Source organism: Rhizobium etli 8C-3, assembly GCF_001908375.1.
GTDB classification, from domain to species: Bacteria; Pseudomonadota; Alphaproteobacteria; order Rhizobiales; family Rhizobiaceae; genus Rhizobium; species Rhizobium etli_B.
The window spans coordinates 3,849,913-4,080,598 of record NZ_CP017241.1; the positions used below are offsets into that span (position 1 = coordinate 3,849,913).

Sequence of the window (230,686 nt, forward strand, 5' to 3'; positions counted from 1 at the left end):
TGTAGCTCGCGGTCAAAAGCTGGCCGCTCTCGTCGTAATGAACACCTTCAAGCAGCGCCTGGCCGATGCCTTGCGCCAGGCCTCCATGGACTTGGCCTTCGACAATCATCGGGTTGATGATATTGCCGAAGTCGTCGGCAGCGACGAACTGCACAATTTTCGTCGTCCCCGTTTCGGGATCGACTTCGACCTCGCAGATGTAGCAGCCTGCCGGGAACGTGAAGTTCGATGGATCATAGAAGGCCGTCTCCTTCAGCCCCGGCTCCATCCCGGAAGGCAGATTGTGGGCGGTGTAGGCGGCAAGCGCGACCTGGAACCATGGCAGCGTCTTGTCCGTGCCCGCCACCTTCAACTCGCCATTTTCGATCACGATATCGCTCTCATCCGCCTCCATGAGATGCGCGGCAATCTTTTTCGCCTTGGCCTCGACCTTGTCGAGCGCCTTGGCGACCGCCGACATGCCAACGGCACCGGAGCGCGAACCATAGGTGCCCATGCCCATCTGCACCTTGTCGGTATCACCGTGAACGATGGATATGCTATCGATCGGCACGCCGAGCCGGCCCGCGACGAGCTGTGCGAACGTCGTTTCATGTCCCTGCCCGTGGCTGTGCGATCCGGTCAAGACCTCCACGGTACCGACGGCATTGACCCGCACCTCGGCGGATTCCCAAAGGCCAACACCGGCGCCGAGCGAGCCGACCGCCTGCGATGGAGCAAGCCCGCATGCCTCTATATAGCAACTCATGCCGATGCCGCGCTTCATGCCACGGAGGCTAGCCTCCTCCTTGCGCTGAGCAAAGCCGTCCCAATCGGCCGCCTGCATCGCCGCGTTGAGCGAAGCTTCGTAATCGCCTGCGTCATAGGTCAAAATGACCGGCGTCTGGTGGGGGAACGAGCGGATGAAATTCTTCCGCCTGAGTTCAGCAGGCGAAACGCCGAGCTCGCGCGCCGCCATATCCATTGTCCTCTCGAGGAGATAGGTCGCCTCTGGCCGCCCCGCGCCGCGATAGGCGTCGACGGGCGCGGTGTTGGTATAGACGGTACGCACATTGGCGTGGATTGCCGGGATGTCATACTGGCCGGAAAGCAGCGTCGCGTAGAGGTAGGTCGGCACGCAGGACGAGAACAGCGACATGTAGGCGCCGAGATTGGCGATCGTATCGACCTTCAGTGCCGTGATGCGATTGTCTGCATCGAAAGCCATCGTGACCTTGGAGACATGATCGCGGCCGTGCGCATCCGTGAGAAAGGCCTCGGTGCGGTCTGCAGTCCATTTTACCGGCACGCCGGTCTTCTTGGATGCCCAGAGACAGACGATCTCCTCCGGATAGATGTAGATCTTGGAGCCGAAGCCGCCGCCGACATCCGGTGCAATGACCCGCAGCTTGTTTTCCGGCGCCACGTTGTAAAAAGCGCTCATGACCAGCCGCGCCAGATGCGGATTCTGGCTGGTGGTGTAGCAGGTGTAATGGTCGTCGCCTGCATCGTAGATGCCGAGCGTGGCGCGCGGCTCCATCGCATTGGGAGAGAGGCGATTATTGACGATATCGACCTCAATCACGTGTGCTGCTTGCGCAATCGCCTGGTCGGCAGCGGCGGCGTCGCCGATCTCCCAGTCGAAGATCAGGTTATTGACAGCTTCCGGATGAATTTGCGGCGCGCCAGGTTTCAGTGCATCGACCGCCTCGATCACAGCCGGCAGTTCCTCGTAGTCGACAACGACCGATTCTGCCGCGTCGCGCGCTTCGTCAAGCGAGTCCGCTATGACGATCGCAACAGCATCGCCCACATAGCGAACCGTCTCCACCGCCAACGGGCGCCAGGCGCCCATTTTCATCGCAGAACCGTCCTTCGAATGGATCATCCATCCGCAGATGAGGTTGCCGATGCCGTCTTCGCGCAATTGCTTGCCGTTTAGCACGTCGACGACGCCAGGCATGGCTTTCGCAGCGGAAATATCGACGTTCCTGATCTTGGCATGCGCATGCGGGCTGCGAACGAAATAGCCATATTTCATTCCTGGCACGACCATATCGTCGGTATAGCGGCCCTTGCCGGTCAGGAACCGCTTGTCTTCCTTGCGCGCGACCCGTGCGCCAATTCCTTCGACACCCATGATGTCCTCCCGATGGGGTTCTGGCCCGGCACTCCGCCAAAGAATATCGTGTTCGGCAGTCGGCCAGGCAATTGCGGAAATTACTCGGCAGCCTGCTTAGCGCCGCCGTGCATCTCCGCATTGGCGGAAAGAACGGCCTTGACGATGTTGTGATAACCGGTGCAGCGACAGATGTTGCCTTCGAGCTCCTGGCGAACCGTCTGTTCGTCCAGTTGCCCGCCATGACGATCGATCATGTCGACCGCGGTCATCACCATGCCGGGCGTGCAGAATCCGCACTGGAGCCCGTGATGTTCCTTGAAGGCGGCCTGAACCGGATGGAGCCCACCATCTGCGGCCAGGCCTTCGATCGTCGTGACCGACGAGCCCGATGCCTGAACGGCGAGGATCGAGCAGCTCTTGACCGACTTGCCGTCCATGTGCACGACGCAGGTGCCGCACTGCGTCGTATCGCAGCCGACATGCGTTCCCGTCAGGCCGAGTTTTTCACGAATGAATTGGACAAGAAGCGTGCGCTCTTCACAGTCGCCGCTCACCGCCCGGCCGTTCACCGTCAGTTTCACCTTCACCATGATTTTCTCCTCGTGCCTCCTCCAGGCACAGGAACATCATTTGACTTTTTCGGTTAGGGATCAACCGCTACTTTGGGGAGTTCTGCCAAATTTGCTCTACGGACGACTGCATGACTCCGCATGACGTCTGAATCGGATTGAAAACAGCCGTGGACACAAAAATTTCAGGTTCAAACTGGACGCCATCCTGTTGCGACATAGTTCTAATTGTCAAAAGACACCGTGAAGGGACAGCGGCTGCCAAGCGGGCAGTCAACCTTGGAGAGAAAAATGAAGAAAGCAATCGCATTTGCTCTGATCGGCCTCTCGATCGCGAGCTGCACGCCTACTGAGCAGGGTGCCGGGATCGGTGCGGCATCAGGCGCGGTCATCGGCGGGGTCGCCACAGGCAATGTTCGCGGAGCCGCAGTCGGCGCTGCGATCGGCGGCGTCACGGGTGCCGTCATCGGCAGAGTCTCCGAACAGCCCGGCCAATGCTACTATCGCGACCGCTATGGTCGCCGCTACATCGACGATTGCCCCGGCGATTATCGCTGAGACACAGTTGTGCAAGGTCCGAAAATCCCGGCTGCAACCGGGATTTTTCATCTTTCGTACTAAATTAGCTCGAAAAGAGCTTAAATCGGTACACCTCGTGCATTTTTGCCGCTAAGCTGTTAATGGCTGGGCAACGCATGTAATTAAAAGCGGCTGATGCAGATCAGAGGGACGACACCGAAATCAGGTTTTGCGTATCGGCGGGCAGGCACCATGATGGTGATCGCGGCAGCGGCTGCGTTCTCACCGGTTCTGACTGGCGAGGCCTATGCATTCAAGCTATTCGGCATCACCATTTTCGGCGAAGACGAGAGTGACAGCGAGCAGGTGCCCGATCCTGTGCGCTATGACGCCAATCTTACGACGGATACCGCCGATCCCGATCTCAAAGAGGCTTTGGAAAACAGTTCTCGTCTGGTCGGTGACGAGGATCGCCCGGTTTCGGGCGACCTCGGCATTGTCGTCAAGGCACGCGACGACCGTGATCGCCTGATCGCGGTCCTCTACGAAAAAGCGCGCTACGGCGGCGTCGTGACGATCACGATCGACGGAAAGAACATCGACGACCTTCCTCCCAACCCGACCTTCGACCGGGCAAAGCCCGTTGCCGTTCAAGTCGCTGTCGAGCCGGGACCGGCCTTTCGGGTCAAGGAAGTGCAGTTCGGCGGCGATGCTGCAACCCGCAATCCCGCAGATTACGATCTGGCGCCCGGCCAAGAGGCCGGGTCGCTGACGATCATCAAGGCCGGGGACAAGATCGTCGAACAGCTGAAGAGCGAGGGGCGACCGCTTGCAAGGCTGACCACACGGCAAGTGGTGGCCGATCACCGCACCAAGACGGTCGATATCGTCATCGCGACGGAAGGTGGTCCGGTAGCCCCGATCGGCAATGTCGACGTAACCGGGCAGAAAGCCGTTAGACCTGCTTTCATCGAGCGTTATTCGCGCCTTGAAAGAGGAGGAGCCTATTCTCCAGAGGCGCTCAAGAAGGCTGGTGAGCGGTTGCGCGCGCTCGGCGTTTTTTCGAGCGTCACCATTCACGAAGCCGATAGCCTCGCCGCCGATGGGACGTTGCCGATGACCATCGAAGTGTCGGAAGGCAAGCAGCGTTATTTCGGTGTCGGCGCCAATTATTCAACGATCGACGGCATGGGGGTCCAAGGTTATTGGGGACACCGCAATCTCTTCGGCGAAGCGGAATCCCTTCGAATCGAGGGCGCGGTTGGCCGCCTGGGCGAAAACGACATAGGAAATCTCGACTACTCGACTGGTATACTCTTCACTAAACCCGGCGCGTTTTTCCCTGCCGCAACGCTGAAGGCCGGCATTCTCGCAAAGACCGAGAATCCGGATGCCTACAACGCCTCGCTCATCACCGCCTCGCTCGGCCTGTCTTACGAGCTGACGGATCAGGACACCGCCTCGGCGAGCGCTGAAATCAGCTATGAAAAGGACGATGACGCGTTTGGCGACAACGAATATCTGACTTTCGCCCTGCCGCTTACTTACGAGCGCGATGCACGCGACAACAAACTCAACCCTACGGAAGGGTACCGGGCAACGCTTGCAGCGACGCCGAGCTATGAGATGTTCGGCAGCACGATCTTCTCGTCCTTCGAGGGTTCGATTACCGGCTACCAGTCGATCGGCATTGAGGACAATGTTATCTTCGCTGGCAAGGTGGCGGCCGGCATGCTGGTCGGCGGAGAATTACCGGACATTCCCGCAACGAGACGTTTTTTTGCCGGAGGTGGCGGTTCGGTTCGAGGGTATGGCTATCAGGAGATCTCCCCCTACAACTCCGAGGATGAAGCGACGGGCGGAAAATCTTATGTCACCGCCTCGCTGGAAGCGCGCGTCAGGATCACCGAGACCATCGGCATCGTTCCTTTCATCGACGTCGGAACAGTTGGAAGCGAGGAATTTCCCGATTTTTCCGATATCCGTGCCGGGGCCGGTATCGGAATTCGTTACGCCACGCCTTTTGGCCCCCTGCGGCTTGATTTTGCCGTACCATTGAACAAGTACGAGGATGGCACAAATTACGGCATCTATGCCGGGATCGGCCAGTCTTTCTAGAATGCGACATTCGCGGATTTCAACCCGCGAACAATGACGAACAGGGTAGTTCCGCCTTCATGCAAGCGCTGACGAAATTCGTGAGTTGGACCATCCATGTAATCGGCGTTGCGACCGGTGCAGCACTGATTCTTGCCGCGATAGCCTTTGCGATCTTCGGTTTCACCTCGTTCGGCTCGCGTATTGTCACGGAAGAAGTCGCGGAAGAGCTTTCCAACCGCGACATGAAGATTGCGGTCCGCGAGCCAAGCGGTCTGCTTACCGGCGGATTGCGCGCAGCGGAGATAACGGTTTCAGACACGCGCGGAGTATTCGCACAGATCTCCGGTCTCTCGATAGACTGGAACCCGTTGGCGCTGCTGCGAGGCGAGTTCCACGCAAGCGAACTCTCCCTCGGCTCTGTCAATATAATCCGAAAGCCGGTGCGTACTATTCCCTCACAACCAGCAAGCGGTGAAGACGAGGGTTTCAGCCTGCCGATCAAGATCGATGTCGACAGGATCGTTATATCTGACATCAATCTGAGCGAGCAGTTCGCGGGACGCGCCTTTACTTTAACGGCCGGCGGCAATCTGCAGGCCGACCAGAATGGCGGGAATGTCGTAATCAATATCAGCCGTCATGATGTGCCCGACGCCAAGCTCTCGGCCGATTTGGCGTTCATGCCCGATCAGAACCAGTTGAGGCTGAAGGCGCAGCTATCTGAACCGAAGGGCGGTTTGCTTGCCGCTTTCCTGTCGCTGCCTGGCGATCCTTCAGTCGATATCGTCGTCGATGGCGAAGGGCCGGTTTCTGATTGGAACGGCAGGCTTCAAGCCGCCCTGGACGGCCAGCAACGGGCTTCGATCAAAGGACACCATGCGCTTACGCAAGACGGTCTGCACCATCTTGATCTCAAGGGCGGCGGTGACCTGAACACCCTGCTGCCGCCGGCCTTCCGGCCATTGTTCTCCGGCCAGACGAACATCGATGTCTCCGCCACCTACAACAATAGGGGCAAACTCGACATCCAGACCGGCAACATAGCAACCGGCAGCGTCGTCATTGCGGCGTCCGGCACCCTGGATCGAGCGGGCAACAACAGCCTGAACGTCAACGTGCTCGGAACGTCCGGCCCGGTCGATTTCCGCTGGCCGCTTGCCGATGGCGAAGCCCGTTTCATGGTGACCGGTCTAAACCTGGCCCTCACAGGCGATGCGCAGTCGGCGCGGCTGAACGCCAGCGCTTCGCTCGATGCCGCAACATTGCCACAAGCGACGATCGGCAACGTGAAACTGACTGCAAAGAGCGACGCTTTCAACCTGGCCAAGCGTTCCGGTGCCGTTCAATTGCGTATGGTTGCCGGTGACACGACGTTCATGAACCCGGATATCAATCGAGCAGTACAAGGTCCTGTGACGCTTGCCGCGCCGCTGCAAATCGCCGCCGATGGAGTAGGCTTCAACGGGACGACATTGGAAAGCGCCCAAGCAAGCGGCACCGTCAACGGCACCTACAAACTCACCGACAACACGCTGACGGGTAACGCCAAGCTTACCATTCAGCCCGCGGCACTGCCGCCTGCTATCGCACCGCGCTTCGATGCTCCGATTTCGATCGATACACAGATCGCCGGAACCATTCCGTCCAAGATCAACCTCTCGGATCTCGTCGTCAAATCCGGAACGATCGAAACTGCCGGCTCCGTGATGCTTGACGGCGAAAGCCTCACCGCCAACCTTTCGGGGCGGCTGCCAAATGTAGCGAAGCTTCTGGAAACCGCCGAAGGCGAGGCGAGCTATACGGTCAATGCCAGCGGCCCGCTGACAGCACTGGCGATCACGGCAAATCTCAAGGCCGCAACCCTTCGCACCGCTGGTCGAACGCTTGGTGATCTGGAGGTCAGGATTTCCGGCGCCGCTGATCCTGACGCACCCCAAGGTACCATCAATGCCAAGGGCACGATCGACGGCCAGCCGATTTCCATCGTTGCCGACGCACAGTCCAAAGGCGGCATCATCAGCGTCCCGTCTCTCAGTGCGGACGTCGGCAGTAACCGGCTGCAAGGCAATATCCAGCTGTCCTCGCGCTTCGAGCCCACCGGAGCGCTCACCTTCGATTTTCCCGATATCGGCCTGCTAGCTGCACTTTTCGGGCAGCGAGCCCAAGGCGATCTTAATGGTGCGCTCGACATCGCCAACGACAATGGCAAGATTGCGTTAAAGATGACGGCCACAGGAAATGGTTTGCAGCGCGATACATTTTCGATCGTGAAACCGGCTATCGCTATCACCGTCACCGACCTCAAAGGCCTCGCCGCCAACGGCATCGTCAAGGCAGGCGAGATGTCGGCAGGCGCCAACAGGCTCGCTGAACCGGTGCTGAACTTCGTGCAGCAACAGAACCGCACGAAGTTCGACCTTAACGCTGCCTACGACGATAGTCCGGTGTTTGTGAAGGGTGACCTTGAAACAAAAGCGGGCCGGACGACGATCCGGCTCGATCGATTTTCAGGCGAACCGCGCAACATTCCGGTTGAACTCTCCCAACCCGCCCAGATTGCGATTAACAACGGCCAGGCTGCGCTGAGCGGCCTCACGGTCAGGACCGGAAGCGGCTCCGTGGCGGTAACCGGCTCGGCGGGCGAGACGCTCGACATCAATGCGGTCATCAGCGAGCTGCCCGCAAGTCTCGCCAACGGTTTCGTTCCCAATCTGAATGCCGAAGGTGCTATCTCCGGAACGGTGTCGGTCAAGGGAACGCCGACGGCGCCGATTGCGGATTTCAAGCTTGACTGGAAGAATGCCGCGACAAGCCACACCAAAAACGCGCATCTTGCGCCATTCGGCGTCGCCGCGACCGGAAAGTTTGCCGACGACAAGCTCGGCTTCGACGCAAGCATCGATGGCTCCGAGGGACTGTCCTTGAATTCCCGCGGAAATGTTGTTTTTGCCGGAACGGACGTACGGAGCCTGAACATCGATGCCGATGTCATCAACCTTCCGGCAAGCATCGCCAATGGATTTGTTCCGGCTCTTGCCGCCGAAGGGACGATTTCGGGAACGGTCAAAGCATCAGGAACACTTTCCGCGCCGGCTGTCGATTTCGATCTCGATTGGAAGGACGCAGCCACAAGCCAGACCAAGGGTGCCGGATTGACAGCGCTCGGGGTGAGCGCCACTGGCAAATTCGCCGACAACAAGCTCGACTTCGATGCAGACCTATCGGGCGCAGCCGAAATGGGTCTCAAGGCAAACGGCAATGTTGTGATGGCCGGCACGGCGGTCCAAAGCCTCGACGTAAATGCCAATCTCGACAATGTCCCGGCAAGGCTTGCAAACAGCTTCGTGCCCGGACTTGCCGCCGAAGGAACGGTCTCGGGAACGGCCAAAGCGTCAGGAACACTTTCCGCACCGGCTGTGGATTTCGATCTTGCCTGGAAGGACGCAGCCACGAGTAAGACGAAACAGGCAGGGCTTGCTCCGTTCGGCCTGAGTGCCACCGGCAAACTTGCAAATAACAAGCTCGACTTCGATGCAGACCTGACCGGTGCGGCCGACACGCGGCTGAGCGCGGACGGGAATATTGTGATCGCCGGCACGGCGCTCCAAAGTCTTAACGTAAATGCCAATCTCAACAATGTTCCGGCAAAGCTCGCAAACAGCTTCGTGCCCGGACTTGCCGCCGAAGGGACGATTTCGGGAACGGCCAAAGCATCAGGAACACTTTCTGCGCCGGCTGTCGATTTCGATCTCGATTGGAAGGACGCAGCCACAAGCCAGACCAAGGGTGCCGGATTGACAGCGCTCGGGGTGAGCGCCACTGGCAAATTCGCCGACAACAAGCTCGACTTCGATGCAGACCTATCGGGCGCAGCCGAAATGGGTCTCAAGGCAAACGGCAATGTTGTGATGGCCGGCACGGCGGTCCAAAGCCTCGACGTAAATGCCAATCTCGACAATGTCCCGGCAAGGCTTGCAAACAGCTTCGTGCCCGGACTTGCCGCCGAAGGAACGGTCTCGGGAACGGCCAAAGCGTCAGGAACACTTTCCGCACCGGCTGTGGATTTCGATCTTGCCTGGAAGGACGCAGCCACGAGTAAGACGAAACAGGCAGGGCTTGCTCCGTTCGGCCTGAGTGCCACCGGCAAACTTGCAAATAACAAGCTCGACTTCGATGCAGACCTGACCGGTGCGGCCGACACGCGGCTGAGCGCGGACGGGAATATTGTGATCGCCGGCACGGCGCTCCAAAGTCTTAACGTAAATGCCAATCTCAACAATGTTCCGGCAAAGCTCGCAAACAGCTTCGTGCCCGGACTTGCCGCCGAAGGGACGATTTCGGGAACGGCCAAAGCATCAGGAACACTTTCTGCGCCGGCTGTCGATTTCGATCTCGATTGGAAGGACGCAGCCACAAGCCAGACCAAGGGTGCCGGATTGACAGCGCTTGGGGTGAGCACCACTGGCAAATTTGCCGATAACAAGCTCGACTTCGATGCAAGTGCGAATGCCGCGGATGGCGTAGCTTTGAAAGCGGCGGGTAAGGTCGTTGTTTCTGGAACGACTGTTCAGAACTTGGAGATTGAAGCGAACGTCACCAATGTTCCCGCAAGTGTGGCGAACGGCTTTGTTCCGGGCCTGGCTGCCGCAGGCACTGTTTCGGGAACGGTGAAAGCCTCTGGGACGCTTTCCTCACCTGCCGTTGATTTCAAGTTCGATTGGAAGGATTTGGCGACAAGTCAGACGAAGGGCGCCAAGCTGTCGTCGCTGAACCTCAGCGCGATCGGCAAATTTGCCGACAACAAGCTTGATTTCGACGCGAATGCGAGCGGAGCTGACGGAGCTTCGCTGAAAGCGATCGGCAATCTTGCAATTGCCGGCCAGAGAGTCGAGAGCCTGAAGGTGGAGGCCGACATTGCCAATCTACCGGCAGGCATCGCCAACAATTTCGTGCCAGGCCTTGCAGCAGAAGGTGTCCTTTCTGGCACGGTCGTGGCCGCGGGAAACCTCGCTTCCCCGACAGCCGATTTCAAACTCGACTGGAAGAACGCGGCGACCAGCCACACCAGGAAGGCAGGACTGTCCCAGCTCGCGATGAACGCGACAGGCAAGCTTGCCAACAACAGACTCGACTTCGATGCCATCATGAACGGCGCTGACAACATGACGCTGAAAGCTGGCGGCAACGTCATGATAGAGGGCACGGTCGTCAAGAGCCTCAAAGTTGATGCCAATGTCTCCAATCTACCGGCGAGCGTGGCAAACGGTTTCGTCCCGGGCCTCGCCGTGGAGGGAACGGTCTCCGGAACCGCAACGGTTTCGGGGTCGCTTTCCGCTCCGAAGGTTGATTTCAAGCTCAACTGGAAGGATGCATCGACCAGCCAGACCAAAGGCGTCGGGCTCTCGCCCTTTGCAATAGCCGCCAACGGCAACCTCGCCGACAACACACTCACCATCGATACCGACCTTACCGGCGACAGCGGCCTTTCGATGAAGGGCGGCGGCACCGTTGCGATCACCGGCGGTCGGGCCCTTAACTTGCAGTTCCGCGGCAACCTCCCCTTTGCCATCATGGGCGCACAGCTGGCGCAACAGGGCTTTGTCGCAGAAGGTAACGCCGATATTGACCTCCGGATCACTGGCACGGCCGCCGGCCCCGTCATCAACGGGTCTATTTCGACCAGCGGTGCCAGGCTGGTCGATGTCCGCAGGAATCTTGCGCTCAATAATGTTGTCGCCAACATTACGATGAATGGCGAGCAGGCCACCATCTCCCGCCTGAGCGGCAACTTCGCGAGCGGCGGCAGGGTTACGGCGAGCGGCACGGTCGGAATCCGGCCAGGCAGTGGCTATCCGGTGAACATCGAGGTTAGGCTGGACAGGGCAGTCTACGTTGACGGAACGCTTGTCGTCGCGACGGTCGATGGCAATCTCGCTCTGCGGGGTCCGCTTCTTACCAACCCGGCGCTGAGCGGCCGATTGAACGTCGAAAAAGCATCGATCACCGTGCCGGACAGGCTGCCTACTTCACTGCGCGAGATCGACATCAAGCACGTGAATGCACCACCTGCTGTGCGTGCCCAGCTGCGCGACGAAGCCCAAAAGCCCGGCGAGAAATCGACGACGCTCGCGCTCGACCTGCAGATCAACGCGCCGTCGAAGATCTACGTCCGCGGGCGCGGCATCGATTCGGAACTTGGCGGCAGTGTCACGATCAGGGGAACAGCGGCAATGCCCGTCGTTTCCGGCGGCTTTACCATGCGTCGCGGACGCCTGACCATGCTTAATCGCCGCCTGAACTTCACCGACAAGAGCCGCATTACATTTGCTGGCGATTTGACGCCGGCGCTCGACATGGAAGCGAGCTCCACTTCGGGATCAACGAGGCTCACCGTCGATGTCACGGGACTTGCAACAGATCCCTCGATCACCTTCTCGTCCTCGCCGACCTTGCCGCAGGATGAAGTTCTGGCGCAGCTCATATTCGGCCAGTCCATGTCGAAGCTCTCGCCGGTCCAGATCGCGCAGCTCGCCGATGCTGTGAGCCAGTTGGCGGGCGGACGTTCGACCTCGCTTTTCGAGGGGCTCCGCAACCAGCTTGGTGTCGACGACCTCAACATCAGCACCGACGAGAAGGGGCAGACGAGTGTCAGCGTCGGCCGCTATCTGAACGAACGCACCTATTTCGAGTTGCAGCAAGGCGGCGAAGCGGGCGCCAAGGCGATCATCAATCTCGATGTCGGGCGGGGCGTGAAATTACGTGGTGCGGCGGGTGGAAATGGTGCCGGCGAAGCCGGCATCGTCTACGAACATGAATACTAGAATGCGGTCTTGCGGGTTTTCAGCAGGATATTTGTTTCAGTCGAATTGATGCCGTTGATGAGCCGAATACGGCGGAGCGTCTCATCGAAGGAGACGAGATCGCGATCCTCAAGCTCCGCAACGAAATCCCATTTGCCGTTGGTGCTGTGCAGCGCGCGTACCTGCGGGAGACCGCGCAGCTGATCGGCTACTCGGTCGGCGAGCTTGCCGAGTACCTCGATCATGACGATCGCACGAACGCCGGCGGCGCGCGTTTCATGGCCGGTCCGGATGGTAAAGGCGGCAATGGTACCGCTTGCAACAAGCCGGTCGATACGGCCGGCAACGGTCGCACGCGAGGCGCCGGTCATCGCGGCGAGAGAGGATACCGGTATTCTAGCATTATGGCGAAGCGCGCTTAGAATTTCTTGATCAAGGTCGTCCATGGCATTCACTTTGTCGAAACACACTTAGCAAAGTGCAAAATCGGAGTTCATTTCTGACATTTTTCCATCTTTTTGCCGTCACGTCGATGTCCGAATATGCATTCATCCAAATTCGAATCCGGAGCGCCCAGAATGGAAGTTCAATCTCGATCAATCACACTCATTGGCGTTCCGGTAGAGGAGGGCTCGGGCCGGCGCGGAGCGGCGATGGGACCGGCAGCGCTACGCATTGCCGGTGTGGACCAAACCCTGATCGACCTTGGCCATGACGTGCGTGATGAAGGCGATATCCAGGTCGTTCCGGCGCGCGACCTTCCCAACCATCCGAAGGCTCACAATCTGCGTCTCATTGGCGCCTATACGCGTGCACTCGAAGCCAGCACCTACGACGCCGCTGCGGCCGGACGGTTTCCGCTGATTCTCGGCGGCGATCACAGCCTGTCGATGGGCAGTGTCTCCGGCATGGCGCGTTACGCAGCTGAAAAAGGCCGCCCGCTCTTCGTGCTCTGGCTGGACGCCCATTCAGATTTCAATTCGCCGGCCACGTCGCCTTCGGGCAACATGCATGGCATGCCGGTCGCCTTCTTCAGCGGTCAGGCCGAGGTCGCGGAAATCCTGCCCAAGGACCGGCCCCTCGTTGATCCGCGCAATGTGTTTCAGGTTGGCATTCGCTCCGTCGATCCATCCGAGCGCGTGGAAATCCAAAAGCACGGCGTCAACGTCTTCGACATGCGCTCGATCGACGAGCAGGGCATCGCAGCCACCATGCGCCATATCGTCAGCACGATCGAAAGGGCCAACGGTCTTCTGCATGTAAGTCTGGATGTCGATTTCCTCGACCCGGATATCGCGCCTGGGGTTGGCACCACCGTCCCTGGCGGCGCGACATTTCGCGAAGCGCACCTCGTCATGGAAATGCTTTCCGACAGCGGGCTCGTATCGTCGCTTGATCTCGTCGAGCTCAATCCGTTTCTGGACGATCGCGGCAAGAGTGCCCGCGTTCTCGTGGAACTGACGGCAAGCCTCTTCGGCCGCCGCATCTTCGATCGTCCGACACGCGCCGCATAAGGGGAAGCACCATGAGCACATCCGCAGATCTGATCGCCACCGAACACCAGCTTGGTGCGCATAACTACAAGCCGCTCGACGTCGTCCTGACCCGCGGCGAAGGGGTGTACGTCTGGGATACGGACGGCAAGCGGTATCTCGATTGCCTTTCCGCCTATTCGGCGGTCAACCAGGGGCACTGCCACCCGAAGATTCTGGCGGCGATGGTCGAACAGGCCGGCAAGCTCACTCTCACCTCGCGCGCATTCCGCAACGACCAGCTCGCCCATCTCTATGAGGAGCTGGCCGCGCTCACCGGCTCTCACAAGATCCTGCCGATGAACTCCGGCGCCGAAGCCGTCGAGACAGCCATCAAGGCGGTTCGCAAATGGGGCTATGAAGTGAAGGGCGTTCCCGAAGGCAAGGCGGAGATTATCGTCTGCGCCGATAACTTCCATGGCCGGACGCTGACCATCATCAGCTTTTCCACCGATCCGGACGCACGTGCCGGCTTCGGCCCCTATACGCCAGGCTTTCGTACGGTTCCCTTCGGCGATGCTGAAGCCTTCGCGGCAGCCATCAACGAGAACACCGTTGCCGCCCTCATCGAGCCGATCCAGGGCGAAGCCGGTGTCATCATCCCGCCCGAGGGATACTTCAAGCGTGTCCGTGAGCTGTGCACGGTCAATAATGTCACGCTGATCCTCGACGAGATCCAGACAGGCCTGGGCCGGACGGGCAAACTTCTGGCGGAAGAGCATGAGGGCATTGAAGCCGACGTGACGCTGATCGGCAAGGCGCTTTCCGGTGGTTTCTATCCGGTGTCGGCCGTCCTCTCCAACTCGGAAGTTCTCGGCGTCCTCAAACCCGGCCAGCACGGCTCGACGTTTGGAGGCAACCCCCTTGCTTGCGCCGTCGCCCGCGCGGCATTGAAGGTGCTCACCGAAGAAGGCATGATCGAAAATGCCGAGAAGATGGGTGCATACTTCCTCGACGGGCTGAGGTCGATTCGCTCCAACATCGTCAAGGACGTGCGCGGCCGTGGCCTGATGATGGCGATCGAGCTGGAGCCGGAAGCAGGTGGTGCGCGGCAGTATTGCCATAACCTCAAGGAACGGGGCCTTCTGGCAAAGGATACGCACGAAAATACGATCCGCCTGGCGCCGCCGCTCCTGATCACCAAGGAGCAGGTGGAATGGGCTGTCTCTGAGATCGAAAAGACGATCGCATAAGGCAAGCCCATTTTCGCTTTTATTGTTGATGCAACACCGCAGGTGAACCCAAAAAACCTTGTGGTCCGCTGTGGCGATTTAGATTTGTGCAACACTCTTCGGATAAGGTCCAAGTCAACCGTAACGAAGCCTCGAAGATCATTGAGAGGACGTCGCTTGGTGTGAAGGCACGGGGTTCGCGCCAATGGTGGCGCAGCCGCTTCTGCCGGGCTTGGAAAGACTTTCTAATGACGACGATCAACTCGAATAACTTCAGCGGCGATACTCTCGAGATCATCGCATTCCGCCTGCACGATCAGGAGTTCTGCGTAAAGACGACCACCATCCGCGAAATCCGCGGCTGGGCGCCCTCGACGCCGATCCCACATGCGCCCGCCGACGTCATCGGCGTCATGAACCTTCGCGGATCCGTTATCCCTATCATCGATCTCGCCTATAAGCTCGGCATGAAGAGCACCGTCGCCAATGAGCGCAGCGCCATCGTTGTCGCCGAAGTGCACAGCATGGTTATCGGCATGCTTGTCGACCGCGTCTCCGACATTCTGACGATTGCCTCCAGCCAGGTTCAGCCCGTACCGGAAGTGACGGCATCCTTCGATCGCGCGTACTGCGAGGGGGTCATCGCCTCGGAGAACGGCATGATCTGCTTCCTGAACCTTGCCAAGATGTTCAAGGAAAACGAAACGGACGAGCTGGCAGCGTAAGCGACCGACGCATGATTTCCGGAGAAGCTGCCGCAAGGCGGCACAAGGAAAGGCACGCGCCAAAGCACGTGCCTCAGGCTTCGCGAATGATCAAGATCAACCGAACAGCGCAAAGGTTGCCTTGAGCGTCACCCACACGCTCCAAAGCAACGGGATGTCGACGAGGCCAGGCAGCAGGCGAATATCTGTGCCCCCTCCAGGGTGAAATCGAACCTTATTTCCGGATTGGTTCGGCCGGCTCGGGCCTGCGGATCAGAGGTGCAGCTTGAATGACGAGCGCGTCCAAGCAATTGTCGTCCTTCTCGAGAATTTCAAACAATTGCCGCCGCATGCGCGGCTCCCAGAACTTGTTGATATGCGTCGCAACACCTTGAGCTGCCTCGCTTTCAGGCTGGCTCTTGAAAAAGGTCGCTATTTGGTTGGCCATATAGACGAGCTTTGAATGTGGATCATGCGACATCGGCAATGCTTTCAGGCAAAATACGGTGCGGGTGGGTGAAAATTTCGAAGTCGTCGCCGCGCACAAGCGCAACGAGCGTCATGCCGGCCTGCTCGGCAGTTCGAATGGCAAGAGCCGTCGGCGCAGATATCGCGATGAGGACAGAGCTTCCCAGGATGGCGGCTTTCTGCACCATCTCGACCGACAGCCGACTCGTGACGGCGACAGCCCCCTTTGAGCCGGCAGTTCCGGTGCCAATGACAGCCCCACAGAGCTTGTCGAGTGCATTGTGCCTGCCGACATCCTCGCGAACGGCGAGCAAGCCTTGACCGGGAATGTAAAAGCCCGCTCCGTGGACTGCGCGTGTTTCCCTGTGAAGCGGCTGTGCGTCATTGAGGAGCGAGACGGCACGGACGATGTCGCCATGCGAAAGCCTGAGATCCGCAGAGGAAACATCGGGCACCGGACGGACGGCCTGATCGATCGATTCGATGCCACAAAGTCCGCAGCCAACCGGTCCAGCCATGCTGCGTCGGCGTGCACGCAAAGCGTCCGCGACATCGTCTGTCAGCGTTACCTGGACATCGATACCCTGCTGTTCATCGACGATTTCGATCGCGCAGATCTGACCCGCGTCCTGGATTATGCCTTCCGTCAGGCTGAATCCGACCGCAAAGTCTTCTATGTCCTGGGGCGTCGCCATCATTACCGCATGCGACGTGCCGCCGTAGGAAAAGGCAACCGGTATCTCCTCCGGCACGACGCGTTCACCCGGCACTACGACCCCGCCCTTTCGGGCGATCCGTTTGACGGAAATGCGCGCCGGACGCCTTTCCATTATTCGGCCGCCTCCAGCTTGCCGGCAATGCGGCGGCTTAGACGTGCCTGCTCGTCATATTCGGTCTGCCATTGTGAAGGGCCGTTGGAAGGTGAGACCTGTACCGCCGTCACCTTGTATTCCGGGCAGTTCGTCGCCCAGTCGGAAAAGTCGGTGGTGATGACGTTTGCCTGCGTGTTCGGATGGTGGAAGGTCGTGTAGACGACACCGGGTGCAACGCGATCGGTAATCAGCGCCCGCAGTGACGTATCGCCGGAGCGGCTGGCGAGCTTCACCCAATCACCGTCGCGAATACCGCGCATTTCAGCATCGTGCGGATGGATTTCCAGGCGGTCCTCGGCATGCCACACGACGTTGTCGGTGCGCCGCGTCTGGGCCCCGACATTATACTGGCTGAGGACACGGCCAGTCGTCAGCAGAAGCGGGAAGCGCGGTCCGGTCCGCTCATCCGTCGCCACATATTCCGTCCGGATGAACTTGCCCTTGCCGCGAACAAAGCCGTTCACGTGCATGATCGGCGAACCTTGCGGGGACTTTTCGTTGCAGGGCCACTGCACCGATCCCGTCTTTTCCAGGTAGTCGTATGAAACCAGTGCGAAGCTCGGTGTCGTTGCCGCGATCTCATCCATGATCTCGGAGGGATGCTGGTAGTTCCAGCTGAGCCCCATGGCTTGCGCCAGCTTCTGCGTCACCTCCCAGTCGCCATAACCGTTGCGGGGCGTCATGACCTTGCGCACGCGGTTGATGCGACGCTCGGCATTGGTAAAAGTGCCGTCCTTTTCCAGGAAGGTCGAGCCCGGCAGGAAGACGTGCGCGTAGTTTGCCGTCTCGTTGAGGAAGAGATCCTGGACCACGACGCATTCCATTGCAGCAAGGCCGGCCGCGACGTGCTTCGTATCCGGATCGGATTGAAGAATGTCTTCGCCTTGGACATACAAGCCCTTGAACGTGCCATCCACGGCGGCGTCCAGCATGTTCGGGATGCGAAGTCCGGGTTCGTTATTGAGCTTGACGCCCCACAGCTTCTCGAAGATATCGCGCGTCGCATCGTCCGAGATATGGCGGTAACCCGGCAGCTCGTGCGGGAAGGAGCCCATGTCGCAGGAGCCTTGCACATTGTTCTGGCCGCGAAGCGGGTTAACGCCGACGCCCGCACGGCCGATATTGCCGGTCGCCATCGCCAGGTTTGCGATCGCCATAACCGTCGTGGAACCCTGGCTGTGCTCGGTGACACCGAGGCCGTAGTAGATCGACCCGTTTCCGCCGCGCGCATAAAGGCGCGCTGCGCCACGAACCGATTCCGCCGGAACGCCGGTGAACTTCTCGGTCTCCTCCGGGCTGTGACAAGGCTCCGAGACGAAAGCCGCCCAATCCTCGAATTCAGACCAATCGCAGCGCTCGCGAATGAAGGCCTCGTCGAAAAGCCCTTCGGTGACGATCACATGCGCAAGCGACGTCATGACGGCGACATTGGTGCCGGGCTTCAGCGGCAGGTGATAGGCAGCCTCGACATGCGGTGTTTTGACAAGGTCGATGCGCCGCGGGTCGATGACGATCAGCTTGGCGCCCTGACGCAGCCGTTTCTTCAGCCGCGAGGCAAAGACCGGATGGCCGTCCGTCGGATTGGCGCCGATGACGATGACGACGTCGGAATCCTCGACACTGTCGAAGTTCTGTGTACCGGCAGAGGTGCCGAAGGCCTGGCCGAGGCCATAGCCCGTCGGCGAATGGCAGACGCGAGCGCAGGTATCGACATTGTTGTTGCCGAAGCCCGCGCGCACGAGCTTCTGAACGAGGTATGTCTCCTCGTTCGTGCAACGCGACGACGTTATGCCGCCGATCGAATCGCGGCCGTACTGATACTGGATGCGGCGGAATTCCGACGCCACGTGCGCGAAAGCCTCGTCCCAGGTCACTTCACGCCATGGATCGGTGACGTTTTCGCGGATCATCGGATTGAGGATCCGGTCCTTATGCGCCGAGTAGCCATAGGCGAAACGGCCCTTGACGCAGGAATGCCCGCGATTGGCCTGGCCGTCCTTCCACGGCACCATGCGCACCAGCTCCTCACCACGCATTTCCGCCTTGAACGAGCAGCCGACGCCGCAATAAGCACAGGTAGTTACGACGGAATGTTCCGGTTGCCCGATCTCGATGACAGACTTCTCACTCAGCGTTGCCGTCGGGCAGGCCTGTACGCAGGCACCGCATGAAACGCATTCGGAATCGATGAAGTGCTCGTGCATGCCCGGCGAAACACGTGATCCGAAACCGCGCCCCTCGATCGTCAGCGCAAAGGTTCCCTGCACTTCCTCGCAGGCACGCACGCAGCGCGAGCACACGATGCACTTTGACGGATCATAGGTGAAATACGGGTTCGATTCGTCCTTCGGCATCCATTTGAGATTGTTGTCGCCGTTATTGCGTGCCTTGACGTGATTGTCGCCCTCATAACCGTAGCGAACGTCGCGCAAGCCGACGGCGCCTGCCATATCCTGCAACTCGCAATCGCCGTTGGCAGCACAGGTCAGACAGTCGAGCGGATGATCGGAAATGTAGAGTTCCATCACCCCGCGGCGAATATCCTTGAGGCGGCCGGTCTGCGTATGGACCACCATGCCCGCTGCAACCGGCGTCGTGCAGGATGCAGGCGTCCCATTGCGGCCTTCGATCTCCACGAGACACAGGCGGCAGGAACCAAAGGCGTCGACCATATCGGTCGAGCAAAGCTTCGGCACCTGAATTCCTGCCTCCATCGAGGCGCGCATGACGGACGTACCCTCCGGCACGGTGATCTGACGGCCATCGACGGTCAGCGTCACGCTTGTTTCGGATTTCGAAGCCGGTGTGCCGTAGTCGATTTCGTGAACGAGAGACATGGGTTTCTTACTCCGCCGCTTCGATGAGGGGTGTTGGCGCGAAATCGTCCGGGAAGTGCGTCATCGCGCTCGTCACCGGATAGGGCGTGAAGCCACCGAGTGCGCAAAGCGAGCCGAATTTCATGGTGTTGCAGAGATCGGCGAGCAATGCCCGGTTCTTCTCCGGCTCAATTCCCTGCGCGATCTTGTCTGCAGTTTCGACGCCGCGCGTGGAGCCGATGCGACAGGGCGTGCACTTACCGCAGCTTTCGATCGCACAGAATTCCATGGCGAACCGCGCCTGCTTCAGCATGTCCACCGTGTCGTCGAATATAACGATGCCTGCATGGCCGATGAGGCCGTCCTTGGCAGCAAAGGCTTCGTAGTCAAAAGGCGTATCGAAGAGCGTCCTTGGGAAATAGGCACCGAGAGGACCGCCGACCTGCACCGCTTTCACTGGCCGGCCCGTCGCTGTCCCGCCGCCGATCCTGTCGACGATATCACCGAGCGACAGCCCGAAGGCCGTCTCATAAAGACCGCCATGCTTGACATTCCCGGCGATCTGCAGCGGGATCGTGCCGCGCGACCGACCCATCCCGAAATCGCGGTAAAAGACGGCCCCTTTGTCCAGGATGACCGGCACGGAGGCCAGCGAGATCACGTTATTGATGACCGTGGGACAGGCAAAGAGTCCCTTGTGCGCCGGCAGCGGCGGCTTGGCGCGCACGACGCCGCGCTTGCCTTCCAGGCTATTGAGCAGCGACGTTTCCTCACCGCAGACATAAGCGCCCGCACCGGTCCTAACTTCGATATCGAAGGCGCGGCCGGAACTGAGCACCGAATCGCCGATCATGCCGGCCTCGCATGCGATCTCGACCGCCTCCGTCATCGTCGCGACCGCATGGGGATATTCGGAGCGGATATAGATGAAGCCCTTCGTCGCACCCGTCGCGAGCCCGGCAATCGCCATGCCTTCGATCAGCACGAAGGGATCACCCTCCATGATCATGCGGTCGGCAAAGGTGCCGCTGTCGCCTTCGTCTGCATTGCAGACGATGTATTTCCGGTCGCCGGCGGCATCAAGTACGGTCTTCCATTTGATGCCCGTTGGAAAACCAGCACCCCCGCGGCCGCGAAGCCCGGAGTCGGTCACTTCCTTGACCACGTCTGCAGGAGCCATGGCCGCAGCGCGGCGAAGCCCGGCGAGGCCGCCATGTGCCTCATAATCTTTCAGAGAAAGCGGATCGACGATGCCGCAGCGGGCGAAGGTCAGGCGGGTCTGTTCCTTGAGGAATGGGAGGCCTTCGACCTCCCCCAGACAGAGCGCGTGCTCGCCGCCGCTCGCCAAGCCAGCGTCGAAAAGTGCAGCGACATCCTTGGCTTTCACCGGTCCATAGCCGATGCGTTTGCCCGATACCTCGACTTCCACCAGCGGTTCCAGCCAGAACATTCCGCGCGAGCCGTTGCGCACGATCTTCGCATCGATGCCGCGGGCTGCGATCTCCTGGGTAACCGCTTCAGCCACCTTCTCGGCACCGAGCGCGAGCGCTGCGGCATCGCGCGGAACATAAATCGTCACGCTCATCGCCGCACCTGCGCAACGAGATCGGAGATTGTTTCATCATCGACCCGCCCATAGAGCTCGCCGTCGAGCATGGCTGCGGGCGCACAAGCGCAGAGCCCGAGACAGTAAACTGGCTCCAGGGTCACGCTGCCGTCGAGCGTGGTCTGATGGAAATCGACGCCGAGCAGTGTTCTCAACCGATCGGCGACAGCATCGCTGCCCATCGACTGACAGGCCTCGGCACGACAGAGCTTCAGGACATGGCGGCCGGCAGGGTGATCGCGATAGTCGTGATAGAACGTCATCACACCATGCACTTCGGCCCGCGACAGATTGAGCTCGCTGGCAATGACCGGCAGCGCTTCGTGCGGCACATAGCCGAATTCATCCTGGACTTCGTGAAGGATCGGCAGGAGCGGACCCTCAAGAGACCGCAAGGCGCCTACAATCGCGCGCGTGCGCTCGGCAATATCGCCATTGGCGACATGAGCATTCATTTTCGGCAGGCCTCCCGAGGCTTTGCTGTGTCGCTCACCGCAACGGCCTCCCCATGCCGATCCGGTATCTTATTTTCCAGGTGAGTCTTTCAGGGAAACATCGAGCGATCAATAAAGCTGTTCCGTCACCTGATAGGTATTTCCTATCAAAGACTTTCTCGCTCTGCGAGTATCCTGGCCTCGTGGAGCAACGCAGACACGAGAGGCGTGAAAGGCTCGCGATGCGTGGCGACCAGTCCGACCGAATGATGGGCCGCCGGCTCGACAATCGGAATCATTCGTATTTCGGCTGGAAAGCCAAAGGATTCAGCCACGTTACGTGGCATGATGCTCGCCCAGCGCCCGGTTCTGACATGAGAAAAGAGCACGATCATCGAACCCGATTCCAAAGTGGGATGCGCGCTCGCACCGGCTTCCGCGAGGTGCCGGTTGATAATGCGCCGGTTCTGCATGTCAGCCGTCAATAGGCAAAGCCGAAGGTCGCCCACTTCACGCCAGGTCACGGTCTCGCGATCGGAAAGCGGGCTGCCGGCAGCGGTGATCAGGTGATAGCGCTCGGAATAAAGCGGCACGGCCGTTACACGCCCAAGCGGCTCGTTTTCCAGATAAGTCACCCCGGCGTCGATCTCCAGATTTTCGAGCATGCTCAACACCTGCAGCGAATTGCGCGAGACGATGGAGAAGGTGACGTCCGGGTGCCGCTCCTGAAAAGGCGTCGTAATACGCGGCAGCATCGCCAGAGCCGTCGGAATGGAAGCAAGGCGCAGATGGCCGGAAAGACCCTTGCGCGCCGCGCGCATCTCTTCGCGCATGGTGCGCGTGTCACCGACGATGCGCCTTGCCCATTCGAGGACACGTTGGCCCTCCGGCGTCAGACCCTGAAACCGTGAGCCCCGCTGCACGAGCATGACGCCCAGTTGATCTTCAAGTTGCCGAATTGCAGCCGACAGCGTGGGCTGCGAGATGCCGCACTCCTCGGCAGCACGGCCGAAGTGCTTTTCGTTGGCAAGGGCAATGAAGAATTCAAGTTTGTCGATCATCCAGCCTCCCGCCCGCTTCGGGACAAGCCATCTTTGGCGCTAGCCGGCAATAATCGCAAGGGCGGGAATCAGTCGGGGTCGGTTGCTTTGAGCATGCCGAAGAGAGAATCCAGGAAAATCGTCAGATTGGCATTGCCGATGCTGTAATAGACCAGCCGGCCTGCCCTTCGCGTATTTACGAGGCCTTCCATGCGCAGCCGTGCAAGCTGCTGTGAAACCATCGCTTGCTGTACACCCAGCAATTCCTCGATCTGGCTGACCGTCTTTTCCTCGTTGGCGAGGATGCACAGAATGAGAAGCCGGTTTTGATGCGCCATCGCTTTCAGCAGTCCGCCTGCTTCGTGGGCCTTTACAGCAAGCTTCTGCAGTTCCTGGCCGGTTATTCCCGGCTCGGTCTTTGGCAAGGGCATTCTGATCTCTGCTGGAGCACTTCAGGTAGGCCGGAACGATAACATATTCACACGCCGGCATTATTCCCAATTGGCGAAATACCAAAAAAAGTCCAACTAAATCAGCAGATAAGCTGGCCACCGTTGATTTCGAGCACCTGGCCCGTGATGTAGCCGGAAAGTGACGGCGCAGCCAGAAAGAGATAGGCGGGCGCGCAATCTTCGGCAGTCCCAAGACGTTGCAGCGGTATGCCCTTGCGGGTTTGCTCGAGCTTCTCCGGCGAGGAATAACGCCCGTGGAAGTCGGTTTCGATCGTGCCCGGAGACACGCAATTGACCCGGATCGCATCCGGCGCCAGCTCACGTGCGAGCGCTTTGGAATAGGTGGCAACGAAAGCCTTGGAGGCGGAATAGATTGCCGAGCCGGGACTGCCGCCGGTCAAAGCCGAGATGGAAACCGTATTGACGATCGCCGCCCCGTGGGCTGCGCGCAAAGCAGGAAGCAGCGCACGCGTGAGCTCGACGACAGATGTCTGGTTGAGTCTGACGATCGTGTCGTATTCCCTATCGGTCAGGTCGTCGGCCAAAAAGCGGCCCACCATGGTGCCGGCATTGTTGACGAGTGCGTGTATGATGCCGAAAGTATCAAGGGCTTTCGCTGCGAAACCGGCAGTTCCGTTCGGCGCGAGAAAATCGGCAGCGATAAGAACCGCCCGCCGCTCCTGCTCTGCCGTCAGCAGGAAATCCGGCAGATCCCTTTCGCTGTTCCGGCCAGTGTGAACCAGGACGTGGGCGCCGCAATCTAGGAACTGCCGCGCGACTTCGAGGCCGATTCCACGCCCTGCTCCGGTCACCACAACATTGCGATTCTCGAAAAGCTTGGGATGAAACACGCCTGAACCCTCCCCGCTCCGGCAGCCAGTCGCCGATTGCGCAATTTTCGCTTTAACATATGATCCGGCCCAACGAAAGAAAGGGAGCGAAACCATGTTTCTGTCCGGACGGCAGACGGAGATCCTCGATATCGCCAAAGCGGAGGGCCGCGTGCTGGTCGAAGATCTGGCAGCACGCTTCTCCGTTACGCCGCAGACCATCCGCAAGGATCTGAACGATCTATGCGATGGGCATGTACTGACGCGCATTCACGGCGGAGCGATCTTTCCGGGCGGGACGGAGAACGTGAAATACGAGGCGCGCCGCTCGATCGCGGCCAGCGAAAAACTCGCGATCGGTCGCGCCACGGCTGATCTTATTCCCGACAAGGCCTCGCTCTTTATCAATATCGGAACGACGACCGAGGCCGTCGGGGAAGCGCTCGTCGATCACCAGGAATTGATGGTAATCACCAATAACATCAACGTTGCCAGCCGCTTGCGCCTTTTTCCTTCAATCGAGGTCGTCATCGCGGGCGGCGTGGTTCGCCATTCAGATGGCGGCATCGTCGGCGAAGCAGCCGTCGATTTCATCCGCCAGTTCAAAGTCGACTACGCCGTGATCGGCGCTTCGGCGATCGATCCGGACGGTGCGCTTCTCGACTTCGATTTCCGCGAGGTGAGGGTCGCCCAGGCAATCATGGCGAATGCACGCCACGTCGTCCTCGTTGCCGACTCCACCAAGTTCGAGCGCACGGCTCCGGTGCGCATCGGCCACCTGTCACAGGTCCACACCTTCGTCACCGACGACTGCAATGTCGAATCCCTCAGGAAGGTCTGCGCGGAAAGCGGCATCAACCTGATCGAAACCTCACAAAAGCTATTGTCGTAGCCGGTTCGTTTGATATTCAATTTTCTTCGTCTAGCGCTGTATTGCTTCGTTTGGTGGCTAGAGACTTGGAGAGCAATCGTGTGCAGCCAGAGAACGGGCTGTATCAGGAAATGGACGAAGCGGCTGCCGTGGACAGCTAGATGGGAGCAATTGCAGCGGCCGCTAAGCCTCCTCTAGCAGGCGCGCACCGGTTCCCTCTTTCCCAAGCTTGTCGCAGGGATTTCGCAACGGGCAGCTTTCGATCGACAGGCAACCGCAGCCGATGCAACCGGTCAAACGATCGCGAAGCAAGATCAGCCGCATGATCCGCGTATCCAGATCGTCCTTCCACATTTGCGAGAGCTTTTGCCAGTCACCCGCAGTTGGGGTGCGCCCCTGCGGCAGAGTATCGAAGGCCGCCTGAATTTCGGCCAGCGGTATTCCGACCCTCTGCGCCACCTTGATGATGCCGAGACGGCGCAGGACATCACGCCCGTAACGTCGCTGATTGCCGCGTGACCGCATGCTCGAAATCAGGCCTTTGGCCTCGTAGAAATGCAACGCCGAGACGGCCAGCCCGCTGCGCTCTGCAACTTCGCCTACAGTCAGGAGCCTGCCGAAATTGATCGATGAACTTGTTTCCATATTGACCTCAATATTGGTTGAGGTTTTATAAGCCAAACTCCTTGCAGCGTAAAGAAGGAGCAATATATGCAAGCTGCCATCAAAATCGGCGTCATCTACGGAAGCATACGTGAGGGCCGGATATGCGACCGGGTGGTGAAATGGCTGATCCGGCAGCTCACGCTTTACCCGCAGATTGACCTTGAAATCATCGATCCGCTCGATTTCGGTCTGCCTGCCCGGCACGATAGCGATCATCCCGAAATGGTGCGTCTCGCCTCGCGCCTGAATGCGGCCGATGCCTTCATCGTCGTCACACCCGAATACAATCACAGCTTCACTGCGGCACTCAAATTCGTGCTCGACGCGTTCAACGAACCCTGGCACGGCAAACCTGTAGCCTTCGTATCCTATGGAGGAATCTCTGGCGGTCTGCGTGCTGTCGAACAGCTGCGGCTCGTCTTCGCCGAACTCCATGCCGTCACCATACGCGACACCGTGAGTATTGTGGCACCTTGGAACCGCTTCGATGAAGACGGCAGCCTCGAGGGGCCGGAAGACGCGCTCAAGCTTCTCGCCCGCATGATGGCAAGGCTTCAATGGTGGGCGCATGCATTGTCCGCCGCACGTGCCGAGCGACCTTATCGAAACATCGCCGCCTAATTCACGCTGTTTCCGTCCCCGGCAGGCACGGAAACGCCGGCGAGCACCCGGTCTGCTTATGTCCGGGTGTTCGCCGGTGCCCATGTTTGCGTCACACCCGACGGCCGGCGAAGATGAATGGCGCCTTTCGTCCCGTGCCCGACCGTTCCATGGCAGAGCCCTTGTCCTGCGCGCCATCATGTCCTAGGCCTGAGGAGAAGCAGTCAGGCGAGGCACGAATGGAGAAAGATCGGAGGCTGGCAGGTGCCGATGCCATGCGTGCGGCCGCGTGCCTGCTCGTTCTCATTCATCATCTTGTCCTGCGGATCGACATCAATCAGGTGGACGCCGCCGCGCAATCGGCCTTGGTCATTGCCCGCTTTGGCAATTTCGGCGTAGCGGTCTTCTTTGTTCTCAGCGGCTATCTGCTTGCGCGGCCCTTCTGGCAGGCCCTGGATGAGCGCCGCCCATTGCCGGATTTGAAAACTTACGCCATACATCGCGCGGCACGCATCTTGCCCGGCTACTGGGTGGCGCTGACCGCAGGCTTCGTTTTGAGCATCACGCTGCTCGCAGATCCACCAACGGCCGAGCTCAGGATGCGCTATGCGGCAGGTTTCCTCCTGATGAGCCAGTGGCATTGGCGGACTTTGTTTCCGGTCGAAGGGAACGGACCGCTTTGGTCGATTCCATTCGAAGCAACCTGTTATGTGCTGCTGCCGGCGTTCATGCTTGCTCTTCATCATTTCAGCCGCCGGCTACCGCGCTTGCCTAAGCGTCTCCTTTGGCTTTGCGCCCTGGCGACTGCCCTTGCCTTGCACTGGTTGATCGTCAACGCCTTGCAGCCGGAGCACGTGCAGCGCGGCTGGGAGTTCGGCATGGCGGGCGGTGCGAAGGAATGGATGCCGCGTTACAATCCGATCGGCTTTTTTGCGATTTTCGCGCTCGGTATCCTTGCTTCGGGCGTTGAGACAATCCTTCCGACGCGGAGGGTCGCGCTTTTCGATGTCCTCGCCTGTCTCGCCCTGGCCGGCAGCGCCGCTGCCCTCGTCTCATCGGTGGGCGGACCTTGGGAGGCCTATGGCTGGCTTGGAATTCCTTACGGCTTTCCGCTCTTTCCGATCGCCATTGCAGTGGCGCTGGTCTCTCTGGCGCGCTCACTGTGGCTTGGGAGCTGCCTCGATCGTCGAGCGGTACGCTTCACCGCGAAAATCTCGTTCGGCATCTATATCTGGCAGGATCCGGTCATTTCCGTTGTGGAGGCGCTTTTTCCTTCCGCCTTCGGCCCGATCGCCGACAATCTTGTCTGCGGCTGGCTGCTCTGGTCACTCCTGGCAGCAGCCCTTGTGTTCGTCGCTGGAAGCCTCAGCTATATTTTCGTCGAACGGCCGGTCTTACTGAGAGCCCATGCCGTTCCACGTTGAGACGTATCCTGCCGCAAACAAAAAGCGGCCCGTTGGGGCCGCTTCAGGTGAGTTCGGTGCAAACTCGCTCAATCCGGCTCGACGATTCCGCGCAGATGCGTCAGTTCCAGGATGAAATGCTCCAGCCTCGACTTGTGTTCGTGATGGAGCGCATCCTCGAGCTCCTTCTTCGCAGCCTCGATACGACGGGTCAACTCGTCCTTGTTGAGGTCCTCGACCGCGACAGCGGATTCTGCAAGCAGCGTGCAACCGGTCGGCAGGATGTCGGCGAAGCCGCCGAAAACAACGTAGTCCTGCTTTGAGCCGCCGCTGGAGCGGACGCTGACGATGCCCGGCTTGATGGTGGTCATCGCCGGGGCGTGGTGCGCCATGACGGTCATCTCGCCCTCGGTTGCCGGAATGACAACTTCCGTCACCATCTCCGACAGGAGCAGGCGCTCCGGAGATACGAGTTCAAAATAGAAATTGTCAGCCATCAGTGACTTACCTTCTCGGCTATGGCCTTTGCATCTTGCAGTTTGGTCCCGCAGAACGGGCAGTGCATTATCGCCTGATCGAGATATCCGAGGCCTTCCTCGGTTTGGACTAGACCCACTACCATCATCAGCACGCCGTTTTCTGCTCTGTAAACGGTCGGCGCCGCCGGGGCGGGAAGTCCTGCCACGACTTCCCTCAGGGAGTCGCAGCAGAAAATCTCGTCACGAGCTTCGTTCATCAAGCAGCTGCGGAGAGCTTCTTGGCCTTCTCGACGGCTTCGTCCATCGAGCCGACCATGTAGAAGGCGGCTTCCGGCAGGTGGTCGTATTCGCCGTTGACGAGCCCCTTGAAGCCCTTGATCGTGTCTTCGAGCGGAACCAGCTTGCCTGGCGAACCGGTGAAGACTTCGGCAACGAAGAACGGCTGCGACAGAAAACGCTCGATCTTGCGGGCACGGGCGACGGCGATCTTGTCCTCTTCGGACAGTTCGTCCATGCCAAGGATCGCGATGATGTCCTGCAGGGCCTTGTAGCGCTGCAGCGTCGACTGAACCTTACGGGCAACTTCATAGTGCTCTTCGCCGACGACCATAGGGTCGAGCATGCGCGAGGTGGAGTCGAGCGGGTCGACGGCCGGATAGATACCCTTTTCGGCAATCGAGCGCGATAGAACGGTCGTCGCGTCAAGATGCGCGAACGAAGTTGCCGGAGCAGGGTCGGTCAAGTCGTCGGCCGGAACGTAGATAGCCTGAACCGAGGTGATCGAGCCGGTCGTCGTCGTCGTGATGCGCTCCTGCATCTGGCCCATGTCGGTTGCGAGCGTCGGTTGATAACCGACGGCCGAAGGAATACGGCCAAGCAGAGCCGACACTTCCGAACCTGCCTGCGTGAAGCGGAAGATATTGTCGACGAAGAACAGAACGTCCTGGCCCTGGTCGCGGAAGTTTTCGGCAACCGTCAGACCCGTCAGAGCGACGCGAGCGCGAGCGCCCGGCGGTTCGTTCATCTGGCCGTAAACGAGGGCTGCTTTCGAGCCTTCACCGCCGCCATGCTTGTTGACCCCCGATTCGATCATTTCGTGATAGAGGTCGTTGCCTTCGCGGGTGCGCTCACCGACGCCTGCAAACACCGAGTAACCACCGTGCGCCTTAGCAACGTTGTTGATCAGTTCCATGATGAGAACCGTCTTGCCGACGCCTGCACCGCCAAAGAGGCCGATCTTGCCGCCCTTGGCGTAAGGAGCCAGAAGGTCGACGACCTTGATGCCCGTGACCAGGATCTGTGCTTCCGTCGACTGGTCGACATAAGACGGTGCGTCCTGGTGGATCGCACGCTTGGAAGCGGTAACGAGCGGACCGGCTTCATCAACCGGCTCGCCGATGACGTTCATGATGCGGCCCAGCGTTTCCGGTCCGACCGGAACAGAAATCGGAGCGCCGGTGTCGACCACTTCCTGGCCGCGGACCAGGCCTTCGGAGGAGTCCATGGCGATCGTGCGGACTTCGTTCTCGCCGAGATGCTGCGCGACTTCCAGAACCAGGCGGTTGCCCATGTTGGTGGTTTCGAGCGCGTTCAAAATCGCCGGCAGTTCGCCTTCGAAAGCAACGTCGACGACGGCACCGATAACCTGTGTGACCCTGCCGACAGAGCCTGTGGCGGTCTTTTTAGCAGCGGTCTTCGCTGCCGCCCTCGGGGTAGCTGCCCTAGCCATTTTCATACCCTCTTTCTCTAACCTCAGAGCGCTTCCGCGCCCGAAATGATTTCAATGAGTTCCTTGGTGATCTGAGCCTGACGCTGCCGGTTGTAGCTGAGCGTCAGCTTGTTGATCATCTCACCAGCGTTGCGCGTGGCACTGTCCATCGCGCTCATCTTCGCGCCCATTTCACCGGCGACGTTTTCGAGGAGCGCGCGGAAAATCTGGACCGAAATGTTGCGCGGGATCAGATCGTTCAGGATCGCTGCCGGATCCGGCTCGTATTCATAGACGGCACTTGCATGCACATCGTCTTCAACAACAGCTTCCGGAGCCGAAGCCGGGATGAGTTGCTGAGCCGTCGGCACCTGGGAGATAACCGACTTGAACTCCGAGTAGAACAGCGTGCAGACGTCGAATTCGCCGGCTTCGAACATCTCGATGACGCGCCTGCCGATCTGGTCGGCATTCTCGAAGCCGATGCGCTTTACATCGCGAAGCTCCCTGCGTTCGACAATGATCGAAGCAAATTCGCGACGAAGAACGTCATAGCCCTTCTTGCCTACGGTAAAGAACTTGACAGTCTTGCCTTCGGCAATGAGCCTGCGGGCATGCTCGCGCGCAAATCGCGCGATCTGTGAATTGAAGCCGCCGCAGAGGCCGCGCTCGGCGGTGCAGACGATGAGCAGGTGAACCTGTGACTGGCCCGTACCCGTCATGAGCACTGGTGCGCTATCAGCATCCGTCATCGCTTTGGAGATGTTCGAAAGAACAGCCGCCATGCGCTCTGAATAAGGCCGGGCGGCCTCGGCCGCCTCCTGCGCACGCCGAAGCTTCGCCGCGGCGACCATCTTCATCGCCTTGGTGATCTTCTGCGTCGCCTTGACGGAGGCGATCCGGTTTTTCAGATCCTTTAGTGAAGGCATCCGTTTTCCGTCCTAATTAAGTGCGATCAGGCGAAAGACTTCGCGAAGGTATCGAGGACAGCCACAAGCTTGCCCCTGGTATCGTCGCTGATTGCCTTTTCCGTGCGGATCGTGTCGAGGATGGCCGAGCCTTCCGAGCGCATGTACGAGAGCAATGCCTGCTCGAACTTGCCGATCTGTGCGACAGTGATCTTGTCCAGGTAGCCATTGACACCTGCGAAGATGACCGCGACTTGCTCTTCCACCTTCAGCGGCGAGAACTGCGGCTGCTTCAGGAGCTCGGTGAGGCGGGCACCGCGGTTCAGCAGGCGCTGCGTCGCAGCATCAAGGTCAGAACCGAACTGGGCGAAGGCGGCCATTTCGCGATACTGGGCAAGCTCACCCTTGATCGAGCCTGCAACCTGCTTCATCGCCTTGATCTGCGCGGCCGATCCGACGCGCGAAACCGACAGGCCGACGTTAACAGCCGGGCGGATGCCCTGATAGAACAGGTCGGTTTCGAGGAAGATCTGGCCGTCGGTGATCGAGATCACGTTGGTCGGAATGAAGGCCGAAACGTCGTTGCCCTGCGTTTCAATGACCGGCAGAGCGGTCAGCGAACCGGCGCCCATTGCGTCGCTCATCTTTGCAGCACGCTCGAGGAGACGCGAATGCAGGTAGAAGACGTCGCCCGGATATGCTTCGCGGCCCGGCGGGCGGCGCAGCAGCAGCGACATCTGACGATAGGCAACAGCCTGCTTGGACAGGTCGTCGTAACCGATCAGCGCATGCTGGCCGTTGTCGCGGAAATATTCGCCCATGGCGCAGCCGGCAAATGGAGCCAGGAACTGCATCGGAGCGGGATCGGAAGCCGTCGCGGCGACGATGATCGAATACTTCAGGGCGCCACGTTCTTCGAGAACCTTGACGAACTGCGCAACCGTAGAACGCTTCTGGCCGACAGCGACGTAGACGCAGAAAAGCTTTTCAGCTTCCGGGCCGGCGTCGTGAATGGCCTTCTGGTTCAGGATCGTGTCGAGAAGGATCGCGGTCTTGCCGGTCTGGCGGTCGCCGATGACAAGCTCGCGCTGGCCGCGGCCGACTGGGATGAGAGCATCGATAGCCTTGAGACCAGTCGACATCGGCTCATGGACCGACTTGCGCGGGATGATGCCGGGAGCCTTGATGTCGACACGCGCACGGCGCGTCGCGTTGATCGGGCCCTTGCCGTCGATCGGATTGCCGAGAGCATCAACGACGCGGCCGAGCAGCTCCGGACCAACCGGAACGTCAACGATGGCGCCGGTCCGCTTGACGGTGTCGCCTTCCTTGATGTCGCGGTCGGAGCCGAAGATAACGACACCGACGTTATCGGACTCAAGGTTCAGCGCCATGCCGCGGATGCCGCCGGGGAACTCGACCATTTCACCGGCCTGGACGTTGTCCAGACCGTAAACGCGAGCAATACCGTCACCGACAGAAAGCACCTGGCCGACTTCCGAGACTTCCGCCTCTTTGCCGAAATTTTTAATTTGATCTTTGAGAATTGCGGAAATTTCCGCGGCGCGGATATCCATCAGCCAACCTCTTTCAATGCAAGCTTGAGGGTAGAAAGTTTGGTACGAAGCGACGTATCAATCTGACGGGACCCGACCTTCACGACCAGACCACCAAGAATTGACGGATCAACCGTGACGGCAATCGCCACGTCTTTGCCGGTGACGCCCTTCAGCGCCGCCTTCAATTCGGATTCCTGCGCTGCGGTCAGCGCATGGGCCGAGGTGACCTCGGCAGAAATTTCGCCACGCTGGCGAGCAGCGATGATGCGGAAGGCCTTGATCATGCCCGGAAGGGCAAAGAGGCGGCGGTTACGCGCCACAACCTTCAGAAAATTGGCAAAGAAGCTGCTGATGCCGGCCTTCTCGCTGATTGCAGCGACCGCCTTGAGCTGATCGTCTGCGGAGAATACCGGGCTTGCAACGAAGCGCTTCAGGTCGTCGCTCTCGTCCAGCATCGCCTGGAAACGATTGAGATCTGCAGTGACGCTCTCGACGGCGCCTTCTTCAAGAGCCAGTTCGAACAGCGAGGACGCATATCGTTCTGCAACACCAGAAGCAAGCTGGGACGTGTCTGCCACGGGCACAAATTTCCCTGATTTCAACTCAAGATTCCGGCTTTGGCGGGCGCCTGACCTATGCTCTTGAATTCGTTTTGATTTCCCCCAGAAATCGCAAGAGAAGCCTCTTGCTTCTTCCGAAATTCGGGGTCCGTCTAACATAGGATGTCGGGACTCGCAACACGCGTAATGCCCGAATATGCCTTTCGAATGCTTTTCTATCAGCAAAATCGTGAAATGCCGCAAAGCCCGGCGGGCGAGCGGCTCGCGGCATTTGAACCTAAGTTGCGAAGAAGCCCAAGGAATAGGCGAGCGGGAGCGCCGCGAGAACGATCTGCACAACCAGAAGTAAATAGTTGAGAACTGTGCTCCCCTTATCGGAAAGGAGCGAGACGATCCGGGCGAAAGCCGCCATCGCAAATGCCGCCCCGAGCGCCATGTAGATGAAATCCTGTGCCAGCATGATCGCAGCCAATCCGAATCCGAGATAGAAACCGCCGACGGCGCGCTGCTCGGCAAAACCGTCACGGCGCTCTCCACGCGGCTGAAGGCCGAAGAGCTGCATTGCATATCCAGGCGCGAACATGATGACGAGACCTGCAAGAGCCGTGAACGCCGCCGAGCAGAATGCGAGCTGTTCGGCAAAGGTCTCGGGAAAATAAAACTCCATGGATCACCCCAAATCACGCTGCGAATGCCTGCCCCTTATGGCATGATTGCGCCGGGTGGAAAACGGCTGTCAGTCGCCGATCTACAGGAAGCTTTGCGGGTCGATATCGAGCTGGACGTGCACCGAGCCACGCTCTTTCGGCGCCTGCGCGAGCATTGTGCGCAGAAATGCCTGCATGTCGGAACTCCGCCGTCCGTGTACCAGGAGCCGGAAGCGGTAGCGGCCGCGCACCAGCGCCAGCGGCGCTTCGGCGGGGCCGAGAATGGAAATGCCGGACACCTGCGGCGCCGAGCTGCGCATGCTGCGGGCATGGTTTTCTGCGTCATGGCGCGTTTCGGCCGACACGATAATCGAGGCAAGGCGTCCGAAAGGCGGCAAGCTTGCCCGCTCTCGCTCGGCGATTTCCCGCTCGTAGAACGCGCTCGCGTCGCCTGAAACGATCGCCTGCATGACGGGATGCTGCGGCTGGTAAGTCTGCAGCAGGCCATGGCTCTTCAGACCCGTTCGCCCTGCGCGGCCCGTCACCTGCGAAAGAAGCTGGAATGTTCTTTCCGCCGCGCGCGGATCGCCGTTGGCCAGTCCCAGATCCGCATCGACGATGCCGACCAGGGTCATCAACGGAAAGTTATGCCCCTTGGCGACAAGCTGCGTGCCGATGACGATATCCGCTTGGCCCTTGGCGATCGCCTCGAGTTCCAGCCGCAGGCGTTTGACGCCGCCCGTAATGTCCGAGGACAGCACGATCGTCCGCGCATCGGGGAAATGACGCTCAACTTCTTCCGCGATGCGCTCGACCCCCGGCCCGCAGGCAACGAGGTGATCGAGCGTTCCGCATTCCGGACAGGCCTCCGGCGTGCGCTGCGAATGGCCGCATTGATGGCACTGCAGCTGGCTGCGGAAACGGTGCTCGACGAGCCAGCTCGAACATTGCGGGCACTGGAAGCGGTGGCCGCACACACGGCAGAGCGTCAGGGGTGCGTAGCCGCGGCGATTGAGGAAGAGCAGCGCCTGCTCGCCCTTTTCGACCGTCTTGCCGATCGCCCGGATCAGGACCGGCGAGAGAAACCCGTCCCTTTTCGGCGCGTGCCGGCGCATATCGACGAGATGCAGATCGGGCAGCGCCGCGTCACCGAAGCGTGTCGGCAGATGGATGGTGCTGTAGCGTCCGTTTTGACCGTTCACCTGGCTTTCGACGGAGGGCGTTGCCGACACGAGAACAACCGGGAAATTGCCGATGCGCCCACGGACGACTGCCATGTCGCGGGCATTGTAGTAGACGCGGTCTTCCTGCTTGTAGGCAGGGTCGTGCTCCTCATCGATAATGATGAGTCCCAGGTCTTCGAACGGCAGAAACAATGCCGAGCGGGCGCCGGCGACAACGCGAACCTCGCCCGTCACCGCCTGCCGCCAGACTTTCTCGCGCATGCGCGGCGCAAGATCGGAATGCCATTCGGCCGGCTTTGCGCCGAACCGGTCCTGAAAGCGTTCCAGGAAGCTTGCGGTGAGTGCGATCTCAGGCAGGAGGATCAGCACCTGCTTGCCGCGGCGTATGGTCTCGGCGATCGCCTCGAAATAGACCTCGGTCTTGCCTGATCCCGTCACGCCATCGATGAGAGAAACGGAAAACTCACCTTTTCTGACTTCGCTCAAGATCCCTTCGGCGGCATCCTTCTGCGGCCCCTGCAGGCGCGAAGACGCAAAATCCGGATCGGGTTTTGCCACGACCGGGGGCGGAGGCAGGAAAATGGTCTCGAAAAGCCCCTGGCTGATGAGGCCATCGACAACGCTCGTGGAAACGCCGGCGGCATGTGCAAGTCCGGTCCGTGTCCACGAGACACCGTCCGATGCCGTGTCGAGCACGCGCGCGCGGGCGGGCGTCATCCGCACCGGCTCGCCGCCGATGAAGCGCAATCCTTCCGCCATCGGCTCCGGTTCGAAGGCATTCGGTGCACGAAGCGCCATGCGGGCAACAAGACCGGGCGGCGATAGCGTGTAGGCAGCCACCCAGTCGATGAACTCCCGCATTTCCTTGGAAAGCGGTGGACAATCGAAGACATGGGTGATCGGTCGTAGCTTCTTCGGATCGACCCCATCTTCACCGCCGTCCCAAACAACGCCGATCACCTGTCTGGGGCCGAGCGGCACCTGGACGATCGAACCGGGCTCGACGGCCGTGCCATCCGGCACGCAATAGGAATAGGGTTTCGGTGCAGGCATGGGCACAAGAACCGGAACCGTGCGGGTTCCGGCCGGTGCCTCGAATAACGCGCCAAAGAGATCGGACGAATCTGTGCTCATCGGGCGTGACCATGCCCGCTATGAAGCAAAAAGAAAACCTGCGAGAACATCGACTACTCGTCCTCATCGATGACGCCGGCCAACCCCTTCGCCTCGATCCGTGTTCGTCGTCCTGTCGCACCCCGGATCGCTCCTTGGCAGCGGCGGCAGGAAGCTCTTCGGCACCATCGGCTTTGCGACGCCGTTTTCGCCGGCGAAAAGACTGATGCCCGAAAGATGCATTCTGATCGATCGCAGCGATCTTTCGTTCTAGGCGAACATCGAGCGAAAAACATGTCTCGCTTTAACCTGCCCGCTCAACGAAATGAATGGGCCGCCACCATCTCGGGCGCGGGCGGCTGCATCAGCGGCAGGAACCGTGCATCGCTGTCGGCACGCAGATCATGTACCGTGTGTCTTTCGAGCGCCTTTGTCACTTCGTTTATGTCTCCGTCCAGATGCCCGACTGGAACGAGATTGCCGATGATGAAATCAAAACGATCGCCGCGCTTGTTGAGAAGTTCGTGAAACACCGTCATGTCGCGCAGTTCGGTCGACCACTTTGCAAACCAGTAGAAGAGACCGGAATTGCGCGCGGTCATGTGCACTGGCAGGATCGGCAGATTGTATTTGCGGGCAAGGCCGACGGCAGAGTTTTTCCACGGCCTTTCATTCAGCCGGCCGTTCGCCCAGTAGGCGATGCGGCCCGAGGGAAACAATACAGTTGCCTTTCCTTCCTTCACGGCGTGGTTCGTGAGCTGCAGCGTCTCACGGGTCTTGAGTTTGGTCTTATACTCGTCCCGCCATTCCACGGGGATCACCATTTCGGCAAAACGCGGATTGACACGTACCGCGTCGCGGTTGGCAAAGAACATCATGTCCGGGCGGCGGTTCTTCAGGAGGTCGAAGACTGCCACACCGTCGGCAATGCCGGTTGGATGATTGCTGACGAGAATGAAGCCCCCCGAAGCAGGTATACGCTCGGCATTTCGAACCGCGATATCCAGCATCAGCAGGTTGCTCATATATTCGAAGCACTGGAAGCCAGGCATGTTCGCTACGTCGTTGGCGAACTGAAGTGCCCTGTTATAGCGCAAAAGGGCATAGAGAAAGGGCCGCATCACCGGCCAAAGCGGGTGGCGGACGATGCGCTGGCCGCGCTCGGCGATCAGAGTATCAACGATGTGTCCGGGGTTGCCGTGGGAGACCAGAGCGATCGCTTCCGCGAGCTGTCCGAGAGCCGTCGTGGATTGGCGCCGTGCCATGCAAAGTCCTGTTTCGTTCGGCACAGCTATCGCAACCTAATATGATGGAAGCATGACAAGAGCTTGGCCGATATTAGCAATTCCCTAACGGTCTCTCCTTCAAACTTGGCAAAGGCAAGAACAAAATCAAGGCCCGCGCCAGTGACCGAACTGCTGATTATCGCCGACCCGCGCCTGATGGCGGAACGCAGCGCCTGGCTGGAAAGTCTCGAGCGCGAGCGGCGCTTATCGGAACACACGCTCGACGCCTACGAGCGCGACAGCCGCCAGTTCCTCACCTTCCTGACGGGCCACATAGGCGGCCCGGCGACGTTGAAGGACATTGAATCTCTTCGTCCGGCCGATTTCCGCGGCTTCCTGGCCGCCCGCCGGAAAGAAGGTTCGGGGGCGCGATCGCTTGGCCGCAATCTGGCCGGTCTTCGGTCGCTGCTGCGATATCTGGAAAAAAAAGGGCTGGTGAACGCCGCAGCAGCAGGAGCCGTTCGCTCGCCGAAACAGCCGAAATCGCTGCCGAAACCGCTCTCCGACAAGCAGGCGATCACTGTCGCAAGCAACGAGGCACAGCTTCACGAGGAGCCATGGATCGCTGCGCGCGATGCCGCCGTTTTCACGCTCCTCTATGGCTGCGGGCTTCGCATTGCCGAGGCACTTGACCTGACTGCGGACAGCTTGCATGCAGGCGCCACGGCACTGCGCATCACCGGCAAGGGCAACAAGACGCGCCTGGTTCCGCTGCTGCCCATCGTTCTTGAAGCCATTGAGAAATACCGCTCCCTGTGCCCGTACCATCTGGAGAAAGGAGAACCGCTCTTCCGCGGCGCTCGCGGCGGCAAGCTCCAGACCGGGATCATCCAGCGCACGATGCAGCGGATGCGCGGCGCCTTCGGATTGCCGGAAACGGCAACACCGCATGCACTGCGGCATTCTTTTGCAACGCATCTTTTGGCTGGCGGCGGCGATCTGAGGACGATCCAGGAACTGCTCGGTCACGCAAGCCTGTCCACGACCCAGGTCTATACCGGCGTTGATTCATCGCGTCTGCTGGAAGTCTACGATCGAGCCCATCCGAGAGCGTAATCCTTTGTTAACGTATTCTCTTAAGGCAATATGCGCATGCAGGGCGTAGAGCATGGGCTCTCATCCATCGTGAGCGGAACACCATCATGACGATCACCATCGGCCACCGCAGTCTTGGCATTGCGACAGCGGGCAACATGTTGCTCTGGCTGATTGCGGCCTTCCATATGTTGCTTGCCGCCGCGCTTCTCGCGATGCTCCTTGCGGTGTCTTCGGCCCAGGCTGCCGACGATACCTGCACCGGCAAAAACCTGATGAGCGAGCTACAGCAGAACGATCCTGCGCGCTATGCAGAGGTCGTCAAGGAAGCGGATGCGACGCCGAACGGCAAAGGCATCTTCTGGAAGATCGAAAAGCCCGGCCTGAAGCCTTCATGGCTGCTTGGCAGCATGCATGTTACTGATCCGCGCGTGCTGAACCTGCCGCTCTACGCCCGGGCCGCTCGTGATGGCGCCGATACGATCGTCATCGAATCCGATGAAATCCTGAGCCAGAAGAAGGCGGCCGCCGCGCTCCTCGCCCGCCCGGATCTCACCATGTTCACCGATGGGACGACGATCGAGAAACTTCTGTCACGCGATGATTACGCCCGTCTCGGTGCCGGCCTGAAGCGACGCGGCATTCCGCTGTCGGCCGTTTCGCGCATGCGCCCCTGGATGATTGCAAGCGCAGTGGCGCTCCCCGCCTGCGAAATTTCCCGCAAGGCGAAGGGTATCCCCTTCCTCGATCAGAAGATCGCAGCCGACGCAGCCGCCGAAGGCAAGCAGGTGCGCGGGCTCGAGACGCTTGCCGAACAACTGCAGGCAATGGCCGAACTTCCGGTGGAATTCCATCTGAAATCCCTGATCGAGACGCTGGAGCTCGGCTCCAAGATGAACGACGTCGTGGAAACGATGACCGATCTCTACCTCTCAGGCGACATCGGCATGACCATACCGATGCTGAAAACAGTGTCGCCGGACGGCAAGGACGAGAAGAGCGACTACGCCAGCTTCGAGCAGCGTATCATCCTCGACCGCAACAAGACGATGGCCGAGCGTGCAGCTCCGATTCTGGCCGGCGGCGATGTCTTCATGGCCGTCGGCGCCCTGCATCTGCCGGGCGAAGTCGGCATCATCGAACTTCTGCGCAAACAAGGCTTCACCGTCACGAAAGTGAATTGATGCTGCTCGCAAGGCGCGGCTACATCCTGGATTTCCAGTTTTGTTCGGCCCCCCGTGGCCGCAGGACCGAAGCAACGACGTGACCGCCTTCAGTCCAGAAAGGCGAAGACGCTTGCTCGAGACCCGTTCAAAATAGCCGCGATCCTTGCGAACCGCGGCTGCGAGCTTCGTTTACATATGGATCGGCTTGGCGAAGGCAGCGAGCGCCGCTTCCTTCACGGCTTCCGACATTGTCGGATGCGCGTGGCAGGTACGGCCGAGATCCTCGGCAGAACCGCCGAATTCCATGAGAACGGCAATCTCGTGGATCATCTCGCCGGCACCGAAGCCGACGATATGTCCGCCGAGAACCCGGTCCGTCGCCTTGTCCGAAAGGATCTTTACGAAGCCGTCGGTCGCGAGCATCGCGCGGGCGCGGCCGTTTGCCGTGAACGGGAACTTGCCAGCCTTATAGGCAATGCCTGCAGCCTTCAGCTCTTCCTCGGTTTTGCCGACGGAAGCGACTTCGGGCTGTGTATAGACGACGCTCGGGATGACGTCGTAGTTCACATGACCGGCCTGGCCGGCAAGGATTTCGGCGAGCGCTACGCCTTCGTCTTCCGCCTTGTGCGCCAGCATAGGACCCTTCACGACGTCGCCGATTGCATAAATGCCGGCGATATTGGTCTTGAAATGTCCGTCGATCTCGACGCGGCCGCGATTGTCGAGCTTGACACCGGCCTCTTCAAGGCCGAGGCCTGCCGTATAGGGCAAGCGGCCAGTGGCGATGAGAACGACTTCCGCTTCGAGCGTCACCTTGTCGCCGCCCTTGACCGGTTCGAAGGTCACCCTGGCACCCGTGCCGGCCTTCTCGACGCCGACGACCTTGGCGCCGAGATTGAATTCGATGTCCTGCTTGACGAGCATGCGCTGGAACTGCTTGGCTACATCGCCATCCATACCGCCGAGGATCGTATCGAGATATTCGACGACGGTCACCTTCGCACCGAGGCGCGACCAGACAGAGCCGAGTTCGAGACCGATGACGCCGCCACCGACGACGATCATCGTTTCCGGCACCTTCTCCAGTGCGATACCGCCGGTCGAGGAGATGATCACTTTTTCATCGAAGTCGACCTCAACACCCGGGATGCCGGCAACATCGGAGCCCGTGGCTATCACGATGTTCTTGCCTTCGATCTCCTGCACCTTGCCATCTCCGGCGGTCACTGAAACTTTCCCGGCGGAAACGATCTTGCCGGAGCCTTGGAAGGCATCGATCTTGTTCTTCTTGAAGAGGAAGGCCACGCCGTCGACATTCGACTTCACCGTCGCATCCTTGTGCGCCAGCATCTTTTCGAGATTAAGTTTCGGAGCCGGTATTTCGATCCCGAGCGCATCCATGCCGTGACCGGCATGATGGAACATTTCGGAAGCATGCAGCAACGCCTTGGAGGGAATGCAGCCGACATTAAGGCAGGTGCCGCCGAAGGTCGCGCGCTTTTCGACGACCGCAACCTTGAGGCCGAGCTGGGCCGCCTTAATTGCAGCGACATAGCCGCCGGGGCCGGTTCCGATAATGATCACATCATAGGACATTGTTTTTTCCTTTGCTTTAATCGTTTAGTCGGCCGCGCGGGTGATCGCGAGGCGGAAGCCGAAGCCGACCAATGCGGCGCCGGTGATACGGTTGAACCATTTGCCACTGGCAATGAAGCGGTCGCGGACGGGCTTGACGGTCAAGAAGATCGAGACGACTGCAAACCAGGCAACGAGTGCAGATGCCATGCCGATGCCGTAGCTGAATTGGATCAGCGCTGGTGTGTCGTGATGCACCAGCGTCGAGAACAGCGACAGGAAGAAGAGCACTGGCTTCGGATTAAGGGCATTGGTGATGAAACATATGGCGAGGCACTTGACCGCCGAAACGGCCTTGCGATCGGCTCTGCTGACTTCGATTTCCCTGACATTGAATCCGGGTTCGCGGAAGGATTTGATACCGAGATAGACCAGATAGGCGACACCCGCCCATTTGATCGTCGCAAACAGCAACAGCGACTTTGACACGACCAGGCCGAGGCCGAAGATCGTGTAGCTTATGTGGAAGAGCAGCGAGAAGCCCATGCCGAGGCCGGTCATCATCGCAGCGCGGCGGCCATTCACGATGCTCTGGCGAAGGATCACGGCAAAGTCGGCACCCGGAACGACGATGAAGACCGAAAAGACGACCATCAGGCCAAGGAATTCGAGAAGATATTGCATCGCTTACCCTTTGCCTACCGCCCACCGCTAACGTTGAGGATTGCACCCGTGACATAGGAGGCCGCGGAAGAAAGAAGATAGACGACGGCATCGGCGACCTCTTCTGCCGTTCCCGGCCGCTGCATCGGAATACTCGGCGCCATGTCGCGCGCACGGTCTGGCAGTCCACCGGAAGCGTGAATATCGGTGTCGATAATTCCCGGGCGGATCGCATTCACCCTGATGCCATCGGCGGCGACCTCGCGGGCGAGCCCGATCGTGAAGGTATCGATCGCCGCCTTCGAAGCGGCGTAATCCACATATTGCGACGGTGATCCGATGATCGCCGCCATCGACGAGATGTTGACGATCGCTCCGCCCTTGCCGCCATGCCTGCTGGACATGCGGCGAACGGCCTGCGCCGCGCAGAGAATGGAGCCGGTGACATTGACACGCATCATCCGCTCGATGCGCTCGACGCTCATTTCGTCGATGCGCTGAGCAATATCGACGATGCCGGCATTGTTCACCAGCCCGTCAAGCCGCCCGAAATGACGATCAACGGTTTCGAACATCAAGCTGATATCAGTGGCGTTGCCGACATCGCCTTTGACGGCAATCGCCTCGCCGCCATGCGCCGTGATCGCTGCAATGACGGCATCCGCCGCTGCCCTGTTCGAGGCAAAATTCACGGCTACCCGCCAACCTTGCTTGGCGGCAAGCCTTGAGACGGCAGCACCGATGCCGCGGCTTGCCCCGGTCACGAGCAGAACAGGCGCATCACTCATTTCGCGCATTCCTTGAAAGTCAGGACGTCCCAGGGTGCCACCGTCGCCTTGCCCTCGCCCCAAATCGAGGATTCGCGGATTGCCGGACCGAGACCAGGCAGCACGATCCTGTCCGCCGCGCCCGCCGCCTCCGCCTGAAGATTCTCCAGTTCGCCCGCGGCACCGACGCTGTAGACCGGCCCTTGCCAGATCGTACAGGCATCGAGATCGGCACCGGTCACATCACCATCCGGGCAGTTGAACATGACGATGCCGATCGCACGGTCAGGATCCTCCGACGGCATCACATAGCCGTCCAAGACGATCGAGGTCTTCAGAACATTGAGCTTGAACTGATTGCTCGCCGCCGCAGCTTCGGAACCGAGCGGCAAAAAGCGCAGTTCATAGGCTCCGTCGCGATCGGCATAGACGGCATTCGACTGCGCGCATTCGCCCGCCAGCGCGGCTTTCGCCATCGCGCACAGGAAAAGTGGCACTGCCAGGGCAGCTGCCATTTTCAGCGTAACGATGCGAGGCGAACTGCCGTCCGCTGCCGGTACTCCACGCGCCATCAGGCACTCCTTGCCGCGAAAAACAGGGCCGCTCGCGCGGCCCAAATTCTCTTAGAGATCGAGAACCAGACGCTCCGGATCTTCCAGGCTTTCCTTGACGCGGACGAGGAAGGTCACGGCTTCCTTGCCGTCGACAATGCGGTGATCGTAGGAGAGTGCCAGATACATCATCGGACGGATGACGATCTGACCGCCGACAACGACCGGACGCTCCTGGATCTTGTGCATGCCCAGAATGCCCGACTGCGGCGCATTGAGGATCGGCGAGGACATCAGCGAACCGTAGACGCCGCCATTGGTGATCGTGAAGGTGCCGCCCTGCATGTCGGCCATCGAGAGCGTGCCGTCGCGCGCCGCCTTGGCAAGGCGGCCAAGATCCTTCTCGATCTCGGCAATCGACATCTGGTCGGCATCGCGGATGATCGGAACGACCAGGCCCTTGTCTGTGCCGACAGCCATACCGATGTGGCAGTAGTTCTTGTAGATGATGTCGGTGCCATCGATCTCGGCGTTGACGGCCGGCAGTTCCTTCAGAGCGTGCGTCACAGCCTTGGTGAAGAAGCCCATGAAGCCGAGCTTCACGCCATGCTTCTTTTCGAAGACGTCCTTGTACTTGGCGCGCAGGTCCATGACTGCCTTCATGTCCACCTCGTTGTAGGTGGTGAGCATGGCTGCGGTGTTCTGCGCATCCTTGAGGCGCTTGGCAATCGTCTGGCGCAGGCGCGTCATCTTCACGCGCTCCTCGCGGCCGGCGTCCTCAACCGTCGATGGCCCACGGACCGCAGCGGGAGCAGCCGGCGCAGCAGCCGGGGCGGAAAGGCCCTTGGCGACGGCAGCGATCACATCGCCCTTCAGCACCTGGCCGCGCTTGCCACTGCCTTCGACCTGATCGGCCGAGAGATTGTTTTCAGCAAGCATCTTGGCGGCAGCGGGCGCCGCCGGCATGGCGGAAGCCGGGGCCGGGGCAGAAGCAACCGGTGCCGCAGCGGCAGCAGCCGGAGCGGCGGCCGTTGGCTGGGCCGAAGCAGCCATGGCCGGCTCGGCAGCCTTTGCAGGAGCGGCAGCCGGGGCTGCAGCGCCTGCGGCGATCTGGCCGAGCAGCGCGCCGAGGCCCACGGTTTCGCCGGCCTGGGCAACGATTTCGGAAAGCGTACCGGAGGTCGGTGCCGGTACTTCGATGGTCACCTTGTCGGTTTCAAGCTCGAGAATCGGCTCATCGGCCTTGATGGCGTCGCCAACCTTCTTGAACCAGGTGCCGACGGTTGCCTCGCTGACGGATTCACCGAGAGTTGGAACGCGGATTTCTGTGGCCATTGTTCAGATCCTGATTTGCTTGTTTTCGTTTATTCGTTTCCGGCAGCAGACGGCCGGAGAATGATCGAGGGCATGGGTAAAACTTCGAAGTGGAAACCGAAACTGGAGCGGACGATCGGATCTGCATCGGCAAGCGCCTTCGCGGCCTCTCGATCCTCGACTGAGACGACCGCCATGCCCCAGGCGCCTTCGCCCTCGAAGACGGGGCCGACAGCAATTGCCGATCCCGCTTCTGCGTTGTGGCGCCAATATTCGGCATGCCGTTCCATCGCAGCCATCTCCTCCGCGGTCGCGTCGTTCGGAAAGCGGGAACGAGGCGGCACAAGTCTCAAGAAGAAATATGCCATCGCCCCAACTCCTCAGCCGCCCAGCGCATCCTCAAGGAATGCCGCGAGCTGCGACAGATGCTTGGACATCAACCCCGTTGCCGGCGAAGCGGCAGCCGGACGTCCGGTGTAGCGGACGCGCTGATACTTCGCGTCGATGTGGGCAAGAACCCATTCGAGATACGGATCGATGAACGACCATGCGCCCATGTTCTTCGGCTCTTCCTGGCACCAGACCATTTCGGCATTGCGGAAGCGGGAGAGCTCGTTGATGAGCGCCTTGGCCGGGAACGGGTAGAGCTGTTCGACGCGCAGCAGATAGACATCGTCGATGCCGCGCTTTTCGCGTTCCTCCAGAAGATCATAATAGACCTTGCCGGAGCACATGACGACGCGGCGGATCTTGTTGTCTTTCTGCAGCTTGATCGGTCCGTCCTTGATGACCTCTGCATCATCCCACAAAAGGCGGTGGAAGGAGGATTCGCCGGCCATCTCCGCGAGGCTCGAAACGGCCCGCTTGTGGCGCAGCAACGACTTCGGCGTCATCAGGATCAGCGGCTTGCGGAAGTCGCGTTTCAACTGACGGCGCAGGATGTGGAAGTAGTTCGCCGGGGTCGTGACGTTGGCAACCTGCATGTTGTCTTCGGCACAAAGCTGCAGGAAGCGTTCCAGGCGGGCCGAAGAATGTTCCGGACCCTGGCCTTCGTAACCATGCGGCAGCAGGCAGACGAGACCCGACATGCGCAGCCACTTGCGTTCGCCCGAGGAAATGAACTGGTCGAAGACGACCTGCGCACCATTTGCGAAGTCGCCGAACTGCGCTTCCCAGAGCGTGAGGGCGTTCGGCCGCGCCAGCGAATAACCGTATTCGAAGCCGAGCACGGCCTCTTCGGAGAGCATCGAGTTGATGACCTCGTAGCGGGCCTGCGTCGGCGACAGGTTGGCGAGCGGAATGTAACGCGCTTCCGTCTCCTGATCGTAAAGGACCGAATGGCGCTGCGAGAAGGTGCCGCGTTCGCAATCTTGACCCGAAAGGCGGATCTTGTGTCCTTCGAGGCAGAGTGCGCCAAAAGCGAGCGCTTCGCCCATTGCCCAGTCGATGCCTTCGCCCGTCTGGATCATGTTGGCCCGGTTTTCCATGAAGCGCTGGATCGTGCGGTGCGCGTTGAAGCCCGCGGGGACTTCCGAGAGCTTGCGGCCGATCTCCTTCAACTGTTTCATCGGCACTGCCGTCTTGCCACGGCGCTGCTCATCGGCGTTGTCGGCTGTGCGCAGACCAGACCATTCGCCGTCCAGCCAGTCGGCCTTGTTCGGCTTGTAGGACTGCCCGGCCTCGAACTCCTGTTCGAGATGAGCGCGCCAGTCGGCCTTCATCTTCTCGACTTCGCCTTCGGTCAGCAGGCCTTGCGCAACAAGACGCTCGGCGTAAAGCTGGAACACCGTCTTGTGGCCACGGATGACCTTGTACATCTTCGGCTGGGTGAAGGACGGTTCGTCGCCTTCGTTGTGGCCGTAGCGGCGGTAGCAGAACATGTCGATGACGACCGGCTTGTGGAATTTCATGCGGAACTCGGTCGCGATTTTCGCGGCGTAGACCACAGCTTCCGGATCGTCGCCGTTGACGTGGAAGATCGGCGCCTCGATCATCTTCGCCACGTCCGACGGATAGGGCGACGAACGGGAGAAGGCCGGGTTCGTCGTAAAGCCGATCTGGTTGTTGATGATGACATGCATCGTGCCGGCGACACGGTGGCCGCGAAGTCCTGAAAGGCCGAGAATTTCAGCGATGACGCCCTGGCCGGCAAAAGCTGCATCGCCGTGGATCAGCAACGGCAAAATCTTGGCGCGCTCAGAGAGCGGAATGACGTCGCCTTCCCAGACGGTAGCACTCATGTCCTGCTTGGCGCGCGCCTTTCCCATGACGACGGGGTCGACGATTTCAAGATGCGAGGGGTTTGCCGTCAGCGAAACGTGTACCTTGTTGCCGTCGAATTCGCGGTCGGAAGATGCACCGAGATGGTACTTCACGTCGCCGGAACCTTCGACCTCGTCGGGCGCATAGGAACCACCCTTGAACTCATGGAAGATGGCGCGATGCGGCTTTCCCATGACCTGGCTGAGCACGTTCAAGCGGCCGCGATGGGCCATGCCGAACACGGCTTCCTTCAGGCCGAGGTGACCGCCACGCTTTAGGATCTGCTCAAGTGCCGGGATCAGTGATTCACCGCCATCGAGGCCGAAGCGCTTGGTGCCCTTGAACTTGACGTCGAGGAACTGTTCGTAGCCTTCCGCTTCGACGAGCTTGGCAAGGATCGCCTTCTTGCCTTCCGGTGTGAACGCCACGCCCTTGTCGGGCCCTTCGATTCGTTCCTGAATCCAGGCCTTCTCTTCCGGATTGGACATGTGCATGAACTCGACGCCAAGGGTCGAGCAATAGGTTCGCTCGAGGATCTCGATCATCTGCGGGATGGTCGCGTATTCGAGGCCAAGCACGTTGTCGATGAAGATCTTGCGATCGTAGTCGGCCGGGCTGAAGCCGTAAGCTTCCGGCGACAGTTCCTTATAGTCTTCGACCGGTACAGCGATGCCAAGCGGATCGAGCTTGGCATGCAGATGGCCGCGCATGCGATAGGCGCGGATCATCATGATGGCACGCACGGAATCGCGCGTCGCCTGGAGAATGTCGGCGCCGTCGGTCGGCTTGCCGGCAGCTTCGGCCTTTGCCTTTACCTTGGTTTCGATGACCTTCTCGACCGTGCCCCAATCCCCGTCGAGCGCAGATACGAGATCGCCGCCGGCCTGAATCGGCCAGTTCTTCTTGCGCCAAGAAGCGCCCTTGGCCGCCTTCTTCACATCGTTCGGATCGTCCTCCAGCGCCTTGAAGAAGGTCCGCCACTGATCGTCGACCGATGACGGATCTTCTTCGTAACGCGCATAGAGCTGCTCGATATAGGCAGCATTGGCGCCATCCAGAAACGAGGTGATCTGAAACTGCTCGTTGGCTTCTTGCCGTGCCATGGTTTTACGCGGACGCTTTCCGCCCGCCTCCTGACTTTTGATGAATTCGCCGGCTCTAACCGGCTGCCGCATTCTCATTTGCCGCCTGTCCGCGGCATGCCTGCTGTCGAATACCTTGGGGCCGGGCGGAAGCGCAGATGCTTTCTTCCGCCCGGATATCGAAATTGGCTCAGCCCTTGAGGACTTCAACCAGCGTCTTGCCGAGACGAGCCGGAGACGGCGACACCGTGATGCCGGCCGCTTCCATGGCCGCGATCTTGTCTTCCGCGCCGCCCTTGCCGCCGGAAATCACGGCGCCGGCATGGCCCATGGTGCGGCCGGGAGGTGCCGTACGCCCGGCGATGAAGCCGACCATCGGCTTCTTGCGTCCGCGCTTGGCTTCGTCCTTGAGGAACTGCGCCGCGTCTTCTTCGGCCGATCCGCCGATTTCGCCGATCATGATGATCGACTTGGTTTCGTCGTCGGCCAGGAACATCTCGAGTACGTCGATGAATTCGGTGCCCTTGACCGGGTCGCCGCCGATGCCGACTGCCGTCGTTTGGCCGAGACCCTCATTCGAGGTCTGGAAGACGGCTTCATAGGTCAGCGTGCCGGAGCGCGAGAGAACGCCGACCGAACCTTTTTTGAAGATGGAACCCGGCATGATGCCGATCTTGCATTCCTCAGGTGTCAGGACACCCGGGCAGTTCGGACCGATCAGTCGCGACTTCGATTTGTCGAGCTTCGACTTGACCTTGATCATGTCCTCGACCGGAATGCCTTCGGTGATGCAGATGATGAGCGGGATTTCCGCCTCGATCGCCTCGATGATCGCCTCGGCGGCGCCGGCCGGCGGCACGTAGATCACCGATGCGTCGGCACCAGTCTTTTCCTTGCCCTCGGCGACGGAGGCGAAGATCGGCAGATGTGCCTCGCCTTCGAGCGACCCCCAGGTCTCGCCACCCTTCTTCGGATGAATGCCGCCGACCATCTTGGTGCCGTAATAGGCAAGCGCCTGCTCGGTGTGGAAAGTGCCGGTCTTGCCGGTCAGGCCCTGGACCAGGACCTTGGTGTTCTTGTTGACGAGAATGGACATGCCTTAGTTCCCTTTCACAGCAGCGACGATCTTCTTCGCCGCGTCGTCAAGATCGTCGGCAGGGATCACGTTCAGCCCGCTGTCTCGTATGATTTTCTTGCCGAGTTCCACGTTGGTGCCTTCGAGACGGACGACGAGCGGCACCTGGAGGCCGACTTCCTTGACCGCCGCGATCACGCCTTCGGCGATGACGTCGCAGCGCATGATGCCGCCGAAGATATTGACCAGGATGCCCTTCACGGCCGGATCGGCGGTGATGATCTTGAAGGCCGCGGTGACCTTCTCCTTCGAGGCACCGCCACCGACATCGAGGAAGTTCGCAGGCTCGGCGCCGTAGAGCTTGATGATGTCCATGGTTGCCATGGCAAGGCCCGCACCATTGACCATGCAGCCGATATTGCCGTCGAGGGCAACATATGCAAGGTCGTATTTGGAGGCTTCGATTTCCTTCTCGTCTTCTTCCGTTTTGTCGCGCAGCGCGACGATGTCTTCGTGACGGAAGAGCGCATTGCCGTCGAAGGATACCTTGGCGTCGAGCACGCGCAGGCGACCGTTCTTCATGACGATCAGCGGATTGACTTCGAGCAGGCTCATGTCCTTTTCGACGAAAGCCTTGTAGAGGATCGGGAACAGCGTGTCGCCATCCTTGCGAGCTTCGCCTTGAAGATTGAGCGCATCCGCAAGCTTCTTGCTGTCCTCAGCCGTCACGCCGTTTGCGGGGTCGATGGCAACGGTGATAATCTTCTCGGGTGTGTCGTGTGCAACGGTCTCGATATCCATGCCGCCTTCCGTCGAAACGACGAAGGCAACCTGACCGACGGAACGGTCGACGAGTATCGAGAGATAGAGTTCGCGGTCGATATCGGCGCCGTCTTCGATGTAGAGGCGGTTGACCTGCTTGCCGGCCGGGCCGGTCTGCTTGGTGACCAGCGTATTGCCGAGCATTTCCTTGGAATTGGCGACGACTTCGTCGATCGACTTCGCAAGGCGAACGCCACCTTTGGCTTCCGGCGGAAGCTCCTTGAATTTACCCTTGCCGCGGCCGCCGGCGTGGATCTGGCTTTTCACGACGTAGAGCGGACCAGGCAATTGCTTTGCCGCAGCCTCGGCTTCGTCGGCCTTGAAGATGGCCACACCTTCAGCGACCGGTGCGCCATAGCTCTTCAGCAGAGCCTTGGCCTGATATTCATGAATGTTCATGGGTTTGATCCTGTTTCGATTACTTCAGCGCGGGCGCGATGTTGATGCAGGCTTCACACAGGCCGGCGACAGCGCCGACGGACTTGTCGAAGGCTTCCTTCTCGGCCTTGTTGAGGTCGATCTCGATGACGCGTTCGACGCCGCCGGCACCGATGACTGTCGGAACGCCGACATACATGTCCTTGACACCGTATTGGCCGGAGAGATGCGCCGCGCAGGGCAGAACGCGCTTTTTGTCCTTGAGGTAGGCCTCGGCCATCTCGATTGCCGAGGCTGCCGGAGCGTAGTAGGCCGAACCGGTCTTCAGGAGGCCCACGATTTCGGCGCCGCCGTCACGGGTGCGCTGGATGATTTCCTCAAGCCGTTCCTTGGTGACCCAACCCATGGTGATGAGGTCGGTGAGCGGAATGCCGGCAACGGTGGAGTAGCGAGCAAGCGGGACCATCGTGTCGCCGTGGCCGCCGAGAACGAAAGCAGTGACGTCCTGAACGGAAACGTTGAATTCCTTGGCGAGGAAGAGGCGAAAGCGCGAGCTGTCGAGAACGCCGGCCATGCCGACGACCTTGTTGGCCGGAAGGCCGGAAAACTTCTGCAGCGCCCAGACCATGGCGTCGAGCGGATTTGTAATGCAGATGACGAAGGCGTTCGGGGCATATTTCTTGATGCCGGCGCCGACCTGCTCCATGACCTTGAGGTTGATGCCGAGAAGGTCGTCGCGGCTCATGCCCGGCTTGCGCGGAACGCCGGCTGTGACGATGCAGACATCTGCGCCTTCGATCGCGGAATAGTCGCTGGCGCCTGTCAGATTGGCGTCGAAGCCTTCGACCGGGGACGACTGGGCGATATCGAGGCCCTTGCCCTGTGGAATGCCGTCGGCAATGTCGAAGAGGACGATGTCGCCGAGCTCTTTCAGGCCGGCGAGATGCGCCAGCGTGCCACCAATCATGCCAGAACCGATAAGTGCGATCTTGTTACGCGCCATTTCGCTGTTTCCTTTGCGATCAAAATCAGTCGGGCGGCGCGTCGAGGCGTCGTCCAATGACGCAATCGCATAGCCTTAAAGCCAAAAAATGGCAACGTGTTATTTTTGGATAAGCAATTTCAATCGTTTAGATACAAAATTTCTTACGTAAACGTAAGATATTTCGATGCCAGCCCGTCACTCGGCGGCATGCTTTTTATGGTGCATTGCGAGATATTCTGCGCTGCGCATCTCGAAAAGACGCGATGCCGTACGATTGAATTCAAAGCCTTCCGTTCCCCGCCGTTCGATCAGCAGGTCTTCCGGCATTGCCGCAGCCGATGCATGAAGGCGAACGCCGTGGTCGTAGAGCGTGTCGACTAGGATGATGAAACGCTTGGCCTGGTTCCGCTTGTCCGGACCGAGCCTCGGGATGCGATCGACATAGATCGTATCGAAACGCTTGGCGATTGCGAGAAAATCGGCAGCACCGAGCGGTTTCTCGCAGAGATCGGCAAAGGAAAAGCGTGCCATGCGATCGGCCGCGAGCGGCACATGGATCGAGCGACCTTTCATCGGAATTTCGAGAGATTGCGCCTTGCGTCCATCCAGCGCCTGTGCCCAGGACGCGTCCATCGCCATATCCGTCCGCTCGTCTATCGGCGTCAGATAGACCGGCTGGCTGTTCAGCTTCTCCATCCGGTAATCCGTCGGGGAGTCGAGCGTCACGACCTCGACATTCTTCTTGAGGAGCCCGATGAAGGGCAGGAAGAGACCGCGATTGAGGCCGTCCTTGTAGAGATTGTCGGGCTCGACATTCGAGGTCGCGACGAGCACGCAGCCGCGCGCAAAAAGCTCCAAGAACAGCCGCGAGAGGATCATCGCATCAGCGATGTCGGTCACCGTAAACTCATCGAAGCAGAGGAGTTCGGCCTCCTGGTAAAGTGCAGCCGCCACGGGCGGCACGGGATCGGCCTGCTTTGTCTCGCCGTTCTTCAGCTTGAGCCGGTGCGCGGCGATGCGGTTGTGGACATCGGCCATGAATTCGTGGAAGTGCGCGCGGCGTTTCTTCGAGCAGGGCGCCATGCGGTAGAAGATATCCATCAGCATCGTCTTGCCACGCCCGACGCTGCCGTGAATATAAAGTCCCTTGATGCCTTCGCTCGGTTTTTTCTTCGAAGCGAAGAGCCAGCCGAGCGAGCTGGATTTGGCAGCCGGGCGGCGGCGCTTCAGTTCGAAAAGCACCCGATCGAGGCTTTTTGCCACATCCATCTGTGCTGAATCGATCTGGAGAGCGCCAGAGGCCGTCAGCGATTTCAAGTGCTCGCTGACGCTTGAAGTGTAGTCGGGGATAGGCTGCATGGGGAGGAGTCCGCCTACGCGTCGTCGGCGGGTTGGCCGCCGGTTGCCTTACCGGCTGAGAGTGATCGGTTGGCCGGTGCTCGTCTGGCCACTGAAGCTGTTGTCGGCGGTCTTGTAGACGCTGCCGATCTGGTTGCCGCTGCGATCCTTGAGAAGGACCTGCTTGCCGGAGACTTCCCAGGAGCCCATCGCCGTCAGCTCGCCGACGCAGCCGCGCGTGCCGCCACGTGAGCCGCTGCCGAGATTTGTCAGCGTCAGGAACATGTCGCACCTGCCGTTGACGCGCCAGCTGCCGACCATCGATTCCTTGGAGACATCAAGCGCGCTGGCTGCCATGGCACCCGACTGGCCCGGAAGGGCAGGCGCTGCCGTCGGAGCGGCGGGAAACTGCGAGGCGCCTGCCGGTGGCGGAAGCTGCCCGCCCTGGACGGACGGAACAGGCTGGGCGGTCAGCGGTGCCGGCGAGCTGTAACTCGCATTGTCATATGCCGTGCGCTGGCAGCCCGCCAATGACAGAACAACCGCCACACCCGTCATCGCATATCGCAACTGCATCATCATGCTCCCGATTGTCCGCTATTGCAGCACAGAATTGGTCATCAGACTGATTTTCGAATTAGCGTATTTCACTTTGGTTAATCAAGTCGGCACAGCCATAAATTGCTCGCGACAAATGCTTATGCCGGAAATGGCGCGATTCAACTTGCCTGCCGGATAACTTCCTGCAGACAGAATTTGTCAGCAAGGTGATGATCAGCACCATCCTGCGCCGGATTCGGACGATGCCTGCATAGATTCGGAAGAACCCGGCACGGCCGCGCTCAGCGCCGGGCGCGTATCGGCGATCAGACCCGGCGCTCAACCATCATCTTCTTGATCTCGGCTATGGCCTTTGCCGGATTGAGACCCTTGGGGCAGGTCTGCGCACAGTTCATGATCGTGTGGCAGCGATAAAGCCGGAACGGATCTTCGAGGCCGTCAAGCCGCTCTCCGGTCGCCTCGTCTCTGGAATCGATCAGCCAGCGATAGGCCTGCAGCAGGACGGCCGGGCCCAGATAGCGATCGCCGTTCCACCAGTAACTCGGACAGGAGGTCGAGCAGCAGGCGCACAGGATGCACTCGTAGAGGCCGTCGAGCTTCTGGCGATCCTCGTGGCTCTGCTTCCATTCCTTGGCAGGGGCCGGAGATACGGTCTTAAGCCAGGGTTCGATCGAGCGGTGCTGCGCATAGAAATTCGTCAGGTCCGGCACGAGATCCTTCACCACCGGCAAATGCGGCAGTGGATAGATTTTAACCGTTCCTTTGATGTCATCCATGCCCTTGGTGCAGGCAAGCGTGTTCGTGCCGTCGATATTCATCGCGCAGGAACCGCAGATGCCCTCGCGACAGGAACGGCGCAGCGTCAACGTCGGATCGATCTTGTTCTTGATGTAGAGCAGCCCGTCGAGAACCATCGGACCACAGTCGTCGACATCGATATAGAAGGTGTCGATCGAAGGGTTCTGGCCATCATCCGGGCTCCAGCGGTAGACGCGAAACTCACGGGTGTTCTTCGCACCCGCCGGCTTCGGCCAGACCTTGCCTTCGCGCATCTGAGAGTTCTTGGGGAGAGCAAGTTCAACCATGATAAAATCCTAGTTTGCCGACAGGAATTCCGTTTTCACGCAATCCTACAACCACCGAAACCGCCGTTGCCGGCTGCCGCCCGGAGCAGGCAATTTGTAGCGCTCCGCCATGAGGGGCGAGACGGCCAGCACCGCGGCCAGTCCAAGAAGGTTTCCCATCATCAATACACACGAGCTTTCGGGGCGATCTTCTTGGGATCGATGCCTTCCGAGATGAGCTCGGTGTGAACAGGACGGTAGTCGAGCTTGACCTCGCCGGCATTGCCGACCCAGGCAAGCGTGTGCTTGCGCCAGTTGACGTCGTCGCGACCGGCGTATGCGCCTTCGGTGTAATCCTCGCGGGCGTGCGAGCCACGGCTTTCCTTGCGCGCCTCGGCGCCATAGATCGTCGTGATCGCATTCGCCATCAGGTTTTGCAGCTCGAGCGTCTCGACGAGATCGGAGTTCCAGATCATCGACCGGTCCGTGACCTTGATGTCTGCCATTTCCTGCCAGATCGAGGAGATGCGCTTGCAGCCCGATTCCAGCGACTCCTGGGTGCGGAACACGGCGGCATCTTCCTGCATGGCGCGCTGCATCTTCTCGCGCAGATGCGCCGTGGGCGTTGCGCCATTGGCGTGGCGAAGACCATCGAAGCGATCCATGATCTTGTCACAGGCGGCGATGTTGAGATGCGGGACCGGTGCTGCGCGGTCAATGACCTCGCCGGCACGGATTGCCGCAGCGCGGCCAAAAACCACCAGATCGATCAGCGAGTTCGAGCCGAGGCGGTTTGCACCATGCACCGAAGCGCAGCCCGCTTCGCCGACCGCCATCAATCCGGGGATCACGCGTTCGGGGTTGGCGCTGTCGGCATTGAGCACCTCGCCCCAGTAGTTCGTCGGAATGCCGCCCATGTTGTAGTGAACGGTCGGCAGCACCGGGATCGGCTCGCGCGTCACATCGACGCCTGCAAAGATCTTTGCGCTCTCGGAAATGCCCGGCAGGCGTTCATGCAAAACGGCCGGGTCGAGATGGTCCAGGTGCAGGAAGATATGGTCCTTGTTCTTGCCGACGCCGCGGCCTTCGCGGATTTCCAAGGTCATGCAGCGCGAAACGACGTCGCGCGAGGCAAGGTCCTTGGCCGACGGTGCGTAGCGTTCCATGAAGCGCTCGCCCTCCGAATTGACGAGATAGCCGCCCTCCCCGCGCGCCCCTTCGGTAATCAGACAGCCCGAGCCGTAGATACCGGTGGGATGGAACTGCACAAACTCCATGTCCTGCAGCGGAAGCCCTGCGCGCGCCACCATGCCGCCGCCGTCGCCGGTGCAGGTATGGGCGGAAGTCGCGGAGAAATAGGCACGGCCGTAGCCACCGGTCGCCAGCACCACCATTTTCGCCGCGAAGCGATGGATCGAGCCGTCATCGAGGCACCAGGCAACGACGCCGGTACAACGGCTTCCGTCTTCCGACATGATGAGGTCGAGCGCGAAATATTCGACGAAGAACTCGGCGTTGTAGCGCAGCGACTGGCCGTAAAGCGTGTGCAGGATGGCGTGGCCGGTGCGGTCGGCAACCGCGCAGGTGCGCTGCACCGGCGGACCCTCGCCGTAGTTCTGCATATGACCGCCGAATGGACGCTGATAGATCTTGCCTTCCTCATTGCGCGAGAAGGGCACGCCGTAGTGCTCGAGCTCATAGACCGCCTTCGGCGCTTCCATGGCGAGATATTGCATGGCATCGACGTCACCGAGCCAGTCGGACCCCTTGACCGTATCGTAGAGATGCCATTGCCAGCTGTCTGGCGTCATGTTCTGCAGCGAGGCGGCGATGCCGCCCTGGGCTGCGACCGTGTGCGAGCGGGTCGGAAATACCTTGGTGATGCAAGCCGTCCGGAAACCCTGTTCGGCCATGCCGAGGGTTGCGCGAAGACCGGCGCCGCCGGCGCCGACGACGATCACGTCATAGGAGTGATCGACATATTTGTAGGCTTTCCCATTCTGAGCAAGTGAAGTCGGTGCCATGATACGGTTATCCTACGAAAGCAATTTTCAGAATGGCAAAGAGACAGAGCCCTGCGACCGCGATCGCGAAAAACGTGTTCAGCATCAGCAAGGCGAGCTTGCCGATTTCGCTGTGCACGTAGTCCTCGATGATGGCCTGCATGCCAAGGCGCATGTGAATGATACCCGAAATCACCATCAGCCCCATGATGACTGCCACAAAGGGGTTCGACAGCGCATGCACGACGTCTGCATAAGGCGCGCCGGCATAAGCGATCATGAAGATGACGAAGAAGATGATGAGTGGGACGTTGGCGACAGCCGTCAGGCGCTGGCGCCAGAAGTGTTCTGTGCCTTCCTTGGCCGAGCCAAGGCCGCGAACTTTACCCAGAGGGGTACGCATATCCATGTGAGCGACCTCAGAAGCGAATGATAATGCCGATCACCCAAACCAGCACCGTCAGACAGAGCGAGCCGATGATGTTGGCGATGGCGAGCTTGGTGGAGAATTCCTTCTCGAAACCATGGCCGAGGTCCCACAGCAGGTGGCGCAGGCCGCCAAGCATGTGGTGAAGCAGCGCCCAGGTATAACCAAGCAGGACGACCTTGCCGACGATGCTGCCGAGCACCCAATTCACCCAGTCGTAATAGGCTTGACCGGTCGCAGCCGCGATCAGCCACCAGGCGATCAGCAGCGTGCCGAAATAAAGGGCAGCCCCTGTGATGCGGTGGACGATCGACATGACCATGGTAGGAATAAGCTTGTATACTTGCAAATGCGGCGACAGAGGCCGGTTATTTGTCACATTCGCCATCAGAACCTCGCGGCGTCCTTGCGCTCCCGGATTTCGGAGCATTTCGAGGCAATCACAGGAATGACAAATTTGTCTGTGTGCATTGCATCAACGGCGACGTTTAATCACCGAAGCTCCCGACGACAAGCACAATTGCTGTCTGTTTTCAATTTAATCGATTCGCGTTACCGGGAAGTTGCCGGAAAAGGAAACCAGCCTTTCCCGATCGAAGTTTATGCTGATTTTTCATGGCTCAGTGGACACGCAGGTCGTTTTGACGCAAGCTGGCATTAACGATTTGTTAACGATCGGATATCCGGAGGTTGCGTCCCATGTTCCAGCGTGTTTCGAAGACCATTGCGCTGGTGTTGTGTGCCCTGATTGCGCTTCCTGCCACGGCGGGCGAGCGAGCTGGGCATCATCGCGGCGTGACCCATTGGGCAAGCAACGCCAAGTGGGCAAACAGCCTCAGGTGGGCAAACAGCGTGAAACCCTGGTTCGGCGGTCATCGTCGCCATCATGGCCGCGGCCATAACCGTTATGTTCGCCTCAAGCATTTCTCGCCGTCATCAAGCAGCTACCGCATCGGCCGCGCTTCAAGGTCGCCACAGCCTCTGCGCTATGAATACAATGGCACTTACGCCGGTTCCTATGCCTACGAAACCCAAGGCGGCACCTATTTCGGTGCGGACGGTTATGCACAGTACGGTGCGCCGCAGGTCGAGTTGCTCGCACCCGGTCCCAAGGTGATCGACGTTGCCGTAGAGGCCGATCCTTGCAGCTACGAGGCAAAGGTCTGCGTCATCAGGCCCTGAACCGCCAGACCGTCGTCTTCTTGCTCTCACTGTCTTCGAGCGCCCGCGTCACCGGCACTTCGTAGACGGCGCAAAACTCCAGCCGCTCCTTTGGCAAATAGGCCCGGCCCGGATCGCCGACAAGAACCTTTCTGCCTTCGCCGGCCAGCCGGTCGAACCATGGAACGATGGCGTCCGCAAAGACGCGGTCATAGAACACGTCGCCCGCCAGGACGATATCGGCATCGACCGGCCTGCCGACGAAATCGGCGCCGCTAAAATCGACCGAGACCCGATTGGCAGCAGCATTCAGCCGCACCGCCGCTTCAGACCATGGATCGATATCGGCCGCCTTGACCGTCACCGCACCGGCCATCTTCGCCGCGATCGCGACGAGCCCCGAACCTGTTGCGAAGTCGAAAACGCGCTTGGTTTGCACCGTCTCCGGATGATCGAGAATATAACGCGCGAGTCCTTGCCCACCCGCCCAGGCAAAGGCCCAGAACGGGGGTGGCAGGCCGATCCTTGCCAGTTCCTCCTCCGTCTTAAGCCAAAGCTCATGCGCTTCGCTCGCCAGATGCAACCGGATCTCCGGCACATGCGGCGGCGTGATCAGTTGTGTATTGGCGCGGATGAAGCTTTCCGGATCGGTCTTCAATGCAGTCAGAGCCGCGGATTGTCGAGGCCACCCATGCGGCAGACTTCGAGCCACTCGTCATCTGTCACGGGCTGGACCGAAAGGCGCATTGACGTCACCAATGCCATCTTCGAAAGTTTCTCATTCGCCTTGACATCCTTCAGCGTCACGGGTTTGGGCATATCGCGCACAGCGCGAATATCGACGCAATCCCAGCGATCGTCGCCCTTGGCCGTGGAATCGGGATGCGACAAAAGGCAGACCTCGACGATGCCGACGATCTCCAGGCCCTCATTGGAGTGGTAGAAGAAGCCTCTTTCGCCGATCTTCATGGCGCGCATGTTGTTGCGGGCGAGATAATTGCGGACGCCCGTCCACTCGGTACCTTTCTCGCCTGCTGCCTTCTGCTGCTCCCAGGACCAGGAGGAAGGTTCGGATTTAAAGAGCCAATAGGCCATCCCTTATGCCTCCGGATTGTTGAAGACCCAGTTGAACGGCTTGATCTCGACACTCTCGAAAAGACCAGCCCTGGCATAAGGATCGGCATCGGCTAGTGCCCTGGCCGCTTGCGCAGTATCGGCCTTGACCATGACCAAGCTGCCGCAGGGCTTGCCTTCAGTGTCGAGGAACGGTCCGGCCATGCTGAGCGTTCCTTCGGCGTTCAGCTTGTTCAGATATTCCAGATGCGCCGCGCGCGTTTCCATGCGCGTGTTGAGGTGCCCCGGCTTGTCCTTGCAGAGAACGGCAAAAAGCATGTCTGCCTCCTATTCGGTGGTAATCGGACGTGTCATCAATTGTTCGATGGCTTCGGTGATGCCGAGTTTACCTTCGATGATCGCCGAGACGGCATCGGTGATCGGCATCGCGATATTGAGCTCTTCCGCCAGGCGCGAGGCGACGGCCGCGGCAAAGGCACCTTCCACCAATTCGCCGTGCAAGGGATCGGCCTTTTCGCCGCGGCCAAGCGCAATGCCGAAGCGCAGGTTGCGCGACTGATGGCTCGTTGCCGTCAGGACAAGATCGCCCAGCCCGGAAAGCCCGCGTACCGTGTCGGCCTGCCCGCCCTTGGCAACGACGAGACGCGACATTTCCGCCAGCCCGCGCGCGATCAGCGCTGCGCGCGCAGAATCGCCGAGCCCGCAGCCTTCGACGATACCACAGGCGATCGCCAATACATTCTTCAGCGCACCGCCCAGCTGCACGCCGATACGGTCCGAAGACGGATAGAGCCGGAAGGTCCTGCCCGAAATCGCCTGCGCCAGCCGCTCGGCAACAGCCACGTGCGATGCAGCAACGACCATGGCGGTCGGCAGTCCTTTGGCGATGTCGGATGCAAAACCGGGCCCCGAAAGCACCGCAACGGGATGCTGCGGCAATTCTCGCTCCAGCATGACTGTCAACAAGTTGCCGGTCGCCCGCTCGATGCCCTTGGCACAGGTGACGGCGATTGCGTCCTTTCCGAGGTAAGGGCCATACTGCCTGGCCGCATCCGCCTGCGCCTGGGAGGGCATGGCGAAAAGCACGATATCGGCATCTTCGATCGAATCAGGTTCTGCCGAGAATTCCAGTGACTGGGGCAGCTCGATGCCGGGAAGAACCGCATCGTTGAGCCGTTCGGCTTTCAGGTCGGCCATCAGGGCAGGGTCGCGGCCGACGAGCGTGACCTGGCTGCGGCCGGTGAGCGCAATGACTGCGGCAAGCGCCGTTCCGAAAGCGCCCGCGCCAACGACGGCAATCCGTTCGCTCATGCCTTTGCTCCCCGCTTTCCGTAGCTGATCAGCGCTTCCGCATTTGAATCCAACGGCCAGCGCGAGCGCGGCTGCACATCGAGATCATCCGGCGCAACGCCTGTCGCCATGCGCTCGAGCCCCGCCCAGGCAATCATCACCGCATTGTCGGTGCACAATTTCAGCGGTGGCGCGATGAAGCGGAAGGCGTGCTTATCACAAAGCGCCTGTAGCGTGTCGCGCAGTTCGAGGTTGGCAGCGACGCCGCCCGCGACCACCAGGGCCGGCTCTCCGTCGAGATGCGGAAACTCCGCCCTGAACCGCTGTAACCCACGGCCGATTCGATCCTTCAGAGTCCTCGATATCGCCCTTTGAAATGAAGCGCAGATATCGGCGACATCCTGCTCCGTCAGCGGCGCGATATCCAACGCGGCTTGCCGGACCGCCGTCTTCAAACCCGAAAAGGAGAAATCGAGCCGCGTTTCACCGACGAGCGGCCGCGGGAAATCGAAGCGGCCGGGGTTGCCCGTCTTTGCTGCCGCCTCCACCTGGGGGCCGCCGGGATAAGGCAGCCCGAGCAGCTTCGCCGTCTTGTCGAAGGCCTCGCCGAGCGCATCATCGATGGTCGTTCCCCAGCGTTCGTACTGGCCAATGCCGCGTACGAGGATGAGCTGCGTATGACCACCCGACACAAGCAGCATCAGGTAGGGAAAGGAAAGCCCGTCCGTCAGCCGCGCCGTCAGCGCATGGCCTTCGAGATGATTCACCGCATAAAGCGGCTTGCCGGCGGCCTTGGCGATCGCCTTGCCTGTCATCAGGCCGACGAGCAGCCCGCCGATCAATCCCGGTCCGGAGGTCGCGGCAATCGCATCGACATCACACAGCGACACCTTGGCACGATGCAACGCCTCGTCGATCAGCGTATCGAGTGCCTCGACATGGGCACGCGCGGCTATCTCTGGTACCACGCCACCATAGGCGCTATGCTCGTCCAATTGGCTCAAGACGACATCGGAAAGCACTTTCGAACGCCCGTCCGCATCGCGCTCGACCACAGCCGCGGCAGTCTCGTCGCAGCTTGTTTCGATGCCGAGGATGCGTAGAAAGGAAGCCATGAAGCCTGTCGTTGATTGCGATGGGTGCAAAACCCGGTTACGAGAACTTCCGGTAACAACGGATCGAAGCGGATGCAAACAAAACCTTTCCGGATCGGAACGCGGGGCAGCCCGCTGGCCCTTGCTCAGGCTCACGAAGCGCGCGATCGGCTGATGGCGGCGCACGCGATGCCGGAGGAAATGTTCGAGATCGTTGTACTGACGACGAAAGGCGACCGCATTACCGACCGTCCGCTTGCCGAGATCGGCGGCAAGGGGCTTTTCACGCAGGAATTGGAAGAAAAGCTTGCAAGCGGCGACCTCGACTTCGCCGTCCATTCAGCCAAGGACATGCCGACGGTGTTGCCGCAAGGGCTTCATCTGTCGGCCTATCTGCCGCGCGAAGACATCCGCGATGCGGTCATCGGTCGCACGGCGCCAAAGCTGATCGAGCTGCCGCATGGCGCAACGGTCGGATCGGCATCGCTGCGCCGCCAGGCTCTGATCCGCCGCATACGGCCGGATATCAAAGTGACAATCTTCCGGGGCGCGGTGGAAACCCGCCTGCGCAAGCTAGATGAAGGCCAAGTCGATGCGACGCTGTTGGCGCTCGCAGGCCTGAAGCGACTTGGCAAGGTCGACGTGATTACCGATATCCTCGATCCCGACACCTTCCCGCCGGCCCCCGCGCAAGGGGCGATCTGCATCGAAAGCCGAATTGGCGATCGGCGCGCCGATGATCTGCTGGCCGCCGTCAACGATCCGACGACCCACGACGCCGTCTCCTGTGAGCGCGCTTTCCTTGCAGCACTCGACGGTTCCTGCCGCACGCCGATCGGGGGATATGCGGTTTGCGAAGGCGATCGGATCAGGTTCTCGGGCCTGATCATCACGCCGGATGGTCGCAACCAGCACTCGGTCACCATCGACGGCAATCGACGCGATGCCGCAGCGCTCGGCACCCGCGCCGGTCAAGACATCCGCGTCCGCGCCGGAAGCGGCTTCTTCGACGACTGGAACTGACGCACGATGCGCGTGCTCGTCACCCGGCCGCTGCGTTCGGGTCAGCGTACTGCCAAAAGGTTGCGCGACATGGGGCATGAGCCCGTATTGCTGCCGCTCTCGCAGCCCGTGCATGATGGCAAGGCCGCCATGGATGCGCTGGCAAGGAGCCACGGGCCAATCGCCATTACCAGCGCGGAAGCTGTCCGGGCGCTTGCGTCGTCCGGTGCAGACATCAGGCCTTATAGCCGCCGGCTGGTGTTCGCCGTTGGCGAAGCAAGCGCGAACGAAGCCAAAGCAGCGGGATTTGCTTCGGTTCTAGCCTCGGCGGGCGATGGCGCGCGACTGGCGGAGTTGATTGCGGCGCAGACGCGGCAATCTGTCACCTATCTCGCCGGTTCGCCGCGCGCAGAAACGTTCGAGCGCAGCGCACACGCACTGGGACTGAAGGTCGATGTCGCCGAATGTTATCGGATGCAGCCGGCAGAACCCGATCCGGGGGCCCTGCGTGAAGCGTTGACCCCGCCGCCGGAGGCCATCGTCCTTTACTCCCGGACGACCGCAGAGCGTTTTTTCCGTCTCCCCGAGGTCCGATCGGAACCCGGCTGGCTCAATCAGGCCCTCATCCTTTGCCTCAGCACATCTGTTGCCGCGGCAGTCCCCGCTTCAATTGGAAGAAATCTTCGCATCGCAGCATTGCCGGATGAGAGAAGCCTTCTGTCGCTTCTTTGAAGGCCTTACGCGTCCAAATTTGATCTAACCTCTTTCCATAATAGGCATCACTGACTAGTTTCGTTGCGATGCAGGAAAAATGAGGTACGCATGGTATCGGGAAATCCGCCACGTCATTCGAAGAACGCCGACGAGCCGGTCACGATCGATCTGGAAGCGCAGGAAACTGCGGCAGCAGCCGATACCGAGAAGAAATCCGAAGCGAACGCGCCCGACGCCGACGCGCCCGCCGCAGACGATGCGACAGCCGGGGAAGAGGCGTCCGTCGATCCGGAAAAACAACCATGGGCCGAGGAGACGGCCGAGCACGCCGCCACCTCCGAGGAGCCCCCTCAGCAAAACATGGCAACGGACCCCGAGCCGGCTTCGCAAAAGCTGCGCGGCGGAACGACCTCCGGTTTGATCGCCGCCGGTGTTTTCGGCGGCCTGGTTGCCCTGCTGGGTGCTGGCGTGATCCAATATGCCGGCTACCTTCCGACGTCTTTTGCACCTCAGACCGGACTTGATGAAACGGCAAGCCTTTCGGCTGAAATCGACGGACTCAAGCGATCCATCTCCGAGGTGGCCGCAGCGCCGAACACCAGGGTCGATGCGCTCGACAAGCGTGTCTCCGCTCTCGAAACGGCGGCAAAGACGCCTGCCGCCACGGAGCCGGTGGGCACCCCGGAAGTCGACGCGCTGAACCAGAAGGTCGCGGACTTGGCCACTCAGCTGGAACAGATGCGCACGCTTCTCTCGCAATCCTCCGAAGAGCGGGCGTCGAGCGGCGCCGACATTATCAAGCGCCTGGAGGAAGCCGAGAAGAAGCTCGACGAACCACGCCAGGATGTTGCCGTTGCCCAGGCGATCGCCGCTGCGGCCCTCAAGGCAGCGATCGACCGCGGCGGACCTTTTATGGCCGAGCTCGACACTTTCGCCGGCGTTTCGCCGGACGATCCGGCCGTCGCCGACCTCCGCAATTTCGCCGAAACCGGCGTCCCCTCGCGCGCCGAACTGATCCGACAGGTTCCCGACGTGGCGACCGCCATCGTCCGATCGGTCAACCAGGCAGATCCGAACCAGAGCTGGTCGGACCGGCTGATGGCGAGTGCCAGGTCGCTCGTCACCGTGCGCCCTGTCGGCAACATCGAGGGCGAAAGTGTCGAGGCCATCGCGGCGCGTTTGGAAGACAAGGTAAAGAACGGCGACCTGCCGGGCGCTGCCAGCGAATGGAACGACCTGCCCTCGAATGCAAAGCAGGCTTCGGCCGCCTTCAAACAATCATTGGAAGCGCGCATCCGCGTCGAGGAACTGGTCGGCAGTGCGCTTTCCAAGGCCATTTCCGGCGCCGGAAAGGAGGGTTGATCGATGATCCGTCTCGTCGTCTTCGTCGTCCTCATCGTCGTTCTCGGCTACGGCTTCTCCTGGCTTGCCGATCGCCCCGGCGATCTCTCGCTGGTGTGGGAAGGAAGGCTTTATCAGGCAAAGCTGATCGTCGCCGCAAGTGGCCTTATCGCACTGATTGCTGTTGTCATGACCGCCTGGTGGCTGGTCCGCACGGTGTGGACGTCGCCCCATTCCGTGACGCGCTATTTTCGCGCCCGCAAGCGTGATCGCGGCTATCAGGCGCTCTCGACCGGCCTTATCGCCGCCGGCGCTGGCAATGCCCTGCTTGCCCGCAAGATGGCAGCCCGCTCCCGCGGCCTCATCCGCGCTGATCAGGAGCCGCTGATCAACCTGCTCGAAGCACAGGCGGCCCTGATCGAGGGCCGGCATGACGAGGCCCGCTCCAAGTTCGAAGCGATGGCCAACGATCCCGAAACGCGCGAACTTGGCTTTCGGGGGCTCTATCTCGAGGCCAAACGCCTCGGCGCCAACGAAGCCGCACGCCAATATGCCGAAAAGGCAGCCGACAACGCGCCCTATCTGCCCTGGGCAGCCCAGGCAACGCTCGAATACCGCAGCCAGGCCGGCCGCTGGGACGACGCCATTTTGCTTCTTGAACGACAGAAGGCCGCGCGTGTCGTCGAAAAGCAGGACGCGGAACGCTTGCGCGGTGTTCTGCTGACCGCTCGCGCCGGTGACAAGCTGGAGGGCGATCCGGCCGGCGCGCGCGACGACGCGATGCATGCGCTGAAGCTCATTGCCGATTTCGAACCGGCAGCGATTATTGCCGCCAAGGCGCTTTTCCGCGAGAACAAACTGCGCAAGGCAGCCTCGATCCTCGAACAGGCCTGGAAGGCAGCGCCTCATCCCGAGATCGGCCGCACCTATGTGCTTGCCCGAAGCGGCGATTCCACGATTGATCGCCTGAAGCGAGCCGAACGGCTGGAAGCCCTGCGCCCCAACAATGTCGAATCCCTGCTCGTGGTCGCACAGGCGGCTCTCGATGCACAGGATTTCGCCAAGGCCCGGGCCAAGGCCGAAGCGGCTGCGCGCATGCAGCCGCGTGAAGCGGCCTTCCTGCTGCTTGCTGATATCGAGGAGGCCGAGACCGGCGACCAAGGCCGCGTGCGCCACTGGCTGGCGCAGGCGCTGAAGGCGCCGCGCGATCCGGCGTGGGTCGCCGACGGCTTCGTTTCCGACAAATGGCTTGCCATCTCACCCGTCACCGGCCGTCTCGATGCCTTCGAATGGAAGGCGCCCTTCGATCAACTCGAAGGACCGATCGAAGATGGGTCCGCCGTCTCGATCGATGTCGCGCTGAAGACCCTGCCTCCCGTTCGCGAGACGCGGCCAGAAAGCCCGGCCAACGACCACCGCATGATTGAACTGGAGCGCGCCGCAACGATTGCAGAGGCCGCTCGGCCGGCTCCTGGACCTGCGCCGAAGCCTGTCTCGCCCGCGACGGATCCCAAACAGCCGGAGCCGGTTGCCGGCCAGCCAGAGCCGAAGCCCTTTTATGGAATGCCCGACGATCCTGGCGTTCGCAACATGAAGGGGGAACCGGAACCCAAGACACGTCTGCGCCTTTTCTGAAATGGAACGAAATCCGCATGTTCGAACGTTTTCAGGCATTCTTTCAAAACCTCACTGCAAACAACCCCAAGAAGGGTTTTAGCCCTGACGATCCCCGCATTGCCGTTGCCGCTCTGTGCATGCAAGTGATGGAAGCGGATGGCAAGATCAAGATCAGCGAAAAGAAGCGACTCCGCAAACTGCTCAAGGAGCAATACGGCCTTGACGGAAAGCAGCTGGAGGCCGTCATTGCGGCTGGCCAGGAAGCCGAAAGCAGCGCCGTCGACTATTACCGCTTCACCTCCGACCTGAAACGCCATCTGGATACCGAGCAGCGGCTGGAACTCATCGGCATTCTCTGGGACATCGTCTACGCCGACGGCGAACGCAGCGAGATGGAAGACCATGTCATTTGGCGAATAGCCGATCTGCTGGGCGTTTCCTCCCGCGAGCGCATCCAGAAGCGTCAGGAGGCAGCCGCACGCGTGACCGACACGGTGGTGGTGCAAGACGATGCCGATTGACCGTCCCATCAAACGTGACAAGCGCCCCATACTGATCATCCTGCACCAGGAGCGCTCCAGCCCCGGTCGCGTCGGCCAGCTTCTGGCCGACAAGGGCTATAGCCTGGACATCCGCCGCCCGGTTCTGGGCGACAAGCTGCCCGCTACGCTCGAGGACCATGCCGGATCGGTCGTATTCGGCGGGCCGATGAGTGCAAACGATCCAGACGAGTTCATAAGGAGCGAGATCAACTGGCTGGACGTTCCACTGAGGGAAAACCGCCCGTTCCTCGGCATCTGCCTTGGAGCGCAGATGCTGGTGCGCCACCTTGGCGGCAAGGTGCAGTCGAACGCCGACGGCTCGACCGAAATCGGCTGGTATCCGCTGCGGCCGACCGAAAAGGGCCGGCTGCTGATGCACTGGCCGAAGATGGTCTACCATTTCCATCGCGAGGGCTTCGATCTGCCGCACGGCGCCCATCTGCTTGCGGAAGGCGATACCTATCCAAACCAGGCCTTTCGCTACAACGCCAATGCCTGGGCTCTGCAATTCCACGCAGAGCTCACCCGCGTGATGATGCATCGCTGGGTCGTCCATGGCGCCCACCGCTTCATACTGCCGAACGCGCAGCAGGGTCGGGAACATCTGGAGGGCCGCATGCTCTTCGATGCGCCGCTCAAGGCGTGGCTGAACGAATTTCTCGACATCGTCTTCGAAGGCAAGACGGCAAAAGCCGTACCGGGCTCTATCGCTGCGCTGTCCGCATAGCGCGCAGCAATCCACCAGAGAAAAAGCGCTGCTGCTTGCCCATTGCGCTGGGCGTTATCTGCTGCGAAAAAGCCTGACGCATGAAAGGGCAGGTTCGCCGTAGCATGATTCGCCGCGCCTTTTCACGTGGCACTTGCCCGTTTAGCCGCCAATAGATACATGTCTGTCAGCAACGAACTGGAGACCAAGATGATTGCCCTCTTTCAAACCATTGATTTGGCTTTGAATCTTTATACCTGGGTGCTGATTGCGAGTGCCATTTTCTCCTGGCTTTACGCCTTCAACGTCATCAATTCCTCGAACCAGTTCGTCAATTCGGTCGGCCTGTTCCTCTATAATGTCACCGAGCCGCTGCTACGGCCGATTCGCCGGCTGCTGCCCAATCTCGGCGGCATCGACATCTCGCCGATCATTCTGCTGCTGATTATCTTCTTCCTGCGCTCCTTGATGTGGAACACCATCTTCCCGCTGGTGGCGTGAACTCCGCCTGGAAGATATTCGATGACCATGTGCGCCTCGCCGTTCGGTTGACCCCGCATGGCGGGCGCGACGCGATCGATGGCATCGAGACCGATGCCGCAGGCAAGTGCCACCTCAAGATCCGTGTCAGCGCAATCCCTGAGAAGGGAAAAGCCAACCAGGCGCTGATCGCGCTTCTGTCCCAAGCGCTCGGCATACCGAAATCCTCCATCCAGTTGATGTCGGGCGATACATCGCGCAAAAAAGTCCTCCGGATCGATGGCGGTCTGGAGGACTTGATGGAAAGGCTCGAAAAGCTTCTGAAGCTGTAGCCGCTTACTTCGCTTTCTTGGCGCGCTCAACGGCTTCGAGGATCAGCTGGCCGGCTTCCTTAGAATCACCCCAACCGAAAATCTTCACCCACTTGCCGGGCTCCAGGTCCTTGTAGTGCTCGAAGAAGTGCTCGATCTGCTTCAGGGTAATCTCCGGAAGGTCGGTGTAGTCCCTCACCTTCTCGTAGCGCAGCGTAAGCGACGGCGACGGAACGGCGATGATCTTCTCGTCCTTGCCCGAATTGTCTTCCATCTTCAGAACGCCGATCGGACGGACATTGATCACGCAGCCCGGAACCAGCGGACGGGTGCTGGCGATCAGGACGTCGATCGGATCGCCGTCTTCCGAGAGCGTATGCGGCACGAAGCCGTAGTTGCCCGGATAGGTCATCGGCGTATAGAGGAAGCGGTCGACGACCAACGTGCCGGCTTCCTTGTCCATTTCATACTTGATGGGATGACCGCCGACCGGAACTTCAACGATGACGTTGACATCTTCCGGAGGATTCTTGCCGATGGAAATGGCGTCGATGCGCATACGAAAACTCCCACGAGGTGAATTGTTCGCAGCCAAATAATCCGTTTCATTCCGCAACGCAACATCGCGTCTTCGCGATGTTGGAGATTCGTCTACGATTCGAGGAGCAGGGCGCCGATTTTCAGCAGCCGCTTCAAGGCGGATGCACCGACTATTTCGAAAGACCGTGAGGCCCTTCTTTTTCAGTTCCAGATGAAGCCGATTTTCTTCAGCTGCCTATGGTCGAAGCTTTCCATGCCTTCGCAGAAGTCGATGCCGCCATGGCCACGATAGAACTGGCTGGCATTTTCGTTTTCCTCCAGGCACCAGACCACCATCCCCTTGCATCCGAGAGATTTCAGGAGCCGCCGAGCCTCGCCGAACAGCATGCGCCCAAGACCAATTCCCTGATACTCGGGACGAAGATAGAGCTCGTAGATCTCGCCTTCCTGCGGCAGCGCTCGGGCCCGATTGAGGCCAAGCGTGGCATAGCCTGCGACTGTGCCGGCGACATCCAGAACGAGGAGCGTTGCCGGGCCGCGCGTCGCCTTGCGCCACCAGTTCTCGCCCCGGCGTTCGATCATCTGCGTCAAAGCGCGATGCGGAATGATCCCGGCATAAGTGTGCTGCCAGGCGAGGCGATGCACCTCGGAGATGGCTTGGGCATCATGCGGTTCTGCCCGCCGGACATCGATCGACAACGTCTTCATAACGCTTACTCTGGTCTTCCAGCAGGCAATTAACCATACGCGATGATGCGTTTCGGCCGTTTGCCCACAGACTTAACATGTGGACGATGAGCAAAATTTAACGCTTTTTTAACGATTGTCACAAGACGGAATCAGCGCGCCGCACAACAAAAAACCCCGGCGCCGGGCCGGGGTTCGAAATGTCAACAATTAGAATCGCTTAGGCGTAGCGTGCCTTTTCGAAACGCTTACGCTCGTTCGGGTCGAGATACATCTTGCGCAGACGGATCGACTTCGGCGTCACTTCGACCAGCTCGTCATCCTGAATCCAGGACAGTGCGCGGTCGAGCGTCATGCGGATCGGCGGCGTGAGCTTGACGGCTTCGTCCTTGCCGGCGGCGCGGATGTTCGTCAGTTTCTTGCCCTTCAGCACGTTCACTTCGAGGTCGTTGTCTCTGCTGTGAATGCCGATGATCATGCCGGCATAGACCTTTTCACCGGCGTCGATGATCATCGGCCCGCGGTCTTCAAGATTGAAAAGGGCATAGGCCACAGCTTCACCGGAGTCATTGGCAAGCAACACGCCGTTGACGCGGCCGCCGATCTCGCCCTTGTACGGCTGATAGTCGTGGAAGAGGCGGTTCATCACGGCTGTGCCGCGCGTATCGGTGAGCAGTTCCGACTGGTAGCCGATCAGGCCGCGGGTCGGTGCGAAGAAGACAAGGCGCACGCGATTGCCGCCCGACGGACGCAGCTCGACCATTTCGGCCTTGCGCTCAGACATCTTCTGCACCACGACGCCCGAATGCTCCTCATCGACGTCGATGACGACTTCTTCGATCGGCTCGAGCATCTCGCCCGTTGCTTCGTCCTTGTGCATGACGACGCGCGGACGCGAAACGGCCAGCTCGAAGCCTTCGCGGCGCATCGTCTCGATCAGAACCGCAAGCTGCAGTTCGCCGCGGCCCGATACGAAGAACGAATCCTTTTCGGAGGATTCTTCGATCTTCAGCGCAACGTTGCCTTCCGCTTCCTTGAACAGACGGTCACGGATGACGCGCGAGGTGACCTTGTCGCCTTCTGTGCCGGCATAGGGGCTATCGTTGACGATGAAGGACATGGTGACCGTCGGCGGATCGATAGGCTGGGCCTGCAGCGGCTCGGTGATCGACGGGTCGCAGAAAGTATCGGCAACCGTGCCCTTGGAGAGACCGGCGATCGCGATGATATCGCCTGCATGCGCCTCTTCGATCGGCTGACGCTCGATACCGCGGAAAGCGAGGATCTTGGAGATACGGCCGGTCTCGATTGTCTTGCCGTCGCCATGCAGAACCTTGACCGGCTGGTTCGGCTTGATCGAACCGGAATTGATGCGGCCGGTGATGATACGGCCGAGAAAGGGATTGGCTTCGAGGATCGTGCCGATCATCGTGAAGGGACCGTCGTGAACGGTCGGCTCCGGAACATGCTCGAGCACGAGGTCGAGAAGCGGTGCAAGACCCTGATCCTTCGGACCTTCCGGATTGACGTTCATCCAGCCGTCACGGCCGGAACCGTAAAGGATCGGGAAGTCGAGCTGTTCGTCGGTCGCGTCGAGGTTTGCAAACAGGTCGAAGACTTCGTTGATCACTTCCTCGTGGCGGCCGTCGGGACGGTCGATCTTGTTGATCGCGACGATGGGGCGAAGACCGACCTTCAGCGCCTTGCCGACAACGAATTTCGTCTGCGGCATCGGACCTTCCGAAGCATCGACGAGCACGATCGCGCCGTCCACCATCGAGAGAATGCGCTCGACTTCGCCGCCGAAATCGGCGTGGCCTGGGGTGTCGACGATGTTGATGCGAACACCTTTCCACTCGACCGAGGTCGCCTTGGCGAGGATGGTGATGCCGCGCTCCTTTTCAAGGTCGTTCGAGTCCATCACGCGTTCTGCAACGCGCTGGTTCTCGCGAAACGAGCCGGACTGTTTCAGAAGCTCGTCCACCAGGGTCGTTTTGCCATGGTCAACGTGAGCGATAATCGCGATGTTGCGAAGTGCCATATGTTTCAAATCTCTGAGGCTGAGGCGCTGCGTTCAAGGGAATGCGCCAATTACGTTTGGCGCGCTCATACAGTGTTTTTCGCGTTTGCGAAAGGGGGGAGGGGCGATAGCGGCCATGGAGGCCTAGCTCGGTTGCTGGGGGTCGATGACCGTCCGCCAGAGTTCGGTATCGTTTCTGTCCATCAGCCGCACGGTCATCTGCTCGGTCTGCCCGTCGATTTCGACCAGCCCGAAGAACTGCAGGCCGGCAGACGGTGGCAGATTGGAGTCGGCACCGCCAGACGCAGCCTTGATGTATCGCACGTCTGGGCCGAAGGTCATGTCGAGCTCCTGCGCTCCGTAGGTCCCTGAATGCAACGGGCCGGAGACGAACTCCCAAAACGGCAGGAACTCGCGGAACTTTGCCTTGGCCGGATCGTAATAATGCGCCGCAGTGTAGTGGACGTCAGCCGTCAGCCAGACGATGTTCGAAACCGCCGCGTCGCGGATGAAGCGCAAAAGATCTGCCAGTTCCAACTCTCGCCCGAGCGGCGCTCCATCGTCGCCGTTGGAGAAGGACTCGCTGCCTCGGCGCGTCCCATAATCGTCCCAGATCACCAGTCCGACCGGCATATCGCAGGCAATCACTTTCCATGTTGCCGTCGAGCGCACCAGTTCGCGCTTCAGCCATGCTGCCTGGCCTTCGCCAAGGATGCGGGACTTTGCCGTCAGGAGCTGATCCAGGCCATGGTCGTTCGGCCCCCGATAGGATCGCAGGTCCACGAAGAAGATATCGAGCAGCGGACCATACGAGACTTTCCGGTAGATGCGCCCTGGTTCGGCGGCAACGTAGCGGATTGGCGTCATCTCATAAAAGGCGCGGCTTGCCCGGGTTGCCAGCGTCAATACGGACTTTTCCTTGTATCGATCATCGCTGCGAAGGTCGGTCGACGGGGACCAGTTGTTCAAGACCTCGTGGTCGTCCCATTGATAGAAGACCGGACAGACTGCATTCAGCTCCTTTACGTGTTCGTCGAGCAGATTGTATTTCCACTGTCCGCGAAATTGATCGAGCGTCTGCGCGATGTCGCGCTTGTCCTCGGTCACGATCCTGTTCCTCCAGATTCCGCCGTCACGCAGCCGGATCTCGTCCGGAATAGGATTGTCGGCATAGACCGTATCGCCCGAATGGATCATGAAATCGGGGCGGTGAAAGGCGATAGTCTGATAGGTGCGCATACCCTCGTCGTCGATCCCCCATCCCTGCCCCGCCGTATCGCCCGACCATGCGAAGCGGATCGTCCGCCTGTTGGAAGGCGCGGTGCGGAACTGGCCATGAATTCGGTCGGAGACGCTGTTGACGTCCTGCAGGTCGGCGGCCATAAACCGGTAGAAGATCTCATGGTCGGGCGGCAGATCCCGCAGCAGCAGCTTACCTGCAAGATCGGTCTGCGGTGTGACGTCGATCGGGGCCAACCTGACGGCATTGGCGAACCTGTCGCTGGTGGAATATTCGACGAAGAGCCGCGATGGCCGGTCCACACGCGTCCATATCATGCCTGACGTTGCGTCTACATCACCGGATTGAAGGCCTGACGTGAAGACGGGGCGGCTCGAAGATCCTCGCGCATAATATGGCGTCACGAAGCTGGCTGCCGCAACGCTGCCGACTGCGCTGATCGAAGAAAGGAAGCGGCGGCGCGTCGTGTCCGTCAGTTTCATGCCATGGCTCATTCGGCTTGCTTGGAGAGCGGGATCGAATCTCTCGCAACAAGCCTAGAGCGGCCGTCATGTCAGTCCCTTGAAGATAACATGACGGTTTTCCAAATCTTCGGCGACAATTTTGTTAAGGACCGCCTTACGCGTCGCTGCCCGAAAGCTCTTCGAATGTGGCAAGTCCCTTCTTGACGAGCATTGCATCCGGGCTCGGTAACTTGCCGCGGAATCCCCTGTAGGCATCTTCCGGATCGATCGAGCCGCCGGTGGAATAGATATTGTCCTTGAGCTTTTGCGCCATCTCGATGTTGAAGGCGTCGCCGGTTTCCTCGAAAGCAGCAAAAGCATCTGCATCGAGCACCTCCGACCACATATAGGAATAGTAGCCTGCCGAATAACCGCCCGAGAAGATGTGCTGGAAATGCGGCGAGGCATGGCGCATCACCAGCGACTTCGGCATGCCGAGTTCGGCGAGCACCTGCTTTTGCACTGCCATCGGGTCTTCCACAGCCTCGCGGGTGTGAAACTCCATGTCGACGATCGCCGAGGAGGTGAACTCGACCGTGTTGAACCCGGCATTGAAGGTGCGGGCCGCGAGCACCTTGTCGAGCAGTTCCTGGGGCATGGGTTCGCCGGTTTCGAAATGCACGGCATACTGCTTGAGAATTTCAGGAACCGTCAGCCAGTGCTCGTAAAGCTGGGAGGGCAGTTCCACGAAGTCGCGCGAAACGGCGGTGCCCGACACAGTGGGATAGGTGACGTCCGAAAGCATGCCGTGCAGCGCATGGCCGAACTCGTGGAAGAGGGTGCGCGCATCGTCCAGCGAAAGCAGTGCCGGCCTGCCCTCGGCCGGTTTTGCGAAGTTGCACACGTTATAGATGATCGGCAGTTCGCCCTGACGGCCATTCTTCATTGGGAGTTTATGCTGGGATTGAAACGCGCTCATCCAGGCGCCGGAGCGCTTCGAGCTGCGGGCAAAATAATCCCCCAGGAAAAGCGCGACCAGCTTGTCTTCCCGATCGCGGATTTCGAAGACGCGCACATCCGGGTGATAGGCGCCAACCCCCTTCTTCTCGACGACACGAATGCCGAAGAGCCGGCCGGCGACTGCAAAGCAGGCCTCGATGACTTTTTCGAGCTGCAGATAGGGCTTCAGCTCGGCTTCGGAAAAATTGAATCTCTGCGCCCTGATCTTTTCGGCATAGTAGCGCCAATCCCAGGGCATGACCTCAAAGTTCTTGCCGTCTTCGGCGATCAGCCTTGCGATATCCGCCTCTTCCTCAAGCGCCCGCTTGACGGCTCTTGTCCAGACTGCGCGCAGCAGATCGTTCACGGCCGCTGGCGTCTTTGCCATCGTGTTATCGAGCTTCAGTTCCGCAAAATTGCCATACCCGAGGAGCTTGGCGACTTCGCCGCGAAGGGTCAGCGTCTCGCGGATGATGCCGCGATTGTCCGTCTCGCCCTCGTTTTCGCCGCGCGCAACCCATGCTCTGAAGGCCTGCTCGCGCAGGTCGCGACGTTCCGAAAAGGTCAGGAAAGGTTCGATGATCGAGCGCGACAGAGTGACCGCAAACTTCCCCTCCTCGCCGCGCTCGCGCGCTGCCGCCGCCATGGCGTCCTTCAAGAAATCGGGAAGGCCGGCAAGTTCCGGTCCGTCGGCGAGGATCAGCAACCAGTTCCTTTCGTCGGCCAGCACGTTTTGTCCGAACTGGGTGCTCAAGCCTGCAAGCTTCTCATTGATCGCTGCAAGCTTCTCCTGCTCGGACTTCGCCAGCTTTGCGCCGGATTTTACGAAGCTCTTCCAGTGACGCTCGAGCACACGTGTCTGCTCGAGTGTCAGTCCGAGGCTATCCCGATTCTCCCAGAGCCGATCGATGCGTGCAAAAAGCGCAGCATTCATTCCGATTTTGGAATAGTGGCGTGACATTTTTGGCGATATGTCGCGCTCCAGCGCCTGGATCGTATCGTTTGTGTGAGCCCCGGCCCGGTTCCAAAACAGCGCCGAAATACGCGAAAGATCGTCGCCTGCAATCTCCAGTGCGACGATCGTATTCTCGAATGTGGGCTCTTCCACGTTTCCGGCGATGGCGTCGATCTCCACATCGTGAGATGCAAGAGCGGCATCGAAGGCAGCGGCAAAATCGCCGTCGTTCAGCGCCTCGAAGGAAGGAAGGCCATGGGGCCCGTTCCAGTTGACAAGCGCCGGATTGAACTCTTGTGTGGAAGGCATGCTGACGTCCTTTGTGCAGAGGCTGGAAACGGCAATATAGGAAAGGCATGACGGCATTGGTATGCCGCTTTCGAAAATCGCTTTTGCTTGCCCATGCAAGTTTTGACGGGCAAGAATTGATCCCTAAAAATTAACCGATCGTTAACGATTGACGCCGTTTGCGCGCTGGCGGTAGTTTCAAGCCACTCTTTGCGCAAGGGGACATGCGTCATGGAAATTTCTTCTGTGCGGTCTTCTCAGAGCTTGCTTTTTAAGAACAGCCAGAACAACACAAGAAGTTCGAAGACCGAAGATCTTGGAATCGACGCTGGGGCGGCGGTTTCGGCGATATTCAAGGTCGAAGACATTGGTGTCGAAGGACCGAATTTCGCTGCCATGAGCCCGAGCGAGCTACGCAGCCATGCGCGCCACAGCTACGACAACGGCGGCATCGACCAGGACACGTTTGCGGCGATTTCCGAGCCTTTGCCGATGCATGCCATTGACGCGCAGGGCAACGTCATCGATCTGACCGGGATCACCGACGGCACGCTATTCAATTTCCGCGACTATTATGAGAACCAGTTGCAGATCGCCATGTCGATCGGCGACTCCGATAGCGTAAAGACGCTGAAATCGATCGTGAATTTCCTGAACGTTTAGCCGCCGTCAGGCCTTGCGCCATCCAAGCAGGCCGGGCGTTGCGTGCCAGAGTGCCTGGGCTGCAAATCCCATGAAGAGCACGCCGGAGCAGCGGACGATCAGCCGCTCATGGGCGCGGTAGAAGCGCCGCACGGCGCCTGCGCCTATAATGGCGACGAGAATGAGATCGGCGGTCACGAAGCCCAGGAAGGATACGCTGAGGAGCAGCGGCAAGGCCTCGAAGTCGAGCGCACCGGCCGACCCGGCAACCAATGCCGTGAAGGTCGCAAGCGCCACCGGGTAGCCTTTCGGATTGGTCAGGCCGAAAATCAGCCCGCGGCGAAAGGGGTGCTCGACCGTCACCAGAGCCCGCCCGTCGCCTTTCGGCTTCACCGTTACCGCGCTCCAGCCGATCCAGGCGAGATAGAAACCGCAGAGCATTCCGAGCAGATCGAAGACGAAGGTGCCAATCGTTCTTGCACCGACGATTGCAATCAGCGCCAGTGCCGACCAGAGGATATCACCGACAAGATGGCCCATCATGAAGAAGGCGCCAGCCTTTCGCCCCTGTCCGGCGCCGATGCCGAGGAGCTGAAGGAACGCCGGGCCAGGAATGAGCACATAAAAGAGAGCCGCCAGAAAGGCGCCGACGAGCAGGGGTTGCGTCATGGGCAAGGCTCCGAAGGATCAAAGCCGCAGACTATGCTAACCCGGCGGCCCGTCAAGCGCCGCAACGACCCCATCATGAAGAGGCCTTGCTCGGCCTTGCCGAGCGGCCTCTTCTGAAGCGTTTTGACACGCTCAACTCTTGAGGTTGCGTTTGGCGAGTGTGCGCAGGCGCAGTGCGTTCAGCTTGATGAAGCCGGCCGCATCCTTCTGGTCATAGGCACCCTGGTCGTCCTCGAAGGTGACCAGCTTGTCGGAATAAAGCGACTTCGGGCTCTCGCGACCGATGACCATGACATTGCCCTTGTAGAGCTTCAGCGTCACTTCGCCTTCGACATGCTCCTGGCTCTTGTCGATCAGCGCCTGCAGCATTTCCCGCTCCGGCGAGAACCAGAAGCCGTAGTAGATCAGCTCTGCGTAACGCGGCATCATCTCATCCTTGAGATGTGCTGCACCGCGGTCGAGCGTGATCGATTCGATCGCGCGATGCGCCGAAAGCAGGATCGTGCCGCCGGGCGTCTCATAGACGCCGCGCGACTTCATGCCGACGAAACGGTTTTCGACGAGGTCAAGACGGCCGATGCCGTTGTCACGGCCGTAGCTGTTGAGCGTGGCGAGCAGTGTCGCCGGGCTCATGCGAACGCCATTGATCGAAACCGCGTCGCCCTTGTCGAAACCGACCTTGATGACGGTTGCCTTGTCGGGCGCGGTTTCCGGAGAGATCGTGCGCATATGCACGTATTCCGGGGCTTCCTGCGCCGGATCCTCCAGAACCTTGCCTTCGGAGGACGAGTGCAGCAGGTTGGCGTCGACGGAGAACGGCGCTTCGCCCTTCTTGTCCTTGGCGACCGGGATCTGGTGCTGTTCAGCAAATGCCAAGAGCTCGGTGCGGCTCTTGAACGCCCAGTCGCGCCACGGCGCGATGATCTTGATATCCGGGTTCAGCGCGTAGGCGGAAAGCTCGAAGCGGACCTGGTCGTTGCCCTTGCCGGTCGCGCCATGGGCGATCGCGTCGGCTCCCGTCTTGCGGGCGATATCGATCAGGTGCTTGGAAATCAGCGGACGGGCAATCGACGTGCCGAGCAGATAGACGCCCTCGTAGACAGCATTGGCGCGGAACATCGGGAAGACGAAGTCCTTTACGAACTCTTCGCGCACGTCCTCGACGTAGATTTCCTTGATGCCGAGCATCTCGGCCTTCTTGCGCGCCGGTTCGAGCTCTTCGCCCTGTCCCAGATCGGCCGTGAAAGTCACGACTTCGGCGCCGAGCTCGGTCTGCAGCCATTTCAGGATGATTGAGGTATCGAGACCGCCGGAATAGGCGAGCACGACTTTTTTCACGTCTTTCTTAGATGCCATGATGATGAGGTCCGTTGCAAAGGGGCGGCAAAGCCCGGTGTCGCGGGCACTTTTAGCGAGATTGACGCGTGACGCAAGGGCAAGGACTTACCGGCAGAGCACGCTTGATGTTTGACAGCGCCAACCGCGCACCCATATCAGGCTGCGTGCGAATAAATGAATGAGGAGGCCGGTCCCGTGACGAATATTCAGCAAATTCTCGACAAGCCCAATGTTGCGGTGATCACCGGCGGCGCATCCGGCATCGGCCTTGCGGCGGCAAAGCGCTTCGCCAAGGCGGGTATGAGCGTCGTCATCGCCGATCTTGGCGGCGACCGGCTGGCAGCGGCTCGTGGCGAACTCGAAGCCGTGGCCGGAACGCAGCGTGTGATGGCGGTCGAGACAGACGTTTCCGACAGGTCTTCGCTGGAGACCCTCGAAAAGTCCGTCGTTCAGCGCTTCGGCCGCGTCCATGTGCTGATGAACAACGCCGGCATCGGCCCCGAAACCTCGATCTTCAGCGCTCAGGCAGACTGGGACAGCATCCTCGGCGTCAATCTGCTCGGCGTCATCAATGGAACGCGGGTCTTCGGACCGAACATGCTGGCACATGGCGAGCCCGGCCTCATTATCAACACCGGCTCCAAGCAGGGAATCACGACTCCTCCGGGCAATCCCGCCTACAATGTGTCGAAAGCGGGAGTGAAGGTCTTCACCGAAGCCCTCGAGCACGAACTGCGCAATCGAGAAGGCTCGAAGATGTCTGCCCATCTTCTGATCCCGGGCTTTGTCTTTACCGGCCTCACGAAGGGTGACCGCACCGAAAAACCCGCGGCTGCCTGGACACCGGAACAGACCGTCGATTTCATGATCGAAAGCCTCAAGCGCGGCGATTTCTATATCCTCTGCCCGGACAACGACGTCGCCCGCCAGGTTGACGAGCGCCGCATGGCCTGGGCGATCGGCGACATCATCGAAAACCGCCCGCCGCTTTCGCGCTGGCACAAGGATTATGCCGACAGGTTCAAGGCCTTTCTTGAAGAAAAGCGATAGGCGGATCATCAGGTTTGATTGGTAATTTTCTCAAACCTGGATAAGAAAATACTGACCCTTATCAGCTCTCAGAGAGTGCCATGGATTTCCTGCCGAGCATTCCGACCCTTCTTGCCTTTTCCGCAGCCAGCCTGCTTCTTGCGGCAACGCCCGGACCGGACATGACGCTCTCGATCAGCCGCGCTCTGTCTCAGGGCAAGAAGCCGGCACTCTACGTCGTCTTGGGCACCAGCCTCGGCATCGTGGTTCATACGATGCTGGTTGCTTTCGGCATCTCGGCGCTGATCACCGCCTCACCGACGGCCTTCCTGATCCTCAAGACGGGAGGTGCTGCCTATCTGCTTTGGCTGGCTCTTCAAGCGATCCGTTTCGGTTCGAAGCTTTCAGTCGAGCAGGTCAACGAAGCCAAGGGCACGCCGTTTTCGAATATTTCCGTCGGCTTCTGGGTCAATCTTCTGAACCCCAAAGTCATCATCTTCTTCATGACCTTCCTGCCGCAATTCGTAAGTGCCGGCGATCCGGCGGTTACGCACAAGCTGCTCTTCCTCGGCTTTTTCTTCATCCTGATCGGCATGCCGGTGAATGCCCTTGTGGTTCTCGCTTCCGACTGGCTTGCGGGCTGGCTGCAGAAGAACAGGAAGATCCTGCGCGGAATGGACTACACTTTCGCGGGGGTCTTCTCGATTTTCGCTGTTAAGATATTTCTGACGCAGGCGCGCTGATCGCTTCAGCCGATCAGCAGTGCATCGTCGTCCAGCGTCTGGCCGCGCATCTTGCGGAACATCGCGATCAGGTCTTCGACCTGCAGATCCTTGCGACTGTCGCCACTGACGTCCAGCACGATTTCGCCGCCATGCAGCATGACCGTGCGGTGTCCGTAGTCCAGCGCCTGGCGCATGGAATGGGTTACCATCAGCGTGGTCAGCCTGCGCTCCGAGACGATCTTGTCCGTAAGGCGCATGACAAATTCCGCCATACCTGGATCAAGTGCGGCCGTATGTTCGTCGAGCAGCAAGACCTGCGAGCCTGCCAGCGTCGCCATCACCAGGCAAACCGCCTGCCGCTGACCGCCCGAAAGCAGGTCCATGCGATCAGCCATGCGATTTTCGAGACCGAGGTTCAACTCCCTGATCCGGTCGCGGAAATGATCGCGGTGCTTCGGGCCGAGAGCCGCCACCAATCCGCGCCGCTTTCCGCGCCGGGCGGCAAGAGCCAGATTCTCCTCAATCGAGAGGGAGCCGCAGCTGCCGGTCAGCGGATCTTGAAAGACGCGTGCGACGAGCCCCGCCCGCGCCGCCGTCTTTTTGCGCGTCACGTCGGTATCGCCGATCAGCACGTTCCCCTGGCTGGCCAGAACGTCGCCGGCGAGGACGCCGAGCAGAGTCGATTTGCCCGCACCGTTGGAGCCGATGACGGTCACGAAGGAGCCCTGCTCCAGGGTCAGGCTGACGCCGTTCAGCGCCCGCTTCTCCAGTGGCGTGCCCTTCCCGAAAACGACATTGATATCCTTGATGCTGATCATGATGGGGCTCCTCCGCGGCGAAGACGGGGAAGAACGAGTGCGATGGTCACGAGAACCGCCGTCACGAAATTGAGGTCCGAGGCTTTAAGACCGATCATGTCGGTGGAAAGAGCCAATTGAATGGCTATGCGGTAGACGATCGAGCCGAAGACACAGCCGATGAGCGCAATCAACAACCCGCGGCGGCCCAAGAGCGTCTCACCAATGATCACGGCGGCAAGGCCGACCACGATGGTACCGACACCGGACGTCACGTCGGCAAAACCGTTCGTCTGCGCAAATAGCGCGCCGCCGAGCGCGACAAGAGCATTCGACATCGCCATGCCAAGGTATATCTGCCTGCTCGTATCGACGCCCTGCGCCCGCGCCATCCGCGCATTTGCACCCGTTGCCCGCATCGCAAGCCCGGCATCGCTTTCGAGGAAGCGCCAGACCGCAATCAAGGCGATGACGACAAGAGCACCGACAAAGAGCGGCCGGACGTAGAAGTCGCGAAGGCCAAGGCCGAAGAACGGACTGATCATCGTATCGGCATTGATCAATGCGACATTGGGTTTGCCCATGACGCGGAGATTGACCGAGAAGAGCGCAATCATGGTGAGGATCGAGGCAAGCAGGTTGAGAATCCGGAACCGCACATTGAGGAGCGCCGTCACGACGCCTGCTGCAGCACCGGCGATCATCGCAACAAGCGCTGCCAGCCAGGGATTGAAGCCGGCAATGATCAGAACCGCGGCCACCGCCGCGCCGAGGGGAAAGGAGCCATCCACCGTCAAATCGGGGAAATCGAGGACGCGGAAGGCGAGATAGACGCCAAGAGCAACGAATGCATAGACAAGCCCAAGCTCCACGGCACCCCAAAATGCGATCTCACTCAAGGCGGTCGGCCCTCTTTTCTTCGTGCCCGTATCGTAAGGGCGTGAATATCATCAGCCGCTCCCGTTTAGAAACAGGAGCGGCTGAGCGCAATATCGATAATGGCGAAAGCTGGTGGTTATTCGATGACGCGATTGGCGCGTTCGAGAACGTTTTCCGGTAGCTTGACGCCCATCTTCTGGGCCGCGGCGCTGTTGACGACGAGATCGCTGCCGGCTGCAACCTTGACCGGAATATCACCCGGATTTTCACCCTTCAGGATACGAACCACGACATCGCCGGTCTGCCTGCCAACGTCGTAGTAGTTGAAACCGAGCGCTGCGATCGATCCGCGCGAGACGGAATCCGTATCCGCCGTAAAGAGCGGCAGCTTGCTTTCTTCTGCAACGGCTACGGCACCCTCCAACGCCGAGATGATCGTGTTGTCGGTCGGGACGTAGATCGCGTCGGCACGGCCGACCAGCGCACGCGCAGCACCCTGGACTTCCGCAGACTTGGTCGCTGCGGATTCAACGACGCTCATACCGGCCTTCTCCGCCTCAGCCTTCAGGACTGCAAGCAACGAAACGGAATTGGCTTCCCCGGAATTGTAAAGGTAACCGATCGTCCTGGCGGCAGGCAGGATCTCCTTGACCAGCGCAACATGTTCGGCAACCGGCGACATGTCGGAAAGGCCGGTGACGTTGCCGCCGGGCTTGTCCATATCCTTGACGAGCTGGGCGCCGAGCGGATCGGAAACGGCAGTGAAGACCACCGGAATGTCACGGGTCGCCGAAACCACGGCCTGTGCCGACGGCGTGGAGATCGGCACGATGACGTTCGGATCCTCGCCTGCGAACTGCCGGGCGATCTGCGCTGCGGTGGCAGGATTTCCCTGTGCCGATTCGAGAGGAAGGTGAGATTCTCGCCCTCCTTGTAGCCTGCCGCGGCAAGCCTATCCTTTACGCCCTTGCGCACCGCATCGAGCGCCGGGTGCTCGACAATGGCCGTCACCGCGACCGTGACGTCGTCAGCCTTGGCAGGCAAAGCAAGGGCAAGAACCGCAGCGACGGCGAGCGAGATCGAACGCATGAGAATCCTCCATCGGTAATGTGAGGCTTCTAGGAAAACCCTGCGCCTGGATCAATCGCAAAGAACTGCTGCAAGGATCAAACTTGCTGATCAGTCGTCCACGCCGTGATTGGCGATCATCATTGCCTCGAATGCCAGGCGTTCGGTCTTGCGCATGCGCTCGGATTCCGATTTCAGCTGGCCGCAAGCGGCAAGAATGTCGCGGCCGCGCGGTGTGCGGATTGGCGAGGCGTAACCTGCCGAATTGATGAAATCGGCAAACTTCTCGATCTGCTCCCAGTCAGAACACTGGTAGTTCGTGCCCGGCCAGGGGTTGAACGGGATCAGGTTGATCTTGGCCGGCACGCCTTTCAGGAGCTGGATCAGCCCCTTGGCATCTTCCAGACTGTCGTTGACATCCTTGAGCATCACATATTCGAAGGTGATGCGGCGCGCATTCGAAAGTCCTGGATAGGCCCGGCAAGCCTCGATCAGCTCCTTCAGCGGATACTTCTTGTTGATCGGTACGAGAATGTCGCGCAGATCGTCGCGCACGGCATGCAGCGAGATTGCCAGCATGACGCCGATCTCTTCTCCAGTGCGGAAGATCTCGGGCACGACGCCGGATGTGGAAAGCGTGACGCGGCGCCTGGACAGCGAAAGCCCGTCGCCATCGGTGGCGATCAGCAGTGCCTGCTTGACTGCATCGAAATTGTAGAGCGGCTCGCCCATTCCCATCATGACGATATTGCTCACCTTACGGCCTTCCGACGGCACCATGGCGCCCACCGGAATATCGCGGTCCGGGAAATCGCCAAGCCGGTCGCGGGCAAGCAGGAGCTGCGAGAGGATTTCTTCCGCCGTCAGGTTGCGCACCAGCCGCTGCGTGCCGGTGTGACAGAAGGAACAGGTGAGCGAACAGCCGACCTGGCTGGATATGCAGAGCGTGCCACGACCTTCTTCCGGGATATAGACGGTTTCGACTTCGACGGGACGGCCGGCTCCGCGCGGCGGAAAGCGCAGAAGCCACTTGCGCGTGCCGTCATTGGAAACCTGCTCTTCGACAATCTCCGGGCGTGCAATGGTGAAATGCTGCTTCAGCATCTCTCGCATGTCCTTGGCGATATTCACCATCTGATCGAAATCGGAGATGCCGCGCACATAAATCCAGTTCCAGAGCTGGCTGACGCGCATTTTCACCTGCTTGTCGGCAACGCCCCTGTCGCGAAGAGCATTGCCCATTTCCTCGCGGCTCAAGCCTATCAGCGAGGGCTTCGGCGAAAGCTCGGTGCGCGGCTGCCCGGCAGGCTTGGTGATGGTCACGGCATCCATGACGGACATGGTCTCTTATCCCGAAATCAAACTGCGCTCATCCCGGTAAGCCGGAAGACTTGGCGGGCGGCATCGGCAGTTGCCAGAAAATTGAATGACGGAGCAGCAGCATATGCCGCGATCTTTCCGCAGTTGCGCGCGGCTTTATCATCATTTTCGCCGCGCGTCACTATGGATCGATCGGTAGGAGGAGGGCCTTCGCATGTACCTGTCGCATCTACGTCCGTAACCTCAAATGATATTGGGCTTCTTGCGCGTTTGCTCGTTCTCCCGGATGCGGGATGCCTCATATGCGCTTATTCTCGCGACGACGCCCTGCTGTTCGGCCAGGGGTACCCGGGGCCCGCAGGGGGCTTGCGCCTCCAAGTCACCTCGTCCGCCACCACAGCGGCCGAGACAGCGTCGAAAGGCACCACGCGCCATGCCCGGCCGCACAAACGGCAAAGGCCGGCGCAAGGCCGGCCCTGGTACTTCAAGACGAGGAGGGTGGCTTACTTGCAGGTTTCGATCTGCTTCAGCGAAGCGGAGATACCGGAGAGCGAGTAGCTGTAGGACGTGGCGGTGCCTCGGCGCGACGTCGCGTTGACCGTCATCGACTTGCCGCCCTTCATGGCTGCCACAAGCGCGGGCTCCTGCGCCGCGTTCTCGACCCAGCCGGCCTTATCCTTGGTGAACATGACGAAGGTCTTGTTGTCGATGACGACTTCGATCTTCGAACCGTCCTTGACAGTGTAGCCCATCATGGCCTGCGGCTCGTAGGAGATGTTCTGGCCAGGACGCTGCGAGACGATGAAGAAGTTGTCGCCGTGGTCGATTCCCGCCGGCTTCTTTTCGGTCGGCACGGACAGCACATAGCAAACATTGCCGTTGCCCTGCTTGTAGGAATAGGCGCCCCAGGCCTGGAATTGCTGGATGCGCGTGGGCGCAGCAGCGGTCTGCTGCGCTCCTGCAGTTACGGCAGTGATGAGAACGAGTGCGAGAGCGGATACGATACTTTTTACAAACATGGATTTCCTGCCGGTTCTTGCGATTCAGCGCCCTGTCGGAGCGAGCGGCGTCTTCGTCACGATCTGCTTTATTTTGACTTAATTCAGGTTACCAAAGCGTCAACGGAGCCTGCGAATTGTCTACAAGTGTGTCATTCCGGCCTGAGTGTTAACGTATAACGCGATTGCGCCCCGCGACGACATTCTGCCCTGATGCGTGGATGCCATCCCTTCGAGAAGATTTAAGACATAAAGATTCAGGCAAGAGTTTGACCTTCCAATATTCCATCGAAGGGTCATTAAGACCTTGGAAATCCGTCGAAGAATTGCCCGAGCACAGGTGCTGGAAGCCGAAACGGCCTAGATCGTTTTCATGCCTTCCGGCTGGTCGGCCAGCGCGCGATCCGCCGCCTCGTAGTGCTTCGCTTTCATATGGCTGTTGACCATCGCGAAAGCCGCAGAGAGAACGGCAATATCGTCCGAAAAGCCGATCAGCATAAAGATGTCCGGAACCATGTCGAACGGCAGGATGAAATAGGCGAGTGCCGCAAGCAGGATGCCGCGTACACGCGTCGGCGTTTCGGGATCGAGCGCGCAATAGAAGCCTGCGACAAGGTCCCGTGAAAACGGAATCTGCCGCACCGCCCGCTTGAAGGTCGGCCAGAACCTTTTTCGCACAGCCTTTTCCCGCCGGCTCTGGGTATCTTCGTCCCCGGGCAGCAGGATTTCACCGAACTTGACCTCGTCCATTCCCGTTTTCCCTTTGGTGCATGCGCAGATATGGTGATGGCTTCGACAGATTCAATCAATCTGGCCGGCAGCCTTGTCCATCGCCTTGGCAAGCTTGAAGTCGAGCTCGGTCAATCCGCCCGCATCATGCGTGTTCAGCTTCACCTCCACCCTGGAATAGACATTGAACCATTCGGGATGGTGGTTGAGCTTTTCTGCCACAAGCGCCGCCTTGGTCATGAAGCCGAAGGCTTCGACGAAGCTTGCGAATTTGAACGTTTTCGAGATCGATCCCAAACCCTCGTCCAAAGACCAGCCCGCCAATCCGGCAATCTGACTGTCGATCGCGCTCCGTGCCAGTTTCTCCTGTTTCATGTCATCGTGCTCCATCCCCTTGGATCGGTTCTCATCGTAAAACGTGTCAACCTTCTCTTTGTTTGCATGGGCAAATTGCCGCTCTGCGCTCGCCGAAGGCGTTTTCGCCCATTTTTACAAGAAACAGCGGGCTTGCCTATCGGTTCAAGATTGATCCGGCAGGTAAACAGCCCGACAGACGCTCGATCGCAGTCGCGCAAGCCCACGGCATTGCATTTCAGGACAATGCACCCGCCGTGTGCGGCTTGAGGATTTCGAAGAATTCGATCTTTTCCTCGCAATGGAGCGCGCCGAGCTTGGCGCGATGGCGTCGGGCGCCGCGATAGAATGCTATTCGGCAATGGCGCGCTTCAACCGGCGAAGATATTGCCAGACCCCCGTTCCGGGGCCTGGAAGGCTTCGCCCCCTACACGAGGCTCTTGACCGGCTGCATCGCATTGGTGGACAAACTTGGCGCCGACCAAGCCTCGCTCAGCGGGAAGACTTCTTCCGTCAGATAGGGCCCGCCGCCGACCGATTCGCGCGAAGAAAGCAGCACGAAGCGTGGAACGGTGAAGGATGAAGTCTGGAAATTGCCTCGACTGGAAAGGTAGTGGACGACGTCATCGACGCGCGCGGACTTCATCCGCGCCAGCGTCACATGCGGGGTAAATTTTCGGGGATCCGGCGGCAGGCCGATCCGCTGGCAGATGCGCTCGATTTCGGCCTGCAGCGCATACATTTCCGGCGAGGGCGAAACGCCGGCCCACACGGAATGCGGTTTCTTGGAGCCGAAAGAGCCGATGCCGTCAAGGCGTATCTGGAATTCGGGCCGATCGATCCGGTCCAGACGCTCAACGATCTCGTCAGCAGTGCGTCCATCGACATCGCCGATGAAGCGCAGCGTGATGTGGTAATTCTCCACATCGATCCATCTTGCACCGGGAAGACCACCGCGCAGCAATGAAAGGCTCATCGCCGCATTGCGCGGAATTTCGAGGGCGGTAAACAGTCTCGGCATGACGAGCACTCCCCGAATCTTTTGCAGGTGCTCACACGGAATCACGCATTCGAGACCCGCGCAAGCCCCTATTTCTTCACAGTAGAAATCGTCCCGATGAATTCCGTGACAGCCGGTTCCATCTTCTGAACCATTACATCAATCCCCTTCGCGTTCGGATGCATTCCATCCTCCAGCTTCAGACTGGTGTCCATCACGACACCGTCGAGGAAAAAAGGATAAAGCGGAACCTGATGTTTTTCCGCGAGTTTTTGGTAGATGGGATTGAAACGCGCGGCGTAGTCCCCACCCATGTTCGGCGGCGCCATGATGCCCACGAGCAGCACGGCGATGCCGCGATCCTTTAGCCGGGCAATCATCGTGTCCAAGTTCTTTTCGCTCTTTTCCGGGTCAATGCCGCGCAACGCATCGTTGGCGCCAAGCTCCAGGATGACGCCGTCGGTGCCGTCGGGGACCGACCAATCGATTCGCGCCAGCCCGCCGCTCGTCGTGTCCCCGGAAACGCCGGCATTGGCGATCGAGACATCGACGCCTTTGGCTTGCAAGACCGCTTGCAGCTTCTCCGGAAAGCCGTCGCCGGGCGGCAATTGGTAGCCTGCCATCAGGCTGTCGCCGAAGCCGACAAGGTTGATCGTCGCAGCATTGGCACCCGTTGCGAAAATCAGCGATGCGGCAATGACAGCGATGTGAAGCGCGGCAACTTTAAATCTCATGCTGCTTTCCCTAGATTGGCAAAGTCTTTGCAATTCATATAGGGCGATTTTCTGTTGGCAAAAACCATCATCGAGCTCAAGCAGGCAGATTTGACGCTGGGCAACGCGGCAGCCTCCGTTCATGTCTTGAAGGGCATCGACCTTTCGGTCGCCGCCGGCGAGTCGGTCGGCATCGTCGGTCCATCGGGCTCGGGAAAGTCCACGCTGCTGATGGTCCTTGCCGGCCTTGAGAGGCTCGATAGCGGCGAGATCAACATAAACGACACGCCGTTGCACGCCCTCAGCGAGGATCAGGTCGCCGATTTCCGTGGCCGCAATATCGGCATCGTCTTTCAGTCGTTCCACCTGATCGCCAACATGACGGCACTTGAAAACGTCGCAGTCCCGCTTGAACTTGCGAATGTGGCGAACCCCTTCGACATTGCACGTCGCGAGTTGAAATCGGTCGGGCTCGGCGAGCGGCTGAGCCACTACCCGGGCCAGCTTTCGGGGGGCGAGCAGCAGCGTGTCGCCATCGCGCGCGCCCTTGCACCTTCGCCCGCCCTTCTCATCGCCGACGAACCGACCGGTAATCTCGACACCGATACCGGCCGCCAGATCGCCGATCTGCTCTTTTCCAAGCAGGCCGAACGCGGCATGACGCTGCTGCTCGTCACGCATGACGTCTTTCTTGCCGATCGCTGCTCGCGGCAGATCAAGGTCCGTTCGGGCAGGATCGAAGGCGACAGCGCAAAGCGCCATTCCGAAGCGGCCATCGCATGAAGCTCGTCGCCCCGCGCACCGCGTTTGCCTTCCGCCTTGCCCTTCGCGAACTGCGTGGCGGTTTCAGGGGCTTTTACATCTTCCTTGCCTGTATCGCGCTCGGTACCGGCGCGATCGCCGCTGTCAACTCCATCTCGCAATCGATCACCGCTTCGATCGCTTCCCAGGGCCAGGAACTGCTTGCCGGCGACGTCCGCTTCGAGCTGAACAATCGTGAAGCAACCGAGCCGGAGATGGATTTCCTGCGGAGCCTTGGACAAGTTTCCATCTCAACCGGTCTTCGTTCCATGGCACGAAAGCCGGACGGGTCCGATCAGGCACTCGTTGAGGTCAAGTCGGTGGACGATACCTATCCGCTTTACGGCAAATTCACCGCCGAACCGGAGCACCCGCTCGCCGCTCTGCTTTCCGATCAGAACGGAACCTACGGCGCTGTTGCAGCACCTCTCTTGCTGGAACGGCTCGGTCTTGCAGTCGGCGACGAGATACTGCTTGGCAATGCCACCCTCAGCATCACCGGCACGGTGAAGACCGAGCCGGACGCGCTTTCAGAAGGTTTCGGATTTGCGCCACGGCTTTTGGTCAGCCGCCAGGCCCTGGTTGCGTCCGGGCTCATCCAGACCGGCAGCCTTGTCGAGCATGTCTACAAAATCAAGCTCGATGCGCCCTCAGAGCGCGCAAACGTGCGCGACCGCGCCACCAGGGAGTTCCCATCGGCGGGCTGGTCGATCCGAACCAGCGACCGCGCGGCTCCGTCTCTGACCGAAAATATTACCCGCTTCTCGCAGTTCCTTACGCTCGTCGGCCTTACCGCACTCATCGTCGGCGGTGTCGGCGTCGCCAACGCCGTCCGGGCCTTTCTGGATGCGAAGCGCACGACGATCGCGACGTTCAAGTGCCTGGGGGCTCCTGCTGCCGTCGTCGTCCTTGTCTATCTCTTCCAGATTGCGATCATCGCATCTGCCGGCATCCTGTTGGGCCTCGTCATCGGCGCCTTGTCGCCGATGCTTGCCGCACAATTTTTGGCACAGTTCCTGCCGGTTTCCACCGAACCGACGCTTTATCCGAACGCGCTGCTGCTGGCCGCGCTCTTCGGCATCCTGACCACTCTCGCCTTTGCCATCATGCCGCTCGGCCATGCCCGGGAAGTGCCTGCAACCGCGCTCTTCCGCGAACAGGGCTTTGAGGCACGCCGCCTGCCCTCGTTGCCCTATATTTTGCTTGCCGCGCTCTTCATGGCGGCGCTTGCCGGTCTTGCGATCCTCACCGCCTATGACCGATACATCGCCGTCATCTTCGTCGGCGCGATTGTTTTTGCCTTCGTCATCTTGCGCGCCGTCGCAGCACTGATCGCCTGGCTCGCCAAGCGCAGCCCGCGGGTCAGTTCACCGGCGCTCAGGCTTGCAATCGGCAACATCCATCGCCCTGGCGCACTGACGCCGTCCGTCGTCCTCTCGCTCGGCCTTGGCCTCGCGCTGCTGGTCACCCTGACGCTCATCGACGGCAACCTGCGCCGGCAATTGACCGGCCGCATGGCAAACGGCGCACCGAATTTCTTCTTCGTCGACATCCAAAGCGCTGAGGTCGAAAACTTCCGCAACCTGATCAGCCGGCAGGCGCCGGCAGGCAAGCTCGTCGAAGTTCCGATGCTGCGGGGCCGCATTCTGGCGCTGAACGGCACGGACGTGACCAAGATCCAGGTTCCGCCAGGCGGCCAGTGGGTGCTGCGGGGCGACCGCGGCATCACCTATTCCGAGACGATACCGGAAAACGCCTCGTTGACAGAGGGAAGCTGGTGGCCGCAGGACTACAGCGGCGAACCGCTTGTTTCCTTCTCCTCCGAAGAAGCCAGGGAACTCGGCCTCAAAATCGGCGATACCGTCACCGTAAACGTGCTCGGCCGTAACCTGACGGCCAGGATCGCAAACTTGCGGAAGGTCGAGTGGGAATCGCTATCGATCAATTTCGTCATGGTCTTTTCGCCGAATACCTTCCGCGGAGCTCCGCATGCATGGCTGGCAACGCTGACCGATCCTTCGGCGACGCCGGCCATCGAAGCGTCGATCCTGAAATCGGTGACCAATACCTACCCGACGATCACCAGCGTGCGCGTCAAGGACGCGATCGATATCGTAAACACGCTGGTTGCGCAGCTTGCAACTGCAATCCGCGCCGCCGCCTCCGTAGCGCTCGTCTCCTCTGTTCTGGTGCTCGCCGGCGCGCTTGCTGCCGGTAACCGGGCCCGAACGCACGACGCCGTCGTCCTGAAGACGCTTGGCGCGACGCGGGCGATGCTCATCCGCGCCTTCAGCTACGAATATCTGATCCTGGGGGTTGCAACAGCGGTCTTTGCATTGATCGCCGGCGGCGCTGCGGCCTGGTTCATCGTCAGCCGCATCATGCGGATGCCTTCGACCTTCCTGCCGGATGTCGCCGGCCTCACGCTGGTCACCGCCCTGGTGCTGACAGTCGGCATCGGGCTCATCGGCACCTGGCGCATTCTCGGCCAGAAGGCAGCACCCGTTTTGCGCGAACTATGAAAACTGCGACTGACGAAGTCCTTCACCTTACGGCGATTTAACCCGATCGCGGGTTGCAAGGGCCTTGTTTGCGAAAGGCGAAAGGCTCATATTACCGCTAGGCATGCTGGAGCTCCGCAGCGGCGCCCGGGTCGTATAGCCCGACACCGTATTCCCATCGGAGCTTTTAAGAGGAAACTATGGCTGACCTTCGTAACTACCAAACCCGCGCACAAACTGGCGAGATGATCGATCAGGGCCTGCGCTCCTACATGCTCAAGGTCTACAACCTGATGGCGCTGGGTCTGGCGATCACGGGTGTAGCGGCATTTCTGTCATTCCAGCTCGCTTTTGCCGATGGTCAATTGACCGCCTTCGGCCAGGCGATCTATGTGAGCCCGCTGAAGTGGGTCGTGATCTTAGCTCCGCTGGCTCTGGTGTTTTTCCTGAGCTTCCGGATCGGCCGCATGAGCGTTTCCGCAGCGCAGACGACCTTCTGGGTCTATGCCGCGCTGGTCGGATTGTCACTGTCGTCGCTGCTGCTGATCTACACGGGCGAGAGCGTCGTTCAGACGTTCTTCATCACGGCGGCCTCCTTCGGCGCCCTGTCGCTCTACGGCTACTCGACAAAGCGTGACCTGTCGGCGATGGGCTCGTTCCTGATCATGGGCCTCTTCGGCCTGATCATTGCTTCGCTCGTCAACATCTTCCTGGCCTCCTCGGCGATGCAGTTCGCGATCTCCGTGATCGGTGTCCTGATCTTTGCAGGCCTTACGGCCTACGACACGCAGCGAATCAAGGAAATGTACTTCGAAGCCGATGATGTTGCCGTTGCCGGCCGGAAGGCGATCATAGGCGCGCTGACGCTCTACCTCGACTTCATCAACCTGTTCATGTTCCTGTTGCAGTTCCTCGGCAACCGCAGGTAACTGGACAGCATCACTGAAAAGGCGGCTCCGGCCGCCTTTTTTATTGCACGTCAGGTCATGGAGTGTTTTCTAAAGGCATTCATCAACGACCGGCCGGCCCAATGCCTTTCCTTCTTCGTGACGCCACCCTTTCCGACCTTCCCGCAATCGCGGAAATCTATCGCGACTCAGTCCTCAATGGCGTTGCGAGCTACGAGATCATCCCACCTTCCGAAGCGGAGATGACCACTCGCTTCTGCGCCAATACCAGTTCTGGATATCCCTATATCGCAGCGGTTGACCAGAATGGAGCCCTGCTCGGCTATGCCTATGCTTCCGCTTTCCGCACCCGGCCTGCCTATCGCTGGATGGTGGAGGATTCGATCTATCTCGCGCCTGCAGCACGCGGCCTTGGCATCGGCCGGGCACTGCTAACAGCGCTGATTTCACGCTGCACGCAACTGGGCTTCCGCCAGATGGTCGCCGTCATCGGCGGCGCCCATCCGGCTTCGATCGCGCTTCATCGCGCACTAGGCTTCGAAGAGACCGGTCTGCTGAAGGGTAGCGGCTACAAACACGGCCGCTGGCTCGACACGATGATCATGCAGCGGCCGCTCGGCGATGGCAAGGACAGCGATCCTGATCCGTCGGTCTATCCCGGCACTCTGTTTGAGGTCTGACGCCGTCACGTCTCGACGAGCTTGAGCACCTTGTCGAAGACCTTCAACACCTGCTGCAGGTCATGGCCGCGCTTCAAGATCATGCCGTTTGCATTGATCACGCAGTAGGCGCCCTGCTTGGCGGCGAGCCTCGGATCTTTCTCGATGCGGAAAAGCGGCGTCTCGCCCGAACGTTTGAAAACGGCGAAGACCGCCTTCTCCTTCAGATGGCCGATGGCGTAATCTTTCCACTCGCCTTGGCCAACCATCCTTCCGTAGATCCACAAAATCGCGTCCAACTCGCGACGATGAAAGGTCACCGGCGGCGGGTCCTTGCTTTGCTTGTATTCTTTTAAATCGACGACGACCGAGGAACTACCACTGGCGGAACGGGCGTCGCCATGCCGCAAATCCGGCTGATCTGTCATCAGTCTCCCAAGCCTCCGCTTATGACAGGAGTACGACAGTTTGCCCGAGCCACATCAAATTGCAAGTGCAGCGACCATCACATTAAACATATGCTGTGCAATCTCCCGAGTGCCGCATTTCAGTCAAAACAGCGCCTCATTTCCGGAGGAAATTCGCTCACCGATTTGGCGCCAGCGCGCCAAAGGGCCCGGCTGAGCGTATCGACCTTAACCCCAGCCCCGAATACGATCAGCCGGGCCGCCTCGTTCATCCGCCTCGAAGCAGGTAAAGCCGATCAGATATTCTTGCCTGCCATGACGATGGTTGCGCCGACAATCGCAGCCGGATCGCCGTCGGCTGTCGTTGCCTGAAGCAGGATGGCGCAGCCTTCCAGTCCCGGCTTCTGCAGGACGCTTGCAGGCAGCGTCAGGCTTGCGGCCTTGCCGTCCCACATGCCGACTGTTTCGACATCGCTGACGCTGTTGAGATAGGAAATCTTCTTGCCGCTGTTTTCGCCCTTTTCGACGTCGATCGTCTTTTCCTTGTCGAAATAGACAAGCACGACATTGGCCTTGCCATCGCCGGCACCGATCTTGATCTCGAGCTCGTCGCCGCGCAGCTGCGCGGCCACGGGCACGGTCAAGCCCTTGCCTTCCGTCGAAAATGTATCGATCTTGCCATAGATGGCAGAAAGGTCAGACCCGGTGAGGTGATCGCGGCCGTTGACCACGACCTGCGGCGTATAGACGTTGCTGCGGCCCATCATCCGCGCGTAACCATACTGCCGCTCGGTGTTTTCCTTCGAACTGAGCGTGTCCGTCCACCCAAGATAATTCCAGTAGTCCACGTGATAGGCGAGTGCGATGACATCGCCCTGGGCAACCAGTTTCCGGAAGGCCGCATCGGCGGGAGGACAGGACGAGCATCCCTGCGAGGTGAAAAGTTCGACGACGCCTTTCAGCTTGCCATCTTCGGCATGAAGCGGCGCTGCAAGCACCATACCGGCGACCAACCAGATCAAAAAACGCGGCGTCATTCCAACCTCTTTTCCAGAGACACGCAGCAGACCGAAAACCGCAGCCCTGACTTAGGCCCGTAGAGATAATCCTTCCGGCTGCAAACGGAAAGTCACGAAGGGGTGAGACGCCGCCTGCCGGCACAGCTCGTGGAACACATCGGCGTGAGATGGAGACCGCAAAGAAAAACCGCCGAAGATTGCTCTCCGGCGGCCATTGTCTGCCCTGTTTCTCAACAATCAGGCAGCGAGATCGCGCAGAACCGTCTGCAGGATGCCGCCGTTGTTGAGGTAGATCACTTCGTCGAGCGTATCGACGCGCGACAGGAGGGGAACCTCCTTCACCGTGCCGTCGCCGTAGGTGATCTTGGCGATCTTTTTCTCGCGCGGCTTGATGTTTTCCAGGTCCTCGATGGTCACGGTCTCGTCACCCTTGAGGCCAAGGCTCTGCCAGGTCGTGCCGTCTTCGAAGACGAAGGGGATGACGCCCATGCCGACAAGGTTCGAGCGATGGATGCGCTCGAAGGACTGCGCGATAACGGCCTTGACGCCGAGCAGGTTGGTGCCCTTGGCCGCCCAGTCGCGGGACGAACCATTGCCGTATTCGACACCGGCGAAGATGACGAGCGGAACGCCCTCTGCCTTGTATTTCATGGCCGCATCGTAGATCGATTCCTCTTCCTTCGACGGATAGTGGATCGTATAGCCACCTTCCTTGCCGTTCGGGCCAAGCATGTGATTGCGAATGCGGATGTTGGCGAAGGTGCCGCGCATCATCACTTCATGGTTGCCACGGCGCGTGCCGTACTGGTTGAAGTCCGCCACCCCGACATTGTGCTCGAGCAGGTAAGAACCGGCCGGAGACGCAGCCTTGATCGAACCGGCCGGAGAAATGTGGTCGGTGGTGATCTTGTCGCCGAACAGGCCCAGGATGCGGGCGCCCTTGATGTCGGAGGTACCGCTGCCCTTCTTGCCCATGCCGACGAAGTAGGGCGGGTTCTGGACATAGGTCGAATCGTCGTCCCAGGCGTAGGTCTGCCCCGGAGGGACCTGGACGGCCTGCCAGTTTTCATCACCCTTGAAGACATCCGCATACTTGGTTTCGTAAAGTTCGCGGGTGACGTATTTGAGGATGAACTCCTGAACTTCCTTCGAGGTCGGCCAGATGTCCTTGAGATAGACCGGCTTGCCGTTCTGGTCTTCGCCGATCGGCTCCTTGGTCAGGTCCTTCTGGACGGTGCCGGCGAGTGCGTAGGCAACGACGAGCGGCGGGGATGCCAGATAGTTCGCCTGGACGTCCGGCGAGATACGGCCTTCGAAGTTGCGATTGCCCGAAAGCACGCCCGAAACGATGAGGCCCTTGTCATTGATCGTCTTGGAGACCGGCGCCGGCAGCGGGCCGGAATTGCCGATGCAGGTCGTGCAGCCGAAGCCGACGAGGTTGAAGCCGAGCTTGTCCAGGTCGGCCTGCAGGCCGGACTTGGCGAGGTATTCGCCAACGACCTGCGATCCAGGCGCCAGTGAGGTCTTGACCCAGGGCTTGGTCTTCAGGCCCTTGGCAACGGCGTTGCGGGCGAGCAGGCCGGCAGCAATCAGAACCGAAGGGTTCGAGGTATTGGTGCAGGATGTGATGGCGGCAATGGCGACGTCGCCATGGCCGAGATCGAAGTCGGTGCCTTCGACCGCGTAACGGTTCGAAAGCTGGCCCGGCTTCTTGTAGTCTGCCTCCATCGAGGTGGCGAAACCGGACGCGATGTCTTCGAGCGCGATGCGGCCCTCAGGGCGCTTCGGACCTGCCATAGACGGCACGACGTCGCCGAGGTCGAGTTCCAGCGTGTCGGTGAAGACGAGGTCGGAACCGTCGCCTTCGCGCCACATGCCCTGTGCCTTCGAATAGGCTTCAACGAGCGCGATCCGGTCATGCGTGCGCCCGGACATGGTGAGGTAGTTGACGGTTTCGCCGTCGACCGGGAAGAAGCCACAGGTGGCGCCATATTCCGGGCCCATGTTGCCGATCGTCGCACGGTCGGCCAGAGGCATGTTGTCCATGCCGGGGCCGAAAAACTCGACGAACTTCGAAACGACGCCCTTCTTGCGCAACATCTGCACGACGGTCAGAACAAGGTCTGTCGCCGTGACGCCTTCCTTGAGCTTGCCGGTAAGCTTGAAGCCGATGACCTCCGGCAGGAGCATCGAGACCGGCTGGCCGAGCATGGCGGCTTCTGCTTCGATGCCGCCGACGCCCCAGCCAAGAACGCCGAGGCCGTTGATCATCGTCGTGTGCGAGTCTGTACCGACGCAGGTGTCGGGATAGGCGATCGTCTCACCGTCCTCATCCTTCGTCCACACGGTCTGGCCAAGATATTCGAGATTGACCTGGTGACAGATGCCGGTCCCTGGAGGAACGACGCGGAAATTCTTGAATGCCTGCTGGCCCCACTTCAGGAAGCGGTAGCGTTCGCCGTTGCGCTGGTATTCAAGTTCGACGTTCTTGGCGAAGGCCTGCGGCGTGCCGAATTCATCGACGATGACAGAATGGTCGATGACGAGGTCGACAGGCACGAGCGGATTGATCTTTTCGGGATCGCCGCCGAGCGAGACCATTGCGTCGCGCATCGCGGCGAGGTCAACCACCGCCGGAACGCCGGTGAAGTCCTGCATGAGCACGCGTGCCGGGCGATAGGCGATTTCGTTTTCGACGGAGCCCTTGTTGTTCAGCCATTCGGCGACAGCGAGGATGTGCTCCTTGGTGACCGACTGGCCGTCTTCGAATCGCAGCAGGTTCTCGAGCAGAACCTTCATTGAATATGGAAGCTTCGATACGCCCTTAAGACCATTGGCTTCAGCCTTCGGAAGGCTGTAATAGACGTAGTCCTTTCCGTTCACGGAAAGCGTGGAGCGACAATTGAAGCTGTCAAGAGATTTAGACACGAGAGACCCCGTTTCTGATAGCCAACACAGTCGTGCGGACGCCTATGCACTAATGCACATCAGGATGCGGGTACGGCCATTTCCGCTGTCCGCACGTGGAGAGGTTTCTCCATGTTCGGCGCAAGGATGAAATTCACGCCGGCCGCTGGCGTGGTTGCGGGTCTTATAGATAATTTCTAAGAAAGGTGCCAGAGAGGGCTCGGCCCATTTGGGACATTTTTTGCGTCGCGGTGACTAAAAACTTATTGAACGGAAAACCTATGCATCTCGACGCCTCCAATCTCGCTGCCAGGCGGGGCGAAGACCTGATTTTCGCAGACTTGTCCTTTCGCCTCGAGGCAGGCGAAGCGCTGGTTTTGACTGGGAAAAACGGATCGGGAAAGTCCACTTTGCTGCGCGTCGTGGCCGGTCTTTTAGGGCCGGAAAGGGGCACGGTTGAATTCACTGATTCGCGTGGTGGAACGGAGCGGAATGCGCGTGAGGTCAGCCACTATCTCGGCCATCGCAACGCGATGAAAAGCGAGCTGACCGTCTCCGAAAATCTCGCCTTCTGGCAAAACTTTCTCGGCGACGTGCTCGGCGTATCGCAACTGTCGATCGAAGACGCGGCCGCCGCCGTCGGCCTTTCGGGCATTACGCATCTTCCCTTCGGCTACCTCTCCGCAGGCCAGCAACGCCGCTTTGCCTTCGCCAAGCTGCTCGTCGCCTACCGCCCGGTCTGGATTCTCGACGAGCCGACCGCAGCACTCGACGCAAGCGCCGACCGCCTGTTTGCCGATCTCATCGACGCCCACCGGAAAAAGGGCGGCATCGTTGTCGCCGCGACCCACCAGCCGCTCGGGCTTGAAAATTCCCGGGAACTGAAGATGACGGGCTTTGCGGGTGCGGATCGGGGAGTTTGGGGTTGACGAAGCTTGTGACAGACCTCGAGAAGCAGCAAGCAGCGCCGCGCGTGAACCCCTTGCTCTTGTTCAAAGGGCTTGGAGAGGGGTGCCTGGCCATCCGCGTAGAAGGACACCCGGCATGACCGCCCTCTTCTTCCGCGACCTGAAACTTTCCATCCGCGCCGGCGGCGGCGCCCTGATCGGGGTGCTGTTTTTCCTCACCGTCGTTGCTGTCATCCCGTTCGGCGTCGGGCCGGACCTGAACCTGCTTTCGCGGATCGGTCCCGCCATCGTCTGGATTGGCGCGCTGCTTGCGGCACTGCTGGGTCTTGACCGGCTTTTCCAAGCCGAACGTGACGACGGTTCGCTGGACTTGATGCTGATGCAGGAAACGCCGCTCGTGCTGACGGTCCTTGTCAAGTGCTTCGCGCATTGGACGGCGACCAGCCTGCCCTTGGTGATTGCCTCCCCGTTCCTCGGTCTCTTCATGAACATGGACGAGATCGCGATCGGCGCAACGGTACTGACGCTCTTGGCCGGCTCGCCCGCCATCACCTTCATCGGCGCCGTCGGCGCGGCTGTCGCCGTCGCTCTTCCGCGCGGCGGGCTCTTGGTGTCGATCCTTGTTCTGCCATTGACCATTCCGGTGCTGATCTTCGGCGTCAGCGCCACCTATGCGGCAGTGGAAGATCCGGCACCTTTCCTGCCCCCTTTCCTCATTCTGATCGCATTGACGATGTTCTTTGCCGTCATCGGTCCGGCGGCCGCAGCACTTGCGCTGCGAAACACATCGGATTGATCGGCTCTTTGATCACGATCAATTGCGGGAGCACCGCGTTCAAGGTAAATAACCGGTCATGAACGAAACAAGCCTTGCCATCAGCAAATTCAGCGATCTCGCCAATCCGACGCGGTTTCTGGCGCTGGCGCAGCGCACCATCCCGTGGATGGCGGCGGCAACGGCGCTCTGTCTGATTGTCGGATTGTACCTCAGCTTCTCGACGAAAGGCGACTACCAGCAGGGCGAAACCGTCCGCATCATGTATCTCCACGTGCCTTCGGCCTGGCTTTCGATGATGTGCTACACCGTGATGACTATTTCGGCGATCGGCACGCTCGTCTGGCGCCATCCGCTGGCCGATGTCTCCGCCAAGGCCGCCGCACCACTCGGCGCTGCCTTCACTCTCCTTGCATTGGTCACCGGTTCTCTCTGGGGCAAGCCCATGTGGGGGACCTGGTGGGTCTGGGACGCGCGGCTGACGTCGGTCTTCATTCTCTTCCTGATGTATCTCGGCCTGATTGCGCTGAACCGCGCCATCGATGATCCGTCAAGGGCCGCCCGTGTCACCGCGGTTCTGATCCTCGTCGGGTTCGTCAATATCCCGATCATCAAGTTTTCGGTCGACTGGTGGAACACGCTGCATCAGCCTGCAAGCGTCGTGCGCCTCGCCGGCCCCGCGATCGACCCGGAGTTCCTGCGCCCGCTTTTCGTGATGGCGATCGGCTTCACGCTGCTCTTCTTCACGCTGCACGTCATGGCGATGCGCAACGAAATCTGGCGGCGCCGCGTTGCCGCCCAGCGCCGTCTGGCCGCGCGGCTGGCAAGCCGTGAGGATTGACCGATGACGCATGCCTTTTACGTTTACAGTTCCTATGGGTTCGCCGCTTTCGTCACCATCGCCGTGACGCTGTGGATCTGGGTGGACGGGCGCGCGCGGCAAAAGGAACTGGCGGCCCTCGAAGCTTCGGGTATCCGCCGCCGTTCGGCGCGTCCGAAGGATAGCCAATGAGCACGCCGCAGGCAGATCGACCAAAACCGCGCGGCTTTGCCCGTTATGCGCTGGCATTGATCCCGCTCGTGGTTTTCGGTGGCATTGCCGCGACGGCAGCAAAGATGCTTTACGATCAGGATTTTCACGGCAAGAACATTTCCGAGATTCCTTCAGCGCTGATCGGCACCAAAGCTCCGGCATTGAACCTGCCACCGCTGGAAGGGTCAAATCTGCCGCCGCTGACGGATAGTGCGATCAAGGGCAAGCTGACGCTGGTCAATGTCTTTGCCTCCTGGTGCCTTCCTTGCCGGGAAGAGCATCCAATCCTGACGGAACTGGCAAAGGACAAGCGGCTCAACATCGTCGCGATCAACTACAAGGACAAGAACGACAGCGCGCTGCGCTTTCTCGGCGAGCTCGGAAACCCCTATGCAGCAATCGGTGTCGATCCGAATGGCAAGGCGGCGATCGACTGGGGCGTCTACGGCATTCCTGAGAGTTACCTGGTCGCCACCGACGGCACGATCCTCTATAAACGCGTCGGCCCCTTCGACGATGTCAGCCTCAAGGAAGGCCTCTATCCGGCAATGGAAAAGGCGCTCGGGAAACCGGTTTCCTAGACCGCACTTTGCCAGGCCTTGACCGCCTCGACTGGAAAGATCAGCATCAGCACGTTGAGCGTCAGGTTGTCACGGATCATGTAACCCGTAAAGATCTCGAAAAAGAAGGCGATGGCGACTGTGAGCGCGATCGGAGCGCGGGCAGCGAAGAAGAAGCCGGCGACCATGAAGACGGTGTCCATGGCCGAGTTGAGGATACTATCGCCGTAATAATCGAGGGAGATCGTCGCCGCGCGGTAGCGCTCGATGATGATCGGCGAGTTCTCGAGCAGTTCCCAGCCGGATTCGACGACAAGCGCCAGAAGCAGGCGCACGGCGATCGGCCTGTTGCGTAGCACCAGATGCGCCAGCCCATAGAACAGGAAACCGTGAATGATGTGGGACGGCGTGTACCAGTCCGAAAGATGCTGGGAATTGCCGCTCGAGTTGACGACGCCTTCCCACAGCTTGACATAGCCGCAGGAGCAGATCGGCGTGCGGCCCATCAGGTACTCGGCAGCGATCTGGAGGATCAAGACCGCCAGGCAGGCCGCGAACCAGAAATTCTGATGTCTCGCTCTTTGCGCTGCACTGAACGCCGTCACTTCTCGGTTTCTCCTGCAGGAGTTATCGAATGCTTCATGATGAGCGGCATCTGCGCCATGGTGAAGATGATGGTGATCGGCATCGTCCCCCAGACCTTGAAGGTCACCCAGAAGTCATCGGAAAAATTGCGCCAGACGGCTTCGTTCAGAACGGCAAGGAACAGGAAGAAGATGCCCCAACGAACCGTCAGCTTGCGCCAGCCTTCAGCGTCGAGCTGAAAGGCCGCGTTGAACACGTAGCCGAGCAGCGACCTGCCAAGGGCAAGCCCGCCCAAAAGAGCGACACCGAACAGCGTGTTGACGATCGTCGGCTTCATTTTGATGAAGGTTTCGTTCTGCAGGTAGATCGATAGCGAACCGAAGATCAAGACGACGATGCCTGACACGAAGGGCATGATCGGCAGATGACCGAGGACGAGCTTGGAAACGACGAGCGAGACGATCGTCGCCGCCATGAAAAGTCCCGTCGCCACGAAGAGCGGCCCGCCGAGTTCCGACAATGCGGGGAATTGCTCGACCAGCCAGGCGCCACGCAGATTGGCGAAGAAGAAGATCAGCAGCGGCCCGAGTTCCAGCGCCAGCTTCAGCATCGGATGGTGGCGGTCGGCGGCGCTGGGGGTCATATCGCTTTCAGTGGTCATGTATTCGTCAAACCTGTTCGTCGTTTGCATGGGCTTGCGCGCTGTTGCGGCTTATCTGTGGCATCATTGCCCAAGCCCGGCAATGGCATGAGCGAAATCCTCGGCCTCGAAGGGCTCCAGATCGTCTACGCCTTCGCCGACGCCGATGAAATAGACCGGCAGCTTGTGCTTTGCGGAGATCGCAACAAGGATGCCGCCCCTCGCAGTACCGTCGAGCTTGGTCATGATCAGGCCGTTGACGCCTGCAATATTGCGGAAGATTTCGACCTGATTGAGAGCGTTCTGGCCGGTGGTCGCATCCAGCGTCTGCAGCACCGTGTGCGGGGCGTCGGGATCGAGCTTTCCGAGCACACGGACGATCTTTTCGAGCTCCGCCATCAGCTCCGCCTTGTTTTGCAAACGACCGGCGGTATCGATGATCAGCACGTCGCACTTTTTCGCCTTCGCCTGCTCGAAGGCATCATAGGCAAGACCTGCGGCATCCGCACCAAGCTTCGTGCCGATGAATTCCGACTTCGTGCGATCGGCCCAGATCTTCAACTGCTCGATCGCCGCGGCGCGGAAAGTATCGCCCGCCGCCACCATGACCTTCAATCCGGCACCCGAAAGTTTCGCCGCCAGCTTGCCGATCGTCGTCGTCTTGCCGGTGCCGTTGACGCCGACGACGAGAATGACATGGGGCTTGTGGGTGAGATCGAGCTGCAAAGGCTTTGCGACCGGCTTCAACACTTTGGCTATTTCCGATGCCATGATGCGGCTGACATCCTCGCCGGTCACATCCTTGCCATAGCGCTCTGAGGCGAGCGTATCGGTGACGCGCATGGCGGTTTCGACGCCGAGGTCGGCTTGTATCAGCAGGTCTTCGAGATCCTGAAGCGTGTCGTCGTCCAGTTTGCGCTTGGTAAAGAGCGCGGAAATCTGGCCCGTGAGTTGCGACGAAGTGCGCGCCAGACCGGCGCGCAGACGCTGGAACCAGGTGAGCTTAGGGTAAGGAGCAATCGGCTCCGCCTCGGTGGTTTTCGCAGTGGTTGCAAAGCCCTTGGGAAGTAGAGGTTGCGTCTTTGAAGCATCCTCGCCATCTGCGTCACGCAAAGGAGCATCCTCCGCTACCCCGCCGGGCGTCTCCCCCCCAAGCAAGGAGATTGGCTGGGGAGGAACGGTTTGGCCTTCCTCGGCCGCCCCTGAAATCTCTTCGGGACGAATATCCGTGACTTCATCATGAGAAGCATCAAAAACCGGCGCCTCGTCCGCCGCCTGATCTCCCGAAGAAACTGAGGGGGGTGTCTTTGCCGTGGGCGTTTCTTTGGCTGGCGTTTCTGGCTCGGCTTCAGCCTCTGCCTCCAGCAGCGACAGTGGTATCACACCAAGATCGCCAATCTGGTAGGCGGCCGGAAGGATCGCCGCATCTTCGGCGTCTTCGGAGGGCTCGACAGCGTCCGCAGCCGGGGCGGCGCCCGCGATATCCAACTGTTCCGGAAAAGCGGGATCGCTTGCAAGCGGCAGGTGTTCCTCGTGCGAATGCGGGCCTGGTTCGGCTTCGAGAACCTTTGTCTGCGAAGCCTCCGGCGCCTGCTCTTCCGCCGGCTTTTCCTTGCCGAAGGTGAAGACCTTTTTGATGAAGCTGAGCGCCATGGGGAATTCCGTGAAATCAGGCCGCGTCGGCGGCTGTCAATTGCATGTCGAGATGTTTGCCATTATGGCCGGTGATGATTGCCTCGACGAATGAACGCGGCCGAAGATCGGGGACTGCGACAAGCGTGAAGTTCTCGGTATGTGCAAGCCCGTTGTTTTCCACAAGCAGCCTTTGGCGCGTTCCGACCATCTGATCCAGATGGGACTGATGAAGCTGATGTCCAGTAGCACGAAGCCTTACCGCACGATCCTTGACGATCGACCGGTCGATCTGCGGCATGCGGGCTGCCGGCGTACCTGGGCGAGGGCTGTAGGGGAAGACATGCAGATGGGCGACCCTGGCTTCTTCCGCCAGGCTTGCGGCATTTTCGAACATCTCTTCGGTCTCGGTCGGGAAACCGGCGATCATATCGGCGCCGAAGCACATGTCTGGACGCAGACGGCGAACCTGATCGACGAAGGCAAGCGCATCGGCGCGTGAATGCCGCCGTTTCATGCGCTTCAGGATCATGTCGTCGCCATGTTGCAGCGAAAGATGCAGGTGCGGCATGAAACGCGGCTCATCGGCAACCAGATCGAACAGATGCTTGTCTGCCTCGATGCTGTCGATCGACGACAAGCGCAGTCTTCGAATGTCCGGCACCTGCTTCAGAAGCGTCTTGGCAAGCAGCCCGAGCGTCGGCTCGCCGGGTAGGTCGGCGCCGTAACTGGTGGCATCGACGCCCGTCAGCACGATCTCGCGGTAGCCGCTATCGACGAGATTGCGCGCCTGATCGACTACGGCACCCATGGGCACGGAGCGGGAATTGCCGCGGCCATAGGGAATGATGCAGAAGGTACAGCGATGGTCGCATCCGTTCTGCACCTGGATAAAGGCGCGCACATGCCCGTCGATATGCTTCACCATCTGCGGCGCCGTCTGGCGCACGCTCATGATGTCGTTGACGCGCAGCTTCTCTTCGGCGCCCACTCCGAAATCGGGCAGGGCACGATATGAGAAGGTGTTGAGCTTCTCCTCGTTGCCGAGAACGGCGTCGACCTCGGCCATTTCTGCGAAGGTCTGCTTTTCGGTCTGGGCCGCGCAGCCCGTCACGATGATGCGCGCATGCGGATTTTCGCGTCGTGCCCGGCGGATGGCCTGCCGCGCCTGACGCACGGCCTCGCCTGTGACGGCGCAGGTATTCACCAAAATGGCATTGTCGAGCCCGGCCTTTTCCGCCTCCGCCCGCATCACTTCGGATTCGTAGGTATTGAGACGGCAGCCGAAGGTGATGACCTCAACGCCGCTCACTGCGCCTCGGCCTCCTGCGCCTGATCGCGCGCCCACGAACCGCTGGAAGGGTCGAGCGTACCGGACCATTCCCATTCGGCAGGACCGGTCATGATCACGTGGTCGTCGCCGTCGCGCCATTCGATCGACAATATGCCGGGCGGCTTGGCGCTGGCGACATGAATCTCGACCCTGCGGCCGGTGCGGCCCGTGCGGGCAGCGCTGACAGCGGTTGCGCAGGCAGCCGAACCGCAGGCAAGCGTCAAGCCCGCACCGCGTTCCCATGTGCGTGTCGTGATCGAGGTCGGCGAGGTGATTTGCGCCAGCGTGATATTGGCGCGCTCGGGAAACATCGGATGATTCTCAAGCAACGGCCCAAAGCGCGCAAGATCAAAGGACATCACATCCCTGTCGACCCAGAAGACGGCGTGCGGGTTGCCCATCGACATGGTGGAGGGCGAATGCAGGACCGGGCTGTCGATCGGACCGATTTGCAGTTCAATGCGGCTGGTATCGTGAAATTCTTCCGCGAGCGGGATCTTGTCCCAGTCGAAAACAGGCTTGCCCATGTCGACCGAGATCGTACCGTCGTCATGCTCGACGGCATTGAGGATGCCTGCCACCGTCTGGAAAGTGAAAACCTTCTTGCCGGTTTCCGCAGCAAGAGCCTGCACGACGCAACGCGTGCCATTGCCGCAGGCTTGCGCCTTTGATCCATCGGAATTCAGGATGTCGATCCAGGCATCGGTGCCTTGAGCCCTTGGGTCGTGGATCGCCATGATCTGATCGAAGGCCGTGTCCGGATGGGCATTGAGCGCAATTGCAGCAGCAGGCGTCACCTTGTCTGCGCGGCCGCGCATGTCGACAACCAGGATCTTGTTGCCAAGCCCGTTCATCTTCGCGAATTCGACCGTTGCGCTCATAGGCTCATTCCGTGTCCATTTTGGCTGTATATGGCCGAAACGCGCGGGAATTACCAGTGGGTGCGGGCAATGACCAGTCGGCGACGCTTCGCTGCCCGGCTCTTTTTCGCCGGTCGAATCGCAGGAAGCGCCGGCATGACAGACGCCATGCTGCCGGCACCGATGTCTGGACAGTGGCCGGCCGCCGCCTCGAAGATTGAGAAAAGTCGCAATGGCCTAGCACTTTTCGTCGGTTGAAGGCATTCTTGACAATGGGATGCGTGTTCTTGGCAAAGGGAGGATAGCCGATGCGCTGCTTCACGGTACTTGGACCCTCGCAGACGGGAAAGTCGACGCTCGTCGCAAAGCTGGCTTCGCTCGAAGGGACACCGAGAAAGTCCCTCTCTCCATACGGATCGAGCCTGACGGAATTCGAATTCGGAAGCGAGGGATGGTGTGCGCTGGACACGCCCGGCGCCAACGAGGCGCTGGCTCTCGCCCAGGATTCGCTTCTGGCAAGCGATGCCTGCATCCTGTGCGTATCGCCGGCGCCGGACGAGGCAGTGCTGGCAGCACCCTATCTTCGCGCCATCGAAGCTTCGGGAACGCCCTGCATTCTTTTTGTGAACCGGATGGACGAGCCGCAGGGGCGCCTGCGCGATGTCATCGCCGCCCTGCAGGCCTATTCCAGCCATCCCCTCGTCCTGCGGCAGATACCGATCCGCGATAGCGATATGGTGGTCGGCAGCTGCGACCTGATCTCGGAGCGCGCCTGGCGCTATCGGGAAGGCCAGCCTTCGGCCCTCGTCGAACTGCCCGAGAGTGCAGTTGCGCGCGAGCACGAGGCACGTTCCGAACTGCTGGAACAGCTTTCCGAGTACGATGACTGGCTTCTCGAGGAACTGATCGAAGATCGCGAGCCGGCAAGCGATGCACTCTTTGCCATCGCCTCGCGGATCCTGAAGGAAAACAAGGTCATTCCCGTGCTCTTCGGCGCAGCATCCCACAGCAACGGCATCAAGCGGCTGATGAAGACGCTGCGCCACGAAGCGCCGCCTGTTGAAGCCCTGCGGAGCCGGCTGGCTGCCACCGCCAGCGTGGATGAAACGGCATTGGCTGCCGTGAGCTTCCACGCCTACTACCGGCCGAGCGTTGGAAAGACGACTCTCGTTCGTGCGCTTGCCGACGGACTGAAACAGGGCGCTGCGCTGGCCGGCGCCAGTCTCGGGTCGGTTCAGGAGGGAGGAAACGGCCGTCCCCTTGCCGGCGGCAACTCGGCGCGCGGCAGGATTTTTGCCGCAGTCAAGTCAGATCACCTGCCCGCACCCGCCTTGCTGACAGCGGCCGAGGCTTTTGCACCGCCCGCTTGGACGACGCCGCCGACGCCGATGCTCGAACGCATCCTTGTTCCGGGCACCGAGCGCGACGAAACGAAGCTGTCGGCGACGCTGGCAAAGCTTGCCGAGACCGATCGCGGCCTGAAGGTGATGCAGGAGGAGGGAACAGGCGCACAGTTGATCTGCGCGCAAGGACCGATGCACCTGCGTGATCTGCGCAGGACCCTGTCGGAGGTATTTCGCGTCGAAGTCACGGATCGATCGCCGAACCCGATCTATCGGGAAACGATCTCAAAGCCCTCGAACGTCCACTATCGTCACCGCAAGCAGACGGGTGGCGCGGGGCAGTTTGCAGACGTGCAGCTGAGTGTGCGTCCCAATGAACGGGGGCAGGGCTTCACCTTCGGCGAGACGGTCAAGGGCGGCACTGTGCCCCGCAACTACATTCCCGCGGTGGAGGCCGGCGCCCGTGAAGCCATGGAGAAAGGCCCGCTCGGCTTTCAGGTGATCGATGTCGACGTGACGCTCACGGACGGCCAGTACCATTCCGTCGACAGCTCCGACTTCGCCTTTCGGGCAGCGGCACGCATGGGCGTGCGGCAGGCGTTGTCAGAGGCAGCGGCTGTGCTGATGCAGCCGGTGGTCCGGGTCGAAATCCATATTCCATCCATCTTCTCTGGCAGCATGGTGGCGATCGTCTCGGCACTCAAGGGCCAGGTGCTCGGCTTCGATCGCGATGAGAGCGCCAAAGGATGGGATGTCTTCCGGGCACTCGTTCCCGGTGGGGCGCTCGACGAACTGGCCCGCACGTTGCGCTCCGCTACGCAAGGAATCGGATACTACACCAAAGCCTTCGATCACTTCGAGGAGATCTACGGCAAAGAGGCCGACGCAATCATCAACGCACACGGTTCGGGATCGCACCCGAACTGAAGCGCCACGTGGCAATCTTGCCGGCCGGGACGCGATCTCACCTTTTGTACACACAATGAAATCCATGGGGGTGAATTCGTTGCAGGCTTTTGACGGTATCGCTTGAGATTACACGAGCGGCTCACCAGTGCTTTGGAGCCGGCAATGCGGTCAATTGTCGGGATTGTCTTGACTTTGTCCCTACTTTCCTGTTTACCGCCGCTCAATCTATGACGAGCTTCAAGACTCGAGCCGCCGACCGGGACCCGACAAGGTATAAAGAGATCCCGGAGGTCCACACCCGACAGCGCGATGCGCCCTCGGGTGCTTTTTGGCTTTGCGTCTTGTTTTCGTCACGGAAAAGCACGACGTTTCCGGGCATATCATTCCTGCCCGAAACGTATCAAGGAAGAGCCGATGTTTGAAAACCTCCAGGACCGTCTTGGATCCATTTTGAATGGACTGACAGGCCGTGGCGCGCTTTCGGAAGCCGATGTTTCCGCAGCGCTGCGCGAGGTTCGCCGCGCATTGCTGGAAGCCGACGTTGCACTCGATGTCGTACGCTCCTTTACCGACCGCGTACGCGAAAAGGCCGTCGGCGCAGAGATTTTGAAGTCGATCAAGCCCGGCCAGATGGTCGTAAAGATCGTTCATGACGAGCTGATCGAAATGCTGGGCGGCGAAGGCGCCGGCGTCGATCTGCACGCTGCTGCCCCCGTCGTGATCATGATGGTCGGCCTGCAGGGCTCCGGCAAGACGACGACGACGGCCAAGATCGCCCTCCGGTTGACGGCGCGCGAGAAGAAGAAGGTGCTGATGGCATCGCTCGACACGCGCCGTCCGGCAGCGCAGGAGCAGCTTCGCCAGCTCGGCGCCCAGACCAGTATCGATACGCTTCCGGTCATCGCTGGCCAGTCGCCGACAGATATCGCCGCACGCGCCGTTCAGGCAGCAAAGCTCGGCGGCCATGACGTCGTCATCCTCGACACCGCCGGCCGTACGCATATCGATGAGCCCTTGATGGTCGAAATGGCCGACATCAAGAAGAAGTCGAACCCCCATGAAATCCTGCTGGTCGCGGACTCACTGACCGGTCAGGACGCCGTCAATCTGGCCCGCAATTTCGACGAGCGCGTCGGCATCACCGGCCTCGTGCTCACCCGCATGGACGGCGACGGCCGCGGCGGTGCGGCTCTCTCCATGCGCGCCGTCACCGGCAAACCGATCAAGCTGATCGGTGTCGGCGAAAAGATGAGCGAGCTGGAAGAATTCCATCCCCGCCGTATCGCAGACCGTATTCTTGGCATGGGCGACATCATCTCGCTCGTCGAGCGCGCGGCTGAGAATATCGACGCCGAAAAGGCGGCCGCCATGGCCGCCAAGATGGCCAAGGGTAAGTTCGACCTCAACGACCTCGCCGACCAGCTGCGCCAGATGCAGAAGATGGGCGGCATGGGCGGCATCATGAACATGATGCCCGGCATGGCCGGCATGAAGGACAAGATGGCATCCGCCGGTCTGAATGACAGCCTTTTCGGGCGCCAGCTTGCGATCATCTCCTCGATGACGAAGGCCGAGCGCGCCAACCCGGACATTCTCAAGCATTCCCGCAAGAAGCGGATCGCTGCCGGCTCCGGCACCGAGGCTGCCGACATCAACAAGTTGCTCAAGATGCACCGCCAGATGGCGGACATGATGAAGATGATGGGCGGCAAGGGCAAAGGCGGCATGATGAAGCAGCTGATGGGAGGTCTTGCCGGCAAGATGGGCCTCGGCGGCATGGGCGGGATGCCTGATCTTTCGAATATCGACCCCAAGCAGCTGGAGGCACTTCAAAAGCAGGCCGAGGCGGCAGGTCTTGGGAAGCCGGGTGGGGGCATGCCTGGTTTAGGTGGCGGTTTGCCGGGCGGCTTGCCAGGCCTTGGCGGCGCAAAGCTACCGGGTCTCGGCGGTGGTTTTCCGGGTCTGCCCGGATTGCCGAAGAAGAAGTGAAAGGATCGCCTGCCTGATGATTGATCCGGACGTCAAAGCCCAGCTTTCGAGCTACCGTCAGTCGATCGACAATATCGACGCGGCGCTCGTCCACATCCTGGCCGAACGCTTCCGCTGCACCAAAGAGGTCGGCGTTTTGAAGGCCAAGTACAAGTTGCCGCCGGCCGATCCGGCGCGCGAGGAATACCAGATCGCCCGTCTTCGGCAGCTTGCCGAAGATGCGCATCTGGATCCGGATTTCGCCGAGAAGTTCTTGAACTTCGTCATCACGGAAGTCATCCGGCATCATGAGCAGATCGCTGCGGATCACGCAGAGCGCGGCGCCGCAGCAAAATGAACCAACACCGCCTCACGAAGCGGTCAAGAAAAGCCTAAGGAGTAAATGACATGGCACTGAAAATTCGTCTCGCCCGCGGTGGTTCCAAGAAGCGCCCGTATTATCACGTCGTTGTTGCCGACGCCCGCTCGCCGCGCGATGGCCGCTTCCTCGAAAAGCTCGGCTCCTGGAACCCGATGCTCGCCAAGGACGACGCAAAGCGCGTCGAACTGAACGCCGAGCGCGTCAAGCACTGGCTCGACAACGGCGCGCAGCCGACCGACCGCGTTCTTCGCTTCCTCGACGAGGCCGGCGTTGCAAAGCGCGAGGCCAAGAACAACCCGGAAAAGGCCAAGCCCGGCAAGAAGGCCCAGGAACGCACTGCCGAGAAGGCTCAGAAAGCTGCCGACGCAGCTGAAGCCGCCGCTTCCGCAGAATAATTTCGGGGTCATATCCCGATCCGACGGGCGGCATGGCGACATGCCGCCCGTTTTCATTTTCATTCCGGCAGACTTCGTTTATGAGAAGCCAGATTTGCGGCTTCACATGAAGGGCCCCATGACAAAGCTTGAAAAACCCGTACTGATGGCAACGATCGGCGGCGCGCAAGGCATCCGTGGCGAAGTGCGCGCCAAGGCTTATACGGCCGATCCGACGGCACTTGGCGACTATGGTCATTTGCACAGCATGGACGGGCGGTCCTTCGAGATCCTCGAAATCCGCGAGATGAAGAATGTCGTCGTCGTTCGCTTCCGTGGCATCAACGACCGCAATGCGGCCGAGGCGCTCAACGGCCTGGAACTCTATATCGAACGCGACAACCTGCCAGACGACGAACTGGAGGAGGACGAATTCTTCTATGCCGATCTCGAAGGGCTGGAGGCCGTGGACGACAAAGGCGTCAGCTACGGCACCATTACCGGCGTCTTCGACTTCGGCGCGGGCGACCTGCTGGAGCTCAAGGGGCCGGGCAAGCGCCCCGTGCTCATCCCCTTCTCCGAAGCATCGGTTCTCGAAATTGATCTCGAGGACGGCACGATCCTGATCGATCCGCTGGCAGCGGGCCTTGTCGATGATCCGCAGGAAATCTCCAAGCTCGCCTCCGGCAAGCCGAAGAAAAAGAAGTGAGATTGCCATGGGTTTCCGGGCGACCGTCCTGACACTCTATCCGGAGATGTTTCCGGGGCATCTGAGCTATTCGCTCGCCGGCAAGGCGTTGGAGCGCGGGCAATGGTCGCTGGATAGCGTGCAGATCCGGGATTTTGCGACCGACAAGCACCGCACCGTCGACGACACGCCGTCAGGCGGTGGCGCCGGCATGGTGCTGAAGCCGGACGTTTTGGCGCGGGCGATCGACAGCACTTGCCAGGACGATGCGCGTCCGCGGCTCTTGATGAGCCCGCGCGGCAAACCGCTGACGCAGGAACGTGTGCGCGAGCTTGCAGCAGGCCAGGGCGTGATCATCGTGTGCGGCCGTTTCGAAGGTGTCGATCAGCGGGTGATCGACGCGCGGGCGCTTGAAGAAATTTCGATCGGCGATTACGTGCTTTCGGGAGGCGAGCCCGCCGCCTTGGTCGTTCTCGACACGATCGTGCGCATCCTGCCGGGTGTCATGGGCAATGATCTTTCGGGTCTGCATGAGAGTTTCGAAGGCGGTTTGCTGGAGCATCCGCACTACACCCGGCCGCAGGAATGGGAAGGCCGCGAAATTCCAGCGATCCTAACCTCCGGCAATCACGGCGCCATCGAGAGGTGGCGACATGAGCAGGCGGTTGCCTTGACAAAGGAAAGGCGGCCGGACCTTCTGAAGGACTGAAAGCCGCAAATCCGTGCCTCCGCCTTATAAAAATGTCGTCCAAGGGATGACAAGGCCCTGGCTTTCGTGTAGTAGCGCACGCGGAAATGGGGCTAGCCCCGTCTGCCAGCAAACAAAGAATGGCGAATCCGCTCCCGCCCGCAAAGGGCAAAATCCCGAGGCAATGCCAAAGGATTCACGTGTCGAGCGCTCTGGCTGTTTCAGAAGAACCAAGGGTTAAGACGATGAACATCATTCAGCAGCTCGAGGCCGAACAGGCCGCCAAGATCGAAGCCAAGCGCACGCTTCCGGAATTCTCTCCTGGCGACACGCTCCGCGTCAACGTCAAGGTTACGGAAGGCAACCGTACCCGCGTCCAGGCCTATGAAGGCGTCTGCATCGCCCGCTCCGGCGGCGGCCTGCAGGAAAACTTCACGGTCCGCAAGATTTCCTACGGCGAAGGCGTCGAGCGTGTATTCCCGATCTATTCTCCGATGATCGAAAGTGTCGAAGTCGTTCGCCGCGGCAAGGTTCGCCGTGCGAAGCTCTACTACCTGCGCGACCGTCGCGGCAAGTCCGCCCGTATCGTTGAGAACACCGGCACCCGCGCCCGCAAGCTCAACGACGCCGAGCGCGCTGCTGTTGCCGAGGAAAAGGCACGTATCGAAGCCGAGAAGGTTGCAGCAGCTCAGGCTCTCGCAGCCGAAAAGGCAGCAGCCGAAGCGGCAGAAGCAAAGGCAGCAGCTGAAGCTGCAGCCGCTGCAGAGGCTACGGCAGAATAAGGTCAGCGAACGCAAAACTCTTTGCATGGAAAGGCGGTCTTCGGGCCGCCTTTTCTGTTTTGGGTCTGCGCCGTGGGAGCCACGCTCTTGCCATCGGCGTCGCAACTATGACAGTTTCCCCGGGCACCATTTCATTGGAGAATCCTGATGCCGTTTTGCCGCACCATCCTTGCAGGCCTTGCCGCTCTCGTTCTTTCGCCGTTGGCAGCCCTCGGCGCCGATCTGCCGGATCTAGGCGGCAAGACGGTGGTCGTCGTGACCGAGAATGCCTATCCGCCGCTGCAATTCGTCGATCCCAAGTCCGGCAAGCAAATCGGCTGGGAATATGACGCGATGAACGAGATCGCCAAGCGGCTGAACTTCAAGGTCGAATATCAAAACACGAGCTGGGACGCGATGATCCAGGCCGTCTCCGACGATCAGTACAACATCGGCATGACCGGCATCACCATTAAGGACGACCGCAAGCAGAAGGTGGATTTCTCCGACCCTTATATGCGCTCGCAGCAGTTCATGCTGGTCCGGGCAGATGAGGGCCGCTTCACGGACGCCAAGAGCTTCGGTGAAGTCAAGGACGGCCTTGTGGGCGCGCAGCCGGGCACCTCGCCCTTCTACACCGCCGTCTATGAAATCCTTGACGGCAATGAGCAGAATCCGCGTATCAAGCTCTTCGAAACCTTCGGCGCGACGGTCCAGGCGCTCAAGGCCGGAGACGTCGACGTGGTGCTTTCCGACAGCGTTGCCGCGAAGGGGTATGTCGATGCCTCGAACGGCACGCTCAAGGTCATCGGCGGACCGCTCGGCACCGAGGATTTCGGTTTCATCTTCCCGAAGGGCTCCGATCTCGTTGCCCCCATCAACGCCGCGATCGCCGAATTGAAAGCCGACGGCACGCTCGACGCACTGAACAAGAAGTGGTTCATCGACTACAAGATGGGCGAGTGATGCAGGTCGGCCGCTGATGGCCCTGCAGCCTTCTCCTGCGGGAAATTCAAAGGGCGACTATCCGTGGTGGCTGGCTGCCCTTGCTGCGATCGGCATCATCCTTGCCATCGTCATCGTCACCAACGGCATCTATGCACAGGTTTTCCGTACCGTCGTCAACGGCGTATGGATCACTGTCGTCGTGACGTTGGTCGCCTTTGCGCTGGCCACCTTGCTTGGCCTCGGCATCGCTCTTCTCGGGCTATCCGACAGCGTCGCGCTGCGGCAAGCATCCCGCTTCTACATCGAGATCATCCGCGGCATCCCGATGCTCGTGCTGCTCTTTTATGTGGCCTTTGTCGGGGCTCCGGGCATTGTCGGCGCCTATAATTTCCTGATCACGCCATTTGTGAAAGCCGGATTGGCCGAACCGGTCCTCGTGCGTGACCTGTCACTGATGTGGCGTGCGATCATCGCCCTGATGATCGGGTATTCCTCCTTCATTGCCGAGATTTTCCGCGCCGGCATCCAATCGGTCGACCATGGGCAGATCGAAGCGGCAAAGGCGCTGGGCCTGTCGCGCTACCACCGCTTCCGCCTTGTTGTCTTTCCGCAGGCGATCCGCGTCATCTTTCCGCCGCTATCGAACGATTTCGTTTCGATGGTGAAGGACAGCTCCCTCGTTTCCGTGCTCGGCGTTTCCGACATCACGCAGATGGGCAAGGTCTATGCCTCCGGCTCCTTCCGCTTCTTCGAGACCTATTCGATCGTCACCTATATCTATCTGATCCTGACGATTGGCTTGTCGCTCGCACTGCGGCAGATCGAGCAGCGGATGGGCAGAGCTCACAGCCGGTAGCGCTGCATGATTCGAATTGCCGTTTCCGAGAAAAATCGCTATATGCAGGCCCATGGAAAGCAAGTTCCGGTGCATTGGCGCGCATATATTTGTGCTGCAGGATCATTATCGCCTGCCGGCCCGTTTCTTTGCGACGGTATCCGGTGCGCTCAACAGCCGACTTCGTTGATCGAATGATGGCCGGCGGGCCTTGCCGCCTATTTCTTCTCCCATTGCATCCAAAAACGGACTGAACAGCCATGAGCGCACCGCGTACCCTTTACGACAAGATCTGGGACGACCATCTGGTCGACGAACAGGCAGACGGCACCTGTCTTCTCTACATCGACCGCCATCTGGTCCACGAAGTGACCTCTCCGCAGGCGTTCGAAGGCCTGCGCATGACGGGCCGCAAGGTTCGTGCTCCCGAAAAGACGCTTGCCGTCGTCGATCATAACGTTCCGACCTCGCCTGATCGCCATCTCGGCATCAAGAACGAGGAGAGCCGCATCCAGGTCGAGCAGCTTGCCAAGAACGCGGCCGAGTTCAAAGTCGAATATTACTCCGAGAACGACAAGCGTCAGGGCATCGTGCACATTATCGGGCCGGAACAGGGCTTCACCCTTCCGGGCATGACGATCGTCTGCGGCGACAGCCATACGTCCACGCACGGCGCCTTCGGCTCGCTCGCCCACGGCATCGGCACGTCCGAGGTCGAGCACGTCCTGGCGACGCAGACGTTGATCCAGAAGAAGGCGAAGAACATGCTGGTGCAGGTCGACGGAAAGCTGCCGGCAGGCGTCACCGCCAAGGACATCGTTCTCGCCATCATCGGTGAGATCGGCACGGCTGGCGGCACCGGCTACGTCATCGAATATGCTGGCGAAGCGATCCGTGCGCTGTCGATGGAAGGCCGCATGACGATCTGCAACATGTCGATCGAAGGCGGTGCCCGCGCCGGCCTGATTGCGCCCGACGATACGACCTTCGAATACATCAAGGGCAAGCCGCGTGCGCCGAAGGGCGAGGCTCTGGAACAGGCGATTGCCTACTGGAAGACGCTCAAGTCCGACGAAGGCGCACATTTCGACCGCATCGTGAAGCTCAACGCCGCCGAACTGCCGCCCATCGTCTCCTGGGGCTCTTCGCCGGAAGACGTCGTCTCGGTTCAGGGCGTCGTTCCGAACCCGGACGAGATTCAGGACGAAACCAAGCGAGCCTCAAAGTGGCGCGCGCTTGACTACATGGGCTTGAAGCCAGGCATGCCGATCACCGAGATCAACATCGATCGCGTCTTCATCGGCTCCTGCACCAACGGCCGTATCGAAGACCTTCGAGCAGTTGCCAAGGTCGTCGAAGGCAAGACCGTTGCTTCGACCGTCAACGCCATGATCGTTCCCGGCTCCGGCCTCGTGAAGGAACAGGCCGAAACCGAGGGCCTCGACAAGATCTTCAAGGCAGCCGGTTTCGACTGGCGTGAGCCGGGCTGCTCGATGTGTCTTGCCATGAACGACGACCGCCTCAAGCCGGGCGAGCGCTGCGCATCGACGTCCAACCGCAACTTCGAAGGCCGTCAGGGCTTCAAGGGGCGCACGCATCTCGTTTCGCCGGCCATGGCTGCCGCTGCTGCAATCGCCGGCCATTTCGTCGATATCCGCGAGTGGAACTGACGGATATTGCCTCCCTTTCGGTTTGAAAGGGAGGCATGCCATCTTGAGAAGACAAGATGCGCATTCGGTGAGACAATGGTCTCCTGCCTTTTTCAGGTGAGCGGCATGAATGCGTCGAAAAAGCCTTCGCCGAAGTACCTTCGCCTTTTTCTGCTGCGCCACGCAAAATCCGCTTGGCCGGACGATGTCGCAGACCATGACCGCCCGCTTGCCAAGCGCGGGCGAAAGGCCGCGCCGTTGATCGGCGCCTATATGGATCGTGAAGGGCTCTTGCCGGATCTCGCCCTGGTGTCGACGGCGCGGCGCGCGCAGGAAACATGGAAGCGTGTAGCAAAAAAGCTTTCCGCCTCGACTGTGGAACGCGATGTGCCGGATTTATACGAAGCCTCGGCAACGCGCATTGTCGGCCTGCTCCACAAGATTGAGCCGTCGTTTCGAACCGTCATGCTTGTCGGACACAATCCCGGATTTCAGGATCTCGCGAACAATCTCATCGGAAACGGCGATCGGGAGGCCTGCGCACGCTTGAAGGAGAAATTCGCCACTGCCGGCATGGCGATCATCGCCTTTGAGGCGAACAGCTGGGCGGATATATCGCCTGGAAGCGGACGTCTCGAGCGCTTCGTGACACCGCGTGAACTCACCTGAGCGAACGCCTCCTCCTCCGCGCAATGGTGGAGGAGGAGATGGCGGTCTGTTGCTCAAAACGTTGCCGTATAGGGCTCCGGTCCCATTCGGGCATTCCTGTCGTCAAGCCTGGCAATCGCTGCCATGTCCTCGCCATCGAGCTTGAAATCGAACACCTTGAAGTTTTCCTCGATGCGCGACGGCGTCACCGACTTGGGGATCACGACAAGGCCGCTCTCGATATGCCAGCGAATGATGACCTGCGCGGGTGTCTTGCTGTGCTTCCTGGCGATTTCCCCGATAACCGGGTTGGCGATGAACTTCCCTTGACCGAGCGGACTCCAGGATTCGGTCACGATATTCAGCTTCCGGTGAGCGTCCTGCGCCGCCTTCTGCTGAAAATCCGGGTGCAGTTCGATCTGGTTGATGACCGGGACCACCCCGGTATCGCCAATAATGTGATCCAGATGATCCGGATAGAAGTTGGAGACGCCAATCGAACGCGCACGGCCTTCCTCCTTGATCTTGACGAAGGCCTTCCAGGTCTGGCGATAGAGTCCGCGATGCGGTGACGGCCAGTGAATCAGGTAGAGATCGACATATTCGGTGCCAAGCTTCTTCAGGCTGCCCTCGAAGGCACGCAGAGTGCTGTCGTAGCCCTGGTCGGTGTTGCGAAGCTTTGTCGTGATGAAAACATCCTTGCGATCGAGACCGGAGGACCGCACGCCCTCGCCGACACCCTCTTCGTTGTCGTAGCCCGAAGCCGTGTCGATATGGCGGTAGCCGACTTCGAGAGCCTTGCGAACCGTCGGAGCCGCGACCTCCTGTGGCGTCTGCCATACTCCGAGGCCGACCTGGGGAATGGAATGTCCGTCATGGAAAGTGATGATGGGTTGATTGGCCACAATAAATCTCCGGGAGTTTGAAGGATTGGTGGGTCATGAATTTGAACCCGCAAGCGGATGTCCCGGCCCTTCAGCCTGAGCGCCGGTCAAAGCGGATATAGGAGACGGTGCACGGATTATCACCCCTGATGCTCATACAACGCGTATGACTGTCCCCTTGCGCATGTGCGGCAAAAGGCGGCGCATGTCGCGCGGATGGATGGCAAGGCAACCGGCTGTCGGCTGATATCCCGGCCCAATCAGATGGAAGAAGATGGCTGATCCCCGATTGCGGGCGCGGGATGTGATATTCCAATCCATGACGAGACATATGTCGTAGAGACCGTCCTTGCGCTTCATCTCTTCGTGGCTTTTACGGAACGGCGCTCTGACGAGGCGATTGTAGTTCGGGTCGCCGGGCTGGTCGCACCAGAGCATGTCGTCACGGATGCGGCGGATCGGGAGCGGTGTCTTAAGGCGGCTCGGATGTTTGCCGCGGCAAAACCCGTAAAGCAGCTTCATGGAAGCAATCGGCGTTGCACCGTCGCCCTCGCGCTTCAAGATGGTGCGGCCGGAACGGCCGATCGCGGCAGGAAAGACGAAAGGACCGCATTGAATGAGTGCGCGGCTTTTCCTGCCGGGCGCGGGGCGCACAATAATGGTGGATGATACAGTTCTTGCGCTTCGCCTTGTTTTCTCCATTTTTCTCACATGTTTTTGTTTTGCTTGGGACTTCGATTGAAATCACATCGGCCCTGGCCCGGCAACAGCTCGTCTTCCGGTCTTTGCCAGCGATCGAAATATGGCGTAGGACTTGATGAGACGGAATCTGAGGAACAGAACCGCATGACCGCACGCACCATTCTACTGGTGGATGACGACGACGACCTTCGCGAAACTCTCACGGAGCAGCTTGCGCTCTATGATGAGTTCACGGTCCTGCAGGAGGCGACGGCCGGCAAGGGCATACAAGCTGCTCGCAACACGCCCGTCGATCTGCTGATCATGGATGTCGGACTGCCGGATACGGACGGACGCGAAGCCGTGAAGCTGCTGCGCAAGGGTGGCTTCAAGGCGCCGATCATCATGCTGACCGGGCACGATACGGATTCCGATACGATCCTCGGTTTGGAGGCCGGCGCCAACGACTATGTCACCAAGCCCTTCCGCTTCTCGGTGCTTCTGGCCCGCATCCGCGTCCAGCTCCGGCAGCACGAACAAAGCGAGGACGCGACCTTCACGGTCGGGCCCTATCTCTTCAAGCCGAGCCAGAAGCTGTTGACCACCGAAAACGGCCAGAAGATTCGCCTCACGGAGAAGGAAGCGGCGATCATCCGCTATCTCTATCGCGCCGAACAGAAGGTGGTTACCCGGGACGTCCTTCTTGAAGAAGTGTGGGGCTATAATTCCGGCGTGACGACCCATACGCTTGAAACGCACGTCTACCGCCTTCGCCAGAAGATCGAGCGCGACCCGTCGAACGCCGAGATCCTGGTAACGGAAAACGGCGGCTACAAGATCGTACCTTAGGGCAAAGAGCCGGATGGCGCTGACAGACGACATTAACATGCTTTCGCAGCAGCCGCTCTTCAAAGGCATGTCGGCCGACCAGTTGCGGCTGATCGCCTTCGGCGCCGACCGCCGTTCGATTTCCACCGGGCAGATGCTTTTCCGCGAAGGATCGCCGGCCGAAAGCGCTTATGTCGTCGCCAGCGGCGCGCTGGAACTCAGCACGACGGGCCCCGACGGTCATCCGAAGGTCGCGCACATCGCACGCGAGGGCACATTGCTGTCCGAGCTCGCTCTCGTAACGCTGGTGGAGCGAAAGTTCACCGCCGTGGCGCGGGAGGATTCCAGTGTGATCCGCATCACGCGGGCACTCTTTTACAGGCTGATCGAGGAATATCCGGATGCGGCCCGCATCATAGAAAGCCGCATTCGCGACAACATCGCGGAATTGGCGTCGCGCGCGAGCGCACAGCTTCACCGCTTTTCGTAGATCTCAGAAATTGAAATGCGCAGTCACGGGCACGTGATCGGAGGGCCGGTCCCATCCGCGAGCTTCCTTGAGGATTTCGATGCGCTGGAGCAGCGGGCCGAGGTCCGATGACGACCAGATGTGATCGAGGCGGCGGCCACGATCGGCAGCCTCCCAGTCCTTGGCGCGGTAACTCCACCAGGTATAGAGCTTTTCGTTCGACGGCACGTGCTGGCGCATGAGATCAAGCCAGGCTCCGCGCCTCATCGCCTCCAGCAGGCCCTCGGTTTCGACCGGCGTATGGCTGACGATCTTCAGCATCTGCTTGTGCGACCAAACGTCGTGCTCGAGCGGCGCGATGTTGAGATCGCCGACGAGTATCGCCGAGGTATTCGCTTCGCCGTTGGCCTTCAGCAGCTTCATTTCCTCGACGAAATCCAGCTTATGAGCGAACTTCGGATTGATGGCCGGGTCCGGCTCGTCGCCGCCGGCGGGTACATAGAAATTATGCAGCCGCACGCGGCGCCCTCCACGCTCGAAGACCGCCGAGACATGGCGCGCGTGGCCGACATTTCCGTAATCCAGGCGATGATCCTCCTGGAGCGGGATGCGCGAGGCGATTGCGACGCCGTGGTAGCCCTTCTGGCCATGGACGATGATGTGCTCGTAACCCATGGCGCGCAGAGGGGCCGCCGGAAAGAGTTCGTTCGGAACCTTGGTTTCCTGCAGGCAGAGGATGTCCGGCCTGTGCTTGAGGACGAACTGCTCGACGATCGGCATGCGCAGCCGCACCGAGTTGATGTTCCAGGTGGTAATCGAGAAGCTCATGCAATTGCCTTTCAACGAGACTGAAAAGGCCTTAGAGCAAAGGGGTTGCGGATGGAACGTCCACACGCAAAAACGCCCGGCTTTCACCGGGCGTTTTTCACAGAAAGTCATATGTCAGTCACGGGAAGCGGCAGTCCCTGGAATGCTTTCGTACGGCACCCTGAAGACCTTCTGATCAAACTGAACGCCGGTCCTCACATTGAACACCATCACGGACGTGTCCTTGCCCTGGTTATCGGTGATCGTCCACTGACGCAGATCGTAGGTCTTCGGATCGAACATCATCGTGATCGTCGAATTCCCGAAGATCGTCTTGTTGCCAAGCGAAATCGTCGTCAGGTCCGATTCCTCCTTCACGCTCTTTACCGAACCGTCCGACAAGTTGATCCTGCGTGCAAGCAGCAGGCTGAGCGGCGTCTTGGACAGCGGATAGAGACTCCAGGTCTTCAGCTTCAGGTTCCCGACCGCGACATTCCTGCCGTCGGAGATCACCCGGATCGGCGACGGATCGTTGTAGTTGAAGCGCAGCTTGCCGGGGCGCTCGATGTAGAATTTGCCGCCTGTCTGTTCGCCGCGCGGGCCGAACTGCACGAATTCGCCCTGCATGGTGGCGACGTTGGAGAAATGGTCGGCAATTGCCTGTGCCGTTGAAGAACCGCCGGCCGCTGCCTGCGCAAGGGCGCCGAACGGCGCTGCAGCCGAAACAGCCGCCAGAGCCATGGCCCCGAGAAGGTGACGGCGGCTGAGCAGCAAGCCACTGGAATTGAAATCGGAGTTGGTCATCTAGGTCTCCTATGATGCGACCTGCATGCTGCCGAAAGGCGGCGTCTTCATGGCGCAGAGGCATCGCTGCAGAAGGTAACGTTTGCGAGGCGATCAGGTTTCCGTGAAGTCATTGCCCCGGCATCTTTTTTCGGCCTCTAGCGATCGAGGATATCGCCTTCGGTCGGAACCAGGATTTCGCGCTTGCCTGCGTGGTTCGCAGGTCCGATGACGCCTTCCTGCTCCATGCGCTCGATCAATGATGCGGCGCGGTTGTAACCGATGCCGAGACGGCGCTGGATGTAGGAGGTCGAGGCCTTGCCGTCGCGAAGCACGATGGCGACCGCCTGATCGTAGGGATCGTCGGAATCGGCCAGATTTGAGGTCCCCGCCGGACCGCCGTAATCATCGTCTTCGTCATCATCAGCGGTGATCGCATCAAGATATTGCGGTGCGCCCTGGGTCTTCAGATAGGACACGATCTCCTCGACTTCCATATCAGCCACGAAGGGACCATGGACGCGCTGAATGCGCCCGCCACCAGCCATATAGAGCATATCGCCCATGCCGAGCAGTTGCTCGGCGCCCTGTTCGCCGAGGATCGTGCGGCTGTCGATCTTCGACGTGACCTGGAAGGAGATACGGGTCGGAAAATTCGCCTTGATCGTGCCGGTGATGACGTCGACGGACGGACGCTGGGTCGCCATGATCACGTGGATGCCTGCGGCGCGCGCCATCTGCGCCAGACGCTGGACGGCGCCTTCGATATCCTTGCCGGCGACCATCATGAGGTCGGCCATTTCGTCGATGATGACAACGATGTAGGGCATCGGCTGCAGGTCGAATTCCTCGGTTTCGTACATCGCTTCGCCGGTGTGGCGGTCAAAGCCTGTCTGCACGGTTCGGGAGATCGCCTCGCCCTTGGCCAGCGCCTGCTCAACGCGCGCATTGAAGCCATCGATGTTGCGGACGCCGATCTTCGACATTTTCTTGTAGCGCTCTTCCATCTCGCGGACCGTCCATTTGAGCGCGACAACAGCCTTCTTCGGATCGGTGACCACTGGCGACAGCAAATGCGGAATGCCGTCATAGACCGAAAGCTCGAGCATTTTCGGATCGATCATGATCAAGCGGCACTGTTCCGGCGTCAGACGATAGAGCAGCGAGAGGATCATGGTGTTGATGGCAACCGACTTGCCGGAGCCCGTCGTACCGGCAACCAGCAGGTGGGGCATCTTCGCGAGATCGGCAATGACGGCTTCGCCGCCGATCGTCTTGCCGAGTGCCATGGCGAGCTTCGCCTTCGAACCTTCGAAATCACGCGATGCGATCAGTTCACGCAGGTAAACAGTTTCACGCGTCGAGTTCGGCAGTTCGATGCCGATCGCGTTGCGGCCAGGGACCACAGCGACACGGGCGGCGATCGCGCTCATGGAGCGGGCAATGTCGTCGGCAAGGCCGATGACGCGCGAGGACTTGATGCCCGGGGCAGGCTCGAGCTCGTAGAGTGTGACGACCGGGCCCGGGCGGACATGGATGATTTCGCCCTTGACGCCGAAGTCTTCCAGAACGCCTTCGAGCATGCGGGCATTCTGCTCCAGCGCATCGGCGGAAAGCGATGAGTCACGGATGACATTCTTTGGTTCGGCGAGCAGGTGAATAGAGGGGAGCTGGAAGCCTTCCGGACGAATGAAGGTACCCTGTGATTCCCGTTCGATGCGGGCACCTGGCTTCGGACGCGAGATCTGCGGCACGACGCGCGGCTCAGGCTTGCCGCCGGCCGCCTTTGCCGGTGCACGTATCATCCAGTCATCTTCGTCGTCGTCCGGTAGAATATCGGCCGGACGCGGAGGCATGTCGCTATCGAATGGCGCTTCGCCATCGTCGTCGCTGATCGAAATCGAGGGCGCAGAGACGACCCGACGCAGCGAATTGGCGCGCGGTTCCATGGACGGCTCCAGGCGCTCGCTGCGGCCTGCCGGCGCCTTGGCGCGGACGGGCTCGTTCAGGGTGCCGAATTCATCATCGTTGAAGTCGTAGGGCGATTCGAAATCGCTCTGGCGGCGCTTGCGTGGCGCCATGCCGAGGATGCGGCGCATCCGCGCCTGGCTCATATACCAGGCATGTGTCAGCGCTCCGAACGCGAGCCAGCCGCCGCCTTCGTCATCCTCCTCCTCGTCGGCATCACCAACCGAGCGGGCCTTGGAAGGTATAGCCACGAGTGCATCGCCCTCGTCCTCTTCGCCTTCGGTGCGGCCGACGATGCCGGCAGCAAAGAGCATCATCCAGGCTGTGGGCAGCGCGAACACGCAGCCGACCGCCGTGGCGAACGCGCCGCTCGGATAGGCTCCGACAAAAAGAGCCGGAAAACGCAGGATCATATCGCCGATGACGCCACCGATGCCGTTGGGGATCGGCCATGTCAACGGCGGCGGAAAGCATCCGATCACGGCAGACGAAAGGATCGAGCCGAGAGCCCAGGCGCCGGCCCGTGCAGGAATGCGGCTAATACGACGGCCTGAAATCAATGCCAGGGCCCAGGCGACGACCGGCAACAGCGCCACGACGCTTGCAAGGCCGAAGAACTGCATGGCGATGTCGGCAAAGGCGGCACCGCCATATCCCAGGACGTTTGCCGGCGGATTGCCGGTTGCGTAGGAATAGCTCGGATCTGTGACGTTCCATGTCGCGAGTGCCGCGACTGCGAGCGCCAACAGCAGGAAGATCGCAAAGCCCAGGAGAGCCTGCGCCTGCCGCAACACGAACCCTGTGAGGGAGAAACGGTCCGGCCGGCTATCAATCACCGGCGACGTGCTTCTTGCCATATACCCAACCCGTCCAATGCTGAGCGCGCGAATCGCCGAGGCGTCGCCACGCAATATGCGTCCGCCCCACCTAATCAAAGGAGGGTTAAAGCGATGTTAACCATGAGAGGCTGGACAAGCCGGACCGGCAAATAAAAAGGGCCCGAACCAAAGGTCCGGGCCACGATTGGGCCTGTATAGCTGAACAGAGCCGCGACGGGCTGAGCGGCGCCCTTTTCCAGGCGCCGCTGACCCTGCCATCAAGAAGAGTGGTAGGCGGCTTCGCCATGGGTCGACAGGTCGAGACCTTCGCGTTCTGCCTCAGGGGTTACGCGCAGGCCGACGATGAGGTCGACGATCTTGTAAAGGATCGCCGAGCCGACGCCCGACCAGACGAGGGTCGTCAGGACGCCCTTTAGCTGAGCCCAGACCTGAGTTGCCGTCCCGGCGTAGGATGCAGCAAAGTCCGGGGTCGAGTAGTCGACGATACCTGCGCCGCCGAGAGCCGGGTTGACGAGAATGCCAGTGCCGATCGCGCCGATGATGCCGCCAATGCAATGCACGCCGAAGACGTCAAGGCTGTCGTCGTAGTTGAACTTGTTCTTCACGACGTCGACGAAGAAGTAGCAGGCCGGCGAGACGATCAGGCCGAGAACGATCGAGCCCATCGGACCTGCAAAGCCTGCTGCCGGCGTAACGGCAACGAGACCGGCAACAGCACCCGAAGCAGCACCCAGCATGGAAGCCTTACCGCGGGCGAAGGTTTCGACGATGCACCAGGAAACAGCGGCAGCAGCCGCTGCGACGAAGGTGTTGATCATGGCGAGCGAAGCATAGGAGTTGGCTTCGAGGTTGGAACCGGCATTGAAGCCGAACCAGCCGACCCACAGAAGCGATGCACCGACCATGGTGAGCGTCATGGAGTGCGGAGCCATGATTTCCTTTTTATAGCCCGTGCGCTTGCCAAGCATGATGGCGCCGACGAGGCCGGCAATACCGGCATTGATGTGAACGACCGTGCCGCCGGCGAAGTCGATTGCACCATAGGAGAAGATCAGGCCGGACGGCGAGGTGTAGGAGCTCGGACCACCCCAGAACCAGACCATGTGTGCCATCGGGAAATAGATGAAGGTGACCCACAGGATAACGAAGAGGATGAGGGCGGAGAATTTGATGCGCTCGGCAAACGCGCCGACGATGAGGCCGGGCGTGATGCAGGCAAACGTCATCTGGAACACGATGAAGGTGTATTCCGGAATGGCGACGCCCTTCGAGAAGGTCTCGGCGAGCGACGACGTGTTGACGCCGGCAAGGAAGGCCTTGGAGAAACCGCCGATGAAGCTGTTCAGCGAACCGCCGTCGGTGAAGGCCAGCGAGTAGCCGTAGGTGACCCAGATCAGGGACACGACGGCGGTGATCATGAAGACCTGCATCAGCACGGAGAGCATGTTCTTGGCGCGCACGAGGCCGCCATAGAAGAGAGCCAGGCCAGGAATGGTCATCAACAGCACGAGCGCCGAGGAGACGAGCATCCAGGTATTGTCACCCTTATCCATGGTGAAGGCCGGAGCCGCTGCAGCCGCGGCATCGGCAGCAGCCGGCGCGGTCTCCTGCGCAAAGGCGACGACCGGCGCTAGGAGCGCGGCAGACGCAGCCCCGAGCCGCGCAAATGTGGAAGAAAACTTCGAAATTGACATTGGGATAAAGCTCCTTGCTCGGCCGTTCTTACAGCGCTTCGGTATCGGTTTCGCCCGTGCGGATACGGACGGCATGGTCGATCGAGTAGACGAAAATCTTGCCGTCGCCGATCTGGCCGGTCTTGGCCGACGACGCGATGGCTTCGACGGCCTTGTCGACGATTTCTGATGCGACTGCGATTTCGATCTTGAGCTTCGGCAGGAAGCTGACCGCATATTCCGTACCGCGATAGATTTCGGTATGTCCCTTCTGGCGTCCGTAGCCCTTCACTTCGGTCACGGTCAGGCCCTGAATGCCGATCGCCGTGAGGGCCTCGCGGACCTCATCGAGCTTGAACGGCTTGATAATGGCCATCACAATTTTCATCTGGTTTTCCCATCCTTCGTTATCCTCGGCGCGGTGCCGACTCTCCTTGCCGCTGACGTTCAAGAACAGCGACTGGGGATCTACATTCAAAGGGCGTGCCAGTTTCGAAGCGATTATAAGTTATTGAAAAGTAAAGACTATAATGAACGGTGCTATTTAAGAGGCAAATGACACGGCAACAACCGCCCAAATAATGCCCAAATTCGCAAAATTGCACATTTTTTATTCATTTGCCTTTTTCCGAATCAGACCTTCCTGCGCGACTGACGCAATCAGAACACCCGACCGGGTAAAAAGGCTACCGCGCGTGAGACCGCGCGCACCGCAAGCCGATGGGCTGTCTTGTGTGTAAAGCAGCCAATCCTCAAGTTTGTCAGGCCGATGAAACCACATGGAATGGTCAAGGCTCGCAACCTGCAGGCTCTGGTCGAAGATCGACGTCCCATGGGCGTAGAGCGAGGTATCGAGCAACGTCATGTCGGAGAGATAGGCAAGCACGGCAGCTTGATAGTGCCGACTGTCCGGGACCGGTCCTGTCGCCCGTACCCACACGTCCTGGCGCGGGTCGAGTTTCTTGTCGGAAAGGTAGTGTGTCAGCGAAACCGGCCGGATTTCGATCGGCCGTTCGCGCTCCCAGTATTTGCGCACAGCCGCCGGCGCATGCGCGAGATACTGCTCCTTGATCTGCTGTTCGCCCAGCAGTGTTTCCGGCATGAGAACATCGGGCATTGCGAGCTGATGATCAAAACCCGGCTCCTCGATCTGGAAGGAGCACGAGAGCGCAAAAATCGCCTTGCCGTGCTGGATTGCCACCACCCGGCGCGTGTTGAAGCTCGATCCGTCACGGATGCGCTCCACCTGATAGACGATCGGTACGGAGGGATCGCCTGGCCGCATAAAATAAGCATGCAGCGAGTGAACGAAGCGCTCTGCCTCGATCGTCCGCTGGGCAGCCATCAATGCCTGACCGATCACCTGTCCGCCAAAGACGCGCTGCCAGCCGACCTGCGGACTGCGGCCGCGAAAGATATCGACCTCGATCGGCTCGAGATCAAGCGTCGCGAGCAGCGTTTCCATGGCTGTGGGTTTGGCCGCGTCGTCCATCATTTGTTCAGCTCCCAACGGTAGGAAGTGGGGATGCGATGATCTATATAGATCATCAAAGTAATCACAAGGCGCGGAGAGCGGGCGATGCAGGACATGCTGGTTGTTGGCGCAGGTTACGTCGGCCTTTCCGCGGCGGTCGCGGTCAAGCAGGCGGCGCCCCACCTCGATGTCGCGGTCGTTGAAGCGGCGCCTGAGCATGTATGGCAGAAGGATATGCGCGCCTCGGCAATCATCGCCGCGGCAACGAAGATGCTGGAGGTCTTCGGCATCTGGGAGGAAATTCAACCCGAAGCCCAGCCGATCACCAAGATGATCGTGACCGATTCGAGGACAGCCGATCCGGTCCGCCCGGTTTTCCTCACCTTCGATGGTGAAGTGGAAGATGGCCGCCCTTTTGCGCACATGATCCCGAACGCCGTCCTGGTCCGGGCGTTGCGCGGCGTCTGTGATCGTCTCGGCATCGAAATCCGGCATGGACTGAGCGCCACCGGCCTGAAGACAGAAGAAAACCGGATCTCTGTGACGTTGTCCGATGCCAGCACACTTCAATCACGCTTGCTCGTCGCCTGCGATGGCGTTCGCTCGAAACTCCGCGATCTGGCGGGCATCAAGACGGTCAGCTGGGATTACGGTCAGTCCGGCATCGTGGTGACCGTCGAGCACGAGCGGCCGCACAATGGCTGCGCCGAAGAGCATTTCCTGCCTTCCGGCCCCTTTGCGATCCTGCCGCTCACCAACAACCGGTCCTCCCTTGTCTGGACCGAGCGGGCACACGATGCCGACCGGCTTGTTGCCGGCGACGACCTGATTTTCGAAGAGGAACTGGAGCGCCGTTTCGGCCACAAGCTCGGCGCGCTCAAGGTGATTGGCGAAAGGCGCGCCTTCCCGCTCGGCCTCACGCTCGCCCGGGCTTTCGTGGCGCCACGCTTTGCACTTGCAGGCGATGCAGCACACGGCATTCACCCGATTTCCGGCCAAGGCCTCAATCTCGGCTTCAAAGACGTGGCAGCATTGGCGGAAACGATCGTCGAGGCCGACCGGCTCGGGCTCGATATCGGCTCGATCAATATACTCGAGCGTTACCAGACTTGGCGCCGCTTCGATACTTTCCGCATGGGGGTGACGACCGACGTGCTGAACCGGCTGTTTTCCAATGACATGATGCCGTTACGCATTGCCCGCGACGTCGGCCTCGGAATCGTCGACCGGCTGCCGGGCCTCAAATCCTTCTTCATCGGGCAGGCGGCCGGGACCGCGGCCAGGAACAATCCACGACTTCTGGCAGGCGAGACGATCTAATCGTCGAGCCGCCGCGCCTCTGACACCAGCATGATCGGGATGCCGTCACGGATCGGATAGGCAAGGCGCGCCTTTTCCGAGACGAGTTCGTTGTGCTCGCGGTCATAGCGCAGCGTGCCCTTGGTCAGCGGACAAACAAGCAGCTCAAGCAGTTTCGGATCAACACGACTTAGTTTTTCGTCCATATCCGATGAATTACTGCAAAACCGTATCGGAGTCACCGAAGACCCGCGCAAGCACGATTTCAGTGATAGCGATCAGGGTTTCCGCCCTGGTTTTGAGATCGGGAGCCTCCAGCAGCGCCTGCTTTTCTGCAGGGCCAAAGGGCGACATCATCGCAAGCGAATTCACGAGCGTCAGATTGCTGGCGCGCTCTACGCTTTCCCAATCAGCTTCCAGCTTGTTCGCGTCGAGATAGGCCCTGAAAGCGGAGAGCAAAGCGCCACGATCGACGGCATCTTCCTCGTCGCGTGCAGAGAGATCGGAAATGAAGGGAGCGATGCGGAAGCTTCTGAACGGCTCATGCGTCATTTTCTCGCCAAGCAGGCGGAAACGGCAGACACCCGTCAGCGAAACGATATAGCGCCCGTCGCCTGTTTCGGCGAAAGAGGTGATCCGGCCGATGCAGCCGACGGGCGCAAGTTGAGGTTCGCTGCCTTTGTTGCCCGAAGTCGAATCGTTGTCGCCGAGCGCCGGCTGGACCATGCCGATCAGCCGGTTGCCAGCCAACGCAGCGTCAAACATCGCGAGATAACGCGGTTCGAAAATGTTCAACGGAAGCTGTCCCGTAGGCAGAAGAAGAGCGCCGGTCAGAGGAAAGACGGCGATCGAATCTGGCAGATCGCCGGGCTTTAAATATCTTGCGTTCCCGACTTGCATCAAAACTTGTCCCACACCCAAGCGACAGGAGCGAAAAGCTGCTCCCTGTCCTGCCCCTGAAATGTGGTGCCCTTGCCCAAAAACGCAAGGGCAAGGCCTTAAAGTTACGAGAAGAGCATCGCCGACAGCTTGCGCCGCGCCGACAGCGTTGCCGGATCCTTGAAGCCCCAGACTTCGAAGAACTGCAGGAGTTGGCGGCGTGCGCCGTCGTCATCGAAGGTCCGGTCCTTGCGCATGATATGGAGCAGATGCTCGGCCGCCTCGTCGCGCTTGCCCTCGACATTCAGGATCTTGGCAAGCTTCATGCGCGCGTCGTGGTTATCAGGGTCGAGCGCAAGGTCGTGTTCGAGGGCGATCGGATCACCGAGCTTGCGGGCTTCTTCGATCTGATCGAGCTTCGTAATGACGGCCTGAATGCCGGCGTCCTTGGCAAGCTCGTCCGGCAGATCGGTCAGCGTTTCGCGAGCGCGCTGATGCTGGTTGGCGGCAATCAGGCATTGGGCCATCCCGGCAATCGCCTTGGCATTTTCCGGATCGGCTTGCATAACCGCGCCGTAGAGTTGCGCGGCGCCATTAACGTCACCCGCGGCCAGAAGTCCCGCGGCCTCCTCGAGAACCGCTTCGATCTCCGCGGCCTGGTCGGCACCGGCAGGACCGGCAATGCGGTCGATGAACTGGCGAATCTGGCTTTCCGGCACGGCACCCATGAAACCGTCGGCCGGGCGGCCGCCGACGAAAGCGATCACAGCGGGAATCGACTGGATGCCAAGCTGGCCTGCAATCGACGGATGATCGTCGATATTCATCTTCACGAGCTTCACGCGGCCTTGCGCTTCATTGACCACCTTTTCGAGGACTGGCGTCAATTGTTTGCATGGACCGCACCAAGGCGCCCAGAAATCGACAAGCACCGGCTGGTTGCGCGATTCCTCGATGACGTCCTTCGTGAACGTGGCGGTTGTCGTATCCCTGATATGTCCGCCGCCGGCCGCCGGCTGCGGCGCCGAACCGAAGGTCGCTGTTGCCGACATCTGACTGCCGAAGGAATTGCTGTAAGAATTGTCGCTACCGCTCATTGGTATCTCCCGCCATGCCGGTTGCCCGGCTTTTTCTAGCGCTAAAATCGTATGTCAGGCCGTCACTTTCAAGACAAGCGGCTTATGGCCGGTCGCTTCCATGAAGCGGATGAGATCTGCGCTTGCAATCGATGTCGTCGCATCGTTTGACAACGGATGGCAATTGACGACCTCCTCCTTCATCAAGTCTGCATCGAGAACGAAGGTCACGTTGTTGCCCGTGTCGTTGATGGCGCCAAAGGCGGTGACCGCGCCGGGGATCACGCCAAGATATTCGATCAGCTTTTCCGGCTTGCCAAACGAAACCTTGCTGGCGGCGCCGATCAGCGCATGCACTGTCTTGAGATCGACTACGGCATGCTCCTCGACCGTCAGCAGGAAGAACTGATCCTTCTTATCTTTCACGAAAAGGTTTTTTGTATGCCCGCCGGGAATAGCATCGCGCAGCGACACCGATTCGGCCACGGTGAAGACTGGAGCATGCTCATGCGTGCTGTGTGCGATGCCGAGCCCATCGAGGAAGGCGAAAAGATCGTTCTTGTTTTTCGGCCTGGCTTCGGTCATCGCGGCGTCCGTCCTGGAAAGAATAAGGTGCCCCTGATTAAGTCGGAGGGACGTGTTTTGCAATCTTCCGGATCGACGCTTTTTCCTGAATTTGCGGCAGTTTGAAAAGGAGCTTCTGACGGCGTGGAATTTTTCTTGGCCTTTGGGTGATTTCCCTGTTGCATTTGAAAATCGATTGGGCCATATAGCGCCCGTCGCCGCAAGGTGGCAGCCCACGGTCCACCAACTACCCCGGACCGATGCGGATTGAGCGGGTGTAGCTCAGGGGTAGAGCACAACCTTGCCAAGGTTGGGGTCGAGGGTTCAAATCCCTTCGCCCGCTCCAATTTTCAAACATATCAAAACCTTATGATAAACCGCCGTGAGGCGGTTTAATGGTTTAACGCCATGTCCGCACGCCGCGTCGCCAAAACGGCCGGGCGCAGCCATTTGCCGCATTAGCTGAAAAAAGTTTGATTTGCGCGCAACGCATCGCCATGTTGAGCGCGGGCGGGCAACGTTTGGTTTGATGTATGCTGCAACGAATTGACGACACGGATGCCGCGCTGATCGACAGGCTGCAGAAATCCGCATTCGACTATTTTCTGAAATATACCAATCTTGAAAACGGCCTGGTCGCGGATACGTCAGTGCCCGGAGTTCCTTGCAGCATCGCTGCCGTCGGCTTTGCGATTTCGAGCTACGCGGTCGCTGCCGAGCGGGGATGGATGACGCGGGCGGAAGCGGCAGGCAGGTCGGTCACGACGCTGCGTTTCTTTGCCAGGAGCCATCAGGGACGCGAACGCCACGCGACCGGCTATCGCGGCTTCTATTACCACTTCCTGCATATGGATACCGGCCACCGGGCCTGGAACAGCGAACTCTCGACAATCGACACGACCTTGCTGGTCGCCGGCATGCTGACGGCTGCGGCCTATTTCGATCGGGCCGATGCGGTGGAGACTGAAATCCGCGAACTCGCGAAATTCATCTATGAGCGCATCGACTGGCATTGGGCGTTGAACAAGGGGCAGACCGTCAGCATGGGCTGGAAGCCGGGCAGTGGCTTTCTGCGCTGGCGCTGGCAAGGATATGACGAGGCGCTCCTGCTTTATATATTGGCGCTTGCTTCGCCGACCCATCCGATCCCGCCATCAAGCTACGATGCCTTCGTCTCAAGCTATTCCTGGATGCTCTTCGGCAAAACGCCCTATCTCTATGCTGGCCCGTTCTTCATTCACCTCTTCCCGCATGCCTGGATCGACTTCCGCGGGATCCAGGATCGAGAGATGGCCGCCCGCGACTGGGACTATTTCTGCAACACACAAGTTTCGATCGCCGTGCAGCGCGATTATGCCGAACGCAACCCCGGACACTTCGTTGGCTACCATAAGGATGTCTGGGGACTTTCGGCCACCGACGGCCCGCCACCGACGCGCAACATGCGCAGCGGCCGCCGGCCGAAGGTGCTGGGTTACGCCGCCCGTGGTGCACCGCTTGGCCCGGATGACGGGACAATAGCGCCCTGGGCGGCGGTTGCGGCATTGCCCTACGACCGGCAGGCGTCGCTGGATGGCCTGAAGGCGCTGCTCACCGCCTATCCCGATCTGCTCTGTGAAGGCCGCTTTCCAGGCGGCTTCAACCCGACGGTGAAGACTGCCCGGCCTGAAGGTTGGGTTGACGATCGATGCGTCGCGATCGACCAGGGATTGCTGGTGATGACGATCGAAAACGATCGGTCGGAATTCATCTGGCAATTGATGCGGCAGTCGCCGGTCATTCGTCTCGGCCTTGAACGGGCCGGTTTTACGGGCGGCTGGCTGGAGCGGGCGGAAACGGACAGGGTTTCGCGAAAGACCGCTTAACGGCGGCCGAAGACATGCGCCTTGCCGGCGATATCAAGGCGAACACGATCGCCGCGTTCGGGCAAAGCCACGCTGGATGTCTTGATCAAGATCGGCGGCAGCGCCACGCCTTCCAGAGACACCGCCACGGTGCAGGTCGCGCCGCCGAACTCGACCTCGACGACACGACCACCATGGGCAGGTTCGCTTTTATCGGCAACGACGCGGATCTGCTCCGGCCGCAGCATGATCTCGGCCTTGCCTTGATGGCTGCCTTCCACCGCAACACGGCCGAGCGCGCAATCGGCAAAGCCATCGCGGATGATCGCCGGAAGCATCACCGCATCACCCAGAAAGAGTGCGGTCTCGCGGTCCTTCGGCTGCAGGTAGAGGGATTGCGGTGAACCCGCTTGGATCAGCTTTCCTTCCCTGAGCACCGCGACCTGATCGGCAAAGGAGAGGGCCTCTGCCTGATCGTGGGTGACGAGAATCGTCGTGATGTCCGCCGCCTGCAGCACACGCGCGACAGCCTTGCGCATGTGTTCGCGAAGGCCGGTATCGAGTGCGGAGAAGGGTTCGTCGAGCAGCATGAGGCGCGGCTTGCGGCCGAGGGCTCTTGCCAGAGCCACGCGCTGCTGCTGGCCGCCCGAAAGCTGGTGGGGACGGCGCGTCAGCATGTTGCGGTCGAGCTCGACCATATCCAGTAGTTCGACGATCCGTTTTCCGCGATCGGGAGCGCTTCGCTCGAAACCGAAGCCGATATTGTCGGCAACGCTCAGATGCGGGAAAAGCGCCCCGTCTTGCGAGACGATGCCGATGCCGCGCTTGTGCGCGGGAACGGTTGTCGAGCCATCCGCGAGCACTTCACCGTTGAGGACGACCTGCCCTTCATCCGGCCGCTCGAAGCCGGAGACGATGCGCAGCAAAGTCGTTTTGCCCGAACCCGAGGGGCCGACGACTGCGGTGCGGCTTCCGGCGGCAACGCTCAGCGTCACCTTGTCCAGGGCTGTCACTTGGCCATAGCGCTTGCTGACAGACTGGATCGTAAGCAGGGTCATTGGCCGGCGGTCCGTTTCGATTGGGCATAAAGAAGAAGGGTCAGCGGCAGCGACAGCACGATCATCATCACCGCATAGGGAGCGGCCGACACATAGTCGATTTCGCTGGTCAGAGACCAGAATTTCGTTGCCAGCGTTTCAACGCCGTTCGGCGACAACATCAGCGTTGCCGTCAGTTCGTTGGTAATGCCAAGCGCCGACAGCGCAATGCTTGCAGCAAAGCCCGGGGCAGCAAGGCGCATGGTAATCTGGCGCACGGCCTGCGATGGCGTGCGCCCCAGGCACATGGCAGCCCGTTCCAGCTCGACAGGTGCTTGTGCGATGCTGGCACGAAGTCCGACCATCGCACGCGGCAGGAAAAGCAGGACATAGGCAACGATGAGGGTCGCAAAAGTCTGGTAGAGCGGCAGCGCCAGCCGCACGGTGATCGTCACCAAGGCAAGCGCCACGACGACGCCCGGAAGCGAGCCGACATAATAGTGGCAGCCTTCGAGCAAGCGCTGGAACCGCCCCGGGGCGCGGACCGAAAGCCAGGCCATGGGCGCGGCCGCGATCGTCGTCAGCACGCCGCCTGCGACGGCAAGGACGATCGTCTGAACGAACGCATTTCCGACCGCATCCAGCCGCCAGATCTCGCCGCCGCCGAGATAGAGCCAGCGGCCGAGCGTCATCAGCGGGACACCGAGCGTCAGCACCGCAAGCGTGCCCGGCAGCAGAATGGCAGGTACGACAAACCAGCCGAGACGACGGCGATCGGCGGGACGTGCGGAACCGGATCCGACGCGGGCGTAGCGCTCGTTGCCGCGCAGCAGGATTTCTAGGCCAAGCAGGAAAAGACAAAAAGCGACCAGCACACCGCCGAGCATATTGGCCGCAGGGCTGTTATAGGCCGACTGGAACTGATCGACGATCGCGGTCGAAAAGGTGTCGAAGCGGATCATCACGTAAAGCCCGTATTCCGACAGGAGATGCAGCCCGATCAAGAGCGAGCCTCCACAGATCGCAAGCCGCAACTGCGGCAGGATCGTGCGGAAGAAGACGCGCCAGGGATTTAGTCCAAGTGACGCAGCAGCGTCCTCGATCGCCGGATCGAGGCGGCGAAGAGCAGCAGCGACCGGCAGATAGAGAAAAGGATAATAGGCGAGCACGGAAACAAAGACGCCGCTCTGCAGGCCGCGCATGCCGGGAACGAGGCTCACCCAGGCATAGCTGTGCACGAAGGCTGGAACGGCAAGCGGCGCAACGGCAAGCCAGGACCAGAACCGCGGAAACGGGACATCGGTCCGCTCCGTCAGCCAGGCGAGCGTCACGGCAAGAGCAATCGACAGGGGAATGGTGAGCGCCTCGAGGAAGATCGTGTTGACGAGCAGTTCGCCGACACGGGGCCGGAAGACCAGCTCCTTGACCGTCTGCCAGCCGACATTGACGGTCATCCAACCGATGAAGCCAAGCGGCACGAGGCTCAAAATTGCGATAAGCGTTGCAAAGACGACGACGGAGGCGTGCGGCATGCGCCCGCGCAGGAAACCTGTCCCGCTGACTGGCGCTCCATTGCCGGGCGCGAGCCCGCAAACAAGCGATCTGTTGTCTTGCAGCAAGGCCGACGCCTTTGATACGCTGGAAAAGGAAGGCAACCGTCCCTTTTTGAAGCGGTTGCCGGAATGGTCATGCCGTAAGGTTTTCTTGAGCCAAAAGCAATAGTTTTGACTCAATGGGCCTGCGGCAGGAAGGCTCAGATCAGCCCCGCCGCCGTCATCAGCTCGACGACTTTCTTGCTGTCAAGCTCCGAAGCCTCAACCTTCGGCGCATTCAGATCGGCAAGCGGGACGAGCTTGTCGTTCGACTGGCCGCTGACTGCGTATTCGTAGGACGTGCCGTTCTTCAAGATGTCCTGCCCGGCTTTGCCGGCGACGAACTTCAAGAACGCCTGGGCTTCCTTCATATGCTGCGTCGACTTCAGGATGCCGCCGCCCGATACGCTGACGAACGCGCCCGGGTCCTGGTTCTTGAAGTAATGCAGGCCGACATTCTTGCTGTTTTCGCCAGTCTTCGCCTGATCGCCGAACCAATAGTAATGATAGATGAGCGCGCCTTCGACTTCGCCGGCATTGACAGCCTTCATGGCAATGCTGTTGCCCTTGTAAGGCGTTGCGTTTTCCTTCATCGCCTTCAACCATTGAACCGTTGCTTCTTCGCCCTTCAGCTGCAGCAGCGCACCGACGATCGCTTGGAAATCGGCACCGGCAGGCGACGCGCCCCAACGGCCCTTCCAGGCCGGATCGGCGAGATCGAGCATCGACTTCGGCAGCTTGTCTTCGGTAAGCTTGGTCTTGTCATAGACAAACACCGTCGAGCGGGCGGCGATCCCGGTCCACATGCCATCGGCCGGACGGTACTGCGCCGGGACCAGATCAAGCGTTTCCTTGTCGACTGGGGCAAAAAGGCCCGCGGAATCGACGAGCGCCATCGCCGGAGAGTTCTCGGTCAGGAAGACGTCGGCCGGGGAAGCGTCGCCTTCCTGGACGATCTGGTTGGCGAACTGCATATCGCTGCCTTGGCGCATCGTGACCTTAATGCCGGTCTGCTTGGTGAAGGCATCGATCCATTCGCGGCCGAGGCTTTCGTGCTGAGCGTTATAGACGACGATACCATCGGATTCCTGCGCATGCGCGCTGGATGCCAGCGCCGTCGCAGCAAGAACAGAGGCGGCCAAAGCAAGCGCGGAAAAGCGCGCAAGAGAAATTTTCATGATGCTCTCCATGGCGGTGTCACCCAAAGTCCCGGGTGATGCGCGCCCGGTATATTTTTCTTGATTTCGGGTTTCAAGTTTCGCCTTGCCGCCGGCCTTCACAAATACTTGAACCCATCCATCAACTCTAGAATGTCCTATATGGCCAGAATGGCGTCGATCACGTCATCCTCGACTTCGATGCCATGCTCCAGCGCGTATTTTCGAGCGCTCTGACCACGGCGACCGGGCAGGCGCACGCCGGGATCGGAAGAAATTTGAGCGGCAAGCTCGCCCAGACGCGATACCGCGAAGCTTCCACCGCTGGCTTCGGGATTGATGACGATCAAGGTCTGCCCAAGGCCGGGCGCTGTTCCTTTGTCATCGAACAAAGACGTGGATTCAAAGGAAAAATTGGCACCCGCAAGCGGTGCTGCGAGAATTTCGACCATCATGGCAAGGGCAGCACCCTTGGCCTCGCCGGACGGCACCATGGTGCCCTCCAGAGCGGCAACCGCATCGGTTGTCGGCTGGCCGTCACGATCAAGGGCCCAATCCGACGGGATCGATGCTCCCTTTTGCCGGGCGGCCATGATCTTGCCACGCGCAACGCGCGACAATGCAAGGTCGATGACAATCGGATCGTCTCCGGGAACGGGCGCTGCAAAGGCAATGGGATTGGTGCCGAAGACGGGCTTGCGTCCGCCCCAGGCAGCCATTGAAGCCGTGGCATTCGCAACCATCAGCGCCACGAGGCCAGCTTCGGCAAACCGTTCGACGGTCAGCGCAAGTACACCTGCATGATGCGAGCGGCGGATGGCGGCAAGCCCAATGCCCTGTTTGCGCGCCGTCTCCGACAGCAACGGCACGGCGAGATCGAAAGCCGGATAAGCATAGCCGTGGCAGGCGTCGATCTGGATGATGGACGGAAAGGGCTGGAAAACGACCGGCTTGGCTATTCCGTCGACCTTTCCGGACCTTGCCTGGGCCGCATAGGCCAGGACGCGGCGCAGCCCGTGGCCACCCTGTCCTGCGGCTTCTGCGGCAACCAGCGCACGCGCGACGGAGCGCGCATTGCCCTCCTCTACTCCGCTTCGCTTCAACGCGTCGATGACCAGCGCTTCGGCTGCGGCAAGTGTCATGTGCATGGAGAAAAAACCTTGGGCAAAAAAAGAAGGGACGATGACGGTGTTACGTCATCGTCCCTTCAGATTCAACGCGGCTCTCGATCACTCGACGTCGAACTTGACACCTTGGGCGAGCGGCAGCGTCTTGCCGTAGTTGATCGTGTTCGTCGCGCGGCGCATGTAGGCCTTCCAGGCATCCGAGCCGGATTCGCGGCCACCCCCAGTTTCCTTTTCGCCGCCGAAAGCACCGCCGATTTCGGCGCCCGACGGGCCGAGATTGACGTTGGCGATGCCGCAATCCGAACCGCGGGCGGAAACGAAGGTTTCGGCTTCACGCATGTCATTGGTGAAGATCGAGGAGGAGAGGCCCTGCGGCACGGCATTGTGCAGGTCCAGCACGTCGTCGAAATCGGTGTACTTCATGACATATAGGATCGGTGCGAAGGTCTCGTGTTCGACAGGACCGGTCTGAGACGGCATCTCGACAAGCGCCGGACGCACATAGAAGGCTTCGGCAGCCCCGTTTTCGACGCGCTCGCCGCCCGTGACCTTGCCGCCAGCCGACCTTGCCTCGGACAGAGCCGACTGCATCTTCTCGAAGGCCGCTTTGTCGATCAGCGGACCGACAAGCGTCCCGTTTTCCAGGGGATTGCCGATCGGGACCGATTGATAGGCTTTCTGCAGGCGAGGCACGAGTTTGTCGTAGATGCTTTCGTGCACGAAGAGACGGCGAAGCGTCGTGCAGCGCTGGCCGGCGGTTCCCATCGACGAAAAGGCAACGCCGCGCAGGGTCAGATCGAGATCGGCTGTCGGGCAGATGATGGCGGCATTGTTGCCGCCGAGTTCAAGGATAGCACGGGCAAAGCGCTGCGACAGGCGCGGGCCGACGGCGCGACCCATGGCCGTGGAGCCGGTGGCGGAAATCAGCGGTACCTTCGGGTGATCGACGAGGACCTCACCGACATCGCGGCCGCCAATCAGCAGCGTCGAAAGGTTCGCCGGTGCCTGCCCGCCTTCGGCGACGAAGCGCTTCAGAGCCTTTTCGAACAGCGCCTGTACGGCAAGTGCCGTCAGCGGCGTTTTTTCCGACGGCTTCCAAACGGTGGAATTGCCGCAGACGAGGGCAAGCGCTGCATTCCACGACCAGACCGCGACCGGGAAGTTGAAGGCCGAAATGATGCCGACCACGCCGAGCGGATGCCAGCTTTCCATCATGCGGTGCTCGGAGCGCTCTGTTGCAATCGTCAGGCCGTAGAGCTGGCGTGAAAGGCCGACTGCGAAGTCGCAGATGTCGATCATTTCCTGGACTTCGCCGAGACCTTCGGACGTGATCTTGCCGACCTCGACGGAAACGAGACGGCCGAGCGCCGGCTTTGCCGCGCGAAGCTCCTCGCCAAGCAAGCGGACGAGTTCGCCGCGCTTGGGCGCAGGGACTGCGCGCCATTCAGCAAATGCCTTGTGCGCTTCGTCGATCGCCTTTTTGGCATCAGCGACGGAATGTTCCTTGAGCAGGCCGATTTCCCTGCCGGTGATCGGCGAAGCGACGCGCAGCGAGCCGCCGGTATAGCGGGCCGCGTCGACACCAAGTTCGGAAAGCAGTTTCTGCGTCTCGGCTGCGAGATCGAGCGTAGCGATGGTCATTGTCGTGTTTCCAACTTTCTTGTTCTTGATTGCGAGCTTCTACTCAAAAGCGCGCGTCGGCGAAGTGAGCGACCTGGGCGCCGGCTTCGTACCACATTTCCCTGAGCGCGCGGAAACCGGGTTTGCGCAGGTCCGTGACCGGCAAGGGCAGGTCCGCTTCCGCGATCCTGCCCAATATATGCTGTGCCAGCGTGCGGCCGAAGACCGTACCAGGCGCAATGCCCCGGCCATTATAGCCGGAGAAGCCAACGGCATTCGGCGCGAACTTGTGAAAGCGCGGCAGCGCATTGTCGGTCATGCCGATCTTGCCGTACCATTCATATTCGAATTCGACGTCGCCGATCTGCGGAAAGAGCCTCTTCAGCGATCGTTTCGCCCAGCCTTTGTGAACTGCAGCGCCGGTATTGCGCAGCGCTCCGACACTGCCGAAGATCAGGCGCCCGGCATGATCCATCCGGAATGAGGACAGGATTTCCCGCGTATCCCAACAGCCCTCGCGACCGGGCAGAAGTGATTTGCGCAGATTGTCGCTGAGCGGCGCCGTCGCGAAATTGAAGTAGGGAAGATGCACTTGCTCGCCACGGACCTGTTCCCATGGCCCGGTGCTATAAGCATCCGTCGCGACGATAATCCAGTCAGCGGTCACTTGGCCGCTGTCAGTCTTCACCGTCCATCGGCTGCCGTTTCGCTCGGTTGCGATGACAGGGCTCGACGTATGAATCGAAACGCCCGCCTTGATACCCGCATGCGCCAGACCTCGAGCATAAGCGAGCGGCTGCAGTGTTCCCGCACGCATATCGAGCAGCGATCCGGCATAGGCACTGCTGCCAACGCGACGGGCGGTTTCTGCGGCATCGAGCAGCATCACCTTCGCCCCGCGCGCGGACCACTGCGCAGCACGCGCCTTAATTTCCCTCAACCCGTGCGCACCGACGGCGCAATGCAGCGTACCGTTCTTTTCAAGCTCGCAGGCGATGTCGTGCTTTTCGATCAACTCCATGACAAGGCGAGGCGCCTCGCCCAGCATATCGAGCAGGCGATCGCCGTAGATCTCACCGAGAACGCCAGGCAGATCGTCCGGCATCACCCACATGCCGGCATTGATCAGTCCGACATTGCGGCCAGCCCCACCAAAACCGATCTCCTTGGCCTCCAACAGCACGACCTTCGAACCGGCCTCGGCAAGATGAAGACCGGACGACAGCCCGGTGTAGCCGCCGCCGACAATCACCACATCGGCCGACGCCATGCCGTGAAGAGCCGATGTCTCGGGCGGCAGCGGTGCGGTCCTTTCCCAGAGCCCGTGGGAGCGGGGATCATTCAGCATGGCCAGTCCATTCAAAGCAATCGCGGCAGGCACTCTAGCGCCGTCCACGGCATTGCGGAAGCAGTCTCAGTCAACGGTTTTCAACGCCAGGCCGACGATCCCCAGCGTCTTCATCGCGAAGTCGAAAGAAGACGACTGGCGCTCGGCATAGAGCTTCAGGTCGTCCTGCACGGCCGCGCCCAACGCTTCTTCGAAAACTGTTCGGTTGGAGCGCGTGGCATAGTTCTCCTGCTGATCGCTACCGAGATTGGATTGAAAGATGCCTGCCGCGCTGACTGGTAAGAAATCCTCATAGACCAGCGGATCGAAAGCGAGATAGCGCTTGGCGATCAACAACTCCAGATCGGGCGGCAACTCGCCCTCGGCGGCAGCCGCGATGCCGGCAGGCGTGGCTGAATAGTGAAAGAAGGCAAGTTCATCCCGGCGCAGCGCATCCCAACTGTCGGGCAACGATTTGAAGCGCTCCGCAAGCTCGCAATCATAATCATTTGCCTTGGTTCCCGCAGCGCCGACCTGCACCTCGCTGCGCACAGAGGCAAGCAGCCGGTCGTAGAGTGCGCGCCCCTTTTTTGTCAGCGCAACGCCGCGCTGCTCGATCTCGCCGAAGCGGGCCGTATGGGTGCCCAGCGTCTTGCCCGCTTCATCTGCAAAGGCGATCGGCTCCTCCAGCGCCTTGAAACTTGTCTGGCGCAGCAGGATATCGCAGTCGCGCCGTGGCGGACCTTCGATGATGGCCTTCGGCGTGATGCCGCGCTCCGGCATGCGCCGCTGCACCTCGTCGATATCAAGCGTACGCGGCGTCAGATGGTTGATATGGGGGCCCTTGAAGCTGACCACATCGGCAATCAGGCGATGGGCATCGTGCAGACGCCTGTAGGTTGGTGCACTGACTGTTGCTTCGCCATGCCAGCGGAAGGTTTCGAGCGCCTCGGCGACGAATTCGGTGGCTTCTGCCTCCGTCAGGCCGCCATTCTGCTCATGGCGCTCGATCAAGGCAATGGCGCGCGACGTATAGATTTGCCGCTTGGCCAGAATGGTCTGCGCCTCGGCGCGAAGTCCCCGGTCGTCGATCAATTCGAGCCGGAGCAGCGAGGTAAAGACGCGGAACGGATTGACGTTGAGCGCTGCCTGATCGACCGGCCGGAAACAGGTGGAGTGCACCGGCACGCCCGCAACTGAAAGATCGTAGTAACCCACCGCCTGCATGCCCATGACGGCGAACAGACGGCGGATGGTGAACAGCTCATCAGCCGTGCCGAGGCGGATTGCCCCATGGCGCTCGACATCGATGCGATCGAGTTCGCCGGCGCGGTCCAGCCGCTCGCGCAATTTGGGGTTCCTTGCCAAGACTCCCGCATTCACGTCGGCCACAAGCTCGATCAGCGTGCCGTATTGCGGCACCTCCGTGCGATACATCTGAGACATCGCTTCGGTGAAGAGCGAACGGATACAGTCGGTGGAAACGAAGGTACTCGGCATCAGAACTCCGGGTCATTCCGATTTTGCAGGATAGAGCTCTTTACAAAGGCTCTTGCGGCGTGAATATCGACGTTTTGGAAACAGATCATTCTCAATTGGAATGAACCATGCTGCCCTCGCGACGATTTCTGCCGTCGATCTCATTGCTTGCCGCCTTCGAGGCCGTTGCCCGAACCGGCAGTGTGACGGCGGCAGCACGCGAGCTCGACCTTACCCAGAGCGCTGTCAGCCGCCAGATCAAGGCTCTTGAAGAACAGCTTGGCGCTGAACTTTTTCTTCGCGAACGCCAGACGGTGCGCCTCACGCTTGCGGGCGACAGCTACGCCCGCGAGATCCGCGAAGCACTTCGCCGAATTTCCAGCGCTTCGCTGAACCTGCGCGCTAATCCACATGGGGGAACGCTGAACCTCGCCATCCTGCCGACCTTCGGCACCCGCTGGCTGGCACCGCGCCTCGACCGGTTCCTGAGCCAGAATCCAGGCGTTACGATCAATCTCGTCACCCGGCTCTCCTCCTTCGATTTCCGGCTCGATTCCATCGACGCGGCTATTCACTTCGGCCATCCGCATTGGCCGGGAGCGGAATTGACCTTCCTGATGTCCGAAAAAACCGTTGCAGCCTGCAGCCCCGCCTTCCTGAGGCAGCACGCCATCACCAAACCTGAGGACCTGCTGGATGTACCCCTATTGCATCTGACGACCCGCCCTGATGCATGGGAGCGATGGTTTGCCGATAACAGAGTCGCCTTCCAGAACGTACACGGCATGTTGGTCGACCAGTTTGCGACGGCGGCCCAGGCAGCGATCACCGGCCTCGGCGTCGGGCTGCTGCCGACATTTCTCATTCAGGACGAGCTGAAGCGCGGTGATCTTGTCGCGGCGATCGGCCGGGAAATGGAAAGCAGCGAAAGTTATTATCTCGCCTGTCCTTTCGAGCGCGCCGACTATGCGCCGCTTTCAGCCTTTCGCGGCTGGATCACCGCAGAAGCAAAAGCAGGATGACGGAACGGCTTGCATCGGAAGAGCGCTTTCGAGCATTATGCGCCCCATCAGAATTTTTCGCAGGAAACGCCCATGAAACCCATTTTCGTCCAGCTCCAATGCGCGCCCGGCAAGACCTACGAGGTTGCCGACGCGATCTACCAGACCGAACGCGTCTCGGAGCTTTATTCGACGAGCGGCGATTACGACCTGCTTCTCAAGGTCTATATCGAGGAGGGCCAGGACATCGGCAAGTTCATCAATGACAACATTGCCAATATTCCGGGCATTGTTCGCTCGCTGACGACGCTGACCTTCAAGGCCTTCTGACCGATAGGATTAACCTTCTTCCGCAACAATCTATCCGCCGGTCTTTTCCGTAAACCGCGTTTTAACGCCATCCATTATCTGGTCAAAGCCGAGTTGCGGCCGTGTGGCCGGAAGGTGAACGATGTCAGCAGTGGAAACAGAGACCGTCACGTCGGTGCCGCAGGCAGGTGTTGTGCCACTGATCGTGCATGTCGTGCGCCAGTTCTTGCCCAATCGCGGCGGGCTCGAAGACGTTGTCGCCAATCTTGCCTACCAGACGATCAAGTACGGCTACCGCGTCCGCGTCATAACGCTCGATTCGCTCTTCACGTCGCGGGACAACAAACTGCCCGCTCATGAGACGATCGACGGCATCGAGGTGGTCCGCATCCCCTGGTCAGGCAGCCGGCGCTATCCGATCGCGCCGCAAGTCTTTCGCCACCTGGGGGACGCGGCCGTCATTCACGTGCACGCGATCGACTTCTTCTTCGATGCATTGGCCCTGGGACGCTTCCTGCATGGCAAGCCGATGATCGTGACCACTCACGGCGGCTTCTTCCACACTCGAAACTATGCCGCGATCAAGAAGCTTTGGTTCCAGACCCTGACACGCATGTCGGCAACGGCCTACACGCGCATCGTCGGCTGCAGCCTGTCGGATCTGCAGCAGTTTCGCAAGATATCGCCAGGAACGAGCATCCTGATCGAAAACGGCGTGGACATCGGCAAATTCGCCGACAGCGCATCCCACCAACCCCAGCGCCGCATCATTACCATCGGCCGCTTTTCCATCAACAAGCGCCTGGATCATCTGCTGGATGTCATGGTCGTCCTGAAAGCACGCAATCGGGAATGGCACCTCGACATCGTCGGGTCTGAATCCGACCTCAGGGAAGCAGACCTGCGGCGGGAAATCCAGGCACGCGGGCTCGAAACGACCGTGACGCTGACTGTTTCGCCGGACAACGATTCGATTGCACGCCTTATTGGCAGAACGTCGATTTTCGCTTCCGCCTCTGAATATGAAGGCTTCGGACTTGTCGCCCTTGAAGCCATGAGTGCCGGCCTTCTGCCGGTACTCAACGCAAATGCAGCCTATTGCGGTCTGGCCGCAAAACATCCGTTGCTCCGCCTTGCCGACTTTTCCGATCCGCAAGCCTCGGCCGATATTCTCGAATCGGCCTATCTTGCCCTTCCAGCTGATCCGGCAGGCATTCGCCTGACGCTGATGCAGGAAGCCGGCCGGTATTCGTGGCAAACGGTGGCGGGGCGCTATTTCAGCGTCTACGATTCAATCCTGAGCGACTGATCAATGCCGTTCCATTTCGGCCAAGCCTTGTACCCTTCGACGATCCCTTTGAGCCATGCTCGCTTGAACGCCGCTTCATCCGCATTGCAGCGGAAGCAGGCGACAAGCCAGCCGATCGCCGGGCGTGCAACTCTGTAGGTTACGTAGGGCAAGGAGAAATCGTGCTTGCGCAGCAGCGCACCGAAACCGCGGCCGTATTTTCGGGCCCGTTCGATCTGCTGGGTGCCGATCACGCTCACGACCTGATCATGATGGACGATGAGCTGCGGGAAATACGCGAGTTTTTGGCCAGCCCCGACGAAACGCAGCAGGAGATCGGCCTCCTCTGCGCTTTGAAACGGCGATGCCGACCCGACGCCCAGATTCTCGTCGAAGCCGCCGATTGAAGAAAGCGCTTCGCGACGAACGAAGATGCCGTTCGAATTGCCGCAACTCAGATAATTCCTGCGGGATATCTCTACGCTGCGATCCCCTGTCGGGCTAACGGAGGGGTTGCCGTCCGCATCAAGCGTTCGCCCCGTTACGATCGAAAGGGCGGGGTTTTCTCGAAAGAGCCGCGCTGCGGTTTCCAAAGTAGCCGGCTCGTACCAGCAGTCGTCGTCCGGAAAGCACACATAGCTTCCCGACGCTTTCGCAATTCCGTTGTTGCGCGCATGAGAAAGCCCGCGCCCGGAGCGGAGATGGCGAATGGGAAAGGAGGAAGCGAAGCGTTCCACCAGATCGATCAGCCGGCCATCTCCATTCTGATCAACCAGAATGATTTCAAAGGTCTTCAGCGTCTGCCTTGCCAATGATTGAAAGAGACGCTCGAGTTGATCGAAACGATCAACGGTACAGACAATGAGACTGAACAATCGATACCCCTGAAGGCAGAAAGCCGGCAATTCTCGGCGATTCTCATGATGACCACCGGTGCGACGTTTAACTGGACTTTAAGCGGCAAATATTAAGGTATCTGAAATAGACACTTCATTATGCGCTGTGGTCTCCGGGAAAAGGAAAAGCGGTAGTATTCATGGCGAAGAGCATAATGGCAAACTCGGTGCTCAATGCGGCAGCAGGCCTGACACTGCTTGCGACGGGTTTTGCATGTTCGATCATTGCCGCGCGCCTGCTCGGCCCGGAAGCGAACGGGATAATCGCATTTTCCCTGTGGCTGGTAACGACCGGAGCGCTTGTCGCAGAACTAGGCACTGGCGTCATGCTTCTGCGCATCCTGCCGCAACTGCGGGCCCAGGGCAGATCCTACGAAGAACGCCGCAGCTTTGCAGCCTATCTCGTACGGCCAACGATCGTTGCGTCGCTGCTGGTGCTCGCCGTTTATTTCCTCGTCTACTTCGAAGCCGAGCAGCTTCATTGGGCCGTCGGGACCCCGGCCGTGATTGTCATCACCGGCGTCCTCTTCCTTTTCCAGTCGATCGGCGCTTACACGAAGAACTATCTCATCGGGGAGCAGAACCTTTCGCCTTATTTTCGGCTGACGATCGCAAGCTCCATCCTGCAGGTCGTCATCGTGCTTGCAGGTGCGCTGCTTTATGGCGTCAGCGGCGCCTTGGCCGGTTATGCAGCCGGTCAGTTCCTGATGTTCCTCTTTACCCTCAGGATTGCCTCGGTCCGCGCAAGCTCATGTGGTATCGGCGTGAATTATCTTGCAAGCTCTTCATTCATTCTGTCCTTGGAATACGCAAACACATCGATCTTCCTAAACCGCATCGAGCTCTTCTTCCTTCAGAAGGACTTTGGCGTGGAGGCGGTCGGCTATTACGCCGTCGGTTTGTCGCTGGCCAATCTCGCGCTGCAGCTTCCCGTCCAACTGAGCGGTAGCCTTATCCCCTATTATTCGGAAAAGATTCATTCCAATCCCAACGGCAAACTCCCTGCAAGCATCTTTGAAGGGGTGGTTCGGAGCATTGCCTACATCACGCTGCCAATGAGCTTCGGTCTTGCCGCCATCGCCAAGCCGCTCGTCGTTGCCATCTTCGGTCAGCCCTTCGCGCCGGCCGGCGGCACGGTTGCCATCTTGGCGCTGACGGCCATACCTTACGTCTTCACGCAGATCTGCACGCAATATCTTTATTCCGTCAATCGAATCGGCGAACGGCTGATGATTGCAGGCATAGCCAGTCTTGTACTCGCCGTGGGTTGCTTTGCCGCCGTACCCTGGTTCGGCGGAGAAGGCGCTGCGGCAATTCGTTTTCTGGCATTTACGGTCATGTGCACGTTGATGGTCGCGCGGATCGACCTCGACGGCCCGATCTACCAAATATCGGTTCCAATTCTGCGCATCGCCGCTGCTGCGGCCCTTTGCGGGGCGACAGCATATGGAGCGATCCATTTCGTTCCAGGAATTGGCGGTCTTGCTGTCGCGGTTGTCGCAGCAGCGGGCGCCTATGGGATCGCCCTGCGCCTGCTGAACGCTGTTCCGGCTGCCGACATTGCGGTGATGGAACAGATCGTAGATCGCCTGCCGAAGATGGCGCATCCACTAGCATTTCATGCGCTGGCGCTGCTCACGCCGCGCAGAGCATGACGAGGAATGGAAATGAGCACGGGGCTGGATACCAACAAAAGCAAGACAACTCGAAAGGCTGCCGCAGCGGCCGAGCCGGTGACTTTTGCCGGCACGATCGGCCTTTTCGCACCTGCCAGCCAAGCCCTACGCAAATCCACGGCCGTTCTGTTTGTCAGTCCCTGGGGATTTGAGGAAATGTGCACCCGCAAGTTCTTCCGTGTCCTGGCGGAAGAACTTGCCGAAGCGGGTGTGGCAAGCCTGCGCTTCGATTACGCGGGAACCGGAGACGCGCTGGAGGTAGCCGACCACAGCCGCGGCCTAGCCGTCTGGCTCGAAACGGCAGAACAGGCTGCAGCGCAGCTGAAATCGCTTTCCGGCTGTGACAGCATCATACTTGTGAGCCAAAGTCTCGGCAGCACGATTGCGGTCGATCTGGCACAAAGGCTGGGTGGCGTCGAGGGCATTGCACTGATGGCGCCGGCAATCTCCGGCCGGCTCTACCTGCGTGAACTCTCCGTTTGGTCGAAGATGATCGACGACGGAATGGGCGTTGCCGAAAGCCAGCGCGAAACACAGGGCGTATGGATCGCCGGCCTTCGTATGTCGGACGAAATCGCCGCGGAGGTTCGCAAGATAAACCTCATGGAGCTTTCGAAGCTTGCTGCAGCAAACTGCCTGGTGCTCACACGTCCGAATCGTTCGGCCGACGAAGATTTTGCCGCCCATGTCAAAGACCTGCATCCGGACACGCAGGAAGCTGTCTACCGCGGCTATGACGAACTCGTCTTCAATCCGACGATCGCAACGATACCGGTAGAGACCGGCAATTGCATCGTCGAATGGGTGAAATCGATTTCCACGCCCAAGATGGAAACGCCAACGCCAAGGCAGCGCCCGACTGCGGCACCGCTTAAGACCAGCGAGTTCACCGAGGTGCCGCTGCGGTTTGGAAAGGCTGGAGAACTCTACGGCATTCTTTGCCAGCCCACGGCTGCGCGTCGTGGTGCAACCGCAATCATCCTGACGACGGCTTACGACCGGAACGCGGGCTGGGGCCGTACATCCGTAAAAATGGCACGCGCGCTTGCCCGCGACGGCATTCCCTCGCTGCGCTTCGACAATGCTAATGTCGCAGATAGCCCTCCCACGCCGGGCGCGCCAGAGCAGGTGCTCTATTCCAGGCGACAGAACGAAGAGATCACGGCGGCCTTCGATCTTCTGGAATCATCCAAGCTTCTGCCTGCCGTGCTTGTCGGCCGCTGCAGCGGCGGTTACCTCGCTTTCCAGGGCAGTCTCTGGGATGAACGCTCCAGCGGCTTGATTGCCGCCAATCCCTATGTCTTTCACTGGTCCGGCAAGCTCACGGTCGACGCATCGCTTCGCCACGTGCCGCGTTCGCTCGAAACATACCGCCTTAAGCTGCTGCAGTTCGAGACCCTAAAGCGGTTGTTGCGTGGCGAAATCGATGTCCCGCGGGCAATCAAAAATTTCATCACCTCGCTCATGCGACGAGCGATCCGGCTAAGCCGTCCGATGCTGGATTTCGCGCCGTTCCGCTCCGAGGAGCGTACTGCAATTCTCGATCTCTTCCAGTCCCTGAACGCCCGCAAGGTCGAGGTGTCGCTGATCTATACCGCCCATGATACCGGTCTTGAGCAGTTCAACGATCATTTTGGCAAGAATGGCTCATATCTGAAACGCTACGGCAATGTCAGGCTCAACATCATCCCGGAAGCCGATCACAATCTTACACAGGCGCATGCCCAGTCCTTCTACCTTCAGGAAGTCCGCTCCGTATCGCTGAAGATCGGAACGCGCCAGGCAATACCGCGTGAGGACCGCAGCCAAGCAGTCAAATCGCCAAGATACGCGAACCTCCCAACGTCCTGATTTCACCTGAGGGCGCCTTCCCCTGCGTCGCGCCTGCAAGGGCATGCAATCTGACGCGCTTTTGCGAACCTGGCGCCAGATGGAACCAGTCGTCGGCTGCACGGTAATTTGGGACCTCGACGTGAACGGACTGTGCAAAGCGATCGGCCTGCAACTCAAGGGTCCAGTTGTCGCCATCTTCTACCACCTTCCCATCGATCGTGGCATCGTGAAACGCCTTCGACCGTCCGAGCGGGAAATGGAATGCTTCGGCAAGCATGCCGCCATCGGCTGAGCGCAGCCGCGCAACGGTTACGTTATGGGAGGGCGGACCGAAACGGAAAGCATAGGTCGTGTCGAAAAAGGCACCGAAGAGCTCGGTCGCGGCGAGCTTTTCCTTGGATCGTGGTGCAAGTATCAGTGCTTGGCTGCCGCCGACGGCTCTCTGCTTGCCATCTCGCAGGCAGAGGACTTCAAGCTCAACCGGCAGGCTTTCGCCGGTTTCGTTGATGAGATGCACGTCGAGGCCATTCGTGCCCTCGTCCGTCAGCAGCACTTGAATCGGGCGGAAAGCGCGGCGCATGGCATACCACACCGGTTTTGGCTCCCCGGTGGAATCGACAACGCCCCAACCTGGACCAGGCAGAATATCCTGGAGCGTCCAGACAAGAGCACCGGTGCAGGCTGACCCCTTGCGCCGCCATTCGGCGTAGGTTTCCATCAGAACCTCGCCTGTCACGGCGCGGGACAAATCGAGGTAGCGCTCCGGGTCTTGGCGGCGCAGCGCCGCTGGGTCGACGTTATAAAGTTGCTCCAGATAGAAGTCGCGAACATCCTCGAAATCCCATGAGGCGCCGCGATCGCGTGGAACACGTGCCTTCCACTGCGGACTATGGACGGCCGGAACATCCAGATGCCGCTGCAACGTTTTTTGTTGCGGTGCATGGGCGAAGGCCAGGGTTTCTGCGGCAAACCGGACGTCGGCGCGGCGAGCATCCTCCAGCGGGCGCATATAGGCACCAATGCCGTAATAATGGGTAACGCCGGCATTTGGCGAGAACGGCATGGCCCCACCGTTAGGGGAGTTCGGCACGTAGGGCACGTCGGGGCGCATACGCTCTGCGATCGCCGGGATGACATCCTCCGTCAGCGGTCCGCGCCAGAATTCCTGCGGCAACCCAAGCATCGCCGCCTGTTGATAAATCTCGCTTCCGCCGCAAAGAACCGCCAGCGAAGGAGAAGCCTGAACTCCATGGATGAAGCCCTCGACTTCGGCATGAACGTGGCCCGTGAAGGCCTTGTCGCTTCGCGGATAGTCGAAATTGGCGAACATGAAGTCCTGCCAGACAAGAATGCCGAGTTCATCGCAAAGCCCGAAGAACTCTGGCGTCTCGTAAGCCATCGTGCCGCCGATGCGGATCATGTTCATGCCGGCGCCGGCAGCAAGGCGCAAATAGGGCTCGTAGTCCGCTCGGACACCCGGCAGGCGAACGATATCGGCCGTCGTCCAGACAGCACCGCGGCAAAAGACGGGCTCACCATTCACTCGAAGGCCGAACCCGTTGCCATCGGCGCCACGATCGATTTCGATCCGCCGGAAGCCGGTCTTTCCGAGCGAATATTCTGTGCCGTGCGAAATGAGCGTCAGCTCGTAAAGATGCGGGGTCCCGTGCGTATGCGGCCACCAGGGCGTGACCTCCGGCAGCTTGAGGATCGCCGAATAATGATTTCCGCCGATCTTCTCAAAGCCTTGCTCCACCTCCCCGCAGCGAAGCAGCATCTCGGGATTTTCGGCATCGGCGTGCAGCGAAACACTGAGGCGGCCGACCCCATTTTCCAGCACAGCGCGGATCGAGACATTGTCGATCGACATCATGTTGCGGCGAACAAGCGTAATCGGCCGCCACGGCCCGACAGCGTGAATTTCCGGGCACCAGCCAGGCATGTGCCCAAGCAGCGTCGTACGAAAGTTCCTCAGTCCCTGCGGCGCGATCATCTGAGGACGCCACCGGGCGCGGGCCCCGGGCTCGCTCAGGCGGGGACCGAGGGCACGGAAACAAAGGACCAGATCATCGCCGCCCATAAGCGTGACGGGGATTTCATGCGCCGTGAACATGCTCTCGGAAGAGAGGATTTCCTGCCCATTCAGAAAGACGTGGCAGAGCGTCGCAAGTCCACCGAAACGAAGTATGGCATCGCCTGGCTGGGCGTCGAAGAGCCGGCAGACGTACCAGGCATCCTTAGTATTCAGCGGCTCCGGATTTTCGCGATCGAAGAGACCGGCGCGCTCCAAAGCGTCAGCCACAGTGCCGGGAACAGGTGCGGCAATAAACCTCGAAGACGGTGGGATGTCATGCGGCGTCAACCAAGCTCCCGGTTCCGTCAGGACCAGGTTCCAGCCTTCGCAAAGCAGGGTCTCTTCCGCGCCGACGCTCGCCAACCGCCCCCCCATGCTCACCCCCCGGTATCAAAGCCGATCGGAAATCGAAGTCATCATGGCATCCCATGCATCCGCCGCCGGATCAAGCGCCGCCTTCAATGGCTCGAACTTCCTGCGCGTGACGGCACGTGCAAGTTGAAACTGCACCGACTTCGCCACTTCGGAGATGCGCCGGGCATTCTCTTCAGCCTGCGCGAACCTGCCTTCAGAAAGCCACGCGAGGTGATCTGCGGCCAACTCGAAATTCGCACCGAACTGGCGCAAGGTGTTGAAGGCATATTTGTGGAAGAAGCCGAACGGGCGTTCGGCGACAGCTTCCACCTGCTGTGGAAACTGCTTGGCGAATGCACGGATCGGGTTTTCGGCAGGCCGGCGCGAGAAATGGACCTTGAAAAGACGGTGCGCCACATCGCCGATATAATTCTCGCCTGCAAACGTCTCGGGAAATTTTGCAAATTCCGTATAGGGCAGGAAGGGCGAATTGCTCTCCGACAGATGCATCTGGAAGAGACCGTCGAAGTCCTCGCCCTCAAGCTGGAAATAGCCGGCATTGTGAAAATACTCAACGCGTTTTGCGGCAACATCCAGCCGATTGATGGCGACGGTCGTCTTGCCGTGTTCGCAATGATAGGCCGTACCCTGCGTGTCCGGCATATAGAAGGAGTCCATTTCGACCAGGCAAAGCCGGCCGCGCCTGATCTGCGTTTCGACGTGATGCTCGACGCGGTCGAAGATCGCGAGTTCGGTGACACGGATGCCGTAAAGCGCCTCGAGGTCTTCGAGGGGCACCTTGAAGAAGGTGAATTGATCGCCCTCGAAATCCTGCGTCAGCGTAAAGCCGAGCATCGCTTCAGGCGGCAGCCTGAGGGTGTGCAGCACTTCGATCCACAGGTCGATATAGCAGTTGGTTTCCGGCCACATGCGCTCACTGGAATGCAGTGCATGCTGGCGGTAGCCATCTGGTCGGATGGCCGGGAAAACGCACGACATCGGACCGCTCAGCCCCAAAGGGCCTTGCGCGCATTCGCCGGCCATTCCTTCACGTCCAGACCGTGATGATGGAACAGCGCAAGCGCGATGCGCTCGAGACCGAAGCCGACGCATGCAGTGTGCGCGACGCTGCCGTCCTCGAGGTTGAGGTCCCACTTCTGGCCGAAAGAATCCTGGTGGTAGTTGAAGCTCATGCAGGCTGTCGGATTGGCGGTTGACGTGATCGGGATCAGCAGCTCGAACTTCAGGTTCTGATCACGCTGGTTGTTGACCATCATCTTGCCGGCGCGGCCGAAAAATGGATCGTTGGCGACGTCGATGACGACTTGGAGGCCGACCTGCTTCATCATCTCGACGCCGCGATCCATCCAGCGCTGACGGAAGTCGGTAACGTGGCTTTCGGTTCCCATGCAGACATACTCGCGCATGCGGAAAAGCTGCTGGCGGGCAGGATCTTTCGATGGCTCGTGGCGAAAGCAATAGGACTGCAGGTCGAAGAGGCCGCCCTTTGCAGGCAGATTGCCGCGCTTGGCGATTGTCGGATAAAGCGGATAGCAGGCGGCCGGCGTCAGCACGATATCCGTCGCCTCCTGGCCCTTCGTCCAGTCGTCGCCGACTTCCATGCACTGCAGCAGGTTCATGTGATCGAGTTCACTGCCGCAGAAGCTGTGGACGGTGCCTGCAAGCTGCGGGAAGCTTTTCATGTAGCCGCTCTTTTCGAAGAGCGCGCGGTTCATGCCCGGCGGGAAGCGCATCGCTTCTGCGCCATCCGCACCGCCGAACTTGTCGATCAGCCGCTCGAAGGCGGTGATCACCTCTTCGAACTGCCCGCTGCGGCCATAAAGACCGTCGACGCCGGTATCGATCAGTAGACCGGATTCGAAGAGCCGGTCCAGAAACGAGGTCTGCATATCCATGACTGTCACCCCAGTAGGCTAGTGTCCTGCTTGTGGACGAGAAGCATGCTCGACGTGTTGCCGAGGATGCGGTCATTCGAGATCATGAGCTGGGCGGAATGAGCGTCGCGCAGATGCCGGCCCAGGCTGAAGGGCGTACCGTTCTTGTAGCCCACGATGCCGCAGATCAGCATGGCGTGGTTGACGATCTCCAGGATCGTTTCCGACGAAGCGATCTTCACGTTGTTCATGGCTACCGCAAAGCCCATCGACGAAAGCCTGTCCGGGTCGGCCTTGGCACCCTCGTAAGCCTTGAGGCCCGCCACGACGTTCGATTTCACCATCTGCAGCAGGTTGGAGACTTCGGCGAGCCGCAGCGCGCCGGGTGGCGCAACACCAGGAGATTTACGGGCCGCGGCACGTACGAAAGCCTGCGCGCGGGAGACGGCATCGACGGCAATGCCATACCAGACGCCGCTCCAGAGCAGATGCGACGAAGCGAGCATCGACTGCGCAGCGATTTCGGCGAAAGGCTTCGGCAGGATCTGAACGGCAGGCGCCTGCCCCTTGAAGAGGAAGCCGTCGGAGCAGGTGCCGCGCATGCCCAGCGTGTTCCAGATATGGGTACGCTCAAGGGTATACTGGTCCTTGAGAAACGCGGTGAGCACTTGATCGGAGGGTGTCGCGTCCGGATGGCTGCGAGACGTTACGAGGATCGCATCGGCATGCGAGCCGTAGGAGATCACGGTCGCATCCTTTTCGAGACGGCAGCTGTCGCCGCTGACCTCGATGGCGCAGATGCTGTTGCGCAGATTGCCGCCGATCCCGCCTTCGGTCGTCGCCGATGCGATCAGCAGCTGCTCGGCGGCGACGCGCCGCATGAAGCCTGCATGCCATTCACTTTCGGTGCCGTGCTCGACAAGGCTTGAGAGCTTGATGTGGTGCATGGCAAAGATCATTGCACTTGCCGCGCAAGCCTGGCCAAGAAGGGAGCAGAGTTCGGCGACTTCGGTCGTCGAAGCCCCCTCGCCGCCAAGGTGGCGCGGGACTTGAATGCCGAGCAGTCGCTCGGCCTTCATCGCATCGACAGCCTCGCTTGGAAAGCGGCCTTCGGCGTCGACAGCGTCGGCATATTTCGCGGCGATCTCGCCAACGCGCGCCGTTCTGACGATAAGACTCTGTTCCGTGATCTTGACCGGAAAATTCATCACGCGACCTTCCGGTTGTCCTTGATGATGTCGACGGTCTTTTCGATCGCGGAGATGCTGGCAAAGGACTTGCGATTGAGGAGATTGTCGGGGAATTCGATATCGAATGCTTCTTCGATACCAAGCATGAGCTGCACGGAAGCAAAGGATGTCAGACCGGCCGCATAAAGATCGGCATCGTCGGCCACCTGATCGATCGAAACAGGAAGCTTGCCGAATTTGGCGAGCAATTCGCGGATTGTCTTGTTCATCCTTAGCTCCAAGATTAGTCATGATCCCGAGTTGGCGATTATCGCCTTCATCATGAGCGTTCTTTTAGGCCGGAAAACAAAACATTCCGCTAATGTGTCTGGTTAAATATGAGGAAGGCCCACACTTAAAATTTTAGAGGGTATCCTGCCTCGATGGTCTTTATCTTTTTCTTGACAGACACTTAGGCGTTACTCCTGCCGCGGGCGTCAAGATTGATGTTAAGGCTGGAAGTGCAGGAATGATACGCTGCGCATCCTTGCGTCACCCCGATGGCGGATAGGAGTGCTCTGCGCCCTGGTAATCCAAGACGGAAAAACAACCATCTGCCGTCTTGCGGACAGAATTTTCGCCAATCGCTGCCTTTCCGTGGCCGCCGGGGATATCAAGGATATAGGCCGGCTGACAAAGCCCCGAGATGCGGCCGCGCAGCGAAGAAACGATCTTCTGGCCTTCTTCGATCGTCAGCCGGAAATGGCTGGTGCCGGGGGCCAGATCGGGATGGTGCAAGTAGTAAGGCTTGACGCGCGTCTCGACGAATATCTTCATCAGGTCCGCCAGAACGCCGGCAGCGTCGTTGACGCCCTTTAAGAGTACGGACTGACTGATCATGACGACGCCCGCATCGATGAGGCGGGCACAGGCTGCACGGGCTTCGAGCGTCATTTCGCGCGGGTGGTTGGCATGAAGCGCGATATAGGTCGTCTTGCCGCTCGCTTTCAATGCTGCGATCAACCTGGCATCGATCCTCTGCGGATCGACAGCAGGCACACGTGTATGGAACCGGACGATCTTCACATGTTCGATGGCCGCAAGCTGCAGCATGATCTCTTCAAGCCGCCGCGGGGAAAGGATGAGCGGATCGCCACCCGTAAGGATCACCTCCCAGATCTCCGCATGGCTGCGGATATAGTCGAAAGCAGCCATCATCGCCGCCGCATCGAGCGTACCGAGACCTTGAGGTCCGACCATCTCCCGCCTGAAGCAAAAGCGGCAATAAACCGGACAGACATGCACGGCCTTCAGCAGCACACGATCGGGATATCGATGCACAATGCCTTCAACCGGGCTGTGCGCATGATCACCGATCGGGTCGGCGCGCTCTTCAGGTGTTACGACAAGCTCGGCCGCATCCGGCACGAACTGACGCGCGATCGGATCGTCGACGTCGGCTCGATCGATCAGCTTGGCGACGGTCGGCGTCAGGGCGATCGCGTATCGTGCAGCGACCTCTTCGAGCGAAGGCCGGTCGCGATCGACCAATAACCCGGCTTTCGACAGGTCATCGACGCTTTTGATCGGCCGGAGGATATTCATCAGCGATACTCCGCAACCGGCGCCCAGAGCACTTGGTCGATGCGCGATGCTCCTGTCGCCAGCATGACCAGCCGGTCGAAGCCGAGCGCGATGCCGCTTGCCTCGGGCATGATCGAAAGCGCATCGAGAAAATCTTCGTCTAACGGGTAGCGTTCGCCATAAACGCGCGCCTTCTCTGCCATCTCGAGCTCAAAGCGGCGGCGTTGTTCTGCCGCGTTGGTGAGTTCGCCGAAGCCGTTCGCCAGTTCAACACCGCAGGCATAGAGCTCGAAACGTTCCGCAACCCGCGGATCGCGCGCCGAGGGACGGGCGAGTGCCGCCTCCGAAACCGGGTACTCATCCAGAATGGTCACGCGGCCGAAACCGAGGTGCGGTTCTATTTTCTCAACCAGGACGCGGCTGAAGAGATCGGCCCAGCCGTCGTCGGCTGAAACGCGCATGCCATTCCGGCGCAGTTCGCAAGCCAGATATTCTCGATCCGTGGAGCCATCGGCGGCGACCGACGCCAACAGGGCGATGCCCGCATAGCGCTCGAATGCATCTGCGACGCTGATGCGTTCAGGTCCGGCGAATGGGTCGGTTTCGGCGCCCCGATAGATCAACTTCGGCGCCTTCACGGTTTCGGCGGCAAGCGCCAGGACCTGCAGGCAATCCGTCATCAGCGTTTCATAGCTTTCGCCGGCGCGATACCATTCCAGCATCGTGAATTCGGGATGGTGGAATGGGCCGCGTTCGCGGTTGCGATAGACATGTGCAAAGCAGGCGATGCGCTGCTCACCGGCTGCGAGCAGCTTCTTGCAGGCAAATTCCGGCGAGGTGTGCAGGTAAAGAGATGCCGCCGCCTGCCCGTCCGTCGTCAGCGCCTCGGTTGCAAAAGCGTGCAGATGCGCCTCGTTGCCGGGCGAAACCTGCAGCGTCGCCGGATCCACCTCGATGAAATCCTTGCGCGCGAAGTGGCTGCGCAGCGCCGCCTGGATCGCGTTCCGTCCAATCAGGAACGGGCGGCGGTCCGCGTGAACGCTGGGGGTCCACCAAGGAGACGCTTTGGCGCCGGTAAGGTTCATTGTCAGCTTTCTTCACCTGGGGGGCCAACGCGAGGGCTGGCGTTTTGCCGGATTTTAGGTTAGTTGCGCCCCAACGAAAAACGATTTGCGTCATCGGGGCCATCCAGACAGTCCCTCTACGACGCCAAAAGCCGAGTTACAAGGAAGTCTTATGGTCAAGGTCATCGCCTCTTCGGTCCGCAAGGGCAACGTTCTCGACGTGGACGGCAAACTCTACGTCGTTCTCACTGCGCAGAACTTTCACCCCGGCAAGGGTACGCCGGTCACCCAGGTCGACATGCGCCGCATCGTCGACGGCGTGAAGGTTTCCGAGCGCTGGCGCACGACCGAGCAGGTCGAGCGCGCCTTCGTTGAGGATGTGAACTTCCAATATCTTTATGAAGACGGCGAAGGTTTCCACTTCATGAATCCGGCTACCTACGATCAGGTCGTCGTCGACAACGAGATAATGGGAGACCAGAAGGCCTACCTCCAGGAAGGCATGACCTGCATTCTGTCGATCCATGAAGGCATTCCGCTGGCAATCGAGCTGCCGCGCCACGTCACGCTCGAGATCACCGAGACGGAACCCGTCGTCAAGGGCCAGACGGCGTCTTCCTCCTACAAGCCAGCGATGCTTTCGAACGGCGTGCGCACCATGGTGCCGCCGCATATCAACGCGGGCACGCGCGTCGTCATCGCAACGGAAGACAATTCATACGTCGAACGCGCCAAGGATTGATCCTTCGGACATCTTTCATCGAGAAAGGCCGGTCTGACGCCGGCCTTTCTGTTTGAACTATAGATGCGGGTTGCGCGGCCGGTACTTTTTCACGAGGCGCTGATTGACATCCGCAGCTCCCGGCATGTTGGCGCTGAGATAGACCGGCGCGTCGCCGGACTTCGACAGCGTCGAGGCAACTTCGGCAAAGATTGCGTTGAGCACTGTTGCTCCGACAGCCGTCGACACGGGGCCCACCTTGAGACCGTTTCCAGCCAGATCGAGCACGGCATCGCCTGGCGGCAATCCGTTATCCAGCACGACATCGGCGATATCTGCCAGCCGCCGGCGGCCATTGGCAATCGCGCTCGAATAGGCAACCGAGGTGATAGCGATCACCTTGGCGCCGATCTCGCGGCCATAATCTGCAGCCTCGATTGGTGCGGCATTCACACCCGAATTCGAAGCAATGATGATGACGTCGCCTGGCTGCATGCCGTAGCGCTCGAGCACCGGCCGAACGAGGCCTTGCGTGCGTTCATAGACCGAGCTGATGACCGCCCCCTCATGCAGCATCGCCGAGCCGATAAGAACCGGCACGGTGAAGGCAAGACCGCCGGCGCGATAATGCACCTCCTCGGCCAGCATATGCGAATGGCCCGTGCCGAAGACGTAAACGCGCTGGTCGTGAAGCGCAGCCTCGAGAACGACTTCTGCGGCCTTTGCCATGGGTTCGGCAAGGCTTGCCTTCAAAGCCTCAAGACGACCGATCAGGTCTGAGAAATAGGCATCCGTAACGGCCGTCATGGCATTTCCTCTGTTTCAGGCCGCTTGGCCGTCGATCCAGGTGGCGGCGACTTCGATCGTATCCGTCAGATGCACGAGGTCGGCGCGTGCTCCCGGCGAAAGATGGCCGTATCCATCGAGCCGGAGAAACCGGGCCGGATAGAGTGTTGCCATGCGCAGCGCCTCGGCAAGCGTCAGATCTAGATAGGTGACACCATAGCGGATGCTCGACGCCATATCGACATCCGATCCGGCAAGCGTGCCGTCCGAAAGCACCAGCTTCGAGCAGAAGCCCCCCTTTTCACGCCGTACGGTGCGGCCGTTCAGCATGAAGCTATCCTTGCTGGAGCCAACCAGCGACATGGCATCGGTCACGAAGAACAGCTTGCCCTCCCCGCGCTTGGCGCGAAGTGCAGTCCGCAGCGCTTTTGGATCGACGTGGTGGCCATCGGCGATTATCCCGCACCACGTCGACGGATGGTCGATCGCCGCGCCAACCAGACCGGGCGCGCGGTGCCCCATCTGGCTCATGGCATTGAAAAGATGGGTGACGCCGCGTGCACCAGCATCGAAACGCTCTTCTGCAGCTTCGCTCGAACAATCCGAATGACCGATGCTGACGATAATGCCAGCCCCGCTCAGTTCGCGGACTTGAGCCACCGTCACCTGTTCGACCGCCATCGTCACGAGCAGCGTACCGATTGCCTCGCGGGCTTGGATGAAAGCTCTGACATCCTTGTCATCGACCGGGCGCATCAGTTCGGCCAGATGCGCGCCCTTGCGGGCTGGCGCCAGATGCGGACCCTCCAGATGAAGACCGGCCACGCCGCGATTGGTTTTAACCGCATCCTTCGCTGCCTCGATCGCGGCCGCCGTCGCATCTGCCGTATCGGTGATCAGCGTCGGAAGCAGCGCCGTCGTGCCGTAGCGCCGGTGACCGTCAGCAATGATATACATCGAGGCTGCGGACGGCTCATCGTTGAGCATGCGCCCGCCGCCGCCATTCACCTGCGCATCGACGAAACCTGCCGAAAGCACACCGCCGTCGAGCGAGATCGTCTCGCCTTCGGGCAAGCCGTTGCACGGGACGATGGCCTCGACCCGGCCATTTGTAACGATCAGCGCCTTTTCGTCGTGGAACCTCTCGCCGTCGAAGATCCGGGCACCTGTGAAGATCTTACGAGGCATCATATCGTCTCCGTGACTTTGAGCAGGTTCGCCGGCTTGTCTGGATCGAAACCTTTGCGGCGCGTAACGGACTCGATCAGGCGATAATAGACGAGAAGCGACACGAGCGGATCGATGAGGCCGTTGCCTGTCGTCGGCACGCGCAGATTGACGCCGGAAAGCGGCTGGGCCGAAAATGGTACCGTCGTTGCGCCGAGCTTCTGTAGTCGCTCGAGTGCCTGGACGTTGTTGGCATAGGCCGCGTCGTCTGGCAGGAAGGCGACGATCGGGAAACCCGGCTGCACGAGGCGCATGGGGCCATGCATCAGTTCAGCCAGCGAGAAGGCTTCCGCGTGAAGGCCGGAGGTTTCCTTGGCTTTCAGCGCGGCCTCGAGCGCGATCGCAAAAGCTGGCCCGCGGCCTGCCGTATAAAGCGAGGTTGCATTGAAGAGCACGTCTTCTGCGGCAGTCGTATCGATACCAGCAGTCGCCGACAGAGCCTCCGGCAACCTCTCCAGTGAGGCTTGCAGATCCGCCGTACCGCCAATCGCAGCCGTCACACCGGCGAGCGCGGCAGCCGAGGCGATGAAGGACTTGGTCGCGGCGACACTCTTTTCCGCACCCGCATTGAGTCCCACAACGATATCTGCCTGCTTTGCAAGCGGGCTGTCGGTGACGTTCACAACGGCGATCGTCGTCGCGCCGCCGCGTTTGGCAGCATCCTGAAGGGCGACGATATCCGGGCTGGCGCCGGATTGCGAAACCGTGAAGTGGACGCCCCCCTTCAACTGCAGCGCCGTGCCATAGACCGAAGCGATCGACGGGCCGACGGAAGCCACGGGAATACCGGCAGTGATTTCGAACAGATATTTGAAGAAGGTTGCAGCATGGTCCGAAGAGCCGCGCGCTGCCGTCGTCACCACGCTCGGGCGAACCGGAAAAAACAGCTTGGCGATTTCGGCGAAAACCGGCTTCTCCTTTTGAAGGAGCGTCGCGACGACGTCCGGCGACTGGCCCGCCTCCTTAAGCATAAGCGACTGGTTCTCACTCATTGATCATCTCCAATTTTCAGTTCGGCCACGAAATCATAGGCATCGCCTCGGTAGTGCGAACGGGTGTATTCAACGACGCGCTGGTCTTCCAGGCGCGAAATCCGTTCGATCAGGAGCGCCGGCGCGCCGGTCTTTACGTTCAGCATCGAGGCTGATGAAGGATCGAGCGTCACGGCGGTCAGCCGCTGCAGCGCACGCACCGGCTTGTGGCCGTTTGCGGCCAGCGCATCGTAAAGCGATCCCTCACCACCGGCATTGCCGCCGAGGAACTTGACCGGCACAACCGCCCGCTCGATCGCCAGCGGCAAACCATCCGCCAGGCGCAGACGATCCAGCCGCAGAACGGCCTCATCCTGCCCAAGTCCGAGAAGGAAGGATTCTTCCGGCGAGGGCGAATTGATCGTGCGGGACAATATCCTTGCCGCCGGCAAACGGCCACGTGAGCGCATGTCGGCAGAGAAAGACGAAAGACGCCAGAGCGGTTGCTCCATGCGCTCCACCTTACTGGAAACGAAGGTACCGCTGCCGTGACGCGATTCCAATGCGCCGGAGCTCATCAGATGACGATAGGCGGTTCGCACCGTCACGCGGCCGAGTTTCAGGGCTTCGGCAAGATCGCGCTCTCCGGGAAGGGCTGCACCCGGTTTGAGAAGACCTTCCTGAATGAGACCTGTCAACGCCAGTGCCAGCCGCTTGTAAAGCGGTCCCGTCATCGTTTCGTCGCGTAGACTGCGGGCATCGAGCTCCGCTATCAGACTGGTTCTATCCATGGATCAACCATAGAACCTATTTAGAACCACTTATCAAGTCGAATCTCGAACCTCGAAAAAGATGAACCCTCGTGACGGCGCGATGGTTTATCAGGATCGAATGGCCGCGAAGATCAGCTTTTCGTGAAGATGTAGTCCGTTTCCTGCCGCAACACCTCGCCTGGGCGCAGCACCGCGTTCGGAAAGCCCTCGTGATTGACCGCATCCGGCCAGACCTGCGTTTCGAGGCAGAAACCGGCGAACGGCCCGTATTTCCGACCGCCGATGCCTGCTACCGCTACGTCGAGCTTGAATCCCGCATAGAATTGCACGCCCGGTTCGGTGGTTCTAACCTCAAGCGAGACACCGGAATTGACGCTGCGCGCCAGTGCGACGGAGCGCTTGGCCGTGCGTTCCGTCGAAAGGCAGAAATTGTGATCGTAAAGCACCTGCTCGCCGCGTTCATCGAATCGCTTCATCGGGGCCATTTCGCGGAAGTCGAAAACCGTACCTTCGACGTTTCGGACCTCGCCGGTCGGGATTTGCTTCTCGTCAGTCGGTAGATAATGATCGGCAGCGATCATGATGTCGTGGCCGAGCGCATCTTCGCGGCCGTCGAGATTGAAATAGGCGTGCTGGCAGACATTGGCGAGCGTCGGCCGGTCGGTGGTCGTCTCGTAGACCACAGAAAACTCGCCATTGCCATGCACACGGTAGGTTGCCTGGACCGTGCAGTTGCCTGGATAGCCTGCGCGACCGTCCGGATCGACGATCTTCAAGACGACATAATCAACATCGTGTTCGACAATCGTCCAGTTGCGCTTGGCGATATTGTCGCTGCCGCCATGCAGATGCGAAACGCCCTTTTCATTGAGCTCGAGCTGATGGGCCCTGCCGTCGAGGGTAAACTTGCCGCCGCCGATGCGGTTGGCACAGCGGCCGGGCGTTGCACCAAAATAGGAGGAATGTGACGGATAGCTGGCAAAGTCGTCGAAGCCGAGCATGAGAGGCGCATCATGGCCGTCGAGCCGGAGATCCTGGATGACTGCCCCCCAAGACATGATCCTGGCTGTAAGGCCGCCGCCCCTGATTTCGACACGATGGACGGTTTCGCCATCCTTCGTCGTTCCGAAAACTTCCCGTTCAAGCTTTTCCGACATAGTTCGCAATCCCAAATCTGTATTGGTTTCAGGTCCGCGAACCTGCCTCCATTTGCCGAGGACCGCAACCATCAACACTAAAAGAAAACACCGCCGCAACAAGGTCAGCGGCGGGTGCAGTTCACTTTCTTGTACCGATCTCGTCGAGATTATAGGGCGTCGTCTGGTAGATTTCATTGATCCAATTGCCGAAGAGCAGATGCGCATGGCTGCGCCAGCGGTTCTGCGGCGCAAGCGACGGATCGTTATGCGGGAAATAGTTATGCGGCATCTTGATCGGCACGCCGGCATTCACGTCACGGAAATATTCGTCGGAAAGCGATGTTGAATCGTATTCAACATGATTGAACATGTAGAGCCGCTTGCCTTTTTCCTCATGCACGAGGCACACGCCCATCTCATCGGATTCCATGAGGACTTCGAGGGTTTCGGATCTGTCGATATCGGCGCGCCGGACCTCGGTCCAGCGCGATACGGGCACTTCGAAATTGTCGGAAAAGCCATTGAGGTAGACGGATGAAGGCTTGAGGTTCTTGTGCCGATAGACACCGAAGGCCTTTTCCTTCAGCTCGTATTTCGGAACCTTATGGAAATGGTAGATTGCCGCCATTGCGCCCCAGCAGACATTCATGCTCGAGTGAACGTTCGTCTCGGTCCAATCGAAGATCTTCTTCATCTCCGTCCAGTAGGTCACGTCCTCGTAAGGCAGGGTTTCGATCGGCGCGCCAGTGATGATGAAGCCGTCGAACTTGCGATGCCTTACCTCCTCCCAGGTCTGGTAGAAGGCGAGCAGGTGGTCTTCGGATGTGTTCTTGGCCCGATGGTTTCCAATGCGGACCAGCGAGAGCTCCACCTGAAGCGGCGAAGCGCCCACAAGGCGCGCCATCTGCAACTCCGTCTTGACCTTGTTCGGCATGAGATTGAGAAGCCCGATCTGCAAAGGGCGGATATCCTGACGGATCGCCGCCGTTTCGGTCATCACCCGCACGCCCTCATGAACGAGGGTCTCGAAAGCGGGCAGAGTATCGGGGATCTTGATGGGCATTGCGGTCACTCAGTCACAACAAAAGGTACCGGCAAATAAAAAACCGGCGGCGAGAGAATCGCTACCGGTCCGCACGCGGCCCTTTAGCGACTTATTTAACGTGGCTGCAAGCCGGCCGGCCAAATCACCACGGAAAACATTAAATAGCGCCGGAGCCCACGCGAATCAATCGCAATTCTGAAGGGCCGCGTTGAACCAAGGTAACTCACGCGTTAATGACTGGTAAAATCTGTTGATGGACAGGGCGGGTCACCATGTTAAGCAAGGATCATCATTGTCCGCATGGAAGGGCATAATGGCAGACGACGTCGAAGGCAGGCCGAGCATTCAAGGGCAGGATAGAGTAGGTTTCGAACTCAGCCTCGGATACCGCCTGAAACTGATGTTCGCGGCATTCTGGGATTCCAAAGTCCGCGGAAGGATTCTGCTTCTCGCCTCGATTCTGCTCGCCGTAATTCTGGCGACGGCCTATGGCCAGGTCATCTTGAACCGCTGGAACGCGCCGTTCTACGATTCCCTGCAGCGCCGCGACGTTGGCGAATTCTTCCATCAGCTCCAGGTCTTCGCGCTGATTGCCGGTTCGCTATTGCTCATGAACGTCGGCCAGGCGTGGCTCAACCAGATGACCGCGCTTTATATGCGCGAAGGGCTGACCCGTGACCTCGTGGATCATTGGCTGAAGCGCAAGCGTGCGCTGCGTCTCGCCTCAACCGGCCTGATCGGCGTAAACCCGGATCAGCGGCTGCATGAAGACGCCCGCAATCTTGCAGAAAGCACGACCGGCCTGACGCTCGGCCTCATCCAGTCGACGATCCTGCTCGTCAGTTTCATCGGCGTTCTCTGGGAGCTTTCGAGCGGTTTCGTCTTCCATTTTCGCACCTACGCCTTTGCCATTCCGGGCTATATGGTCTGGGCCGCGATCTTCTATGCGGCATCCGCCTCGATCCTCAGCCAGATCGTCGGCCGAAAGCTGGTGATATTGAATGCCGACCGCTTCTCCAAGGAAGCGGAGCTTCGCTTTTCGCTCATGCATGCCAACGAGAACATGCCGGCGATTACCGTGGCCCGCGGCGAGGAAAACGAACGTCGGCGGATCAATGAGGATATCACTTCGGTACTTGCCATCCTGAAGCGCCTGACCATGGCCAACACCAACCTCACCTGGGTTTCTGCCGGCTACGGCTGGCTGGTCATCGTCGTCCCGATCATCGTCGCGGCTCCCGCCTATTTTTCGGGGAGCCTGACCTTCGGCGAGTTGATGATGTCCGTCGGCGCCTTCAACCAGGTCAATACCGCCCTGCGCTGGTATGTTGCTAATTTCGCCGCGATCGCCGAGTGGCGCGCGACGCTGATGCGCGTGACGGATTTCCGCCATGCCTTGCACGGCATGGACGAGCCCATCAATCCGAAGAATGCGATCGCCTACGAGGATAACGCGGATACGCTAACCCTGAAGAATCTCATGATCGCCGCCAAGCTCGGCGAAGAGATCGATCTGTGCGGCGGCTTTGCCGTCCGCGAGACGGATGTCACGATCAGGGCCGGCGAGAAGGTCATGATCAACGGCGATCACAATGTGAACCGCAAGCTGCTGTTCCAGGCGCTTGCCGGCCTCTGGCCCTGCGGCAGCGGCAAGATAGGGTTGCCGCCCACCGACGGGATGCTTTTCGTTCCAGAGGTGGCCTATGTGCCCGGTGGCACGTTGCGCGAAGCGCTGTCCTTTCCCGAACCGGTGGACACCTACAAGAGCGAGGACGTCGAAGCAGCGCTCAAGAAAGCCGGCCTTGGCCACCTCATTGCGCGTCTCGATAGACGGGCCCGCTGGGACAAGATACTTGACTCCGATGAGCAGAAGGCGATCGGCTTTGCCCGCCTGCTGCTGGCGCGGCCGCGCTGGATCATCTTCGACGAAGTGCTGGAGGGCCTTGAGCCGGAATGGCAATCAACCCTGATGGCACTGCTGACGACGCTGTCCGATTCCACCATGATTTATATCGGACGGTCTGAGGCCTACCTCGAAACCTTCAATCCACGTACATTGCATTTGCATCCACTGGCGGCCAAGATCGACCAGCCGGCCCTTCCGGCAGCGGGAACTGGCACGGCACACGCACCTGCGCCGGTCGTTTGAGCATTCGCAGTGCCACGCGTCGAAGCAAGGACAGACAGGGCCTGCGCGACGTCTGAAACGATGAGCGAGACAGAATCGCATCAACCCTCGAGCCGCTAGCCCTCCAGCTCCTCGCGCAGCATTTCAAGCTCCAGCCATTCTTCTTCCATCTTCGTCAGGCTGTCGCGCAACTTTTCCATTTCCGCCGCAAGCCGGTTGAAGGTGGCAGTATCTTTGCTGAAGAGATCGGGGTCGGCCATCTTTGCTTCGCGCCTGGCGATTTCAGCTTCTGCCTTGGCCATTTCCTTGGGCAGGGTCTCGAGCGCGAATTTCTGCTTGTAGGAGAGCTTGCCTTTGCCCCTGGAGACATCTGCCACGCCCGCAGCAGTCCCGGTTTTCGGCTTCTCCGTGGCCTTGTCGGCTTGCTTGCGCTCCTCCATTGCGCCCTTGCGCTGGGCAAGCATGTCGGAATAGCCCCCGGCATATTCGATCCAGCGTCCATCAGGCGCGTCGGGGACGGCGGGTGCGATGGTCGAGGTCACCGTGCGGTCGAGGAAGTCGCGGTCGTGGCTCACGAGGATGACCGTGCCCGGGAAGCCGGCGACGATTTCCTGCAGCAGGTCCAGCGTCTCGAGATCGAGGTCGTTGGTCGGTTCATCGAGGATCAGAAGATTGGTCGGGCGCGCGAGGATACGCGCCAGCATCAGCCGCGCGCGCTCACCGCCTGACAGGTTCTTGATCGGCGTGCGCGCCTGCTCCGGCTGGAACAGGAACTCCTTCATATAGCCGGTGACGTGCCGTTGCTCCCCGTTCACAAGCAGGTTCTCGCCGCGCCCGTCGGTCAGGTAGTGCGCGAGCGTATCCTCCAGATCGAGATCTTCGCGCTTTTGGTCGAGCGTTGCGATCTCGAGATTGGTCCCGAGCTTCACCGTGCCGCTGTCTGGCGCGAGCTGTCCCGTCAGCATCTTCAGAAGCGTCGTCTTGCCCGCGCCGTTTGGTCCGACCAGACCGATGCAATCGCCGCGATTGACGCGGATCGAGAAGGGCGCAACGATTTGGCGGTCACCGAAGGTCTTGGTGATCTTTCTCGCTTCGATCACCAGCTTGCCGGATTCCTGCGCCTCGGACACGGAAGCCTGCACGGTCCCCTGCGGCCCCTTGTGGCCACGATACTGCGAACGCATGGTCTGCAACTCGCCGAGGCGGCGCATATTGCGCTTGCGACGCGCGGTTACGCCGTAGCGCAGCCAGTGCTCCTCGCGTTCGATCGCCTTGCCGAGCTTGTGCTGCTCCAGTTCTTCCGCCTCGAGCACCTGGTCACGCCAGGTTTCGAAATGGGCAAAGCCGCGGTCGAGCCGCCGCGACATGCCCCGGTCGAGCCAGACGGTCGCCGTCGAGACCCTTTCGAGGAAACGGCGGTCGTGGGAAATCAGGACCAGCGCGCTGCGGCTCTTTTGGAGTTCGCCCTCCAGCCATTCGATGGTCGGAAGGTCGAGATGGTTCGTCGGCTCATCAAGCAGGAGAATATCCGGCTCAGGCGCCAGCACGCGGGCAAGCGCGGCACGTCGCGCTTCGCCGCCGGAAAGCTTCTTCGGATCCTCATCGCCCGTGAGACCGAGATGCGAAAGGAGGTAGGTCACGCGATAAGGGTCATCACCCGGTCCCAAACCGGCTTCGGCATAAGCCTGCACCGTATTGAAACCGGCAAAATCCGGAGCCTGCTCCAAGTAACGCACCGTCGAGGATGGATGGCGGAACACCTCGCCTGATTGTGCTTCAACGATCCCTGCGGCAATCTTCAGAAGGGTCGATTTGCCCGAGCCGTTACGGCCGACCAGACAGATCTTGTCGCCCGGCTCGACCTGCAGATTCGCGCCGGCCAAGAGAGGCGTTCCGCCGAAGCGTAGGAAGATATCGTAGAGTTTCAGGATGGGAGGGGCCAAAAATCAGACTCCGGAAAAATCATCAGGGCGGGCAAGGACGATCGCCCGGCCGCTGCCGAGCGTGAAACGGACCTTGCCTTGTGCAATGTTGGAAATGGTACGCGAGGAGCCGAAGGGCAAATGAAAATCGATGAGCGGATAGCGGGCGTTCTCGATGAAAAGACCATGCAGCTCGCTGAAGCCGGATACCGAAAACAGGCTGTTCCTCGGCAAATCGAGCTCGATCGTACCGGCGATAAGCGGCACGGCCTCCTCCGTTCCGGAGGTCAACAGAATGTCGAAGCCCTGTTCGGCAAGGCTGACGGCGTAAAGCAGGTGCTGCAACGCGTGGTCCGAGCGCTCTCCGCCGAGCGCACCGGCAAGGACAAGTCGCCGTGCGCCACGGGCAATCGCCTCCGACACGGCGATTTCACCATCCGTTGCGGCCTTGGCGGCCGGGTAGGGCTGTTTCGGGACGTGCGGAAATGCCCCCTCCAGATCCGGCGGTGTCGAGTCGAAATCCCCGACCCAAAGCTCAGGCACGACGCCCAGCGCTGCTGCATGCCGCATCCCGCCGTCGGCGGCGATGAAGCGGCTGCCTGAAACGGCAGAACGCAGGCGCTCGGTCAGGCTGAGTTCGCCGCCGAGCAGGATCGTGAAAGTGGATTGGCTCATCGCATTGCCCATAGCGCAAAGCAGGGGCCAAGGGAAAGGGTCTACCGTCAGCGTGCTTGCCCTTGTCATAAGGCCGTCATGGCGATACATCTGCCGACGCTCTAACGGGGTGCCTGGACGTCCGCAAGGATACCGGCTGAGAGGCATTAAGCCAACCCGCGGAACCTGATCCGGATAACACCGGCGGAGGGATTAGACGCGTGACATTCGCCAACGCCCTTTTCCCGTTCAAAAGTAACCCAAGGAGGAGGCGCGCCATGTCCGGCCGCACATCGATTATCCCTTCGCTGACCGCAGCGTTTTTCGCCGCGACGCTCGGCGTGTCTGCCGCGCACGCCGCGCAAAAGACACTCACCATATACACGTATGAAAGCTTCACGTCCGAATGGGGACCCGGCCCGAAAGTCAAGGCCGCTTTCGAAAAGACATGCGGTTGCACGGTCAATTTCGTCAGTGTTGCCGACGGCGTCGCGCTGCTTTCGCGCTTGAAGCTCGAGGGAGCTTCCACCAGGGCTGACGTCGTCCTCGGCATCGACACGAACCTCGTGACAGAAGCCAAGGAGACCGGCCTTTTCGACGCAAGCGGCGTCGATGTCAGCGCGCTCAAGGTGCCGGGCGGCTTCGTGGACGAGGTCTTCGTTCCATACGACTACGGTCACTTCGCGATCATCTACGACAGGCAAACGATCAAGCACCCGCCTCAGAGCATGAAGGATCTGGTCGAAGGTGATCCTTCGCAAAAGATTGTCATCGAGGATCCACGAACCTCGACGCCGGGCCTCGGCCTGCTGTTGTGGGTCAAATCGATTTACGGCGACAAGGCGGCGGAAGCCTGGAACAAGCTCAAGAACCGCATCCTGACCGTCACGCCCGGGTGGTCGGAGGCCTATGGCCTGTTCACCAAGGGAGAGGCGCCGATGGTGCTGTCCTACACCACATCCCCTGCCTATCACATGGTGACTGAAAATACCGATCGCTACCAGGCCGCAGCTTTCTCGGAGGGCCATTATATCCAGATCGAGGTCGCTGGCCTATTGAAGAATGCACCCGAGAAGGATCTCGCCCGCGACTTCCTGAAGTTCATGGTGACGCCGGGCTTCCAGGATACCATCCCAACGAACAACTGGATGATGCCCGTTTCCGCAACGTCCACGCCGCTGCCGGATGCCTTCAGCGCGCTCGTCAATCCGGCAAAGACCTTCCTGATGAGCCCCGACGAAGTCGCCAGGAACCGCAGGGCCTGGATCGACGAGTGGCTTGCGGCGATGAGCATGAACTGATGCTCGAGACCGCAGCCGAACGACGGCGTGCATTGACCGGCGGGGCAATCAGCCTCGCCGCCATCGCGCTCTTTGTCGGCCTTGCAGCGGTCTCGTTGTTTTTTTCCGGGGGCAGCGCGGCAATCCTCGGCATTGTTCTCGATCCTTATATTCTGCGTGTGCTGCGCTTCACGATGCTGCAGGCGCTGCTTTCGACCGCACTTTCCATCGCCTTTGCGATTCCGGTCGCACGCGCGCTCGCCCGCCAGCCGCATTTTGCCGGGCGGGTGTGGATCGTCCGTCTGATGGCGGTTCCCATGGGGCTGCCGGTACTGATCGGAGCACTCGGCTTGATCGGGATATGGGGCAGGCAGGGGATGTTGAACTCGCTGCTGATGAAGGTCGGGCTCGACGAACCGGTCAGCATCTATGGGCTGACCGGCATCCTTCTCGCCCATATCTTCTTCAACCTGCCGCTTGCCTGTCGCCTGATGCTTGCAGGTCTCGAACGCGTGCCCGCCGAATACTGGCTGATGGCAAGCGGCCTCGGCATGCGGTCCGGCTCGGTCTTCCAGTTTGTCGAATGGCCGGCGATCCGCCAGCTCATTCCCGGGATAGCCGGCTTGATCTTCATGCTGTGCGCCACCAGCTTCACGTTGGTGCTGATCCTCGGTGGCGGCCCTGCAGCAACCACGATCGAGGTCGCGATCTACCAGTCGCTCCGTTTCGATTTCGACCCCGGCCGCGCAATCGCCTTGTCGCTCCTTCAGATCGCGCTGACGGCGATGATCCTCGGTGCGATGGCATTTATTCCGCGGATCGGAGATGAGGGCCTTACCGAAGGCAGAAGCATCAAGCGGCTCGATGGCAAAAGCCCGCGCGCCAGACTGGCCGACGGTCTGCTCTTGCTGATCGCCGTGCTTTTCCTCGGCCTTCCGCTGGTGTCGATCATCGCCGCCGGGTTGGACGCCGATCTCATAAAGCTGCTGCAGGAGCCGATCTTCTGGCAGTCAGCCGGGATGAGTTTTGCGATCTCGCTTTCGGCGGCCCTCTTCTCGATCGTCCTTTCGATGGCCATGATTCGTGCCCGGCATGCAATCGTATCGAAGAGGCGGCGCGACGTTGCCGACAGGATCTTTTTTTCAGCCATGGGCGGCGCATCGTCGATGGTCCTGCTCGTGCCGCCAATCGTACTGGCAACCGGCTGGTTCATGGCACTGCGTGCTTTCGGCGATGCGACGCGCTTTGCGGCCCTGCTCGTCGTTCTCATCAATATGCTGATGGCACTTCCCTTTGTCATGCGCGTGCTGGAGCCGGCCTATCTCGTGCATCAGCGCCGGACGCAGAAACTGGCCGCAAGCCTTGGGATTACAAGCCTAGCTCGATTGAGATTCATCGATTGGCCGGCCTTGAAGAAGCCGCTGCTCACCGCCTTGTCGTTCGCCATGGCGCTCTCGCTCGGCGATCTCGGGGCCGTTGCCCTCTTCGGCTCCGAAGGCTTTGTCACATTGCCCTGGCTCATCTACAGCCGCATGGGCAGCTACCGGACGAACGATGCCGACGGCCTTGCGCTGATCCTCGGTCTCATTTGCCTGCTGCTGACAATCGCCGGAACGGCCGGCGAGCCGAGACGGGAGAATGGCGATGGCGAGCGCTGATCAGGACGAGATCGAAATGCAGGACGTGCGCCTGGTGCTCGGCACGCACGCCTTCTGTTTCGATTGCCGTCTGCCGGCCGGCCGGATCGTCGCGGTGAGCGGCCCTTCCGGCGCCGGTAAGTCAACCTTTCTCAATCTCCTTGCCGGTTTTGAACGGCCTGACAGCGGCCGCGTCCTGATGCACGGTGCCGATGTAACGGCCGCCTATCCGGCCGAACGTCCAGTCTCGGTCGTCTTCCAGGACAACAATCTCTTTGCCCATCTGGATGTCTTTACCAATATCGGACTGGGAATCGATCCGGCGTTGAAGCTTGGCGCCGAAGATCGCAGAGAAATTTCCCGGGCGCTTGAGAAGGTCGGCCTGGCCAGTTTCGAACGCCGAATGCCCGCAACGCTTTCCGGTGGAGAACGGCAGCGAGCCGCATTTGCGCGCGCGCTTGTGCGAAAGCGCGCCGTTCTGCTGATGGATGAACCTTTTGCAGCACTTGACCCGGGCCTGCGCGCAGGCATGAGCGAACTGCTGCTTGGTTTGCACATGGAGACCGAAAACACGGTGATCATCGTTTCGCATGATCCCGACGAAGTGCGCCGCATCGCCGATTTCGGCGTCTTTATCGATAAAGGCGCGATTGTTCTTGCCGCGCCACTCACCGAGTATCTCGCGCGGGAAGATATGCCCGCGCTGAGGCGATTTCTGCACGGTTGACGAATCTCATAATTGCGATGGCACTTTCGCCACAATTTCATCCGAGCGAAAGATCCACCGTTGGACGCCACGCTTGCTAAAATACAACGGCGCTACAATTAAACAGAGTCTCGCTATGCAACCGATGCGGAAATCAGTTACAGCAGTAGCGTGTGTCTTCCCGCTTTGCAGTGCGAGAACCGGGATGGACGACTGTTGAACCCCGTTGGAAGCGGCCGGATCGGACATGCGGCAAACCGGCCGAAAAGCAAGATGACTCGGAGAGCCAGGCTGGACAGCATGACGACGTGGAAACGCCCTGTGCCCTCCAGTGACGTGTTTTCTGCGCCATACCGGTGGAGCCGCCATGCGCTGCTGGTGTCTGCGGCGGCAGTCGCGCTCAATGGCTGCCAGTCGATCCTCGAGCAATCCTATCAGCCGACGGTCTCTCCCTCTTCCAGCCCGCAGATCGTCGATGAAGTGCAAAAGAATGATCCGCGTGCCGCCATGGGCGCGCGCGAACATCCGCGTATCGTTGCCAGCTACGGCGGCGAATACAAGGACGCCAAGACTGAACGCCTCGTTGCGCGCATTGCCGGTGCGCTGACGGCGGTATCGGAGAATCCGAGCCAGTCCTACCGAATCACGATCTTGAATTCGCCTGCAATCAACGCTTTCGCGCTGCCGGGCGGTTATCTCTATGTAACCCGTGGGCTGCTGGCGCTTGCCAACGACGCTTCCGAGGTCGCCGCCGTGCTGTCGCATGAAATGGGCCACGTTACGGCCAATCACGGCATCGAACGCCAGAAGCGCGAAGAGGCGGAGGTCATTGCGAGCCGCGTGGTGGCCGAGGTTTTGTCGAGCGACATCGCCGGCAAGCAGGCGCTTGCCCGCGGCAAGCTGCGTCTCGCCGCCTTCTCGCGCCAGCAGGAACTGCAGGCCGATGTGATCGGCGTCCGCATGCTCGGCGAAGCGGGCTACGATCCTTACGCCGCCACTCGCTTCCTCGATTCCATGGCGGCCTATAGCCGCTTCATGTCCGCCGATCCCGAGGCCGACCAAAGCCTGGACTTCCTTTCGAGCCACCCGAACTCGGTGCAGCGTATCGATCTTGCGCGCAATCACGCCCGCGCCTTTGGCCAGGAAGGGACGGTCGGTGACAAGGGCCGGGGCTATTATCTCGATGGCATCGACGGTCTTCTCTATGGCGACAGTCCGGAGGAGGGCTATGTTCGCGGCCAGACCTTCCTGCACGGCGGTCTCGGCATTCGCTTCGACGTGCCGCCGGATTTCAGCATCGACAATAAGGTCGAGGCCGTCATGGCAACCGGGCCGGGAGACGTGGCCATCCGCTTCGACGGCGTTGCCGACAGCGACAACCAAAGCTTGACAAACTATATATCGAGCGGCTGGGTCACCGGCCTCGATCCTTCGACGATCCGACCGATCACCGTCAACGGCATGGAAGCGGCAACGGCCCGTGCAACCGCGGATCGATGGGATTTCGACGTGACCGTGGTGCGCAATAATTCGCAGATCTTCCGCTTCCTGACGGCGGTTCCAAAGGGCAGTGCCGCCTTGCAGCAGACAGCAGAGGTGTTGCGGGCCAGCTTCCGCCGCATGACACCGCAGGAGGCGGCAACGCTGAAGCCTCTGAGGATCCGGGTCATCAGCGTGCGTCCCGGCGAAAACGTCGCAACGCTGGCGGCGCGTATGCTAGGCACGGATCGCAAACTCGATCTCTTCAAGCTGATCAATGCCCTGCCAACGGGCGCCACTGTCTCGCCAGGCGACCGCGTGAAGATCATTTCCGAATAAAAAAGAACCCGGCTTTCGCCGGGCCAGTTCGTGCTGCTGGAAGTAAGAGCTTTAGGCGTGAGCCGCCATGTGGGGATCGGCACTGACAAGAGCGCTGCGCAACTTTTCCATGGCGCGGCTTTCGATCTGGCGGACGCGTTCCTTGGAGATTCCAAGATCGGCCCCGAGTTCCTCGAGCGTTGCGCCTTCTTCGGCAAGGCGGCGTGCCGCAATGATCTTCATCTCGCGCTCGTTGAGATGTTTCAGCGCCGATGTCAGCCAGATGCGGCGACGTTCGCCGTCAATCATGTTGGAAACCTGCTCGTCCGGCAACGGATCGTCACTGACGAGGAAATCCATCTTCTCCGCGCTGTCGGCATCGCCGGAAACCGAGGGCGCCTGCAGCGAGGCGTCATTGCCGGACAAGCGCGCATCCATCGTCTGGACGTCGGCAAGACTGACACCCAGGGCAGCAGCGATCTCCTGATGGATGGATTGAAGGGTAAGATGCGAGTCGCCTCTGGCAAGTTTGGCGCGTAGACGGCGCAGATTGAAGAAGAGAGCCTTTTGGGCGGAGCTCGTACCGCCGCGGACAATGGACCAGTTGCGCAGGATGTAATCCTGGATCGATGCGCGTATCCACCAGCTTGCGTAGGTGGAAAAGCGTACCTCACGCTCCGGCTCGAAGCGGGCAGCCGCTTCGAGGAGGCCGACATAACCTTCCTGGACAAGATCGCTCATCGGCAGACCGAAATTGCGAAACTTGCCCGCCATCGAAATGACGAGACGCATGTGAGCCATCGCGATCTGGTTGCGGGCGCCGCGATCCTCATTGTCCTTCCAGCGAATGGCCAGATCATGTTCTTCTTCACGAGCAAGATAGGGAGCCGCCATGGCGATTTTGATCATGCGCCGGTCTGCAGACATGTTCTTCATATCGGTCTCCTAAAAAATCAGGCCTCGCGCCCTTGAAAGAAAACAAACAGGTTACTCCCGGACCAAGCCCGCCCGGATCAAATCCAGTGTGTGAATGCATAAAAGGCCCCGCTCCTGGATTTTTCAGGAGGAGGCCCTATCTCTTTGTCATAGGCAGGTAAGGGTGGACCTCTTTCTTCAAGTTGCCGGCCTGGCAAATTGTGGAAGGCATGATCCGCTCCTCATCGAACGTTGACAGGAATGCGAACGTTCGATCAGGCAGCTATTTCCTGATGCAATCCGCACATTCTGTGTCTAAACGCGGCTGAGCGGAAAAAGTTCCATAAAAAAACCCGGCACGTGGGCCGGGCTTTTTATTAAGGAAAACAAGGCAGTATCAAGCGGCTTCGTCCTGCGAATCGTCTTCTTCGATTGCCTTGCCGCGCTTCGGACCCTTGTTGAGATTCATCTCGACGAGACGGACAGCCTCGGTTTCAGACATCTTGTTCACGGCCGCAATTTCACGCGCCATGCGATCGAGTGCCGCTTCATAGAGCTGACGCTCGGAATAGGACTGCTCCGGCTGATTGTCAGCGCGATAGAGATCGCGAACGACTTCTGCGATGGAAATCAGGTCACCGGAATTGATCTTGGCATCATATTCCTGTGCACGGCGGGACCACATGGTACGCTTGACACGTGCCTTGCCCTGCACAACCTTCAGGGCGCGCTCGACGAAATCGGTTTCTGAAAGCTTGCGCATACCGATGCTCATTGCCTTGGCAACGGGGACTTTCAGGCGCATCTTGTCTTTCTCGAAATCGATAACGAAAAGCTCGAGCTTCATGCCGGCGACTTCTTGCTCTTCGATGGCCGTAATGTTACCGACGCCGTGAGCGGGGTATACGATCGATTCACCGGTCTTGAAGCCGTGGCGTGCTGCTGAAGGTTTTTTCTGCTGGATCGTCATGCTAATCAAAAACTCCCTGTTACGCGTCCGGCAGCGGCCGGAGCCGGGTCAGTCAGGCCCGGATGAGACGGATCAGCTCCGTCGGGTGACTTCACTCTGGTCCCACCAGACAGAAGCAAAAGATCTCCCTGCGCGCGATCAATGATCGAACAGCTCAAGGCGTTGATATCTCACGGGGAACCGCGTACGGATTTCTTTTGCTTTCGTGGTGGTTTTGGGCACGCTTCGTGCCTCAAATGGATCAGTATGGCAAACCTATCATAAAAATATGAGGAAATCAATAATTTGCTTAACATGAGTCATGCGGGCCACACATGGCACCCATATCAACACATCATTTTATAAACGTTTACGCTCGGCTTCGGCTCCGTTTTCAACCCTCTGCCGGCCAGATAATCGTCAATCGCCCGAACCTGGTTTTTCGCTGAAGTACTTCTCGAACTTGCCGGGCTGTCCGTCCATCTCCTTGGCTTCCGCCATCGGTTCTTTCTTGACCGTGATGTTGGGCCAGCTGCTGGCATATTCAGCATTGATCTTGAGCCACTTGTCGAGCCCAGGCTCTGTATCCGGCTTGATGGCCTCGGCAGGACATTCCGGTTCGCAGACGCCGCAGTCGATGCACTCATCCGGGTGGATGACGAGGAAATTTTCGCCCTCATAGAAGCAGTCGACAGGGCAGACTTCGACGCAGTCGGTATATTTGCAGCGGATGCAATTGTCGGTCACGACATAGGTCATGAAGAACTCCAGGATTTTTACGCAAGCGGGGCCGGGCAACCTGGAACGTCGCGCCTTTCCCCTGGCCGGAGGACAGCGTGGACAGGCTTTGGCGGCAAGCACACTGTCCGGCAAGTTGACTGTGACGTATCGGCTTTGTGGTCGAATTTCAAGAATAAACGATCTGCCGATCAGGTCCTGATGGACAGAGTTTTCTAATCCTCGTCCGAGATCAGCCTGTCTACTGCGCGCCGCTCTTTTTTTGTCGGCCGGCCGGCGCCGGTCGAACGGACGGCCTGCTCGTAGGGGGTGAGACGTTTTGTCTCACCTTGGGGCGGCGTCAGATCCTCGTAAAGTAGTTTTGCCTCTTCGAATGGCCCGCGCCGCTCGCCCGATGCCTTCACGATCAGAACCACGTCCCGTCGATCGAGCGCCAGCTCGACGCGGTCACCCGCCTTCACCGTCTGGCTGGGTTGTTGTACGCGCTCGCCATTGATGCGAACGTGGCCCGACTGGATGTGGCCTTGCGCCAGGGAGCGTGATTTCACCATGCGCGTGAAGAACAGCCACTTGTCGATGCGCTGACGCGAACCGCTTCCTGGCTGTGTCTCCCCGCTCATCGGCTACTTCTTCATCTGCTCCTTCAAGGCAGCGAGCTTTGCGAAAGGAGAATCCGGATCGATCGGTTTTTCCTTGCGTGGCGGCTTTGCCTCGAAGCGCAACGGCTGCGAGCCGTTGCGATTGTTGTTTCGGTCGTTGCGATCCTTGCGGTCATTGCGATCCTTGCGGTCGCCGCGATCTTGACGATCCCCCCGCTGCTCGTTGCGATCGCCACGGGCCTGGTTCGGCTTGCCTGCGTCGCGGCCGCGTTCGTGGCGTTTGCCGTCCCGGCTTTCGCCACGATTGCCTTCTGCTGCTTCACCCCCGCCCTGACGGCGGTTGCCCTGCTGCTGACGGTCCCCGCCGCGACGTTCCCCCGCACCGCGTGCCTGACGATGGTTGTCGTTGCGTCCGCCAAGGCGCCACAGCAGGACAGGTTTCGGTTCGACAGGCTCTGCCGCTTCTGCAGGTTCGGCCGCGGATGCTTCGGCCGCCGCCGGTTCGACAGCAGGTTTTTCTTCTGCAGCCGGCGCCACGGAAGCCGCTTCTTCCGATGTGCTGTCGGCATCGTCGTGATCGGCCTTGTCGGCGACCTCTTCGCCAGAGGTTTCGGCTGCCGGGGTCGTGGAAGCATCCTGGGTAGCAAGATGAGCTGCCGCATCCTCGGCCGTCACGGCATCGGCACGGTAGCCGAGACCCTTGAGGATCTCTTCCATGTCCTCCAGCGTCGCGCCGAGAATCGAGAGCATCGCGGTGGTGGTCGTGAAGCGGCGGCCATCATAAGCGCCTTCGGGCCGGTTCGCCTGGCCCGGCTTCCACTGCAGCAACGGACGGATGATGTCGGCAAGCCGTTCCAGAATATCGATGCGAACGGCGCGCTTGCCGAGAAAACGGAAGCCGGCGAGCTTATAGAACGTGCGCTCGAAGCCCGGATCGGTCACGACGGACGTGCGGCCTGCCGCCAGCACCGGAATGAGGTCGCCGTAGCCAGGTTTTTCGAGCCCGTCATTTTTGAGGGCCCAAAGCAGCGTGATGAGCTCAGCCGGAGCCGGCTTCAAAAGCGCCGGGACGAAAATGTGGTAGGCGCCGAAGCGAACACCATATCGGCGCATGGAAGCGCGAGCGTCCTGATCCAGCGACTTCACCTCTTCGGTCACATCGCGGCGGAACAGCACGCCGAGATTTTCGACGAGCTGGAAGGCGAGGCCCTTGGCAAGGCCCTGCAGATCCTCCGCACGCGAGAGATCATCGAGCGGCTTCAAGACCATGCTGATGTGGTGATTGACGAAGCGCTCGACGCGGGCAGCGACGTGCTCGCGCGCGTTTCCGGTCAGCTGTTCGTCGGCAAGCAGGATGACGCGAGGACGCATGACGTGCTCGCTGCCAGCAAGGCGCGCAACCGGATCGCCAAGCCACCGGATGAGGCCGTCGGCACTGATCGCCAGATCGCTGTTGCCTGCAGCATGGAGGCGCGCGGCGCGTGCCTCGAACTCCAGGGCAAGCGCCTTTTGCGAAGCCGTTTGGATCGCCTTGGCGTCCGAACCGTCCGCACCCGAAATTGGGGTAAACCGGAATCCGGACAACTGCCCCACATGATGTCCTTCAACAAAGACATCGCCATTCACACTGATTTCAGCTTCCAGCATCGCATTCTCTCTCAGGCGCTTCATGAGCACAGATGTCCTGCGATCAACAAAGCGTTTCGTCAACCTTTCATGTAACGCATCGGACAATCGATCCTCGATTTCCCGCGTCTTTTCCTGCCAGTGTGTCGGATCGGCAAGCCATCCGGGTCGATTCGACACATAAGTCCATGTTCTTATCTGCGCGATTCGCGCCGAAAGCGTGTCAATTTCGCCATCCGTGCGATCGGCCCTTTGCACCTGCTCGGCGAGAAACTGCTCGTTCACCGTGCCATAGCGCACAAGATCGGAAAAGAGCGTCGAGATCAGGTCGGCATGTTGTGCTGGGGTGATACGCCGATAATCGGGCAGCGCGCAAGTTTCCCAAAGCTTCTCCACGCGCTGCGGATTTGTAGCCAGATCAATGATTTCCGGATAACGCGTCAGATGTTCAAGCGCTTGCTGGTCGACGGCGGGCAAGGCCCGCGTCAAACCTTCAGCGCTCGGCGGCCGTTCAAGACTCGCCCGCAATGATTGTATCGACGAAAAATCAAGCTCTTTCGACCGCCACTGCAAGACTCTGACATTTTCGAACTCGTGCGCCTCTATCCGCTGCGCCAGTTCCTCATCGAACGGGTGCACCTGGCCTGTTACCCCGAATGTGCCGTCACGGACGTGGCGGCCGGCACGTCCGGCAACCTGGCCGAGTTCGGCAGGATTGAGATTGCGGAACTGGTAGCCGTCGAATTTGCGGTCCTGCGCAAATGCCACGTGATCGACATCGAGATTGAGACCCATGCCGATCGCATCGGTTGCGACGAGATATTCGACATCGCCGGCCTGATAGAGCGCAACTTGAGAATTTCGGGTGCGGGGGCTCAAAGCACCGAGGACAACCGCAGCACCGCCTCGCTGGCGGCGGATCAATTCGGCAATGGCGTAGACCTCATCTGCCGAAAAGGCGACGATAGCCGAGCGTTGAGGAAGACGGGTGATCTTCTTTTGACCCGCGTAGATGAGGTGCGAAAGCCGCGGCCTCTCAACGACCGTGATTCCCGGCAGCAGTTGCTGCAGGATCGGCCGCATCGTGTCGGCGCCGAGAAGCAGCGTTTCGTCGCGGCCGCGCAAATGCAGGATACGGTCGGTGAAGATGTGGCCGCGCTCGAGGTCGCCTGCAAGCTGGACTTCATCGATCGCGACAAAGGCGGCCCCGGTTTCGCGCGGCATGGCTTCGACCGTGCAAACCGAAAAGCGCGCAGTCGGCGGCGAGATCTTCTCCTCGCCGGTCACCAGGGCAACATTTTGCACTCCCACCTTTTCGACGACACGCGTATAGACTTCACGTGCCAGCAAACGCAGCGGCAGGCCGATCACGCCGGTGCCGTGCGCTACCATGCGCTCGATGGCGTAGTGGGTCTTGCCCGTATTGGTGGGGCCGAGCACCGCGGTCACGCCGCGCCCGCTCCGTATCATGGGCTGCGATGTCAGTGTCATTGTCCATGCAAGTGAGGCGGCGAGCCTCGTGGTCAAGTGCGCTTACGTTTCCGAAGCAGACAACACATGGACAGCCGCCCGGCCAAACGCAAGGGCCGTTTTTTAAAATGAGCTGCAAACTTGATTCAGGAAATGCCGCTAAGTGACTGTTTTAGGATTCGGAACAGCGTGAGAACGAATCAGCGACGAATCGGTGACTCGCGGTGATTCAGCTTTTGTTCACGGCTAAGTATTGGTTTTGAATCGGTTTTTCCTACTAGATGCTGAATCGGCATCAGAGCCTGCAAAGCTCGAAAACGCCGCTTGGGTCAAGGTTTTTGCCAAGAACAGACGTCGAGGAGAAATCGCCGGCAAACTGCCCGGAATAGATGCTCCGGCCCCATCCGGAACTTTCGGGCGGCGGATCGCAACGGTGACGATGCTTGCGGTTTCGGAAGCCGGATCATATCCGACCAGCGCCTTCACGCGATCGGATTAACACCTCGATCAAATCCGGAACGAATCGCTGACGAATCAGCGACATCGTAATTTTCCCGGTTCGTTCACCACAAGATGTTGTATTGTAATTGAATTTTAACCACAGAAACATTGCAGAGCGTTGCTTGCTCGGCGCTGCCATCGACAGTCCCCGTTAACGCTTGAGGTTTTCTCGAACAGTGTCTCAAGCAGAAGACCTTGATCGTTTTGCATATTGCGGAGCTTAGCCGGGAACAAAAATGGCGGTTGCGTGTTTATTGTCCATTCGGACTCACGATGAGTTGAAGGAATCGCAACATGCTCGGAACGATACTTCTCATTATCATTATTCTGCTTTTGATTGGTGCTCTCCCGAACTGGGGATACAGCCGTGGTTGGGGATATGGACCTTCCGGTGGTTTGGGGCTAGTTCTCATCATTATTATTATTCTTGTCTTAATGGGCCGGATCTAACGGCAGGTAACTGGGAGTGAAGTCATGATGAAAAAAATTGCGATTGTAGGCGCCCTTGTGGGCGCCCTTGCATCCTGCACGCCGACGGAGAGGGGGACGGCCATTGGCGCTGGTACCGGTGCAATCATTGGTGGTGCTGTGAGCGATAGCTGGGGCGGCGCTGCCGTCGGTGCAGTGGCTGGCGGCCTCGCTGGCGCTCTCATCGGCCAGTCCGTGGAACGGCGCGGCTACTGCGTCTATCGCGACCGATATGGCCGCCGCTACGAAGCACGCTGCCCGCGAAGCTACTAAGTATTGGCGGGACGGAATGGAAACGGGCGCGTCGGCGCCCGTTTTTTGTTGCGCGTCGTCAACAGCATGTTGACGATCGGTCGCGAAAGTCAAATCTACTCCACGAATGCGATGAGGCGCATATTCCTTCCATAGCACGGCAACGATTGCCGTTTACGCAAAGGAATGCTCCCATGGCCCAGATCATCTTGAATACCGCTGTCGCCGTTCTGGTTGCGTCAGCGTTTCTCATGACCGCCTCTGGCGCGCTTTCCGGCGGCGACATGCGTCGGCAAAGAGTACCAGTCAGGGTAAAAATCAGGCGTGCGCGCAGCAACTAAACGAAGAACTGCCCACCGTTGGCCGAAAGGGTCGAGCCGGTTATAAAGCCGGCGTCGTCGGAGATGAGAAATGCAACGCAGCGCGCGACTTCCTCCGGTTCGCCAAGACGCCCGACGGGAATCTGGGGAATGATCCGCTCGTTGAGCACCTTCTCGGGAACGGCGAGGACCATTTCCGTGCCGATATAGCCAGGGCAGACGGCGTTCACGGTAATGTTCTTTGCTGCGCCCTCCTGGGCAAGTGCTTTCGTAAAGCCGAGATCGCCCGCCTTTGCGGCCGAATAGTTCACCTGGCCCATCTGACCCTTTTGGCCGTTTATGGACGAGATGTTGACGATGCGTCCGAAGCTGCGGTCGCGCATCCCGCCCCACACGTGGTGCGTCATGTTGAAAAGGCCGGTAAGGTTCGTATTGATGACCTCATGCCATTGCTGCGGCGTCATTTTGTGAAACATTGCATCGCGCGTGATGCCGGCATTGTTGACCAGAACCTCGATGCCGCCGAGCTCTGCCTCCACCTTTGCGACACCTTCTCCGCAAGCGACGTAATCGGAAACATCCCACTTGAAGACCGGGATGCCGGTGACGTCATGGAAGGCCCTGGCCTTCTCGTCGTTGCCGGCATAATTGGCGGCGACCTTATAGCCCGCATTCCGAAGTGCCATCGAAATGGCGGCACCGATGCCGCGCGTGCCACCAGTGACCAAAACCACTCTGCTCATGCTTCGCTCCCCTCTCGGTCATTCGCCTTTGATCAGGCATTCTTCAATATCTATTGCTTGCTATTCAAAGTGCCTCGAAGCACATGGCCACACCCATGCCGCCGCCGATGCAAAGTGTTGCTAGTCCCTTCTTGGCATTGCGCCGCTTCATCTCGAAAAGCAGCGTGTTGAGAACCCGCGCTCCGGATGCACCGATGGGATGACCGATCGCGATTGCGCCGCCATTGACGTTGACGATGGCCGGATCCCAGCCAAGATCCTTGTTCACGGCGCAAGCTTGGGCGGCAAAGGCCTCGTTCGCCTCGACCAGGTCGAGGTCGCCGACGGACCAGCCAGCCTTTTCCAGCGCCCTGCGCGACGCAGGGATCGGGCCCGTACCCATGACTTGAGGATCCACACCAGCCGTCGCCCAGGAAACGATGCGTGCCAGCGGCTGGATCCCGCGCCTTGCGGCCTCCGCTTCCGTCATCAGTATCGCCGCTGCCGCGCCATCATTGAGGCCCGACGCATTGCCAGCCGTCACCGTGCCCTCTTTGTCGAAAGCCGGACGAAGCTTGCCCATCGCATCGAGCGTTGCACCGGCACGGATATACTCGTCCGCATCCACCGTCACCTCGCCCTTGCGTGTCTGGATGACGAAGGGAACGATCTCATCCTTGAAGCGACCTTCCTTCTGGGCCGCTTCGGCCTTGTTCTGAGAGGAGACCGCGAACTGATCCTGATCGTCGCGGGAAAGTTGCCACTGGCGGGCGACGTTCTCGGCGGTGATACCCATGTGGTAGCCGTAAAAAGCGTCCGTCAGGCCGTCCTTGATCATGGTGTCGACCATCTTCATGTCGCCCATCTTCGTACCGCTGCGCAGATGGGCGGCATGGGGAGCCATCGACATGGATTCCTGGCCCCCGGCTGCGATGATCTTTGCGTCCCCCATTGCGATCTGCTGCATTCCAAGAGCAACCGCGCGAAGGCCCGAACCGCAGAGCTGGTTGACGCCCCAGGCTGTAGCCTCCTTCGGAACGCCCGCTTTCATGGCCGCCTGGCGCGCCGGATTTTGGCCTTCGCCTGCTTGCAGCACCTGACCAAGGATAACCTCGTCAACCTCGGCTGGATCGACACCTGCGCGTTCGAGCGCAGCTTTGAGGACGGCAGCCCCAAGCTCATGCGCTGGAACCGTGGCGAATGCACCGTTGAAAGAGCCGACCGCCGTACGGGCCGCGCTGGCGATGACGATGGATGAACTGCTCATAAAGGCCTCCTCGTTTTTCCTTCAGCTTACATAGGTCGAAACTGGCAAAGCTTCAGCCCTAAGTCAAACGGGAAGGCAATTGCGGCGATTTTCTTTACGGCTTGCGAATATGCGATTTATCCCTTTTCTCAAAGGGGTTGCCGCATCGCACAAAGAGATTGTCACCGAGCTTCTTTTGCGTCTACAGTCTGTTACGGAGGAATATCCATGACAATCAGACGGGGTTCAGGAGACTGATATGGCGAAGAACGAGGGTCAAATAGTCATCAAGAAATACGCCAACCGCCGCCTCTACAATACAGGCACCAGCACCTATGTGACGCTGGAAGATCTGGCGGAGATGGTGAAGAGGGGAGAGGATTTTACGGTACAGGACGCAAAGAGCGGTGATGACATCACACATTCCGTACTGACCCAGATCATTTTCGAACAGGAATCAAAGACCGGCAATACGCTGCTGCCGATTTCCTTCCTGCGCCAGCTCATCAGCTATTACGGCGATCAGATGCAGATGGTCGTTCCAAGCTTCCTTGAACATTCCATGCGCGCCTTCACCGAACAACAGGCGCAGATGCGCGAACAGGTGACGCGCGCTTTCGGCGAATCACCGCTCGGCAAGAACCTGCAGCTGCCGATGCAGATGGTCGAGGACCAGGTCCGCCGTAACACCGAGATGTTTCAAAAGGCCATGCAGATGTTCTCTCCCTTCATGACCCCTCCTGCCAAGGAAACGAAGAAGGCCGAGGCGAAGGATATCGACGAATTGAAGGAACAACTGCGCGCCCTGCAGAACAAGCTCGACAACCTCTAAGCCTCAAAGCCCAATCGAAACATCGCGCCCGGCACTGCGGATCGAGACCGCAAACCCGCCGATCACGTCGATCAGTGCAATCGTCATCAAGATGAAGAAGACCTGTGTCGCAGCGTCCTGGACGAGAAGGAACTCGACCAGAAAGGCGATGAAGACCAGCATCGACAGCATGTGATTGACAAGGCTGCCGGATCCATTGCGGGTGGCCTTCAATATCTCGAAGAACAGGATGACCAGCGCCACGACGATGAAGAGATCGCCGAGCGCCATGCTCCAGATCGCACCGGAGATCATCGAAAGCACGATGATGTCGTTCTGGAGCGCGGGAATGCCTCCGCCACCCATCAAACCGGCCATCGTCAAATTGTAAAGAATAAACGGGATTACCATCAGCGGTATTACAGCGATCATTTCAGCATGCCCCCTTTTCGACAGGAATACTGCAGCGATCACAGCACCACTTCAAGACACGGAAATGCGATAGTGCTCAAAAGCAAAAAGGCCGGCGTTTGAAGCCGGCCTTTTCAATCCTGGCTGTGCCAGAATCTTGAAACTTTATGCGCTTTCCTTCGGCGTCAGAACCTGACGGCCACGATACATACCGGTCTTCAGATCGATATGGTGCGGACGGCGCAGTTCGCCGGAATTCTTGTCTTCCACGTAGGTCGGAGCCTTCAGTGCGTCTGCAGAACGGCGCATACCGCGCTTGGACGGGCTCGTTTTTCTCTTCGGTACAGCCATTTTACATACTCCAATTCACAGGCGACACATTCCCGGCCAAGATGGCGGCCGAAACGGACGTGTCGCGATTTCGGAAATTTTGCGCGCTTATACATGCCTTGAAGGTGGTTGACCAGTCCCCAAACAGAATTTTTGCGATTTGCGGGATTGAAGCTCAGGCCTCGTCATCCGCCACGATCCAGGGTTCGGCCCGGGCCGCAGCCTCCCACTTAAGCCAGGCAGGATGCGCCTTCAGCGCCGACATATAGCTGAGCGTATCGCTGGCAGTCACAAGGTCATAGGCATCGAAGCGGCTGACCACCGGCGCAAACATCGCGTCGGCTGCCGAAAATCCGCCAAACAGGAACGGCCCGCCCGAGCGGTCCCTCAACTCGCGGAAAATGGTTTCGATCCGCAGCACGTCAGCCATCACGCCATCTTCGAGTGCAATCCTGGATCGTTGGCGCCGGATATTCATCGGACAGGCGCCCCTGAGCGCCCGGAAACCCGAAAGCATCTCCATCGAGACCGAACGCGCCACGGCGCGCTTTGCGCGATCCTTCGGCCAAAGCCCCGCCTCGGGATAGAGTTCTGCGACGTAATCGATGATCGACAGCGATTCCCATACCCGAAGGCTGCCATGGAGTAGAACCGGCACCCTGCCCGTGGGAGAGATTTCCCTGATGCGCGGATTGCCTGCGGGAAAATCAAAGGGGATCAGAATTTCTTCGAACGGAATGCCCGTTGCTTCCATCGCAATCCATGGCCGGAACGACCATGAGGAGTAGTTCTTGTTTCCGATATATAGGGTAAGGGTATCCATGAGCCATCCGCAAATTGGTTTTGCGGCCGACTTTAACGGCGCTCGGCAAATGCGACCAATGAATAATTCATGCCTCAATCATAAAGGCATCTGATGTAATCGCCGGAACCTTGCGCCCGGCGCTCGATGACCGACGCAAGCGTGCGAAGGCCGCGGCGGGGCTTTGAGGCATTCCGGTCGATCGGGTTCGGAAGAGAAACGGCCAAAAGCGCTGCCTGCCGTCGCGAGAGCTTGGATGCCGGTACCTTGAAATGATAGCGCGCCGCCGCCTCGATGCCGTAGATACCCGGTCCCCACTCGGCGATGTTGAGATAGATCTCCATCAGCCGGCGCTTGGTCCAGACGAGGTCGGAGGCGACCGCCAGCGGCAGTTCGAGTGCCTTGCGCACAAAGGAGCGGCTATTCCAGAGAAACAGGTTCTTGGCCGTCTGCATGGGGATTGTGCTTCCGCCGCGGGTCGCTTCGCCGTCGAGGGTGTCTGCGACCAGCGCTTGCATTTCGCCCCAATCGACCCCGCCGTGGAAGCAGTATTGACCATCCTCGGACATCATCACCGACTGGACGAGAACCGGCGAGATGTCGTCCAAGGAGACCCACCGCCGGTCGTAGCCGCGCAGAAGCACGAGATCATGCAGCATCAGCGTCGAGACAGGGTGAATAAACGGGATGAGGTAAACAAAGATCAGAACATAAGGCAGGATCAAAAGCCCGGCGAGTCCAAGCACGATGCGCGTCATGATCGACCGGCTCCGCAGCCAAGCGAACAGACGGCGATGAGCCGGCATCGCAATGGCGTCCTCTCTTTCCGGCGATATGTCCAATACGTGTAAGCCCAACACCTGTTCCCTGCGCTCTCATACCGTTTGCCGGTCGCGAAGGCCAGAGTGCAGAGGAAATCTTGCTGTAAGCATCGACATTTCCGTTGCAACCGCGCCACTCCTCATGCCAAAGAGCGCGGATGGACGCGAGCTCCCAAGCCTTCGAAATACGTTTGAAGACCAACGCCCAAGAGATCGAGGCGTTGCTCGACGTGCTGCTTTCCGATGACATGCGAGAGGATGAGATAGCCCGCCCTGAAACCCTGAGGGCGGCGATGCACTATGCCGTGCTGAACGGCGGCAAGCGCCTTCGCCCGTTTCTCGTCGTGGAGAGCGTGCTGCTGCTTGGCGGAGACAAACAGGCGGCCTTGAGAGTGGGTGCAGCACTGGAATGCGTGCACTGCTATTCGCTCGTCCATGACGATCTTCCAGCGATGGACGATGACAAGCTACGTCGCGGCAAGCCGACGGCGCACATAGCCTTCGACGAGGCGACCGCGATCCTTGCTGGCGATAGCCTTTTGACCTACGCCTTCGACATTATCGCCGACGATGAGACCAGGCTTCCGGAGCAAAGCAAGCTGGCGCTGATTCTTGCGCTTGCGCGTGCTGCCGGCCTGGGCGGGATGGCCGGCGGGCAGGCACTCGATCTTGCGGCGGAAAAAGATGTGCCGAATGAACAGGGCATCGTTACATTGCAGGCTATGAAGACCGGGGCATTGATCCGCTTTGCCTGCGAAGCAGGGGCAATCATCGCCGGCGCTTCAGCCGGTGATCGCAAGCGCTTGCGCGCCTTCGGTGAAAAGATCGGCCTTGCCTTCCAGCTCGCCGACGATCTTCTTGATGTCACATCAGACGCAGCCACCATGGGCAAGGCAACCGGCAAGGACACGCAACGCGGCAAGGGAACGCTTGTGTCTTTCCATGGTATCGACTGGGCTGAAGCCGAGCTTCGGCGGCACGTCGAGGATGCGAAAACGCTTCTGGCAGCGTACGGAGATGCAGCCGCGACGCTCGCTGCTGCCGCGCATTTTATTGCCGCGCGCAGGAGCTGACACGGGACCTGGCGTTCGATGGGACAGACGGTGTCCACCCTTGAGCCATAGAATAGGTTGCTATTACGCACAATCTTGCTCCATATTGAGTTATAGAAAGGATGACTATAACTCATGAGATGGAACTGGACACAGGAAGGCTGGCCGAATTTCGTATATGACGCGGCTGTGCTTGAGCCGCTCGAGCGCCAATTCCTTCTGTCATCGGGAGAAGTGATCGGCGCTGTCCGTCACGTTGGTGACGAAGAGCGTGATCTGCTACGTGTCGAGCTTTTGAGCGATGAGGCAGTGAAAACCTCGGAGATAGAGGGCGAAATGCTCGATCGCCTGAGCGTGCAATCCTCATTACGTCGGCAGTTCGGTCTCGATGCCGACAATCGACCGGTAAAGCCGCAAGAGCGGGGAATCGCGGAGATGATGGTCGATGTGTATGAATCCTGGTCAGCGCCTCTCAATCATGAAACCCTGTTTCGCTGGCACGCCATGCTGATGACGGGGAACCGCCATATTGGAATGATCGGTGGATATCGGGTGCACGACGATGCCATGCAGATTGTGTCTGGCCGTCTCGATAATCCAACCGTCCACTACGAAGCCCCACCTTCAAGGCGGGTGCCAGCAGAAATGGCAGCGTATATGGGCTGGTTCAACAGATCAGCGCCAAAGGGTGAAATCTCCCTGCCCGCGTTGACACGGGCAGGCATAGGGCATCTGTATTTTGAAAGCATCCATCCATTTGAGGATGGCAATGGCAGACTTGGCCGGGCGCTTGCGGAAAAATCGCTTGCACAGAATATCGGCCAACCAAGCCTGATTGCTCTTGCTTACACAATCGAGCACGGCCGCAAGACCTACTACCACCAGCTTGAGCAGCATCAACGCACTCTCGATATCACCGACTGGCTGATTTATTTTGCCGAAACCGTTCTTGAGGCACAGCAGACTACCCTGAAGCGCGTCGCCTTCTATATCGGCAAGGCGCGGTTTTATGATCGGTTCCGCGGCCAATTCAACGAACGCCAGGAAAAGGCCATTGCCCGCATGTTCCGTGAAGGCCCCGTGGGCTTTAAGGGTGGGTTGAGCGCGGAGAATTATATTTCCGTCACGCAAACTTCGCGAGCGACGGCCACGCGTGACCTTCACGATTTGGTGGAGAAAGGTGCGCTGGTAAGAACCGGCGAACGGCGGCACACACGCTATGCCCTTAGCCTGCCTCTGGTGTGAAAGCAAAGCCCGACTGTCTCGAAACGATCCGTTACTAAGCCGGTTGTGTGCGTCAACTTCTGCAAATTGACGGTCATGAAGCTGGTCATGCAGCTGCTTTGAGCATGATCTTCTTGTGTTCTTTCAGGTCCTCAATGTTGATGTAGCGGTTGGCTTCGAGCCAGTTCTCGTGGTTTCGACGGAAAGCGCCCGTACCAGACGCAGGCAACCGGCCGCATTGGGAAAGATACGCAAGACATAGGTTCGGCGCCTGTCTGCCGCAGAAGAAAGGCAATCGTCGGGTCCGGCTTACGCCTACAACGTCAAGGCCTTGCGTGACCAGGAGGGCCAAATCGCCGAACAGGCCGAGAAGAACTACGAGCGGTTCGTGACTCGCTGGAAGGCTCGCCCGCCAAAGGAAGAGGTGCGCGAGCGCCTCAACACGGCAAGGCTTGAATAGGCTGCCCGACGGCGCTTCCAGCCGACACACCGCTCAATGATATCATCAAAGCGCACAAAGTGCTTGTCCATATCTGTGCTTGTGGTGCCGGCGAGGCAGCCGATAGAAGGTCAGTGTCTCCTCGATGGTTTCCTCGACCCAATCGGTAAGCCTGGGCAACTTAACGTGACATCACCGGGCCAAATCTTACTCGGCGGCTGTCTTCTGACCGAATCGCTTTTCGATGTAGTCGACGACAAGCGCCTCAAAATCCGATGCAATGTTCGGCCCGCGTAGCGTCAACGCCTTCCTGCCATCGATGAATACCGGCGCTGCCGGCGTCTCGCCGGTGCCCGGAAGCGAAATGCCGATATCGGCATGCTTGCTTTCACCCGGGCCGTTGACGATGCAGCCCATCACCGCGACGTTCAGTGCTTCTACGCCCGGATATTTCTCGCGCCAGACCGGCATGTTCTTGCGGATATCGTTCTGGATATTCTGCGCCAGTTCCTGGAAAACCGTCGATGTCGTGCGGCCGCAGCCGGGACAGGCGGCGACCACCGGCACGAACTGTCGGAAACCCATCACCTGCAGCAGTTCCTGTGCCACCTGCACTTCGCGTGTACGGTCGCCATTCGGCTCCGGGGTCAGCGAAACGCGGATTGTATCGCCGATGCCGTGCTGCAGAACGTAGCCCATGGCAGCCGACGAAGCGACAATACCCTTGGTGCCCATTCCTGCTTCGGTGAGGCCCAGGTGCAGCGCATGGTTGGAGCGCTCGGAAAGCATGGAATAGACAGCGATCAGATCCTGGACCTGGCTCACCTTGGCCGACAGGATGATGCGGTTGCGCGGCAGGCCGATTTCCTCGGCAAGCGTGGCCGAGATCAAGGCCGATTGCACGATGGCCTCGCGCGTCACCTGCCGGGCCGAAAGCGGCGAACCTGCCTCGGCATTCTCGTCCATCAGTGCCGTCAGCAGGTCCTGGTCGAGCGAACCCCAGTTGACGCCGATGCGCACCGGCTTGTCATAGCGGATCGCCATCTCGATGATTTCGGCGAACTGCTTGTCCTTCTTGTCCTTGAAACCGACATTGCCTGGATTGATCCGGTATTTCGCCAATGCTTCGGCGCAGGCCGGATGATCGGCAAGAAGCTTGTGGCCGATATAGTGGAAATCGCCGACAAGCGGCACATCCAGGCCGAGGCGCAGGAGCCGCTCGCGAATCTTCGGAACGGCAGCAGCGCTTTCGTCGCGATCGACGGTGATGCGCACGAGCTCCGACCCCGCCTTGAAGAGGGCTGCTACCTGTGCGACCGTGGAATCGATATCGGCCGTATCCGTGTTTGTCATCGACTGCACGACAACCGGCGCACCGCCGCCGACGATGACACCGCCCACGTCGACGGCGACGGAAGCGCGGCGCGGTTTCGGATCAAAATCGGTCGCTGAAGACATAGATGGAAGCTCTTGAACCCTTGAATTCGTGCCCTTCAGGTGGATCATACCCGCATTCTTGTCAACGCCCAAAGCATCACTTTTGCTCGGCTGTCCTAGTGGCCATCTCCGGAGATGCCGTCCGCGTAGCGGGCAAGCTTCGAAAAGACCAGCACCACGACCAGCAGGACGGGCAGCGCCAGGAAGACGGTGCTGAAGCCGACATGTTCGGCTGCGAAGCCGATTGCAGACGGTGCAACCAGCATGCCGGAATAGCCGAGCGTCGTGACGACCGAAAGGCCGATCCCGGCCTTCAGGCCAGGGACATTTCCTGCCGCGGAAAAGGCGATCGGCACCATGTTCGAAATCCCAATGCCGCAGAACGCGAAGCCGACAATGGCGATCTCGGCATTCGGCGCAAGGGCTGCGATCAGCATCCCGACGATGGCAAAGAGGGTGCAGACGCGCAGCGTCCTGACGCCGCCGAGCTTGTCGCGCACCAGATCGCCGGCAAACCGCATGATTGCCATCGTCAGCGAGAAGGCCGCGAACCCGAAACCCGAAAGAGCGACGGATGCATTCAATTCCTGGCGGAGATAGAGCGCACCCCAGTCCAGCACGGCGCCTTCCGGAACCATCGAAAAGAGCGCCATGAGCCCGAGCAGCCATGGCAGAGGCGTCATCGGCAGGCGTGTTTTTTCTTTCTTCTCGTCGGGATGCGGCGGATCGGCAAGGATCATCGGCCAGGCGATCACGAGGAAAATCAACGTGAAAACCGTGGCCAGCTGCGCATGGCCAAGGATACCGAGCTTGGCGATCACGAAGCCGCCAAGGCCCGAACCGATCAGGCCGCCGAGGCTCCAGAAGGCATGGCAGGACGACATGATGGCGCGGCGCATCGACTTTTCGACGGCAACCGCGTTGGCGTTCATCGCGACGTCCATTGCGCCGATGAATCCGCCAAACAGGAAGAGCGCGATTGCGCCGGTAACAACATTCGGCGCCAGCGTCAGCGCCAGAAGAATTGGCAGCACGCAGGCCGCAGTTGCCCGCGACACGACGTGCGAGCCATGTCTGGCGATCTGTGCGCCGGCAATCGGCATCAATGTCAACGACCCCAGGCCGAACACCAGGATCATCAGCCCGAGCTGAAACTTCGAAAGTTCCAGACGCTCCGCAAAATCCGGAATCTTCGGCGCCCAGCAACCGACGACAAAGCCGTTCATCAAAAAGAGCAGCGACACCGCAACCCTGCTCTTCGGCAGGAAGCCACGCCGGACCCGGTAGGCCGCATTCATAGGATTATCCATTGTATTCCCGTCTCCTCCTGTCGTCGGCCCCTTGAGGATTCCCACTTAAAGATTGCTCATCGCGCCTTCTGCGCCTTGACAGTCCGGCAGCCCCGCTCGCGATAGGCCGCAAGCAGCGCCTCGTCGGCATCGTGCTCCACGACAAGGCATTCACAGTGCGCCACGGGCAGAACGCCATGCGGCGCCGCTGTAGCGAATTTATCCGACGTCACCGCAACCAGCACCTTCCGGCTCCTGGACGTCGCGAATCGCTTGAACTCGGCATCCTCGAAACCGAACGTCGTGACGCCCGCTTCGAGATCGATGCCGCAGGCGCCGAGAATGCAAAGATCTGGCGAGATCTGCTCCATGTCCCGCATCGCCTTGGCGCCGAGCGCGCCGCCCACCTGCCGGTCGACCATTCCGCCGATCAGGATGACATCGATGCCGCCGTTGTCTATCAGCGCTGCGGCGATTGCCGGAGCATTCGTCGCTGCCGTCAGCATCATGTCTGATGGGAGGGCATTGGCAATCGCCAGATTGGTGCTTCCGGCATCGAAGAATACCGTGGAGCCGGGCGCAATCTGCGAGACGGCGGCTTGGGCCAGCAGTTGTTTGCGATTAAGGGCAATTCCCATTCGCTGCTTGAGGCTGCCGCCGACCGGCGAAACGGGAAGCGCGCCACCATAGACGCGCTCGCAAAGTCCGGCAGCCGCCATCTCGCGCAGATCCCGGCGGATCGTGTCTTCGGAAACACCAAATTCGAATGCAAGTTCAGCCGCCAGCACACGGCCGTTCGCCTGAAGCTTGCCCGATATAATGCTCTGGCGTTCCTTCAACAGCATCTCTGTCGTATTCATGCCCGTTCAGCTCGCGATTGCCGTTAGAATTGCAAGAACGTGCATAAACGTATATGAACGTGCACACAATAGGCATCGGCACACATTTTCTGACGACCTGAAACAAGCGGCGTCAAAAGCCGGGCAAATGAGAAAAATATTCGCACTTGCCCAATTTCTTCGCGGTTTTCTACGCTTCGCGCTGCCCTATTTTCTGCGATCTATCTGTCAATCGAATTCTTCCCACATGGATCCGCAAAACATGAAACTCCTCAAGACCATCGCTGCAGCGGCCTTTATCTCGGCCGCTGCCTTTGCCTCCGCCCAGGCCGGTGAGAGCCTCAACGCCATCAAGTCAGCAGGCGTTTTGAAGATTGGCACGGAAGGCACCTATGCGCCGTTCACCTACCATGACCAAAGCGGCAAGCTCGCGGGCTTCGACGTCGAGATCGGCGAAGCGGTCGCCGCCAAGCTCGGCGTCAAGGCCGAGTTCGTTGAAGGCAAGTGGGACGGCCTGATCGCCGGCCTCGACGCCAAGCGCTACGACACCGTCATCAACCAGGTCGGCATCACCGAAGCGCGCAAGCAGAAATACGACTTCTCCGAACCCTATATCGCCTCCAAGGCAGTGCTCATTGCCCGCGCAGACGACGACAGCATCAAGAGCTTCGCCGACCTGAAGGGGAAGAAATCTGCCCAGTCGTTGACGAGCAACTTCGGCAAGCTCGCCGAGCAATCCGGTGCTGAGCTCGTCGGTACCGAAGGCTTCGACCAATCGATCCAGCTCGTGCTGACTGGCCGCGCCGATGCGACGATCAATGACAGCCTCTCTTTCCTGGACTTCAAAAAGCACAAGCCAGACGCAAATGTGAAGATTGCGGCCGAGCAGGAAAATGCCGACTACTCCGGCATCATCATCCGCAAGGGAGAACCGGAACTTCTCGAGGCGATCAACAAGGCATTGGCCGATATCAAGGCAGACGGCACCTACAAGAAGATCGCCGATAAATATTTCGGCCAGGACGTATCGAAGTAAGCGCTTCGAAGGGCGGTTTCCTGCCGCTGGCGCATCCTCTATATCTTTTGAAAGGGCGTCCGGCGAGAACCCGCCGGACGCCCTTTCGTCAAGGAAACAAACCCGTGCCCCACTGGCTTCAACTGATGGCGGAATCGCTACCCACGCTTTTGTGGGCCGGACTGATCTTCACCATCCCGCTGACCCTGCTCTCCTTTGTCTTCGGCCTGGCGCTCGGGCTGGGGACTGCCGTGGCGCGCCTCTTCGGCCCGGCGCCGATCGCCTCAATCGCGCGGTTCTACGTCTGGGTCATCCGCGGCACGCCGCTGCTCGTGCAGCTCTTCGTCATCTTCTACGGCCTGCCGAGCATCGGCATTCTGCTCGATGCCTTTCCTGCGGCCCTGATCGGCTTCACGCTGAATATCGGCGCTTACAGCTCCGAAATCATCCGGGCGGTCATCTCCTCCGTCTCGAAGGGACAATGGGAAGCTGCCTATTCGATCGGCATGAACTGGCGGCAGGCGATGAGCCGCACGATCCTGCCGCAGGCCACTCGTGTCGCCGTGCCACCGCTCTCCAATACCTTCATTTCATTGGTCAAGGACACGTCGCTGGCCGCAGCAATCACCGTGCCGGAGCTCTTCCAGGCTGCACAGCGCATCGTGGCGACAACCTATGAGCCGCTGATCCTTTATATCGAGGCGGCGCTGGTCTACCTCGTCTTGAGCTCCGTTCTCTCCGCGCTGCAGGTACGGCTCGAGCGCCGCTTTGCGCGCTACGGCGGCATGCTGGAGGCAAATGCATGATCGAGCTTTCCAACATCGAGAAGCGTTTCGGCGATGCCATCATCCTCCAGGATATCAGCATCCGGATCCCGGAAGGCACCGTCACTGCTCTCGTAGGTCCTTCCGGCGGCGGCAAGAGCACGCTGCTTCGCTGCATCAACCTGCTTGAGATCCCGACAGCCGGCTCGATCAGGATTGGCGAAGAGACACTGGATTTTGTGCCGGGGAGAAGGGTTGGCTGGCAATCGATCCAGAAGATCCGCCGCCAGACGGGCATGGTCTTCCAGAATTTCCAGCTTTTCCCGCATCAAACCGCGATCGAAAACGTCATGGAGGGCCTGGTGACGGTCCTGAGATGGCCCAGGGAAAAGGCCCGTGCCCACGCCATGGAATTGCTGACCAAAGTAGGCATGGCACATAAGGCGGATGCCTGGCCATCGACGCTTTCCGGCGGCCAGCAGCAGCGCGTGGCGATCGCCCGCGCGTTGGCTCCGTCACCGCGCGTGCTGCTCTGCGACGAACCGACCTCGGCCCTCGACCCCGAACTTTCGGCGGAAGTCGTCGACGTTCTCGGCCGGCTGGCCAGCGAAGGCACGACCATGGTCATGGCGACACATGATCTGCGGCTCGCCTCGAAGATCGCCCATAACGTCGTTTTCCTGGAGGCAGGAAACGTCGTCGAAACCGGCACGGCGAAGTCAATCTTCACGGCACCGGAACGCGAGCGCACCAAACGCTTCATCTCGACGATCAACGCCGCACATAGCTACGATATCTAAGTGGGTGGATATTCGCCTGGGACCGGGTGCTCCTTCTCACAATCTGGACGCTGAGGCCTGCGTGCGGTGGAGCTTGTGACAGTCGGTCTGATTAATGGTTTCCGGGTTGGGATACCCGCCATCTGCGGTTCAAGACCAGGCAGAAAGGGCCTAGTTCTCGCGAAGGCCCCGCCGTCCGCCGTTGAGCAGCGGTGCAAGGGGGTATGTAAACAGGCTGTGTTCGCCATCCATGAGCATCACCTCGGCAGGCATGCCTGAGTGACGTTGCACCTTTTGCGCCCAATGCTGCAGGCTCTTTAGGAAGGACCTTCGACCTTTGGCGATGGAAGTCGGCCCGATCCCTTTCATGATGCCACCACGAATTTGTCCGTTGGTCATCGTGCTGGCCTGTCAGCGGGAAGGCGCTTGATGCGTTTGCATGGACCAGCAAGATGACGGGATCTTGGGTTCGTTCCCGATCCTCCTGAATTTATCCGCTGGACATTGAGGCGTGATGCGCGTCTGGGGTGCGCAGCCTTTATGCCACACACTGTTTCCGCCTTCGCGCCAACAGAGCGGGCTTGTCTTCTCGATGCTTTGGCCGAAATTGTAACAGCGCAGGCCGCGTAGATCGCAACATGACGACTGCGATCTATACCGCCCCGCGTGACAGCCGAAACGCTTGTCCGCTCGCTTGAGGGCCCAACCCCGGCCGCAACCCTCGTTCTCCTCTACTTCACGCGCGCTGCTTTGAGCGCGTTGCCCCACCAGGCCAGCTGATCGAGCTGCTTGCCGGCGGTATCGATAAGGTGCTGGTAGTCGTTGAGGCTTTTACCTTCCCTGGCAACGCCGATATATTCGGGCAGGGAGATATGCACGCCGGTCTTCACCGAAGCCGCGCCCATTTCTACGAAGATCAAGCGAAGCTGTTCGACGGCACGCGCGGCACCGACACCGCCATACCCAACGAAGGCAACCGGCTTTTGGACGAAATCGCCGAGGTCGATGGCATTCTTGAGAACGGCCGTCGGGCCGTGATTGTATTCGGCAACGGTGAGGATGAAGGCGTCAAACTCGCGCAGCTTCTTCTTCCAGCGCTCCGCCGTCTCGCTCTCAGCTTCCCTTGCACGTGCTTCGCCGAAGAAAGCCATGGGGTAGTCGAGGAGATCGAGCACCTCGACCTCAAATTCGCCCCGATGCGCGGCAATCTCGGCGATCCACTTGGCCGGATGATCGGCAAAGCGGCCGATGCGTGTGCTGCCGACGATAACTGCAATCTTGAGCTTGTTCATTTTTCGGGCCTTCCTGTCCATTCCACAAAAGGGTGGCCCGCGCCACCCTAACCCTCAGTTTTAGCCGGCATAGCTCACCAGCAGATCCTTGGCGTCGATCTGGTCGCCGGCCTTGACGAGCACTTCGGCGATCGTGCCGTCCTTTTCGGCGTGGATCGCCGTCTCCATCTTCATGGCCTCGATTGATACAAGCACGTCGCCGGCGCTGACGGCCTGGCCGGGCGAGACAAAGACGCGAGAAATAACGCCCGGCATCGGCGCACCGACATGGGCGGCGTTTCCAGGCTCGGCCTTGCGGCGGGCAGCGGCACCGGAAGCGCCATGCGCACGATCCGGCACCTTGATGCGGCGCGGCTGGCCGTTGAGCTCGAAGAACACCGTCACCATACCCTGGCTGTCGGTCCCGCTCATCGCCTGGTTGACGATGACCAGCGTCTTGCCCTTTTCGATGTCGGCAAAGAGTTCTTCGCCGTCGGCAAGCCCATAGAAATAGGCAGGTGTAGGCAGGACGGAGACCGGTCCATAGGTGTCGGATGCGAGCGCAAAGTCGGTGAAGACCTTGGGGTACATGAGGTAGGAGGCAAATTCGAAATCATTGACCGTTCGTTCGAGTTTGATCTCGATCGACCGGCGCTCGGCATCGAGATCGGCTTCCTCGAGCAATGATCCCGGACGTACCGTATACGGCTTTTCGCCCTTCAGCGCCTTGTTTTGCAGCGCTTCGGGCCAGCCGGACGGCGGCTGCCCGAGATCGCCCTTCAGCATCGAAACGACAGATTCGGGAAACGAAACCTCCTTCTCCGGGCTGACGACATCGGCAACCGTAAGATCCTGGGAAACCATCATCAGCGCCATATCGCCCACGACCTTCGAAGACGGCGTCACCTTGACGATATCGCCGAACATCTGGTTGGCGTCGGCATAGGCCTGCGCCACCTTGTGCCACTTCGTCTCCAGCCCAAGCGAGCGGGCTTGCTCCTTGAGATTGGTGAACTGGCCACCCGGCATTTCATGCAGATAGACTTCCGATGCGGGCCCCTTGAGGTCGCTTTCGAAGGCGGCGTACTGGTTCCGCACCGCTTCCCAGTAGAAGGAGATGCGTCGGATCCATTCCGGATCGAGCCCCGGATCGCGCTCGGAACCGGAGAGCGCCTCGACGATCGAGCCGAGACAGGGCTGCGAGGTGTTGCCGGAAAGCGCATCCATGGCCGCATCGACCGCGTCGACGCCGGCATCGACGGCTGCAAGCACGGTCGCAGCGGCAATGCCGGACGTATCGTGCGTATGGAAATGGATCGGCAGGCTGGTCGCGTCACGCAGGGCCTTGAAGAGCACCTTTGCAGCAGCAGGCTTCAGCAGACCCGCCATATCCTTCAGCGCAATGATGTGAGCTCCGGCCTTTTCGAGCTGAGCGGCAAGATCGGTGTAGTATTTCAGGTCATATTTGGGGCGGGCCGAATTCAGGATATCGCCGGTGTAACAGATCGCCGCTTCGCACAGCTTGTTTTCTTCAGCGACCGCATCCATCGATACGCGCATGTTTTCGACCCAGTTCAGGCAATCGAAGACGCGGAAGAGGTCGATGCCGCCCTTTGCGGCCTGCCGGACGAAGTATTTGACGACATTGTCGGGGTAATTTTTGTAACCGACGCCATTGGCGCCGCGCAGCAGCATCTGCAGGAGCAGGTTCGGGGCGCCTTCGCGGATCAGCGCCAGACGCTCCCATGGATCTTCCGTCAGGAAGCGCATGGAAACGTCGAAAGTCGCACCACCCCAGCATTCGAGCGACAGCAAGTTCGGCAGCGCATGGGCATAGGTACCGGCGACGCGGGCGATGTCGTAGGTGCGCATGCGTGTCGCCAGAAGAGACTGATGGCCGTCGCGCATCGTCGTATCGGTTATCAGCACGCGCTTTTCGCCTCGCATCCACTCACCGAACTTCTTCGGGCCGAGCTTGTCGAGACGCTGTTTGGTGCCGTCCTGAACCTTGCTGCCGTTGGCATAGGGAACGACCGGCACTGCAGCATTTTCAAGCGGCCGCGGCCTGTCCTTGGCCTCGGGATGACCATTGACGGTGACATCGGCGAGGTAGGTCAGGAGCTTCGTCGCGCGGTCCTGGCGCTTGACCTGCTGGAAAAGTTCCGGCGTCGAGTCGATAAACCTAGTTGTATAGCTGTTGTCCTTGAACTTCGGGTGTCCGATGATCGCCTCAAGGAAGGTGAGGTTGGTTGCCACGCCGCGAATGCGGAATTCACGCAACGCCCGGTCCATGCGGGAGATCGCCTCGAGCGGATTCGGCGCCCAGGCCGTCACTTTGACGAGCAGTGGATCGTAATAGCGGGTGATGATGGCGCCGGAATAGGACGTGCCACCATCGAGACGGATGCCGAAACCCGAGGCCGAGCGATAGGCAGTGATGCGGCCGTAGTCCGGGATGAAGTTGTGTTCCGGATCTTCCGTCGTGATACGGCACTGCAGCGCGTGGCCGTTGAGCCTGATATCCTGCTGCTTGGGAACGCCTGATTCCGGTGTGCCGATGGCAAAGCCATCGAGGATATGGATCTGTGCCTTGACGATATCGATGCCGGTCACGACTTCGGTAACCGTGTGCTCGACCTGGATGCGCGGATTGACTTCGATGAAGTAGAATTTCCCGGTATCGGAATCCATCAGATATTCGACGGTGCCGGCGCCGATATAGTTCGTCGCCTTGGCGATCTTCAGAGAATAGGCGGCGAGCTCCTGGCGCTGCGCTTCCGAAAGATAAGGTGCCGGCGCGCGCTCGACGACCTTCTGGTTGCGGCGCTGGATGGAGCAGTCGCGCTCGAAGAGATGCACGACATTGCCATGCGTATCGCCAAGCACCTGGCTCTCGACATGGCGGGCGCGCTCGACGAGTTTTTCGAGATAGACTTCATCCTTTCCGAAGGCGGCCATCGCCTCGCGCTTGGCTTCAGTCACCTCACGGGCAAGATCCTTCGGGTCGCGAATGGCGCGCATGCCGCGCCCGCCGCCGCCCCAGGAAGCTTTGAGCATGACAGGATAGCCAATCTCCTCGGCCATGCGGGCGACTTCCTTCATGTCGTCCGGCAGCGGATCGGTCGCCGGAACCACCGGCACGCCGACAGAGATCGCCAGATTGCGCGCGGCGACCTTGTTGCCGAGCTGGCGCATCGTATCGGCCTTCGGGCCGATAAAGGTGATGCCGGCCTGATTGCAGGCATCCACGAATTCAGGGCTCTCCGACAGGAGGCCATAACCCGGATGGATGGCATCGGCGCCGGACAGCTTGGCAACGCGGATCACTTCATCGATCGAAAGGTAGCTTTCGATCGGCCCGAGATCGCGGTCAAGATGCGGCCCGCGGCCGACCTGATAGCTTTCGTCCGCCTTGAATCGGTGCAGCGCCAGTTTGTCCTCTTCCGCCCATATCGCGACCGTTTTTATCCCCAGCTCATTGGCCGCGCGGAACACGCGGATGGCAATTTCGGAACGATTGGCAACGAGTATCTTGGATATGGGCAATGCGCTCTCCTCACGGCATCGAAACGGGCAATGCTGCACCCGCGAAGAAAATTCTTAACGCGCCGTAACAGAAAGTTCAATTTCCCTTGCGAAATAGAATTTCCCAAAAGCGAGGGTCACGCGCTGAACTACATGACCAGTCCGTGCCGGAAAGCCAGCGCCACTGCCTGCTGGCGGTTCTTGGCCTTCAGCTTGTCCTGCAGCCCATTCATATACCAATCGACCGTATGGTTCGATATGCTGAGTACCTTGCTGATCTCCATCGAGGTCAGGCCGTCGGCCAAATAGTGCAGGATTTCGAGCTCGCGGCGTGTCAGCGACATATCGAGCAATGAAGCGCTTTCGAGTGATTTGGCTTCACCCTTGAGATCAAGCAGCCGCCAGAACGCTTTGCGCGCGACCGTTTCGAACAACGATATCTCGACCGGCGACAGTTCCACGGGCCCACCCCCGACGCTCAAGTTTCCGAGTACGCCGCTCTTGCCGTGAATGGGGAAGATGTAGCCGTCGCGCAGGCCGTGGGCGTGGGCATCCGCCATCATCTGTTCCATTCGCCGCTGATGCGGATCGCGCCGGTAGGCGGCAAGGCTTTCCTTCCATCGAAATGGCCTTTGCGCCTGCGCTAGATACCGGACCGTTGGATCTATGAGGACATATTTTTTTGCAACATATGTTTGCGGCCACTTTTCGGGCCAATGCCCGGCAAGTACGAGGCTCCAGGGATCCTGGCTCTGCCTCAGATGGCGCAGCAATCCATAATATTCAAAGCCATAGGAACGAACGGCTCGCTGCAGTTCCTCAACCACGTTTTCGGGCTTCGTGCATTCCTCGATGACGACGAGCAATTGAACCAAGGTATGAATATTCACAGAAAGTTCCTTGCCCAGGCAATGGGCGATCGGTGAAGTCGGTCGGACCGCCTGAACGTGGCAACGACGGATCTTCGATTAACAAGCTGGCTCCATATAAAGTTTATGGATTGCTAATGCTTCGTTTAAATACAAGTGGAAATTGTTGCACTCCCGATCGGTTGAGGGGTTTGTGCTGCGGTTATCTCGTCACATCCTGCAGAAACCTCTCACCTGAATGCGCCGTTAATCGTCGGTTCAGGTGTTTTTTCATAGCATCTCGCCATCCCGTTATTTGCAGATGCACACAAGAGGTACCGCCGTGTCATTATTCAAGGTCTATGCAAGAGCTTTGCGCTACCTTGGCGCTTACAAGCTCCGCGTATCCCTGGTGGTCGTTGCGAACATTGTTCTGGCCGCGATCACGATTGCGGAGCCTGTTTTGTTCGGTCGCATCATCGATGCCATTTCAGGCAACGGGGAGGTCAAGCCCATTCTGTTCATGTGGGCTGGATTTGCCGTCTTCAATACGATCGCCTTCGTTCTGGTCGCCCGTGAGGCGGACAGGCTGGCCCATGGCCGGCGTGCGACTTTGCTGACGGAAGCTTTTGGCCGCATCATCTCGATGCCGCTCTCCTGGCATCACCAGCGCGGGACGTCGAACGCGTTGCATACGTTGCTGCGCGCTTGCGAAACGCTCTTCGGTCTCTGGCTCGAATTCATGCGCAATCACCTGTCGACCGCCGTCGCCATTGCGCTTCTGGTGCCGACTGCCATGGCCATGGACCTTAGATTGTCCGGCGTGCTCGTCGTGCTTGGTCTTGCCTACTGGCTGATCGGCCGCCTGGTCATGAGCCGAACGAAGGACGGACAGGCATCGGTCGAGAACCACTATCACACCGTTTTCTCGCATGTGAGCGATTCGATCAGCAACGTTTCGGTGCTGCACAGCTACAACCGCATCGAAGCTGAAACCAAGGCGCTCAAGGGCTTTGCCGACCGTCTCCTTCAGGCTCAGTACCCGGTCCTCGACTGGTGGGCCCTTGCCGGTGCCTTGAACCGGATGGCATCGACCATCGCCATGATGATCATCCTTGTGATCGGCACGCTTTTGGTGCAGGCCGGCGAACTGCGGATCGGTGACGTCATCGCCTTCATCGGCTTTGCAAACCTTTTGATCTCGCGTCTCGACCAGATGCGCCAGTTCGCTACGCAGATCTTCGAAGCCCGCGCGAAGCTTGAAGACTTTTATACGCTCGAAGACTCCGTTCGCGAGCGCGAAGAACCTGCGGGCAATGCCGACATCAAGGACGTCAAGGGCGAAGTCGAGTTCCGCGACGTCTCCTTCGGCTTCGGCAACTCGTCGCAGGGGCTGCACAATGTCTCCTTCTCGGTGAAGCCCGGTCAGACAGTTGCGATCGTAGGCCCGACCGGTGCGGGTAAAACGACGCTCGTCAACCTGCTGCAGCGCGTCTACGACCCGGACAGCGGCCAGATCCTGGTCGATAGCCACGACATCACCAAGGTTACCCGCAGGTCGCTGCGCCGTTACATCGCCACCGTGTTCCAGGATGCGGGCCTGCTGAACCGTTCGATCAGCGACAATATCCGCCTTGGCCGGGAAGGCGCCAGCGAGGAAGAGATGCGCCGTGCTGCCGAAGCGGCAGCGGCGGCGGACTTCATCGAGACGCGCGAGGAACAGTATGAGACGCATGTCGGCGAGCGTGGCAACAGGCTCTCGGGCGGGGAGCGCCAGCGTGTGGCCATCGCCCGCGCCATCCTCAAGGACGCGCCGATCCTGGTTCTCGACGAGGCGACCAGCGCGCTGGACGTGGAGACCGAGAACCGCGTGAAGGCGGCGATCGACAACCTTCGCCAGAACCGCACCACCTTCATCATCGCCCACCGCCTCTCGACGGTTCGTGAAGCAGACAAGGTGCTCTTCCTCGACAATGGCCGGATCGTCGAACAAGGTAGTTTCGATGAACTCAGCCACAGCAACGGCCGCTTTGCAGCGCTGCTTCGTGCCAGCGGTATCCTGACGGACGAGGAAGTCCGCAAGGCCCATACGACCGAAGCTGCATAACCCCAGGTTCGGAGACGAACATGAAAGGCCGGCTTCAACTTCCGGCCTCATACATTCAGAGGCCGGAACATTGTTATGATGTTCCGGCCTCGCTTGTCATTGGGTGAAGCATTACGGCGCAAGGCGGTTGGGCTTTCCGCCCCTCGACGCCTTCCTCCTGAGGGATGATGGCCGGCGGATGGAGACTTGGTTCGCGTTGCCAGCGCTTCCGCCGCCCAGACGGCGGCTGCGGCAGCGGACGGCGCCTTATCGCGTCAGAGACGACGGCGCCTTCTGTCTTGTCTGGCGCGGCTTTCGGATAGAGCACGCAACTGATGCCTCTCTACCAGAGCGGCTTGAACCGCAGCCTGGAAGGACAAGACGCGCTCGCGGATCTTCTCCTCGCGCAAGCCGCATCGCGCCAGCTCGTCCGCCAGCAAACGGCATTCGGCTTTCCAGAACGCGACCGCTGGCTCTCCGTGAAGATCATCGAGCGTCGCGGCGCAGCGCTCGATATCGCCGGGCCGGGGGATGCTTGGAAATATCACGATTTCGCTTGCGGTCAGCGCGGCGAGAGGGGTGTCGAAAGAAGATGCCATCGAATCAATCCATGTTTCCATGAGACTGTTAGGCTTGTGTTGGTTAACGTTTACCTTCTCTTACGGAATAAAGCCGTTGCGCGGGCATCAATGAACCTCAAGCCAACGCCCCAGCCGATCTTCTGCTGACGCGTTGGCTTACGTTGTCAAGATTGGGCGCGCTGGTGCGCAGGCCCGCTCTCTTCGGCAGTACTTTGAGTACGCGGTATCAGGCGTGCGACCACGAGCACCAGCAGCGCGGCGGCAGCCAGGGATGCGGCAAGAAAGAACATCGGCGCAATCGTGCTACCTGTACTGTCCTTGATCCAGGGTACGACGTTCTGGGCGACGAAGCCGCCGAGATTACCGACGGAGTTGATTGCGGCGAGCCCGGCCGCCGCACCCGCGCCTCTCAAAAACCGCGACGGCAGGCTCCAGAAGACCGGCTGGCCGGCGAAGATGCCCGCTGCAGCGATGCACAGGAATGCGAACTGGACGCCATGGTCCGGAATAACAGCGGAAAGGACAAGGCATATGGCGCCCAGCAGTGCAGGGACGACGATATAAGGCGTCTTTGAAGCGGCCCTGTCTGCCATCGACGGAACGATGTAGAGCGCCACGGCCACGAGCACCCAGGGTATGACGTTCAGAAAGCCGTTGGCCGTGTTGCTGACGCCGAACTCCTTGACGATGGTCGGGAGCCAATAGCTGAGGCCGTAGGCTGCAAGGGGAAAGCCCACGTAGCACAATGCCATGAGAAGTACCTTCGGATTGATGAGCGCCTTGAAGCCATTCTCGGCGTTCTTGTCCATGTCTGCATTTTCGGCCTCGATCCTGCGTCTGAGCCAGCTCTTCTCGGCATCGCTCAAGAACTTCGCATTCTCGGGGCGATCCGAGAGGTAAAGCAGTGTGACCACGCCCGCTATGACGGCGGGAATACCGGTCGCGATGAACACCCATTGCCAGCCGGCGATGTCATAAAGCCCGTCGAGATCGAGCAGCATGCCGCCCAGAGGCGCGCCGACGGCATTGGCAAGAGCGCTGAAGATCATGAAAAGTCCGACCATCGTACCGCGATAGGCGGACGGATACCAAAGTGTCAGCAGATAAAGGACGCCTGGAAAGAACCCGGCTTCGCAGGCGCCGAGAAGAAAGCGAAGGATGTAAAACATCGTCGCATTCTGTGTGTAGGCGAGGGCGATGGTAACTGCGCCCCACGACAGCAAAATACGGGCAAACCATTTGCTGGCGCCGTACCGCTCGAGCAAAAGATTGCTCGGGACTTCAAACAGGAAATAACCGATGAAGAAGAGCGAGGCGCCGAGGCCGTAGGCATATTCGCTCATGCCGAGGGCGCCGACCATTTCCAGCTTGGCGAAGCTGACATTTTGGCGATCGATGTAGGCGATGAGATAAAGAACGCCTAGGAACGGCATGAGCCGCCAGGTGATTTTGGCAATCAGTTGCTTTTCGTCAATCATGTTTTTTCCTCGGGCAAATCCTTTGGGCGGGTACGGAAGGGGCTAGCTCGCCATCATCGATCGTCGGCCGGTGACGGGATTGAAGGCCCAGGCCGATCGGTCAAAACCGGCTGGCAAATCCGCCAGCCGGTTTTGATATCGCATAAAGAGACAGCTATTTGTCGCGATAGAGCTTTCGGCTGCCATCACCGACGCGGACGGCGACGGGGACCGAGGCACGACGCCCCATCGACCTGGCCTTCACGCTACCGTCGATGCGTTTGCGCTCGAGGTGGTAGGCATAGGCGAACTGACCCGAGATGCCTGCGACGACAAAGAGCGCGCCGATCATCTGGTCGTGGTTGGTAATGTAGAGCAGCACCTGGCCCGCCATTGCAAGGATTGTCCCTGCCACGAAGATATTCAGCGAGTGGCGGCCAATGATGGTGAGGGGATGATCCGACGGACGGCGCAGGATACGAGACAGGACGGGAATATTGATAACGAGGTAGCTGAGCGACAACACGTGCAGCAGCCGCGGCAGTGACAGGAAGGTCTTGTCGAAACCGGTAAGGACGGGCGGCAAGCCAAGCGCTGCCAGGACGTTGCCAAGGTCCCAGAGCTGGCCCACGACCCAGGCAAAGGACAACGCCACGTAGCCAGAAGCCAGCACGAACAACATCGGGTGCTCCGGCAGCTTGCCGCCGCGCTTGACATGCATGATGCCGACGGCACCGATCGTGAACAGGAACTGCCATGAGAGTGGATTGAGGAACCAGTAGTCGGCGATGAGCATGTTGTGCGGCGCGATCTGGTAGACGCCGGCCACCAGCCACACAGCCGCCGAAACACCAAGCGCCAGAAGCGGATGGGCCGAGTAAAGAAGCAAGATGATCGGTACCATGAGCATCAGTGCGCCGTACATCGGCAGTATGTTGTTGTAGCCGATCTGGTGACCAAGCAGAAGCAGGGCGGGTATTCCTTCTGTCAAGTTCATCAAGACGGCAAGGATATTGATTTCGACCAGCAATCCCGGCCGGTGGAACAGCCAGGCGCCGCAAATGAACAGCGCGAGCGTCATGAAGGTCGTGATCATATGGGCGAGATAGAGCGTGAAGGCGCGCTTGATCGCCTTTTTCGCCATGTCCAGTCGCCTGCCGACCTTGAAGCCGGAGCCATAGGCGAGTCCGACCGCGATGCCCGAGATCAGCACGAAGGCTTCGGCGGCATCGGAGAAGCCGAAATTCTTTGTCGTGACATACTCGAATATCTGACCGGGAACGTGATTGATGAAAATCGTGATGAGGGCAAGGCCACGCAAAACATCAAGCCTCGTATCGCGCGCTGGTCGCACTGCTGATTGGGGCAAGCGCTCAGCGCCGATGGCGTATTCCGGCGTAGCCGCCATGATGTCTCTCCTGTTTCGATCTGCAAACGCGGTTGCAGCCAAAAAGTTTCACCTTTTGGCTGCAACGAATCGCCGGAGTGTGAGCGTCGAAAATGCTGCTATCCGACCAAATATCCCTCATGGGGATTGGCGACTTCGCTGCCGTTGATGACCACAGTGTAGCCGTCGGGATGGGACGATTTTGAGACCGAAATGCGATAATTCACACCTGAATGCTCGATCTCTGCCGAAAAGCCGTCCCAACCGCTCGGCAGTGCTGGACGAACGAAAATCCGTCCGTTTTTCAGACGGATGCCGAGAATCCCTTCGACGGCAGCTCGGTAGAGCCAGCCCGCAGAGCCCGTATACCACGTCCAGCCGCCGCGACCCTTGAGCGCACCTTCGCCGTAGACGTCGGCAGCCACCGTGTAGGGCTCGACTCGATAGTGCTCGGCCGAGGCTTTGTCGCGCGCATGGGTGATTGGGTTCAGAAGTTCGAAGCAGGCCATTGCTTCATCGCCGCGGTTGAGCTCAGCAAGCGCCATAACCACCCACGTGGCCGCATGCGTGTACTGGCCGCCATTTTCGCGAACACCGGGGGGATAGGCTTTGATATAGCCGGGATCCCGGACCGACGTGGCAAAAGGCGGGGTAAAGAGCCGGATGATTCGCGTTTCTTTGTCCACAAGGCGGTTCAGAACTGCGTCCATGGCCTTGGCCGCGTGAACCGGATTGCCTTCGCCGGAAAGCACGCTCCAGGATTGTGCAATCGAATCGATCTGGCACTCCAGGCTTTCCTTCGAACCGAGCAGACTGCCATCGTCGAAGGTGCCACGGCGATAATAGCCGCCATCCCAGCCTTCACTTTCGAGCGCAGCTTTCAGTTCGCCAAGATGTTTCGTCCAGCGCTCGGCGCGGGCTGTATCGCTCCGTTCGTGCGCATAGGCAATGAAGGACCGCAGGGCGCCTGCCAGGAACCAGCCAAGCCAGACGCTTGTGCCCTTGCCTTGGATGCCGACACGGTTCATGCCGTCGTTCCAGTCGCCGCCCATGATCAGCGGCAGGCCGTTGGACCCCTTGCGCTTGATTGCGAGATCAAGGGCCAAGGCAGCATGCTCGTAGATGCTGGCCTTGTCGTCCGATATCTCCGGGCGATAGAAGGAATCGTGCTGGCCTTCGAGCAACGCCGGGCCCTCGAGGAACGGTAATTCCTCGTCAAGCACGCTCTTGTCGCCCGTTGCGCTGCAATAGTGATGTATCGCATAGGCGAGCCAGACCACGTCGTCCGAAATCAACGTACGGACACCGGCGCCTGTACCCGGCAGCCACCAATGCTGGACATCGCCCTCGCGGAACTGCCTCGAGGCGGCATTGACGATCTGGTTGCGCGCGAGTGATGGATCCTGAAGCACGAAAGCCAGCGTATCCTGCAACTGATCGCGGAAGCCAAAGGCGCCACTTGCCTGGTAGAAGGCCGACCGTGCCATGATGCGGCAGCCAAGGCTCTGGTAGGGCAGCCAGGCATTGACAAGATTGTTCATGGCCTGGTTCGGCGTCGAAATCTGAACCTTGCCCGTAAAGCTCTGCCAGAAATCGCGGTTTTCCTGAACTGTGTCCTCGACAGAGGTCGTACGGATCTCGGCGATCAAGGCTTGGGCCTCTTGCCTCGAAGCCGTGTCGCCCAGGAAGAAGGTGACGTCACGCTCTTCCCCGGCACCGATTTCGATATCGATAGCGAGAGCTGCTGCCGGATCGCCGTCAAGTTCCGTGGCGCCGGAAAGCGCAACGGATGTCTTGAGCGCCTGCGGAGCCTTGATCGTGCCCGCCTTTCCGATGAACTCGCGCCTGCTTGTGGTGAAGCTGGAGGGCTTCACGCTGGCGGCAAAGAAGGATACCCGGTTCGAATAGTCGATGCTGTACTGGTTGGCGGCAAGGAGTGCGCCGGTTTCCTCGTCACGGGACGAGAGGATGAAGGGGACCGAGCGCTGTGCGTTGTTGCCGAGAACCCACTCGACATAGCCATAGAGCCGCAGCTTGCGCGCCGAGGTGCCCATGTTGCGCAACCGGACGCGCTGCAGCTTGACCGGCCTTAGGCGATCGACCGTCTGAGTGACTTCCAGCGCGATATCGTCCTGCTCGCTGGAGAAGACGGAGTAGCCGAGGCCATGGCGCGCCTCAAAGCGGACATCGCTCCGCTGCGAAAGCCCCGCAAAGGGGGTCATCAGCGCACCACTTTCCAGGTCGGTGACGTAAATCGCCTCGCCCGAGCGGTTGACGACGGCATCGTTCGACCAGGAGGTCAACTGGTAGTCTCGCGAGTTGACGCTCCAGGTGAAACCTGCGCCTTCCGCAGACACATGGAAGCCGAACTTCTCGTTCGAGATGACGTTGATCCAGGGCTGCGGTGTTGCCGTGCCGCCAGCAAGACGAACGACATATTCGCGGCCATCGCGGGCAAAACCGCCAAAGCCGTTCCAGAAGTCGAGATCGCCTTCGTCCTCGATCGCAAGCGCCGAAGGCCTGGGTTGCACGACACGCGCCACGCGCTTGACCGGGGTCTTACGCTGCTCGCGTTCCATTTCCGGCAGGTCGTCCTTGGACGGTGCTGAAAGGGCGATGGCGCGGTTGATCTGATCAACGACCTTGCCGTTCTTGGCATGGAAGGTGACGCGCGAAGCAGCGATCAGGGCATGATAGGTCGCCTCCTCCATCAGGTCCTTGCGGACGGCAAAGATATGCTGGCGAAGGCCATCGGCCTGACCAATGCGGCGCACGTTTTCGCACATCTGGTCCACGGCATGCTGCATGTCCTGCGCATAGGAGGATGCACGCTCGTTCATGATGACAAGATCGGCCGTCACGCCACGCGAGCGCAGATATTCTTCCGCCAGCAATGCCTCGCGAACGATATCGAGATCCATGTCGTCATCGATGCGCAGCATAAAGATCGGGAAATCGCCGGAGATCGCAAGCGGCCACAGAGACGATTGTGACTGCATGCCGGCTCGAACTGCCGCAGCATCGGCGCGCAAATCCATGTCCGGATAGACCAAATGCCGGCCGAGATACTGGAAGGCGGCAGCCTGCTGCGACGTCACGCCGACATGGCGCATCTGCACCTGCGTGCGTGTCCAGGCCTGCACGAGCTCATGGTTGAAGGCATCGGCGTGCCGGTAGCGCTCGACAGCCTTGTCCACCTCGTCGCGGCTCGGAGCGGCGATCGTCCAGAAGATCACGCTGACCTTCTTGCCGGCTGGGACACGAACCGTGCGGCGCAGCGAAAGGATCGGATCGAGCGTGAAACCGTCGGTACCCGATAGCGTCGCGCCGGGATCGAAGGCTGCGGCTTCCGCAAGACTACGGCCGCGGCCGAGGAATTTGCGGCGATCGGTCTCAAATTCCGTTTGTCGGGAGGGACCTGCACTGTCGACGATCAAATGGGCGATGCTCATATTCGGTTCGCCCGGATCGCGTCTGTTGCGTTCGGCACGGATGACGTCGCCGCGCCTGCCGAATTCCGTCTTCACGAACATGCGGGCGAAAGCCGGATGGGCATTGTCCGTGTCGTCCAGGGTGATCACGGGTTCCAAATAGGAGGTGACTTCGATGAAGCGGTCTTCCGATCCCATGTTGAGAAGCGTCAGCCTGCGGCCTTCCGCATCATGCTCAGTCGCAACGATGCATTCCAATTCACTGCTGAGGTCGCCAACGACCTTAGTGAATTCCGCCTTTTCGTCGGCGAAGAGCACATTGACCTTTTCGCCGTCGACACTTTTTGGTTCGGCGGTGGCCGACCACCATTCGTTGGTCGCGGTGTCGCGCAGGAAGATGAAGCTTCCCCAGCGGTCTTCCGTCGGGTCGGCTTTCCAGCGGGTAACGGCCTGGCCGTTCCAATGTGCGTAGCCGGCACCGGTCGCCGTCAGCATCATCGAATAGTGACCGTTGGACAGGAACATGAGTTCGCGATCGCGCGAAAGTGGATCGGCGATCTTGCGAAGCTCCGGCCGCAGCAGGTCTTCCTGGATGCTGGCGGGCGTATCCGATTCGTGTTTGCCGCTCATGACGGGGATGTCGCGCGGCGCCTTTTCCTGCAGCAGCAGTTCGGCTGCTTCGATCACCGGATCGGAGTGGAAGAGCTCACGCAGATGCCCATTGAAAGCGACATTGGCAACCGCGGCGATCGACATGCCGTGATGGTGCGCATAGTAGTTGTAGACAACAGCGCATTTCTTGCCTTCCGGCACCCGGGTCGGCGTGAAGTCGACGGCATCATGGAACCCGAATTTGCCGAGCGCACCGAGCTTGCGCAGTCGCTGCAGATTTTCGAGCGCCCCTTGCGGATCGTATTGGCTGGCGAGGATCGATGCATAAGGCGCGATGACCGCATTGTGGCCGAGACCACGCTTCAGGCCAAGCGTAGGCACGCCGAAGTTCGTGTATTGATAGTTGAGGTTATGGTCGCGAGCATTGAAGGCCGCTTCGGAAATGCCCCACGGAATACCGAGTTTGCGTCCGTAGTTCATCTGCTCGACCACGACCAGGTTGTTGGTCTGATTGAGAATGCCCCCGCCTCGCTCCTGCATGACGAGCGGCGGCATCAGATATTCGAACATCGAGCCGGACCAGGAGACCAGAGCGCCGCGCGAACCGACCGGCACGACTTGGCGGCCGAGGCGGTACCAATGTTCCGTCGGCAGGTCGCCCTTTGCGATGCCGAACAGACTGGTCAGCCGGCATTCCGACGCCAAAAGGTCGTAGCAGGCCTGGTCGAGCTCGCCGCTTTCGACGCGATAGCCGATCGAAAGGAGGCGGCGTTCGGGACGGAACAGGAAGCTGAAATCCATCGAGAAGGCGAGATCGCGGGCCTTGTCGCGAAGGGCGATCAGCCGTGGCCGCAAAGCATCGATATTTGAAAGGTCGAATGTGCTGTCGGAGATATGCGCTTCGCAAATCTTGACCAGCGCTTCGGCCCAACGGGTAAGTTCGCCGCTGAGTGCCGACTTCACTTCGTGATCGAGATTTGCCGCAAGCTTCTGGATGTCACGGGCAAGAACCGCAAGGTTGATGACGCGGATCGAGGCGAACTCGTGCTCGCGCTTGACGGCGGCGAGCGCGTTCTGGAAGCCGACGATGCGTTCTTCCAGGCGACGGCGAAGCGGACGGACCGTCTTGCGATCGTCTGGAAGGTCGGCCAGCACTTCGGCGAGGATGCCGGCAGTGTCGCCGACGCCGTCGAGATTGCCCTGCATATGCGCTGATGGCGCCTCGGCCCAATTGCGGCAAGCCGACGAAACGGCAATCAGGTGACCGGCGAGGTTGCCGCTGTCGACAGCCGAAACATATCGCGGCCCGAGGGTCTGAAGCGTATCGGTGTGGTACCAGTTGAAGAGGTGGCCGCGATACTTTTCCATCTTGTCGATGGTGCCGATCGTCTGCTCCAGCCGCTCGATCGTTTCCTCGAAGGAAAACCAGCCGAACTGGCGGCCGGAAACGACCGAGAGCAGGTACACCCCGATATTGGTCGGCGAGGTGCGGCTCGCGACGGTGACGTGCGGCGTCTCCTGGATGTTATCCGGCGGCAGGTAATTCTGTTCCGCCGTCGTGAACGTATCGAAGTAGCGCCAGGTGCGGCGCGCGATCTTTCTGAGCTCGCTTGAGACCGAATCGGCGACTTCCAGGCGGTCTTCGGTTTCTGCCGACTGGCTGACATACCAGGCAACGAGCGGCGACAGGGTCCATAGCAGGGCAAATGGAATGCCGACGAGGAAGGCGTTGTCGCCGGGAAGTGCGGCAAAGCCCAGCGCCAGCAGCGCGAGCACCGGGGCGTGCCACATCGCTCCATAGTAGGACAGGATCGTTCCCTGCCCGCCCGCCTGGACGCTGGCAGCTGTGCGCCATTGCAGCATTAACTTATGGCTGACGAGAAGCCGGTAAAGCGAGCGGCCGATTGCATCGGCCATCATGCAAGCCGCATCGGCGATGAAAACGATACGAAGCGCCACTTGTGCGTTGGCGGCTCGGATATCCGACCACACGGTATATAGATGTGCCCGTGCAACGATATCGCTGGTGCGCGGAATAATGCCGTGGATGAGTGACAGCGTCGGAGCAACGAAGAGGCAGAAGATCAGGAGGATCTGCCATACGAGTGCGCCAAGCGGACCCATAAAATACCAGCCGAGCACGGATGCGAAGAACCAGGCGATCGGCGTCAGCGAGCGGCGAAGGTTATCGAACATCTTCCAGCGCCCGAGAGCGGTGACGCCGTATTTTGGATTGAACATGTATGGCAGAAGCTGCCAGTCGCCACGCGCCCAGCGATGCTGGCGCGAAGCCTCGACTTCGTAGCGGATCGGGAAGTCTTCGACGAGCTCGAGATCGGTGACGAGTGCGCAGCGCGCCATCGACCCTTCGAGAAGATCGTGGCTCAGTACCGAATTCTCATCGATGCGGTCCCTCAGCGAAGCTTCGAAGGCATCGACATGATAAAGGCCCTTGCCGGTAAAGGTGCCCTCGCCGGCGAGGTCCTGATAGACATCGGAGACCGTGAAGACGTAAGGGTCGAGACCGCGATTGATCGAGAAGACGCGCTGGAAGACCGAAGCGTCCTTGCCTGTCGTCAGCGACGGGGTCACGCGCGGCTGCAGCACGCCATAGCCGCTTTCGACACGGCCGGTCTTCAGGTTTATGACCGGACGGTTGATCGGATGATAGAGTTTGCCGACAAGCTTGGTCACGGCATCGCGCATCAGGCGCGTGTCGGAATCGAGCGTCATGACATACTGAACGCCAGCCGGCACAATATTGGCGCCCGGCAGATAGGTCGTATCGCTGTCGCCGCGCAAAAGCATGTTCAGCTCGTGCAGCTTGCCGCGCTTGCGCTCCCAGCCCATCCAGACGCCCTCTGACGGGTTGTAGAGGCGGCGGCGATGCAAGAGATAGAAGCGCGTTTTGCCGTCATAGGCGTAACGTGCCGAAAGATTGGCGATTTCACGTCGGGCGTAGTCGAGCACTTCCAGGTCGTTCGGCGTCTCCTCCAGGTCGCTGTCTGGCCAGTCGCTCAGCAGCGCGAAATAGATTTCGCCGCGCGGATTGGCGAGATAGTGGACCTCGAGATTGCGAACCAGGTCGTCGACGCTGTCGCGGTTCGAAATCAGGCACGGCACGACAAGCAGCGTACGTGCATCCTGCGGGATGCCTTCCTTGAACTCGTAGCCGACAAGCCGCGACGGCGTCACGAAGAAGGATAGCAAGGTGTTGAAAAGACCGGTCGCCCCTTCCGATGCCGGAAGAGAGAACATGATCAGCAATATGGCAATTTCCAACGTGCCCATGCCGGCATTGGCCATGAAGCGTCCGACGATGGCCATCGCAATGACGGTAAGCAGCATGACGGGGACGGCGATCGACAGCCAGTTGAACTTGCGGACTGTTCGTACAAAATGCTGAACGGCGGTCGGACGATAATTGGCACGTTCTTCAAGCTTTGGCCGGTGCATTCCGGCAAGAAAGCCGCCGACATTCGGCTCATGCGGCTGCGGTTCCTCGGAAGCCCTGGCTTCGCTGGTCATGTCGAGCGCCAACTGGGCGACTTCCATTTCCGTCAGCGGCGAGCGCTTGGCGAGCTTTTCGATCTGTTTGCGGTACTTGTTGCGTGATCCCGAATCGAGGATGCCGTAATCTGAGTTCTCCCAGAGCAGCTTGTCGACGTGGCTGACCTGCTCGACCCAGACCGACCATTCCGCATCGTCGATCTCGCGAAGGCTCCGGATGATGTTGCCCATCGTGACATTGCCGGAGGATAGGCGGCTATGTTCCGCCATCGTCGCTTCTTCGGTATCACGGCCGAGCATTTCCAGACGCTCGTCGAGCCAGGCGATCGCAAGACTGGATGCCTGCGAACCGTCGCGCATGCGATACAGGAACTGCGTCGAGAAGGTATTGTCCTCGGCAAGCGGTTCGAGCGTCCTCAGATACTCCGCAGCCTTTGCCGGATCGTCCAGCCGCACGAGTTCATCGGCCGCCTCGTTTGCACGGCGGCGTATGCGCCGGCTGCGTTCGACGCGGCTGGAAATGCGCCGGAGGTTTTCGACGAGGACATAACGCACGAGTGAGGGAACCGCCCAAAGCTCACCGATGCGCAACGTCTCACCCAGCTGGAAGCCGTCGACAAGCGCCGTCAGACTTTCCTGTGAAACGGTGCTGTGAGTGTGCGCGACATAGAGCCAGGCGAGCACCAGCGTGCGCGGTACCTGCACACCACCGACATCGATGGTCGGCAGCTCGCGATAGAAGCGCCGCGGAAAGTCGCGGCGGACCTCCTGAATTGCCTCTTCGACGATATAGTGGTTATCGAGAAGCCATTCGGCGGCAGGCGTGATCGTCTCGCCCGCCTCCACGTCGGCCGCCGTCGTGCGGTACACGCGCAGGATTTCCCTCTCGTTCTCCTTATGCCGTGCAAAAAAATCGAAGGCAGTGAAAGCCGGCAGCGAATCGACGCCTTTGCGGGCGATCGATTCACCCATCGCCTTGATGTCTTCGATTGAAAGGTAGGTCGAGCGGACCGAGTCGTTGTGATCGATGTGCTTGACTTCGGATTCGCGTGGCGGGTTTGGAGACGGAATGGAAATGGTCATGGGTTCGGTTCTGGGTCCAAACTAAGTTATGGTGATTTTGCCTAGCCTTTTGCACCGGCAATTATGACTGCGACATGAACGGCCAAGGGCCTTTGCAGGAAGATGCGAAAGCCGAAGATTTCCGATACGAAACGGCTTAGGCCTGATTTATGGCACGATTCTGCCGGTCATGGCCGACTTTTGCTTCCACCCCCAAGAACCATCCGGGAAAGTTGGACACCAAGGCGATAATTCAAGTCGACAGGCACGCAATTGCCCAGCCTTGCCTACCTCAATTCGGCAGTTTTCACTACTCAAAGAAAAATCCGGCGCCCGTCGGGCACCGGATTTCAACGCAATTGGACCATTGTTGTAGTTGGCCGAAATTCGCGGTTCACGCAGAAGAATGTCCAGCCACAGACAGATTTGAGAAGTCTCGCAATGTGCCGACACCATGCCGCCACGAAAGCTTGATCAGCCGATGACGCCGCACACCAAGGCTGCAACGAAAGCGAACGCTGCGGCAAACAGCGTGGCATTGAGCGCAAAATGAAGCTTCTGGCGCATCGAAGCGGGCTTCTTGGCCGGTACGGAACCGTAATAGTTCGCGTGAGTATGCGAAATACCCAGGTCTGCCATGTGTTGCCTCCGTCTCTTTTTATTGGCGCGGCGGTATGCCGGCACGGTTATTCCTATATTCTCTATAAGATAGGTAGAGATGAATTTCCTTCCACAGTGCAAGCGATAGAAAATCTATCCGCCTCAGCAAAGAGTGCGCCATGCCCAGATCAACGAACGCTCAATCGCGTTTTCTTCTCTTTGGGCACATGAGGCCGCCTCGATCGATCGGCGATCTTTTTCAGCAGGAATGGAAACGCTTGTTTGCTCGCTCCGTTCAACCCTGGCCGGAGGATCGAGATATCCCATGGTCATTCCGCCGAGAAAGAACATGCTTCACCTCCTGATCACGAAAGCTAACACTCGTTAACACGATCATGACAGATGGAATTCGGCTGTCAATAGTCTAGTCGAATAGTCGTCTTTTAACGGCTGCTTAACCTTTGATGGGTCAAGATCCCAAGGGATTTCAAATATTTGAAAAACCTGCGTTTCAGGCTTTGACGAAGCCTTTGCTCGCGACCATCAAATTTCTCGTGTAATTCTCATGAATGTCGCCGCTGGCCAGTTGGCCGGAGGTCAGCCGCTCGACGACGACGCCGTTGCGCATCACGGCAAGCCTTTCACACATATGGGTAACGACACCAAGGTCGTGGCTCACCATGACAAAGGTCAGTTTGCGGTCACGCCTGATCTGTTCCAGCAGATTGAGCACTTCGGCCTGCACGGAAGCGTCGAGCGCCGACGTCGGTTCGTCGAGCAGCAGGATCGACGGTTCGACGATCAGGGCGCGCGCAATCGCCACACGCTGCCGCTGGCCGCCGGAAAGCTGGTGCGGATAGCGGAAGCGGAAGCCGTTTCCAAGGCCGACCTCGTCCAGTGCCCGCGCGATGCGCTTCTCGCTGTCGGCAATCCCGTGAATTGCCAATGGCTCGAGTAGCAGCCGGTCGATCGTCTGCCGTGGGTGCAGCGAGCCATAAGGGTCCTGGAACACCATCTGGACATTTCGATAGAAAGACTTGGTGCGTTTTGCACCCTGCAGCAGCTGATCATGAATGCGAATTGCGCCAGCCTTGACTGGCGCAAGGCCCGCTACCGCACGAAGCAGCGTCGACTTGCCGGAACCGGATTCCCCAACCAGCCCGAAGGAGCCGCCGGACGCCACCGCGATGCTGACATCTTGAAGCGCATGAAAATCGTCATAGACGACGCTGAGATTTTCGACCGAAAGCGCCGCGCTCATGCAGCCCACTCCGGCTTGCGGTCGAGTACCGGCAGCGGATGTCGATCTTCGCCGATTTGCGGCATGCAGTTCAACAGTCCCTGCGTATAGGGATGCTGTGCATTTTTGAGGTCACTAGCCCTAAGCTCTTCAACGATCTTTCCGGCATACATCACGATGACGCGGTCGCAGAACGAAGAAACAAGACGCAGATCGTGCGACACGAAGATAAGCCCCATGCCGCGCTCGGAAACCAGCTTGTCCAGGATCTTCAACACGTCGAGCTGCACGGTAACGTCGAGCGCCGAGGTCGGCTCGTCAGCGATCAGCAGTTCCGGCCCGGCAATCAGCATCATAGCGATCATTGCACGCTGGCCCATGCCGCCTGAGACCTCATGGGGGTAGAGATCGAAGACACGCTTCGGATCGTGAATCTGCACCGCCTCCAGCATGGCAAGCGCCCGTTCGGTCGCCTCGGCCTTGCTGACTTTCTCATGCGTTCTCAGCGTCTCGCAGATCTGCCTTCCGATCGACATCACCGGATCGAGCGAGTATTTCGGATCCTGAAGCACCATGGCGATGCGCTTGCCGCGCAGGAGCCGCCGTTTCTTCGCTGAGGCCTGAAGCAGATCGATGCCGTTGAAGTCGAGCTTGTCGGCCGTGACGATGCCATGCTTCGGCGTCAGCCCCATGATCGCTCGGCCGGTCTGCGACTTGCCGGACCCGGACTCCCCGACAATGGCGAGGCGTTCCTTGCCGAGCGTGAAGGAAACGCCGCGAACAGCCTCGATCACGCCGGTGCGGGTCGGGTAGCTGACCTTCAGGTTGTCGACCGTCAGCAAAGCCATCATTGGCCGCTCTCCTTGGGATCGAGCGCATCGCGCAGGCCGTCGCCAAGCAGGTTGAAACCGAGGCTGACGATGAGGATCGCAATGCCCGGCATGGCTGCGACCCACCATTGGTCGAGAATGAAACGGCGGCCCGAGGCGATCATCGCGCCCCATTCCGGCAGTGGCGGCTGCGCGCCGAGACCGAGAAAGCCGAGTCCGGCAGCCGTCAGGATGATGCCCGCCATGTCGAGCGTTACGCGAACGATCAGCGACGAGAGGCAGAGCGGCATGACATGGCGGATGATGATGCGGAGCGGCGATGCGCCCATCAGCTTGACCGCCGAGATGTAATCCGAGCGACGCACCGTCAGCGTTTCGGCCCTGGCGATGCGGGCGTAGGGCGGCCAGGACGTGATTGCAATGGCGATGATCGCGTTTTCGATGCCCGGCCCGAGTGCCGCGACAAAGGCAAGCGCCAGCACCAGTTTCGGGAACGCCAGGAAGATATCGGTGATACGCATCAGCACTGCATCCAACCATCCCCCGGCATAGCCGGAGACCGTACCGACGATCAGTCCAATCGGCGCCGAGATGATCGCAACCAGCACGACGACGAAGAGTGTCAGCCGCGACCCGTAGATCAGGCGCGAAAGAATATCGCGACCCTGATCGTCCGTTCCAAGCAGGTACTCGCCGGTACCTGGCGGCAGAAGCCGCGCATTCTTGAGATCGCCGACCACCGGAGAATGGGTGGCCAACAGATCGGCGAAGGCGGCAACCAGGAGCAGGGCGATAATGATAATGAGACCCAGGACGGCCAACCTGTTCGCACTGAACTGCCGCCAGGTCACATAGGCGCGCCCGAGACGGGCCTGTACACGTGATTGCGGGCGATCGGAAAGCAGCCACTGGCGGCGGCTCATCGGCGCTGACTGGCTGGTTGGAACCGTCATCGGCTTCGCGTCCTTGGATCGAGCGTCCGGTAGAGAAGGTCGGACAGGAGGTTGATGCCAATGAACACCGTGCCGATGACGATCGTGCCGCCGAGGACAGCGTTCATGTCGGCGTTCTGAAGGGAGTTTGTGATGTAGAGGCCAATGCCCGGCCAGGAAAATACCGTCTCCGTCAGCACCGAGCCTTCGAGAAGCCCGGCGTAGGAGAGCGCAATCACCGTCACAAGCGGCACCGCGGCATTGCGCAATGCGTGGCCCCAAATTACCCGGGTTTCCGAAAGCCCTTTGGCGCGCGCAGCCACGATATACTCCTGACTGAGCTCGTTCAGCATGAAGCTGCGCGTCATCCGGCTGATATAGGCGAGCGAGAAATAGCCGAGCAGCGATGCCGGCAAGATAATGTGGCGAAAGACGTCGTAGAAGACATCCCACTGCCCCTGCCAGACGCTATCGATCAGGTAAAAGCCGGTAATTGGCGTGAACGTATATTCAAAGACGATATCGATGCGCCCTGGAAAGGCCACCCAGCGCAGTTGGGCATAGAATATGACTAGCGAGATCAGGGCCAGCCAGAAGATCGGCACGGAATAGCCGACAAGCCCGACGACGCGCACGATCTGGTCGACAAGGCTGCCGCGCCGCACAGCCGCAAGCACGCCGAGCGGAATGCCAAACAGGGCGCCGATAATGGTGCCGAGGGTCGCAAGCTCGATCGTTGCTGGAAAGACGCGTCGGATATCGGTCATCACCGGATTGGTGGTCAGCACCGAATTGCCGAAATCACCAGAAAGGATGCCTTTGATATAGATGAAGAATTGCTGATAGAGCGGCAGGTTGAAGCCGAGCTCTTCACGCACGCGCTCCACGACATGCGTCGGCGCGCGGTCACCAAGGATTGCAAGAACCGGATCGATCGGCACGACACGGCCGATGAAGAAAGTGACGGCCAGAAGCCCCAGATAAGTCGTCACGGCAGCGATCAGGAAACGCCCGATTGCTTTTGCAAGAGGAACGGCACGACCCTTCGCGGGCCGCGCCTCCATTTTTGTTTCTATAATGCTCAACGAACCAATCCTGCCGGATCATTCCTTGGCGATTGGGCCGACGAAGTTCGTATCGAAGCTCGGTCCGAGTTTGAAGTCCTTCAGGTTCTTGCGATAGCCGGCGACTTCGATCTGCTGGAAGATGAAGATGAAGGGGCTGTTCTCCAGGTACTTCTTCTGGATCTCCTGGTACATGGCGGCGCGCTTGGCACCGTCGCGCTCAAGCAGTGCTGCCTTGGCCTGCTTGTCGAGTTCCGGGGTTTCGAAGGCATTGCGCCAAGCGAGCGTCTTGTTCGTGCCCGCATCCGAATTGTCCGGGTTCGCCGTGAAGGTATCGGCATTCGAGTTCGGGTCGAAGTAGTCGGAACCCCATTGACCGATATACATGTCGTGCGTGCGGGCGCGGTATTTCGTTAGTGTCTGTTTGCCGTCGCCCGGAATGATTTCGAGCTTCACTCCGGCTTGTGCCAGCGTCTGCTGCATGGATTCGGCAATGCCGGTGACGGGCTGAGTGTTCCGCACGTCCATCGTCACCGAAAAACCATCCGCAAGACCGGCCTTTGCCAGCAGTTCCTTCGCCTTGGCGACGTCGAGCTTGAACGGATTTTCGTCGAGCGCACCGAGCTGGCCCTTCGGCAGGAACGTCTGATGGATTTCGCCGATGCCCTTTATGAGCGTCGAGCTGATCGCATCGTAATCCACGAGATACTTGAAGGCCTGCTGTACCTCCGGCTTCTTCAGGTTCTCGTTCTTGAGGTTGAGGCTGACATAATAGATCGTGCTTTTCGGTGCGCTCGCCACCGCGAGGTCGGCGTTCTTCGAAACGGCGTCGAGATCGCCCGGCTCAAGATTGCGCGCGATATCGATGTCGCCTGCCTCCAGCGCCAGACGTTGTGCGGCACTTTCCTTCATGTAGCGGTAGATGACGCGGTTCAGCTTCGCCTTGTCGCCATAGTAATTGTCGTTGCGCTCCAGCACGACGACTTCGTTGGCGCGCCATTCGCGAAGCTTGTAGGCGCCGGAGCCGGCATAGCCCGTCTTCAGCCATTCATTGCCGAAGTCGTTGTCATACTTGTATTCCGCGCTCGGCGTCATCGGCTTGATGTGATCCATCACCAGCTTCTTGTCGACTACGGAGGCAACCGTCGCCGTCAGGCAGTTCAGCACGAAGCTCGGCGCATAGGCCTTGTCGACCGTGAAGACGAACGTGTTTTCGTCCGCAGCCTTCGCCTTTTCAGTCACGTTGTCTCCGGTCAGGCCGAACTGTGTCAGGATGAATGCCGGGCTCTTGTCGAGTTTGACGGCGCGCTCGAAGGACCAGGCGACATCCTCCGCGGTGACCGGGTTGCCTGAGGCGAACTTCAGACCGGGCTTCAGCTTGAACGTATAGGTCAGGCCGTCATCGGAGACGCTCCAGCTCTCGGCAAGATCACCCTTGACCTTCGCCGTGTCGTCCAGGTCAAGGCGGACCAGCAGGCTATAGGAGTTGGTTGTCATTTCCGCCGCTGAAAACTCGAAGGCCTCGCCTGGATCCATCGAAATGATGTCATCGATGGCGAGACCTTCGACGAGTGTATCCTTCGGCGTCTCGGCAAAAGCGGCAGGCGCCGTCAGCATGAGCAGTGAAAGCGCGGCACCTGCAGAAAGGGCGCGAAAGTTGCGGCTGAGTTTAGTAATCATCATCGATTTGTTCCCCTGTTCTTGATTGATTACAAAGCGGTATTTTGGCTCAGGCGTTCGTCTCCCCCCACGCCGAAGCCAGGATGCGGAGCCAGTTCTCGCTGGCGAGTTTCCGTCGATCCTCCTCACCATATCCAACGTCCCGTAGAGCGGCAATCAGCTTCTGGTTGCCAGCCGCGTCGCCTATTTCGTCCGGAATCGTCGCACCGTCGAAATCAGATCCGAACGCAACGCAATCGATTCCGACTCGCTCGACGAGATAATTGAGATGGCGGATCATGTCCGCGATCGGTGTGTCTGCCTCCGAGCGGCCATCCGCTCTCAACATCGCTGTCGCGTAGTTAAGACCGATAAGGCCATTGCTCTCCCTGATTGCATCAAGCTGCTTATCCGTCAGATTGCGCGCCACCGGCGTCAGCGCATGCACGTTGGAATGGGTCGCGACCAGCGGCTGATCAGTTGTCTTCGCCACGTCCCAGAAGCCCTTTTCGGTTATGTGGGAAAGATCGATCATGATGCCCAGGCGATTGCATTCGCGCACGAGCTCGAAGCCGGCGCCAGTCAGTCCAGGCGCAGTGTCTGGCGACATCGGGAAGGCGAAGGGTACGCCGTGTCCGAAGACGTTATGCCTGCTCCAGACAGGTCCAAGAGAGCGCAAGCCTGCCGCATGAAAGACCTCGAGCGCGGCAAGATCGGGCCCGATCGCCTCGCAGCCTTCCATATGCATGACTGCGGCAAAAACACCGCTTTCAATGGCGTTGCGAATGTCCTTTACCGTCCGGCAGAGGCGCCACGCGCCCGCCTTGTCGAGACGCAGTGCAAGCGCGGCCATCTCGGTCGCTATGCCGAGCGACGGCAGCCGGTCGAGAGGTGCCGCCAGCGGCGTTTCGTAGTGTCCGTTTCCATCGGGATCGGCAAAGACGAGATCGCCAGAGGGCACGTAGATGGCGCAGAGGCCGCCGGCGAGACCACCTTGCCGGGCGCGTGGTCCATCGATGTGGCCTGATGTCGTTCCGTTCAGAAATTCCGCGACCGGGTCGTTCCCATCCCTTTCATGTGTCCAAAGCCTGAGGAGAACGTCATTATGGCCATCAAATACAAGCTGCATCTGTTTTCCTGCTCTGCCCTGCCGAGCAAATGACAAGCATGCAGAATAGAAAAGCTGGCAGAATTGGCCAGCCCCCTTCTCAGAAATTTATGGCGGATGGATAAATGCCTGGCCTGAAGTAAAACGGGGCCCGAAGGCTGCCTGAGGGCCCCATTCCTGATCAGTGCTTTGTCCGCTTCTTCTGCCGGTAGACGTCAACGATGACAGCAGCGACGATGATCACGCCTTTGACGATTTCCTGATAATAGACGTCCACCCGCAGGCGTGCCGATATATTTGCCGTCACAGAACACCGAAAACTCGTCGGCAATCTCGAACAGCTCGTTCGTCTTGTGGGTGATGTAGACGATCCCGATTCCCTGCGCCTTCAGACCACGGACGATTTCAAAGAGATGTGCCACTTCGCGCTCGGTGAGTGCCGAGGTCGGTTCATCCATAATGAGCACGTCGGAATGATATGACACCGCCTTGGCGATCTCGACCATCTGCCGGCTTGCGACCCAAAGGTGCCGAACCTCGATGTCGGGGTCGATGGTTATATTGAGCCTATGGAAAAGCTCTTCGGTGATCCGGTACATTTCGCCATGGTCGACGAAGCCGAACCGGTTCTTGGGCTCGCCGCGGGTCCAGATGTTTTCGACAACCGCCATGAAAGGCATCAGGTTCTTGATGGATCATGGCGATGCCGTTCTCCAGCGCATCGAGCGGCGATTTGAGCGGATCTCCACGCCCTTCAGGTGCACGTCGCCCTTGTCCGGCGTATAGATGCCGGCCAATATCTTCATCAATGTCGACTTGCCGGCGCCGTTCTCCCCCATCAGCGCGTGCACGGAGCCGCGCTTCAGCGAACTGCACATCATCGAGTGCGACCACACCGGGAAATTCCTTGCGGATGCCTTCGGCGCTCAGGCGATACTCCGCGTTCGGAATCGCTCCGCTTGCACGAACGGCGGCCATAGTGGAAGGGCTGACAGCCATCTCATCTCCTCTCCGGATATCCGACGACGGACTGAGCGGATGCGAGATTGAGCCCGCATCCGCATTCTGCGCCTCAGTTCTTGGCAACGAATTCCTTGACGTTTTCCGGCGTGACGAGCTGGAATGGAATGTAGGCCTCTTTCTCGATCTCTTCGCCCTTGACGAGCTTCAGAGCCGCATCCGCCTTTGCCCTGACCGGCGGCGTCCTGTGAAAATATGAACGAGTGGGCGACGAGACGATGAAATCGTGACGGTGTGCACCTAGATGTGCAGTCGTAGCGGCGGCAACTAGTTGCCAGGAGAAATCCCCGAGGAGAAATCATGCCCATTTCCATGTACCGCCTGACCGTTCCGATGTTTCAGCGCGGACTTACAACACTAAAAAATTACCTCGAAAAGGCCGAGGCTTATGCAAGAGAGAAGGGGATCGACCCGGATGAACTCGTCGCTGCCAGGCTTGCGCCCGATATGCTGCCGCTATCTGGCCAATATCAGCGCGCGAGCGACAGCGCCAAGCTGACAGTCGCCCGCCTGACGGCCACCGAAGCGCAGATTCGAGGACAGCGAAACGACGATCGCCGAACTTCGCGAGCGTCTCGCCAAGACCGAGGCCTATCTCGCGACGATCGCGCCGGAAGCGCTCGAAGGCACGGAAACGAATGACGTGACGATCGCCCCCGGCGGCAACAAGATGACCTTCCGCGGCGACGAATACGTTACGGTCTTCGCACTGCCGAACTTCTATTTCCACGTCGCTACGGCACATGCGATCCTGCGCAATCAGGGCGTGCCAGTGGGCAAGCTCGATTATCTCGGTCGCTTCCCATGAATCTCAGGGCCGTCGCGTGACCGGCCCCTCTTTCGTCAGCTCCGTATAGGCGAGCGTCTGGTCGAGATGGCGCGCCCGGAGCGATAACAGCCTCTCGGCGCACTCAAGGCGCGTCGCCGCGTAGGCTGGATCGGAAGCGAGATTGTTGAGCTCCATCGGATCGTTCTTCAGATCGAAGAGCAGCGGCGGCAGGGCGGCAAAATGCACATATTTGAACCGTTCGTCCCGGATGACCGCGAGATTGCACTGGCTCGATTTCAGGCCGAAGTGGCGCTCTGCTTCACCATTGGCGATGTCGCGGAAATCAAATTCCCAAAATGCCGCCTCCCGCCAGTCGATCGCATCTCCATGATCGATGAACGAGCGCAATGAGCGCCCGTCGACATGGTTGGCTGCTTCGACTCCCAGGCTGTCGCAAAGCGTTGGAAAGATGTCCGCAGCACTCGTGAAGCGCTCGACCACGTGACCTCTCAGGCCCGCTGCCGCTTTCGGGTCGCGGATGATGAGGGGAATGTGATAGCTGCCGTCAAAAAAACCGCCTTTGCCGAGCGTCCAGTGATCACCCATCATCTCGGCATGGTCGGAGGTGAAGAGGATGATCGTGTCGTCCCACGCGCCGGCATCCTTCAGCCCCTGCCAGATCCGACCGAGCTGCGCATCGACCTCGGCAATCATTCCGTAATAGATCGCCCGGATGGCTGAGAAATGCTCAGCTTTCCAGTCGCTGACCGAACCCTCGGCGCCATATATGAAGCTGCCCTTGTCGCTCTTGGGCATCGAATAGCCAAGATAAGGATGCAGTGCCTCTTCGATCTTGCGGCTTTTCGCCCGCGAAAATTCGGGCCCATCTTCTGGCTTGAACATCCTGCCGAAGGGCTCCGGCACCGAAAATGGCGGATGCGGCCGCAGGAAGGAAACGTGGGCAAACCACGGCGCATCCTGTTCGCCGAGCCAGCGAATGAATTCACCGGCAAGGAACGCCGTCTGGGTTTCATCCATGGAGTAGACGGTGGGTTCCGCCGAAATCTCACCGCAGGCGACACCAGGCGGAACATGGATGTCCCGGCTGACGGCGTCGCGATGGCCACGGGAGCGCAACCACGAAAGCCACTGCTTCTCATGCTCGGGCAGGAGCTGGCGCGCGGTAAACCCTGGCAGCAGACCTTCGTAGGTCTCAAGGTGCGGGTCGTTCCTGTCAAGTTCGCGCGGATCGGGCGCGGTATCCGTATAGCCGAACAAGGTCGGGTCATAGCCGGCGCGCCGTGCCGCAAGCGCCATGTTGTCGAAGCGGCGGTCCAGCGGCGAACCGTTCCGGCATACCCGGTGGTTCATCTGGTAAAGACCGGTGTAAAGGGTTGCCCGCGCCGGCGAACAGGGTGCCGCGCCGGCGAAGTGATTGCGAAAAAGCACGCCCTCACTTGCCAGCGCATCGACGTTTGGCGTCCTGACACAGGCGTGGCCGGTGGCCGAAAGGCAATCACCGCGCCATTGATCCGCGGTGATGAAAAGGACGTTCGGCCGCTTCATGAAAGCCGCCTCAGTGATTGGATCTGGAGTGCCAGTTCCAGGCCGACTGGATGATCTGCGAAAGATCATATTGCGGTGCCCAGCCAAGCACATCGCGCGCCTTGTCGTTATTGGCCACAAGAGTGTGCGAATCGCCTTCCCTGCGCCCGATATATTCAACCGGGAAGGGCCGCTTCGACACGTCTTCGATTGCCCCGAGCAGTTCCTTGACAGTCGTGCCGGTCCCCGTCCCGAGGTTCAGAGCGACAGAATCGCCGCCCTTCAGCAAGTATTCCACGGCACGCACATGCGCATCCGCCAGATCGAGCACATGGATATAGTCGCGTACGCAGGTACCGTCGCGTGTCTCGTAGTCGCTGCCGAAGACCTTGAAGCCCTGCCGGCGGCCAAGCGCCGCATCGATTGCAAGCGGAATGGCATGGGTTTCCGGCTGATGCCATTCGCCGATCCGTCCTTCGAAATCCGCGCCCGCCGCATTGAAATACCGCAGGATCACGGATCGGAGACCCTTGTAATGGTCGTAATCGGCGAGCGCCTGCTCGACGATGTACTTCGTCCGCCCGTAGGGATTGATCGGCACCTGCCGGTGCGTCTCGTCGAGCGGTACGCTCTGCGGCAACCCGTATGTCGCGCAGGTGGATGAGAAGACGAAAGCCTTGATGCCGGCAGTCTGCGCGGCCGAAAGCAGCGTCAGCGTACCGATAACATTGTTGTCGTAGAAGGAAACAGGATCCTTCACCGATTCGCCGACTTCGATCAGGGCTGCAAAATGCAAAATCGCCGAGGGTTTGTGCTTGGCCAGTACCTCCTCGAGCCGGGAACGATCGCGAATATCGCCCTCCTCGGCGGGACCCCACCTGACGAACTCGCGATGGCCGTTCGAAAAATTGTCGAAGACGACGGGCTTGTAACCCTTGTTCGCCAGATCAAGGCACGTATGAGAGCCTATATAGCCGGCTCCGCCGACCACGAGAACAGTTTCACCTGCCATATATCACCTTTGTTGCCACATCGGATAACAGGAAGACTTAGAGGAGATGGAAGGCAAGAAAAAGAAGGAATTCACACGACGTGCTGCATCGCACAATGCCGATGTCCACAGAACCCTTGCGCTACCGGGTAAACGGGTTCGAAATTTTTTTAAGTCTTCGGCTGACGCAATGGAATTTGCCTGTCCCGCGCCCGCCGTCTTCGTCGGCCGGCGGGGCATCCCCGTGGACAAGTCGCAGGTGCAGGAGACCTTGGATTCGTGCTCGCCTGTCATGAGGAGCGCAGCAAGGCGTCGATCTCGGCGCGTGACGGCATGGCGGGGGCCGTGCCTGGCCGTGTCACGGCGATCGCCGCAGTCGCGCAACCGAAACGGGCGGCCTCGACGGGTGCATATCCTTCGGAAATCGCTGTCGCGAAGCCCCCCAGGAAGGCGTCTCCGGCCCCGGTCGTGTCAACGGCATTGCCCGCAGAAAATGCGGGCACGAATTCGCTCTGTCCGGCCGTGTGATAAAGCGCGCCGCGGGCGCCGAGCGTGATGATCGCCGCCCGTGCGCCCCGATTGAGCAGGATGTCAGCCGCGACGCGTGCCTGTTCATCGGTTTGGATTGCGTGGCCCACCAGTTCGGCTGCTTCCACCTCATTGGGTACGATGAAATCGCACAAGCCGTAGATGCTGTCGGGAATGGCGCGGGCGGGCGCGGGGTTGAAGATCGTCGTGGCCCCTGCCTTTTTCGCCATCGACAGGCCGTGCATGGCCGCCTCGAGCGGCTGTTCGAGCTGAGTCATGAAAATTGCGGCGCTTTCGATTTCCGCCCGGTTTGCATCGACATCTTCGATTCCGATGAGACCGGCCGCACCCGGCACGACGATAATGGCATTTTCGCCGCTCACTTCGTTGACAAAGATGAAGGCAGCGCCTGTGGAAACGCCTTCCATCTTCATCACATTGGCCCTGACGCCCACCGACGCATAGGCCGCAAGGGCCATTTCGCCGAACGGGTCGTTGCCGACCCGCGAGATAAATGTCACCTTGCCGCCCGCCTTGGCTGCGGCAATTGCCTGATTAGAGCCCTTGCCTCCCGGTCCGAGCGTGAAACCCGACCCCATCAGCGTCTCGGCAATGTGTGGCAGGCGCTTTGCCTTATAGGCGGTGTCGGCGGCAAAGATGCCCAGAATGACAATTCCGCTTTTTTCACTCATCTGACGGCGTCCTCCGCCGGAATGACGCCTTTCGTCAGAAGGAAGCATCCGTAGAATCGCAGCTCGCCCGTCGCGATGACACAATAGGCCTTCTTGGCGATGTCATAAAATGACATCCGTTCGATGGGATACATGGGCGAAGCCTTGCCTTCGGTGCGGTCGACAATCGACTGGACTTCCTGTTGAATTGGCGGAATTTCGTCCGGCTTGCCAATGACCTCCATGCGGCCCACCGAAGGCTGGATCGGTGTGTCCAGCGGGAAGACGGAAAGGATTGCGTCGATCGCCTGCGGCGCAGGAATGTTCTCCATGGCCAGCAGCTTGCCGAGGCGGGTCTGGCGGGCAATTGAATCAGATGGAAAGTTCATGTCGGAGATGACGAGATGATCACCATGTCCCATGTTGCAAAGCGCTTGAAGAATGTCGCCGTTGAGTTCGGCTCTGATACCTTTGAGCATTGATTTTCGACCCCTTTCTGGTGGCCGGAGCACCGGCCTGGCTTCAATTCGTATGTTCGGCGATAACCGCCTTGGGTTGCACGCGCGGGCCGGTTGAACCGCGCACGATCAGCGATCCGTCGACCATCTCGTCTCCCGTGCCTGGTGGTTCTTCGAGGAGAAGGCCGACCGCGCGCCGCGCCAGCAAATCGGCCGGCTGGCGTATCGTTGTCAGCCGCGGCACGACGAGATTGGCGAGCGAAATGTCGTCAAAACCCGTGACCGACAGCTTTCGCGGCACGTCGATCTTGAGGTCGCGGGCAGCGCGCAGCGCGCCGATGGCCTGCTGGTCGCTGGCAGCCGCGATCGCCGTGGGCCGGTCTTGTGGCGGGCGCGAAAGCAGGTCGCGGGCAATTCTTTCACCGGATTCGTAGTCGAATTTGCCGTAGGCGATTTCCAATTGAACGGCTTCGCCAGTCTTGCCGAACCGGTTGATGCGGCTGACGAATCCCTCCTTGCGCATGCGCCCGGCCTCTGTGTCGGGCGGTCCGGCGATATAGGCAATGCGGCGGTGTCCAAGCCCGTAGAGATGGTCCGCGATCAGCGCGGCCGCCTGCGCATGGTTGGTAGACACCAGGGGGAAGGTCCCGAAGCGCCGGTCCAGCGATATGACCGGGACCGGTGCTTCCAGGTGAAGGCCCGAGCTGTCGCCCGTAGCAACGACAATGATGCCGCGCACCGAACGGTCGAGAAACGCCGAAACGTGGGCCCGTTCGGCCCCGCGATCGTTATGGGAGCTTGCCAGCATGAGGCTATGCCTGCGTTCAAGCGCTGCGCGCTCGACGCTTGCCGCAAGCTGAGCGAAGAACGGATTGGTGATGTCGGGAACGATGAGGCCAATCACATCGGTTCTGCTCGTACGCAGGGCTCTCGCCGTCACGTTCGGCCGGTAGCCGAGCGCAGAAATGGCGCTGTTGACCTTTTCGCGCAGCATCGGCTTGACCGCGGCTTCGCCTGACAGCACGCGCGAAACGGTGCCCACTGATACGCCCGCATATTCGGCGACATCCTTGACTGTGGGCATCTTTGACATGTTCGTAGATCCCGCGGCTACTTTACCGCGCCTGCGGTCATCCCGGCGATGATGTGCTTTTCCAGCACGATTCCAACGAAGACCAGCGGAAGGATGCCGGCGGTGGAAAGAGCAGCCATCGACCACCAGTTGATGCCTTGGCTGCCTGTCTGGCTGGCAATCATCACCGGCAGCGTATTGGTATTGGTGGAGGTCAGCAGTGCTGCGAAGAAATATTCGTTCCAGCACAGGACTAGCGCCAGGAGGAACGCTGCCACCATTCCCGGCAGGACTAGCGGCACGATGATGCGGGCAAACGCGCCCCAGACCGACAGCCCGTCGACAAGTGCAGCCTCCTCGAGCTCCACCGGCACGGTGGCGAACTGGTCCCGCATGATCCAGACGACGATCGGCAGGACCATCAGCGTATAGACGGCAATCATACCCGCATAGGTGTCGAGCAGCGCCAGCTCCTTGTAGAGAACCAGAAACGGCAGGGCGAGGACGACCGGTGGCATAATAAGTTGCGACAGGAAGAAAAAGGAAATGTCGGAGTTGCGCATATAGCCAAACTTGTAGGAAAAGCGGCTGAGGCCGTAGGCGGCGAGCGATCCGAGCACGACGGCAAGGGCGGATGCCGAAACCGAGATGATGACACTGTTCCAGAGCCTGCGCATGAACTCGTCACGCACCGTGGAAATTTCGACAATCGTATCGGGGGAGAGCCCGAGCGAGCGCCAGCCGAGCCAGCTGGGGTTAAAATTGAACCAAGGAATGAGATTGCCGCGCATGACATCAGCGGCCGTCTTGAACGAGGTCGAAACCGTCCAGAACAGCGGGAAAATGCAGACGAACGCCCAGATGACAAGTAGCCCGTAGACAGCCAAACGCATGGCCCACCAGCGAATGCGCTGGCCGCGCGAGTATTTTTCGAAGTCGATCGAAACCATCAGAGCCTTCCTGTCATAGGCTTCACGATACGGTCGGAAATCTTCATGAGCATTGTCATGCCGAAAACGATGATCACCAGATAGACCAGTGCGAGGAGGGTCCCGTATCCGACATTCGATCGGTCGCGATATTCGCGATAGATGAAACTGGTGACGGAATCGGTCGCCCCGCCGGGCCCCCCGGCGGTCACCGTGATGATGATGTCGGCGAGCTTCAGCTTGAAGATTATGCGGATCATCACCGTCGTCACCGAAACCGGCAGCATGAGCGGGAAAATGACCTGCCAGAAGCGTTGCCACTTCGTGGCGCCATCGACTTCGGCAGCCTCCAGCACCTCCCTGGATAAGGCCTGCAATCCGGCGAGCAGCATAATCATCATGAAGGGAATGAAGGTCCATGCATCCATGATCATGATGGAAAGCTTCGCCGTCAGCGGATCACCGAAGAAGGAGGGATTTTCCCAGCCGAGCCAGCGGGCAAAGCGCGCAAGGGGGCCGAAACGGGTCTCCAGCATCGACTTGCCGACCATCCAGCTCACCGCGACCGGCGACAGCATCAACGGCACGAGGAAGGTTACACGCCAGAATTTGCGGGCAACGATTTCCTGGTTGAGGAGCAGTGCCAGGCCGAACGCGATCGCATATTCGACCGCGATTGCCAGGCAGTAAAGGATCATATTGAGCAGGGCGTTGGCATAAAACGGGTCCGCGATCATGCGGCGCAGATTATCGATCCCGTTAAAGCGCCGGCCGGTCGGCGAGGCAAGATTC

The 230,686-nt window shown here is 59.8% G+C and carries 202 protein-coding genes, 1 tRNA gene, 6 pseudogenes and 2 riboswitches (2 of these 211 running past the window's edge); of the genes and pseudogenes, 69 read left to right on the top strand and 140 right to left on the bottom strand.

The features are described from left to right. Both AM571_RS19040 and AM571_RS19045 read right to left on the bottom strand, forming a co-directional pair. A protein-coding gene (locus AM571_RS19040; RefSeq protein ID WP_074062739.1) for a xanthine dehydrogenase family protein molybdopterin-binding subunit crosses the window boundary here: on the bottom strand, window positions 1–2,119 show its 5' portion. 227 nt of this gene lie to the left of the window's left edge; only the first 2,119 of its 2,346 coding nucleotides appear in the window; the start codon lies at window positions 2,117–2,119; its stop codon lies off the left edge, out of view. Window positions 2,120–2,199: 80 nt separating this feature from the next. After that, on the bottom strand, window positions 2,200–2,691 hold the full coding sequence (locus AM571_RS19045) for a (2Fe-2S)-binding protein (RefSeq protein ID WP_074062740.1): 492 nt from the start codon (window positions 2,689–2,691) through the stop codon (window positions 2,200–2,202). A 270-nt stretch (window positions 2,692–2,961) separates the two neighbouring features. Between AM571_RS19045 and AM571_RS19050 the strand changes: the two genes are divergently transcribed. The 3 genes from AM571_RS19050 (at window position 2,962) to AM571_RS19060 (ending at window position 12,110) form a co-directional block, all read left to right on the top strand. Beyond that, window positions 2,962–3,228, top strand: coding sequence for a YMGG-like glycine zipper-containing protein (locus AM571_RS19050; protein ID WP_074062741.1), 267 nt, complete (start codon window positions 2,962–2,964; stop codon window positions 3,226–3,228). A 156-nt stretch (window positions 3,229–3,384) separates the two neighbouring features. After that, window positions 3,385–5,307 carry an autotransporter assembly complex protein TamA gene (locus AM571_RS19055; RefSeq protein ID WP_196776295.1) on the top strand — a complete coding sequence of 641 codons (1,923 nt, stop codon included), beginning with the start codon at window positions 3,385–3,387 and terminating at the stop codon, window positions 5,305–5,307. Window positions 5,308–5,366: 59 nt separating this feature from the next. Then, window positions 5,367–12,110 (top strand): translocation/assembly module TamB domain-containing protein, encoded by a 6,744-nt coding sequence (locus AM571_RS19060; protein ID WP_074062743.1) that lies wholly within the window; start codon window positions 5,367–5,369, stop codon window positions 12,108–12,110. On the opposite strand, the gene AM571_RS19065 is transcribed toward AM571_RS19060, so the two are convergent. Further along, on the bottom strand, window positions 12,107–12,535 hold the full coding sequence (locus AM571_RS19065) for an Lrp/AsnC family transcriptional regulator (protein ID WP_074062744.1): 429 nt from the start codon (window positions 12,533–12,535) through the stop codon (window positions 12,107–12,109). The genes AM571_RS19060 and AM571_RS19065 overlap by 4 nt on opposite strands. A gap of 132 nt (window positions 12,536–12,667) precedes the next feature. Here AM571_RS19065 and rocF point away from each other — a divergent pair, with 132 nt between their 5' ends. The 3 genes from rocF to AM571_RS19080 all read left to right on the top strand — a co-directional run bounded on the left by rocF (window position 12,668) and on the right by AM571_RS19080 (window position 15,518). Further along, entirely contained in the window at window positions 12,668–13,603 is a 936-nt protein-coding gene (gene rocF, locus AM571_RS19070) for an arginase (protein WP_074062745.1), read from the top strand. Between the two features lie 11 nt (window positions 13,604–13,614). Continuing rightward, entirely contained in the window at window positions 13,615–14,814 is a 1,200-nt protein-coding gene (gene rocD / locus AM571_RS19075) for an ornithine--oxo-acid transaminase (RefSeq protein WP_074062746.1), read from the top strand. A 227-nt stretch (window positions 14,815–15,041) separates the two neighbouring features. Next, window positions 15,042–15,518 (top strand): chemotaxis protein CheW, encoded by a 477-nt coding sequence (locus AM571_RS19080; RefSeq protein WP_027511677.1) that lies wholly within the window; start codon window positions 15,042–15,044, stop codon window positions 15,516–15,518. Between the two features lie 214 nt (window positions 15,519–15,732). On the opposite strand, the gene AM571_RS19085 is transcribed toward AM571_RS19080, so the two are convergent. From AM571_RS19085 to AM571_RS19120, 8 genes are all read right to left on the bottom strand, one after another. Beyond that, window positions 15,733–15,978 (bottom strand): formate dehydrogenase subunit delta, encoded by a 246-nt coding sequence (locus AM571_RS19085; protein WP_074062747.1) that lies wholly within the window; start codon window positions 15,976–15,978, stop codon window positions 15,733–15,735. Then, on the bottom strand, window positions 15,968–16,795 hold the full coding sequence (gene fdhD / locus AM571_RS19090; RefSeq protein WP_074062748.1) for a formate dehydrogenase accessory sulfurtransferase FdhD: 828 nt from the start codon (window positions 16,793–16,795) through the stop codon (window positions 15,968–15,970). Before fdhD ends, AM571_RS19085 begins: the two co-directional genes overlap by 11 nt. Beyond that, window positions 16,795–19,674: a formate dehydrogenase subunit alpha gene (gene fdhF, locus AM571_RS19095; RefSeq protein ID WP_074062749.1), complete on the bottom strand. Its 2,880-nt coding sequence runs from the start codon at window positions 19,672–19,674 to the stop codon at window positions 16,795–16,797. The genes fdhD and fdhF overlap by 1 nt, the downstream gene beginning before the upstream one ends. Window positions 19,675–19,681: 7 nt before the next feature. Continuing rightward, window positions 19,682–21,238, bottom strand: coding sequence for a formate dehydrogenase beta subunit (locus AM571_RS19100; RefSeq protein ID WP_074062750.1), 1,557 nt, complete (start codon window positions 21,236–21,238; stop codon window positions 19,682–19,684). Continuing rightward, window positions 21,235–21,714, bottom strand: coding sequence for a formate dehydrogenase subunit gamma (locus AM571_RS19105; RefSeq protein ID WP_074062751.1), 480 nt, complete (start codon window positions 21,712–21,714; stop codon window positions 21,235–21,237). Before AM571_RS19105 ends, AM571_RS19100 begins: the two co-directional genes overlap by 4 nt. A gap of 146 nt (window positions 21,715–21,860) precedes the next feature. Next, window positions 21,861–22,754, bottom strand: a complete 894-nt coding sequence (locus AM571_RS19110; RefSeq protein ID WP_074062752.1) for a LysR family transcriptional regulator — start codon at window positions 22,752–22,754, stop codon at window positions 21,861–21,863. A 68-nt stretch (window positions 22,755–22,822) separates the two neighbouring features. Beyond that, the gene (locus tag AM571_RS19115) at window positions 22,823–23,164 is read right to left on the bottom strand and encodes an ArsR/SmtB family transcription factor (protein ID WP_074062753.1); all 342 of its coding nucleotides are present in this window, start codon (window positions 23,162–23,164) and stop codon (window positions 22,823–22,825) included. 101 nt (window positions 23,165–23,265) lie between these two features. After that, window positions 23,266–24,036, bottom strand: coding sequence for an SDR family NAD(P)-dependent oxidoreductase (locus tag AM571_RS19120; RefSeq protein ID WP_074062754.1), 771 nt, complete (start codon window positions 24,034–24,036; stop codon window positions 23,266–23,268). Window positions 24,037–24,130: 94 nt separating this feature from the next. Between AM571_RS19120 and AM571_RS19125 the strand changes: the two genes are divergently transcribed. Further along, window positions 24,131–24,907 (top strand): DeoR/GlpR family DNA-binding transcription regulator, encoded by a 777-nt coding sequence (locus tag AM571_RS19125; RefSeq protein ID WP_074062755.1) that lies wholly within the window; start codon window positions 24,131–24,133, stop codon window positions 24,905–24,907. A gap of 162 nt (window positions 24,908–25,069) precedes the next feature. Here the strand turns inward: AM571_RS19125 and soxR are convergent, their stop codons facing one another. Next, entirely contained in the window at window positions 25,070–25,531 is a 462-nt protein-coding gene (soxR, locus tag AM571_RS19130; protein WP_074062756.1) for a redox-sensitive transcriptional activator SoxR, read from the bottom strand. A 66-nt stretch (window positions 25,532–25,597) separates the two neighbouring features. Here soxR and AM571_RS19135 point away from each other — a divergent pair, with 66 nt between their 5' ends. Continuing rightward, on the top strand, window positions 25,598–26,173 hold the full coding sequence (locus AM571_RS19135) for an NADPH-dependent FMN reductase (protein ID WP_074062757.1): 576 nt from the start codon (window positions 25,598–25,600) through the stop codon (window positions 26,171–26,173). A 218-nt stretch (window positions 26,174–26,391) separates the two neighbouring features. After that, the gene (locus AM571_RS19140; protein ID WP_074062758.1) at window positions 26,392–27,576 is read left to right on the top strand and encodes an acyltransferase family protein; all 1,185 of its coding nucleotides are present in this window, start codon (window positions 26,392–26,394) and stop codon (window positions 27,574–27,576) included. 68 nt (window positions 27,577–27,644) lie between these two features. On the opposite strand, the gene AM571_RS19145 is transcribed toward AM571_RS19140, so the two are convergent. The 9 genes from AM571_RS19145 to AM571_RS19185 all read right to left on the bottom strand — a co-directional run bounded on the left by AM571_RS19145 (window position 27,645) and on the right by AM571_RS19185 (window position 36,978). Then, complete coding sequence (locus AM571_RS19145; RefSeq protein ID WP_074062759.1) at window positions 27,645–28,052, bottom strand: F0F1 ATP synthase subunit epsilon; 408 nt, start codon at window positions 28,050–28,052, stop codon at window positions 27,645–27,647. Continuing rightward, window positions 28,052–28,291, bottom strand: coding sequence for a hypothetical protein (locus tag AM571_RS19150; protein WP_074062760.1), 240 nt, complete (start codon window positions 28,289–28,291; stop codon window positions 28,052–28,054). The genes AM571_RS19145 and AM571_RS19150 overlap by 1 nt, the downstream gene beginning before the upstream one ends. After that, the gene (gene atpD, locus AM571_RS19155; RefSeq protein WP_074063361.1) at window positions 28,291–29,763 is read right to left on the bottom strand and encodes a F0F1 ATP synthase subunit beta; all 1,473 of its coding nucleotides are present in this window, start codon (window positions 29,761–29,763) and stop codon (window positions 28,291–28,293) included. The genes AM571_RS19150 and atpD overlap by 1 nt, the downstream gene beginning before the upstream one ends. 23 nt (window positions 29,764–29,786) lie before the next feature. Next, window positions 29,787–30,671 carry a F0F1 ATP synthase subunit gamma gene (locus AM571_RS19160; RefSeq protein WP_074062761.1) on the bottom strand — a complete coding sequence of 295 codons (885 nt, stop codon included), beginning with the start codon at window positions 30,669–30,671 and terminating at the stop codon, window positions 29,787–29,789. Window positions 30,672–30,697: 26 nt separating this feature from the next. Continuing rightward, the gene (gene atpA / locus AM571_RS19165) at window positions 30,698–32,227 is read right to left on the bottom strand and encodes a F0F1 ATP synthase subunit alpha (protein WP_074062762.1); all 1,530 of its coding nucleotides are present in this window, start codon (window positions 32,225–32,227) and stop codon (window positions 30,698–30,700) included. Next, on the bottom strand, window positions 32,227–32,793 hold the full coding sequence (locus AM571_RS19170; RefSeq protein WP_074062763.1) for a F0F1 ATP synthase subunit delta: 567 nt from the start codon (window positions 32,791–32,793) through the stop codon (window positions 32,227–32,229). Before AM571_RS19170 ends, atpA begins: the two co-directional genes overlap by 1 nt. Before the next feature lie 253 nt (window positions 32,794–33,046). After that, window positions 33,047–33,436, bottom strand: a complete 390-nt coding sequence (locus AM571_RS19175; RefSeq protein WP_074062764.1) for a DUF4345 family protein — start codon at window positions 33,434–33,436, stop codon at window positions 33,047–33,049. A gap of 81 nt (window positions 33,437–33,517) precedes the next feature. Beyond that, window positions 33,518–35,734 (bottom strand): primosomal protein N', encoded by a 2,217-nt coding sequence (locus AM571_RS19180; RefSeq protein ID WP_074062765.1) that lies wholly within the window; start codon window positions 35,732–35,734, stop codon window positions 33,518–33,520. A gap of 296 nt (window positions 35,735–36,030) precedes the next feature. Continuing rightward, entirely contained in the window at window positions 36,031–36,978 is a 948-nt protein-coding gene (locus AM571_RS19185) for a GNAT family N-acetyltransferase (protein ID WP_074062766.1), read from the bottom strand. Between the two features lie 141 nt (window positions 36,979–37,119). On the opposite strand from AM571_RS19185, the gene AM571_RS19190 reads away from it, so the two are divergent. Next, on the top strand, window positions 37,120–38,055 hold the full coding sequence (locus AM571_RS19190) for a tyrosine recombinase XerC (protein WP_074062767.1): 936 nt from the start codon (window positions 37,120–37,122) through the stop codon (window positions 38,053–38,055). Window positions 38,056–38,141: 86 nt separating this feature from the next. Then, window positions 38,142–39,218 (top strand): TraB/GumN family protein, encoded by a 1,077-nt coding sequence (locus AM571_RS19195; RefSeq protein WP_074062768.1) that lies wholly within the window; start codon window positions 38,142–38,144, stop codon window positions 39,216–39,218. A gap of 171 nt (window positions 39,219–39,389) precedes the next feature. On the opposite strand, the gene lpdA is transcribed toward AM571_RS19195, so the two are convergent. The 16 genes from lpdA to sdhC form a co-directional block, all read right to left on the bottom strand. After that, entirely contained in the window at window positions 39,390–40,796 is a 1,407-nt protein-coding gene (lpdA, locus tag AM571_RS19200) for a dihydrolipoyl dehydrogenase (protein WP_074062769.1), read from the bottom strand. Window positions 40,797–40,820: 24 nt separating this feature from the next. Next, on the bottom strand, window positions 40,821–41,459 hold the full coding sequence (locus tag AM571_RS19205) for a LysE family translocator (RefSeq protein WP_074062770.1): 639 nt from the start codon (window positions 41,457–41,459) through the stop codon (window positions 40,821–40,823). Between the two features lie 14 nt (window positions 41,460–41,473). Continuing rightward, on the bottom strand, window positions 41,474–42,226 hold the full coding sequence (locus AM571_RS19210) for an SDR family oxidoreductase (RefSeq protein ID WP_074062771.1): 753 nt from the start codon (window positions 42,224–42,226) through the stop codon (window positions 41,474–41,476). After that, window positions 42,223–42,777 carry a hypothetical protein gene (locus AM571_RS19215; RefSeq protein ID WP_074063362.1) on the bottom strand — a complete coding sequence of 185 codons (555 nt, stop codon included), beginning with the start codon at window positions 42,775–42,777 and terminating at the stop codon, window positions 42,223–42,225. Before AM571_RS19215 ends, AM571_RS19210 begins: the two co-directional genes overlap by 4 nt. 51 nt (window positions 42,778–42,828) lie before the next feature. After that, window positions 42,829–44,091, bottom strand: a complete 1,263-nt coding sequence (gene odhB, locus AM571_RS19220; RefSeq protein WP_074062772.1) for a 2-oxoglutarate dehydrogenase complex dihydrolipoyllysine-residue succinyltransferase — start codon at window positions 44,089–44,091, stop codon at window positions 42,829–42,831. Window positions 44,092–44,120: 29 nt separating this feature from the next. Beyond that, window positions 44,121–44,438: a YciI family protein gene (locus AM571_RS19225; protein ID WP_074062773.1), complete on the bottom strand. Its 318-nt coding sequence runs from the start codon at window positions 44,436–44,438 to the stop codon at window positions 44,121–44,123. Between the two features lie 12 nt (window positions 44,439–44,450). After that, on the bottom strand, window positions 44,451–47,435 hold the full coding sequence (locus AM571_RS19230; protein ID WP_074063363.1) for a 2-oxoglutarate dehydrogenase E1 component: 2,985 nt from the start codon (window positions 47,433–47,435) through the stop codon (window positions 44,451–44,453). A 169-nt stretch (window positions 47,436–47,604) separates the two neighbouring features. Further along, a complete protein-coding gene (gene sucD, locus AM571_RS19235; RefSeq protein ID WP_074062774.1) occupies window positions 47,605–48,510 on the bottom strand; it encodes a succinate--CoA ligase subunit alpha in 906 nt (301 codons plus the stop codon). Window positions 48,511–48,513: 3 nt separating this feature from the next. After that, entirely contained in the window at window positions 48,514–49,710 is a 1,197-nt protein-coding gene (gene sucC, locus AM571_RS19240) for an ADP-forming succinate--CoA ligase subunit beta (protein WP_074062775.1), read from the bottom strand. A gap of 19 nt (window positions 49,711–49,729) precedes the next feature. Next, complete coding sequence (gene mdh, locus AM571_RS19245; RefSeq protein WP_022717411.1) at window positions 49,730–50,692, bottom strand: malate dehydrogenase; 963 nt, start codon at window positions 50,690–50,692, stop codon at window positions 49,730–49,732. A gap of 177 nt (window positions 50,693–50,869) precedes the next feature. Beyond that, on the bottom strand, window positions 50,870–52,033 hold the full coding sequence (gene zapE, locus AM571_RS19250; protein ID WP_074062776.1) for a cell division protein ZapE: 1,164 nt from the start codon (window positions 52,031–52,033) through the stop codon (window positions 50,870–50,872). 48 nt (window positions 52,034–52,081) lie between these two features. Further along, window positions 52,082–52,588: a protease inhibitor Inh/omp19 family protein gene (locus AM571_RS19255; protein WP_074063364.1), complete on the bottom strand. Its 507-nt coding sequence runs from the start codon at window positions 52,586–52,588 to the stop codon at window positions 52,082–52,084. Window positions 52,589–52,878: 290 nt separating this feature from the next. Next, on the bottom strand, window positions 52,879–53,658 hold the full coding sequence (locus AM571_RS19260) for a succinate dehydrogenase iron-sulfur subunit (protein ID WP_074062777.1): 780 nt from the start codon (window positions 53,656–53,658) through the stop codon (window positions 52,879–52,881). A gap of 161 nt (window positions 53,659–53,819) precedes the next feature. Next, on the bottom strand, window positions 53,820–55,661 hold the full coding sequence (gene sdhA, locus AM571_RS19265) for a succinate dehydrogenase flavoprotein subunit (RefSeq protein ID WP_074062778.1): 1,842 nt from the start codon (window positions 55,659–55,661) through the stop codon (window positions 53,820–53,822). Window positions 55,662–55,668: 7 nt separating this feature from the next. Beyond that, entirely contained in the window at window positions 55,669–56,049 is a 381-nt protein-coding gene (gene sdhD / locus AM571_RS19270) for a succinate dehydrogenase, hydrophobic membrane anchor protein (protein WP_074062779.1), read from the bottom strand. Between the two features lie 10 nt (window positions 56,050–56,059). Then, the gene (gene sdhC, locus AM571_RS19275; RefSeq protein ID WP_074062780.1) at window positions 56,060–56,455 is read right to left on the bottom strand and encodes a succinate dehydrogenase, cytochrome b556 subunit; all 396 of its coding nucleotides are present in this window, start codon (window positions 56,453–56,455) and stop codon (window positions 56,060–56,062) included. A gap of 311 nt (window positions 56,456–56,766) precedes the next feature. On the opposite strand from sdhC, the gene AM571_RS19280 reads away from it, so the two are divergent. Next, window positions 56,767–57,249, top strand: a complete 483-nt coding sequence (locus AM571_RS19280) for a hypothetical protein (protein ID WP_074062781.1) — start codon at window positions 56,767–56,769, stop codon at window positions 57,247–57,249. On the opposite strand, the gene AM571_RS19285 is transcribed toward AM571_RS19280, so the two are convergent. Genes AM571_RS19285 through tsaD form a run of 5 tightly spaced genes read right to left on the bottom strand, consistent with a single transcriptional unit; the run spans window position 57,239 to window position 60,707 of the window. Then, window positions 57,239–57,886 (bottom strand): class I SAM-dependent methyltransferase, encoded by a 648-nt coding sequence (locus tag AM571_RS19285; RefSeq protein ID WP_074062782.1) that lies wholly within the window; start codon window positions 57,884–57,886, stop codon window positions 57,239–57,241. The two genes, AM571_RS19280 and AM571_RS19285, sit on opposite strands and share 11 nt — an antisense overlap. A 5-nt stretch (window positions 57,887–57,891) precedes the next feature. Beyond that, window positions 57,892–58,323 carry an EVE domain-containing protein gene (locus tag AM571_RS19290; protein ID WP_074062783.1) on the bottom strand — a complete coding sequence of 144 codons (432 nt, stop codon included), beginning with the start codon at window positions 58,321–58,323 and terminating at the stop codon, window positions 57,892–57,894. 3 nt (window positions 58,324–58,326) lie between these two features. Then, window positions 58,327–58,620: a YciI-like protein gene (locus AM571_RS19295; protein WP_074062784.1), complete on the bottom strand. Its 294-nt coding sequence runs from the start codon at window positions 58,618–58,620 to the stop codon at window positions 58,327–58,329. Window positions 58,621–58,629: 9 nt separating this feature from the next. After that, window positions 58,630–59,613, bottom strand: a complete 984-nt coding sequence (locus AM571_RS19300) for an NAD(P)H-dependent glycerol-3-phosphate dehydrogenase (RefSeq protein WP_074062785.1) — start codon at window positions 59,611–59,613, stop codon at window positions 58,630–58,632. Then, complete coding sequence (tsaD, locus tag AM571_RS19305) at window positions 59,610–60,707, bottom strand: tRNA (adenosine(37)-N6)-threonylcarbamoyltransferase complex transferase subunit TsaD (RefSeq protein WP_074062786.1); 1,098 nt, start codon at window positions 60,705–60,707, stop codon at window positions 59,610–59,612. Before tsaD ends, AM571_RS19300 begins: the two co-directional genes overlap by 4 nt. 72 nt (window positions 60,708–60,779) lie before the next feature. Here tsaD and hemC point away from each other — a divergent pair, with 72 nt between their 5' ends. From hemC to AM571_RS19345, 8 genes are all read left to right on the top strand, one after another. Continuing rightward, window positions 60,780–61,709, top strand: a complete 930-nt coding sequence (gene hemC, locus AM571_RS19310; protein ID WP_074062787.1) for a hydroxymethylbilane synthase — start codon at window positions 60,780–60,782, stop codon at window positions 61,707–61,709. Between the two features lie 6 nt (window positions 61,710–61,715). Beyond that, the gene (locus AM571_RS19315; protein ID WP_074062788.1) at window positions 61,716–62,420 is read left to right on the top strand and encodes a uroporphyrinogen-III synthase; all 705 of its coding nucleotides are present in this window, start codon (window positions 61,716–61,718) and stop codon (window positions 62,418–62,420) included. 90 nt (window positions 62,421–62,510) lie between these two features. Beyond that, window positions 62,511–63,764 carry a COG4223 family protein gene (locus AM571_RS19320; RefSeq protein WP_074062789.1) on the top strand — a complete coding sequence of 418 codons (1,254 nt, stop codon included), beginning with the start codon at window positions 62,511–62,513 and terminating at the stop codon, window positions 63,762–63,764. Window positions 63,765–63,767: 3 nt separating this feature from the next. Beyond that, window positions 63,768–65,378: a heme biosynthesis protein HemY gene (locus tag AM571_RS19325; RefSeq protein ID WP_074062790.1), complete on the top strand. Its 1,611-nt coding sequence runs from the start codon at window positions 63,768–63,770 to the stop codon at window positions 65,376–65,378. A 17-nt stretch (window positions 65,379–65,395) separates the two neighbouring features. Continuing rightward, window positions 65,396–65,881 carry a TerB family tellurite resistance protein gene (locus AM571_RS19330; RefSeq protein ID WP_074062791.1) on the top strand — a complete coding sequence of 162 codons (486 nt, stop codon included), beginning with the start codon at window positions 65,396–65,398 and terminating at the stop codon, window positions 65,879–65,881. Next, entirely contained in the window at window positions 65,871–66,629 is a 759-nt protein-coding gene (locus AM571_RS19335; protein ID WP_074062792.1) for a glutamine amidotransferase, read from the top strand. Before AM571_RS19330 ends, AM571_RS19335 begins: the two co-directional genes overlap by 11 nt. A 189-nt stretch (window positions 66,630–66,818) precedes the next feature. Continuing rightward, window positions 66,819–67,109, top strand: coding sequence for a YggT family protein (locus AM571_RS19340; RefSeq protein WP_237358565.1), 291 nt, complete (start codon window positions 66,819–66,821; stop codon window positions 67,107–67,109). Next, on the top strand, window positions 67,106–67,420 hold the full coding sequence (locus tag AM571_RS19345; protein WP_074062794.1) for a DUF167 domain-containing protein: 315 nt from the start codon (window positions 67,106–67,108) through the stop codon (window positions 67,418–67,420). Before AM571_RS19340 ends, AM571_RS19345 begins: the two co-directional genes overlap by 4 nt. 4 nt (window positions 67,421–67,424) lie before the next feature. Here the strand turns inward: AM571_RS19345 and ppa are convergent, their stop codons facing one another. From ppa to AM571_RS19370, 5 genes are all read right to left on the bottom strand, one after another. Then, complete coding sequence (gene ppa, locus AM571_RS19350; protein ID WP_074062795.1) at window positions 67,425–67,958, bottom strand: inorganic diphosphatase; 534 nt, start codon at window positions 67,956–67,958, stop codon at window positions 67,425–67,427. 182 nt (window positions 67,959–68,140) lie between these two features. Then, window positions 68,141–68,647, bottom strand: coding sequence for a GNAT family N-acetyltransferase (locus AM571_RS19355; RefSeq protein WP_039846374.1), 507 nt, complete (start codon window positions 68,645–68,647; stop codon window positions 68,141–68,143). 199 nt (window positions 68,648–68,846) lie between these two features. Continuing rightward, window positions 68,847–70,667: a translational GTPase TypA gene (gene typA / locus AM571_RS19360; protein WP_074062796.1), complete on the bottom strand. Its 1,821-nt coding sequence runs from the start codon at window positions 70,665–70,667 to the stop codon at window positions 68,847–68,849. A gap of 123 nt (window positions 70,668–70,790) precedes the next feature. Then, window positions 70,791–72,368: an alkaline phosphatase D family protein gene (locus tag AM571_RS19365; RefSeq protein ID WP_074063365.1), complete on the bottom strand. Its 1,578-nt coding sequence runs from the start codon at window positions 72,366–72,368 to the stop codon at window positions 70,791–70,793. A 136-nt stretch (window positions 72,369–72,504) separates the two neighbouring features. Continuing rightward, a complete protein-coding gene (locus tag AM571_RS19370; RefSeq protein WP_074063366.1) occupies window positions 72,505–74,592 on the bottom strand; it encodes a M3 family metallopeptidase in 2,088 nt (695 codons plus the stop codon). Between the two features lie 210 nt (window positions 74,593–74,802). On the opposite strand from AM571_RS19370, the gene AM571_RS19375 reads away from it, so the two are divergent. Continuing rightward, window positions 74,803–75,234, top strand: a complete 432-nt coding sequence (locus AM571_RS19375; RefSeq protein WP_074062797.1) for a hypothetical protein — start codon at window positions 74,803–74,805, stop codon at window positions 75,232–75,234. A gap of 6 nt (window positions 75,235–75,240) precedes the next feature. Here AM571_RS19375 and AM571_RS19380 read toward each other — a convergent pair whose 3' ends face one another. Together AM571_RS19380 and AM571_RS19385 are read right to left on the bottom strand one after the other, a co-directional pair. After that, entirely contained in the window at window positions 75,241–75,882 is a 642-nt protein-coding gene (locus AM571_RS19380) for a LysE family translocator (RefSeq protein WP_074062798.1), read from the bottom strand. Between the two features lie 132 nt (window positions 75,883–76,014). Next, entirely contained in the window at window positions 76,015–77,238 is a 1,224-nt protein-coding gene (locus AM571_RS19385; RefSeq protein ID WP_074062799.1) for an argininosuccinate synthase, read from the bottom strand. Window positions 77,239–77,415: 177 nt separating this feature from the next. Between AM571_RS19385 and AM571_RS19390 the strand changes: the two genes are divergently transcribed. After that, the gene (locus AM571_RS19390) at window positions 77,416–78,270 is read left to right on the top strand and encodes an SDR family NAD(P)-dependent oxidoreductase (RefSeq protein ID WP_074063367.1); all 855 of its coding nucleotides are present in this window, start codon (window positions 77,416–77,418) and stop codon (window positions 78,268–78,270) included. Window positions 78,271–78,350: 80 nt separating this feature from the next. Beyond that, a complete protein-coding gene (locus AM571_RS19395; protein ID WP_074062800.1) occupies window positions 78,351–78,992 on the top strand; it encodes a LysE family translocator in 642 nt (213 codons plus the stop codon). A 5-nt stretch (window positions 78,993–78,997) separates the two neighbouring features. Here AM571_RS19395 and AM571_RS19400 read toward each other — a convergent pair whose 3' ends face one another. The 9 genes and pseudogenes from AM571_RS19400 to AM571_RS19440 all read right to left on the bottom strand — a co-directional run bounded on the left by AM571_RS19400 (window position 78,998) and on the right by AM571_RS19440 (window position 86,853). Beyond that, a complete protein-coding gene (locus tag AM571_RS19400; RefSeq protein WP_074062801.1) occupies window positions 78,998–79,792 on the bottom strand; it encodes an ABC transporter ATP-binding protein in 795 nt (264 codons plus the stop codon). Beyond that, a complete protein-coding gene (locus AM571_RS19405; RefSeq protein ID WP_074062802.1) occupies window positions 79,789–80,670 on the bottom strand; it encodes an ABC transporter permease in 882 nt (293 codons plus the stop codon). Before AM571_RS19405 ends, AM571_RS19400 begins: the two co-directional genes overlap by 4 nt. Before the next feature lie 116 nt (window positions 80,671–80,786). Then, window positions 80,787–81,739, bottom strand: a pseudogene (locus AM571_RS19410) (ABC transporter substrate-binding protein). A gap of 90 nt (window positions 81,740–81,829) precedes the next feature. Then, complete coding sequence (gene rlmN, locus AM571_RS19415) at window positions 81,830–83,059, bottom strand: 23S rRNA (adenine(2503)-C(2))-methyltransferase RlmN (protein WP_074062803.1); 1,230 nt, start codon at window positions 83,057–83,059, stop codon at window positions 81,830–81,832. A gap of 482 nt (window positions 83,060–83,541) precedes the next feature. After that, entirely contained in the window at window positions 83,542–84,057 is a 516-nt protein-coding gene (locus tag AM571_RS19420; protein WP_074062804.1) for an invasion associated locus B family protein, read from the bottom strand. Between the two features lie 339 nt (window positions 84,058–84,396). Then, window positions 84,397–84,786, bottom strand: coding sequence for a YkvA family protein (locus AM571_RS19425; protein WP_074062805.1), 390 nt, complete (start codon window positions 84,784–84,786; stop codon window positions 84,397–84,399). 51 nt (window positions 84,787–84,837) lie between these two features. Next, window positions 84,838–85,140 carry a 4a-hydroxytetrahydrobiopterin dehydratase gene (locus AM571_RS19430; protein WP_074063368.1) on the bottom strand — a complete coding sequence of 101 codons (303 nt, stop codon included), beginning with the start codon at window positions 85,138–85,140 and terminating at the stop codon, window positions 84,838–84,840. A 406-nt stretch (window positions 85,141–85,546) separates the two neighbouring features. Next, the gene (thpR, locus tag AM571_RS19435; protein ID WP_074062806.1) at window positions 85,547–86,140 is read right to left on the bottom strand and encodes an RNA 2',3'-cyclic phosphodiesterase; all 594 of its coding nucleotides are present in this window, start codon (window positions 86,138–86,140) and stop codon (window positions 85,547–85,549) included. A 68-nt stretch (window positions 86,141–86,208) separates the two neighbouring features. Continuing rightward, window positions 86,209–86,853: an arylesterase gene (locus AM571_RS19440; protein ID WP_074062807.1), complete on the bottom strand. Its 645-nt coding sequence runs from the start codon at window positions 86,851–86,853 to the stop codon at window positions 86,209–86,211. A 54-nt stretch (window positions 86,854–86,907) separates the two neighbouring features. Between AM571_RS19440 and AM571_RS19445 the strand changes: the two genes are divergently transcribed. The 4 genes from AM571_RS19445 (at window position 86,908) to AM571_RS19460 (ending at window position 91,722) form a co-directional block, all read left to right on the top strand. Then, a complete protein-coding gene (locus tag AM571_RS19445; protein WP_074062808.1) occupies window positions 86,908–87,615 on the top strand; it encodes an ABC transporter ATP-binding protein in 708 nt (235 codons plus the stop codon). Further along, window positions 87,612–90,155, top strand: coding sequence for an ABC transporter permease (locus tag AM571_RS19450; protein ID WP_074062809.1), 2,544 nt, complete (start codon window positions 87,612–87,614; stop codon window positions 90,153–90,155). The genes AM571_RS19445 and AM571_RS19450 overlap by 4 nt, the downstream gene beginning before the upstream one ends. A 179-nt stretch (window positions 90,156–90,334) precedes the next feature. Then, a complete protein-coding gene (locus AM571_RS19455; RefSeq protein WP_074062810.1) occupies window positions 90,335–91,063 on the top strand; it encodes a Bax inhibitor-1/YccA family protein in 729 nt (242 codons plus the stop codon). Window positions 91,064–91,164: 101 nt separating this feature from the next. Continuing rightward, a complete protein-coding gene (locus tag AM571_RS19460) occupies window positions 91,165–91,722 on the top strand; it encodes a GNAT family N-acetyltransferase (RefSeq protein ID WP_074062811.1) in 558 nt (185 codons plus the stop codon). Window positions 91,723–91,727: 5 nt separating this feature from the next. Here the strand turns inward: AM571_RS19460 and AM571_RS19465 are convergent, their stop codons facing one another. The 3 genes from AM571_RS19465 to acnA form a co-directional block, all read right to left on the bottom strand. Continuing rightward, window positions 91,728–92,129, bottom strand: coding sequence for a DUF2794 domain-containing protein (locus AM571_RS19465; RefSeq protein WP_074062812.1), 402 nt, complete (start codon window positions 92,127–92,129; stop codon window positions 91,728–91,730). A 275-nt stretch (window positions 92,130–92,404) separates the two neighbouring features. Continuing rightward, window positions 92,405–93,145, bottom strand: coding sequence for a DUF1223 domain-containing protein (locus AM571_RS19470; protein ID WP_074062813.1), 741 nt, complete (start codon window positions 93,143–93,145; stop codon window positions 92,405–92,407). 219 nt (window positions 93,146–93,364) lie between these two features. Beyond that, the gene (gene acnA / locus AM571_RS19475) at window positions 93,365–96,055 is read right to left on the bottom strand and encodes an aconitate hydratase AcnA (protein ID WP_074062814.1); all 2,691 of its coding nucleotides are present in this window, start codon (window positions 96,053–96,055) and stop codon (window positions 93,365–93,367) included. Between the two features lie 260 nt (window positions 96,056–96,315). On the opposite strand from acnA, the gene ccmA reads away from it, so the two are divergent. The 5 genes from ccmA (at window position 96,316) to AM571_RS19500 (ending at window position 99,331) form a co-directional block, all read left to right on the top strand. Then, window positions 96,316–96,963, top strand: coding sequence for a heme ABC exporter ATP-binding protein CcmA (ccmA, locus tag AM571_RS19480; RefSeq protein WP_074062815.1), 648 nt, complete (start codon window positions 96,316–96,318; stop codon window positions 96,961–96,963). A 115-nt stretch (window positions 96,964–97,078) separates the two neighbouring features. After that, window positions 97,079–97,738: a heme exporter protein CcmB gene (gene ccmB / locus AM571_RS19485; protein ID WP_074062816.1), complete on the top strand. Its 660-nt coding sequence runs from the start codon at window positions 97,079–97,081 to the stop codon at window positions 97,736–97,738. A 58-nt stretch (window positions 97,739–97,796) separates the two neighbouring features. After that, window positions 97,797–98,558 (top strand): heme ABC transporter permease, encoded by a 762-nt coding sequence (locus AM571_RS19490; protein ID WP_074062817.1) that lies wholly within the window; start codon window positions 97,797–97,799, stop codon window positions 98,556–98,558. A 3-nt stretch (window positions 98,559–98,561) separates the two neighbouring features. Next, a complete protein-coding gene (gene ccmD / locus AM571_RS19495) occupies window positions 98,562–98,729 on the top strand; it encodes a heme exporter protein CcmD (RefSeq protein WP_074062818.1) in 168 nt (55 codons plus the stop codon). Further along, complete coding sequence (locus AM571_RS19500; protein ID WP_074062819.1) at window positions 98,726–99,331, top strand: DsbE family thiol:disulfide interchange protein; 606 nt, start codon at window positions 98,726–98,728, stop codon at window positions 99,329–99,331. Before ccmD ends, AM571_RS19500 begins: the two co-directional genes overlap by 4 nt. On the opposite strand, the gene AM571_RS19505 is transcribed toward AM571_RS19500, so the two are convergent. The 5 genes from AM571_RS19505 to dapF all read right to left on the bottom strand — a co-directional run bounded on the left by AM571_RS19505 (window position 99,328) and on the right by dapF (window position 104,381). Then, window positions 99,328–99,915 carry a DUF2585 domain-containing protein gene (locus AM571_RS19505; protein WP_074062820.1) on the bottom strand — a complete coding sequence of 196 codons (588 nt, stop codon included), beginning with the start codon at window positions 99,913–99,915 and terminating at the stop codon, window positions 99,328–99,330. The genes AM571_RS19500 and AM571_RS19505 overlap by 4 nt on opposite strands. Beyond that, window positions 99,912–100,556: a septation protein A gene (locus tag AM571_RS19510; RefSeq protein WP_074063369.1), complete on the bottom strand. Its 645-nt coding sequence runs from the start codon at window positions 100,554–100,556 to the stop codon at window positions 99,912–99,914. The genes AM571_RS19505 and AM571_RS19510 overlap by 4 nt, the downstream gene beginning before the upstream one ends. 63 nt (window positions 100,557–100,619) lie before the next feature. Beyond that, complete coding sequence (gene ftsY / locus AM571_RS19515) at window positions 100,620–102,188, bottom strand: signal recognition particle-docking protein FtsY (protein ID WP_074062821.1); 1,569 nt, start codon at window positions 102,186–102,188, stop codon at window positions 100,620–100,622. Between the two features lie 16 nt (window positions 102,189–102,204). Continuing rightward, entirely contained in the window at window positions 102,205–103,479 is a 1,275-nt protein-coding gene (gene mtaB / locus AM571_RS19520; RefSeq protein WP_074062822.1) for a tRNA (N(6)-L-threonylcarbamoyladenosine(37)-C(2))-methylthiotransferase MtaB, read from the bottom strand. After that, complete coding sequence (gene dapF, locus AM571_RS19525; protein WP_074062823.1) at window positions 103,476–104,381, bottom strand: diaminopimelate epimerase; 906 nt, start codon at window positions 104,379–104,381, stop codon at window positions 103,476–103,478. The genes mtaB and dapF overlap by 4 nt, the downstream gene beginning before the upstream one ends. 287 nt (window positions 104,382–104,668) lie before the next feature. Here dapF and AM571_RS19530 point away from each other — a divergent pair, with 287 nt between their 5' ends. The 11 genes from AM571_RS19530 to AM571_RS19580 all read left to right on the top strand — a co-directional run bounded on the left by AM571_RS19530 (window position 104,669) and on the right by AM571_RS19580 (window position 115,574). After that, window positions 104,669–106,630 (top strand): elongation factor G, encoded by a 1,962-nt coding sequence (locus tag AM571_RS19530; protein ID WP_074062824.1) that lies wholly within the window; start codon window positions 104,669–104,671, stop codon window positions 106,628–106,630. A 396-nt stretch (window positions 106,631–107,026) separates the two neighbouring features. Further along, the gene (ffh, locus tag AM571_RS19535) at window positions 107,027–108,601 is read left to right on the top strand and encodes a signal recognition particle protein (protein WP_074062825.1); all 1,575 of its coding nucleotides are present in this window, start codon (window positions 107,027–107,029) and stop codon (window positions 108,599–108,601) included. 16 nt (window positions 108,602–108,617) lie between these two features. Continuing rightward, window positions 108,618–108,938 (top strand): chorismate mutase, encoded by a 321-nt coding sequence (locus tag AM571_RS19540; protein WP_074062826.1) that lies wholly within the window; start codon window positions 108,618–108,620, stop codon window positions 108,936–108,938. A 50-nt stretch (window positions 108,939–108,988) separates the two neighbouring features. Continuing rightward, complete coding sequence (gene rpsP, locus AM571_RS19545) at window positions 108,989–109,357, top strand: 30S ribosomal protein S16 (protein ID WP_074062827.1); 369 nt, start codon at window positions 108,989–108,991, stop codon at window positions 109,355–109,357. A 118-nt stretch (window positions 109,358–109,475) separates the two neighbouring features. After that, the gene (rimM, locus tag AM571_RS19550; protein ID WP_074063370.1) at window positions 109,476–110,045 is read left to right on the top strand and encodes a ribosome maturation factor RimM; all 570 of its coding nucleotides are present in this window, start codon (window positions 109,476–109,478) and stop codon (window positions 110,043–110,045) included. Window positions 110,046–110,052: 7 nt separating this feature from the next. Next, window positions 110,053–110,733, top strand: a complete 681-nt coding sequence (trmD, locus tag AM571_RS19555; protein ID WP_074062828.1) for a tRNA (guanosine(37)-N1)-methyltransferase TrmD — start codon at window positions 110,053–110,055, stop codon at window positions 110,731–110,733. A gap of 224 nt (window positions 110,734–110,957) precedes the next feature. Further along, window positions 110,958–111,494 carry a 50S ribosomal protein L19 gene (gene rplS, locus AM571_RS19560; protein ID WP_074063371.1) on the top strand — a complete coding sequence of 179 codons (537 nt, stop codon included), beginning with the start codon at window positions 110,958–110,960 and terminating at the stop codon, window positions 111,492–111,494. Window positions 111,495–111,641: 147 nt separating this feature from the next. After that, window positions 111,642–112,439 (top strand): basic amino acid ABC transporter substrate-binding protein, encoded by a 798-nt coding sequence (locus AM571_RS19565; protein ID WP_074062829.1) that lies wholly within the window; start codon window positions 111,642–111,644, stop codon window positions 112,437–112,439. Between the two features lie 16 nt (window positions 112,440–112,455). Beyond that, complete coding sequence (locus AM571_RS19570; protein ID WP_074062830.1) at window positions 112,456–113,277, top strand: amino acid ABC transporter permease; 822 nt, start codon at window positions 112,456–112,458, stop codon at window positions 113,275–113,277. Between the two features lie 239 nt (window positions 113,278–113,516). Continuing rightward, complete coding sequence (leuC, locus tag AM571_RS19575) at window positions 113,517–114,926, top strand: 3-isopropylmalate dehydratase large subunit (protein ID WP_074062831.1); 1,410 nt, start codon at window positions 113,517–113,519, stop codon at window positions 114,924–114,926. A gap of 105 nt (window positions 114,927–115,031) precedes the next feature. Then, a complete protein-coding gene (locus AM571_RS19580; RefSeq protein WP_074063372.1) occupies window positions 115,032–115,574 on the top strand; it encodes a SixA phosphatase family protein in 543 nt (180 codons plus the stop codon). Window positions 115,575–115,627: 53 nt separating this feature from the next. On the opposite strand, the gene AM571_RS19585 is transcribed toward AM571_RS19580, so the two are convergent. Next, window positions 115,628–116,458, bottom strand: a complete 831-nt coding sequence (locus tag AM571_RS19585; RefSeq protein ID WP_074062832.1) for an aldo/keto reductase — start codon at window positions 116,456–116,458, stop codon at window positions 115,628–115,630. A 132-nt stretch (window positions 116,459–116,590) separates the two neighbouring features. Beyond that, the gene (locus AM571_RS19590) at window positions 116,591–117,139 is read right to left on the bottom strand and encodes a L,D-transpeptidase family protein (protein WP_074062833.1); all 549 of its coding nucleotides are present in this window, start codon (window positions 117,137–117,139) and stop codon (window positions 116,591–116,593) included. A 144-nt stretch (window positions 117,140–117,283) separates the two neighbouring features. Here AM571_RS19590 and AM571_RS19595 point away from each other — a divergent pair, with 144 nt between their 5' ends. Both AM571_RS19595 and AM571_RS19600 read left to right on the top strand, forming a co-directional pair. Further along, complete coding sequence (locus AM571_RS19595; RefSeq protein ID WP_074062834.1) at window positions 117,284–117,967, top strand: response regulator transcription factor; 684 nt, start codon at window positions 117,284–117,286, stop codon at window positions 117,965–117,967. A 13-nt stretch (window positions 117,968–117,980) separates the two neighbouring features. Next, window positions 117,981–118,436 carry a cyclic nucleotide-binding domain-containing protein gene (locus AM571_RS19600; protein WP_074062835.1) on the top strand — a complete coding sequence of 152 codons (456 nt, stop codon included), beginning with the start codon at window positions 117,981–117,983 and terminating at the stop codon, window positions 118,434–118,436. Between the two features lie 3 nt (window positions 118,437–118,439). Here the strand turns inward: AM571_RS19600 and AM571_RS19605 are convergent, their stop codons facing one another. The 6 genes from AM571_RS19605 to tesB all read right to left on the bottom strand — a co-directional run bounded on the left by AM571_RS19605 (window position 118,440) and on the right by tesB (window position 125,980). Beyond that, the gene (locus AM571_RS19605; RefSeq protein ID WP_074062836.1) at window positions 118,440–119,243 is read right to left on the bottom strand and encodes an exodeoxyribonuclease III; all 804 of its coding nucleotides are present in this window, start codon (window positions 119,241–119,243) and stop codon (window positions 118,440–118,442) included. Between the two features lie 114 nt (window positions 119,244–119,357). Further along, a complete protein-coding gene (locus tag AM571_RS19610) occupies window positions 119,358–120,026 on the bottom strand; it encodes an outer membrane lipoprotein carrier protein LolA (protein WP_074062837.1) in 669 nt (222 codons plus the stop codon). 137 nt (window positions 120,027–120,163) lie between these two features. Further along, on the bottom strand, window positions 120,164–122,830 hold the full coding sequence (locus AM571_RS19615) for an FtsK/SpoIIIE family DNA translocase (protein ID WP_074062838.1): 2,667 nt from the start codon (window positions 122,828–122,830) through the stop codon (window positions 120,164–120,166). Between the two features lie 239 nt (window positions 122,831–123,069). Further along, window positions 123,070–124,506: an ammonium transporter gene (locus AM571_RS19620; protein ID WP_074062839.1), complete on the bottom strand. Its 1,437-nt coding sequence runs from the start codon at window positions 124,504–124,506 to the stop codon at window positions 123,070–123,072. A 28-nt stretch (window positions 124,507–124,534) separates the two neighbouring features. Continuing rightward, window positions 124,535–124,873 carry a P-II family nitrogen regulator gene (locus AM571_RS19625; RefSeq protein WP_027511789.1) on the bottom strand — a complete coding sequence of 113 codons (339 nt, stop codon included), beginning with the start codon at window positions 124,871–124,873 and terminating at the stop codon, window positions 124,535–124,537. Between the two features lie 222 nt (window positions 124,874–125,095). After that, window positions 125,096–125,980, bottom strand: a complete 885-nt coding sequence (gene tesB, locus AM571_RS19630; protein ID WP_074062840.1) for an acyl-CoA thioesterase II — start codon at window positions 125,978–125,980, stop codon at window positions 125,096–125,098. An 84-nt stretch (window positions 125,981–126,064) separates the two neighbouring features. Between tesB and AM571_RS19635 the strand changes: the two genes are divergently transcribed. After that, on the top strand, window positions 126,065–127,279 hold the full coding sequence (locus tag AM571_RS19635) for a ubiquinone biosynthesis hydroxylase (protein WP_074062841.1): 1,215 nt from the start codon (window positions 126,065–126,067) through the stop codon (window positions 127,277–127,279). Here AM571_RS19635 and AM571_RS19640 read toward each other — a convergent pair. The 4 genes from AM571_RS19640 to AM571_RS19655 all read right to left on the bottom strand — a co-directional run bounded on the left by AM571_RS19640 (window position 127,276) and on the right by AM571_RS19655 (window position 129,798). Beyond that, entirely contained in the window at window positions 127,276–127,464 is a 189-nt protein-coding gene (locus AM571_RS19640; RefSeq protein WP_039846422.1) for a Trm112 family protein, read from the bottom strand. The two genes, AM571_RS19635 and AM571_RS19640, sit on opposite strands and share 4 nt — an antisense overlap. A gap of 10 nt (window positions 127,465–127,474) precedes the next feature. Next, window positions 127,475–128,158 carry an LON peptidase substrate-binding domain-containing protein gene (locus tag AM571_RS19645; RefSeq protein ID WP_074062842.1) on the bottom strand — a complete coding sequence of 228 codons (684 nt, stop codon included), beginning with the start codon at window positions 128,156–128,158 and terminating at the stop codon, window positions 127,475–127,477. Between the two features lie 104 nt (window positions 128,159–128,262). Continuing rightward, on the bottom strand, window positions 128,263–129,234 hold the full coding sequence (gene trxA, locus AM571_RS19650; RefSeq protein ID WP_074062843.1) for a thioredoxin: 972 nt from the start codon (window positions 129,232–129,234) through the stop codon (window positions 128,263–128,265). Window positions 129,235–129,288: 54 nt separating this feature from the next. After that, a complete protein-coding gene (locus tag AM571_RS19655) occupies window positions 129,289–129,798 on the bottom strand; it encodes a prolyl-tRNA synthetase associated domain-containing protein (protein ID WP_074062844.1) in 510 nt (169 codons plus the stop codon). 250 nt (window positions 129,799–130,048) lie between these two features. Between AM571_RS19655 and AM571_RS19660 the strand changes: the two genes are divergently transcribed. Next, a tRNA-Gly gene (locus AM571_RS19660) sits at window positions 130,049–130,123 on the top strand. A 187-nt stretch (window positions 130,124–130,310) separates the two neighbouring features. Continuing rightward, window positions 130,311–131,642: a glucoamylase family protein gene (locus AM571_RS19665; RefSeq protein ID WP_074062845.1), complete on the top strand. Its 1,332-nt coding sequence runs from the start codon at window positions 130,311–130,313 to the stop codon at window positions 131,640–131,642. On the opposite strand, the gene AM571_RS19670 is transcribed toward AM571_RS19665, so the two are convergent. The 7 genes and pseudogenes from AM571_RS19670 to AM571_RS19700 form a co-directional block, all read right to left on the bottom strand. Beyond that, entirely contained in the window at window positions 131,639–132,679 is a 1,041-nt protein-coding gene (locus AM571_RS19670) for an ABC transporter ATP-binding protein (protein ID WP_074062846.1), read from the bottom strand. The genes AM571_RS19665 and AM571_RS19670 overlap by 4 nt on opposite strands. Next, window positions 132,676–134,391: pseudogene (locus tag AM571_RS19675) on the bottom strand (ABC transporter permease). The gene AM571_RS19670 and the pseudogene AM571_RS19675 overlap by 4 nt, the downstream one beginning before the upstream one ends. Before the next feature lie 20 nt (window positions 134,392–134,411). Continuing rightward, window positions 134,412–135,428 (bottom strand): iron ABC transporter substrate-binding protein, encoded by a 1,017-nt coding sequence (locus tag AM571_RS19680; protein WP_074062848.1) that lies wholly within the window; start codon window positions 135,426–135,428, stop codon window positions 134,412–134,414. A gap of 137 nt (window positions 135,429–135,565) precedes the next feature. After that, window positions 135,566–136,555: an Ldh family oxidoreductase gene (locus AM571_RS19685; protein ID WP_074062849.1), complete on the bottom strand. Its 990-nt coding sequence runs from the start codon at window positions 136,553–136,555 to the stop codon at window positions 135,566–135,568. Between the two features lie 81 nt (window positions 136,556–136,636). After that, window positions 136,637–138,175: an aldehyde dehydrogenase family protein gene (locus tag AM571_RS19690; RefSeq protein WP_074062850.1), complete on the bottom strand. Its 1,539-nt coding sequence runs from the start codon at window positions 138,173–138,175 to the stop codon at window positions 136,637–136,639. Window positions 138,176–138,218: 43 nt separating this feature from the next. Continuing rightward, on the bottom strand, window positions 138,219–139,502 hold the full coding sequence (locus tag AM571_RS19695) for an NAD(P)/FAD-dependent oxidoreductase (RefSeq protein WP_074063373.1): 1,284 nt from the start codon (window positions 139,500–139,502) through the stop codon (window positions 138,219–138,221). A 66-nt stretch (window positions 139,503–139,568) separates the two neighbouring features. Continuing rightward, a complete protein-coding gene (locus AM571_RS19700; protein ID WP_074062851.1) occupies window positions 139,569–140,981 on the bottom strand; it encodes a VOC family protein in 1,413 nt (470 codons plus the stop codon). Between the two features lie 107 nt (window positions 140,982–141,088). Between AM571_RS19700 and AM571_RS19705 the strand changes: the two genes are divergently transcribed. From AM571_RS19705 to AM571_RS19715, 3 genes are all read left to right on the top strand, one after another. Continuing rightward, the gene (locus AM571_RS19705; protein ID WP_074062852.1) at window positions 141,089–141,982 is read left to right on the top strand and encodes a LysR family transcriptional regulator; all 894 of its coding nucleotides are present in this window, start codon (window positions 141,089–141,091) and stop codon (window positions 141,980–141,982) included. A 72-nt stretch (window positions 141,983–142,054) separates the two neighbouring features. Further along, on the top strand, window positions 142,055–142,291 hold the full coding sequence (locus AM571_RS19710) for an Lrp/AsnC ligand binding domain-containing protein (RefSeq protein WP_016556708.1): 237 nt from the start codon (window positions 142,055–142,057) through the stop codon (window positions 142,289–142,291). Between the two features lie 121 nt (window positions 142,292–142,412). Next, window positions 142,413–143,579, top strand: a complete 1,167-nt coding sequence (locus AM571_RS19715) for a glycosyltransferase family 4 protein (RefSeq protein ID WP_074062853.1) — start codon at window positions 142,413–142,415, stop codon at window positions 143,577–143,579. Here AM571_RS19715 and AM571_RS19720 read toward each other — a convergent pair. After that, complete coding sequence (locus AM571_RS19720) at window positions 143,555–144,433, bottom strand: glycosyltransferase family 2 protein (protein ID WP_074062854.1); 879 nt, start codon at window positions 144,431–144,433, stop codon at window positions 143,555–143,557. The two genes, AM571_RS19715 and AM571_RS19720, sit on opposite strands and share 25 nt — an antisense overlap. Before the next feature lie 161 nt (window positions 144,434–144,594). Here AM571_RS19720 and AM571_RS19725 point away from each other — a divergent pair, with 161 nt between their 5' ends. Together AM571_RS19725 and AM571_RS19730 are read left to right on the top strand one after the other, a co-directional pair. Continuing rightward, window positions 144,595–146,109 carry a lipopolysaccharide biosynthesis protein gene (locus tag AM571_RS19725; RefSeq protein ID WP_074062855.1) on the top strand — a complete coding sequence of 505 codons (1,515 nt, stop codon included), beginning with the start codon at window positions 144,595–144,597 and terminating at the stop codon, window positions 146,107–146,109. Window positions 146,110–146,121: 12 nt separating this feature from the next. After that, window positions 146,122–147,981, top strand: a complete 1,860-nt coding sequence (locus AM571_RS19730; protein ID WP_081377152.1) for a serine aminopeptidase domain-containing protein — start codon at window positions 146,122–146,124, stop codon at window positions 147,979–147,981. Here the strand turns inward: AM571_RS19730 and AM571_RS19735 are convergent. From AM571_RS19735 to epmA, 7 genes are all read right to left on the bottom strand, one after another. Next, on the bottom strand, window positions 147,944–150,412 hold the full coding sequence (locus AM571_RS19735; protein WP_074062857.1) for a beta-mannosidase: 2,469 nt from the start codon (window positions 150,410–150,412) through the stop codon (window positions 147,944–147,946). The genes AM571_RS19730 and AM571_RS19735 overlap by 38 nt on opposite strands. Window positions 150,413–150,427: 15 nt before the next feature. After that, on the bottom strand, window positions 150,428–151,390 hold the full coding sequence (locus tag AM571_RS19740; protein WP_074063374.1) for a DUF1839 family protein: 963 nt from the start codon (window positions 151,388–151,390) through the stop codon (window positions 150,428–150,430). An 8-nt stretch (window positions 151,391–151,398) separates the two neighbouring features. Next, window positions 151,399–152,307, bottom strand: coding sequence for an amino acid--[acyl-carrier-protein] ligase (locus AM571_RS19745; RefSeq protein WP_074062858.1), 909 nt, complete (start codon window positions 152,305–152,307; stop codon window positions 151,399–151,401). Window positions 152,308–152,312: 5 nt separating this feature from the next. Beyond that, window positions 152,313–153,494 carry an acyl-CoA dehydrogenase family protein gene (locus AM571_RS19750; protein ID WP_074062859.1) on the bottom strand — a complete coding sequence of 394 codons (1,182 nt, stop codon included), beginning with the start codon at window positions 153,492–153,494 and terminating at the stop codon, window positions 152,313–152,315. Then, on the bottom strand, window positions 153,494–153,745 hold the full coding sequence (locus tag AM571_RS19755) for an acyl carrier protein (RefSeq protein WP_074062860.1): 252 nt from the start codon (window positions 153,743–153,745) through the stop codon (window positions 153,494–153,496). The genes AM571_RS19750 and AM571_RS19755 overlap by 1 nt, the downstream gene beginning before the upstream one ends. Window positions 153,746–154,007: 262 nt before the next feature. Then, window positions 154,008–155,060 (bottom strand): lysine-2,3-aminomutase-like protein, encoded by a 1,053-nt coding sequence (locus AM571_RS19760; RefSeq protein ID WP_074062861.1) that lies wholly within the window; start codon window positions 155,058–155,060, stop codon window positions 154,008–154,010. Beyond that, window positions 155,060–156,124, bottom strand: a complete 1,065-nt coding sequence (epmA, locus tag AM571_RS19765) for an EF-P lysine aminoacylase EpmA (RefSeq protein ID WP_074062862.1) — start codon at window positions 156,122–156,124, stop codon at window positions 155,060–155,062. The genes AM571_RS19760 and epmA overlap by 1 nt, the downstream gene beginning before the upstream one ends. Before the next feature lie 151 nt (window positions 156,125–156,275). On the opposite strand from epmA, the gene efp reads away from it, so the two are divergent. Continuing rightward, a complete protein-coding gene (efp, locus tag AM571_RS19770) occupies window positions 156,276–156,845 on the top strand; it encodes an elongation factor P (protein WP_074062863.1) in 570 nt (189 codons plus the stop codon). 57 nt (window positions 156,846–156,902) lie between these two features. On the opposite strand, the gene AM571_RS19775 is transcribed toward efp, so the two are convergent. The 6 genes from AM571_RS19775 to metA all read right to left on the bottom strand — a co-directional run bounded on the left by AM571_RS19775 (window position 156,903) and on the right by metA (window position 162,783). Further along, window positions 156,903–157,631, bottom strand: coding sequence for an SIS domain-containing protein (locus AM571_RS19775; protein ID WP_074062864.1), 729 nt, complete (start codon window positions 157,629–157,631; stop codon window positions 156,903–156,905). A gap of 15 nt (window positions 157,632–157,646) precedes the next feature. Further along, window positions 157,647–158,798, bottom strand: a complete 1,152-nt coding sequence (nagA, locus tag AM571_RS19780) for an N-acetylglucosamine-6-phosphate deacetylase (RefSeq protein ID WP_074063375.1) — start codon at window positions 158,796–158,798, stop codon at window positions 157,647–157,649. Continuing rightward, the gene (locus AM571_RS19785) at window positions 158,798–159,829 is read right to left on the bottom strand and encodes an SIS domain-containing protein (protein ID WP_074062865.1); all 1,032 of its coding nucleotides are present in this window, start codon (window positions 159,827–159,829) and stop codon (window positions 158,798–158,800) included. The genes nagA and AM571_RS19785 overlap by 1 nt, the downstream gene beginning before the upstream one ends. Beyond that, entirely contained in the window at window positions 159,826–160,599 is a 774-nt protein-coding gene (locus AM571_RS19790; RefSeq protein WP_074062866.1) for a GntR family transcriptional regulator, read from the bottom strand. Before AM571_RS19790 ends, AM571_RS19785 begins: the two co-directional genes overlap by 4 nt. Window positions 160,600–160,712: 113 nt before the next feature. Continuing rightward, window positions 160,713–161,738 carry an aldose epimerase family protein gene (locus AM571_RS19795; RefSeq protein ID WP_074062867.1) on the bottom strand — a complete coding sequence of 342 codons (1,026 nt, stop codon included), beginning with the start codon at window positions 161,736–161,738 and terminating at the stop codon, window positions 160,713–160,715. Window positions 161,739–161,859: 121 nt separating this feature from the next. Continuing rightward, window positions 161,860–162,783, bottom strand: a complete 924-nt coding sequence (metA, locus tag AM571_RS19800) for a homoserine O-acetyltransferase MetA (RefSeq protein ID WP_074062868.1) — start codon at window positions 162,781–162,783, stop codon at window positions 161,860–161,862. 63 nt (window positions 162,784–162,846) lie between these two features. Beyond that, window positions 162,847–162,924: riboswitch (SAM riboswitch) on the bottom strand. 154 nt (window positions 162,925–163,078) lie between these two features. On the opposite strand from metA, the gene AM571_RS19805 reads away from it, so the two are divergent. Next, window positions 163,079–164,914, top strand: coding sequence for an ABC transporter ATP-binding protein/permease (locus tag AM571_RS19805; protein ID WP_074062869.1), 1,836 nt, complete (start codon window positions 163,079–163,081; stop codon window positions 164,912–164,914). Between the two features lie 95 nt (window positions 164,915–165,009). On the opposite strand, the gene AM571_RS19810 is transcribed toward AM571_RS19805, so the two are convergent. Then, entirely contained in the window at window positions 165,010–166,836 is a 1,827-nt protein-coding gene (locus tag AM571_RS19810) for an ABC-F family ATP-binding cassette domain-containing protein (protein WP_074062870.1), read from the bottom strand. A 3-nt stretch (window positions 166,837–166,839) separates the two neighbouring features. Continuing rightward, complete coding sequence (locus AM571_RS19815) at window positions 166,840–167,490, bottom strand: thiamine diphosphokinase (RefSeq protein ID WP_074062871.1); 651 nt, start codon at window positions 167,488–167,490, stop codon at window positions 166,840–166,842. Between the two features lie 95 nt (window positions 167,491–167,585). Further along, window positions 167,586–167,699, top strand: a riboswitch (TPP riboswitch). 48 nt (window positions 167,700–167,747) lie between these two features. Between AM571_RS19815 and thiB the strand changes: the two genes are divergently transcribed. The 4 genes from thiB (at window position 167,748) to AM571_RS19835 (ending at window position 172,910) form a co-directional block, all read left to right on the top strand. Beyond that, on the top strand, window positions 167,748–168,770 hold the full coding sequence (gene thiB, locus AM571_RS19820) for a thiamine ABC transporter substrate binding subunit (protein WP_074062872.1): 1,023 nt from the start codon (window positions 167,748–167,750) through the stop codon (window positions 168,768–168,770). Beyond that, window positions 168,770–170,407: a thiamine/thiamine pyrophosphate ABC transporter permease ThiP gene (thiP, locus tag AM571_RS19825; protein WP_074062873.1), complete on the top strand. Its 1,638-nt coding sequence runs from the start codon at window positions 168,770–168,772 to the stop codon at window positions 170,405–170,407. The genes thiB and thiP overlap by 1 nt, the downstream gene beginning before the upstream one ends. Further along, entirely contained in the window at window positions 170,394–171,113 is a 720-nt protein-coding gene (locus tag AM571_RS19830) for an ATP-binding cassette domain-containing protein (protein WP_196776296.1), read from the top strand. The genes thiP and AM571_RS19830 overlap by 14 nt, the downstream gene beginning before the upstream one ends. A 252-nt stretch (window positions 171,114–171,365) precedes the next feature. Beyond that, window positions 171,366–172,910, top strand: coding sequence for a M48 family metalloprotease (locus tag AM571_RS19835; RefSeq protein ID WP_074063376.1), 1,545 nt, complete (start codon window positions 171,366–171,368; stop codon window positions 172,908–172,910). A 51-nt stretch (window positions 172,911–172,961) separates the two neighbouring features. On the opposite strand, the gene AM571_RS19840 is transcribed toward AM571_RS19835, so the two are convergent. The 5 genes from AM571_RS19840 to AM571_RS19860 form a co-directional block, all read right to left on the bottom strand. Next, entirely contained in the window at window positions 172,962–173,825 is an 864-nt protein-coding gene (locus tag AM571_RS19840; protein ID WP_022717472.1) for an RNA polymerase factor sigma-32, read from the bottom strand. A gap of 376 nt (window positions 173,826–174,201) precedes the next feature. Then, window positions 174,202–174,774, bottom strand: a complete 573-nt coding sequence (locus AM571_RS19845; RefSeq protein WP_074062875.1) for a CarD family transcriptional regulator — start codon at window positions 174,772–174,774, stop codon at window positions 174,202–174,204. A gap of 399 nt (window positions 174,775–175,173) precedes the next feature. Further along, the gene (gene fdxA / locus AM571_RS19850; protein WP_074062876.1) at window positions 175,174–175,512 is read right to left on the bottom strand and encodes a ferredoxin FdxA; all 339 of its coding nucleotides are present in this window, start codon (window positions 175,510–175,512) and stop codon (window positions 175,174–175,176) included. A gap of 194 nt (window positions 175,513–175,706) precedes the next feature. After that, complete coding sequence (locus AM571_RS19855; RefSeq protein WP_074062877.1) at window positions 175,707–176,111, bottom strand: RNA-binding S4 domain-containing protein; 405 nt, start codon at window positions 176,109–176,111, stop codon at window positions 175,707–175,709. A gap of 3 nt (window positions 176,112–176,114) precedes the next feature. Continuing rightward, a complete protein-coding gene (locus AM571_RS19860) occupies window positions 176,115–179,207 on the bottom strand; it encodes a helicase-related protein (protein WP_074063377.1) in 3,093 nt (1,030 codons plus the stop codon). 774 nt (window positions 179,208–179,981) lie between these two features. Here AM571_RS19860 and AM571_RS19870 point away from each other — a divergent pair. Together AM571_RS19870 and AM571_RS19875 are read left to right on the top strand one after the other, a co-directional pair. Next, entirely contained in the window at window positions 179,982–180,137 is a 156-nt protein-coding gene (locus AM571_RS19870) for a DUF3309 family protein (RefSeq protein ID WP_074062879.1), read from the top strand. Between the two features lie 24 nt (window positions 180,138–180,161). After that, window positions 180,162–180,428 (top strand): YMGG-like glycine zipper-containing protein, encoded by a 267-nt coding sequence (locus tag AM571_RS19875; RefSeq protein WP_074062880.1) that lies wholly within the window; start codon window positions 180,162–180,164, stop codon window positions 180,426–180,428. 316 nt (window positions 180,429–180,744) lie between these two features. On the opposite strand, the gene AM571_RS19880 is transcribed toward AM571_RS19875, so the two are convergent. Then, window positions 180,745–181,470, bottom strand: a complete 726-nt coding sequence (locus AM571_RS19880) for a beta-ketoacyl-ACP reductase (protein ID WP_074062881.1) — start codon at window positions 181,468–181,470, stop codon at window positions 180,745–180,747. Window positions 181,471–181,534: 64 nt separating this feature from the next. Continuing rightward, complete coding sequence (locus AM571_RS19885; protein WP_074062882.1) at window positions 181,535–182,716, bottom strand: acetyl-CoA C-acetyltransferase; 1,182 nt, start codon at window positions 182,714–182,716, stop codon at window positions 181,535–181,537. 238 nt (window positions 182,717–182,954) lie between these two features. Here AM571_RS19885 and phaR point away from each other — a divergent pair, with 238 nt between their 5' ends. Further along, entirely contained in the window at window positions 182,955–183,527 is a 573-nt protein-coding gene (phaR, locus tag AM571_RS19890; RefSeq protein WP_074062883.1) for a polyhydroxyalkanoate synthesis repressor PhaR, read from the top strand. 3 nt (window positions 183,528–183,530) lie between these two features. Here the strand turns inward: phaR and AM571_RS19895 are convergent, their stop codons facing one another. From AM571_RS19895 to mtgA, 4 genes are all read right to left on the bottom strand, one after another. Beyond that, window positions 183,531–183,938, bottom strand: a complete 408-nt coding sequence (locus tag AM571_RS19895; protein ID WP_074062884.1) for a hypothetical protein — start codon at window positions 183,936–183,938, stop codon at window positions 183,531–183,533. 144 nt (window positions 183,939–184,082) lie between these two features. Beyond that, window positions 184,083–184,268 (bottom strand): 50S ribosomal protein L32, encoded by a 186-nt coding sequence (rpmF, locus tag AM571_RS19900; protein ID WP_003543812.1) that lies wholly within the window; start codon window positions 184,266–184,268, stop codon window positions 184,083–184,085. Between the two features lie 154 nt (window positions 184,269–184,422). After that, on the bottom strand, window positions 184,423–185,070 hold the full coding sequence (locus tag AM571_RS19905; RefSeq protein ID WP_074062885.1) for a glutathione S-transferase family protein: 648 nt from the start codon (window positions 185,068–185,070) through the stop codon (window positions 184,423–184,425). Between the two features lie 74 nt (window positions 185,071–185,144). Continuing rightward, entirely contained in the window at window positions 185,145–185,891 is a 747-nt protein-coding gene (mtgA, locus tag AM571_RS19910) for a monofunctional biosynthetic peptidoglycan transglycosylase (protein WP_196776339.1), read from the bottom strand. Window positions 185,892–186,028: 137 nt separating this feature from the next. Between mtgA and AM571_RS19915 the strand changes: the two genes are divergently transcribed. Beyond that, window positions 186,029–186,943, top strand: a complete 915-nt coding sequence (locus AM571_RS19915) for a polyprenyl synthetase family protein (protein WP_074062887.1) — start codon at window positions 186,029–186,031, stop codon at window positions 186,941–186,943. 114 nt (window positions 186,944–187,057) lie between these two features. Next, window positions 187,058–188,167, top strand: a complete 1,110-nt coding sequence (locus AM571_RS19920) for a Fic family protein (RefSeq protein ID WP_074062888.1) — start codon at window positions 187,058–187,060, stop codon at window positions 188,165–188,167. Between the two features lie 85 nt (window positions 188,168–188,252). Here AM571_RS19920 and AM571_RS36385 read toward each other — a convergent pair. The 4 genes and pseudogenes from AM571_RS36385 to AM571_RS19940 form a co-directional block, all read right to left on the bottom strand. Next, a pseudogene (locus AM571_RS36385) lies at window positions 188,253–188,419 on the bottom strand (transposase); the annotation flags it as partial. 373 nt (window positions 188,420–188,792) lie between these two features. Next, entirely contained in the window at window positions 188,793–190,043 is a 1,251-nt protein-coding gene (gene ispG, locus AM571_RS19930) for a flavodoxin-dependent (E)-4-hydroxy-3-methylbut-2-enyl-diphosphate synthase (RefSeq protein WP_074063378.1), read from the bottom strand. A 95-nt stretch (window positions 190,044–190,138) separates the two neighbouring features. Next, complete coding sequence (locus tag AM571_RS19935) at window positions 190,139–191,332, bottom strand: MFS transporter (RefSeq protein WP_074062889.1); 1,194 nt, start codon at window positions 191,330–191,332, stop codon at window positions 190,139–190,141. A gap of 56 nt (window positions 191,333–191,388) precedes the next feature. Next, the gene (locus tag AM571_RS19940; protein WP_074062890.1) at window positions 191,389–192,171 is read right to left on the bottom strand and encodes a DeoR/GlpR family DNA-binding transcription regulator; all 783 of its coding nucleotides are present in this window, start codon (window positions 192,169–192,171) and stop codon (window positions 191,389–191,391) included. A 241-nt stretch (window positions 192,172–192,412) separates the two neighbouring features. On the opposite strand from AM571_RS19940, the gene AM571_RS19945 reads away from it, so the two are divergent. From AM571_RS19945 to AM571_RS19955, 3 genes are all read left to right on the top strand, one after another. Beyond that, window positions 192,413–193,186 carry an amino acid ABC transporter substrate-binding protein gene (locus AM571_RS19945; RefSeq protein WP_074063379.1) on the top strand — a complete coding sequence of 258 codons (774 nt, stop codon included), beginning with the start codon at window positions 192,413–192,415 and terminating at the stop codon, window positions 193,184–193,186. 104 nt (window positions 193,187–193,290) lie between these two features. Next, the gene (locus AM571_RS19950) at window positions 193,291–193,971 is read left to right on the top strand and encodes an amino acid ABC transporter permease (protein ID WP_074062891.1); all 681 of its coding nucleotides are present in this window, start codon (window positions 193,291–193,293) and stop codon (window positions 193,969–193,971) included. Then, window positions 193,968–194,729, top strand: a complete 762-nt coding sequence (locus AM571_RS19955) for an amino acid ABC transporter ATP-binding protein (protein WP_074062892.1) — start codon at window positions 193,968–193,970, stop codon at window positions 194,727–194,729. Before AM571_RS19950 ends, AM571_RS19955 begins: the two co-directional genes overlap by 4 nt. A 710-nt stretch (window positions 194,730–195,439) precedes the next feature. Here the strand turns inward: AM571_RS19955 and AM571_RS19965 are convergent. From AM571_RS19965 to AM571_RS19975, 3 genes are all read right to left on the bottom strand, one after another. Further along, entirely contained in the window at window positions 195,440–196,000 is a 561-nt protein-coding gene (locus AM571_RS19965; RefSeq protein ID WP_074062894.1) for an NADPH-dependent FMN reductase, read from the bottom strand. Between the two features lie 60 nt (window positions 196,001–196,060). Further along, window positions 196,061–199,525 (bottom strand): pyruvate carboxylase, encoded by a 3,465-nt coding sequence (gene pyc / locus AM571_RS19970; RefSeq protein WP_074062895.1) that lies wholly within the window; start codon window positions 199,523–199,525, stop codon window positions 196,061–196,063. A 128-nt stretch (window positions 199,526–199,653) separates the two neighbouring features. Beyond that, a complete protein-coding gene (locus AM571_RS19975) occupies window positions 199,654–200,394 on the bottom strand; it encodes a helix-turn-helix transcriptional regulator (RefSeq protein WP_074062896.1) in 741 nt (246 codons plus the stop codon). A 301-nt stretch (window positions 200,395–200,695) separates the two neighbouring features. On the opposite strand from AM571_RS19975, the gene AM571_RS19980 reads away from it, so the two are divergent. Next, window positions 200,696–202,459 carry a glucan ABC transporter ATP-binding protein/ permease gene (locus AM571_RS19980; RefSeq protein WP_074062897.1) on the top strand — a complete coding sequence of 588 codons (1,764 nt, stop codon included), beginning with the start codon at window positions 200,696–200,698 and terminating at the stop codon, window positions 202,457–202,459. Between the two features lie 254 nt (window positions 202,460–202,713). Here AM571_RS19980 and AM571_RS19985 read toward each other — a convergent pair whose 3' ends face one another. The 14 genes and pseudogenes from AM571_RS19985 to AM571_RS36390 form a co-directional block, all read right to left on the bottom strand. After that, window positions 202,714–203,037 carry a DUF6074 family protein gene (locus AM571_RS19985; protein ID WP_074062898.1) on the bottom strand — a complete coding sequence of 108 codons (324 nt, stop codon included), beginning with the start codon at window positions 203,035–203,037 and terminating at the stop codon, window positions 202,714–202,716. A gap of 146 nt (window positions 203,038–203,183) precedes the next feature. Next, window positions 203,184–204,497: an MFS transporter gene (locus AM571_RS19990; protein WP_074062899.1), complete on the bottom strand. Its 1,314-nt coding sequence runs from the start codon at window positions 204,495–204,497 to the stop codon at window positions 203,184–203,186. Window positions 204,498–204,651: 154 nt separating this feature from the next. Further along, window positions 204,652–205,884: an OpgC family protein gene (locus AM571_RS19995; protein ID WP_074062900.1), complete on the bottom strand. Its 1,233-nt coding sequence runs from the start codon at window positions 205,882–205,884 to the stop codon at window positions 204,652–204,654. Between the two features lie 98 nt (window positions 205,885–205,982). Further along, a complete protein-coding gene (locus AM571_RS20000; protein ID WP_074062901.1) occupies window positions 205,983–214,499 on the bottom strand; it encodes a GH36-type glycosyl hydrolase domain-containing protein in 8,517 nt (2,838 codons plus the stop codon). 453 nt (window positions 214,500–214,952) lie between these two features. Continuing rightward, on the bottom strand, window positions 214,953–215,117 hold the full coding sequence (locus AM571_RS36985; protein WP_165918549.1) for a hypothetical protein: 165 nt from the start codon (window positions 215,115–215,117) through the stop codon (window positions 214,953–214,955). A 123-nt stretch (window positions 215,118–215,240) separates the two neighbouring features. Further along, entirely contained in the window at window positions 215,241–215,429 is a 189-nt protein-coding gene (locus AM571_RS20005; protein WP_074062902.1) for a hypothetical protein, read from the bottom strand. Window positions 215,430–215,589: 160 nt separating this feature from the next. Then, the gene (locus AM571_RS20010) at window positions 215,590–216,339 is read right to left on the bottom strand and encodes an ABC transporter ATP-binding protein (protein WP_074062903.1); all 750 of its coding nucleotides are present in this window, start codon (window positions 216,337–216,339) and stop codon (window positions 215,590–215,592) included. After that, window positions 216,336–217,169 (bottom strand): ABC transporter ATP-binding protein, encoded by an 834-nt coding sequence (locus tag AM571_RS20015; protein ID WP_074062904.1) that lies wholly within the window; start codon window positions 217,167–217,169, stop codon window positions 216,336–216,338. Before AM571_RS20015 ends, AM571_RS20010 begins: the two co-directional genes overlap by 4 nt. Beyond that, complete coding sequence (locus tag AM571_RS20020) at window positions 217,166–218,101, bottom strand: ABC transporter permease (protein ID WP_074062905.1); 936 nt, start codon at window positions 218,099–218,101, stop codon at window positions 217,166–217,168. The genes AM571_RS20015 and AM571_RS20020 overlap by 4 nt, the downstream gene beginning before the upstream one ends. Next, window positions 218,098–219,165, bottom strand: a complete 1,068-nt coding sequence (locus AM571_RS20025) for an ABC transporter permease (protein ID WP_196776297.1) — start codon at window positions 219,163–219,165, stop codon at window positions 218,098–218,100. The genes AM571_RS20020 and AM571_RS20025 overlap by 4 nt, the downstream gene beginning before the upstream one ends. Window positions 219,166–219,183: 18 nt before the next feature. Further along, a complete protein-coding gene (locus tag AM571_RS20030) occupies window positions 219,184–220,827 on the bottom strand; it encodes an ABC transporter substrate-binding protein (RefSeq protein WP_074062907.1) in 1,644 nt (547 codons plus the stop codon). Window positions 220,828–220,873: 46 nt separating this feature from the next. Next, the gene (locus tag AM571_RS20035; protein WP_074062908.1) at window positions 220,874–221,932 is read right to left on the bottom strand and encodes a dipeptidase; all 1,059 of its coding nucleotides are present in this window, start codon (window positions 221,930–221,932) and stop codon (window positions 220,874–220,876) included. Between the two features lie 257 nt (window positions 221,933–222,189). Beyond that, a pseudogene (locus AM571_RS38415) lies at window positions 222,190–222,910 on the bottom strand (ATP-binding cassette domain-containing protein); the annotation flags it as partial. Between the two features lie 73 nt (window positions 222,911–222,983). After that, window positions 222,984–223,119: pseudogene (locus AM571_RS36390) on the bottom strand (rhizopine-binding protein); the annotation flags it as partial. Window positions 223,120–223,231: 112 nt separating this feature from the next. Between AM571_RS36390 and AM571_RS20045 the strand changes: the two are divergent. Beyond that, window positions 223,232–223,739 (top strand): annotated as a pseudogene (locus tag AM571_RS20045) (DUF1993 domain-containing protein). Window positions 223,740–223,742: 3 nt separating this feature from the next. Here the strand turns inward: AM571_RS20045 and AM571_RS20050 are convergent. The 7 genes from AM571_RS20050 to AM571_RS20080 all read right to left on the bottom strand — a co-directional run. Next, a complete protein-coding gene (locus AM571_RS20050; protein ID WP_074062909.1) occupies window positions 223,743–225,266 on the bottom strand; it encodes an alkaline phosphatase family protein in 1,524 nt (507 codons plus the stop codon). Between the two features lie 10 nt (window positions 225,267–225,276). Further along, entirely contained in the window at window positions 225,277–226,257 is a 981-nt protein-coding gene (galE, locus tag AM571_RS20055) for a UDP-glucose 4-epimerase GalE (RefSeq protein WP_074062910.1), read from the bottom strand. Window positions 226,258–226,526: 269 nt separating this feature from the next. After that, on the bottom strand, window positions 226,527–227,456 hold the full coding sequence (locus AM571_RS20060) for a ribokinase (RefSeq protein ID WP_074062911.1): 930 nt from the start codon (window positions 227,454–227,456) through the stop codon (window positions 226,527–226,529). Next, on the bottom strand, window positions 227,453–227,914 hold the full coding sequence (locus tag AM571_RS20065; RefSeq protein ID WP_074062912.1) for an RbsD/FucU family protein: 462 nt from the start codon (window positions 227,912–227,914) through the stop codon (window positions 227,453–227,455). The genes AM571_RS20060 and AM571_RS20065 overlap by 4 nt, the downstream gene beginning before the upstream one ends. Before the next feature lie 43 nt (window positions 227,915–227,957). Beyond that, window positions 227,958–228,986 carry a LacI family DNA-binding transcriptional regulator gene (locus tag AM571_RS20070; RefSeq protein WP_074062913.1) on the bottom strand — a complete coding sequence of 343 codons (1,029 nt, stop codon included), beginning with the start codon at window positions 228,984–228,986 and terminating at the stop codon, window positions 227,958–227,960. 17 nt (window positions 228,987–229,003) lie between these two features. Then, a complete protein-coding gene (locus tag AM571_RS20075; RefSeq protein ID WP_074062914.1) occupies window positions 229,004–229,915 on the bottom strand; it encodes a carbohydrate ABC transporter permease in 912 nt (303 codons plus the stop codon). Beyond that, window positions 229,915–230,686, bottom strand: the 3' portion of a protein-coding gene (locus AM571_RS20080) for a carbohydrate ABC transporter permease (protein WP_074062915.1). It continues 347 nt past the right edge of the window; the window shows 772 of its 1,119 coding nt (coding positions 348–1,119); its start codon lies off the right edge, out of view — the gene reads right to left on this strand; the stop codon is at window positions 229,915–229,917. The genes AM571_RS20075 and AM571_RS20080 overlap by 1 nt, the downstream gene beginning before the upstream one ends.

Coding starts and splice junctions, on each gene's coding strand:
- AM571_RS19045 (WP_074062740.1), bottom strand. CDS start 2,691: ATGGTGAAGGTGAAACTGACGGTGAACGGCCGGGCGGTGAGCGGCGAC.
- AM571_RS19050 (WP_074062741.1), top strand. CDS start 2,962: ATGAAGAAAGCAATCGCATTTGCTCTGATCGGCCTCTCGATCGCGAGC.
- AM571_RS19055 (WP_196776295.1), top strand. CDS start 3,385: ATGCAGATCAGAGGGACGACACCGAAATCAGGTTTTGCGTATCGGCGG.
- AM571_RS19060 (WP_074062743.1), top strand. CDS start 5,367: ATGCAAGCGCTGACGAAATTCGTGAGTTGGACCATCCATGTAATCGGC.
- AM571_RS19065 (WP_074062744.1), bottom strand. CDS start 12,535: ATGGACGACCTTGATCAAGAAATTCTAAGCGCGCTTCGCCATAATGCT.
- rocF (WP_074062745.1), top strand. CDS start 12,668: ATGGAAGTTCAATCTCGATCAATCACACTCATTGGCGTTCCGGTAGAG.
- rocD (WP_074062746.1), top strand. CDS start 13,615: ATGAGCACATCCGCAGATCTGATCGCCACCGAACACCAGCTTGGTGCG.
- AM571_RS19080 (WP_027511677.1), top strand. CDS start 15,042: ATGACGACGATCAACTCGAATAACTTCAGCGGCGATACTCTCGAGATC.
- AM571_RS19085 (WP_074062747.1), bottom strand. CDS start 15,978: ATGTCGCATGATCCACATTCAAAGCTCGTCTATATGGCCAACCAAATA.
- fdhD (WP_074062748.1), bottom strand. CDS start 16,795: ATGGAAAGGCGTCCGGCGCGCATTTCCGTCAAACGGATCGCCCGAAAG.
- fdhF (WP_074062749.1), bottom strand. CDS start 19,674: ATGTCTCTCGTTCACGAAATCGACTACGGCACACCGGCTTCGAAATCC.
- AM571_RS19100 (WP_074062750.1), bottom strand. CDS start 21,238: ATGAGCGTGACGATTTATGTTCCGCGCGATGCCGCAGCGCTCGCGCTC.
- AM571_RS19105 (WP_074062751.1), bottom strand. CDS start 21,714: ATGAATGCTCATGTCGCCAATGGCGATATTGCCGAGCGCACGCGCGCG.
- AM571_RS19110 (WP_074062752.1), bottom strand. CDS start 22,754: ATGATCGACAAACTTGAATTCTTCATTGCCCTTGCCAACGAAAAGCAC.
- AM571_RS19115 (WP_074062753.1), bottom strand. CDS start 23,164: ATGCCCTTGCCAAAGACCGAGCCGGGAATAACCGGCCAGGAACTGCAG.
- AM571_RS19125 (WP_074062755.1), top strand. CDS start 24,131: ATGTTTCTGTCCGGACGGCAGACGGAGATCCTCGATATCGCCAAAGCG.
- soxR (WP_074062756.1), bottom strand. CDS start 25,531: ATGGAAACAAGTTCATCGATCAATTTCGGCAGGCTCCTGACTGTAGGC.
- AM571_RS19135 (WP_074062757.1), top strand. CDS start 25,598: ATGCAAGCTGCCATCAAAATCGGCGTCATCTACGGAAGCATACGTGAG.
- AM571_RS19140 (WP_074062758.1), top strand. CDS start 26,392: ATGGAGAAAGATCGGAGGCTGGCAGGTGCCGATGCCATGCGTGCGGCC.
- AM571_RS19145 (WP_074062759.1), bottom strand. CDS start 28,052: ATGGCTGACAATTTCTATTTTGAACTCGTATCTCCGGAGCGCCTGCTC.
- AM571_RS19150 (WP_074062760.1), bottom strand. CDS start 28,291: ATGAACGAAGCTCGTGACGAGATTTTCTGCTGCGACTCCCTGAGGGAA.
- atpD (WP_074063361.1), bottom strand. CDS start 29,763: ATGGCTAGGGCAGCTACCCCGAGGGCGGCAGCGAAGACCGCTGCTAAA.
- AM571_RS19160 (WP_074062761.1), bottom strand. CDS start 30,671: ATGCCTTCACTAAAGGATCTGAAAAACCGGATCGCCTCCGTCAAGGCG.
- atpA (WP_074062762.1), bottom strand. CDS start 32,227: ATGGATATCCGCGCCGCGGAAATTTCCGCAATTCTCAAAGATCAAATT.
- AM571_RS19175 (WP_074062764.1), bottom strand. CDS start 33,436: ATGGAGTTTTATTTTCCCGAGACCTTTGCCGAACAGCTCGCATTCTGC.
- AM571_RS19180 (WP_074062765.1), bottom strand. CDS start 35,734: ATGAGCACAGATTCGTCCGATCTCTTTGGCGCGTTATTCGAGGCACCG.
- AM571_RS19185 (WP_074062766.1), bottom strand. CDS start 36,978: ATGGCACGGCGCCAATCCACGACGGCTCTCGGACAGCTCGCGGAAGCG.
- AM571_RS19195 (WP_074062768.1), top strand. CDS start 38,142: ATGACGATCACCATCGGCCACCGCAGTCTTGGCATTGCGACAGCGGGC.
- lpdA (WP_074062769.1), bottom strand. CDS start 40,796: ATGTCCTATGATGTGATCATTATCGGAACCGGCCCCGGCGGCTATGTC.
- AM571_RS19205 (WP_074062770.1), bottom strand. CDS start 41,459: ATGCAATATCTTCTCGAATTCCTTGGCCTGATGGTCGTCTTTTCGGTC.
- AM571_RS19210 (WP_074062771.1), bottom strand. CDS start 42,226: ATGAGTGATGCGCCTGTTCTGCTCGTGACCGGGGCAAGCCGCGGCATC.
- AM571_RS19215 (WP_074063362.1), bottom strand. CDS start 42,777: ATGGCGCGTGGAGTACCGGCAGCGGACGGCAGTTCGCCTCGCATCGTT.
- odhB (WP_074062772.1), bottom strand. CDS start 44,091: ATGGCCACAGAAATCCGCGTTCCAACTCTCGGTGAATCCGTCAGCGAG.
- AM571_RS19225 (WP_074062773.1), bottom strand. CDS start 44,438: ATGGCATATTTCTTCTTGAGACTTGTGCCGCCTCGTTCCCGCTTTCCG.
- AM571_RS19230 (WP_074063363.1), bottom strand. CDS start 47,435: ATGGCACGGCAAGAAGCCAACGAGCAGTTTCAGATCACCTCGTTTCTG.
- sucD (WP_074062774.1), bottom strand. CDS start 48,510: ATGTCCATTCTCGTCAACAAGAACACCAAGGTCCTGGTCCAGGGCCTG.
- sucC (WP_074062775.1), bottom strand. CDS start 49,710: ATGAACATTCATGAATATCAGGCCAAGGCTCTGCTGAAGAGCTATGGC.
- mdh (WP_022717411.1), bottom strand. CDS start 50,692: ATGGCGCGTAACAAGATCGCACTTATCGGTTCTGGCATGATTGGTGGC.
- zapE (WP_074062776.1), bottom strand. CDS start 52,033: ATGCAGCCTATCCCCGACTACACTTCAAGCGTCAGCGAGCACTTGAAA.
- AM571_RS19255 (WP_074063364.1), bottom strand. CDS start 52,588: ATGCAGTTGCGATATGCGATGACGGGTGTGGCGGTTGTTCTGTCATTG.
- AM571_RS19260 (WP_074062777.1), bottom strand. CDS start 53,658: ATGGTTGAACTTGCTCTCCCCAAGAACTCTCAGATGCGCGAAGGCAAG.
- sdhA (WP_074062778.1), bottom strand. CDS start 55,661: ATGGCACCGACTTCACTTGCTCAGAATGGGAAAGCCTACAAATATGTC.
- sdhD (WP_074062779.1), bottom strand. CDS start 56,049: ATGGATATGCGTACCCCTCTGGGTAAAGTTCGCGGCCTTGGCTCGGCC.
- sdhC (WP_074062780.1), bottom strand. CDS start 56,455: ATGGCGAATGTGACAAATAACCGGCCTCTGTCGCCGCATTTGCAAGTA.
- AM571_RS19280 (WP_074062781.1), top strand. CDS start 56,767: ATGTTCCAGCGTGTTTCGAAGACCATTGCGCTGGTGTTGTGTGCCCTG.
- AM571_RS19290 (WP_074062783.1), bottom strand. CDS start 58,323: ATGGCCTATTGGCTCTTTAAATCCGAACCTTCCTCCTGGTCCTGGGAG.
- AM571_RS19295 (WP_074062784.1), bottom strand. CDS start 58,620: ATGCTTTTTGCCGTTCTCTGCAAGGACAAGCCGGGGCACCTCAACACG.
- AM571_RS19300 (WP_074062785.1), bottom strand. CDS start 59,613: ATGAGCGAACGGATTGCCGTCGTTGGCGCGGGCGCTTTCGGAACGGCG.
- tsaD (WP_074062786.1), bottom strand. CDS start 60,707: ATGGCTTCCTTTCTACGCATCCTCGGCATCGAAACAAGCTGCGACGAG.
- hemC (WP_074062787.1), top strand. CDS start 60,780: ATGCAAACAAAACCTTTCCGGATCGGAACGCGGGGCAGCCCGCTGGCC.
- AM571_RS19315 (WP_074062788.1), top strand. CDS start 61,716: ATGCGCGTGCTCGTCACCCGGCCGCTGCGTTCGGGTCAGCGTACTGCC.
- AM571_RS19320 (WP_074062789.1), top strand. CDS start 62,511: ATGGTATCGGGAAATCCGCCACGTCATTCGAAGAACGCCGACGAGCCG.
- AM571_RS19325 (WP_074062790.1), top strand. CDS start 63,768: ATGATCCGTCTCGTCGTCTTCGTCGTCCTCATCGTCGTTCTCGGCTAC.
- AM571_RS19330 (WP_074062791.1), top strand. CDS start 65,396: ATGTTCGAACGTTTTCAGGCATTCTTTCAAAACCTCACTGCAAACAAC.
- AM571_RS19335 (WP_074062792.1), top strand. CDS start 65,871: ATGCCGATTGACCGTCCCATCAAACGTGACAAGCGCCCCATACTGATC.
- AM571_RS19340 (WP_237358565.1), top strand. CDS start 66,819: ATGATTGCCCTCTTTCAAACCATTGATTTGGCTTTGAATCTTTATACC.
- ppa (WP_074062795.1), bottom strand. CDS start 67,958: ATGCGCATCGACGCCATTTCCATCGGCAAGAATCCTCCGGAAGATGTC.
- AM571_RS19355 (WP_039846374.1), bottom strand. CDS start 68,647: ATGAAGACGTTGTCGATCGATGTCCGGCGGGCAGAACCGCATGATGCC.
- typA (WP_074062796.1), bottom strand. CDS start 70,667: ATGGCACTTCGCAACATCGCGATTATCGCTCACGTTGACCATGGCAAA.
- AM571_RS19365 (WP_074063365.1), bottom strand. CDS start 72,368: ATGAAACTGACGGACACGACGCGCCGCCGCTTCCTTTCTTCGATCAGC.
- AM571_RS19370 (WP_074063366.1), bottom strand. CDS start 74,592: ATGCCTTCCACACAAGAGTTCAATCCGGCGCTTGTCAACTGGAACGGG.
- AM571_RS19375 (WP_074062797.1), top strand. CDS start 74,803: ATGGAAATTTCTTCTGTGCGGTCTTCTCAGAGCTTGCTTTTTAAGAAC.
- AM571_RS19380 (WP_074062798.1), bottom strand. CDS start 75,882: ATGACGCAACCCCTGCTCGTCGGCGCCTTTCTGGCGGCTCTCTTTTAT.
- AM571_RS19385 (WP_074062799.1), bottom strand. CDS start 77,238: ATGGCATCTAAGAAAGACGTGAAAAAAGTCGTGCTCGCCTATTCCGGC.
- AM571_RS19395 (WP_074062800.1), top strand. CDS start 78,351: ATGGATTTCCTGCCGAGCATTCCGACCCTTCTTGCCTTTTCCGCAGCC.
- AM571_RS19400 (WP_074062801.1), bottom strand. CDS start 79,792: ATGATCAGCATCAAGGATATCAATGTCGTTTTCGGGAAGGGCACGCCA.
- rlmN (WP_074062803.1), bottom strand. CDS start 83,059: ATGTCCGTCATGGATGCCGTGACCATCACCAAGCCTGCCGGGCAGCCG.
- AM571_RS19420 (WP_074062804.1), bottom strand. CDS start 84,057: ATGTTTGTAAAAAGTATCGTATCCGCTCTCGCACTCGTTCTCATCACT.
- AM571_RS19425 (WP_074062805.1), bottom strand. CDS start 84,786: ATGGACGAGGTCAAGTTCGGTGAAATCCTGCTGCCCGGGGACGAAGAT.
- AM571_RS19430 (WP_074063368.1), bottom strand. CDS start 85,140: ATGAAACAGGAGAAACTGGCACGGAGCGCGATCGACAGTCAGATTGCC.
- thpR (WP_074062806.1), bottom strand. CDS start 86,140: ATGCCGAGACTGTTTACCGCCCTCGAAATTCCGCGCAATGCGGCGATG.
- AM571_RS19440 (WP_074062807.1), bottom strand. CDS start 86,853: ATGAGATTTAAAGTTGCCGCGCTTCACATCGCTGTCATTGCCGCATCG.
- AM571_RS19450 (WP_074062809.1), top strand. CDS start 87,612: ATGAAGCTCGTCGCCCCGCGCACCGCGTTTGCCTTCCGCCTTGCCCTT.
- AM571_RS19455 (WP_074062810.1), top strand. CDS start 90,335: ATGGCTGACCTTCGTAACTACCAAACCCGCGCACAAACTGGCGAGATG.
- AM571_RS19460 (WP_074062811.1), top strand. CDS start 91,165: ATGCCTTTCCTTCTTCGTGACGCCACCCTTTCCGACCTTCCCGCAATC.
- AM571_RS19465 (WP_074062812.1), bottom strand. CDS start 92,129: ATGACAGATCAGCCGGATTTGCGGCATGGCGACGCCCGTTCCGCCAGT.
- AM571_RS19470 (WP_074062813.1), bottom strand. CDS start 93,145: ATGACGCCGCGTTTTTTGATCTGGTTGGTCGCCGGTATGGTGCTTGCA.
- ccmA (WP_074062815.1), top strand. CDS start 96,316: ATGCATCTCGACGCCTCCAATCTCGCTGCCAGGCGGGGCGAAGACCTG.
- ccmB (WP_074062816.1), top strand. CDS start 97,079: ATGACCGCCCTCTTCTTCCGCGACCTGAAACTTTCCATCCGCGCCGGC.
- AM571_RS19490 (WP_074062817.1), top strand. CDS start 97,797: ATGAACGAAACAAGCCTTGCCATCAGCAAATTCAGCGATCTCGCCAAT.
- ccmD (WP_074062818.1), top strand. CDS start 98,562: ATGACGCATGCCTTTTACGTTTACAGTTCCTATGGGTTCGCCGCTTTC.
- AM571_RS19500 (WP_074062819.1), top strand. CDS start 98,726: ATGAGCACGCCGCAGGCAGATCGACCAAAACCGCGCGGCTTTGCCCGT.
- AM571_RS19510 (WP_074063369.1), bottom strand. CDS start 100,556: ATGACCACTGAAAGCGATATGACCCCCAGCGCCGCCGACCGCCACCAT.
- ftsY (WP_074062821.1), bottom strand. CDS start 102,188: ATGGCGCTCAGCTTCATCAAAAAGGTCTTCACCTTCGGCAAGGAAAAG.
- dapF (WP_074062823.1), bottom strand. CDS start 104,381: ATGAGCGCAACGGTCGAATTCGCGAAGATGAACGGGCTTGGCAACAAG.
- AM571_RS19530 (WP_074062824.1), top strand. CDS start 104,669: ATGCGCTGCTTCACGGTACTTGGACCCTCGCAGACGGGAAAGTCGACG.
- ffh (WP_074062825.1), top strand. CDS start 107,027: ATGTTTGAAAACCTCCAGGACCGTCTTGGATCCATTTTGAATGGACTG.
- AM571_RS19540 (WP_074062826.1), top strand. CDS start 108,618: ATGATTGATCCGGACGTCAAAGCCCAGCTTTCGAGCTACCGTCAGTCG.
- rpsP (WP_074062827.1), top strand. CDS start 108,989: ATGGCACTGAAAATTCGTCTCGCCCGCGGTGGTTCCAAGAAGCGCCCG.
- rimM (WP_074063370.1), top strand. CDS start 109,476: ATGACAAAGCTTGAAAAACCCGTACTGATGGCAACGATCGGCGGCGCG.
- trmD (WP_074062828.1), top strand. CDS start 110,053: ATGGGTTTCCGGGCGACCGTCCTGACACTCTATCCGGAGATGTTTCCG.
- rplS (WP_074063371.1), top strand. CDS start 110,958: ATGAACATCATTCAGCAGCTCGAGGCCGAACAGGCCGCCAAGATCGAA.
- AM571_RS19565 (WP_074062829.1), top strand. CDS start 111,642: ATGCCGTTTTGCCGCACCATCCTTGCAGGCCTTGCCGCTCTCGTTCTT.
- AM571_RS19570 (WP_074062830.1), top strand. CDS start 112,456: ATGGCCCTGCAGCCTTCTCCTGCGGGAAATTCAAAGGGCGACTATCCG.
- leuC (WP_074062831.1), top strand. CDS start 113,517: ATGAGCGCACCGCGTACCCTTTACGACAAGATCTGGGACGACCATCTG.
- AM571_RS19580 (WP_074063372.1), top strand. CDS start 115,032: ATGAATGCGTCGAAAAAGCCTTCGCCGAAGTACCTTCGCCTTTTTCTG.
- AM571_RS19590 (WP_074062833.1), bottom strand. CDS start 117,139: ATGGAGAAAACAAGGCGAAGCGCAAGAACTGTATCATCCACCATTATT.
- AM571_RS19595 (WP_074062834.1), top strand. CDS start 117,284: ATGACCGCACGCACCATTCTACTGGTGGATGACGACGACGACCTTCGC.
- AM571_RS19600 (WP_074062835.1), top strand. CDS start 117,981: ATGGCGCTGACAGACGACATTAACATGCTTTCGCAGCAGCCGCTCTTC.
- AM571_RS19605 (WP_074062836.1), bottom strand. CDS start 119,243: ATGAGCTTCTCGATTACCACCTGGAACATCAACTCGGTGCGGCTGCGC.
- AM571_RS19610 (WP_074062837.1), bottom strand. CDS start 120,026: ATGACCAACTCCGATTTCAATTCCAGTGGCTTGCTGCTCAGCCGCCGT.
- AM571_RS19615 (WP_074062838.1), bottom strand. CDS start 122,830: ATGGCAAGAAGCACGTCGCCGGTGATTGATAGCCGGCCGGACCGTTTC.
- AM571_RS19620 (WP_074062839.1), bottom strand. CDS start 124,506: ATGTCAATTTCGAAGTTTTCTTCCACATTTGCGCGGCTCGGGGCTGCG.
- AM571_RS19625 (WP_027511789.1), bottom strand. CDS start 124,873: ATGAAAATTGTGATGGCCATTATCAAGCCGTTCAAGCTCGATGAGGTC.
- tesB (WP_074062840.1), bottom strand. CDS start 125,980: ATGATGGACGACGCGGCCAAACCCACAGCCATGGAAACGCTGCTCGCG.
- AM571_RS19635 (WP_074062841.1), top strand. CDS start 126,065: ATGCAGGACATGCTGGTTGTTGGCGCAGGTTACGTCGGCCTTTCCGCG.
- AM571_RS19640 (WP_039846422.1), bottom strand. CDS start 127,464: ATGGACGAAAAACTAAGTCGTGTTGATCCGAAACTGCTTGAGCTGCTT.
- AM571_RS19645 (WP_074062842.1), bottom strand. CDS start 128,158: ATGCAAGTCGGGAACGCAAGATATTTAAAGCCCGGCGATCTGCCAGAT.
- trxA (WP_074062843.1), bottom strand. CDS start 129,234: ATGAGCGGTAGCGACAATTCTTACAGCAATTCCTTCGGCAGTCAGATG.
- AM571_RS19655 (WP_074062844.1), bottom strand. CDS start 129,798: ATGACCGAAGCCAGGCCGAAAAACAAGAACGATCTTTTCGCCTTCCTC.
- AM571_RS19665 (WP_074062845.1), top strand. CDS start 130,311: ATGCTGCAACGAATTGACGACACGGATGCCGCGCTGATCGACAGGCTG.
- AM571_RS19670 (WP_074062846.1), bottom strand. CDS start 132,679: ATGACCCTGCTTACGATCCAGTCTGTCAGCAAGCGCTATGGCCAAGTG.
- AM571_RS19680 (WP_074062848.1), bottom strand. CDS start 135,428: ATGAAAATTTCTCTTGCGCGCTTTTCCGCGCTTGCTTTGGCCGCCTCT.
- AM571_RS19685 (WP_074062849.1), bottom strand. CDS start 136,555: ATGCACATGACACTTGCCGCAGCCGAAGCGCTGGTCATCGACGCGTTG.
- AM571_RS19690 (WP_074062850.1), bottom strand. CDS start 138,175: ATGACCATCGCTACGCTCGATCTCGCAGCCGAGACGCAGAAACTGCTT.
- AM571_RS19695 (WP_074063373.1), bottom strand. CDS start 139,502: ATGCTGAATGATCCCCGCTCCCACGGGCTCTGGGAAAGGACCGCACCG.
- AM571_RS19700 (WP_074062851.1), bottom strand. CDS start 140,981: ATGCCGAGTACCTTCGTTTCCACCGACTGTATCCGTTCGCTCTTCACC.
- AM571_RS19705 (WP_074062852.1), top strand. CDS start 141,089: ATGCTGCCCTCGCGACGATTTCTGCCGTCGATCTCATTGCTTGCCGCC.
- AM571_RS19710 (WP_016556708.1), top strand. CDS start 142,055: ATGAAACCCATTTTCGTCCAGCTCCAATGCGCGCCCGGCAAGACCTAC.
- AM571_RS19715 (WP_074062853.1), top strand. CDS start 142,413: ATGTCAGCAGTGGAAACAGAGACCGTCACGTCGGTGCCGCAGGCAGGT.
- AM571_RS19725 (WP_074062855.1), top strand. CDS start 144,595: ATGGCGAAGAGCATAATGGCAAACTCGGTGCTCAATGCGGCAGCAGGC.
- AM571_RS19730 (WP_081377152.1), top strand. CDS start 146,122: ATGAGCACGGGGCTGGATACCAACAAAAGCAAGACAACTCGAAAGGCT.
- AM571_RS19735 (WP_074062857.1), bottom strand. CDS start 150,412: ATGGGGGGGCGGTTGGCGAGCGTCGGCGCGGAAGAGACCCTGCTTTGC.
- AM571_RS19740 (WP_074063374.1), bottom strand. CDS start 151,390: ATGTCGTGCGTTTTCCCGGCCATCCGACCAGATGGCTACCGCCAGCAT.
- AM571_RS19745 (WP_074062858.1), bottom strand. CDS start 152,307: ATGGATATGCAGACCTCGTTTCTGGACCGGCTCTTCGAATCCGGTCTA.
- AM571_RS19750 (WP_074062859.1), bottom strand. CDS start 153,494: ATGAATTTTCCGGTCAAGATCACGGAACAGAGTCTTATCGTCAGAACG.
- AM571_RS19755 (WP_074062860.1), bottom strand. CDS start 153,745: ATGAACAAGACAATCCGCGAATTGCTCGCCAAATTCGGCAAGCTTCCT.
- AM571_RS19760 (WP_074062861.1), bottom strand. CDS start 155,060: ATGAATATCCTCCGGCCGATCAAAAGCGTCGATGACCTGTCGAAAGCC.
- epmA (WP_074062862.1), bottom strand. CDS start 156,124: ATGAACCTTACCGGCGCCAAAGCGTCTCCTTGGTGGACCCCCAGCGTT.
- efp (WP_074062863.1), top strand. CDS start 156,276: ATGGTCAAGGTCATCGCCTCTTCGGTCCGCAAGGGCAACGTTCTCGAC.
- AM571_RS19775 (WP_074062864.1), bottom strand. CDS start 157,631: ATGACGGCCGTTACGGATGCCTATTTCTCAGACCTGATCGGTCGTCTT.
- nagA (WP_074063375.1), bottom strand. CDS start 158,798: ATGCCTCGTAAGATCTTCACAGGTGCCCGGATCTTCGACGGCGAGAGG.
- AM571_RS19785 (WP_074062865.1), bottom strand. CDS start 159,829: ATGAGTGAGAACCAGTCGCTTATGCTTAAGGAGGCGGGCCAGTCGCCG.
- AM571_RS19790 (WP_074062866.1), bottom strand. CDS start 160,599: ATGGATAGAACCAGTCTGATAGCGGAGCTCGATGCCCGCAGTCTACGC.
- AM571_RS19795 (WP_074062867.1), bottom strand. CDS start 161,738: ATGTCGGAAAAGCTTGAACGGGAAGTTTTCGGAACGACGAAGGATGGC.
- metA (WP_074062868.1), bottom strand. CDS start 162,783: ATGCCCATCAAGATCCCCGATACTCTGCCCGCTTTCGAGACCCTCGTT.
- AM571_RS19805 (WP_074062869.1), top strand. CDS start 163,079: ATGGCAGACGACGTCGAAGGCAGGCCGAGCATTCAAGGGCAGGATAGA.
- AM571_RS19815 (WP_074062871.1), bottom strand. CDS start 167,490: ATGAGCCAATCCACTTTCACGATCCTGCTCGGCGGCGAACTCAGCCTG.
- thiB (WP_074062872.1), top strand. CDS start 167,748: ATGTCCGGCCGCACATCGATTATCCCTTCGCTGACCGCAGCGTTTTTC.
- thiP (WP_074062873.1), top strand. CDS start 168,770: ATGCTCGAGACCGCAGCCGAACGACGGCGTGCATTGACCGGCGGGGCA.
- AM571_RS19830 (WP_196776296.1), top strand. CDS start 170,394: ATGGCGAGCGCTGATCAGGACGAGATCGAAATGCAGGACGTGCGCCTG.
- AM571_RS19835 (WP_074063376.1), top strand. CDS start 171,366: ATGACTCGGAGAGCCAGGCTGGACAGCATGACGACGTGGAAACGCCCT.
- AM571_RS19840 (WP_022717472.1), bottom strand. CDS start 173,825: ATGAAGAACATGTCTGCAGACCGGCGCATGATCAAAATCGCCATGGCG.
- AM571_RS19845 (WP_074062875.1), bottom strand. CDS start 174,774: ATGACGATCCAGCAGAAAAAACCTTCAGCAGCACGCCACGGCTTCAAG.
- fdxA (WP_074062876.1), bottom strand. CDS start 175,512: ATGACCTATGTCGTGACCGACAATTGCATCCGCTGCAAATATACCGAC.
- AM571_RS19855 (WP_074062877.1), bottom strand. CDS start 176,111: ATGAGCGGGGAGACACAGCCAGGAAGCGGTTCGCGTCAGCGCATCGAC.
- AM571_RS19860 (WP_074063377.1), bottom strand. CDS start 179,207: ATGACACTGACATCGCAGCCCATGATACGGAGCGGGCGCGGCGTGACC.
- AM571_RS19870 (WP_074062879.1), top strand. CDS start 179,982: ATGCTCGGAACGATACTTCTCATTATCATTATTCTGCTTTTGATTGGT.
- AM571_RS19875 (WP_074062880.1), top strand. CDS start 180,162: ATGATGAAAAAAATTGCGATTGTAGGCGCCCTTGTGGGCGCCCTTGCA.
- AM571_RS19880 (WP_074062881.1), bottom strand. CDS start 181,470: ATGAGCAGAGTGGTTTTGGTCACTGGTGGCACGCGCGGCATCGGTGCC.
- AM571_RS19885 (WP_074062882.1), bottom strand. CDS start 182,716: ATGAGCAGTTCATCCATCGTCATCGCCAGCGCGGCCCGTACGGCGGTC.
- phaR (WP_074062883.1), top strand. CDS start 182,955: ATGGCGAAGAACGAGGGTCAAATAGTCATCAAGAAATACGCCAACCGC.
- AM571_RS19895 (WP_074062884.1), bottom strand. CDS start 183,938: ATGATCGCTGTAATACCGCTGATGGTAATCCCGTTTATTCTTTACAAT.
- rpmF (WP_003543812.1), bottom strand. CDS start 184,268: ATGGCTGTACCGAAGAGAAAAACGAGCCCGTCCAAGCGCGGTATGCGC.
- AM571_RS19905 (WP_074062885.1), bottom strand. CDS start 185,070: ATGGATACCCTTACCCTATATATCGGAAACAAGAACTACTCCTCATGG.
- AM571_RS19915 (WP_074062887.1), top strand. CDS start 186,029: ATGGACGCGAGCTCCCAAGCCTTCGAAATACGTTTGAAGACCAACGCC.
- AM571_RS19920 (WP_074062888.1), top strand. CDS start 187,058: ATGAGATGGAACTGGACACAGGAAGGCTGGCCGAATTTCGTATATGAC.
- ispG (WP_074063378.1), bottom strand. CDS start 190,043: ATGTCTTCAGCGACCGATTTTGATCCGAAACCGCGCCGCGCTTCCGTC.
- AM571_RS19935 (WP_074062889.1), bottom strand. CDS start 191,332: ATGGATAATCCTATGAATGCGGCCTACCGGGTCCGGCGTGGCTTCCTG.
- AM571_RS19940 (WP_074062890.1), bottom strand. CDS start 192,171: ATGAATACGACAGAGATGCTGTTGAAGGAACGCCAGAGCATTATATCG.
- AM571_RS19945 (WP_074063379.1), top strand. CDS start 192,413: ATGAAACTCCTCAAGACCATCGCTGCAGCGGCCTTTATCTCGGCCGCT.
- AM571_RS19955 (WP_074062892.1), top strand. CDS start 193,968: ATGATCGAGCTTTCCAACATCGAGAAGCGTTTCGGCGATGCCATCATC.
- AM571_RS19965 (WP_074062894.1), bottom strand. CDS start 196,000: ATGAACAAGCTCAAGATTGCAGTTATCGTCGGCAGCACACGCATCGGC.
- AM571_RS19985 (WP_074062898.1), bottom strand. CDS start 203,037: ATGGCATCTTCTTTCGACACCCCTCTCGCCGCGCTGACCGCAAGCGAA.
- AM571_RS19990 (WP_074062899.1), bottom strand. CDS start 204,497: ATGATTGACGAAAAGCAACTGATTGCCAAAATCACCTGGCGGCTCATG.
- AM571_RS19995 (WP_074062900.1), bottom strand. CDS start 205,884: ATGGCGGCTACGCCGGAATACGCCATCGGCGCTGAGCGCTTGCCCCAA.
- AM571_RS20000 (WP_074062901.1), bottom strand. CDS start 214,499: ATGACCATTTCCATTCCGTCTCCAAACCCGCCACGCGAATCCGAAGTC.
- AM571_RS36985 (WP_165918549.1), bottom strand. CDS start 215,117: ATGGCAGACCTGGGTATTTCGCATACTCACGCGAACTATTACGGTTCC.
- AM571_RS20005 (WP_074062902.1), bottom strand. CDS start 215,429: ATGTTCTTTCTCGGCGGAATGACCATGGGATATCTCGATCCTCCGGCC.
- AM571_RS20010 (WP_074062903.1), bottom strand. CDS start 216,339: ATGAGCGCGGCGCTTTCGGTCGAAAATCTCAGCGTCGTCTATGACGAT.
- AM571_RS20015 (WP_074062904.1), bottom strand. CDS start 217,169: ATGATGGCTTTGCTGACGGTCGACAACCTGAAGGTCAGCTACCCGACC.
- AM571_RS20020 (WP_074062905.1), bottom strand. CDS start 218,101: ATGACGGTTCCAACCAGCCAGTCAGCGCCGATGAGCCGCCGCCAGTGG.
- AM571_RS20030 (WP_074062907.1), bottom strand. CDS start 220,827: ATGATGATTACTAAACTCAGCCGCAACTTTCGCGCCCTTTCTGCAGGT.
- AM571_RS20035 (WP_074062908.1), bottom strand. CDS start 221,932: ATGCAGCTTGTATTTGATGGCCATAATGACGTTCTCCTCAGGCTTTGG.
- AM571_RS20050 (WP_074062909.1), bottom strand. CDS start 225,266: ATGAAGCGGCCGAACGTCCTTTTCATCACCGCGGATCAATGGCGCGGT.
- galE (WP_074062910.1), bottom strand. CDS start 226,257: ATGGCAGGTGAAACTGTTCTCGTGGTCGGCGGAGCCGGCTATATAGGC.
- AM571_RS20060 (WP_074062911.1), bottom strand. CDS start 227,456: ATGAGTGAAAAAAGCGGAATTGTCATTCTGGGCATCTTTGCCGCCGAC.
- AM571_RS20065 (WP_074062912.1), bottom strand. CDS start 227,914: ATGCTCAAAGGTATCAGAGCCGAACTCAACGGCGACATTCTTCAAGCG.
- AM571_RS20070 (WP_074062913.1), bottom strand. CDS start 228,986: ATGTCAAAGATGCCCACAGTCAAGGATGTCGCCGAATATGCGGGCGTA.
- AM571_RS20075 (WP_074062914.1), bottom strand. CDS start 229,915: ATGGTTTCGATCGACTTCGAAAAATACTCGCGCGGCCAGCGCATTCGC.